The 230,686-nt window shown below is 42.3% G+C and carries 199 protein-coding genes, 3 tRNA genes, 4 rRNA genes, 2 pseudogenes and 1 riboswitch (2 of these 209 running past the window's edge); of the genes and pseudogenes, 137 read left to right on the top strand and 71 right to left on the bottom strand.

The window, feature by feature from the left end; genetic code table 11:
• The 3 genes in view from ACH784_RS15935 to tldD are tightly spaced (each overlapping or abutting the next) and all read left to right on the top strand, a layout consistent with a single transcriptional unit that may run on beyond the window.
• Positions 1-176, top strand: the 3' portion of a protein-coding gene (locus ACH784_RS15935; protein ID WP_404391844.1) for a YhdP family protein. It extends 3,778 nt beyond the left edge of the window; only the last 176 of its 3,954 coding nucleotides appear in the window; the start codon falls outside the window, past its left edge; the stop codon is at positions 174-176.
• On the top strand, positions 176-1,000 hold the full coding sequence (locus ACH784_RS15930) for a carbon-nitrogen hydrolase family protein (RefSeq protein WP_404391842.1): 825 nt from the start codon (positions 176-178) through the stop codon (positions 998-1,000). The genes ACH784_RS15935 and ACH784_RS15930 overlap by 1 nt, the downstream gene beginning before the upstream one ends.
• Positions 993-2,432, top strand: coding sequence for a metalloprotease TldD (gene tldD, locus ACH784_RS15925; RefSeq protein WP_404391840.1), 1,440 nt, complete (start codon positions 993-995; stop codon positions 2,430-2,432). Before ACH784_RS15930 ends, tldD begins: the two co-directional genes overlap by 8 nt.
• A gap of 76 nt (positions 2,433-2,508) precedes the next feature.
• Here the strand turns inward: tldD and accC are convergent, their stop codons facing one another.
• The 5 genes from accC to cutA all read right to left on the bottom strand — a co-directional run bounded on the left by accC (position 2,509) and on the right by cutA (position 7,128).
• A complete protein-coding gene (gene accC, locus ACH784_RS15920; RefSeq protein ID WP_404391838.1) occupies positions 2,509-3,852 on the bottom strand; it encodes an acetyl-CoA carboxylase biotin carboxylase subunit in 1,344 nt (447 codons plus the stop codon).
• A 23-nt stretch (positions 3,853-3,875) separates the two neighbouring features.
• A complete protein-coding gene (gene accB, locus ACH784_RS15915; protein ID WP_404391836.1) occupies positions 3,876-4,331 on the bottom strand; it encodes an acetyl-CoA carboxylase biotin carboxyl carrier protein in 456 nt (151 codons plus the stop codon).
• Between the two features lie 17 nt (positions 4,332-4,348).
• Positions 4,349-4,810 carry a type II 3-dehydroquinate dehydratase gene (aroQ, locus tag ACH784_RS15910; RefSeq protein ID WP_404391834.1) on the bottom strand — a complete coding sequence of 154 codons (462 nt, stop codon included), beginning with the start codon at positions 4,808-4,810 and terminating at the stop codon, positions 4,349-4,351.
• 231 nt (positions 4,811-5,041) lie between these two features.
• Positions 5,042-6,808: a protein-disulfide reductase DsbD gene (locus ACH784_RS15905; protein WP_404391832.1), complete on the bottom strand. Its 1,767-nt coding sequence runs from the start codon at positions 6,806-6,808 to the stop codon at positions 5,042-5,044.
• On the bottom strand, positions 6,808-7,128 hold the full coding sequence (gene cutA, locus ACH784_RS15900; protein WP_138481626.1) for a divalent-cation tolerance protein CutA: 321 nt from the start codon (positions 7,126-7,128) through the stop codon (positions 6,808-6,810). Before cutA ends, ACH784_RS15905 begins: the two co-directional genes overlap by 1 nt.
• Before the next feature lie 187 nt (positions 7,129-7,315).
• On the opposite strand from cutA, the gene ACH784_RS15895 reads away from it, so the two are divergent.
• The 8 genes from ACH784_RS15895 to ACH784_RS15860 all read left to right on the top strand — a co-directional run bounded on the left by ACH784_RS15895 (position 7,316) and on the right by ACH784_RS15860 (position 16,709).
• A complete protein-coding gene (locus tag ACH784_RS15895; RefSeq protein ID WP_404391830.1) occupies positions 7,316-7,858 on the top strand; it encodes an FxsA family protein in 543 nt (180 codons plus the stop codon).
• A 149-nt stretch (positions 7,859-8,007) separates the two neighbouring features.
• The gene (locus ACH784_RS15890; RefSeq protein ID WP_058028548.1) at positions 8,008-8,295 is read left to right on the top strand and encodes a co-chaperone GroES; all 288 of its coding nucleotides are present in this window, start codon (positions 8,008-8,010) and stop codon (positions 8,293-8,295) included.
• Positions 8,296-8,341: 46 nt separating this feature from the next.
• A complete protein-coding gene (gene groL, locus ACH784_RS15885) occupies positions 8,342-9,988 on the top strand; it encodes a chaperonin GroEL (protein ID WP_138561414.1) in 1,647 nt (548 codons plus the stop codon).
• Positions 9,989-10,168: 180 nt separating this feature from the next.
• Entirely contained in the window at positions 10,169-11,428 is a 1,260-nt protein-coding gene (locus tag ACH784_RS15880) for an endonuclease/exonuclease/phosphatase family protein (RefSeq protein ID WP_404391827.1), read from the top strand.
• 272 nt (positions 11,429-11,700) lie between these two features.
• Positions 11,701-12,765, top strand: coding sequence for an efflux RND transporter periplasmic adaptor subunit (locus ACH784_RS15875; protein ID WP_404391825.1), 1,065 nt, complete (start codon positions 11,701-11,703; stop codon positions 12,763-12,765).
• Entirely contained in the window at positions 12,765-15,818 is a 3,054-nt protein-coding gene (locus tag ACH784_RS15870; protein WP_404391823.1) for an efflux RND transporter permease subunit, read from the top strand. The genes ACH784_RS15875 and ACH784_RS15870 overlap by 1 nt, the downstream gene beginning before the upstream one ends.
• Positions 15,819-15,932: 114 nt before the next feature.
• Positions 15,933-16,418 (top strand): DUF3016 domain-containing protein, encoded by a 486-nt coding sequence (locus ACH784_RS15865; protein ID WP_404391821.1) that lies wholly within the window; start codon positions 15,933-15,935, stop codon positions 16,416-16,418.
• An 87-nt stretch (positions 16,419-16,505) separates the two neighbouring features.
• On the top strand, positions 16,506-16,709 hold the full coding sequence (locus tag ACH784_RS15860; protein ID WP_404391819.1) for a hypothetical protein: 204 nt from the start codon (positions 16,506-16,508) through the stop codon (positions 16,707-16,709).
• A gap of 72 nt (positions 16,710-16,781) precedes the next feature.
• Here the strand turns inward: ACH784_RS15860 and ACH784_RS15855 are convergent, their stop codons facing one another.
• The 3 genes from ACH784_RS15855 to coaBC form a co-directional block, all read right to left on the bottom strand.
• Complete coding sequence (locus ACH784_RS15855; RefSeq protein ID WP_404391817.1) at positions 16,782-19,538, bottom strand: S9 family peptidase; 2,757 nt, start codon at positions 19,536-19,538, stop codon at positions 16,782-16,784.
• A gap of 170 nt (positions 19,539-19,708) precedes the next feature.
• A complete protein-coding gene (gene slmA, locus ACH784_RS15850; protein WP_404391815.1) occupies positions 19,709-20,299 on the bottom strand; it encodes a nucleoid occlusion factor SlmA in 591 nt (196 codons plus the stop codon).
• Positions 20,300-20,505: 206 nt separating this feature from the next.
• Entirely contained in the window at positions 20,506-21,693 is a 1,188-nt protein-coding gene (gene coaBC, locus ACH784_RS15845; RefSeq protein ID WP_404391813.1) for a bifunctional phosphopantothenoylcysteine decarboxylase/phosphopantothenate--cysteine ligase CoaBC, read from the bottom strand.
• A gap of 131 nt (positions 21,694-21,824) precedes the next feature.
• Here coaBC and radC point away from each other — a divergent pair, with 131 nt between their 5' ends.
• The 3 genes from radC to rpmG all read left to right on the top strand — a co-directional run bounded on the left by radC (position 21,825) and on the right by rpmG (position 23,175).
• Positions 21,825-22,499: a DNA repair protein RadC gene (radC, locus tag ACH784_RS15840; RefSeq protein ID WP_404391811.1), complete on the top strand. Its 675-nt coding sequence runs from the start codon at positions 21,825-21,827 to the stop codon at positions 22,497-22,499.
• A gap of 272 nt (positions 22,500-22,771) precedes the next feature.
• A complete protein-coding gene (gene rpmB / locus ACH784_RS15835; protein WP_058028557.1) occupies positions 22,772-23,008 on the top strand; it encodes a 50S ribosomal protein L28 in 237 nt (78 codons plus the stop codon).
• 11 nt (positions 23,009-23,019) lie between these two features.
• A complete protein-coding gene (rpmG, locus tag ACH784_RS15830) occupies positions 23,020-23,175 on the top strand; it encodes a 50S ribosomal protein L33 (RefSeq protein ID WP_005493124.1) in 156 nt (51 codons plus the stop codon).
• A gap of 92 nt (positions 23,176-23,267) precedes the next feature.
• Here rpmG and ACH784_RS15825 read toward each other — a convergent pair whose 3' ends face one another.
• On the bottom strand, positions 23,268-25,622 hold the full coding sequence (locus tag ACH784_RS15825; protein ID WP_404391808.1) for a winged helix-turn-helix domain-containing protein: 2,355 nt from the start codon (positions 25,620-25,622) through the stop codon (positions 23,268-23,270).
• A gap of 187 nt (positions 25,623-25,809) precedes the next feature.
• Between ACH784_RS15825 and ACH784_RS15820 the strand changes: the two genes are divergently transcribed.
• Genes ACH784_RS15820 through ACH784_RS15810 form a run of 3 tightly spaced genes read left to right on the top strand, consistent with a single transcriptional unit; the run spans position 25,810 to position 27,927 of the window.
• The gene (locus ACH784_RS15820; protein WP_404391806.1) at positions 25,810-26,493 is read left to right on the top strand and encodes a cytochrome c biogenesis protein CcdA; all 684 of its coding nucleotides are present in this window, start codon (positions 25,810-25,812) and stop codon (positions 26,491-26,493) included.
• 9 nt (positions 26,494-26,502) lie between these two features.
• Positions 26,503-26,997 (top strand): TlpA family protein disulfide reductase, encoded by a 495-nt coding sequence (locus ACH784_RS15815; protein WP_404391804.1) that lies wholly within the window; start codon positions 26,503-26,505, stop codon positions 26,995-26,997.
• Positions 26,998-27,021: 24 nt separating this feature from the next.
• Positions 27,022-27,927, top strand: coding sequence for a TlpA family protein disulfide reductase (locus ACH784_RS15810; protein WP_404391802.1), 906 nt, complete (start codon positions 27,022-27,024; stop codon positions 27,925-27,927).
• Positions 27,928-27,968: 41 nt separating this feature from the next.
• Here ACH784_RS15810 and ACH784_RS15805 read toward each other — a convergent pair whose 3' ends face one another.
• Both ACH784_RS15805 and ACH784_RS15800 read right to left on the bottom strand, forming a co-directional pair.
• On the bottom strand, positions 27,969-29,072 hold the full coding sequence (locus ACH784_RS15805) for a peptidase C39 family protein (RefSeq protein ID WP_404391800.1): 1,104 nt from the start codon (positions 29,070-29,072) through the stop codon (positions 27,969-27,971).
• A 2-nt stretch (positions 29,073-29,074) separates the two neighbouring features.
• Entirely contained in the window at positions 29,075-30,517 is a 1,443-nt protein-coding gene (locus ACH784_RS15800; RefSeq protein WP_404391798.1) for a RimK family protein, read from the bottom strand.
• Between the two features lie 404 nt (positions 30,518-30,921).
• Here ACH784_RS15800 and ACH784_RS15795 point away from each other — a divergent pair, with 404 nt between their 5' ends.
• The gene (locus ACH784_RS15795) at positions 30,922-31,647 is read left to right on the top strand and encodes a substrate-binding periplasmic protein (protein ID WP_404391796.1); all 726 of its coding nucleotides are present in this window, start codon (positions 30,922-30,924) and stop codon (positions 31,645-31,647) included.
• A 73-nt stretch (positions 31,648-31,720) separates the two neighbouring features.
• On the opposite strand, the gene ACH784_RS15790 is transcribed toward ACH784_RS15795, so the two are convergent.
• Both ACH784_RS15790 and ACH784_RS15785 read right to left on the bottom strand, forming a co-directional pair.
• Positions 31,721-32,455, bottom strand: coding sequence for a helix-turn-helix domain-containing protein (locus ACH784_RS15790; protein WP_404391794.1), 735 nt, complete (start codon positions 32,453-32,455; stop codon positions 31,721-31,723).
• Positions 32,456-32,528: 73 nt separating this feature from the next.
• Positions 32,529-33,449, bottom strand: a complete 921-nt coding sequence (locus tag ACH784_RS15785) for a manganese-dependent inorganic pyrophosphatase (protein ID WP_010562021.1) — start codon at positions 33,447-33,449, stop codon at positions 32,529-32,531.
• Between the two features lie 135 nt (positions 33,450-33,584).
• Here ACH784_RS15785 and ACH784_RS15780 point away from each other — a divergent pair, with 135 nt between their 5' ends.
• Together ACH784_RS15780 and mutM are read left to right on the top strand one after the other, a co-directional pair.
• The gene (locus ACH784_RS15780; RefSeq protein ID WP_404395298.1) at positions 33,585-34,133 is read left to right on the top strand and encodes a hypothetical protein; all 549 of its coding nucleotides are present in this window, start codon (positions 33,585-33,587) and stop codon (positions 34,131-34,133) included.
• 38 nt (positions 34,134-34,171) lie between these two features.
• Complete coding sequence (gene mutM, locus ACH784_RS15775) at positions 34,172-34,981, top strand: bifunctional DNA-formamidopyrimidine glycosylase/DNA-(apurinic or apyrimidinic site) lyase (RefSeq protein WP_404391791.1); 810 nt, start codon at positions 34,172-34,174, stop codon at positions 34,979-34,981.
• Positions 34,982-35,057: 76 nt separating this feature from the next.
• Here mutM and ACH784_RS15770 read toward each other — a convergent pair whose 3' ends face one another.
• On the bottom strand, positions 35,058-36,194 hold the full coding sequence (locus ACH784_RS15770) for a M20 family metallopeptidase (RefSeq protein ID WP_404391789.1): 1,137 nt from the start codon (positions 36,192-36,194) through the stop codon (positions 35,058-35,060).
• 189 nt (positions 36,195-36,383) lie between these two features.
• On the opposite strand from ACH784_RS15770, the gene ACH784_RS15765 reads away from it, so the two are divergent.
• The 3 genes from ACH784_RS15765 to ACH784_RS15755 are packed head-to-tail and all read left to right on the top strand — an operon-like array spanning position 36,384 to position 41,282.
• The gene (locus tag ACH784_RS15765; RefSeq protein ID WP_404391787.1) at positions 36,384-37,319 is read left to right on the top strand and encodes a RimK family alpha-L-glutamate ligase; all 936 of its coding nucleotides are present in this window, start codon (positions 36,384-36,386) and stop codon (positions 37,317-37,319) included.
• 3 nt (positions 37,320-37,322) lie between these two features.
• Positions 37,323-38,696, top strand: coding sequence for a RimK family alpha-L-glutamate ligase (locus tag ACH784_RS15760; protein WP_404391785.1), 1,374 nt, complete (start codon positions 37,323-37,325; stop codon positions 38,694-38,696).
• A 12-nt stretch (positions 38,697-38,708) separates the two neighbouring features.
• On the top strand, positions 38,709-41,282 hold the full coding sequence (locus ACH784_RS15755) for a M14 family zinc carboxypeptidase (RefSeq protein ID WP_404391783.1): 2,574 nt from the start codon (positions 38,709-38,711) through the stop codon (positions 41,280-41,282).
• 198 nt (positions 41,283-41,480) lie between these two features.
• Here ACH784_RS15755 and ACH784_RS15750 read toward each other — a convergent pair whose 3' ends face one another.
• The 3 genes from ACH784_RS15750 to ACH784_RS15740 form a co-directional block, all read right to left on the bottom strand.
• Complete coding sequence (locus tag ACH784_RS15750) at positions 41,481-41,960, bottom strand: DUF3299 domain-containing protein (protein WP_058031096.1); 480 nt, start codon at positions 41,958-41,960, stop codon at positions 41,481-41,483.
• Between the two features lie 178 nt (positions 41,961-42,138).
• Entirely contained in the window at positions 42,139-43,518 is a 1,380-nt protein-coding gene (locus ACH784_RS15745) for an ABC transporter permease (RefSeq protein WP_404391781.1), read from the bottom strand.
• Positions 43,515-44,192 (bottom strand): ABC transporter ATP-binding protein, encoded by a 678-nt coding sequence (locus ACH784_RS15740; RefSeq protein WP_404391779.1) that lies wholly within the window; start codon positions 44,190-44,192, stop codon positions 43,515-43,517. The genes ACH784_RS15745 and ACH784_RS15740 overlap by 4 nt, the downstream gene beginning before the upstream one ends.
• 224 nt (positions 44,193-44,416) lie before the next feature.
• On the opposite strand from ACH784_RS15740, the gene ACH784_RS15735 reads away from it, so the two are divergent.
• On the top strand, positions 44,417-45,517 hold the full coding sequence (locus ACH784_RS15735; protein ID WP_404391777.1) for a phosphoribosylaminoimidazolesuccinocarboxamide synthase: 1,101 nt from the start codon (positions 44,417-44,419) through the stop codon (positions 45,515-45,517).
• A gap of 257 nt (positions 45,518-45,774) precedes the next feature.
• Complete coding sequence (locus tag ACH784_RS15730; RefSeq protein WP_404391775.1) at positions 45,775-48,090, top strand: EAL domain-containing protein; 2,316 nt, start codon at positions 45,775-45,777, stop codon at positions 48,088-48,090.
• A gap of 47 nt (positions 48,091-48,137) precedes the next feature.
• On the opposite strand, the gene ACH784_RS15725 is transcribed toward ACH784_RS15730, so the two are convergent.
• From ACH784_RS15725 to ACH784_RS15715, 3 genes are all read right to left on the bottom strand, one after another.
• The gene (locus ACH784_RS15725) at positions 48,138-48,638 is read right to left on the bottom strand and encodes a glycosyltransferase family 25 protein (protein ID WP_404391773.1); all 501 of its coding nucleotides are present in this window, start codon (positions 48,636-48,638) and stop codon (positions 48,138-48,140) included.
• Positions 48,602-48,880, bottom strand: a complete 279-nt coding sequence (locus tag ACH784_RS15720) for a glycosyltransferase family 25 protein (RefSeq protein ID WP_404391771.1) — start codon at positions 48,878-48,880, stop codon at positions 48,602-48,604. The genes ACH784_RS15725 and ACH784_RS15720 overlap by 37 nt, the downstream gene beginning before the upstream one ends.
• Before the next feature lie 90 nt (positions 48,881-48,970).
• Positions 48,971-50,005 (bottom strand): glycosyltransferase family 9 protein, encoded by a 1,035-nt coding sequence (locus ACH784_RS15715; protein ID WP_404391769.1) that lies wholly within the window; start codon positions 50,003-50,005, stop codon positions 48,971-48,973.
• Between the two features lie 72 nt (positions 50,006-50,077).
• Between ACH784_RS15715 and ACH784_RS15710 the strand changes: the two genes are divergently transcribed.
• Positions 50,078-50,911: a sulfurtransferase gene (locus ACH784_RS15710; RefSeq protein WP_404391767.1), complete on the top strand. Its 834-nt coding sequence runs from the start codon at positions 50,078-50,080 to the stop codon at positions 50,909-50,911.
• Between the two features lie 24 nt (positions 50,912-50,935).
• Here ACH784_RS15710 and ACH784_RS15705 read toward each other — a convergent pair whose 3' ends face one another.
• Positions 50,936-51,268 carry a DUF5522 domain-containing protein gene (locus ACH784_RS15705; protein WP_404391765.1) on the bottom strand — a complete coding sequence of 111 codons (333 nt, stop codon included), beginning with the start codon at positions 51,266-51,268 and terminating at the stop codon, positions 50,936-50,938.
• Between the two features lie 27 nt (positions 51,269-51,295).
• On the opposite strand from ACH784_RS15705, the gene ACH784_RS15700 reads away from it, so the two are divergent.
• Positions 51,296-51,634, top strand: coding sequence for a hypothetical protein (locus ACH784_RS15700; RefSeq protein ID WP_404391763.1), 339 nt, complete (start codon positions 51,296-51,298; stop codon positions 51,632-51,634).
• A gap of 84 nt (positions 51,635-51,718) precedes the next feature.
• Here ACH784_RS15700 and ACH784_RS15695 read toward each other — a convergent pair whose 3' ends face one another.
• Positions 51,719-52,687 carry a class 1 fructose-bisphosphatase gene (locus tag ACH784_RS15695; RefSeq protein ID WP_138560505.1) on the bottom strand — a complete coding sequence of 323 codons (969 nt, stop codon included), beginning with the start codon at positions 52,685-52,687 and terminating at the stop codon, positions 51,719-51,721.
• A 160-nt stretch (positions 52,688-52,847) separates the two neighbouring features.
• On the opposite strand from ACH784_RS15695, the gene ACH784_RS15690 reads away from it, so the two are divergent.
• Positions 52,848-55,274, top strand: a complete 2,427-nt coding sequence (locus ACH784_RS15690) for a zinc-dependent metalloprotease (protein WP_404391760.1) — start codon at positions 52,848-52,850, stop codon at positions 55,272-55,274.
• A gap of 78 nt (positions 55,275-55,352) precedes the next feature.
• Here the strand turns inward: ACH784_RS15690 and argE are convergent, their stop codons facing one another.
• Complete coding sequence (gene argE, locus ACH784_RS15685; RefSeq protein ID WP_404391758.1) at positions 55,353-56,513, bottom strand: acetylornithine deacetylase; 1,161 nt, start codon at positions 56,511-56,513, stop codon at positions 55,353-55,355.
• A gap of 187 nt (positions 56,514-56,700) precedes the next feature.
• Between argE and argC the strand changes: the two genes are divergently transcribed.
• The 10 genes and pseudogenes from argC (at position 56,701) to ACH784_RS15635 (ending at position 65,017) form a co-directional block, all read left to right on the top strand.
• Positions 56,701-57,714: an N-acetyl-gamma-glutamyl-phosphate reductase gene (argC, locus tag ACH784_RS15680; RefSeq protein WP_404395297.1), complete on the top strand. Its 1,014-nt coding sequence runs from the start codon at positions 56,701-56,703 to the stop codon at positions 57,712-57,714.
• A complete protein-coding gene (argB, locus tag ACH784_RS15675; RefSeq protein ID WP_404391756.1) occupies positions 57,711-58,490 on the top strand; it encodes an acetylglutamate kinase in 780 nt (259 codons plus the stop codon). Before argC ends, argB begins: the two co-directional genes overlap by 4 nt.
• 9 nt (positions 58,491-58,499) lie before the next feature.
• The gene (locus ACH784_RS15670) at positions 58,500-59,420 is read left to right on the top strand and encodes an ornithine carbamoyltransferase (RefSeq protein WP_404391754.1); all 921 of its coding nucleotides are present in this window, start codon (positions 58,500-58,502) and stop codon (positions 59,418-59,420) included.
• 10 nt (positions 59,421-59,430) lie between these two features.
• Entirely contained in the window at positions 59,431-60,639 is a 1,209-nt protein-coding gene (locus tag ACH784_RS15665; RefSeq protein ID WP_404391752.1) for an argininosuccinate synthase, read from the top strand.
• Between the two features lie 23 nt (positions 60,640-60,662).
• Positions 60,663-62,030: pseudogene (gene argH / locus ACH784_RS15660) on the top strand (argininosuccinate lyase); the annotation flags it as partial.
• A 266-nt stretch (positions 62,031-62,296) separates the two neighbouring features.
• Positions 62,297-62,473: a hypothetical protein gene (locus tag ACH784_RS15655; protein WP_404391750.1), complete on the top strand. Its 177-nt coding sequence runs from the start codon at positions 62,297-62,299 to the stop codon at positions 62,471-62,473.
• A 17-nt stretch (positions 62,474-62,490) separates the two neighbouring features.
• The gene (locus ACH784_RS15650) at positions 62,491-63,033 is read left to right on the top strand and encodes a hypothetical protein (protein WP_404391748.1); all 543 of its coding nucleotides are present in this window, start codon (positions 62,491-62,493) and stop codon (positions 63,031-63,033) included.
• A 204-nt stretch (positions 63,034-63,237) separates the two neighbouring features.
• Positions 63,238-63,801 (top strand): hypothetical protein, encoded by a 564-nt coding sequence (locus ACH784_RS15645; protein WP_404391746.1) that lies wholly within the window; start codon positions 63,238-63,240, stop codon positions 63,799-63,801.
• A gap of 9 nt (positions 63,802-63,810) precedes the next feature.
• Positions 63,811-64,401 (top strand): hypothetical protein, encoded by a 591-nt coding sequence (locus ACH784_RS15640; protein WP_404391744.1) that lies wholly within the window; start codon positions 63,811-63,813, stop codon positions 64,399-64,401.
• Positions 64,402-64,420: 19 nt separating this feature from the next.
• Positions 64,421-65,017: a hypothetical protein gene (locus ACH784_RS15635; protein WP_404391742.1), complete on the top strand. Its 597-nt coding sequence runs from the start codon at positions 64,421-64,423 to the stop codon at positions 65,015-65,017.
• Here the strand turns inward: ACH784_RS15635 and ACH784_RS15630 are convergent.
• Positions 65,014-66,378, bottom strand: coding sequence for a capsule assembly Wzi family protein (locus ACH784_RS15630; protein WP_404391740.1), 1,365 nt, complete (start codon positions 66,376-66,378; stop codon positions 65,014-65,016). The genes ACH784_RS15635 and ACH784_RS15630 overlap by 4 nt on opposite strands.
• Positions 66,375-66,857 carry a pantetheine-phosphate adenylyltransferase gene (coaD, locus tag ACH784_RS15625; protein ID WP_404391738.1) on the bottom strand — a complete coding sequence of 161 codons (483 nt, stop codon included), beginning with the start codon at positions 66,855-66,857 and terminating at the stop codon, positions 66,375-66,377. Before coaD ends, ACH784_RS15630 begins: the two co-directional genes overlap by 4 nt.
• Before the next feature lie 251 nt (positions 66,858-67,108).
• Between coaD and ACH784_RS15620 the strand changes: the two genes are divergently transcribed.
• Entirely contained in the window at positions 67,109-67,765 is a 657-nt protein-coding gene (locus tag ACH784_RS15620; protein ID WP_404391736.1) for a TetR/AcrR family transcriptional regulator, read from the top strand.
• Positions 67,766-67,880: 115 nt separating this feature from the next.
• Positions 67,881-69,338 carry a tRNA uracil 4-sulfurtransferase ThiI gene (gene thiI, locus ACH784_RS15615; RefSeq protein ID WP_404391734.1) on the top strand — a complete coding sequence of 486 codons (1,458 nt, stop codon included), beginning with the start codon at positions 67,881-67,883 and terminating at the stop codon, positions 69,336-69,338.
• A 50-nt stretch (positions 69,339-69,388) separates the two neighbouring features.
• Here the strand turns inward: thiI and ACH784_RS15610 are convergent, their stop codons facing one another.
• Positions 69,389-70,294, bottom strand: coding sequence for a ketopantoate reductase family protein (locus ACH784_RS15610; protein ID WP_404391732.1), 906 nt, complete (start codon positions 70,292-70,294; stop codon positions 69,389-69,391).
• Positions 70,287-70,637: a VanZ family protein gene (locus ACH784_RS15605; protein ID WP_404391730.1), complete on the bottom strand. Its 351-nt coding sequence runs from the start codon at positions 70,635-70,637 to the stop codon at positions 70,287-70,289. The genes ACH784_RS15610 and ACH784_RS15605 overlap by 8 nt, the downstream gene beginning before the upstream one ends.
• A 176-nt stretch (positions 70,638-70,813) precedes the next feature.
• Here ACH784_RS15605 and ACH784_RS15600 point away from each other — a divergent pair, with 176 nt between their 5' ends.
• Together ACH784_RS15600 and ACH784_RS15595 are read left to right on the top strand one after the other, a co-directional pair.
• Positions 70,814-71,296, top strand: a complete 483-nt coding sequence (locus ACH784_RS15600; RefSeq protein ID WP_138478415.1) for a YajQ family cyclic di-GMP-binding protein — start codon at positions 70,814-70,816, stop codon at positions 71,294-71,296.
• A 111-nt stretch (positions 71,297-71,407) separates the two neighbouring features.
• A riboswitch (cobalamin riboswitch) is annotated at positions 71,408-71,576 on the top strand.
• 36 nt (positions 71,577-71,612) lie between these two features.
• A complete protein-coding gene (locus ACH784_RS15595) occupies positions 71,613-73,466 on the top strand; it encodes a TonB-dependent receptor domain-containing protein (RefSeq protein ID WP_404391728.1) in 1,854 nt (617 codons plus the stop codon).
• 69 nt (positions 73,467-73,535) lie between these two features.
• On the opposite strand, the gene ACH784_RS15590 is transcribed toward ACH784_RS15595, so the two are convergent.
• The 4 genes from ACH784_RS15590 to gmk all read right to left on the bottom strand — a co-directional run bounded on the left by ACH784_RS15590 (position 73,536) and on the right by gmk (position 77,235).
• The gene (locus ACH784_RS15590) at positions 73,536-73,928 is read right to left on the bottom strand and encodes a RidA family protein (protein WP_138478434.1); all 393 of its coding nucleotides are present in this window, start codon (positions 73,926-73,928) and stop codon (positions 73,536-73,538) included.
• A gap of 7 nt (positions 73,929-73,935) precedes the next feature.
• Positions 73,936-76,056: a bifunctional GTP diphosphokinase/guanosine-3',5'-bis pyrophosphate 3'-pyrophosphohydrolase gene (gene spoT / locus ACH784_RS15585; protein ID WP_404391725.1), complete on the bottom strand. Its 2,121-nt coding sequence runs from the start codon at positions 76,054-76,056 to the stop codon at positions 73,936-73,938.
• A gap of 177 nt (positions 76,057-76,233) precedes the next feature.
• A complete protein-coding gene (rpoZ, locus tag ACH784_RS15580) occupies positions 76,234-76,509 on the bottom strand; it encodes a DNA-directed RNA polymerase subunit omega (protein WP_404391723.1) in 276 nt (91 codons plus the stop codon).
• A 102-nt stretch (positions 76,510-76,611) separates the two neighbouring features.
• Entirely contained in the window at positions 76,612-77,235 is a 624-nt protein-coding gene (gene gmk / locus ACH784_RS15575) for a guanylate kinase (protein ID WP_404391721.1), read from the bottom strand.
• 153 nt (positions 77,236-77,388) lie between these two features.
• Between gmk and ACH784_RS15570 the strand changes: the two genes are divergently transcribed.
• Together ACH784_RS15570 and ACH784_RS15565 are read left to right on the top strand one after the other, a co-directional pair.
• Positions 77,389-79,176, top strand: coding sequence for a GGDEF domain-containing protein (locus ACH784_RS15570; protein ID WP_404391719.1), 1,788 nt, complete (start codon positions 77,389-77,391; stop codon positions 79,174-79,176).
• 66 nt (positions 79,177-79,242) lie between these two features.
• Positions 79,243-80,058, top strand: coding sequence for a substrate-binding periplasmic protein (locus ACH784_RS15565; RefSeq protein ID WP_404391717.1), 816 nt, complete (start codon positions 79,243-79,245; stop codon positions 80,056-80,058).
• 64 nt (positions 80,059-80,122) lie between these two features.
• Here ACH784_RS15565 and suhB read toward each other — a convergent pair whose 3' ends face one another.
• Positions 80,123-80,926, bottom strand: coding sequence for an inositol-1-monophosphatase (gene suhB, locus ACH784_RS15560; protein ID WP_404391715.1), 804 nt, complete (start codon positions 80,924-80,926; stop codon positions 80,123-80,125).
• Positions 80,927-81,171: 245 nt separating this feature from the next.
• Here suhB and trmJ point away from each other — a divergent pair, with 245 nt between their 5' ends.
• The 15 genes from trmJ (at position 81,172) to ACH784_RS15485 (ending at position 94,545) form a co-directional block, all read left to right on the top strand.
• Positions 81,172-81,900 (top strand): tRNA (cytosine(32)/uridine(32)-2'-O)-methyltransferase TrmJ, encoded by a 729-nt coding sequence (gene trmJ, locus ACH784_RS15555; protein ID WP_130254076.1) that lies wholly within the window; start codon positions 81,172-81,174, stop codon positions 81,898-81,900.
• Between the two features lie 182 nt (positions 81,901-82,082).
• Complete coding sequence (gene iscR / locus ACH784_RS15550) at positions 82,083-82,574, top strand: Fe-S cluster assembly transcriptional regulator IscR (protein WP_058031051.1); 492 nt, start codon at positions 82,083-82,085, stop codon at positions 82,572-82,574.
• A 23-nt stretch (positions 82,575-82,597) separates the two neighbouring features.
• The gene (locus ACH784_RS15545) at positions 82,598-83,812 is read left to right on the top strand and encodes an IscS subfamily cysteine desulfurase (RefSeq protein WP_404391713.1); all 1,215 of its coding nucleotides are present in this window, start codon (positions 82,598-82,600) and stop codon (positions 83,810-83,812) included.
• Positions 83,813-83,855: 43 nt separating this feature from the next.
• The gene (gene iscU / locus ACH784_RS15540) at positions 83,856-84,239 is read left to right on the top strand and encodes a Fe-S cluster assembly scaffold IscU (RefSeq protein WP_404391711.1); all 384 of its coding nucleotides are present in this window, start codon (positions 83,856-83,858) and stop codon (positions 84,237-84,239) included.
• Between the two features lie 11 nt (positions 84,240-84,250).
• On the top strand, positions 84,251-84,574 hold the full coding sequence (gene iscA / locus ACH784_RS15535; protein WP_058031048.1) for an iron-sulfur cluster assembly protein IscA: 324 nt from the start codon (positions 84,251-84,253) through the stop codon (positions 84,572-84,574).
• Between the two features lie 99 nt (positions 84,575-84,673).
• Complete coding sequence (hscB, locus tag ACH784_RS15530; protein WP_404391708.1) at positions 84,674-85,198, top strand: co-chaperone HscB; 525 nt, start codon at positions 84,674-84,676, stop codon at positions 85,196-85,198.
• A 41-nt stretch (positions 85,199-85,239) separates the two neighbouring features.
• A complete protein-coding gene (gene hscA, locus ACH784_RS15525; RefSeq protein WP_404391706.1) occupies positions 85,240-87,102 on the top strand; it encodes a Fe-S protein assembly chaperone HscA in 1,863 nt (620 codons plus the stop codon).
• A gap of 3 nt (positions 87,103-87,105) precedes the next feature.
• On the top strand, positions 87,106-87,444 hold the full coding sequence (fdx, locus tag ACH784_RS15520; protein WP_058031045.1) for an ISC system 2Fe-2S type ferredoxin: 339 nt from the start codon (positions 87,106-87,108) through the stop codon (positions 87,442-87,444).
• 227 nt (positions 87,445-87,671) lie between these two features.
• Positions 87,672-89,102, top strand: coding sequence for an NAD-dependent succinate-semialdehyde dehydrogenase (locus ACH784_RS15515; protein WP_404391704.1), 1,431 nt, complete (start codon positions 87,672-87,674; stop codon positions 89,100-89,102).
• A gap of 132 nt (positions 89,103-89,234) precedes the next feature.
• Entirely contained in the window at positions 89,235-90,122 is an 888-nt protein-coding gene (locus tag ACH784_RS15510; protein WP_404391702.1) for an NDP-sugar synthase, read from the top strand.
• A gap of 40 nt (positions 90,123-90,162) precedes the next feature.
• Positions 90,163-91,233 carry a phosphotransferase enzyme family protein gene (locus ACH784_RS15505; protein WP_404395296.1) on the top strand — a complete coding sequence of 357 codons (1,071 nt, stop codon included), beginning with the start codon at positions 90,163-90,165 and terminating at the stop codon, positions 91,231-91,233.
• 143 nt (positions 91,234-91,376) lie between these two features.
• Positions 91,377-92,756 (top strand): Gfo/Idh/MocA family protein, encoded by a 1,380-nt coding sequence (locus tag ACH784_RS15500; protein WP_404391700.1) that lies wholly within the window; start codon positions 91,377-91,379, stop codon positions 92,754-92,756.
• Positions 92,757-92,862: 106 nt separating this feature from the next.
• Entirely contained in the window at positions 92,863-93,114 is a 252-nt protein-coding gene (locus ACH784_RS15495) for a hypothetical protein (protein WP_404391698.1), read from the top strand.
• Complete coding sequence (gene pnuC / locus ACH784_RS15490) at positions 93,114-93,734, top strand: nicotinamide riboside transporter PnuC (protein WP_404395295.1); 621 nt, start codon at positions 93,114-93,116, stop codon at positions 93,732-93,734. Before ACH784_RS15495 ends, pnuC begins: the two co-directional genes overlap by 1 nt.
• On the top strand, positions 93,697-94,545 hold the full coding sequence (locus ACH784_RS15485; RefSeq protein ID WP_404391696.1) for a phosphotransferase: 849 nt from the start codon (positions 93,697-93,699) through the stop codon (positions 94,543-94,545). The genes pnuC and ACH784_RS15485 overlap by 38 nt, the downstream gene beginning before the upstream one ends.
• Here ACH784_RS15485 and ACH784_RS15480 read toward each other — a convergent pair.
• The gene (locus tag ACH784_RS15480; RefSeq protein WP_404391694.1) at positions 94,542-94,724 is read right to left on the bottom strand and encodes a helix-turn-helix domain-containing protein; all 183 of its coding nucleotides are present in this window, start codon (positions 94,722-94,724) and stop codon (positions 94,542-94,544) included. The genes ACH784_RS15485 and ACH784_RS15480 overlap by 4 nt on opposite strands.
• A gap of 246 nt (positions 94,725-94,970) precedes the next feature.
• On the opposite strand from ACH784_RS15480, the gene ACH784_RS15475 reads away from it, so the two are divergent.
• A tRNA-Arg gene (locus tag ACH784_RS15475) sits at positions 94,971-95,045 on the top strand.
• Positions 95,046-95,074: 29 nt separating this feature from the next.
• Here ACH784_RS15475 and ACH784_RS15470 read toward each other — a convergent pair.
• From ACH784_RS15470 to recQ, 3 genes are all read right to left on the bottom strand, one after another.
• Complete coding sequence (locus ACH784_RS15470; RefSeq protein WP_404391692.1) at positions 95,075-96,781, bottom strand: hypothetical protein; 1,707 nt, start codon at positions 96,779-96,781, stop codon at positions 95,075-95,077.
• A 71-nt stretch (positions 96,782-96,852) separates the two neighbouring features.
• Entirely contained in the window at positions 96,853-97,152 is a 300-nt protein-coding gene (locus tag ACH784_RS15465; RefSeq protein ID WP_404391690.1) for a DUF3630 family protein, read from the bottom strand.
• Positions 97,152-98,969: a DNA helicase RecQ gene (gene recQ / locus ACH784_RS15460; RefSeq protein WP_404395294.1), complete on the bottom strand. Its 1,818-nt coding sequence runs from the start codon at positions 98,967-98,969 to the stop codon at positions 97,152-97,154. Before recQ ends, ACH784_RS15465 begins: the two co-directional genes overlap by 1 nt.
• Before the next feature lie 165 nt (positions 98,970-99,134).
• Here recQ and rarD point away from each other — a divergent pair, with 165 nt between their 5' ends.
• Positions 99,135-100,022 (top strand): EamA family transporter RarD, encoded by an 888-nt coding sequence (gene rarD / locus ACH784_RS15455; RefSeq protein WP_404391688.1) that lies wholly within the window; start codon positions 99,135-99,137, stop codon positions 100,020-100,022.
• A gap of 48 nt (positions 100,023-100,070) precedes the next feature.
• On the opposite strand, the gene ACH784_RS15450 is transcribed toward rarD, so the two are convergent.
• Positions 100,071-101,306 (bottom strand): diguanylate cyclase, encoded by a 1,236-nt coding sequence (locus tag ACH784_RS15450; RefSeq protein WP_404391686.1) that lies wholly within the window; start codon positions 101,304-101,306, stop codon positions 100,071-100,073.
• Between the two features lie 294 nt (positions 101,307-101,600).
• Here ACH784_RS15450 and ACH784_RS15445 point away from each other — a divergent pair, with 294 nt between their 5' ends.
• The 17 genes from ACH784_RS15445 to rpoS all read left to right on the top strand — a co-directional run bounded on the left by ACH784_RS15445 (position 101,601) and on the right by rpoS (position 115,554).
• A complete protein-coding gene (locus ACH784_RS15445) occupies positions 101,601-102,539 on the top strand; it encodes a porin (protein ID WP_404391684.1) in 939 nt (312 codons plus the stop codon).
• Positions 102,540-103,108: 569 nt separating this feature from the next.
• Positions 103,109-104,641, top strand: a 16S ribosomal RNA gene (locus ACH784_RS15440).
• Between the two features lie 75 nt (positions 104,642-104,716).
• Positions 104,717-104,793 (top strand) — tRNA-Ile (locus ACH784_RS15435).
• A gap of 43 nt (positions 104,794-104,836) precedes the next feature.
• Positions 104,837-104,912: transfer RNA gene (locus tag ACH784_RS15430), tRNA-Ala, on the top strand.
• A gap of 260 nt (positions 104,913-105,172) precedes the next feature.
• Positions 105,173-108,056 (top strand): 23S ribosomal RNA (locus tag ACH784_RS15425).
• 116 nt (positions 108,057-108,172) lie between these two features.
• A 5S ribosomal RNA gene (rrf, locus tag ACH784_RS15420) occupies positions 108,173-108,286 on the top strand.
• Positions 108,287-108,329: 43 nt separating this feature from the next.
• Positions 108,330-108,443: ribosomal RNA gene (rrf, locus tag ACH784_RS15415) — 5S ribosomal RNA — on the top strand.
• Together the 16S, 23S and 5S rRNA genes with 2 tRNA genes alongside form the textbook arrangement of a ribosomal RNA operon.
• Positions 108,444-108,586: 143 nt before the next feature.
• Entirely contained in the window at positions 108,587-109,066 is a 480-nt protein-coding gene (locus ACH784_RS15410; protein WP_404391682.1) for a DUF2947 family protein, read from the top strand.
• A 64-nt stretch (positions 109,067-109,130) separates the two neighbouring features.
• The gene (locus ACH784_RS15405) at positions 109,131-109,736 is read left to right on the top strand and encodes a hypothetical protein (RefSeq protein WP_404391680.1); all 606 of its coding nucleotides are present in this window, start codon (positions 109,131-109,133) and stop codon (positions 109,734-109,736) included.
• Positions 109,737-109,762: 26 nt separating this feature from the next.
• Positions 109,763-110,038 carry a cell division protein FtsB gene (ftsB, locus tag ACH784_RS15400; RefSeq protein ID WP_130254541.1) on the top strand — a complete coding sequence of 92 codons (276 nt, stop codon included), beginning with the start codon at positions 109,763-109,765 and terminating at the stop codon, positions 110,036-110,038.
• Position 110,039: 1 nt separating this feature from the next.
• Positions 110,040-110,738 (top strand): 2-C-methyl-D-erythritol 4-phosphate cytidylyltransferase, encoded by a 699-nt coding sequence (ispD, locus tag ACH784_RS15395; RefSeq protein ID WP_404391678.1) that lies wholly within the window; start codon positions 110,040-110,042, stop codon positions 110,736-110,738.
• On the top strand, positions 110,731-111,207 hold the full coding sequence (ispF, locus tag ACH784_RS15390; protein WP_404391676.1) for a 2-C-methyl-D-erythritol 2,4-cyclodiphosphate synthase: 477 nt from the start codon (positions 110,731-110,733) through the stop codon (positions 111,205-111,207). The genes ispD and ispF overlap by 8 nt, the downstream gene beginning before the upstream one ends.
• Entirely contained in the window at positions 111,204-112,235 is a 1,032-nt protein-coding gene (gene truD / locus ACH784_RS15385; protein ID WP_404395292.1) for a tRNA pseudouridine(13) synthase TruD, read from the top strand. The genes ispF and truD overlap by 4 nt, the downstream gene beginning before the upstream one ends.
• Positions 112,232-112,981, top strand: coding sequence for a 5'/3'-nucleotidase SurE (surE, locus tag ACH784_RS15380; protein ID WP_404391674.1), 750 nt, complete (start codon positions 112,232-112,234; stop codon positions 112,979-112,981). Before truD ends, surE begins: the two co-directional genes overlap by 4 nt.
• The gene (locus ACH784_RS15375) at positions 112,982-113,623 is read left to right on the top strand and encodes a protein-L-isoaspartate(D-aspartate) O-methyltransferase (protein ID WP_404391672.1); all 642 of its coding nucleotides are present in this window, start codon (positions 112,982-112,984) and stop codon (positions 113,621-113,623) included.
• 67 nt (positions 113,624-113,690) lie between these two features.
• On the top strand, positions 113,691-114,512 hold the full coding sequence (locus tag ACH784_RS15370) for a peptidoglycan DD-metalloendopeptidase family protein (protein WP_404391670.1): 822 nt from the start codon (positions 113,691-113,693) through the stop codon (positions 114,510-114,512).
• A 58-nt stretch (positions 114,513-114,570) separates the two neighbouring features.
• On the top strand, positions 114,571-115,554 hold the full coding sequence (gene rpoS / locus ACH784_RS15365) for an RNA polymerase sigma factor RpoS (RefSeq protein ID WP_404391668.1): 984 nt from the start codon (positions 114,571-114,573) through the stop codon (positions 115,552-115,554).
• Positions 115,555-115,618: 64 nt separating this feature from the next.
• Here the strand turns inward: rpoS and mutS are convergent, their stop codons facing one another.
• Entirely contained in the window at positions 115,619-118,210 is a 2,592-nt protein-coding gene (gene mutS / locus ACH784_RS15360; RefSeq protein ID WP_404391666.1) for a DNA mismatch repair protein MutS, read from the bottom strand.
• A gap of 22 nt (positions 118,211-118,232) precedes the next feature.
• Here mutS and ACH784_RS15355 point away from each other — a divergent pair, with 22 nt between their 5' ends.
• Positions 118,233-118,724, top strand: coding sequence for a CinA family protein (locus ACH784_RS15355; protein ID WP_404395290.1), 492 nt, complete (start codon positions 118,233-118,235; stop codon positions 118,722-118,724).
• A 66-nt stretch (positions 118,725-118,790) separates the two neighbouring features.
• Entirely contained in the window at positions 118,791-119,840 is a 1,050-nt protein-coding gene (gene recA, locus ACH784_RS15350) for a recombinase RecA (protein ID WP_404391664.1), read from the top strand.
• An 852-nt stretch (positions 119,841-120,692) separates the two neighbouring features.
• On the opposite strand, the gene ACH784_RS15345 is transcribed toward recA, so the two are convergent.
• Positions 120,693-122,825, bottom strand: a complete 2,133-nt coding sequence (locus tag ACH784_RS15345) for a S8 family peptidase (protein WP_404391662.1) — start codon at positions 122,823-122,825, stop codon at positions 120,693-120,695.
• A gap of 326 nt (positions 122,826-123,151) precedes the next feature.
• Here ACH784_RS15345 and ACH784_RS15340 point away from each other — a divergent pair, with 326 nt between their 5' ends.
• Both ACH784_RS15340 and ACH784_RS15335 read left to right on the top strand, forming a co-directional pair.
• Positions 123,152-124,339, top strand: coding sequence for an NAD(P)/FAD-dependent oxidoreductase (locus tag ACH784_RS15340; RefSeq protein WP_404391660.1), 1,188 nt, complete (start codon positions 123,152-123,154; stop codon positions 124,337-124,339).
• Between the two features lie 543 nt (positions 124,340-124,882).
• Positions 124,883-125,529, top strand: a pseudogene (locus ACH784_RS15335) (IS3 family transposase); the annotation flags it as partial.
• A gap of 111 nt (positions 125,530-125,640) precedes the next feature.
• Here the strand turns inward: ACH784_RS15335 and ACH784_RS15330 are convergent.
• Positions 125,641-127,188, bottom strand: a complete 1,548-nt coding sequence (locus tag ACH784_RS15330; RefSeq protein ID WP_404391658.1) for a hypothetical protein — start codon at positions 127,186-127,188, stop codon at positions 125,641-125,643.
• A gap of 366 nt (positions 127,189-127,554) precedes the next feature.
• Between ACH784_RS15330 and ACH784_RS15325 the strand changes: the two genes are divergently transcribed.
• Both ACH784_RS15325 and hisS (ACH784_RS15320) read left to right on the top strand, forming a co-directional pair.
• Entirely contained in the window at positions 127,555-128,145 is a 591-nt protein-coding gene (locus ACH784_RS15325) for a GNAT family N-acetyltransferase (RefSeq protein WP_404391656.1), read from the top strand.
• A 117-nt stretch (positions 128,146-128,262) separates the two neighbouring features.
• A complete protein-coding gene (gene hisS, locus ACH784_RS15320; RefSeq protein ID WP_404391654.1) occupies positions 128,263-129,591 on the top strand; it encodes a histidine--tRNA ligase in 1,329 nt (442 codons plus the stop codon).
• 113 nt (positions 129,592-129,704) lie between these two features.
• On the opposite strand, the gene ACH784_RS15315 is transcribed toward hisS (ACH784_RS15320), so the two are convergent.
• The 3 genes from ACH784_RS15315 to ACH784_RS15305 all read right to left on the bottom strand — a co-directional run bounded on the left by ACH784_RS15315 (position 129,705) and on the right by ACH784_RS15305 (position 130,955).
• Positions 129,705-129,833, bottom strand: coding sequence for an integrase core domain-containing protein (locus ACH784_RS15315; protein WP_404391652.1), 129 nt, complete (start codon positions 129,831-129,833; stop codon positions 129,705-129,707).
• 120 nt (positions 129,834-129,953) lie between these two features.
• A complete protein-coding gene (locus ACH784_RS15310) occupies positions 129,954-130,154 on the bottom strand; it encodes a hypothetical protein (RefSeq protein ID WP_404391650.1) in 201 nt (66 codons plus the stop codon).
• Between the two features lie 129 nt (positions 130,155-130,283).
• Positions 130,284-130,955, bottom strand: a complete 672-nt coding sequence (locus tag ACH784_RS15305) for a response regulator transcription factor (protein WP_404391648.1) — start codon at positions 130,953-130,955, stop codon at positions 130,284-130,286.
• Positions 130,956-131,358: 403 nt separating this feature from the next.
• On the opposite strand from ACH784_RS15305, the gene ACH784_RS15300 reads away from it, so the two are divergent.
• The 4 genes from ACH784_RS15300 (at position 131,359) to ACH784_RS15285 (ending at position 137,563) form a co-directional block, all read left to right on the top strand.
• Positions 131,359-132,246, top strand: a complete 888-nt coding sequence (locus ACH784_RS15300; RefSeq protein WP_404391646.1) for a sulfite exporter TauE/SafE family protein — start codon at positions 131,359-131,361, stop codon at positions 132,244-132,246.
• 142 nt (positions 132,247-132,388) lie between these two features.
• Positions 132,389-133,033 (top strand): TetR/AcrR family transcriptional regulator, encoded by a 645-nt coding sequence (locus tag ACH784_RS15295; RefSeq protein ID WP_404391644.1) that lies wholly within the window; start codon positions 132,389-132,391, stop codon positions 133,031-133,033.
• Positions 133,017-134,369, top strand: a complete 1,353-nt coding sequence (locus ACH784_RS15290) for an efflux RND transporter periplasmic adaptor subunit (protein WP_404391642.1) — start codon at positions 133,017-133,019, stop codon at positions 134,367-134,369. Before ACH784_RS15295 ends, ACH784_RS15290 begins: the two co-directional genes overlap by 17 nt.
• Positions 134,369-137,563, top strand: a complete 3,195-nt coding sequence (locus ACH784_RS15285) for an efflux RND transporter permease subunit (RefSeq protein ID WP_404391640.1) — start codon at positions 134,369-134,371, stop codon at positions 137,561-137,563. The genes ACH784_RS15290 and ACH784_RS15285 overlap by 1 nt, the downstream gene beginning before the upstream one ends.
• A gap of 168 nt (positions 137,564-137,731) precedes the next feature.
• Here ACH784_RS15285 and ACH784_RS15280 read toward each other — a convergent pair whose 3' ends face one another.
• The 3 genes from ACH784_RS15280 to ACH784_RS15270 are packed head-to-tail and all read right to left on the bottom strand — an operon-like array spanning position 137,732 to position 139,953.
• Positions 137,732-138,988, bottom strand: coding sequence for an NAD(P)/FAD-dependent oxidoreductase (locus ACH784_RS15280; protein ID WP_404391638.1), 1,257 nt, complete (start codon positions 138,986-138,988; stop codon positions 137,732-137,734).
• A 45-nt stretch (positions 138,989-139,033) separates the two neighbouring features.
• Complete coding sequence (locus ACH784_RS15275; protein ID WP_404391636.1) at positions 139,034-139,354, bottom strand: 2Fe-2S iron-sulfur cluster-binding protein; 321 nt, start codon at positions 139,352-139,354, stop codon at positions 139,034-139,036.
• 8 nt (positions 139,355-139,362) lie between these two features.
• Complete coding sequence (locus ACH784_RS15270; RefSeq protein ID WP_404391634.1) at positions 139,363-139,953, bottom strand: carboxymuconolactone decarboxylase family protein; 591 nt, start codon at positions 139,951-139,953, stop codon at positions 139,363-139,365.
• Positions 139,954-140,185: 232 nt separating this feature from the next.
• Between ACH784_RS15270 and ACH784_RS15265 the strand changes: the two genes are divergently transcribed.
• From ACH784_RS15265 to ACH784_RS15225, 9 genes are all read left to right on the top strand, one after another.
• Positions 140,186-141,259 carry an alpha/beta fold hydrolase gene (locus ACH784_RS15265; protein ID WP_404391632.1) on the top strand — a complete coding sequence of 358 codons (1,074 nt, stop codon included), beginning with the start codon at positions 140,186-140,188 and terminating at the stop codon, positions 141,257-141,259.
• Positions 141,259-142,479, top strand: coding sequence for an NAD(P)/FAD-dependent oxidoreductase (locus ACH784_RS15260; RefSeq protein WP_404391630.1), 1,221 nt, complete (start codon positions 141,259-141,261; stop codon positions 142,477-142,479). Before ACH784_RS15265 ends, ACH784_RS15260 begins: the two co-directional genes overlap by 1 nt.
• Positions 142,480-142,488: 9 nt before the next feature.
• The gene (locus ACH784_RS15255; RefSeq protein WP_404391628.1) at positions 142,489-143,631 is read left to right on the top strand and encodes an acyl-CoA dehydrogenase family protein; all 1,143 of its coding nucleotides are present in this window, start codon (positions 142,489-142,491) and stop codon (positions 143,629-143,631) included.
• Entirely contained in the window at positions 143,628-145,136 is a 1,509-nt protein-coding gene (locus ACH784_RS15250) for an amino acid adenylation domain-containing protein (protein WP_404391626.1), read from the top strand. Before ACH784_RS15255 ends, ACH784_RS15250 begins: the two co-directional genes overlap by 4 nt.
• Before the next feature lie 85 nt (positions 145,137-145,221).
• Complete coding sequence (locus tag ACH784_RS15245) at positions 145,222-146,769, top strand: NAD(P)-binding domain-containing protein (RefSeq protein WP_404391624.1); 1,548 nt, start codon at positions 145,222-145,224, stop codon at positions 146,767-146,769.
• Between the two features lie 23 nt (positions 146,770-146,792).
• A complete protein-coding gene (locus ACH784_RS15240; protein ID WP_404391622.1) occupies positions 146,793-147,422 on the top strand; it encodes a chorismate--pyruvate lyase family protein in 630 nt (209 codons plus the stop codon).
• A gap of 3 nt (positions 147,423-147,425) precedes the next feature.
• Entirely contained in the window at positions 147,426-148,904 is a 1,479-nt protein-coding gene (locus ACH784_RS15235; RefSeq protein ID WP_404391620.1) for a cytochrome P450, read from the top strand.
• A gap of 153 nt (positions 148,905-149,057) precedes the next feature.
• A complete protein-coding gene (locus ACH784_RS15230; protein WP_404391618.1) occupies positions 149,058-150,029 on the top strand; it encodes a phosphatidylinositol transfer protein in 972 nt (323 codons plus the stop codon).
• Between the two features lie 191 nt (positions 150,030-150,220).
• Entirely contained in the window at positions 150,221-151,906 is a 1,686-nt protein-coding gene (locus ACH784_RS15225; protein ID WP_404391616.1) for a hemolysin D, read from the top strand.
• Positions 151,907-151,992: 86 nt separating this feature from the next.
• Here the strand turns inward: ACH784_RS15225 and ACH784_RS15220 are convergent, their stop codons facing one another.
• Positions 151,993-154,116, bottom strand: a complete 2,124-nt coding sequence (locus ACH784_RS15220; protein ID WP_404391614.1) for a TonB-dependent receptor plug domain-containing protein — start codon at positions 154,114-154,116, stop codon at positions 151,993-151,995.
• 162 nt (positions 154,117-154,278) lie between these two features.
• Here ACH784_RS15220 and ACH784_RS15215 point away from each other — a divergent pair, with 162 nt between their 5' ends.
• Both ACH784_RS15215 and ACH784_RS15210 read left to right on the top strand, forming a co-directional pair.
• Positions 154,279-154,980: a response regulator transcription factor gene (locus tag ACH784_RS15215; protein WP_404391612.1), complete on the top strand. Its 702-nt coding sequence runs from the start codon at positions 154,279-154,281 to the stop codon at positions 154,978-154,980.
• On the top strand, positions 154,980-156,725 hold the full coding sequence (locus ACH784_RS15210; RefSeq protein ID WP_404391610.1) for a sensor histidine kinase: 1,746 nt from the start codon (positions 154,980-154,982) through the stop codon (positions 156,723-156,725). The genes ACH784_RS15215 and ACH784_RS15210 overlap by 1 nt, the downstream gene beginning before the upstream one ends.
• A 403-nt stretch (positions 156,726-157,128) precedes the next feature.
• Here the strand turns inward: ACH784_RS15210 and ACH784_RS15205 are convergent, their stop codons facing one another.
• From ACH784_RS15205 to ACH784_RS15190, 4 genes are all read right to left on the bottom strand, one after another.
• Complete coding sequence (locus tag ACH784_RS15205; RefSeq protein ID WP_404391608.1) at positions 157,129-158,343, bottom strand: type III PLP-dependent enzyme; 1,215 nt, start codon at positions 158,341-158,343, stop codon at positions 157,129-157,131.
• A gap of 429 nt (positions 158,344-158,772) precedes the next feature.
• Positions 158,773-159,687, bottom strand: coding sequence for a GGDEF domain-containing response regulator (locus tag ACH784_RS15200; RefSeq protein WP_404391606.1), 915 nt, complete (start codon positions 159,685-159,687; stop codon positions 158,773-158,775).
• On the bottom strand, positions 159,684-160,097 hold the full coding sequence (locus ACH784_RS15195; protein ID WP_404391604.1) for a response regulator: 414 nt from the start codon (positions 160,095-160,097) through the stop codon (positions 159,684-159,686). Before ACH784_RS15195 ends, ACH784_RS15200 begins: the two co-directional genes overlap by 4 nt.
• A gap of 2 nt (positions 160,098-160,099) precedes the next feature.
• Positions 160,100-162,781 carry a PAS domain S-box protein gene (locus tag ACH784_RS15190; RefSeq protein ID WP_404391602.1) on the bottom strand — a complete coding sequence of 894 codons (2,682 nt, stop codon included), beginning with the start codon at positions 162,779-162,781 and terminating at the stop codon, positions 160,100-160,102.
• Positions 162,782-163,087: 306 nt separating this feature from the next.
• Between ACH784_RS15190 and ACH784_RS15185 the strand changes: the two genes are divergently transcribed.
• Positions 163,088-164,329, top strand: a complete 1,242-nt coding sequence (locus tag ACH784_RS15185) for an EAL and HDOD domain-containing protein (protein ID WP_404391600.1) — start codon at positions 163,088-163,090, stop codon at positions 164,327-164,329.
• A 148-nt stretch (positions 164,330-164,477) separates the two neighbouring features.
• Here ACH784_RS15185 and ACH784_RS15180 read toward each other — a convergent pair whose 3' ends face one another.
• The 3 genes from ACH784_RS15180 to ACH784_RS15170 form a co-directional block, all read right to left on the bottom strand.
• A complete protein-coding gene (locus ACH784_RS15180) occupies positions 164,478-165,980 on the bottom strand; it encodes an exopolyphosphatase (RefSeq protein ID WP_404391598.1) in 1,503 nt (500 codons plus the stop codon).
• Positions 165,964-168,054: a polyphosphate kinase 1 gene (gene ppk1 / locus ACH784_RS15175; RefSeq protein WP_404391596.1), complete on the bottom strand. Its 2,091-nt coding sequence runs from the start codon at positions 168,052-168,054 to the stop codon at positions 165,964-165,966. Before ppk1 ends, ACH784_RS15180 begins: the two co-directional genes overlap by 17 nt.
• Before the next feature lie 116 nt (positions 168,055-168,170).
• Complete coding sequence (locus ACH784_RS15170; RefSeq protein WP_404391594.1) at positions 168,171-168,677, bottom strand: glycine cleavage system protein R; 507 nt, start codon at positions 168,675-168,677, stop codon at positions 168,171-168,173.
• A gap of 296 nt (positions 168,678-168,973) precedes the next feature.
• Here ACH784_RS15170 and ACH784_RS15165 point away from each other — a divergent pair, with 296 nt between their 5' ends.
• The 10 genes from ACH784_RS15165 (at position 168,974) to ACH784_RS15120 (ending at position 179,953) form a co-directional block, all read left to right on the top strand.
• Positions 168,974-171,211, top strand: a complete 2,238-nt coding sequence (locus ACH784_RS15165) for an ABC transporter permease subunit (protein ID WP_404391592.1) — start codon at positions 168,974-168,976, stop codon at positions 171,209-171,211.
• Positions 171,212-171,229: 18 nt separating this feature from the next.
• Positions 171,230-172,879 carry a phosphate ABC transporter permease PstA gene (pstA, locus tag ACH784_RS15160; protein WP_404391590.1) on the top strand — a complete coding sequence of 550 codons (1,650 nt, stop codon included), beginning with the start codon at positions 171,230-171,232 and terminating at the stop codon, positions 172,877-172,879.
• A gap of 30 nt (positions 172,880-172,909) precedes the next feature.
• Complete coding sequence (gene pstB / locus ACH784_RS15155; protein WP_058028771.1) at positions 172,910-173,734, top strand: phosphate ABC transporter ATP-binding protein PstB; 825 nt, start codon at positions 172,910-172,912, stop codon at positions 173,732-173,734.
• Positions 173,735-173,756: 22 nt separating this feature from the next.
• A complete protein-coding gene (gene phoU, locus ACH784_RS15150; protein WP_404391588.1) occupies positions 173,757-174,458 on the top strand; it encodes a phosphate signaling complex protein PhoU in 702 nt (233 codons plus the stop codon).
• Between the two features lie 140 nt (positions 174,459-174,598).
• Positions 174,599-175,276, top strand: coding sequence for a TIGR00153 family protein (locus tag ACH784_RS15145; RefSeq protein ID WP_404391586.1), 678 nt, complete (start codon positions 174,599-174,601; stop codon positions 175,274-175,276).
• 35 nt (positions 175,277-175,311) lie between these two features.
• Positions 175,312-176,580 (top strand): inorganic phosphate transporter, encoded by a 1,269-nt coding sequence (locus ACH784_RS15140; RefSeq protein WP_404391584.1) that lies wholly within the window; start codon positions 175,312-175,314, stop codon positions 176,578-176,580.
• A 372-nt stretch (positions 176,581-176,952) separates the two neighbouring features.
• Complete coding sequence (locus ACH784_RS15135; RefSeq protein WP_138479716.1) at positions 176,953-177,864, top strand: hydrogen peroxide-inducible genes activator; 912 nt, start codon at positions 176,953-176,955, stop codon at positions 177,862-177,864.
• 73 nt (positions 177,865-177,937) lie between these two features.
• Positions 177,938-178,477 carry an RNA polymerase sigma factor gene (locus ACH784_RS15130; protein ID WP_404391581.1) on the top strand — a complete coding sequence of 180 codons (540 nt, stop codon included), beginning with the start codon at positions 177,938-177,940 and terminating at the stop codon, positions 178,475-178,477.
• On the top strand, positions 178,464-179,060 hold the full coding sequence (locus ACH784_RS15125; protein ID WP_404391579.1) for a hypothetical protein: 597 nt from the start codon (positions 178,464-178,466) through the stop codon (positions 179,058-179,060). Before ACH784_RS15130 ends, ACH784_RS15125 begins: the two co-directional genes overlap by 14 nt.
• A complete protein-coding gene (locus ACH784_RS15120; protein WP_404391577.1) occupies positions 179,060-179,953 on the top strand; it encodes a hypothetical protein in 894 nt (297 codons plus the stop codon). Before ACH784_RS15125 ends, ACH784_RS15120 begins: the two co-directional genes overlap by 1 nt.
• Before the next feature lie 83 nt (positions 179,954-180,036).
• Here the strand turns inward: ACH784_RS15120 and ACH784_RS15115 are convergent, their stop codons facing one another.
• Together ACH784_RS15115 and ACH784_RS15110 are read right to left on the bottom strand one after the other, a co-directional pair.
• Complete coding sequence (locus tag ACH784_RS15115; protein WP_404391575.1) at positions 180,037-180,240, bottom strand: hypothetical protein; 204 nt, start codon at positions 180,238-180,240, stop codon at positions 180,037-180,039.
• 155 nt (positions 180,241-180,395) lie between these two features.
• Complete coding sequence (locus ACH784_RS15110; protein ID WP_404391573.1) at positions 180,396-182,906, bottom strand: EAL domain-containing protein; 2,511 nt, start codon at positions 182,904-182,906, stop codon at positions 180,396-180,398.
• A 228-nt stretch (positions 182,907-183,134) separates the two neighbouring features.
• Here ACH784_RS15110 and queA point away from each other — a divergent pair, with 228 nt between their 5' ends.
• The 7 genes from queA to ACH784_RS15075 all read left to right on the top strand — a co-directional run bounded on the left by queA (position 183,135) and on the right by ACH784_RS15075 (position 190,017).
• Positions 183,135-184,172: a tRNA preQ1(34) S-adenosylmethionine ribosyltransferase-isomerase QueA gene (gene queA / locus ACH784_RS15105; protein WP_404391571.1), complete on the top strand. Its 1,038-nt coding sequence runs from the start codon at positions 183,135-183,137 to the stop codon at positions 184,170-184,172.
• A 241-nt stretch (positions 184,173-184,413) separates the two neighbouring features.
• Positions 184,414-185,538 (top strand): tRNA guanosine(34) transglycosylase Tgt, encoded by a 1,125-nt coding sequence (tgt, locus tag ACH784_RS15100; RefSeq protein ID WP_404391569.1) that lies wholly within the window; start codon positions 184,414-184,416, stop codon positions 185,536-185,538.
• A 27-nt stretch (positions 185,539-185,565) separates the two neighbouring features.
• Positions 185,566-185,904, top strand: a complete 339-nt coding sequence (gene yajC, locus ACH784_RS15095; RefSeq protein ID WP_058028783.1) for a preprotein translocase subunit YajC — start codon at positions 185,566-185,568, stop codon at positions 185,902-185,904.
• A 30-nt stretch (positions 185,905-185,934) separates the two neighbouring features.
• Entirely contained in the window at positions 185,935-187,794 is a 1,860-nt protein-coding gene (gene secD, locus ACH784_RS15090; protein WP_404391567.1) for a protein translocase subunit SecD, read from the top strand.
• A 9-nt stretch (positions 187,795-187,803) separates the two neighbouring features.
• Positions 187,804-188,748 (top strand): protein translocase subunit SecF, encoded by a 945-nt coding sequence (gene secF / locus ACH784_RS15085; protein WP_404391565.1) that lies wholly within the window; start codon positions 187,804-187,806, stop codon positions 188,746-188,748.
• Positions 188,749-189,046: 298 nt separating this feature from the next.
• Positions 189,047-189,337, top strand: a complete 291-nt coding sequence (locus tag ACH784_RS15080; protein ID WP_404391563.1) for a hypothetical protein — start codon at positions 189,047-189,049, stop codon at positions 189,335-189,337.
• 152 nt (positions 189,338-189,489) lie between these two features.
• A complete protein-coding gene (locus ACH784_RS15075; protein WP_404391561.1) occupies positions 189,490-190,017 on the top strand; it encodes a hypothetical protein in 528 nt (175 codons plus the stop codon).
• Between the two features lie 61 nt (positions 190,018-190,078).
• Here the strand turns inward: ACH784_RS15075 and ACH784_RS15070 are convergent, their stop codons facing one another.
• Entirely contained in the window at positions 190,079-190,333 is a 255-nt protein-coding gene (locus ACH784_RS15070; RefSeq protein ID WP_404391559.1) for a YfhL family 4Fe-4S dicluster ferredoxin, read from the bottom strand.
• A 3-nt stretch (positions 190,334-190,336) separates the two neighbouring features.
• Positions 190,337-191,695, bottom strand: a complete 1,359-nt coding sequence (yegQ, locus tag ACH784_RS15065) for a tRNA 5-hydroxyuridine modification protein YegQ (protein WP_058028789.1) — start codon at positions 191,693-191,695, stop codon at positions 190,337-190,339.
• Between the two features lie 291 nt (positions 191,696-191,986).
• Between yegQ and ndk the strand changes: the two genes are divergently transcribed.
• The 9 genes from ndk to der all read left to right on the top strand — a co-directional run bounded on the left by ndk (position 191,987) and on the right by der (position 202,279).
• The gene (ndk, locus tag ACH784_RS15060; protein WP_058028790.1) at positions 191,987-192,418 is read left to right on the top strand and encodes a nucleoside-diphosphate kinase; all 432 of its coding nucleotides are present in this window, start codon (positions 191,987-191,989) and stop codon (positions 192,416-192,418) included.
• 180 nt (positions 192,419-192,598) lie between these two features.
• The gene (locus ACH784_RS15055; protein ID WP_404391556.1) at positions 192,599-193,732 is read left to right on the top strand and encodes a bifunctional tRNA (adenosine(37)-C2)-methyltransferase TrmG/ribosomal RNA large subunit methyltransferase RlmN; all 1,134 of its coding nucleotides are present in this window, start codon (positions 192,599-192,601) and stop codon (positions 193,730-193,732) included.
• A gap of 119 nt (positions 193,733-193,851) precedes the next feature.
• Positions 193,852-195,474: a type IV pilus biogenesis/stability protein PilW gene (pilW, locus tag ACH784_RS15050; RefSeq protein WP_404391554.1), complete on the top strand. Its 1,623-nt coding sequence runs from the start codon at positions 193,852-193,854 to the stop codon at positions 195,472-195,474.
• Positions 195,471-196,349: a RodZ domain-containing protein gene (locus ACH784_RS15045; RefSeq protein ID WP_404391552.1), complete on the top strand. Its 879-nt coding sequence runs from the start codon at positions 195,471-195,473 to the stop codon at positions 196,347-196,349. The genes pilW and ACH784_RS15045 overlap by 4 nt, the downstream gene beginning before the upstream one ends.
• A 5-nt stretch (positions 196,350-196,354) precedes the next feature.
• A complete protein-coding gene (gene ispG, locus ACH784_RS15040; protein WP_138566842.1) occupies positions 196,355-197,473 on the top strand; it encodes a flavodoxin-dependent (E)-4-hydroxy-3-methylbut-2-enyl-diphosphate synthase in 1,119 nt (372 codons plus the stop codon).
• A gap of 158 nt (positions 197,474-197,631) precedes the next feature.
• Positions 197,632-198,909 carry a histidine--tRNA ligase gene (gene hisS, locus ACH784_RS15035; RefSeq protein ID WP_058028795.1) on the top strand — a complete coding sequence of 426 codons (1,278 nt, stop codon included), beginning with the start codon at positions 197,632-197,634 and terminating at the stop codon, positions 198,907-198,909.
• A 9-nt stretch (positions 198,910-198,918) separates the two neighbouring features.
• The gene (locus ACH784_RS15030) at positions 198,919-199,539 is read left to right on the top strand and encodes a YfgM family protein (protein WP_404391549.1); all 621 of its coding nucleotides are present in this window, start codon (positions 198,919-198,921) and stop codon (positions 199,537-199,539) included.
• Positions 199,540-199,547: 8 nt separating this feature from the next.
• Positions 199,548-200,723, top strand: a complete 1,176-nt coding sequence (bamB, locus tag ACH784_RS15025) for an outer membrane protein assembly factor BamB (protein ID WP_404391547.1) — start codon at positions 199,548-199,550, stop codon at positions 200,721-200,723.
• Between the two features lie 74 nt (positions 200,724-200,797).
• Positions 200,798-202,279 carry a ribosome biogenesis GTPase Der gene (gene der / locus ACH784_RS15020; RefSeq protein ID WP_404391545.1) on the top strand — a complete coding sequence of 494 codons (1,482 nt, stop codon included), beginning with the start codon at positions 200,798-200,800 and terminating at the stop codon, positions 202,277-202,279.
• A gap of 70 nt (positions 202,280-202,349) precedes the next feature.
• Here der and msrA read toward each other — a convergent pair whose 3' ends face one another.
• The 3 genes from msrA to ACH784_RS15005 are packed head-to-tail and all read right to left on the bottom strand — an operon-like array spanning position 202,350 to position 207,037.
• Positions 202,350-202,886 (bottom strand): peptide-methionine (S)-S-oxide reductase MsrA, encoded by a 537-nt coding sequence (msrA, locus tag ACH784_RS15015; protein ID WP_404395289.1) that lies wholly within the window; start codon positions 202,884-202,886, stop codon positions 202,350-202,352.
• Positions 202,876-205,977 carry an efflux RND transporter permease subunit gene (locus ACH784_RS15010; RefSeq protein ID WP_404391543.1) on the bottom strand — a complete coding sequence of 1,034 codons (3,102 nt, stop codon included), beginning with the start codon at positions 205,975-205,977 and terminating at the stop codon, positions 202,876-202,878. The genes msrA and ACH784_RS15010 overlap by 11 nt, the downstream gene beginning before the upstream one ends.
• Before the next feature lie 4 nt (positions 205,978-205,981).
• Positions 205,982-207,037, bottom strand: a complete 1,056-nt coding sequence (locus ACH784_RS15005; protein ID WP_404391541.1) for an efflux RND transporter periplasmic adaptor subunit — start codon at positions 207,035-207,037, stop codon at positions 205,982-205,984.
• A gap of 237 nt (positions 207,038-207,274) precedes the next feature.
• Between ACH784_RS15005 and ACH784_RS15000 the strand changes: the two genes are divergently transcribed.
• Genes ACH784_RS15000 through ACH784_RS14980 form a run of 5 tightly spaced genes read left to right on the top strand, consistent with a single transcriptional unit; the run spans position 207,275 to position 211,438 of the window.
• Positions 207,275-208,015 (top strand): DUF2982 domain-containing protein, encoded by a 741-nt coding sequence (locus ACH784_RS15000; RefSeq protein WP_404391539.1) that lies wholly within the window; start codon positions 207,275-207,277, stop codon positions 208,013-208,015.
• Positions 208,012-208,344 carry a hypothetical protein gene (locus ACH784_RS14995; RefSeq protein ID WP_404391537.1) on the top strand — a complete coding sequence of 111 codons (333 nt, stop codon included), beginning with the start codon at positions 208,012-208,014 and terminating at the stop codon, positions 208,342-208,344. The genes ACH784_RS15000 and ACH784_RS14995 overlap by 4 nt, the downstream gene beginning before the upstream one ends.
• 17 nt (positions 208,345-208,361) lie before the next feature.
• The gene (locus tag ACH784_RS14990) at positions 208,362-210,059 is read left to right on the top strand and encodes a PKD domain-containing protein (RefSeq protein WP_404391535.1); all 1,698 of its coding nucleotides are present in this window, start codon (positions 208,362-208,364) and stop codon (positions 210,057-210,059) included.
• Positions 210,049-210,606, top strand: a complete 558-nt coding sequence (locus tag ACH784_RS14985) for a DUF1566 domain-containing protein (RefSeq protein ID WP_404391533.1) — start codon at positions 210,049-210,051, stop codon at positions 210,604-210,606. Before ACH784_RS14990 ends, ACH784_RS14985 begins: the two co-directional genes overlap by 11 nt.
• A gap of 55 nt (positions 210,607-210,661) precedes the next feature.
• Positions 210,662-211,438 carry a YggN family protein gene (locus ACH784_RS14980; RefSeq protein WP_404395287.1) on the top strand — a complete coding sequence of 259 codons (777 nt, stop codon included), beginning with the start codon at positions 210,662-210,664 and terminating at the stop codon, positions 211,436-211,438.
• Between the two features lie 29 nt (positions 211,439-211,467).
• On the opposite strand, the gene ACH784_RS14975 is transcribed toward ACH784_RS14980, so the two are convergent.
• The 7 genes from ACH784_RS14975 to ACH784_RS14945 form a co-directional block, all read right to left on the bottom strand.
• The gene (locus ACH784_RS14975) at positions 211,468-212,304 is read right to left on the bottom strand and encodes an amidohydrolase family protein (protein WP_404391531.1); all 837 of its coding nucleotides are present in this window, start codon (positions 212,302-212,304) and stop codon (positions 211,468-211,470) included.
• Entirely contained in the window at positions 212,301-213,029 is a 729-nt protein-coding gene (locus tag ACH784_RS14970; protein WP_404391529.1) for an SDR family NAD(P)-dependent oxidoreductase, read from the bottom strand. The genes ACH784_RS14975 and ACH784_RS14970 overlap by 4 nt, the downstream gene beginning before the upstream one ends.
• 21 nt (positions 213,030-213,050) lie before the next feature.
• On the bottom strand, positions 213,051-213,539 hold the full coding sequence (locus ACH784_RS14965; protein ID WP_404391527.1) for a peptidylprolyl isomerase: 489 nt from the start codon (positions 213,537-213,539) through the stop codon (positions 213,051-213,053).
• A 62-nt stretch (positions 213,540-213,601) separates the two neighbouring features.
• Positions 213,602-215,080, bottom strand: coding sequence for a LysM peptidoglycan-binding domain-containing protein (locus ACH784_RS14960; protein WP_404391525.1), 1,479 nt, complete (start codon positions 215,078-215,080; stop codon positions 213,602-213,604).
• Between the two features lie 19 nt (positions 215,081-215,099).
• Positions 215,100-216,062: a hypothetical protein gene (locus ACH784_RS14955; protein WP_404391523.1), complete on the bottom strand. Its 963-nt coding sequence runs from the start codon at positions 216,060-216,062 to the stop codon at positions 215,100-215,102.
• A gap of 74 nt (positions 216,063-216,136) precedes the next feature.
• Complete coding sequence (locus ACH784_RS14950) at positions 216,137-216,409, bottom strand: cell division protein ZapA (protein ID WP_404391521.1); 273 nt, start codon at positions 216,407-216,409, stop codon at positions 216,137-216,139.
• Positions 216,409-216,639, bottom strand: coding sequence for a DUF904 domain-containing protein (locus ACH784_RS14945; protein WP_404391519.1), 231 nt, complete (start codon positions 216,637-216,639; stop codon positions 216,409-216,411). Before ACH784_RS14945 ends, ACH784_RS14950 begins: the two co-directional genes overlap by 1 nt.
• Positions 216,640-216,922: 283 nt before the next feature.
• On the opposite strand from ACH784_RS14945, the gene ACH784_RS14940 reads away from it, so the two are divergent.
• Positions 216,923-217,759 (top strand): 23S rRNA (adenine(2030)-N(6))-methyltransferase RlmJ, encoded by an 837-nt coding sequence (locus ACH784_RS14940; protein WP_404391517.1) that lies wholly within the window; start codon positions 216,923-216,925, stop codon positions 217,757-217,759.
• Positions 217,760-217,883: 124 nt separating this feature from the next.
• Here the strand turns inward: ACH784_RS14940 and ACH784_RS14935 are convergent, their stop codons facing one another.
• A complete protein-coding gene (locus tag ACH784_RS14935; RefSeq protein ID WP_404391515.1) occupies positions 217,884-219,047 on the bottom strand; it encodes a DcaP family trimeric outer membrane transporter in 1,164 nt (387 codons plus the stop codon).
• 391 nt (positions 219,048-219,438) lie between these two features.
• On the opposite strand from ACH784_RS14935, the gene acs reads away from it, so the two are divergent.
• Positions 219,439-221,379, top strand: coding sequence for an acetate--CoA ligase (gene acs, locus ACH784_RS14930; protein ID WP_404391513.1), 1,941 nt, complete (start codon positions 219,439-219,441; stop codon positions 221,377-221,379).
• A 92-nt stretch (positions 221,380-221,471) separates the two neighbouring features.
• Positions 221,472-222,125 (top strand): response regulator transcription factor, encoded by a 654-nt coding sequence (locus ACH784_RS14925; RefSeq protein WP_404391511.1) that lies wholly within the window; start codon positions 221,472-221,474, stop codon positions 222,123-222,125.
• A gap of 139 nt (positions 222,126-222,264) precedes the next feature.
• Here ACH784_RS14925 and purU read toward each other — a convergent pair whose 3' ends face one another.
• Positions 222,265-223,095 (bottom strand): formyltetrahydrofolate deformylase, encoded by an 831-nt coding sequence (gene purU, locus ACH784_RS14920; RefSeq protein ID WP_404391509.1) that lies wholly within the window; start codon positions 223,093-223,095, stop codon positions 222,265-222,267.
• Positions 223,096-223,171: 76 nt separating this feature from the next.
• A complete protein-coding gene (locus ACH784_RS14915) occupies positions 223,172-226,606 on the bottom strand; it encodes a PAS-domain containing protein (protein WP_404391507.1) in 3,435 nt (1,144 codons plus the stop codon).
• 379 nt (positions 226,607-226,985) lie between these two features.
• On the opposite strand from ACH784_RS14915, the gene ACH784_RS14910 reads away from it, so the two are divergent.
• The 3 genes from ACH784_RS14910 to ACH784_RS14900 all read left to right on the top strand — a co-directional run.
• The gene (locus tag ACH784_RS14910; RefSeq protein ID WP_404391505.1) at positions 226,986-227,249 is read left to right on the top strand and encodes a DUF4212 domain-containing protein; all 264 of its coding nucleotides are present in this window, start codon (positions 226,986-226,988) and stop codon (positions 227,247-227,249) included.
• 11 nt (positions 227,250-227,260) lie between these two features.
• Complete coding sequence (locus tag ACH784_RS14905) at positions 227,261-228,985, top strand: sodium:solute symporter family protein (protein ID WP_404391503.1); 1,725 nt, start codon at positions 227,261-227,263, stop codon at positions 228,983-228,985.
• Between the two features lie 190 nt (positions 228,986-229,175).
• Positions 229,176-230,686: the 5' portion of a DUF294 nucleotidyltransferase-like domain-containing protein gene (locus tag ACH784_RS14900; protein WP_404391501.1), read on the top strand. 328 nt of this gene lie beyond the right edge of the window; the window shows 1,511 of its 1,839 coding nt (coding positions 1-1,511); the start codon lies at positions 229,176-229,178; its stop codon lies off the right edge, out of view.

Here is a 230,686-nt window from a genome sequence, read left to right as displayed (position 1 = left end):
GTGAACCCCCAGCACCGAGCGAGCAACCTGCTTCGCAGCCTGTAGTTGAAGGTGGGCAAGTAAACGAGATAACTACTGTATCAGCAACCGCTACGAATGAAGAGCCGGCAGCTAGTACCGCAACGCAAAAACCTCAAACAAAAAATAAAGATAAAGCGAACGAAGGAGGAAATTAATGCATCCTCAAGCCTTTATTGTGCAAATGTGCTCAACCATGAGCGCAGAGCAAAACTTTAACTACCTGCAACAGCAACTCACAAATGCCCAGCTCAGTAAACCAACACTCGTTTGCTTGCCAGAAACTTGGTTATGCTTTAACAAAGACGGTGCAACAACACTTGAGCAGAGTAAAAGCAACCACCTTTGGGTTGAGAAGTTAGCACAGCTTTGTCGTCAATTTAATATTTGGCTAGCTGCAGGCACCATTGCATTACCCTCTGAAAATACTGGTAAATACTATGCTGCCAGCCTACTCTTTAATGAGCTGGGTGAGGTTGTCGCGCAATACAACAAGATCCATTTATTTGATGCGCAAGTACAAGATGGTAGTGGTGGCTATCGAGAGTCTAAATTTACCCAAGCGGGCAGTGATCTGGTGGTTGTCGATTCGCCCTTTGGCAGAATTGGTTTAAGTGTATGTTATGATGTGCGTTTTGCTGGCCTTTATCAGAAGATGATGGCACTGGGTGCAGATATTATTTTAGTCCCTAGCGCATTTACCACAGTCACCGGAAAAGCACATTGGTTGCCTTTACTGCAAGCCCGAGCCATAGAAACGCAATGCTATGTATTAGCGGCAGCACAAGTTGGGCAGCATGACAATGGCAGAGCGACTTACGGCCACAGTGTTGCTATCTCACCTTGGGGTGAGGTATTAGCGAATGCCAAAACTGAACTGACAAACATAGAGTGTCAGTTAGATTTATCAGAACTCCAACAAGTTCGTGCCAGTTTACCTGTGCACCAACATAACCGATTTAAGAGCACGTTTTATGAATAATGTTGAGCAGAACTTATTAACGGATAGCCAGCTTACCAGAGAGCAACTTGAGCAAACTCTAAGCTATATTCATCAACATCAAGTTGATTACGCAGATTTATACTTTCAATCAAGTTATAACGAAACGTGGGTGCTAGAAGACGGCCTTGTAAAAGAGGGTAGCTATAACATCGAACGTGGTGTCGGTGTGCGTGCGGTATCAGGTGAAAAAACGGGTTTTTCATACTCAGATGCCATCAATATCGAAGCATTAAATAAAGCGGCAATGGCGGCGCGTAGTATCGCGCAAGCGGGCGAAAGCAAAACTGTACAAGTATTTAGTGACGTTACTGCTAAGCAGCAGTTTGCGCCACTGCAACCAATCACCAGCATGAGTGATAACGATAAGGTTGCACTATTAAAAGAGATTGAAAACTACATTCGTGAGCTTGCGCCTGATGCACAGCAGGTTGTCAGCTCGATGTCTGCGGTCTATGAAGAAGTGCTGGTAGCAGCCAGTGATGGCACCTTTGCAACTGACATTCGTCCGCTGATCCGCCTTAATTGCTCAGTATTACTTGAGAAGAATGGTCGCCGTGAACGTGGCGGTGCGGGTGGCGGTGCTCGTCTAGATTATGGCTATTTTAAAGAGCTAGTCGATGGCAAACCGCGCTGGATGGAATACGCCAAAGAAGCGGTTCGTATGGCAAAGGTAAACCTGGAGGCGATTGACGCACCAGCAGGTGCTATGCCGGTTGTTTTAGGCGCTGGTTGGCCGGGCGTACTGTTGCATGAAGCGGTAGGTCATGGTTTAGAAGGCGACTTTAACCGTAAAGGCGCATCGGCATTCAGCGGAAAAGTGGGCGAGCAAGTGGCTTCTAGCTTATGTACCGTAGTCGATGATGGCACTATGTCAGATCGTCGTGGTTCTTTAAACATTGATGATGAAGGCACGCCAGCGGGTTACAACGTACTTATCGAGAACGGTATTCTGAAAGGCTACATGCAAGACAAGATGAATGCGCGACTGATGGGCGTGGCTCCAACCGGCAATGGTCGTCGCGAGTCTTATGCACACTTACCAATGCCGCGCATGACCAATACCTATATGTTACCGGGTGAACACAGCCAAGAAGAGATCATTAGCACCGTGAAAAAAGGCGTGTTTGCGTCAAACTTCGGTGGTGGTCAGGTTGATATCACGTCGGGCAAGTTTGTATTCTCAGCCTCTGAAGCGTACTTAATTGAAGATGGTAAAATCACACAACCGATTAAAGGTGCAACCTTAATCGGTAATGGGCCAGATGTAATGCATAAGATCTCTATGGTCGGTAACGATTTAGAGCTAGATCGCGGTGTTGGTGTATGTGGCAAAGATGGTCAAAGTGTGCCGGTTGGTGTGGGTCAACCAAGCTTGAAAATCGACGAAATCACAGTCGGTGGTACAGCTTAAGCAATAGTTTAGTTTCGAATTAAAGACATAAAAAAACCGATATCATTGATATCGGTTTTTTTGTAAAAGCGGTGTCTTATTGAAGACCTAGCTTTTTCTCTAGGTAATGAATGTTCGTGCCACCATTTTGGAAGTGCTCATCCGCAAGGATGTCTTTATGTAATGGTGTGTTGGTTTTAATACCATCGATCACTAATTCATTTAAAGCATTACGCGCACGCGCAATTGCAACGTCACGGTTCTCACCATAAGTGATAAGCTTACCGATCATTGAGTCGTAATGTGGTGGTACAGTGTAGTCAGCATAAATGTGGCTGTCCCAACGAATACCTAAGCCGCCAGCAGGGTGGAAGCGTGTGATTTTACCCGGTGAAGGAATAAAGCTCACAGGATCTTCTGCGTTAATACGACACTCAATTGCGTGGCCTTTAATCACAACGTCATCTTGTGTGATTGATAGAGGTTGACCCGCAGCGATTTTCAGCTGCTCTTTGATTAGGTCAACACCAGTAACCATTTCAGTTACAGGGTGCTCTACCTGAATACGTGTATTCATTTCGATGAAGTAGAATTCGCCATTTTCGTATAGGAATTCGAACGTACCCGCACCGCGATAACCGATTTCGATACATGCACGTGTACAACGATCACCTATGAACTTACGCATTTCAGCTGTGATACCTGGCGCTGGTGCTTCTTCAACGACTTTCTGGTGACGACGCTGCATTGAACAGTCACGCTCACCTAAGTGAATAGCATTACCTTGACCATCAGCTAACACTTGAACTTCGATGTGACGTGGGTTTTCAAGGAATTTCTCCATGTAAACCATGCCATTACCAAAGAACTGCTTCGCTTCTTGTTGAGTTAATGCGATTGAATCAATTAACTCTTGTTCAGAGCGAACAACACGCATACCACGACCACCGCCGCCACCTGCTGCTTTGATGATTACCGGGTAACCAATACGTTTAGCGATTTGAACGTTACGCTCGTTGTCTTCAGTCAGTGGACCGTCAGAACCTGGTACACAAGGTACACCGGCTTTACGCATCGCTTCGATGGCTGACACTTTGTCACCCATTAAACGAATTGTGTCGCCTTTAGGACCGATAAATACGAAGCCACTTTGCTCAACTTGATCTGCAAAATCAGCATTTTCAGATAAGAAACCGTAGCCCGGGTGAATTGCAACTGCGTCAGTTACTTCAGCCGCAGCAATAATACGAGGAATATCAAGGTAACTTTCAGACGCCGCTGGTTTACCGATACAAATCGTTTCGTCTGCAAGTAGCACGTGCTTTAAGTCACGGTCAGCTGTTGAATGCACAGCAACCGTTTTAATACCTAGCTCTTTACAGGCACGCAATACGCGAAGTGCAATTTCACCTCGGTTCGCAATGACTACTTTGTCTAACATAGCATTTGCCTTCTATTGCGTGATTATTCGATGATAAATAGTGGTTGGTCGAACTCTACTGGCTCACCGTTTTCAACTAGGATAGCTTTAACTACACCTGCTTTGTCAGCCTCGATTTGGTTCATCATCTTCATCGCTTCAACGATACATAGCGTGTCGCCAACGTTTACAGACTGACCAACTTCAACGTACGCAGGCGCTTCTGGAGAAGCTGCTGAATAGAAAGTACCAACCATTGGAGAAAGTACTTTATGGCCAGCAGGCTCAGCCGCAGCTGCAGGAGCCGCTTCAGCAACTGGTGCCGCCGCAGGGGCTGCAGCTGGCGCAGGAGCAGCAAACTGTTGAGGCTGCGCTGCAACTACAGGTGCATTGCTATAACGGTTAATACGTACCGATTCTTCACCTTCAGTGATCTCTAGCTCAGCAATACCTGATTCTTCTACTAATTCGATAAGTTTTTTAATTTTGCGAATGTCCATGATGGCCCGCCTGTTAGTTAATTTGCGTTATTTTTGTTGTGCAAAAGGTGATGTGCAGCATTTAATGCAGCTTCATAACCTAATGCGCCTAATCCACATATCACCCCTTCGGCCACGTCAGAAAAGTAAGACTTATGGCGAAAAGGTTCTCGTGCATGTACGTTAGATAAATGCACTTCAAAAAACGGTATGCTGACACTTAGCAGTGCATCGCGCAGTGCGACACTGGTATGGGTAAAAGCAGCAGGGTTAATGACGATGGCATCAATCTTTTGCCAAGCATCATGGATTGTATTTATTAGCTCTGCTTCATTATTACTTTGCACATGTGTCAGCGTGATATTCAGTTGCTCAGCTTGCTTCTCTAGATTGCTCACAATATCTGCAAGAGTCTGTGTGCCATACTTTTCAGGCTCTCTACGGCCTAACATATTTAAGTTTGGGCCATTGAGTACTAAAATCTTAAATTTTGCAGACATAATTCGTGAAATTCCTTAAAAGCTATAACAAACTAAAAATACACTCTATTCAGTTCGTTAAACTAAGCCGTTCGATTGAAAATAGCAACTTTTTCTCACGTTCGCAGACTATTATAGAGAGTTCGTGTTAAATAGCAGCAAAATACTGGTCTAATCAGCAGGGTGGTATAAAAGTGTGATGGTGTTGGCTGCTTGCTAAAATTATCAGCTAGCAGCCGTATTGTTGGGTGTTTATTGTACTGTTTGACGTACTTTTTCTAGATGAGATGTAAATTCTTCGGCGCTTTGAAAGCCTGTGATACGTAAATTGCTCAGCTCGTTGCCTTGCGCATCAAAAAATAGGATGGCGGGTAAACCAACCACATTAAAGGTTTGGTAAATCTCTTTACTCACCTCATTGGTCACAGTCAGATCAAGTTTTAATAAAGAGAAGTCTTTGAACGCTTGTTTTACCTTGTCGTCAGAGAAGGTGTATTTCTCAAACTCTTTACAGGCCACACACCAATCAGCGTACAAGTCGACCATGGCAATCTTGCCCTGTTGATTGGCTTGGGCGACTTCTTCTCGAAGCGCAGCTAAATCGGGGAGTTGTTTAAATTTACCATCAGATGCTGTGGCAACCGCTGTCACTTTTGCTGGTGGCATTAAAACGTGCTTTGCCGTTAAAACACCGCCAATCAAGAACAACACGGCAACAGCCCAAAGTGAAGTTTTAAGCTTGCCACTTTGTTCTTGGCTTTGCCAATGATGTAAAAACAGCGCGGTTATCATCAGCCATACACTGCCAAGTAAAAGAATGGTATTCCATTCGAGAATGCGTTCTAACAAAACTAAAGGCACAACAAGCATCACAAAGCCAAACAGCATTTTCACTTGTTCCATCCAAGCGCCCGCTTTAGGTAGTAATTTACCGCCAGAAGTACCCAATAGTAACAGTGGTAGACCCATGCCAAGACTTAACACATAAAGGGTTAAACCACCTACAAGATAGTCGCCACTTTGCGCAACATACAGTAGTGCAGCAGAGAGCGGAGCCGTGGTACATGGTGAGGCGATTAAACCAGACAGCACACCCATAAAGAATACGCCCGTGTAGTTACCGCCTTTTTGTTGGTTGCTGACGTTAGTTAAACGCGTCATAAACTTCTCTGGCAGTTTAATTTCGTACCAACCAAACATGGCAAAAGCCAATAATACAAACAGTAAGCTGAAGCTAATCAGTACCGCAGGGCTTTGTAAGTAACCTTGAATTTGCCCACCAACCGCAGCCACAACCAGACCAAGCGCAGCGTAAGTGACGGCCATGCCTTGTACATACACAAATGACAGTGAGAAGGCCTTTTTCGTCGATAGCTTTGATTGGCCAGCAATCAGACTCGACAGAATAGGGAACATAGGGAACACGCAAGGTGTAAACGCTAACAGTACACCAACCCCAAAAAAGACAGCTAAGTTGGTTAAAAAATCTTGCTCAGCGAGCTTATTGACGAAGTCGTTACTATTATTACCCGCTGGCGCAGCAGTTTCGGCTGCTTTATTTGTCTTATCTGACACTTTGTTCAGCATCGAAAGCGGAATGGTGATCACTTCTGGCGGATAACAGAGTCCCGCCTCGGCACAGCCTTGATAACGAATCTTGACGACTGCATCTTCGCCAATATTGCTTAACTTGGAAACAATAGACAGAGAATTAAAATAAACTTCGGTTTTACCGAAAAACTCATCTTCTATTTCAACGCCAGTTTCTAGCTCTGGTACTTTTATCTGTGCATTTTTGGCGATGATCTCGAGCTTATGCTTATAAATGTAGTAACCAGGCGCAATGTCCCAGCCAGTGAATAAAATAGTGCCTTGCTGGTCAAAGTCGAACTGAAAAGCTTCGTTTACCGGTAAGAAGGTTTGTTGTTTTGGGGCTAAAAGGCTATTTAACACCGTGTTGTTCGCTGCCTGTGCGGGAAGCATAAACAGCAAGCAAAGCAAAAATGCCACTATGCGCATTAACTCAGTACCTCATTTATCCAATTAAAATAGTCAGGGTTGCCAGTCGATACATCAAGAACTTGGATCTCAGGCACATCATAGCTGTGATGGCATTTAATACATGCCATTAATTCTTCCAAGCGTTGTACGTTGGTCTTAATGAAAAGTTTACTTTCGGTTTGCTGTTCAACTTTTCCTTGCCATACATACACAGACTCCACTTCGGGCAAAATGTTTACACAGGCAGCCAATTTTTTTTCAACGAGTATCGCAGCAAGTTTGCGCGCGTCATGTTTAGTCTCACATGTTGTGAGCACAATTTTATAATCGCTTGTCATAAGGTACTTTTCTCAAAAAACTGTTCACCAAACCACACACCATACTAGCGCAATGAATGGGCTAGCCCAAACGCTCGTTTACGCAAACTTACAATATAGTTGCCATATAAAGGTGTATTTTGCGCCAGATTACTTGAAAATAGACCGAACTAGCCATATTTCTCTTTCATTGACTTTAGGAGACCCTATGTTCCGTATTTTATTTTTGCTTTTTATTGTGGTTCCCATTATTGAGATTGCGCTACTTATTCAAGTGAGTGATGTGATTGGTGGGTTTGCGACCATCGCATTAGTCATTATTACCGCCATCATCGGTGCTAAATGTGTTAAACAACAAGGTTTAGGTGCGTATACCAATGTGCAGCAACAAATGGCACAGGGCCAGTTGCCGGGCGAGCACATTTTTACCGGTCTGTGTGTGATCATTGCCGGTGTATTATTGATGACTCCGGGTATTATGACTGACGTACTTGGTTTTCTTTTATTAACCCCAGCTGTGCGCCGCTCATTATCTAAAGCGTTACTGGCGCAAGCATCAGTAAAAGTACAAACAGGTTTTGGTGGTGGCTTTGGCGCAGGTTTTGGCCAAAACGGCCAACAAAGCACGCAGCAAAACAATCCTTTTGAGCAGCAAGCAAATCGTCCGTTTGAAGACGCGCAACCTCGTCAACCAGAGCGTAACGTTGACGGGTCGAACACCTTTGAAGGTGAATACAAGCGTAAAGATTAAAAATTTTTAATTTTTTCTCTTGGGTTTTGAAAAATACATCCCCATAAAGAGTTGCAACAAAGATTTAAAGTTTTAGCCCAAGGCAATTGGGCTAATTGGTAGAAAATAAATATTCTGTCATTGTTCAAATTGTTAGGAGAACTACACACATGAACATTCGTCCTTTACATGATCGCGTTATTGTTAAGCGTCTAGAAGAAGAAACAAAGTCTGCTGGCGGTATCGTACTAACTGGTTCTGCAGCAGAAAAATCAACTCGTGGTGAAATCGTTGCTGTTGGTAACGGTCGCGTGTTGGACAATGGTGAAGTGAGAGCACTTCAAGTAAAAGCAGGCGACACTGTACTGTTTGGCTCATACATTGAGAAAACAGAGAAGATCGAAGGTCAAGAGTACCTGATCATGCGCGAAGACAATATCTTAGGTATTGTTGAATAAGTCGAACTTACGGTTTTTACATACAGAATTTAGAGGAATATAAAACATGGCAGCTAAAGAAGTATTATTCGCAGGTGACGCACGCACAAAAATGTTAGCGGGCGTAAACGTACTAGCAAATGCAGTTAAAGTAACTTTAGGCCCTAAAGGTCGTAACGTTGTTTTAGACAAGTCATTTGGCGCACCAACTATCACTAAAGACGGTGTATCTGTAGCGAAAGAAATCGAACTAGAAGACAAGTTCGAAAACATGGGCGCACAGATGGTTAAAGAAGTAGCGTCTAAAGCAAATGACGCTGCAGGTGACGGTACAACAACTGCAACTGTACTAGCACAAGCTATCGTGAATGAAGGCCTTAAAGCGGTTGCTGCGGGTATGAACCCAATGGACCTTAAGCGTGGTATCGACAAAGCAGTCGTAGCTGCAGTTGAAGAACTAAAAGCGCTTTCAGTACCGTGTGCAGACGCAACTGCAATCGCACAGGTAGGTACTATCTCTGCAAACTCAGACAAAGAAATCGGCGATATCATTGCTGAAGCAATGGAAAAAGTAGGTCGTGAGTCTGGTGTTATCACCGTTGAAGAAGGTCAATCTCTAGAGAACGAACTAGACGTTGTAGAAGGTATGCAGTTTGACCGCGGTTACCTATCTCCGTACTTCATCAACAACGCTGAAAAAGGCCAAGTTGAGCTAGATAACCCACATATCCTTCTAGTAGACAAAAAAGTATCAAACATCCGTGAGCTACTACCTACACTAGAAGCGGTTGCTAAAACAAGCAAGCCATTACTTATTATTGCTGAAGACCTTGAAGGTGAAGCATTAGCTACTCTAGTAGTTAACAACATGCGTGGCATCGTGAAAGTTGCAGCGGTTAAAGCGCCAGGTTTCGGCGACCGTCGTAAAGCAATGCTACAAGACATCGCAATTCTAACTGGCGGTACAGTTATCTCTGAAGAGATTGGTCTAGAGCTTGAAAAAGCAACGATTGAAGACCTAGGTACAGCTAAGCGCGTTGTTATCACTAAAGATGACACTACCATCATCGACGGTGTTGGCGAGCAAGCGGCAATCGACGGTCGTGTTGAGCAGATCAAAGCACAAATCGCAGAAGCAACGTCTGATTACGACAAAGAAAAGCTACAAGAGCGCATGGCTAAACTAGCTGGCGGCGTAGCTGTAATCAAAGTGGGTGCTGCAACTGAAGTTGAAATGAAAGAGAAGAAAGACCGCGTTGAAGATGCACTACACGCAACTCGCGCTGCGGTTGAAGAAGGTGTTGTACCAGGTGGTGGTGTTGCACTAGTACGTGTAGCAAGCAAGATTGCTGAGCTAACTGGTGAAAACGAAGACCAAAACCACGGTATTAAAGTTGCACTACGAGCAATGGAAGCGCCACTTCGTCAAATCGTTTCAAACGCAGGTGATGAAGCATCAGTAGTTGTAAACAACGTTAAAGCGGGCGAAGGTAACTATGGTTTCAACGCGGCGAACGGTACTTACAGCGACATGCTTGAAATGGGTATCCTAGATCCAACTAAAGTAACGCGTTCAGCACTTCAGTACGCTGCATCAGTTGCGGGTCTTATGATCACAACAGAAGCTATGGTTTCTGAAATCCCACAAGACGCTCCAGCTGCACCAGATATGGGTGGCATGGGCGGAATGGGTGGCATGGGTGGAATGATGTAGTCCGAACCCAAGCACTAAACGCTTATAAAAAACCTCGCTTTTGCGAGGTTTTTGCGTTAAGGGCTATGCTTAGTCACTTGTCGTAATGCGTTGAGTTATTAGAATTAAGTATTTACGCTAAGGCAATTTTAAATTCTAACAGCTGCTGAGAACCGGGCTCAGCACGTAAAGGATATTTTCATGAATAAAAGTGTATTGGTGTTTAGCTTATTAGCCAGTTTAAGTATGGCGGGGTGTTCACTAAATCAATTAACTACCGATGAGTCGGCTGGATTGTCATCTCAAGAAACACCAAGCCAAGCACAAACCCGTGATTTGGGTGTGCCGGCTAAGCAAGGTGAGCTCCGAGTTGCGGTTTTTAATGCGTACTTAAATCGCAAAAATGCCGGTGATATTCTGGCTGATGTGCAAAGCGGTAACGATACACAAATTAAAAAAGTGGCAGAGATCATTCAACGCGTTCGTCCTGAAGTGTTATTACTGGCGGAGTTCGATTATGTGGCCGGTGGCAGTGCAGTAAAAGCGCTGCTTAAAAATTACTTAAACGTCAGTCAAAATGGCGTGAAAGACATTGATTACCCTTATTTTTACCTTGCTGAATCTAACACGGGTATTGTCACTGAATTTGATTTAAACAATGACGGTAAAATGGGTGTCGGCGGTGGCGACGCTTATGGTTTTGGAGTATTTCCTGGGCAATATGCCATGGTGTTGTTATCGCAGCATCCAATCATCACTGATGAAGTACGCACCTTTCAAAAGTTCTTATGGAGAGACATGCCCAATGCAACGCTGCCAGTAAACCCAGAGACGGGTGAAGCCTGGTATAACGAGGAAGAGCTTGAAATATTTAGGCTGTCGTCGAAAAGCCATTGGGATGTGCCAGTAAAAGTGGGTAATGAAGTCATTCATGTGCTTGCCAGCCACCCAACACCGCCAGTGTTTGATGGTAAAGAAGACAGGAACGGCTTACGTAACCATGATGAAATTCGCTTTTGGTGGGATTATGTGAACCCAAATGCATCTGGCTACATTTATGACGATAAAGGCCAAAAAGGTGGATTAGGCAAGAACAAGCGCTTTGTGATCATGGGAGATTTAAATGCTTCTCCTGATGAAGGCAATGGCACGGGTAACCCAATGGCTAAATTGTTTGCCAGTGAATATATAAATGGCAGCCTCATGCCTGTTAGTGTGGGCGGCGTTGAGAATGCACCCAATAATCCGTTTTCTGCGACTCACACTGCAGATTGGAAGATGCGTGCTGATTATGTGATCCCATCAACATTTGGTATTCAGGTTGAGCAAACAGCAGTATTTTGGCCGAGTAAAACCGACGAGAACTATCATCTAGTCGGGCCGGGGTTACAAAGTTCGGATCATCGTCTGGTTTGGTCTGATATTACATTAAATAAGCAGGCAACTGACGATACTAAGTAAAGCGGTAAAATAATTTATTACACCGCATTATTTATTTTGAAACTTTCTTGCAAACAGAAGCTCAAAGGCTTCGGTTTTTTATACCAATACTTTAGTAAATCTCTTACCCAAAGTTCAGGTTAGTTAACCCTGGTTAAGTATAAGTCTGATATGCTTAATAAAAGTGCAGGCCTATCTCACGAATGCTGAAAAGTTAGCTACAGTTAATGAGATAACAAAAGGCTATCCTTCCAGCCTGTTTCGTCTAATAAGAACATCACGGTGATAAGACAATGAAAACAACATACTCGCTTTTGCTCGTTGCAACATTTGCACTCCTATTAATTGGCTGTTCTGAACAGCAATTAGAGTCAGATAAAAAAGCGCAGTTGCGGCCAGTTCGAACTTTACAACTTGTGGAACAAAGTGAAGGACCTTTGCAAGAGTTTCCGGCGGTGGTGGATGCGGCGAGCACAGCTGACTTGTCATTTAAAGTGCCTGGTACAGTGACCGATTTGTACGTTAAACAAGGGCAGTCGGTGCAAGTCGGCGACCTTATCGCACATATTGATGATACAGATTACAAGCTATCACTCGATGAAGCACAAGCCAATTACGATAAAGCCAAAGCTGATTTTGCACGTGCAGAGCAGTTAATTGTTTCTGGTACTATTAGCCAGTCTGATTACGACACCTTAAAGTCGCAATTTACCAGTGCCAAAACTAAGCTAGCGAATGCAAAAAACAACCTAGCATATACCACCTTAAAAGCGTCTTTCACTGGCATTGTATCGCGCACCTATGTTGAACAATTTGAGGAAGTACAAGCCAAACAAGCCATTGCGACTCTGCAAAACATTCAGCACATCAATTTAAAAGTGAATGTGCCTGAAAGCATTATGATCCGCGTGAGTAAAGAGGCGCCAAAACAAGTATTTGCTGAGTTTGCTGCGATTAAAGATAAGCGTTTTCCCTTAGAGTTTTTTGAAGTGAGTACACAAGCGGATGAAGCGACAAAAACTTATGAGGTGACATTCAGCATGCTGCCACCTGATGGCTACAATATTTTACCTGGTATGACAGCAAAAGTGATGGCGGGTACGCCTAGTCGTTCTAATTCAAATCTTTACCTACCTTTAGCGACGGTCTTAAAAGATAACCAAGGCAACTATGTTTGGACTGTTGAGCCTCAAGCAGAAGGGCAGGGAAAAATCATAAAAACCCCTGTTGTGATTGGCGAAATTTCATCGCTAGGCTTTCCTGTTATATCGGGTGTTGAGCAAGGCGCTTTCATAGTGACTGCGGGTATGAGCAAAGTAACCGATGGGCAAATAGTGAAGTTTTCAGGAGGTAAGTAATGAACATTACTCGCCTCGCCTTAGAAAACAATCGCACCACATGGGTGTTGATCTTGGTACTTTTACTCTCGGGTATACTCGCCTTTGACAAAATGCCGAAAGACTATGACCCTGGTTTTATTATCCGTACTGCGCAAGTGGTGACTTACTTTCCGGGGGCAAGCCCACAGCGTGTTGAAGAGCTTGTAACAGATAAAATCGAGAAAGTAGTGCAGCAAATTCCTGAACTCGATTTTGTCAGTAGTACCTCAAAAACTGGGGTATCGATTGTCAGTGTCAATATTAAAGAAAGCTACAAAGAGATGCGACCGATATGGGATAACTTGCGCCGTAAAATTCAATCGATAGAGAAAGATTTACCGAGTGATGTACAAGCCCCGATCGTCAATGATGAGTTTGGGGATGTGTTTGGCGTAGTCATTGGTTTAACCGCAGAAGGCTACACCTATCGTGAAATGGAAGATGTGGCTGAGCAAGTGCGAGATCAACTGCTACGCTTGCCAGAAGCGGCGAAAGTCGAGATCTTTGGTATACAAGAACAGCGAGTGTTCATTGAGTTTGAAAATGCCAAAATGGCAGCGCTCGGTATCACGCCAAATCAATTAAAAGATCAACTTGCTGCTCGCAACATCGTCAATCCCGGTGGCTCAATTTATATTGAAGATGAAACTTTGGCCTTAGAGCCAAGTGGTAATTTTGAGTCAGTGGAAGATATTGCCAATACCATCATCAATGTGTCGGGCAGTCAGCAAGTGATCTTGCTCAGTGATATTGCCCGTGTCTATCGCGATTACGTTGACCCAGCTAAGAGCAAGGTGCGAGTTGCCCAGCAAAGCGGCATGACCATTGCCATTTCTATGCGTCAAGGTGGTAATAACCTACTGCTCGGTGAGCAAGTGATTAATGCTCTGCATCATCTAGAATCGGTTTATCCGATTGGGGTTGAGTTCAAGCTGTTGTCATTCTTACCCAAAGAAGTTGAAAAGAAAGTCTCGGACTTTGTGTCTAACCTTGTACAAGCTGTTTTAGTGGTTACCGTGGTCATGTTGTTTAGTCTTGGTCTTAGAACGGGTTTGATTGTCGCGAGCCTTATTCCAATGAGTATGGTGTTAGGCATTTTGGTGATGTCGTTTTTCAATATCAGCATCGATCAAATCTCTTTAGCTGCATTGATCATCGCATTGGGTATGTTGGTAGACAACGGTATCGTGATGTCTGAAAACATCATGGTTCAGATGGAACGAGGGAAAGCGGCCATAGACGCAGCGGTTGATTCGGCTCAAGAGCTGAAGATTCCATTACTGGTGTCCTCTCTCACAACGGGCGCGGCGTTTTTACCTATCTTTTTAGCAGAATCAACGACGGGGGAATATACCGCCTCGCTATTTAAAGTGGTGACCATTACCTTGCTATGCTCTTGGTTATTAGCGATGACCATGATCCCCATGCTATGTGTTTACTTTACTAAGGTGAAGAAAGAGTCGGCTAATTACGATACGGGCTTTTACCTGTTCTATAAAAACATTTTGGCTGGACTGATTAAGTATCGTTGGTTCACGGTAGTCGGCTGTGTGGGTATGTTGTTTATTGCTATCCAAGGTATGCAATACGTACCTAAATTGTTCTTCCCTCCGTCAGACCGTGATTATTTTAAAGTTGAATTAGAGCTTCCTATCGGGACGCGCATTACTACGACAGAGTCGGTTGTGCGTGATGTGGAGTCGTTTATTGCTAACAACTTAAAAGTAAACGAACAAACGGAGCAAGGTGTCACGGACTGGGTGAGCTATATCGGTAATGGTGGGCCTAGGTTCTTATTAACACACAGTCCTGAGCCAACCAGCTCGAATTATGCCTTAATGATCATCACCACGACGTCGTACAAACACATCGATAAAGTGATGAAGCAGATTGAAGACTATGCCTTAGCACGTCACCCAGATCTGCTTTTAAAGCTACGCAAAATAGAAAACGGTGCACCGATAGCCAACCCGGTTGAAGTGAGATTACTCGGTGATGACATCAATGTACTGATGGGGATTGTTGATGAGTTAAAAGCGAAAATGCGTGAAACATCGGGCTTAAAGTCAATCAGCGATGATTGGGGCTTACCAATTAAAAAGCTACAAATCAAAATTGACCAAGCACGAGCTCGCAGAGCGGGCTTGTCTAGCCGAGATATTGCAAACTCTCTACAAACTGGCTTAAGTGGTATGGAGCTCACTAAATATCGTGAAGGTGACGAGCTTATACCAATTACCTTGCGTTCAATCGCAGGTGATAGACAAGATATTGGTAAGTTAGAGGCTATGGTGGTGTATTCACAAGCAACAGGCCGCTCTGTGCCTCTGAAGCAAGTTGCTGACATCGAAGTGGTGTGGGAAAGCGCACAGATTTTACGTCGTGATCGCCTAAAAGCCGTTAAAGTTGGTGCGCAAATTGAGGGCATTACCGCCAATGAAGGGTTTGCTCAGCTACTTCCTTGGCTTGAGGCACAAAAAGCAAATTGGCCTTATGGGTATGATTATGAGCTCGGTGGTGAAGCCGAATCATCGGGCAAAGCCAACCAGTCAATTGCAGATAAAATGCCGATTGCCATCTTTATTATCGTGATTTTATTAATTGGCCAGTTTAACTCGATCCGTAAGTCGGTCATTGTCCTAACGACAATCCCGCTTGGTTTTGTTGGTGTAGTTGCAGCGCTGTTACTTGGACAGTCATTCTTTGGTTTTATGACGTTACTGGGGGTGATTTCACTGGCGGGTATCGTGATCAATAACGCGATTGTATTGCTAGAGCGTATTAAGATGGAGCTAGATGAAGATAGCAGTAATCCTATACAAGCCATTATTTATGCCGCACAGCAGCGTATGCGACCCATTTTGCTAACAACGGCGACAACGGTATTGGGTTTAGTTCCGCTGTACTTAGGTGGTGGTGAAATGTGGGAGCCGATGGCGCTGACAATTATGGGTGGGCTATTATTCTCGACACTTTTAACCCTAGGAGTCGTACCTGTGTTGTATGCACTGCTTTTCGGTATAAAAAAGTAACAAGCTAAAACAGTTCGTGTCTAAGTGTAAAAGTGTGTAATTGTGGCCCTAAAAAGGTTTCCATTACGCACTTTTTTGCTCATTATAGAGACGAAAGTCTTTTAGGAGGTCATCATGAAAAAGTTATGTTTCACCCTGCTCGCATTGAGTATGCCATTTCTAAGTATCGCTGGAGAGGCGAAAGTTACTTGGAAAGACTTTAATGACTATCGCGATGTGTATCCAGGAAATGAAGTGAAAGGCGCATATCACAAACGCGTCGCTAAGCAGTTTGAAAAGCATATTAGCAAACTGGCTGAGCAGTTGCCTGAAGGTTACAAACTAAACGTGACTTTTGATGACATAGACCTTGCTGGCGACGCGAGAATGAATATGCAAGATATACGTGTGATAAAGCCAATTTATTTTCCAAGGTTGACAATAAGTTATACCGTACAAGATAAATCAGGTGCAACAGTGAATAGTGCTGAGAAGCTAGTATTAAAAGATATGGGCTTTATGGACCGCTTAAAAAAAGGTAGAGAGACTTCCTTTTACTATGAAAAACAGTTGCTTAATGAATGGTTTGAGAAAAAGTTATTAAGTAAGCAAGAGTCTTAATTAACAAATATCATTCAAAACGGTTGTATTTTGGAGTTTTATTGGGTACGTTTTTAAAGCACTAAAAAATAATGATAAGGAAAAATCATGAAATTTAAACTTAAAAAAACGCAACTTAAAACGCTAACTAGTACATCCAACACTCTCGGCCATGAGGCAACACCTCATGTTGCAGGTGGTAGTAGTTATGCAACTTATCGTTGTCCTCCTCCGCCAGTTGACTCAAATGCTTGCTCTATGGATTGCTTTTCTGCGCCAGAGCCAGGTCAAGCATGTGTCATAACGGGTTAAATTAAGTTCTTAAGGAAAACAAAGCGGCATTAAATGATGCCGCTTTTTTGTATTTGTTTAAAGAGTGTTCAATTACTCAGGCTGGTGTTTAACCCCGTTTTTGATCCAATCAGCTGCAGGTTTTCCTTTTAGGTGATGATCAAAGTATTCCATCATACGAACTGAAAAATCCACTTGGTTCGGGAATTTCTTCAGATGATGTGGTTCGCCCTCGTATTGTAAAAAGATAGCATCTTTATTGTGTCTGCGAAGTGCTAAGTAGTACTGAATACCTTCTTGCCAAGGCACTGCGCCATCGTCATCACCAAACATAATCATTACAGGTGTATTCACTTTATCAGCAAAGAATACTGGTGAGTTTTCAATGTATAAATCGAGTGCTTGTGTCAGTGGTTTACCAATACGGCTCTGACCAGTTTCATACTGGAATTGACGAGCAAGACCCGACTTTAAACGAATACCACTATATGCTGATGTCATGTTAGACACTGGTGCCCCTGATACAACGGCTTTAAACATATCGGTTTGCGTGATCATAAAGGCACTTTGGTAGCCTGCCCAAGAGTGACCTTGTAAACCAATTTTATCTGGGTGTGCTACACCTATATCAATCAGCTTTTGTGCGGCGTTGATCATGGTTTGAGTTGATGATGGGCCCGGCTTGCCGATTTCAAAACGAATATCAGGTAAGAATAATGCGTAACCGTTCGAGGTAAACATTGGGAAGTTAGGTCTGTGATTTAACTCCATTTTCGGGAAGTTATACATGCGTTGGCTCATGTATCGGTAGAAATAAATCACCGTAGGTACTTTATCGCCTTCTTTATAGCCCGCAGGTTTGATTAACACACCTTGTAAGTCTTCGCCGTTATAACCTTTATATTGCACTAATTCAGGCTTGCCACCCCATGCAAAGTTCTTCACTTGTGGGTTTAAGTTTGTCACTTTTTTAGGTTTAGCGAATGTGCTGGTGGTTTGCCAAAAATCAGGGAACTGATGATAGCTTTCTTTGGTGAAAATCAGCTTGTCAGCGTCTTTTGCTTTAGCAATTAGCTCGTAGCGAGCTTCGCCTTTTAGCACTGTTTTTACTTTACCTGTCGCTAGGTTCAGCGTTGCTACGCCCGACTGTTTATTTTCAGTGTTGTGGGTATGCAGCATTAAGGTGTCGTTTGCAGCAAAACCAAGCTGGTTTTTATCAAGATGTTTTACGCGGTATTGGGTGTTTGTTTCTCGGCCCTTTGTTAAGCGCGTAGCTTGCTGCGTTTTTACATCGAACGCCCAAATATCAAACTTCGAGTAGACATACACAATTGAACCATCAAGCTGCCAACCCGCAAAGCCATAGCCAGGTTGTTCGCTTGGGTAGTCGTGCTTGTCATCGGCGAAAATCGCTTCTCTGATAGCTTTTGTTAGAGGTGACAGAGATTGTGATGATAAGTCTTTTAACCAAACCTGCTGGTCTTTAAAGAATGCAGCATGGCTTCCTGTCGGAGATAGGCTTGGTCTAAACGGTGAGCCTTCGATGATTTGAGTTTGCTCACCAGTTTGTACATTAATGGCTGCATAATCGTTGAAGAAACCTTCATACATAATGCGCTCTAAATGTGGCTTATCGTTACTTGCGAGTAAGAAGTTCGCTTCGGTGTTTAAGCGAATATTTGGCGCTTGCTCGTTAGCAAGCTGCACAACTTGCTCACCATTTAGATGATAAACCGCTTGATAGTGGCGGTTTTTGTTCGCTTGTTGCCATGTTTTAGCTTCACGGGTTTTAATTTCAGCATCATTATTGTGCCAAACCTGTAGGCCTTTTTGAGCGCGAATGGTGTCGAAGTCAGTGAGTGACGCCTCGTCTTCGTATTTTAGCTCTTTTTCTTTAGCTTCAAGTAGGGGGCGGTTTTGGAAGTATAAGCGCTCGCCTTGCTCAGACCAGGTTAGTTTGGCCGTTTTGCCCGTGAACCAACCTGTTGGGTTGTTTATCTCTTTTAAGGTATTGGTATCACTGTGCCACAGGGTAACTTGATGATCGCGACGACGTGTATCGTCATTCACATAATTGGCCATGTTAAAGGCAACAATAGGCTTTTTAGGGTGCCAAATTGCTTGGCTTAAGGTGACACCTGGCTCGTCGAATAAACTGCTTTGCGTTTGTGTATTTAAATCAAAAAAGCCAATATGGTTTTTTGCGCCATGTTCATCGTGAACATTAAATAGAACGCCATATTCTTTAGGGCTCAGTGCAAACTTACCAACATGCTCAATGGCAGTTTTGCTCATATCGCGTAGGTTTACGATTACCAGAGAGTAAAACTTATCTTTTTTATCGGCCTTGATTTCGCTTTCAGGCTTGTCAGCTTTTTTGTCTGTTTTATCGTCTTCTGGTTTTTCTTTGGTGCGATAAGCAAGCCAGTTACCGTCATCACTAATTTGGTAATCAACCACTTCAGCAAAGGTGGTTTGCTGATGTGTGTTGGTATTAATCAAAATAAGATGATTTTTTAGTTTCTTCTTATCTTTTTTCTTGGTGGTTTCTTTTTCTAATAGGGTAGGCACTTGCGTGAATGTTACCCAGTTTGCAGCCTTGTTGATCTGTGGCTTAGTACCTTGCGGAACACGCGCAATGACCTTGTTGGTCTTTAAATCGTAGACTAAGCCTTCGCTGTTGCCGCGATAAGGCTTTGCAGAAAAAGTCAGAAATTGGCCGTTTTCAGAAAGTTGCTGACCTTGTGCATAACGAAAATCAAATACATCCTTAAATTCAAGATTTGATTTCGCCGCAACAGGCAAGCTGCACAGCACACTGGCTGCAATAAGAGAGTGGAACGCCTTCATGGTGCAAACCTAATTTTACTTATAAAGGTTTTTTTTATCATGCAGCAGGCAAAGACAAAAGGGCGATGCGGTTAATAACAGTATTATTGAGGATTGGTATGAGAAGTGAAACAGTGATTTTTGGGCACAAAAAAAGCGACGTCCGTCGCTTTTTAGAAATTAATTGGCCATTAAGCTAACCAGATTTTTTGTAACTCTTGCCACTGCGCTTCGAATTGGTTGCTTGGGCGCGTTTTAAAATCACTACGAACAAACTGATTCATCTTACCTTCGATGTAAGCTAAGAAGAAATTGGCCAAGGCAGCTTCGTCAGTAGTAAAGGCTTTACCTTCTCGAAGTTTACGTTCACGAAGAACTTGTTTGAACTGGGTTTCTAACTTTTCAAACAGGCCTTGAATGCGTTCACGCAAACGCTCTTGCTCACCTTGTAGTGCATCACCTGTAAGAATGCGTGTGATCCCCGGGTTCTTTTCTGCAAACGCTAGAATAAGAAGCAAGATGTTATAAACACGACCCTGCGTTTCTTTTTCGTTATCTAAAATGATATTGATACGAGAAAGTAGAGTGTCTTCAATGAATTCAATTAAACCTTCAAACATGCGGGCTTTGCTTGGGAAGTGACGGTATAACGCCGCTTCAGATACGCCTACTTCAGCCGCTAATTTGGCTGTTGTGATACGTTGACCAGGGCTGGTTTCAAGCATTTGTGCGAGAGATTGTAGTATTTGCTCTTTGCGATTACTGCGCTTAGTCGCTGGCATGAATGGTCCTTTAATTTATCGTTATTATGTTCTATTTATTGTGTGCTTAATGCGATGCATTACACTGTGCAAACCCCAACTAGCTCACACTTTGTTGGGGTTATGTTAATGGTTTATTCAGCTTGGTGCCAGTGTTTTAAAGTGACTTTCATTCATGTTTTGTACTGAAAAAAATACACTGTTGTAAGCCTTTGTTTTAAAGGTTTTTATAACTTTTCAGAAAGTGCCTTTAGTAGAGACATAGCAAGTTCAGCTTTGTTATTGACCCCTAAGCTAAGCTGATCATCTTGCCAGAATAATGTTAACGCATTGTGATCTGAGTTAAAGCCAAGGCCTTCTTGAGAAACGTCATTAGCGCAGATCATATCAAGATTCTTATTTTGTAATTTACCTTTGGCGTACTTTTCAACATCTTGTGTTTCAGCTGCAAAGCCAACCGTATAAGGGCGATTTTTTTGAAGGGCGGCAACTTCGGCAATAATGTCTGGATTTTTCACCATGGTGAGGGTGATCTCATCGCCTTGTTTTTTGATCTTTTGCTCTGCCACATTGGCTGCGCGATAGTCAGCAACCGCAGCACACCCGATAAAAATATCTGAGTTTTGCGCATGCTCAAGGGCGGCATCTCGCATCTCTAATGCACTACTGACTTTGATGACTTTAGCCTCAGCTGGTGGCGTTAAAGTCACTGGGCCAGAAATAAGTGTCACTTTTGCACCTAACTTTAGAGCCGCTTCAGCAATGGCATAACCCATTTTGCCTGAGCTGTGGTTGCTAATATAACGCACTGGGTCGAGGGCTTCACGGGTTGGGCCAGCAGTAATGGCAATGGTTTTACCTGCCAGCACAGGTTCAATGTCATCGCGTGTACAAAGCTCAACGAGTTCCATGGGCTCCAACATTCTGCCCGCGCCCACATCGCCACATGCTTGTTCGCCTTTACCCGGGCCCCAAATATCAACACCACGTTCAGCAAGGGTTTTTAAGTTGGCTTGGGTTGCCGCGTGGGCATACATTTGTTGATTCATTGCGGGTGCAATAGCGATTTTTGCCGGTGTGGCAAGTAATAATGTGGTGAGTAAATCGTCGGCAATACCTGCTGCCATTTTTGCGATGATGTTTGAACTTGCTGGGGCAACGAGAATTAAGTCAGCCCATTTGGCAAACTCAATATGGCCCATGGCCGCCTCAGCACTCGGGTCGAGTAAAGAATCAGAAACAGGTTCTCCAGATACTGCTTGCATAGTCAGTGGAGTAATAAAATGCTTGGCTGAGTCGGTCATAACCACTTTGACGTTGCAATTATGTTCTTTTAAACGTCGTACTAATTCAGCACACTTATAAGCAGCAATACCGCCACTGATCCCCAAAACAATATTTTTTGCCTGTTTCATAGCTTGTTAAATCCAGTAAAAACTTGCCTAAACTCTATCATAGAGAAGTGACAGAAGGGTAACGCGCTTTTGCCTTTTATACCTTTTTGACTACACTTCAGAACTTAGGAACAAGGAATTAAGGACAATCTATGCAATTGAGTGCATTACCAAAACACACCCTACCGAGAGAAAAACTATTACAAAAAGGCCCGCATGCATTGAGCGATGCAGAGCTTTTGGCAATATTCTTAAGAACTGGTATCGCCGGCATGAATGCCATTGAGCTGGCAGAGTCACTATTAACGCAAAGTCGGTCATTACAAAACTTATTTAATGCTAGCTTAAAAGAGTTCTCTGCTTTTAAAGGCTTAGGGGAGGCAAAATATGTGCAGTTACAAGCGGTGCTTGAGTTAAGTAAACGCTATATGCGTGAGGCGTGTCAGCGAGATACCGTTTTTACTTCACCTGATGCAGTGAATGATTACCTATGTTTACAATTAAAAGGGCTAGAACATGAAGTATTTATGGCGCTGTATCTAGATAACCAGAACCAACTCATCCATGATGAGATTTTATTTAATGGCACCATAAACGCAGCGAGTGTTTATCCTAGAGAGGTAGTTAAAGCAGCGTTAAAGCACAACGCTGCTTCATTAATTTTTGCGCATAATCATCCCAGTGGTATTGCCGAGCCGAGTGAAGCCGATAAATTAATTACCCAAAAATTGCAAAAAGCCCTCGCTTTAGTGGACATTCATGTTTTAGATCACCTTATTGTCGCTGGTAATCGTTGCATATCTTTTGCGCAGCGGGGCTTGATTTAAGTGATTTTCAGCAAGAAAACGTTAAAAAACGCAGCTTTGCTCAAAATATTGCAAATTAGTTTAATTTAAATGCAGTTTTTACTTTCCTAAGCACGATTCGATCATTATAATTGGCCGCTATCAAATTTACATATGAGCTGATTGATAGGACTAGATCCTTGATCTTTGCCTGCTAATGCTGTATAAAGAGCGCCCTCTGATTTACCCCAGGGCAAACAGTTAAGGCCCAAGGGAAAATTAAGCTCGAGCGAAGTTATTGGAGATATATAGACATGTCTAAAGTCTGTCAAGTTACAGGTAAGCGCCCAGTGGTAGGTAACCACCGTTCACACGCGCGCAACGCTACTAAGCGTCGCTTCCTACCTAACCTACAAACACACCGTTTCTGGGTTGAAAGCGAAAAACGTTTTGTTACTTTACGTACTACTACTAAAGGTATGCGTATTATCGATAAAAAAGGCATCGACGCGGTATTAGTAGATATCCGTGCTCGCGGCGAAAAAGTTTAAGGAGCTGAATCATGCGTGATAAGATCCGTTTAGTTTCAACTGCTGGTACTGGTTATTTCTACACTACCGACAAGAACAAGCGTAACATGCCTGAAAAAATGGAAATCAAAAAGTACGATCCTAAAGTACGTAAGCACGTGATTTTCAAAGAAGCTAAAATCAAGTAATTTTAGTTTTAAAGAATTCAAAAACCCAGCCTCGGCTGGGTTTTTTGTTTTTAGGCGACGAGAAACTTGTTTCTAAGCTCCTCTGTTAACTTTTATTCTACCAACCAATCAGTTTCACAATAGACACTATGGGCTTTTTCGAGCTGCTTACGTAGCCATTTAGCACCACTATTTGCAGATTGATAGTCAGCCAACCTTTGAGTGTCAGCTTGCTGCCATTGAGCGGGTAACTGTGATTTAAACGTTTTTAAAGTCGTTATGGCTTGCTCAAATTTACCAAGTTCAGCGTAAGCTCTGGCAACATAAATAGCCTCTAAGCGGGTGGTGAATTGCGCTGGGTTAAGGTGTATTACCTGAGCATATTGCTGCTGTAATAGATATGCGTACATTTTGCTATATCTAGCGTAGGCGTGTGTGATTCGGTATGCAGGTAGGTCTGTGTCTAACAAGGCCTGTGCAAGTACTTGGTGTGCCAGCTCGAAATCTTGGGTTTGGGTATGCGCCCAACCTAGAAAGACTCGGCTGCTTGCGGCAATGATTTGATTTGAAGTGGCACCAATAACTTGGTTAAGTAAATCAACCGCTTGCTTTAGCTTTTGAGGTTTACCAGCCTGTCCACCGCGATCACTTTGGTCTAATCCCTGATCAAGATAAGCAAATGCCAGATAGAACTGTGCCCAATCAAGCAGGTTTTTAGCGCCCAGTTGTTGTGCTTTATCGATAGCAGATTGAAAATAAACTTGTGCCTTGTCGCCTTGATGTAACTGCATCTGATAGAAACCCGCATACATTTCAGTGATGGCGAGTTCATAAGGTTGTTGTAAAGCTTTGTAAGCCTGCATTGCAGCATTCAGGGCTTGTGCTCGCTCGTTTACTGGTAGTCCATAATTCTGCGCAATGGCGAGTTGTGTTGCGGCTATCTGGTTTTGATTGTTCAAGGTTTGATAAAACCCCAATGCCTTTTTTAAGCGTTTCGCGCTTGCCATTAAATCTAAATGCGGGCTTTGCTCTAAACCGACGTTGATAGGCTCACCTAAATAAAACAGTTTATCGGCGAGTAGCTCTGGCTCGGTGCTGAGTTCGAAAGTTTGCTCGATTTGGTCTAATACAGCTTCATGTGCTTGCCAGTTCATATTGAGAAAATGCTGGTCGGCTTCGAGCTTTAAGCTGCGAGCGAGTAACTTGGTATCTTGTGTTTGTGCACTTTTGGCGGCGCTTTTCGCTATCCAACTTGCAGTGTCTGTATGGCCTTTTTTCGCCATTAAGTCAGCCATTAAAAAATGCACAAAAGCATCTAAGTAGGGGTCATGATCGAGCGATGTGTTCACTAAATGAGAAAGTGACTGTTCAGCCTCTTGCCATTGTCCTAATGCGATTTGTGTTTTACTTAAATAAGCCTGCGCCCATAAAGAAGGTTTTAAAGTTAAAGAGGCAGTAAAAAATCGCTTAGCATCGAGTGCGCCTGTGGTTTGTAAGGCCTGCATGCCTTGTGCAATTGCCATGGCTGATAGGTCGGGGGCTGGCTGTTTTGATGTAAGTACTTGCTTTGGATTTATTAGCTGCAAAACTTGATGACTAACACTGTCGATGTTGGCTGCTAGGTTATCAAAGCTCATACTGCCTTGTTGCACTTTGCCATCGCGAAATAAAATTTGAAAGTCGATAATTTGTTGTTGTTTGAGCTGTCTGACACTGGCCACTAGCGCTGCGTCAATTTGCTCTTTTTCTAGCATGGCGCGAATATAGTTAGGTAATGCTGGCCAACTAATTTGATGTTCAAGCAGTAACAAATTGCCTTGGGCTGGAGAGACAATTTGCACTTGGTTAGCGCGTTTTAAATCGACCGATAACATATCCGATAAACCTAATTCGAGCCATGCCATATCGGCCTTGCCGGTGTTATTACTAAAAGGCAGTACAATGAGTGACTCCACTTGCTGCTGAATATGCGGTTGTGTATCTGCTTTATCGACCATTACATCGTCTGCGAAGTAGCGAGTCGCACTCCAAATACTCGCCGCGACGAGCCCACATAACCCCACAAAAATGAACCTCTTAGTCGATGCGAATATATTTTGTTTAGAGGCGTTGGCGCTTTTTGAATGATGCGATTTAGACGTTACTTTTAATGGGCAGATCCAACGGTATCCACGTTGCGGAATGGTTTCTATAAAGCGGGGGTTTTTGGCATCGTCCCCCAACACGGCCCGTAATTCTCGAATGCTTTGAGTGAGTGATGCTTCACGAAAATCACCATGCTGCCACAGTTCACTCAATAAGCGCTCTTTACTTATCACTTCATTTGGGTGCTGTAAAAAATAAGCCAGTAGTAGTGCGACCTTGTTTCTGAGCCTAACTTGTTCACTTGCGGTATTGAGACAAGCGGTGTCTGGGATAAAAGTGAATTCAGCAAAACAATACACGGCGCACTCCTTGGTATTAGTCATTGCTATTCTATGGTATTCCAACCTATTTTTAAAATTTAAACCTCCTCCAGTGTTTTTTGTAAGCTCATGTAATAAATAGTTAAATTTTTATTTGATAGAAATTTGATGACGATTTTACTCGCCCTTAATAGCAAACCAAGCGCTGTACTGTTGAACTTGCGTTCATCACAACTCAAGGGCTGTTCATATGGAACAACTGCTACAGCAACTATTATTTTCGCAGCAACACTCGGTATTGTTATTTGTATTGGTGTTTTTTACAGGCGTACTGACCAGCTTAACGCCTTGTGTATATCCGATGATCCCCATTACTGTGTCGGTGGTTACTCAGCAAGCAACTCACGCGAAGCAGCGAGTACGATTTGCGTTTATTTATGTGCTCGGCTTGGCGCTGACTTACAGTGTGCTAGGTGTTTTGGCTGCCAGTAGTGGCCACTTATTTGGCTCTGTCGCGACTCATCCTATGATGCTTTTTACTGCGGGTGTTTTTTGCCTACTTATGGCTGCCAGTCTATTAGATTGGATAAAAATGCCACAGCTTTCAGTGCGTGTTAGCGCAAGCAGCCGTGTGCGATCATTGAATGTATTTGTCACCGGCTTACTTTCTGGCTTAGTCATGGCGCCGTGCACCTCTCCGGTACTCGGCATGCTACTGATGTTTGTGGCCTCCACCCAATCGCCGTTATTGGGTTTTAGTTATCTATTTTTATTTGCCCTAGGCATGAGTGCTTTACTTTTGCTGATTGGCTGCTCGACCCACTTTTTATCACGCTTACCCAAATCAGGCCGCTGGATGCAGGCTGTTAAATATCTTCTGGCCTTTGCCATGATGGGAGTAGCGTTGATGTTCTTTTTACAAATTAACTCATAAGGAAACACCATGAAAAATCTGTGTATGTTTTTACTCTGTTTGTTGTTATTGAAATTGCCAATAGGTGCGCAAGCCAAGCCTTTGCAAGTGGGTGAAAAAGCCCCTGAATTCTCGGTTACTACGCTGGCAGGACAACAGCTTGCGCTTTCAAAATTTGCGGGAAAAAAGCCCGTCTATTTAAAATTTTGGGCGACCTGGTGTCAGTACTGTACCAATGAAATGCCGCATTTAGCCAAGTTGCACCAAAGGTTACAAGACGATGTTGAAGTGATCACCGTGAATATTGCCTTGAATGATTCAATTAAAAATATCGAAAACTTCTATGCAACGAACGATTTATCGCTACCTACTGTGTTTGATAAAACGGGTGCCTTAACGCAAAGCTATGGGGTAGTGGGCACGCCGTTTCATGTTTTGATAGATAAACAAGGGCGAATTCATCAGCAATCATTTTTTGCATCCGATGAATTTAATCAAGCCTTAATTGATTTAGCGAAACAATAGTAGCGAAAAAATAGGAGAAACAGCATGAAAGCATTATTTTTGGTCTTTGTTTTATTAAGTATGAGCACAGCCTCCTTCGCAGAACAGTCGCAAAGCTCAGAAACTAAAATGAAGCATTTAGTATTCATTGACGTGTGGCAGTATTTTAGTGCCCAGCAAACACCGCTAACGGATTGGCTGAGTGCGCAAAATTCAGAAGCGTATCAGGTGCAATATGTGCAGCCAAATATCAATGTTACCCGTGATATTTTGGCGCAGGCACAACAGGCATTTCCGGTTTTAGACGAGCTTTACTTAGACGAAAATTACCAATTAATGCGCCAATATGGAGTTTGGCAGATGCCTTACCATGTCATTTTGCAAAATGATCAAACGGTTTTCAAAGGCAATGACACAGAGCTCGCGCGTTATTTAGTCGCAGAGCAATTGATCAATAAAGAGCAACTGACTGCTGTTCGTCATTTATTGCAAGACTCACCTCACGAAAATAAACCACAGCCAAGTCAAACGGATTTTGTAAAACAAGCAGCAGTAACACGCGTTGATGAAAGTGATATTGCCCCAGAATTTAAGGGGCGTACCTTGTCGGCTGAGCCAATCAGCTTAAATAGTAGGCTTGCTGATTTACAGGCCGATGAACATCTCAGCTTGGTATTTGTTGACTCTTTGTGCCCAATGCCACAGTTTGTAGGGTGTGAAGCAAGCTTAGCGCGCTTGGCTAAACGAAAAGATAACAATACTTTGATTGTTGTGAACGGCTATTATGTTGACGAAAACCATGTAAAACAGTTTGTCGTGGCAAATAAATTGTCTCAGCCTGTAGTTTGGGATCAACATAACCAGATCTTTAATCAATATGGGGTATTAGCGACGGTGACTGAAATTCGTATTAATAAAAATGCTAGAGTGATCGGGCGATCAAAGCTCTAGCATCATCGTAGTCTTAACAGGTCGTTGCGAGTTTTTAAGTGTTAATGTCTGTTCGCAACGACGACGGCGGCTTTTAGGCGCTGTGAGCCAAACGCCGCCATGGTTTGAAAAGCTTCTTTAGCAACCGGTAGGTGCTGACAGTCGAGATCGGTTTGTACAGGTTCATTCACATCCGGATCGTGAACATAGACGCATTCATCATCTATACCAGTGACTAGCACCCAATGTGGGGCTTTTTTACCGTCAAAACGGTAAGTGCTGATCAAGACGATCACAGCACGTTTTTCTTGTAACTGCTCAATTAACCACTCAAGGGTGAGATCTTGATAAATAATTGGGATCTCAGTGTTTGTACACTCACTCAAAAATTCATTATGTGTTCGTTCAATCACCACCTTTTTATCTGCGTCTCTTACACTATCCATAAACAGAGGAGAGTCGGTATTAACGATAATTTCGCTGTTAAAACCACGTTTATGAGCCGCTAAAGCCAAACCAAACGGGTGACAACCGCCATGCCCAGAGGTCATAAAAATGGTGGTTGCCTCACGCCAAATTTGCAATTCTTGCTGCGCCCAATTTGCCATGTTTTTATCAAGAGCCGACATGGCCATGATCAAACTTGCTGGCCCACAGGTGAACTCTGTGGTTTGCTTAAACCACGGGGCAGTTAAGTGCATACCTTGCTCTAAACTGGCTCGAATGCGTTTTTGCATGCGAAGTGCATCACTGCTATCTGCATAATATGCGGTGTAGCGGCCAAATACGCGATAGCCTAATTTTTCATATAGGCTGATCGCTGCGATATTTTGCGTGGCGACTTCTAGGCGAATATAAAACCGTTTATGCAGCTTGGCGAGATTTTCAAGCTCTAGCAAAATATGTTCTGCAACATGTTTACCGCGGGCACTTGGCAACACTGCCAGCGAGTAAATTCGCGCCAAACGGGTCCCTTTATGTAGCCAAATTAAACCATACCCCACTACTTGCTGATCAATTTCTGCCACCAGCAGCCTGCTATGTTCTGACTGTAAATAGCGCTTAAAACTGCGACGACTGATCTTGTCGCTTTCAAAGCTTTGCGCTTCAATCTCGAGCAATGCGTTGAGATCAGTACTCATCGCATCACGAATATAGCAAGTCATGATTATTTGCCTCGACTTTCTAAACGGCGCAGAAATTCAGACATAATTTGCATGTATAGTTCTTCGCCCAAATATTTGTCTTCAACACCAAAATCGATACTTGGGTTGTCATTGACTTCAAGTACCAAGGCCTTGCCATCGACTTCTTTAATATCAATGCCATAAAAACCATCACCAATCACTGCAGCCGCTTTTAAGGCGCTGCTTAAAACTGCTTTTGGCACTTCGAACGTCGGTAAACTGTCGAATGCACCAGAGAAGTTACGTTTCGATTTATGGTTGTAAATTTGCCAGTGATTACGCGCCATATAGTAGCGACAAGCGTACAAAGCACGGCCATTGATCACGCCGATACGCCAATCGTATTCGGTAAACATAAACTCTTGTGCAAGTACCAGAGCTGACTCGGCAAATAGTTGGCTCAAAGTCGCTTCAAGCTCTTCACGGCTTTTAACCTTAAATACCCCTTTAGAGAATGAGCCTTCTGGCATTTTTAGCACCAGCGGATAACCAAAGGTTTGCTCAATCATAGCGAGTGTTTCAGGGTTTTGATCTGCCAAGATCAGTGTTTTTAAACTCGGCACTTTTTGATAGTTAAAGGCGTCGTGCAAAAACACTTTATTGCAGCAGCGTAAAATCGAGGTTGGATCGTCAATCACCACTAGCCCAAGCTTTTCAGCGTGTTGTGCTAATCGGTAAGTGTGATGATCTATACCTGTCGTTTCACGGATAAATAAACCATCAAAGTGTGCAAGATTCACCCCAGCGCTGGCTTCAACCATGTGTACCGCAATACCTAACTTTTCTCCGGCTTTAACAAAGCGGCTCAAGGCACCTTTGTTGCTCGGCGCAGACGGCTCGCTGGGGTTAACTAACATCGCCACATCCCAGCGCATCTTTTTGGTGCCTTGGCGTTTTTTCCATGCGGTATTTGCCAGCTCATTGACCACTTGATTGAAAAAGTCTTGCTCAGCAGCGTTTAATGCCGAGAAGTTCAGCATCTCTATTACTAGAGTGAGCTTTTCACTGCCTTGTTTTACATTGACGCGTAAAAACGGTGCCGGATATTCTTGATATACCATGGCAGCCAGTTTTTGCAGCCTGTCGTCTTGCACACGGCCAAAGCAGATTAGCGTCGACAGGTCAGTCGTCTCACCAAATAGGGCTTTATCTAAATATTTTTTCGATGCCAATATTTGCGTCGATTCGCGTAAACTATTTAAGGTTTTTACGCTCGGTAATACGTCGTGACCGCGCGCTTCTGCTAATAGTGAGCAATAGTAGCCTTGGCTTAAATAGCGGCTGCTTTCGCACAGATTTATAACGCGAGTTTTAGGCTCGTCGCGTTTTGGGTAGTCCTGCAAATAGTTTGCAAACGCTATCGCTTTAATGTCGTTTTCGAATGTGGTGTGAATGTCGTCTACCACAATTAAGGTTTTCACCATGAGTCAGTCCAAATAGTGTGGGTGATGCTTTGGCACATCAAAACTGACGGTTGCGGCATGCCACGAAATAAAATTGTGTTCGCTTGCTGAACGCATTTTGCAAACACAGGGATGTAGCAAATTTTTCGCGAGTGTGTCACGCAGTTAGGGTGTCGGCAAGCGATATATCGGGCAAGTTCGACGATTAATTTTTGTCTTCAAGATAAAGATTTTTGTTATTACTCAGGGCGAAGTAATGCCTAAAGTCAAAGGCCATAATTTGCGATTAAATCGCACTTTAACAATTCGCAATAACTCCTAAACTGAATGTATGAAATTAAAAATTTTGGTTACTGGGTGAGCGGCTTTGTTTATGGTTATTGTAATTTTAGATGCAGCTAAATATGGGGAATAATTCACTTAATATGCTTTTTAAAGTTTGCTTCTTCTCTGTGTTTTTTAGCACGCTAGTTCATGGCAAACCACTTAGTTTGGTGACAAGCGAAGGCCCGCCGCATACCATAAATAACAAACTATTCAGTGGTATAGACCTAGATGTGGCTAAAGCCGTTCTCGCAGAGCTTGGTTTCTCAGTCGAACTTAATTTTGTAGCCCTTGGCAGAGCAGAAATGCTAGTTCGCTCGGGACAGTACGATCTAATGGCTCCGATATTCTTTGCAAAAGATAGCGATAACTTTTACATCAGCGACCCTATTGTTACCTATAAACCGATGGTGTTTTCTTTATCTGAGCGTAATTTATCTCCCGACTCTATCAGCGATCTTGCAAAGTATTCTGTGATTACTTTTCAAGGTGCGCCGGGCTATTTTGGCGATGCCTTTAAAACTATGTCGGAGCAAGCGCGATATAAAGAGTCGGCAGATATGTCGGTGATCCCCGAAATGCTGGCGAAATCCCGTTACGACTTTGCAGTATTAGACCAGTATATTTTCTATTACTTCTATCGCCTGAATGACAAACAAAGGCCCATAGATATCTTTAAACATCATTATTTAATCCCGCCAGTCACCGCCAGTGTCGCTTTTAAAGATAAAATGCTCAGAGATAGGTTTAATTATGAGTTGAAGAAGTTTAAACAGGGTAAAGGCTACGCCAAAATCGTTGAGGCTTATTTGGGGCGAATGGAGTAAGTGGCCTTGACTGAGGCGCAGTAGTTTTGCTGATTGTCTGTAACAATATTTGCAAACTCTATAGGGGTTTTTCTTAACGCTTTTGATACTCCCTTAAACTCAATCCAAACTGTTTTTTAAAAGTGCGACTCAAATGCGCACTGTCTGAGAAACCTGCAATATACGCCGCTTCTGTGGCGGTTTTTCCTTGTTGTAATGTCTGTACTGCACAGATCAAACGCCGCCATAATAAATAAGGTCGCCAGGGGATCTGCATGGTGTCTTTAAACAAATGCAAAAAGCGACTTTCTGAGAGGTTGAGCTCAACTGCAATGTCTGCTGCGCGCCACTGTTGTGGTTTCACACACTTCTTACCAATGCAGCAATTCAGCTTATCAAGTAAGCGAGCTATACGTGTATCAACTTTGGTTTGCGGTGCTGTGGTTATAGGTGCAGGGATTAAACCACACAAACCGAGCAACTCACTTAGGTTGTGAGTACTCTCTAATTTCTTATTAATGTCGATTTCAATAAAGGCTTTATCAGCCAGTTTTGCCGTGAGCTGTTTGCCAACATTGCAGCTAGGCTCGATTAAGACCACCCACCCAGCTTGCATGGTGAGCTGATGACTAACATCTTGGTTTAATATGCTTGCACCTGAGAGCTGTATTGCATCGTGATTTGGCAGAGTTAGGCGCATATCTGCGTCACCCATAGGTAAGGTGATCTGAATAAGCGTGTGTTGATGGGCTGCGGTTTTTGGCACTGCGCCAAAAATAGCTAATACGCCGGGCTCGATGAGTAATGGACTAGATACATGCTGCGTCATAGATTATTGGCAATAAAAAACCGAAGACTATGCTTCGGTTTTATCAGCTATTTACATAACTTGCTAGTATTGCTTATGCAAACGCATCTTGTAGTGGTGGTACTACTTGTTTCTTACGGCTTAGTACACCATCTAACCATACGCGGCTTTGCTCAGGCGCAACACCGTAAGCACGCTCAACAATGCCTTCGTCATCAGACGCGATAAGCATTTGTGAACCTTCTTTCATGATGTCTGTAAGTAGTAAGAATACAGAGTGACGGCCGCCTTCTTCTTTTAGCTTTGCAATGTCTGCTTCAAGATCAGCTTTGATGTCGTCAAACACAGCTAGGTCGATAACTTCTAACTGACCGATACCTACTAGGTTACCGTTCATGTTGAAGTCTTTAAAGTCACGCATAACTAAGTCGCGAGCTGGTGTGCCTTCAACCGCTGATTTAACTTTAAACATTTCCATGCCGAATGCTTTGTAGTCTTCGATGCCTGCGATTTCAGCAAGTACTTCAACACACTTGATGTCAGCAGTCGTACAAGTTGGTGACTTGAAGATAACAGTGTCAGATAGGATTGCACCTAACATAAGACCCGCGATGTTCTTTGGAATTTCAACACCGTAGAAGTCATACATCATCTTGATGATGGTGTTTGAACAACCAACAGGGCGGATCCAACACTCAAGCGGTGTAGACGTCGTTAAGTCGCCAAGTTTGTGGTGGTCAACAACACCCACAACCGTTGCTTCATCAATGTCATCTGGTGCTTGTGTTTTTTCAGTGTGGTCTACGATGTAAACCTCTTCACCTGCATAGCTCATTTTAAGCTCAGGTGCTTCAAAACCAAACGTGTCTAGAATGAACTGTGTTTCAGGTGATACATCGCCTAAACGCGTTGCGATTGCTGCTTCACCAATTTGATTTTTTAAATATGCAAGTGCAATTGCACCACAAATAGAATCTGAATCAGGGATCTTATGACCCACTACATACATTGCCATGGACGGAACTCCTTAAATTTTGCGCGATATTCTAACAAACAATCACGACAGTTTAATAGCAAGTCGATGCATTTTTAGACCTAAATCTAAGCCTAAGAGGGGCAAATCAGAGTAAAAGCATGCTCCACAGTGAAGATGTTTTTCGATACACTGCAAAACGACTATTTAATAAAAGCAATAAAGCACAGAGGCAAGCGCATGGGGTTGAGTCGAAAAGCATGGAATAACGTGGTGATCTTCGCCATGCTGATCATGATCTTCTTTTTAAATGGTCTGCATCATAAGCTCAACTCGAATGAGCAAGTGTCTGGCCCTCAGCGACTCCTACCTGAGCAAACATTTGTACTGACATTGGCTTTTCCTGGCTACAAAATTGAGCGCATTGGCACAGCTTGGCGCAGTGAAGGGCCGTGGCAAGTAAGTCCGAATCAACTGCCTTTGTTGATTGATGCATGGCAGCAAGTTGAGTTAGAGCTGACAGATATTTCGTTGCCGAGCAGCAAAGCCGTCAGTGTGGCGCAGTTTTGGTTAGCTGGTGAAGAGTTACCTTGGAGCTTTCAACTCTATCAAGACGCCGAGCAATATTATATTTTTGATAAGCAGCAGCAATCTTGGTTGATCTTAGAGCCAGAGCTGGCGTATCAACTATTTGAGCCGCTTAACTTAGCGCAAGCATCACAGTAACCTCAACATATTTAAAGAAATAGACATTAGAGAACCTCATGCCTGAATTACCAGAAGTCGAAGTCAGCCGTTTAGGCATTAGCCCCCATATTGAAAAACAGATTGTCAGCAAAGTATTAGTACACAATGCCAGCCTTCGTTGGCCTGTGCCAGATGAAGTGAAAGACATTGAAGGGCTGACGATCAACAGTGTGCGCCGTCGAGCAAAATATTTAATGCTCGATACGGATATTGGCAGTGTGATTTTACACTTGGGTATGTCGGGGCATTTACGCATTGTGCCAATCAATGAGCCGCTGAAAAAACACGATCATGTTGAGATCCATTTCGACAATGGCAAAGCGCTCCGATTAAATGATGCCCGTCGTTTTGGTGCGTGTTTATGGCAGGCGCCTAATGAGTCTCATGCGTTGTTCGCAAAGCTTGGGCCTGAGCCTCTTACCTATGAATTCACTGCCGAGCATTTGTTTGAATGTTCTCGCAACAAAAAGGTACCTATTAAGCAATTTATTATGGATAACCATGTGGTTGTGGGCGTCGGTAATATTTACGCCAACGAATCGCTGTTCAAAGCGGGTATTCATCCTAAACGCGAAGCAGGCAAGGTGTCGTTAAAGCGCTATAAATTACTCACGCCAATCATCAAAGACACTTTAGCTGCGGCAATTACTCAAGGTGGCACCACACTGAAAGACTTCGCGCAGTCTGACGGTAAACCAGGTTATTTTGCTCAACAATTACTGGTTTATGGACGTAAAGGCGAAGAGTGTGTGACCTGTAAAACTGTGCTGAAAGAAATTCGCTTGGGACAGAGAAGTACCGTGTATTGTCCTAAGTGTCAGAATTAAATGAGAGAAGAGTACGCGAAAAATTATGTTTTGTGAGGTAGCGCTTGCCACCTCACTAAGCAAGTGGATTAAGAAATTAAACCACTTCTGAGTCGAGTTGTTGCGCTTGGCTTTCCGCGCTAAAACACCATGCCGACAATATCTGTGTTACTTGTTTTATTCGTAACTCAAAACTGCTTTTTAAAGCACGCTCGTGAATGGTGTGGTCGCCGTCACCATAAGGGCCAAAGCCATCTAAGGTTGGTACGCCTGCTGCGCTGACAACGTTCGCATCAGACACACCACCGCGTTGTTCGGTTTTCAGCGGCTCATCTAAGATCATGGCAATCTCGTCGAGTAACTGCTGTTGCATTGCATCAGGGCTCATCACGCCGCGTTGCAAGCCACCGTTAACGTTAATTTGCACGCCAGTGATCTCCATAGCGAAACAAATATTTTCTATGTCTTTGAGTAAACGCTGTTGCTCTTTTAAAGTTTTAAAGCGGGCTTCAACCATCATGTTGGCTTTAGGTGAAATGGTATTGGTGCTTAAACCGCCTGAGATTTTACCGACATTCACGGTGCTGCCTTTTTTTAAATCGGTCAGAGCTGTCATCTCGGTAAGCATATTTGCCAGCGCATAGTTTGCATCGATGCCATCGGCGTAGTGATTGCCGGCGTGGGCGGCTTTGCCAATGATCTCAATATCGAACGTGGCAATGCCTTTTCTACCAATAACGACTTCGTGATCTTTACCCGCTGCTTCAAATACCAAACACGCGTCATAGTCTTTGGCGAGTTTTGCGGTTAAATATTTGCTGTCATCGCTGCCAGTTTCTTCATCACTGACCAATAAAAAATCGATGTTATAGAGCGGGCCAAATTCCGCTTTTAAGTTACGAAGCGCATTTAGAGCCACAAAGTTACCGCCTTTCATATCGCATACACCTGGGCCATACACCCAGTCGTCATCTTGCTTAAACTCGGTAAAGGTATTGGGTGGGAATACAGTATCTAGGTGGCCGAGCAACAAAACTTTTTTGCCCGCTCTCTTTGGGGTATGGAAAAGTAAATGATCGCCAATATTTTCTCTTTGGTAACGGGTCATAGCAAAACCCAAAGGTGCAAGCAGCGCAATCATTTGCTCGCCGTGTTCATCAATCCCTGCTTTGTTTTTACTGTGAGAATTACAACGAATAAGGGTTGCTAATTCTGCAAAATCTATCTGTGTCATAACGGATTTCCCTGTATTTAATTGCCGCCAGTTTCTCGACACTATGTTTCAAGGAGGTGAATGTTTTATGAACAAATTTTGTTCGCTGTGATTGGTCAAAAAAGTGTCATCTTGATCCGTTTAAATTGCGGCCAACAGCGCAAATAACCCTTTTGCATTAGACCCGTTTTTGAAAACAAGGAGCACATTGTGACAGCACCTCATGTAGGCATTTGGATGTACGAAAATGGTGGCGGTAAAGCCATCGAGCAAAAGCTAGTTCACGCATTGGCTGAGCGAGGCATTCAAACCTCAACAGGCTTAAATTTGAGAGATGCTAGAGCACAGGGCGGCTCAATTATGTGTAATGGCATCGCCATGGAAAAGTTAGATACGTTCTTAAGCTATAACGCAGGGCAGCAAACTCAGTATCAGCTTTACTTGTATCAAACATTGAGCGAAACCATTCCGACGCTCAATAACTACAGCGCTTTCTCAATTGCTGAAGATAAATTCCGCACCTCTCACTTACTAAGCTCGCAAGGGATCGTGACACCAGATTATCGCTTATGCCACAAGAACGACATGGATGGTTTAAAGTCAGCTATCCGCGACTTCGGCGGCAAGCTGGTTTACAAACCAACCGACGGCTGGGGTGGCGTGGGCATAGTAAAAATTGACTCTGAGCAGGCGCTCGACATGTTAATGCCCTTTTTAAGCCGCACCGACTTACGTTATTTCTACGTAGAGCGCTTTATCAATTATGACAACACCGACTACCGCATTGATATTGTTGATGGCAAATGTGTGGGCTGTTATGGCCGTAAGGCACCGAAAGACGATTGGAAAACCAACATCACCAGCGGTGGCTCTGTATTCGTGCGCGAGCCAAGTGATGAAGTGGTTGATATTGCAGTTAAAGCCACAAAAACACTCGGGTTAGAGATCGCAGGTGTTGACCTTATTTACGACCGAGAACGAGAAGAATATGTGGTGCTTGAAGTGAATACCATTCCAGCCTTTGCCACACCAGAGCAAGAAGCGCTGGGGATTAATTTTAATCACAGCAAAATCTCGGCCATGGTCGAGCTGATAGACAAAACTGTACAACGCAAACTTTCACTGCAATCTGCCAAGGTGGCTTAAATCATGACGAAGAAAACCTCACTGCCAAAAATCGGTCTGCTTTATTTAGACTATGTACTGCGCTTTTTTGATAAATCTAACTTTAAAGGTTGGCCCGATAAAATTGAGCAAGTGACTTATCATTGGGGCAATGACAAAGCCCGCTTTATTGCAGAAGTGAAGCGTAAAAAAATAGACGTGTTAATCGGTAATATTCCAGCTACGGCGTACGAGACATTTCGCGACATTGCTCGTGCTCTACCTGAAGTACGTTTTTTACCGTCGTTAGATAGTCAGTTTTCTAATAAATCAAAAGAAAATGTCACGCATTTTTGCCGCAAATACGACTTACCTATCCCGCATACTGAAATTTTCTATATTCCTGAAAAAGCACAGTCTTACCTCGCGTCGGCGACTTACCCGAAAATTATTAAACGTTCTTACGGCCCATCTAATTATGGTGGCTACTTTGTCCATAAGGTAGATAGCTACGAAGAAGCGCAGAGCCTGTTGAGTGAAAAGCGTTATTACCCAGTGTACGTACAAGATTTTGTGCCTATGGAAGCTGATATTCGCGTCATGCTGATTGGTCACAAACCTGTTTGTGCGTTTTGGCGTCGTCCGCCTGAAGGGGAGTGGCTAACTAACACCAGTCAGGGCGGTAGCATGGACTACCAAGGTATTCCAAAGTCAGTGCTTGATTTAGCGACCAAGACTTCAAAAGCGGCGAATGCAGAATATTGGGCTTGTGATATTGCCCTAGGTAAAGATGGCAAGCTGCGTATTTTAGAGTGTGCGACGGCGTTTGCGGCGTTCCCTTATATTCGTGATTGGATCGGCCAATACTTAATGTGGCTATTGGGCGAAGGGCGTTTTCGCAAACCAAATATTCCGATTTATAACTGGGAAGAGTTGGGCAAAATCGATGCGCGTTTTCTGCGTACCATGCGCCATATTGGTTTCTCTAAATATACCCCAAGCCAAGACTGCGGCGAATTATTTACTGATATGACAGAGCAAAGATATCCAATATTTGATACCCAGTACCGCGCAGGTGAAGAGTGGCCGAGTGAGATCTGGAATCTACAAGATAACTTTAAACTGCCTGCCAAAGAGGTGGCAGCATCAGCCATGCAACCTGTACCAGGCAGTGATGAAGTCATGTCTGAAACCGATTTACCGAATGTGGCATTTGATGAGTCACAAATTCGCGCCATGCTGGGTGAAGTCAAAGGCGTGGGTGACAAAATGATTGACGACATCTTAGCGACCTTTGGCGCAACTGGTGTGGTTGAGGCTTTAAATACTGAGCCTGAACAGCTGTGTGTTGTTAAAAATCTCAAAGCGAAAAAGCTAGAGAAAATCGTCGATCACTGGCACGCCTTTACAAAAGCATAACGGGAAGTAGGCATGAAAATACAATACGCGTCTTATCAAGACACCATCGATTTTTTACAAAAAGCGATGAGTGAACATCCGCATTTAATTCGTCTGCAAAGTATCGGTGAAACTTGGGAGGGCAGGCCCATTATGCTGGTTACTTTGTCATTAGATGTCACCTATGCGGATGACAAACCCGCGTTATTGTATACGGGCACCATTCACGCACGGGAATGGATAGGGAATGAGTTAGCGATCAAGTTTATTCAGTATGTTATAGACAACTATCGCTTTAACCCTAAGTTACAAACAGCGTTAACACGAAACACGCTGTATATGGTGCCTTGCCTAAACCCCGACGGCTTTGAATACTCGCGGAATCACTTTTCATTTTGGCGTAAAAACCGCCGCAATAATGGTGATGGCACTTTTGGTGTGGATCTAAACCGCAACTTTGACGCTAAATTCATGCGAAATACCAATACGCAATCGAACACCTACGGTGGTCCGCATGCGTTTTCAGAGCCTGAAACTTGTGCTATTCGTGATTTTGTTGAAAAGCGCAGCAACATTTGTATTGCCCTTGATTACCATTCACAGGGGAATGTGTTCTTTCCGGCTCATAAGTTTAATCATGAAGTTGAGATTGAAGGCACAGACTTAAATGTGTTGTGTGCCAACATGAACAACGAGATTAAAAAGGTCACGGGACGTCAGTATGGTATTCACCGTGGCAAGCCGCCTGCACAGCTTATTCAGGGCAGCGGCCGCGAGTATTACTATCGCAAAGGGATTATTGCCACAGTCGTTGAGGTAGGTACCCGCAACATTCCTGATTATATGAAGAATATGGCGCAGAGTGTGGCTGAGAATATTCCGGCGGTTGCCTATGCTTTGGGTGAGGCGATTAACTATTCAAACCTTGCGCCTGCAAGAGTACCTGACTTCACCATAAAGCAAGTGGGTCACGATAGCGTGGAGCTTGAGTGGGAATATGAACAGCGAGAAGATATTTATTTTGAATTGTATCGTGCTGAACACAATAAAAGCCCCTGTAATGAAGCCAACTTAGTGGCAATTACCAAGTCATTGTCATTCACCGATACACAACTTGAAAGCGGACAGTTTTATTTTTACAACATCCGTGCTGTGGATAAAGTCACTAAAATTAAATCGCCGTTTAGCCCTGAGCTGCGTTTAAAAACCTTATTGGCAGAGCATCAATGTAGCCGCACATTGTTCCCAGCCAAAGAGCAAGTTGGGTATTTAAGTGCTAACTATCAGCAAAAGGCCCGTGAACGCTTTGGTTATAATTCGATGTTTATTGGTGTCGATAAAAAGCGCGGTACGAGCGTGGGGGTAGTGGTATTTGATTTGGCGAATATCCCAGAAGGCTCGCATATCGATCGGGCGGAGTTTTTCTTATACCCGATGAATCGAGTGAATGCGAAAATAGAGAAGTATGGTGAATGGTCGATATCAGTGCTCGATCCAAATCAAATCGACAACATTTATGACTACAGTTCCATTTGTGAAGCGCCCGCTTTACATACGCTGGGGCAAACGATTGAATCAGATAAAATGACCCAAGGTATTTGGCTTAAATGGAAGTTTAATGGCGTCGAGCGAGATTTGATCTCTCAACTGTTAGACGATCAAAAACTGATCTTACGCTTACAAGGGCCAACCAGTTTGCCACTAGGTAATGACTCGCAAGTCATGCAATTCGACATTGGTTATGGGCCATTTGGCAGCGGCTTACACTATCGCCCTAACTTAGAATTGGTTTACCAATTACCTGAACAAAGCTTAAAACTGACGCCAAACAGTTGTAATACCATTTACCAAGAGAAGGTGATTGCGGACAGCTTATGTTCAGGTTTCGACGACCAAGGTGAAATCGTCTACGGGCAAATGGCATTTGAGCATCAACACGAGTTAGAGCCAGAAAAAACCGTGTTTACCCAAGCTTGCTTAACCTTGTACAGCCAAAACTCACTGCCATCGAGCAAAGACGTACGCTTTACCGTGGAGCTGGTGGAGTTAAAAGACGTTGACTTTAAGCACGTTAAACAGCGTCAGAAAATCGAATATATCGGCTATGAAGTGAGTAACGCCCAGCTTAAAGAGCGCACTGCCCATGACTTTATGTTCGACAGCTACAGCTTGAAGGAGCTGGCGCGTTTACATCAAACACAAACCCCGTATTACTTCGTTATTCGTGCCACCGCTGAATCTCAAGCTAAAAATGCGTTAATTGAGTGGAGTAATGCTGCGCTGAATATTCGCTATATCAAGCGTCGTAATCAAGCTTTACCCGCGCCGACTGAGTTACAAGCACAAGTTGAAAATGGGGTGGTAAAACTAACTTGGCAAAACCCTGAGAGTGATGACTTTGTCGGCTGTTTTGTGGTGCGAAATTGCTTCCACCCACCGCGTTCTCCATTTGATGGTGTAAAGCTTTATGGTGGCCCAGATGAATACACGCTCGATAATTTTGGTAACCCTGATATCGCTAAATATTATGCGGTGTTTAGTTACGACCATGCGCCAAACTATTCAGAGCCCGCGGCGGTGTATTATTTGGCGAATAATAAAGAGTGATTAACGAGTTTTAGGTGGTTTTGTAGGTTGTCATTTATGGCGACAAGTTTGAAGCTAAAAGGTGGCAGTTCAAGGAATTGGGAGCGTTAATTTAGTGCGTAAAATTTAATATTTCATCAGGTATTGAACTAAGCATTTTTGTCGCGCTAAAGCACGACCTACAGGTGGTCATGTAGGTCGTCATTTATGGCGACAGGTTTAAAGCTCAAAAGGTGCAACACCCACCGCTTGCATGGTGTAACCGGTCTGCGCTAATTCGCCACTCCAAGTTTCGACTTTGATAATCCCTGTGACTGTGATGGCATCGTATAAACTTTCGATTGGTACGCCGTTTTTGATTTTTACATGGACGATCTGATTTGGTGGCGGCGGTGGCACGTGAATACACGCGCCAAAATACGGCACCAATAGAAACTCAGTGATCACTTCGCTGTCACCTTCAAGCGGCACAACAAAACCCGGCAAACTCACTGACTGACCATCTAATGCTGTTACCACCGGGGCGTCTAAATCTGGTTGCACCCAATTTTGGTCTGCGCCATCGTGACTGGCTGCGTCTTGATTGCTAATTTGCACATGACCTTGTGGGATTAAGTCTTCCCAAAAAATTTCTTTCGGTGCTTGGGCAAAACTCAGTGCGCTAAAGCACAAAGCAAAGCAGAGTGAAAATAATTTCATACTTAAGATATCCTCTTATACCAATACTCTTAATTAAGTAGTCTATTTTGAGGTGAGGGAAACTTGTCGATAGCAAGGCAAAAATTTTGCTATTTAGTTATTCTAAATAAGAAATTTTTAACATAGCTAGCGTCAGTTTAAGTCCCTCAAAATAATTACGTATTATTGAGCATTGGTATTAAACTTTAATACTCATGCCGTCGCTGAGTGAATAATAATAGGCGCGCAGTGCTGGGAAGATCCCCATCACAGTGCCAGCCAGCATAATAGCGCCCAATAGCGTAACTTCATAGCTGCTGAGCAGAGAAAGCGACAAGCTAATCCCAAACTGTGCCTGTAATACAGGTTGCGCTAGCAAGATTGCCACAAAGAATAATGTCGTGCCGAGCAGGCAACCGAGTAACGTGATTATCACCGCTTCACTGGTTAGCAAACTGAAAATATGCCAAGGACGAGCGCCAACTGAGCGAAGAATGGCCAGCTCACGACGCCTTTGATTGAGCGTGGCGAGTAAGGTTGTCAGCATACCGAGCAAGCTGATGATCACCACCACGATTGAAAACAGCAGTAAGATCTTTTCGACAATATCTAACATGCCCCAGAGTTCTCGTAAGGTGACGCCGGGCATAATAGCCAGCAGTGGCTCGCCTTTATATTGGTTGATATTACGACGAACTTGCAAAGTATAAAGAGGTGAATCAAAACCCATTAAAAACGCAGTGATTTGCTTTGGTTCACCAATTAAATCGCCCGGCTCACTCTCAACCAGCTGGTGGGTTTTATGCTGATGTTCCCCATGACTATGGTCGTCATGTGAGTGATGATCATGATCTTCATGTTTATGCTCATCACGAGAAAGAGCAGCTTCGTTTGTTGGTTTATTAATCGCCTTACCAATCATGCGTGGAGATTTGTTATGACCGGAGCCATGCATTTCATCAATGGCGATGAGTGGCACATGCACGGTGCGGTCAACGGGCGTGCCGGTCGGCTTTAAAATACCGACTATGGTCATGGGGTTATCATCATGATGGTGAAAGCTGGTGTTACCCATACCATGAGAGATCACGATTTGTTCTCCGAGATGGTAGTTGAGCTTTTTCGCCACATCGCTGCCGAGAACCACTTCGCGACCATTATGAAATGCGCGACCATGTGCAAATGCCAGCATTTGCTTTTTCCCGTAACGGAAATGGGTGAAGTAGCTGCTATCCGTGCCTAATACCGCATGTCCTTTATGGCTGTCGCCAAGACTTATCGGTATAGTCCATGCCACACCACGTTGCTGTTTAATATATTCATAACTTTGCCACTGCACGGCATTATTGGCATGACCTATGCGAAAGACACTTGAGAGCAACAGCTGTATGTCGCCAGTGCGCGCACCGACAATTAAATCTGTACCAGAAATGGTATTGGCGAAGCTGCTTTTTGCTTCTTGTCTCACTCGCTCAATTGAGAGCAGTAACATTACACTGATGGCGATGGTGAACAAAGTGAGTAGCACGCTCGATTTGCGATTCCAACTACTTTTGAAAGCCAGAGATGCTAAGTTCATTGTGCCGCTCCGTTGATCTCATTCAAACTCACTTTTCTATCGAATAGCTGCGCTAAGCTGTGGTCGTGACTGACAAATAAAATGGTGGCTTGGTATTTTTCTGCTTGGCTAAACAAGATTTCGATAAAGGCTTCTCGGCTGTCGGCATCAAGCGCCGAGGTTGGTTCATCGGCAATGATAAGCTCTGGCTGACCAATGAATGCCCGTGCTGCCGCTACTCGCTGCTGTTGGCCGATACTTAATTCACTGACAGATTTGGCTTGTAAAGTGTGGTTTATCCCTAAATTTTCTAGCAAGTTAATAGCGCTTTGCTGTAAAGACTGGGTGAGTTTGCTTTTTCGAGTTTTAGAGTATTGGCAGCCAAGCATGACGTTTTCAATGGGGTCTAAAAATGGCAGCAGATTAAAGTTTTGAAAAATAGTCCCTATATGGTCGGCCCTAAATTGATCTCGTTTTGCGGCTGAGAGCTGGCGCATTTGCGTATCTAAAATTTTAATATCACCCGCTTGAATGGTATTTATACCCGCTAATAATCCGAGCAGGGTCGATTTACCACTGCCACTCGGGCCGTGTAAAAATATCCGCTCGCCTTGGCTAATTGTTAGCTCAGCAATATCTAGCGTAGGGGTGGGGTGTTTAGGCCAGCTAAATACGAGGTTGTTTATCTCAATCATAATGGGCTCAATAAACTAAAAACACTGTGATGGTATAACAGTTTTCTCATCGGCTAAACTCTGCTCGGTTTAATTACCAAAATTCAACGATAAACCCCACATTTAGCAACATAAGAGTTCGGGTTTAGTTTGTGATTTAAGGGTCTTGCGATTATTATATGCACTTCTAACCCCCTCATATTTTTTGCACCCCTTAGCAAGGTGCATCCGGCCTTGGAGTAATAATGAGTAGCTACAAAGTTTTAGAAGTGAATGATGATCTACCGATCCGCACAAAAGGTGCCGTTCACAGTGGTAAAGTTCGTTCAGTTTATTGGTTAACCGACGAAGACAGTGCGCGTTTAATCGAAGAAAAAGGCTACGATGTACCTAAAGGTACGGAGCTGGCGATCATGGTAATTTCTGATCGTATTTCTGCGTTTGACTGCATTTGGCAGGGCGAAAATGGCTTAAATGGTGTACCAGGTAAGGGTATTGCACTAAACAGCGTGGCATCACACTGGTTTAAGTTATTCGATCAAGCAGGTCTTGCGGGCAACCACATCGTAGACATTCCACACCCTTATGTGTGGATCGTGCGTAAAGCAAGCACGGTACGTGTTGAAGCGATTGCGCGTCAGTACATTACAGGCAGCATGTGGCGTGATTACAGCAAAGGCGTGCGCAATTTCTGTGGTATTGAGTTACCAGAAGGTCTTGAAGCCAACCAGAAGTTAGACGAAGTACTTATTACTCCGTCTACAAAAGGCATTATCACTGACGTACCAGAAGTACCACCAGTGGATGATGTAAACATCACACGTAAAAACATCACTGATAACCTAGCGGCATTTAACTTCAAATCAGAAGCTGATGTGGCTCAGTACGAAAAGCTTTTAACTGAAGGTTTTGCATTGATCAGCAAAGAACTTGCTGAGCTTGATCAGATCTTTGTTGATACCAAGTTTGAGTTTGGTTACGTTGAGCAAACAGATGGCACTGAGCAGCTTATCTACATTGATGAAGTGGGTACGCCTGATTCATCTCGTATCTGGGATGGCCCAGCATTCCGTGATGGTAAAGTAATCGAAAACTCGAAAGAAGGTTTCCGTCAATTACTGATCAATAACGTGCCAGACAGCGATGTACTGCTTAATAAAGACAGAATGCCTGAGCGTGAGGCATTAGCTAAAGCATACAAGCTTCCTGTTGATGTGATGATGTCGGTATCAGACACTTATGTAGGTATCGCGAGTAAGATTGTTGGTAAAGAGTTAACAATTCCTGCGGATCCGCGTGCAGAAGTGATTGCTATTCTTGATAGCGAGTATGGTCTAATCGACTAAGCGTTTCGCTGAAGTAATTTAATAGGTCATACCTAAAGCTATTAAATTTTCAGCCTGATAATACTAAAAACTTGTATTATCAGGCTTTATTCTCAAAACCCTTGCAATTAACAAGGTTATCCCTTTATCTTTACTAAGATCTCGGTCAATGAATTTAAGGCAATATTGGTCTATATTCATAACCATCTCTGAATTCTTATTTTTACTGCGTAACTTGTTGTGACTAGGTTTAGTAAGCAGCGTGCAAAAGGAACATCATGAGCACCACTTTAAAACAACGTATTATTTTACTATGTGTCGGTCTTGTATTGCTTACGGCAATCACCAGCTTAGTGAGCTTTTGGTGGTCGACAAATCAGTATAATGATAAGCAAGTTCAGCAGGGCATTAAAGTTGCGCAGAATGTTTACCAGCAATATTTAAAAGCCAAAGAGCGTTTATTGGTGACAGCTTCTACGGTATTGACCGCTGACTTTGGTTTTAAACAAGCCGTGGCGAGTCGAGATCAAGATACCATTCAAAGCGCGTTGTTTAATCATAGCAACCGAATTGATGCTGACATTATGTTGTTGATGGATTTAAAAGGTAACGTTATTGCCTCGAATAAAGATGGATTAGTGTTACCTAAAAATAGTCAGCAACTCATGAAGCAGTTGCTAGGTAATGGCAAAGAGTCGACCTTTATAGTGATTGACAATCAGCTTTATCAAGCCATTATTTTGCCAGTAAAAGCGCCTAGAACTATCGCATTAAGTGTGGTCGGTTTTGCCGTTAACGAGACGGTTGCACAGGAACTTAAAGAGTTAACTGGTGTTGAGATGAGTTTTGTTTCTCATGCTACCGGGCTTAAAGCGAGTTCAATAGAGCTACCAAATGAACAAAGCGATCTTCTAGCCTTCATTCACGGGCAGACAACAACGCGCTGGCTTTCTGACTACCCGGTTTTTATTAGCGCCGAAGTAGCTTTACCAGCTTTACCCAGTAACCCTATAAGCGTGGTGCTGAGTGCTAATTTGACCGAGCAATATGAAGAATTTGATCAGTTAGTATTGAGTATTATTTTGCTGTCATGTGGCTCTATTGTATTAGGCTTTATCACTAGCGGGTTTTTGGCTAATAACCTGACAACGCCGTTACTGCACCTTACTGAAATGGCAAAGCGCTTTTCAAAAGGGGACTACAGTGCAGGTTTAACGGACCACAGTCCAAGTAAAGAAATCTGTGAGCTAGTAGATGCTTTCCAAGAAATGGGTGAAGACATTCAAGCTCGTGAGAAGCAAATTCGCTTTCAAGCTCAGCACGATCATTTAACGGGCTTTTATAATCGTTCTGCGGCCTTAGAACGCCTTTCGAAAAAGCTAAAAAGTGATCCTACCTTGTATTTGATAGCCATTGATATTCGTGGCTTGCGGCATATAAACGACAAGCTTGGCCCTAGAGTCGGTGATGACTGTATTCGCGCTGTTGCTAAACGAATAGAAGAAGTTACCAAAGACTCTAATGGTTTACATGCACGTATAGGTGGTGATGAGTTTTTAGTTGTTATGGAGCCCACAGTGGGCAGTACCGTTGAAGCCTGTGTCGCTAAGTTAAATAAAGCACTGGTAAAAAGCTACATCATTCGCACATTAGATATTTCGCTGCGTTTTAGTATGGGTGTGGTGATTTATCCGGAGCAGGCTGATAATCCGGAAGACTTAGTCCGAAGAGCTTTAATCGCGGTCGACACAGCAGCGCAAGATAGTCATGAAATTTACTACTATCAAGATGGTGAAGATGAAGAGCATTTGGCACGACTGCAACTCATCGATGAATTAAAGCAAGCGCTGATTAAAGATGATGGTCAGCTATTTATGGCTTACCAGCCCAAGTTAAACTTAAAAACGAACCAAATTGATAAGGTTGAAGCGCTGATCCGTTGGCATAAACCGGACGGACAATGGGTTTCTCCTGAACTATTCATTGATTTAGCTGAGCAGTCAGGGTTGATTGTCGATTTAACTCAGTGGGTTGTTACCACAGTGGTTAAGCAGGTGTCTTTGTGGCAACAGCAAGGGTTAAATATGAAAGCGGCCATTAATGTGTCGGCTCAAGATATTGCTCACGATGACTTTTTCCCTCATTTGGAAGCGCAATTAGCCAACTATAAAGTACCACCTGCACTCGTCACCATAGAGCTCACTGAACGAGATATGATCGAAAATGAAGAGAAAGGTATCGCTGCGCTGAAGGCTTTAAAAGAGTTAGGTGTGATGATTTCCCTAGATGACTATGGTGTAGGTCAAACGTCTCTCGGACGTCTTAAAATGCTACCCATTGATGAGTTAAAATTAGATAAAGTGTTTATTCTAAAACTTGATGAGTCGCAGCAAGATCAGCACATTGTGCAGTCAACAATTACACTGGGTCATCAGTTAGGCTTTTCCGTGGTTGCTGAAGGGGTTGAAAACCTAGCCTCTCTGAACCTACTCGCTCAAATGCAGTGTGATTATGCACAAGGGTATTATTTAAGTAAGCCATTACAAGCGACAGATTTTTTAAACTGGCTCGGGAATTATCATCAGGCAGGTTAAATTTGTTGTGTGATGCTTAAAATAAAAAACGAGCTGAGGCTCGTTTTTTATTTTGGGGTAATTTTAGACAGGTCAGCTGAAATTTTCTTGCGCTGAAAATACATGTCTTTGCGATGGCGGAAGTTTCGCCAAAAAGTACTTCTACTTGAGTGCAGGCCGTTATTACTTGCAACTATATCGCTTTGAAAAGACATATCTTCAGCAACAGGGTAGGGTTTTATTCCTGTAATATTTAGATTTACTTCGCTATGAAATTGAATATCTACATCGACCGGTCTAAAGAAGGGTTTTCTTTTTAGTAGTTTATTTGCACCAGCCAAACTCAGCGCATAGCCTTGCGTTCCATTTGGAACCTTCAAATAGTTACCTAATGTTAAAGTGTGTGATAGTTCTGTTTCTAAAATAAAAGGGTTGGCTCTATCATCGGATAACTTAATCATATCCCAATTATTAAGTTCACTTATTTTGTTTATTACATCAGGAAGATGTGGTTCGATTGTCAGATCATCCTCTAAAACAATACAAAAAGGGATGTGCTCATCACGCATTTTTCCCAAATGCGCATATGGCTAACGTAGCAGCCAATCTCTCCCGGTGTCATATTTCGATGATGGCGTTTTCGGTTCAATTCAGCGCTATACCAATTAGTAACTTCTTGCTGTGATAGATTTTTGCCTACTGTTGCTTCGAAGCGAATACCTTCAAGGCCAAAAGCGTGTAATCGAGTTGATGTGGTATGCCATCTTTCGATGCTACTGGCCATATTAATGACGAAAATAGGAGGCAGCATAATTTACTCATTTGCATTGCTAATTGTTTTTATAATAGCAATATTGCGAGTTGAGCAAAAGAATCCTTAAGTTACTTTTCTAGTAAATATTTAATTTATATTCTCTATATCCTTATCACGAGTAATAAAAACTTGGCTAAGTTGAACAATATTTTCAGGATTAATATCATCAACTAAAAGGTTATCGTTGAGCTTTAAACTATGCTCAGCCGTTGCCGCGACAACGTTAGATGTTTTAGGCACTACCAAAGACCAAGGGCTAGTGCCTTGCCCAACAATGGCAACGCAAGGCGTTTGCACTGCAGCAGCCATATGCATAGGGCCTGAATCTATGCTAATGAGTAAATCGAACGAAGCAATATGATCGACTAATTCCGTCAACGATGTTTTCCCTGTTAAATCTGTGCAGGTCATGTTTAAGCTATTTGCGTATTCAAACAATTTTTGGTTGTCTATTTGTTCTGATTTATCACCAATTAGAATTAAGTTAGATAAGTAATGTTCATTAAGTAAAGCAATTACCTGTTTTGCTTGTTCTACTGGGTAGTGGCGCGCACCTTTATTTTTTCCACCAAAATACAGACCAATATTTGGCTTGCTGTTATTTAGAGGAGGGCTTTCAATCTTTCGAGAAGTTAATTTAGGAATATCAAACTGCTCAAAACAGTCACCATGTGTTTCGTTAATTAAACGGCAATACCTGAGTAAGTAATGATGGTTCACATTTAATTTTAAAGGGTGGCTGAGAAGTGGTTTTCGTCCATTTTGCGCATAACCAATGATGGTTTTGATACCTGCAAGTTTAGCTAGCAACGCTTCAGATAAAGACCCTCTAAACAATACCGCCATTGAAAATTGATGCTTTTTCAGCTGCTTTGCTAGGGAAAATACCGATAACTTAGCTTCACCATAACGTTCATCAGCAATCACTTTGATATTATAAAATTCATCGCGTGCTAAAAGCTCAACCATATAGGGCCTAGCTAATAGGTAAATCTCATTATCAGGGTAGAGCTTTCTGAGTAGCTCAATAGCCGATAAAGTGTTAATTGCGTCGCCAATAAATTTTGGCAGTACGGCTAAAATTGGTCCGGTGATCCTGTCCTTTGAGATTGCTTTAACCATATTTAAAGTATTGAGATTGCTAAATTTGCCGTCTAGTATAGCCTGATTGATAGGCCCTTTGGGAGTGTATGGATGAAAAACATCAAGTCCTGCGAATGGTTACAAGAAAACCTTGAATACGTGCATGTTTTTGATGCCGGTATAGTGAATGCCGGTGAAAAAGGAGCGTATCGCCCTCAAGCGATTATTCAAGGCGCTAAACGGTTTGATATCAAAGGTGCGCTTTGTGAACCCGATGCAGTGCTATCTAGTACTATGTGCGGTGCGCAACAGTTTCAGGCTGAAATGCGCCAACTGGGCGTGAATAACGTTGACACTGTGATTGTTTATGACGACAAAGGTTTATTCAGTGCAGCACGTGCTTGGTGGATGTTCAAAAGCATGGGTTTTGACGAAGTGTATGTACTAGATGGTGGTTTAGTGCGTTGGCTTGAATTGGGTTTACCTACTCAGGTTGAGTACAGCCAAGCTAAAACGATAGGTGACTTTGTGGCTCACCCAAAAGCGGGTTACTTTATCGATAAGCAAGTGGTTCTCAATGCCATAGACGATCCCAGTACCTTATTACTTGATGCGCGCAGCTATAAACGCTTCACTGGCGAGGAGCCTGAACCAAGAGCCGGAATGATTTCGGGGCATATTCCAAACAGTAAGAGTATGCACTATGCGAGTGTGCTTGATGAAAGCAAATGCTTAAAGCCAATCTCTGAATTACATGCAAGATTGAAAGCTTTGGGTGTCGAAGGGAAGTCTCTGCAATTTAGCTGCGGCTCCGGCATAACGGCTTGTATTTTGGCCATGATAGCAGATGAATGTGGTTATCAAGATTTAGCTGTGTACGATGGCTCATGGTCAGAGTGGGGCAATGCCGAAAATATCCTACCGATAGAAACAGGCGAAGTATAAGTTACTACTTAACCAGAGCTCAGGTTACTTATAAGGGCAATGGCGGCAGCCGTTGCCACAGCACTTACCCCGTTTTAAGTGCGCCCAACGACTCATCACGAGTAAGCCATTTTCCATATCGTAATCAATGCCTTCAATAAAATTAGTATCGTTTTGATAAGGTCGTGCGAGCGCAAGCTGCTCCTTAATAGGTTTGTTTTTAATACCTTGTATGTAAGTCCTAATATTTTTTATTAAACAAGTGCGACACACGCAGCCAGATGACTCGGAAATAGGTAGAATATTTGGCAGTGTCATACACCAGCAATCAGTGTCGGCACTACATTTTAGACTTTGCTGGCATTGCGAGCAGTTCATGAATACATTCGAATAAGAGAAATTTGCGTGAATAATAACATGACTCATCTAGAGGCTGTAAAAGCCATTGTGCAATTTAGTGAAAAGCGTTCAGAGGCCTTTTCAGTCTTACTCTCTGCGTCGCAATCAGAGGTGGTTTATTGTGTCAGCAATCAAGATGTGCTAACTGTATTAGATAAAGTGCTTATTGAGCAATTAGACATGGATGAATTAGAAATGTGGGCACAGTTACTCGATATGCGAGAAGACATCGATACACAACAAGTGGAAGGTGTGTTGTATGCCTTAAGTAACCCTGAGCAGATGGGAGAGATTACAATGGAAAAGATTCAGCAATTAAGCAACTTGTTGGAAGCTAAAAGCTAAAAGCTAAAAGCTATGAGTCAGAACTAGTTAAAAAGTAAAAAGCAGCCGAAGCTGCTTTTTTAATACGTAAAACTTGAAGCTTACTTATTTGTGATAAGCCAAACACGCCTCAACTTCGTTCTTAGAACCAAGAATTACCGCAACGCGCTGGTGGATGTCATTTGGTTGAATATCCATAATACGCTCTTCACCTGTGTGCGCTAAACCGCCCGCTTGCTCTACAAGCATTGCCATTGGGTTTGCTTCGTACATTAAACGAAGTTTGTATGGTTTTTCTGGGTTTTTGGTGTCAGCAGGGTAAGTGAATAAACCACCGCGGCATAGTACACGGTGCACGTCACCGACCATGGCTGCAATCCAGCGCATATTAAAGTTTTTACCGCGAGGGCCTGTATCGCCAGCTAACAAATCTTGAATGTAGTTTTTCATTGCTGGCTGCCAATGACGCTGGTTAGACGCATTAATAGCGAACTCTTTGGTATCTTCTGGAATTTTCGCAAAGTCTTCAGTTAATAAGAAGCTGCCGTGCGTTTTATCAAGGGTGAAAATACGTGTGCCTTTACCTGTAGAAAGCGCAAGCGTTGTAGATGGGCCATATAGTACATAACCTGCAGCAACTTGCTTGTGACCTGGTTGCATGAAGATAGCAGGATCCGCAGGATCTGAATCTTTAGGCGCTTCCATGATTGAGAAAATCGTACCAACCAGTGAGTTGATGTCGGTGTTTGAAGAACCATCAAGTGGGTCGAACGCGACGATAAAATCAGCGTCAGGGTTGCCTGCCACCGTGTAGTCTTCTTCTTCAGATGCAATCGCTTTTACATAGCCAGACTCTAATAAGATGTCTTTTAAAAGCTGGTTAGACAGTACATCAAGCTTCTTCTGAGTTTCACCTTGAATGTTTTCGTCTAATGTTGAACCCAATACGCCAGAAAGTGCGCCTTGGCCAACACGGAATGAAATTTCTTTACAAGCCGCAAGGATAGTGCGGATCAATGAAACTAACTCTCTAGAACAACCGTCTTCAATTAACACCGGAGGAAGTCTACGCATAGTAAATAGTCCTGATAACGTTATGGTCGCAGCCAAGTATAGTGTGAGAGAGGGCTGCGTGCCGCGCTGAATTTTGTCTTAAATAGCTGTTAAACAGATTGGATAAATTATACTGTTACAATGACAACCACTTAAAACCTCTAATAACAAAGATAAGATTATGCGAAAAATTGGATTTTTACCTGTCATATTCTCAGCTTTGCTGGGCACTATGATAACCCAAGCGCACGCCGCAATTAAGTCTATTGATGAGTTTACTGAAAAGTTTAATCATTTTCCGGGTCATTACTCCTTCTATGCCGACACGCAAAGCGGCAAAATTTACCTTGATGTTGATAAATTCAAGCAACCCTTCTTGCTGCAATTTAGTTTGCCGTACGGGGTGGGTTCGAATGATATCGGCCTAGATAGAGGCCAACTAGGCGGTACGCATATCGCGCAATTTGAGCGCTTTGGCGATAAAATCATGCTTCGCGCCTTAAACACTTACTATCGTGCGAGCTCGAATAACGCCGCAGAAAAGCAAAGTATCAATGAGGCATTTGCTTCAAGTATTTTGCAAGGCTTTAAAGTTGTTGCTGAAGATAACGACAGCGTCTTGATTGATTACACACCTTATCTGTTATCAGATGTGCATGGTGTGAGCCGTACACTAGCAAATCGTCAACAGGGTAGCTTTAGCCTAGATACTTCGCGCAGTGCGGTATTTATGCCTCGCTCAAAAGCATTCGTAGATAACACAGAGCTTGAAGCCGTCTTAACGTTTAAAGGCAGCAAGCCGGGTGAATATGTTCGTCAAGTCAGTGCAGATCCATATGCAGTGACAGTTCACCAGCATCACTCATTAATTAAATTACCTGATGATGAATATCAGCCTCGCCAATTCCATGCGCAATCTGGATATTGGAGTATTGAGCACAAGGACTACTCGGCATCGCTGAGCGAGTCTATGTTAGTGCGTTATATTCCACGTCATCGTTTAGCGAAAAAAGATCCAACGGCAGCGCAAAGCGAAGCGGTTGAGCCGATTGTGTATTACCTTGACCCAGGTGTTCCAGAGCCAGTTAGAACGGCATTACTAGATGGCGCACGCTGGTGGGAGCAAGCGTTTGAAGCGGCGGGCTATAGCAACGGTTTCCAAGTGAAAATTTTACCTGAGCATGCCGATCCTATGGATGTGCGCTACAACGTGATCCAATGGGTGCACAGAGCAACACGCGGTTGGTCGTATGGCTCGTCAATTATTGATCCGCGTACGGGTGAAATCATCAAAGGTCACGTCACATTAGGCTCATTACGTGTGCGCCAAGATATTCTAATTGCAGAAGCGTTGGCAGCGCCTTTCGTGAAAGGTGACGAAGTGAATGTACATTTACAGAATATGGCCCTTGATCGTATTCGTCAGCTGAGTGCCCACGAAATTGGTCATACGCTGGGTATTGCGCATAACTTCTCGGCCTCGATTAAAAACAGAGCGTCTGTGATGGATTACCCGCACCCGTTGGTTGGTTTTGATGCACAAGGTCAGTTAGATATTTCTAAAGGCTATGCTAAAGGTATGGGCGATTGGGATATTCAAGCGGTGAAATATGGTTACAGTGATTTCAGCGGTAAAGACGAAGCGACTGAGCTTGCCAATATCATCACTGAAAACCACAACAAGGGGTTAGAGTTTATTTCTGACCCTGATGCGCGCCCGCAAGGTGGTGGTCACCCAACCGCGCATTTATGGGATAACGGTGAAAACCCAGCCGCAGAATTACTACGAGTACTCGATATTCGTCAGCAAGCGTTGAATACATTCGGTATTAATAACATTAAAACAGGTGTTGCCCTGTCTCAGTTAGAAGAGAAACTCGTACCCCTGTTTTTATTCCATCGCTACCAAGTTGAGTCGGCTGTGAAGCTTATCGCGGGTATTGATTACGATTATGAAGTACGAAGCGAGCGTGCTGTTAAAGGTGCGCAAATTGTAGACAAAGCGACGCAGCAACAAGCACTATCGGCGATGCTGAAAACCCTTGAAGCAGAGCAGTTGATGATACCTGAGAGCATCTTAGCTTTGATCCCGCCTAAAGCATATGGTGAGCGTAAAACCCGTGAGAGTGTCTATGGTCGCACAGGCTTAGCCCTTGATGCCATGGCGTTACCGGAAGTGGCAGCAAACCATAGCTTAAAGCTGCTATTGAATGCTGAGCGCTTAAATCGTTTATCGCAGCATGCTGCCAGAGATAGTAAAAACTTTGGCTTGAGCGACCTAATGAATACGCTATACAGCAAGGTATTTGAAGCGGATAGCGCAGCAGGTATGACACAAAAACTAACTCAACGCGTGCAATTTTTAACAGCGGCACGACTAGCCCAGTTAGCAAGTTCAAATAAAGTTGAGCCAGAAGTGCAAGCACAGTTACGCTTTCAGTTAATGCGCGTAGCGAAACAGTTTGATCAAAGATCGCTCTTTAGCAATGTCAGTGAAGACACGGCATTCAGGCATGATCTTGCACGTCAAGTGAAAGTGTTTTTAGAATCAGGAAAGTGGCCAGAAGGCTTTGCTGCATTAAAAATGCCACCGGGCTCACCAATTTAACTTGATAATAAGTTAGTTTATTTCAATAACGAGGGCGCTATTACAGCGCCCTTTTTTACTCACCTAAGTTAAGTGAAGTTAACTATTTGCGAAGCAGAGTTGATTGATAAGTTGAGTGATCTTCTCTTGTGAAGGTTTGATCTTCTCCATTGCTAAAAACTCATCTGGCTGGTGGGCTTGTTCGATAGAGCCCGGACCCATAACAATCGTTTCACAGCCAAGTTGCTGCAAAAATGGTGCTTCGGTACAGTAGTTCACCGCAATGGCTTGTTCCCCAGAAACCGCTTCGGCGAGTTTTACCAAGGCGCTATCGGTTGTGCCAGTAAAGGCTGGAATAGGATCGTGTAAGTCGATAACAGCAACACTATTTGGGTATTCATCATTAATGGGTTTAACCGCTTCTAGCAATAATAATTGCAGTTCTTGAATGCTTAGGCCTGGCAGTGGACGAATGTCTAAGTGTAGTTCGCAGCAGCCACAGATACGATTGGCATTATCTCCCCCATGAATATGCCCGAGGTTTAAAGTCGGGTAGGGTATTGCAAAATGCTCAATTGAATATTTATTCTTTAAAGTGTCTTTTAGTTGCAACAGCTTTGCAATAATTTTATGCATCACTTCAATGGCATTTAAACCGCGTGCAGGATCAGAGCTATGACCCGACTTACCCGTCACTCGAATGGCGGTACTCATATGCCCTTTATGGGTGAATACAGGCACCATGTCCGTCGGTTCCCCAATAACACAAAACTCGGGTTTTAAGTTTTGATGTTTTGCCACTTCTTGTGCGCCTGCCATGGTGGTTTCTTCATCTGCGGTGGCAAGGATCATAATGGGTTTAGCTTGTTTTGCATTTTGTGAATCAAGTTGCTTTATGGCTTCAATCACAAATGCAAAAAAGCCTTTCATATCAATTGAACCTAGACCATAGAGTTTGTTATCGACTTCGCTGAGTTTAAATGGATCGTAACGCCAGCGACTATCGTCAAAAGGCACTGTGTCTGTATGTCCTGCCAACATCAAACCGCCTTCACCTTCGCCACGTTTTGCCAGTAAATTAAATTTACCCGGCGCGCTTTCAAGTTCAGTTATTTCAACCTGGAAACCTAAATTTTCACACCAGTTTGCAAGCAAGGTAATGGTTGAGAGATTACTCATGTTGAGCTGTGGGTCGAGTGCGCTGATCGAAGGCTCGGCGATAAGCTGCTGGTACATATTAATAAAAGCGGGAGTGGTCATATCAGTCCAAAATATTTATTCAAAATGTTTGCATAATAATTTATATGTGTTTAGTATGAATATCAATTCACTTTTTAAGCATAAATATAAATTGAGGCTAAGATGCGACGATATACATTCAACACTTTTTAAATAATGCCCATTGGGCACGAAACGGAACCAAATTTTTAGAGATTTTTTTACTATGTTGAATGTAACCATTATTGGCGCTAGCGGCTATAGCGGCGCTGAATTAGCCAGTTTAATTGCCAAACATCCCAACTTCTCCCTTGCTGGATGTTTTGTGTCAGAGCAAAGTTTAGACAAAGGAAAACTACTGAGTGACTTGTATCCAGAACATGCCTCTTTGCTCGACACGCTTCTTTTACCACTTAACGAACAAGCCTTTATTGATATCGAAGCAAATGCAGACTTTGTGTGCCTGTGTACAGATCACAAAGTCAGCGTAGAGCTTGCGCCTAAGTTTTTAGCTATGGGCAAAAAAGTATTTGATTTATCAGGCGGCTTTAGACTTAAAAATCCTCAAGATTACGACAGCTTTTATGGCTTTACGCACCAATCACCAACCTGGCTTGCACAAGCCGAATACGGTTTAGCAGAGTGGAATGCAAAGGGCATTTCACAGGCGCAACTCGTTGCCGTTGCTGGCTGTTATCCAACGGCTGCATTAAATGGTTTAAAACCACTTAAACAAGCCGATTTACTTGCTGACGATACCATCATTGTTAACGCGGTATCGGGCGTAACGGGTGCGGGTCGTAAGGCCAATATTGGCACCCAGTTTTGCGAAGTGTCTCTCGCGCCTTATGGGTTATTCAATCATAGGCATACGCCTGAAATTTCACAGTATCTTGGTCATTCAGTGTTATTCACCCCGCACTTAGGCAACTTTGCTCGCGGTATTCTCGAAACCATTTATGTGAAGCTGAAGCCGGGTGTAAGTGAGCATCAAGTTAACGAAGCATTCCAAGTGCTCGCCGACGAGCCGTTAATTCGTTTAAAAGGCAATAAGCAAATGCCGTCAATTAAAGGTGTGGCCAAACAGCCGTATGTTGATATTGGTTGGCAAGTACAAGGTGAACAACTGATCGTGGTGGTTGCCATTGATAACCTGTTAAAAGGGGCTGCTGGCCAAGCGCTACAGTGTATGAATATTGCAGCATTGTTACCTGCTGAACTTGGCTTAAAAGGAGTGTCATGAAGATGCAAACATGGGTTATTAAAGTCGGTGGCGCGGTGTTAAACACGGAAGATGCAGCGATGGGACTATTTTCTGCAATTGCTGAGCTAACAAAAGTACAAATCGACAAACAGTTTGTTGTGGTACATGGCGGCGGCGCGTTAGTTGATAAGTGGTTGTCGGATGCGGGTTTTGCAACGGCTAAGCATCAAGGTCTTCGTATCAGTCCAAAAGAACAAATGCCATATATTGTGGGGGCATTGGCTGGTACTGCGAACAAACAATTGAGTGGTCAAGCGATTAAAGCGGGTTTAAAGCCTGTGGGTACTTGTTTATATGAAGCGGGTTTAATTGCTTCGCAAAAACTCAAAGCATTGGGTCAAGTGGGCGAGTGCCAACAAGGTGAAGCAAGTATTTTACCTACACTCTTAGAGCTGGGTAGAACACCTATGGTGAGCTCAATTGGAATTGGCGCTGATGGCCAACTTTATAACGTCAATGCCGATGAAGCGGCGGCGGCGATTGCTGAGCAACTAGATGCTGAGCTTATTTATATGACAGATGTAGAAGCGGTGCTTGATGCGAATAAGCAACCTTTACATCAATTATCTGAACAACACATTGCTACTCTTATCGAAGAAGGAGTCATTGTTGGCGGCATGGAGGTCAAAGTGAAGACCAGCCTGCACGCTGCACAACACTTACGACGCGGGGTGTATATATCGAGCTGGCAGAAGCCAGAAAATCTTATTGCCTTAGTTCAAGGCATTCATGTCGGTACAAAAATTACACCTTAGGAAATAGCAATGACATCTCATTTTTTAACAGGATTAGAACTAAATAAAGCACAAGCGCTAAAACTATTATCGCTTGCACAAACAATTAAGCAGCAGCCAAAAGAGTTTAACCAGGCGCTTGCTGGTCAATCTATCGTTACTTTGTTTGAAAAGCCGAGTTTACGTACTCGTGTATCTTTCGATATTGGTATTAATCGTTTAGGCGGCCATGCGGTTTATCTTGATCAACAAAACGGTGCAATGGGCGGTCGTGAGTCGGTGAAAGATTTTGCCCTCAATATTGCAACTTGGGCGGATGGCATCGTGGCACGTGTTAATGCGCATAGTTCACTGCAAACATTGGCTGAGTTCTCGAGTGTTCCTGTGGTGAATAGCTTATGTGATCTTTACCATCCATGTCAGGCATTGGCCGACTTTTTAACACTGCAAGAAGTACATGGCGATGTCAGCAAAATCAAACTGGCGTATCTAGGAGAAGGTAATAACGTCACTCACTCTTTGATGTTATTAGCTGCAACCTTGGGTACTGACTTTGTGGCGATTAGCCCTAAAGGCGCGTCACCAGATGCACAGATTTTAAAACAAGCAGAACAACTGGCATTAGAGTCTGGTGCGTCAATTACAGTCAGCGATGACATAGAAGCAGCAACAGGTGCCGATGCTTTATATGCAGATACCTGGGTTTCAATGGGTGACACAACACCACTTGAGCAAGTTAAAGCTAAGTATATGCCGTATCAAATTAATCATAAGTTGGTAGAACAATCAGGCGCAAGCACGATTCTACATTGCCAACCTGCTCACCGTGAATATGAGATCACCTCAGAGGTGATGGACGGTGCAAATTCAAAAATTATTCAACAAGCTGAAAACCGCATGCATGCCCAAAATGCACTGCTGGTGTCACTGTTAAATCCAAATTATGTGTAAGGGTAAAGTAATGAGCGAAATCAAAAAGGTTGTATTGGCATATTCTGGTGGTTTAGATACGTCAGCGATTGTGCCTTGGCTAAAAGAAAACTATGGCTGTGAAGTTGTCGCCTTTGTTGCCGATGTGGGTCAAGGTGAAGAAGAGCTAGTGGGTGTTGAAGAAAAAGCCTTAGCATCGGGCGCATCTGAGTGTTACATCGTCGATCTAAAAGAAGAAATGGTCAGTGACTACATTTACCCAACACTGAAAACCGGTGCTATTTACGAAGGCACTTACTTACTAGGCACGTCTATGGCGCGTCCTATTATTGCTAAAGCGCAGGTTGAAATTGCTCGCAAAGTGGGTGCTGATGCGCTATCTCATGGTTGTACAGGTAAAGGTAACGACCAAGTCCGTTTTGAATCTTGTTTCTCTGCACTGGCACCAGATCTAAAAGTGATCGCACCATGGCGTGAGTGGGATCTATCTAGCCGTGAGTCATTACTCGACTACCTAGCAGAGCGTAATATTCCATGTGCAGCATCAGCGACAAAGATTTATAGCCGCGACGCCAATGCTTGGCATATTTCGCATGAAGGTGGTGAATTAGAAGACCCGTGGAACCAGCCAAGCGATCAAGTTTGGACTTGGACCACTGCGCCAGAGCAGGCACCTGACAAACCAGAGTTTGTTGCTGTGTCAGTAGAGAAGGGGCAAATTGTTGCGGTTAACGGCGAGCGTTATAGCCCATATAAGTGTTTAGTCGAGTTAAATAAACTGGCGGCACCGCATGGTGTGGGTCGTGTTGATATTGTTGAAAACCGCCTAGTGGGCATGAAGTCTCGTGGCTGTTACGAAACGCCAGGTGGCACAGTGATGATGGCTGCGCTGCAAGCGATTGATGAATTGGTGTTAGATAAAGCAAGCCGCAAGTGGAAAGAAACCCTGTCATCTGAGTTTGCACATTTAGTGTATGACGGTCGTTGGTTCACACCGTTAAAAGATTCAGTATTAGCTGGTGCTGAAGCGCTAAGTGAAGTTGCAACAGGTGAAGTAATCTTAAAAATGTATAAAGGCCAAGTGGCTGCAGTACAAAAGCAATCGGTTAATAGCTTATACAGTGAAGATTTTGCCACATTTGGTGAAGATGATGTGTACGACCAGTCGCATGCTGAAGGGTTTATTCGCCTGTTCTCGTTGTCGAGCAGAATTGCCGCGTTAAACGCAAAGGCTAAATAAAAGTTAAGTTCGGAGATTTCAGCATGGCACTATGGGGCGGCCGTTTTTCATCAGGACCTGATGAGGCCTTTAAACAATTTAATGATTCTTTGCCGTTTGATTATCAAATGGCAGAGCAAGACATTATCGGCTCAATCGCTTGGGCCGGTGCACTTCAACAAGTAAAGGTGTTAAGTGCGCAAGAGCATACAGAGCTGGTTGCAGCTTTGAATGAACTATTAAGCGATGTACAACAAGATTTATCAGCTGTAGCGAGCGCTGGGTATGAGGACATCCATTCGTATGTTGAAGCTAAGCTGATAGACAAAGTAGGCGATTTGGCGAAAAAACTACACACGGGCCGCAGTCGCAACGATCAGGTTGCGACTGATTTTCGTCTTTGGAGTCGAAGTACAGCCGAACAAATAGTTGAAGCCATTCAGGCTTTAAAAGCTGAGTTCGTCGCCCTTGCCGAACGTGAGCTAGGCACGATTTTACCTGGTTATACGCATTTGCAGCGAGCGCAGCCGGTATTATTTAGTCATTGGTGTATGGCCTATGTTGAAATGCTTGAACGAGATGAATCTCGTTTAAGCGATGCTATTACTCGATTAAATGTCAGCCCGCTGGGCAGTGGCGCGTTAGCAGGCACTGCTTACCCCATTGATAGGGAAGCTTTGGCGCACAATCTAGGTTTTAGTCATGCCAGCCGTAATAGCTTAGATGCAGTGTCTGATCGCGATTTTGTGGTTGAGCTTTTAAGTTGTGCCAGCATTTCAATGATGCATTTATCTCGTTTCGCAGAAGATTTGATTTTTTATAATTCAGGTGAAGCTGGTTTTATTGAGTTGGCCGATAATGTGACTTCGGGTTCATCATTAATGCCGCAAAAGAAAAACCCAGATGCTTTAGAGTTGATCCGTGGTAAAACGGGCCGTGTCTTTGGGGCTTTTAGCGCTATGATGATGACGCTAAAAGCACTACCGCTTGCATATAATAAAGATATGCAAGAAGACAAAGAGGGTTTATTTGATGCTATGCCAACTTGGCTTGCCTGTATTCATATGGCACAAGCCTGTATTAAAGGTATCAAGGTAAATGGTGAAGCAACGTTAAAGGCGGCAAAAGGCGGACATGCTAATGCCACAGAGCTTGCTGACTACCTAGTTGCTAAAGGTATTCCATTTAGAGAAGGTCATCATATTGTTGGTCAACTTGTTCAGCATGCGATTAGCAAAGGTCACAACCTAGAAGATTTATCACTTGATGAATTTCAGACCGTTTGCTCGGTGATCGAAGATGATGTGTATCCCGTTTTAGAAATTGATGCCTGTATTGCCGCACGGCAAGCCCTTGGGGGCACCTCGTTGCCACAGGTGAAATTGGCAATCAAAACGGCAAAAACTGCTCAAAACTTTAACTCTTAAGTTAAATTAACGAAAGAGCATTGTGTAATAAATAGCTTACTTCATCATTTAAGTGATTGTTTATTAATCGGAAAGCGCCAACTCATAATTAAGTTGGCGCTTTTTTGTTTGTTATGAACATAAAAACGGCAATTAAACAAGATGCGTGTAATGTCGTGTAATATTGGATCGATCATTGCTAATTACCCTTTAACAATAATTAAACGTCAATTTAGTGACTCTCTGTTTCACGACACAAATAAGGAAACATTATGTTAAAGGTAATCAAAACTTTAGTATCAAAACAACGTTCGGCTCAAAGCACTAGCCAAATCAATTCGCTTTCTGGTAAGGTAATTAAATCTGAAAAATTTTTAGAGCAAATTACTGGTGCTCGCGGTGGTGGCGGCCTTTACCCAAACCCTGTGAAAACAGATGAAAACAACTAATAATTAAAGCTCTTTTGGTGGGATTTATTTTTACTTCAGCAAGTTTAGCGCTTCACTTTGATACAGTTATTCTAATAGGAATGGTATTAGCATTTTTGCTAAATGCATTTTTTTATATTTCTGATATCAGTAAAAATTTATCCCTTCTTTTGACATCTTTTTTGATGGCCGCTTCTTACTATACCAGTAACCATTTTATTACATTAGGTGACGACACAACATACATATATTTAAGGTGGGTAGCTTACGACTTGTTTACTGTATCTGCCATCTTAATAGCCAACAAGTTAATGAGATTGAAGAAGTGTATTGCTGCTAAATATGTTATTTTTGGTCTGCTTGCTAATGCGCTTTTATGCCTAATGATCCACATTGATATGAGAATATTGGAGAACCAAGATCCTTGGTGGTTCTGGTATTTCTACACCTTAGCAATTAATACAATAGACGTGATCATGGTGGCTGCATTGATACTTGACCGAGATTTCTTAGGTGTGAAATTTATCAAGCACAGAGTTAAAAAGCATTTTTCAAAAAAGCAAAGAACAATTTCAACTTAGTCTTTTTATGGGGAAAATATAACAAGCGACTTCCTTTCTTGCATATAGCTCCTAAACCAATTTTATTCACAATAATTTCCTTCATTGCTTTGTAAGGCTTGTGTCTGTTAGTAATACCGTTTACTTTGTCACTTAGCTTTAGATGAACCAAGTCATTCTTTAAGACTTTTTATACAGCATAATTACTTCAGGTCATGAATTACTGTGAGTATCTTTTTCTCCTCGGTAGCTTTTACTAGCTTTTTATCAAATTTTGTAATTTGGTGTTTTCTAATGGCTACCTTATTAAATTTTGTGAAAATGTCAGGTTGGCAATTTCAAAATGTCGACAAGGATAGGTTTAAAGAGCCTTTGCTGCTTTCTGCCATAATGTTCCTTTCTTATTTTTTGGGCAGTGTCATTGACTATTTTCTAAATTTGAAAGAATTCATTTCTTATTTTCATCCAAATAGCTATTACTTTCTACTCGATATTTTAACGGCTTTTTTTATCTATAAAGCGGTTAAAGTAAGCTCAAAGCAAGGTTTAATTTGTAAATTGTATTTGTTGTGTGGCTTGCTGTTTAACGCATTGCTATTTTTAATAATTCAAATAGAGGTATTCCTGATATACGAAGGGTTTAAACCTTATGAGCATTGGTGGCTTTGGTATGTGTTTTCTATAGGTATTAATACTTTTGATGCCATGATGGTTTTAGTGCTGATTTTGCAAAAAGACTTTCTTAAGCTTCATTTTTTAATCAATAAAGCTCTAAATTGCTCAGAATAACGGTTTGCTATGAATAATTACGATATGGTTTATTTTGGTAACTACATTGATTTGGACTTAGTAGCTGGTTTTCTAAGTATGCATTTGGTCACCTGGTTGTTATTTTTAGTTATGCTGACTAATTATGTGAAAACTTCAAATGTGCATTCTTCTAGTGCTAAAAGGGCTGAGAGAAAAGAGGTTTTAAAAGTATCAGTCTTGATGTTTTGTTCATACGCATTAATGATACCAATAGAGTATTTAGTAACACGGTTTGATTTTTCTTCGCATTACTTTCCCTATACGGTTTATTTTTTGTTAGACCTTTTCACTGTTCTATTTCTTTGTTTTGTGATGCGTATACGAAGTGAAAAGGGTCAACTTTGCAAACGTTATATCGTTTTTGGTTTACTTTGTAACTCTGCTTTATTTACATTAATTCAAATCGATTTGCTACTGATGTATAGCCAATATAAAACGATGGAGCCTTGGTGGTTCTGGAGTGTCTTTACAATAGGTATAAATTTTTTTGATGGCTTGATAATTATAGTTCTATTGATTAATAAAGACGTTGTATGGTTAGAAAGATCTAATAATAGATGGAAGCAGCAGCTTCATTAGAGTGTAAAAGAGATATCTTATGTCAGCCCCCCAATACTTTTTTGGCGAATTAATTTATTTTGAGGCGATTGTCAGGTTTCTATTCTCACATATTGCTACTTGGCTTTTCTTTATGGCGCTGTTATTTAATTTCGTACGAACTTCTATCTCTCATAGTTCTAAAAAGGAAAAACAGAAAACTTCAAATACTTTTATTCTGTCACTAGTGATGTTTATATCTTATGTTAGTGCCATTCCGATTGATTACTTATTTAGATTAACTGAAGCTACATCTCTGTTTTATCCAAAAACTTTTTACCTAGTTTTAGATTTGGTGACTATTTGGATCTTATTTCATTTTTTTAGAATGAATTCTTGTGTTGGTAAAATTTGCAAGAGGTACTTATTAATTGCACTTTCCGCTAACTCATTACTCTTCTTTTTGGCTCAGCTAGACTTATTTCTCATGTATGAAGGTTATAAAGAACTAAAACCTTGGTGGTTCTGGTCGCTATTTACAGTTGGAATCAATACATTCGATCTCATTATGGTCTTAGTATTAGTGATACAAAAAGATTTCTTAGGTTGGAACAAATTGGCCGAAAAAGTTAAGGGCGCTAATCGCGCCCTTAACTAAAATTGAATTTCCCAGCTTGCTGAGACTGCGGTATGAGTCTCTGACTCTTTGGGTCCTTTATCTTTCCAAATACTCAAACCGAGCTTTCCTAGGCCTGTAAATAGACCTTGTTGGTAGCCAACTTCTAATAAGCTTCTATCTAAATTCTGCGAATCAAAATCTAATTGCTTTAATTTAGCATAACCACCAAATCCAGAAAGGCGATAATAATCTACGCCAAATGTGATACTACTTGCTTGTGGCCCCATGGCTGCGCCCAGCCATTGTCTGCGTTGCATGTAGTCAGCACCTTGGTTTGCGGTGGCAAAATTACATTGAAAGCTGGCTTGCTCAGCTTGGCAATCTACTTTGGTGTCACTGAATTCAATGAAGCCTTTTGCGCGATAGTTCATATCGCTAAGGTGACTTTCTATACCGTATGTATGGCTGCTGTTGCTCGGTAATAACCCTGAGTCATTTTCACCAGCAAGCTCCGCATAAATAGCGAAAGGTAAACCTTGAAATACACTTGAATACTTGGCATCAAGACTGGTTAAACGTTGTTTACTTTGAAGCGCTGCGTTTTGAGGATCTAGTTTATAAATAAAGTCACTCGACGTTGAGCTAAAAGCGATTTCTAATCCGGTAAGTGGCATGCTCGATAAACGCACGCCCCAAAAGTCACCTTCTTTCTTTGTGGCTAAGGTAGGCTTTTGTTTGGCTGCGATTGCGGTCATTTGCCAAGGGCCAATAAACGATAAGAAAGATGGGCCTCGGTAGTCGCTATTTGCTCTACTCAACCTAAGTGCTTTCATTGGTGCGGCATGATTACTGAGTAATAAAGCTTGCTCGTTACCTGGTCCCCACCAATAGTTTAATTGTTCGATACTGGCCGACCAGTTATCGAACAACACGGCGACATGACTGCCATAATGATTGATATATTTACCATCAATCGCATCGTCCGTGTAATTAACTTGTACTTTGGCACTGGCATCTTTACTGGTGATTTGACCAAAAGTTTTCACCCCAGATTTTGCGCCTTTACGTTCGCCTAAGCCTTCTCTTAACTCGGGTTCTTGGTTGTAAAATGCCTTAATACTTGAGCGCTGTTGCTGTTTTGCAATTGCAAGCGCGTGTTTTACATGCGCTAAAGCAAATTGCGCTGACTCTGGCACTTTATCGTTATCGATAGATGAAATATCTTGTACTAAACCACGCCATAATAACGGGTACTGATTGACAGGTCGGTTTATTAAATTATGGCTAACTAGCAAATCGATTGAATGCTTAAGCTGTGCTTCTTCTGCGTCGATCCATGGGCTCGAAATTGCTGAAAAGCTGCAAAGGCCCACAGCGAGGGCTAATACTTTTAATTTCATCCGTGTAACTTTTCCAATAAAGCTTTGGCAACAATAGGGTCTACAAATTCGGTTACATCCCCATGATGTAAGGCGACTTCTTTAACTAAGGTTGAAGAGATAAATGAATTTCTTTCTGATGGCGTTAAAAATACGCTCTCAAGATCTGGATTCAAGCGGCGGTTCATATTGGCCAATTGAAACTCGTAGTCAAAATCAGAGACCGCACGTATACCGCGAATTAATACTTGTGCATTTTGTTGTCTTGCTAGGTCAACTAATAGGCCCGAAAAGCCGATGACCTTCACATTTTTATATTCACTCAACACTTGTTCAGCGAGATCAACACGTTCTTCTAAACTAAAGCAGGGCTTTTTACTTGGATTATTGGCAATGGCCAGTAACACCACATCAAACATTTTAGCAGCGCGCTTAATTAAATCTGCGTGACCATTGGTAAGAGGGTCAAAAGTGCCTGGGTAGAGTGCGGTAACTTTCATAACAATTCAGTAAGAATAAAATTTGCCTAATAGTATCAAGCTTTATGGCTAATTTCACTGGTCTGCTTAGCAACTTGTGACTTATAACTGAGCTGTTTTAGTGGTATTTTCGATATCGTTATAATCTCTCTGCTTGAGTTTTATTTTTAGGAAATTACACATAATTTATGTCATATGACAGAATCTAATAAGTAATCAAGGCAGATTTTAGTTATTATAACTGTCATTAATAGCGTGTCTGAGAGCAGGATATGAATACCAAGGAAAAAATTATTCGTACCAGTATTGCCCTATTTAATCTTCATGGAGAGCGAGCGATAACCACTAATCATATCGCTTCAAATTTGGGGATAAGTCCGGGTAATTTGTATTATCACTTTAAAAACAAAGAAGACATTATTCGTAATATCTTTACTTTGTATCGAGAGCATTTGAGCACTCATTTTAAGCCATTAGATACATCACATGAGCCGCTTGAGCAGCTTACTCAGTATCTAGATTCATTGTTTGAACTTATGTGGCGTTACCACTTTTTCTACGATAATTTGACCGATATTCTGGCCAAAGACAGTGATTTGAAAAAGCAATACATAGAGTTTCAAGCTGACTTGTTTAACCAAGTTCGTTCGGTGGTAATTGGTTTACGCAGTGCGGGTGTCATCGAGATCACAGATGAAGATGCGTCTGAATTCGCTCATATGTTAAAAATGACGGTGAGCTTCTGGACGCCTTACGTTAAAGCGCGTCGCATGACTGGGGTGTTAGAGCAGCAAGATATTTATAACGGTATTGTGAAAGTATTGGTGCTCGTTAAGCCTTACTGTACTGACTTAAGCTTTAAGAAAATTAGTGATTTACAAACTCACTATCAGCGACTTGCTGATGAGGCATTGCCTAGCATAGCTTAACTTTATCGTTAAGAAAGCTATCTGGAGATTGTTTATTTCCTCATCGCATAGAAATTTGCTATAATCGCGCGCCCGACTGACGCGGCGCGCATTCGCCCACCTAAAGAGTGTTTCTATGCTTAAATTTATCGTAAAACTGCACCCTGAGATCGCGATCAAGAGTAAATCTGTTCGTAAACGCTTTACCAAGTTACTTGAGAAAAACATCAAGCTAATCTTACTTCGTAAAGATGAAAAAGTTCGCGTAAAAAACAACTGGGATAATATTGCAGTTGAAACGGATATTAGCGATGCACAAACTCGTGAATGGTTCATTGATAACCTAAAACGCGTACCTGGTATTGTGCAATTTATTGAAGTACAAGAAACACCTTTTGAAACCATTGATGATATTTATCAGCGTACTTTAGAACTTGCGAGCCATACAATTGAAGGGAAAACCTTCTGTGTTCGTGTAAAACGTAACGGTAATCATGATTTCACTTCAACAGACGTAGAGCGTTATGTTGGTGGTGGTCTTAACCAAAATGTTGAAGGCGCTAAGGTTAAATTAAGTAAGCCTGAAGTTGTGGTTAAAATCGAGATCAAAAAAGATCTGGCTTATATTGTTACCCACACTCACTATGGTATTGGTGGCTTCCCTCTGCCGACACAAGAAGATGTATTATCACTGATCTCAGGTGGTTTTGACTCAGGCGTTGCGACATATCAGATGATGCGTAAAGGCGCGCGTACTCACTTCTTATTCTTTAACCTCGGTGGTGCTGCTCACGAAATCGGCGTGAAGCAGGTAAGTCACTATCTATGGAAGCAATATAGCTCGACACACCGCGTTAAATTCATCACCGTAGACTTTGAGCCTGTCGTTGCTGAGATTTTAGAAAACGTAGAAAACGGCCAAATGGGCGTGGTACTTAAGCGTATGATGATGCGTGCAGGTGCGGCAGTAGCTGAAAAAGTAAATGCTCACGCGTTAATCACAGGTGAAAGTGTTGGTCAGGTATCAAGTCAAACACTGGCTAACTTAAGTGTGATCGACCGTGTAACTGAAACACTGATTTTACGCCCGCTTATTCAGCACGATAAAGCTGACATTATCAAGATTGCACGTGAGATTGGTACAGTAGAAATGGCAGAATCTATGCCTGAATACTGTGGTGTTATTTCACAAAAGCCGACTGTTAAAGCGAAAATGTCAAAGATCTTGGAAGAAGAAGCTAAGTTCGACTTTGATGTTTTAGATACAGTGATTAAAAACGCGACAGTAAAAGACATTCGCGAAATCGAAGAAGAAGCGAAAGAAGAAGTTAAAGAAGCCGAAACGGTTAGTGAGCTTCCTGAAAATGCTGTGGTACTTGATATTCGTTCGCCAGAAGAAGAGGATGCAAACCCACTTGAGCTTGAAGGGGTAGAAGTAGAGCATATTCCATTCTTTAGATTAGCGACTAAGTTTGGCGATCTGCCTCAAGATAAAGAATATTACTTATATTGTGCCCGTGGCGTAATGAGCCAGCTACAAGCCCTTATTTTGCATGAAAACGGCTACATGAATGTAAAAGTGTACCGTCCATAGCTAGTACTAACTACTAAATAAAAAGCCGAGTTTAGCTCGGCTTTTTGCTATCAGCTTGTTTGCTCTAAACGTACAATTTCTTCAAGCATGGCCCGGTTATACGGCGCATCCAATCCCAGCTTTTCTGCTTCACTGACGATATAGCCACAGATTGCCTCAATTTCAGTTTTACGCCCTAATTTTACATCTTGTGCCATTGATGAGTTATTGCTGCGAGTTTGTCGCATAACGGTATATGCACTGTTGAGTGCTTGCACTAAAGTGATGCTAATTCCTAACTTACCTGCGATGAAGCAGGCTTCGTTTAATAAGTTCATCACTTGTGTAGCGTAATTCGGTTTGAGTAAATATCCATTTTGAACTTGATGCAAAGCGGTGAGTGGATTAATGGCAATATTAACCATCAGCTTTTGCCAGCGCAGCAATGTAATGTCGTTATGAATGGCGCTGTGAGAAATACTTTCAGCAAATACCGCTTTATAAAAAGTATCAATATTATTTTCAGCTTCAGTATTACAAGCACCTAAATAGGTTGCGCCAATGCCTGTTTGAATTACGGTGTTGTTAGACGCTTTAAGTGCACCACGTGATGTACTCATAAAGTATAGGCTTTGAGTCGTGGTGAGTTGCGACGTGATCTCTGCCAAATTGGTAATACCATTGTGACTGATAATTATCTTGGCTTTTGGCGCTAAAAAAGGCTGAATGGCATTAAAGGCACCTATGAGTTGGTAAGCTTTAACGCAGATAAAGCAAATCGAGATGGTATCTTGCGGAGTTAAACTTGTTACGTCAGCTATGTTGGCGGCTATCGGCGTGACGGTTTCATTTTCTTGGTAGTAAAAGGCGCCTTTTTGTTTATTTCGAGTCAGTAGCGTGACTTGATGATGCTTGCTTAAATGAAACCCAAAGCTTAAACCGACAGCGCCCGTACCGAGAATGTGAATGTTAGCCATTCTTGCGAACTCGCCATTCTCGCCAAGCAAAGTATCCGAGGTAATAACTTGCCGCACCTGCGAAGTCAGCAACAAAATCACCTACCGAAGCCTGACGATAAGGAAGCGTATCTTGCATATATTCAATACCTACACCGTAAGCAGTTAATAAACAAAGCTGAAGCCAGATTGGAAAGCGAATGGCGTGATGCATAATAAAGGCAAGCACAAAGAAAATTCCAAAATGCGCAACCTTGTCGGCATGTTCAAAACGTATACCAGAATGCTGGATCTCTTTAGCAAATAAAAAAGTACAAATACTTAAAGTGATGATTAGTAGAACTTGGTAAATACGCCGAGTCACAAAACTTCCTATATCTCTATGCAGGCAAAGTAGAGCCAGTATATCACCGAAAAATGGATGGTGGGTGAATATACTAAAGTGCTCTGTAAATAGATGTTATCAGCCGAGATAAATTTTTTCACCGAGTTGGTTTTTGCTTGTTATAATCAGCCCATAACATGATTAGGAGATAGATAATGCCATCATTTGACATTGTTTCTGAAATTGAAATGACAGAAGCTAAAAATGCGGTAGATAATGCAAACCGTGAACTTGAAACCCGCTATGACTTTCGTGGTGTAGATGCATCAATTGAGCTTGCAAACGAAACAATCACGCTAAAAGCAGAAGCTGATCAGCAAGTTATGCAGTTATTCGATATCATTGCTGCAAAAGCGTCAAAGCGTGGCTTAGATGTTTCAAGCCTTGAACTAAAAGACATTGAGCGCTCTGGTAAATATGTGTCACGTAAAGTTGCACTTAAACAGGGTATTGATAAAGATATGGCGAAGAAAATCGTTAAGCTTATCAAAGACTCAAAAATCAAAGTACAAGCGTCTATTCAAGGTGAAGAAGTTCGCGTAACAGGTAAAAAGCGCGATGATTTACAAGAAGTAATGCAGTTGATCCGTACTGGTGAGCTAGGTCAGCCTTTCCAGTTTAAAAACTTCCGCGACTAATTCAATTCAGTCAGTATTAAAGGGCGGACTACGCCCTTTAGATTTCTAGACGTCCATTGCCTTTTTTTCATTATTTGTGCACAATAGCGCCTCTTTTCAAGGTGCTCGATTTATGGTGAGAAACACCAAGATACCTAATTGAATGAAATCGAGATAATCGGGAAGTTGGTGAATATACACGGGAAAGTATGTAGTCCAACACTGCCCCCGCAACGGTGATGTTTTAATCTTTCATGATTAATACAAAGTCCGGAGACCGGCCTTGAACTAACTTACTTGTTGTTACTTGTGCGGTGGGCGCAAGTTTGGAAATACTATGCTTAAAAAATCTTTGTTAGGTGCCGCAATTACAGCTGCACTGTCATTTTCTGTTGCAGCTGAGCAAGCTCAGCCTATCGAACGTATCACGGTTACCGCGAATAAATTCTCTCAATCTATTGATAGCGCACTTGCCGCAGTGAGTGTTATTGATAGAGCTCAAATTGAGCAATCAAATGTCAGAGATCTTCCGTCTCTATTAAATACATTGTCAGGTGTCGATATTGTTCGTAATGGTGGCTATGGGCAAAAAGTGAGTGTTTTTGTTCGTGGTGCAGCCACCAAACATACACTTGTATTAGTTGATGGTGTGCGTATTAGCGATGCGAACTCTGGCGATGTGTCTTTTACTAACATTCCTGTAAATAGTATTGAGCGTATTGAAGTAGTTAAAGGCGCTCGCGCTGCAATTTATGGCTCTGATGCCATTGCTGGTGTGATCAACATTATTACGCGTGAAGCTCAACAGCATCAAGTAAACGTGACAACGGGTGCGCATAACTATTTTAATCTACAAGGTACGACTAAATTTAGTCGTGATAACTTAGATGTGAGCGTTAACTTTGGTTTTGAGCGCACTGATGGTTATGACGTAATTGCCAAAGATCCAGAAGCGACAATCGGTAAAGATCATGATCAGGACGGTTACCTAAATCGCAACTTAGGCGTTAATTTAAACTACGATGCTGGTCAGTTTGGTGTGTTTAAAGTCATTGGCCAGTTTAGCAGCGGCCAAGCAGATTATGATAATGCTTGGGGCAACGATGCGTATAACTTCGAAAACTTTACGAGTAAGTTAGGCTGGGAAAAGAAAACAGCACAATTTACTCACACTGCTGCAATTAGTCTTTCGCAAGAAGAAAACACACAAACGGGCACTGATGCTGAAGATGTCTACAGTACAGACCGAACAGAATTAGAGTATCGAACTCTATATACTCTTAATGATGAGGTGCAATTAACAGCTGGTGCGAATCTGTTAGATGAAGATTTAAGTGGTTCTAGTGCTTCATTCTCTGAAACGTCTCGTGATAATCAAGCTGTTTTTGTCGGTGGCTTTTATGATGACGGCAAGTTTTTAGCAAGCTTAGTTACGCGTTCTGATGACTACGATTTTCATGGTCGAGCAAACACCTATAGCAGTGCTTTTGGTATCAAAGCGAACAAGTATGTGAGCATGCATTTCAACCACGGTACTGCATTTAGAGCGCCTTCTTTAACTAATGCTTTTGTGAAAGACAGCCCTTGGTATCTACCAAACCTAAATATTAAACCAGAAGAAGCAACCAACAATGAGCTAGGTCTGAGTGTAACAACGGATTCTGTTCGTTATGAACTTGCGATTTTTAGTAATCAAATTGATAACCTAATTTCTAATCAATATGACGCAGATACAGGCAAATACATTCCTTACAATGTTGACAGTGCAACGATGAAAGGTGCTGAGCTGAGCTTAACGACTTCGGTATATGGTTTTGATCACAACGTAAACTTAACCTTCTTAGATGCTAAAGACGATACGAAAGGTACAGATCTTCCTCGTCGCCCAAGTAAGTCATTTAACTACACAATCTCAAAGTCATGGGAAAAGTTAAACGTTAATGCGAGTATGCAATATCGTTCGGATAGACCATCAATTTCTTTCTACAACACAACTTTACCATCTTATACTGTATTTAATTTAGCAGCTAACTATGCGTTATTTGATGCATTGGAGCTCAATGCTCGAGTTGAGAACTTAACTGACAAGTCTTACTTCACGGCGGGCTCAGGTTTTGCGAAAAGTGGAGAATTACTAGGTTATGTACCTTTAGGGCGTCAGTTATACGTAGGTGCAACTGTTCAGTTTTAACCTCTAACGGTACTTAAAAAATAAAAAAGCCAGTCAATGACTGGCTTTTTTGATTACAACTTTTATCAATTAGTTTGTCGAAGGCAATTCCATGATGCCGTCAATCTCGATTTGCACACCTTTAGGTAATTCTCTTACACCGATAGCTGCACGTGCAGGGTATGGCGTTGAGAAGTGTTGGCTCATGATCTCATTTACTGTTGCGAAGTTACTTAAATCAGTCAGGAAGATATTTACCTTAACCATATCTTGTAAGCGGCCACCTGCTGCTTCACACACTGCAGTAAGGTTTTTAAACACCTGTTGTGTTTGCTCTGCAAAGTCTTCAGAGATCACTTCCATCGTTTCTGGCACTAATGGGATCTGGCCAGACAGGTATACAGCAGTACCTACTTTAACCGCTTGGCTATATGTGCCGATAGCTGCAGGTGCATTGTCTGTTGAAATAATTGCTTTGTTCATAATAATCCTACTTTTTACGGTATACACGTTGAACGTCAGGCATAACCCTGATCTTACGCATCACATCAGCGACGTGAACACGGTCCTTAACCGTGATACCTAAATCAATGATATATAAGTTACTTTCTTTTTCGTCAGTGGCAATTTCGACGATATTTGCGTTGGTACTCGCCACTACACTGGTTAATTTTGCAAGCGTACCTTGGTGGTTGATGATTTCAACTCTAAGACCTGCAATATACTCTTTCTCTGGGTTGTCATCCCATTTTACGACGAAATATTTCGAACGTTCGCTTTCCCAGCCTTTAATGTTTTTACATTCTTGGCGGTGAACGTTTAGGCCCTTACCTTGGCTCACATAAGCAGTAATGGCATCACCAGGTACTGGACGACAGCATTTCATGTAGTTAACTAGCATGCCTTCAGTACCAATGATCGCAGCTTTTGCTTTTTTAGCTAGGTGTTCAATACTGCCATCATCTTCGTCAAGATTATCATTTTGCAATAAGCGCTTAGCGATGAGCATGCTCATGATGTTGCCACAGCCGATCTCAACTAGCAGTTCAAGCATGGTTGAAAGCTTGTGCTCTGCTAGTACACGATCAATTTGCTCTTGCGAAATATCACTTAATTGATATTCGCCAAGGGCTGAGTCGAGTAAGCGACGGCCTAACTCTAAGGCTTCCTCTTCGCGCTGGCTCTTAAGGTAGTTACGAACTCCTAAACGCGCTTTACCTGTAACAATGAAGTTTAACCAAGTGGCATTTGGGTGAGCGCCAGAGCTGGTAATCACTTCTACTGTTTGACCGGTATCGAGCGCTTTACTGAGTGGGTAAGGTTTACGATTTACACGTGCGCCAACACAAGTATTACCAACATCGGTATGCACCGCATAAGCGAAGTCGACGGCAGTGGCACCCATAGGGAGTTCTACAATGCGGCCATCTGGCGTGAATACATAGATTTCTTCTGGGAATAGTTCAGTCTTAACGTTTTCAACGAATTCAAACGATGAACCCGCACTTTGTTGTAATTCAAGTAGGCTCTGCATCCACTGACGAGCACGCTGCTGTGCAGTGTGACCCGCACTGTCGCCAGCTTTCTTATACATCCAATGCGCAGCAACCCCTTTGTCAGCCATTTGGTCCATATCGTGGGTACGAATTTGGATCTCGACTGGGATACCATGTGGGCCCACAAGTGAAGTATGTAGAGACTGGTAACCGTTAGTTTTTGGTACGGCAATATAGTCTTTAAAGCGGGTTTCGATTGGCTTATATAAGTTATGTGCTACACCCAGCACACGGTAACAGGTGTCTAGGTTATCAACTGCAATACGGAAAGCATAAATGTCCATAACTTCATTGAACATCAATTCTTTATTGAGCATTTTACGGTAAATGCTGTATAGGTGCTTTTCACGGCCACTGACATTTGCTTGAATACCAGCTTCTTCAAGACGAGATTTTATCTCATTTTGAATATTGCTGATCACTTCTTTACGGTTACCGCGAGCTTTAGCAACTTCTGATTTTAAAGCGCGATGGCGCATCGGGTAAAGTGCTTGAAAACCTAGGTCTTCTAATTCATTTTTTATGTCATGAATACCAAGGCGATTCGCAATAGGTGCAAAGATTTCCAGCGTTTCACGGGCGATACGGCGACGCTTATCTGGGCGAAGTGCGCCAAGCGTACGCATGTTGTGGGTTCTGTCGGCAAGCTTAATCAGAATAACGCGGATATCTTGCGTCATCGCCATGATCATTTTGCGATAGTTTTCAGCTTGGAATTCTTTTTTATCTTTAAAGCTGAGTTTATCTAGCTTACTTACACCCTCTACAAGCTCCGCGACTGTATTGCCAAAAATCTCGGCAAGATCTTGCTTGCTGAAGTCGGTGTCTTCAATCACGTCATGCATGAGTGCCGCCATGAGGGTTTCATGGTCTAAACGCATGCTTGCGAGAATTTGAGTCACTTCAACTGGGTGAGTGATATACGGCTCGCCACTAGAGCGAGTTTGCCCTTCATGGGCTTCACGCGCCACCACGTAGGCTTTTTGAACCAGTTCTACGTCAGCGGGGGAAAGGTATTCTGAGATCTTTTGCTTCAGGCCTTCAAAAAGATACATTCACACTCCAATGTTCCAGTGAAGTAATATGATGCTATGAATATACGATGAATTATCAGAGAAACCAATGGCTAGCTGTGACTTTTATGTCTACGGAGAGTAATTATTTTGTTATTGACCAACAAAAACAACAAAGCCAGCATTAAAGCTGGCTTTGAGTATGAAGTGCAGGGGGTCTTAGCTGTTACCGCCAACAATTGCAGCAACCGCAGCAAGCTCTGCAGCTTCTTGGTTTTGTTGCTCTTCACGATCGATCATATCAAGAGACGTGTTGTTCACAAGTCCTTGTTCGATCTCACGTAGAGCGATTACAGTTGGCTTATCGTTTTCAGCATCAACCATAGGATCTTTACCACCTACAGAGATCTGACGAGCGCGACGCGCCGCTACTAGGATTAAGTCAAAACGGTTACCAATTTTATCTACTGCATCTTCTACAGTTACGCGAGCCATCGAAGCACTCCAAAGTTATTCATGTCGAATTGGTAAGTTTACTTGATGCAAACCAATTCTCCAATAGGTGGTTAAAAATTTATCTTGTATAAATAAAAGAGATTAAGCTAACAACTCAGCGATTAAGCTTTGATGACGGTGTTTTTGAGCATCCAGTTCAAGGCGAGCAGCCATAACAATATGCTCTAGTTGCATTAGAGCTGTATCAAAATCATCATTTACTAATACATAATCGAATTCATCATAGTGTGAGCTTTCTGATTTTGCTTCCGCCATGCGGCCTGCGATCACTTCTTGAGAATCTTGTCCGCGGTTATTTAAGCGATTTTCAAGTTCGGCTTGCGACGGCGGTAAAATAAAGACCGTTTTTACTGATGGCATTAATTCACGAACTTGACGCGCGCCTTGCCAGTCAATATCTAAAAACACATCAATGCCTTGCTCAAGTTGAGATTCTATTGCTGCTTTTGAAGTGCCATAGAAATTTTCGAAAACTTGCGCCCATTCAAAAAAGTCGCCCTGATCAATCAAGGCTTTGAATTCACCTACACTAACAAAGTGGTAGTGCTCGCCATTGTTTTCACCAGGGCGAGGACCGCGAGTGGTGTGAGATACTGACACTTTAATATCAGCATGTTTCTCTAAAAGTGCTTTGATCAGGCTTGATTTACCAGCACCTGAAGGCGCTGAAAGAATAAATAAATTACCGCGAGTTTGTGATGTCATAATTAAATCTGTGGCTTGAAACGTGGTTTGGTTTCCAAACAAGTATTTTAAACCCTGCAAGTTTAATTGGCTAGAACAGATTTCGAGCGCAATAAAATTGTCATACAGTGGTTGTAAACTAATCAGATACTGTTTCTGTTTTGGTGATCTGCAGTGGAGAATGGTCGCATAGAGGCGTTTAAAATTGACGCGCAGAGTTTACAAACAATTTTAGACGAACGCTTGGTTGAACCTTTATTTCAGCCAATTTGTGATGTTGCGCGACAAACTATTTTAGGCTTTGAGGCACTTAGCCGAGGTCCAAAAGGATCTGAGCTAGAATCACCAAACACCTTGTTCGCTGTAGCACAGCGTTTTAATAAACTCTCTGAATTAGAGCTATTATGCCGTGAAAAAGCGATAGAGCGCTTTGCCGAATTAAACTTGTCGGGCAAATTATTTCTAAATGTCAGCCCGAATACATTGTTAGACCCTAATCACCCAAGAGGTGAAACCCTGCAGCTTATTCAGCAATATGGCTTACAAGCCAACCAAGTTGTCATTGAAGTGACCGAACAAGATAAAGTCGATGACGGCTTTTTGTTGTTAAAAACCATCGGTCATTACCGTAAATTAGGTTTTAACATTGCCATTGATGATTTAGGTGCCGGTTATTCAGGGTTAAAACAGTGGTCAGAGTTACAGCCTGATTTTGTAAAGATAGATCGCTACTTTATTGATCATTGCGATCAAAGCTTGGTTAAGCGAGAGTTTTTAAAGTCTATTATCGAGCTTGCCAAAGCAACGCGTACAGCTGTTATTGCTGAGGGAATTGAACGCGCTGAAGAATTAGCACTAATCACCCAGTTGGGAATTTCCAATGCGCAAGGATTTCTAATTGCACGACCCGCGCATGCTCCATTAAATACATACCCAAATACCTTAAAAGAGTCGAGCCAAACACAAGGAAATGTGATGCATCGAGGTTTAGTTAAAACAATTGGGGAATTAACACATGTCACCCCAGCGGTATTAAATGGCGTATTGTGTCAAGACGTACACCGCGTTTTTGAAAAAGATAAACAGTTGATGAGCCTTGCAGTGGTGGATGATTATCAAACCCCTGTAGGCTTATTGCATCGTGATCAGCTAACAGAAGTATTTGCAGCGCCTTATGGTCATGCTTTATATGCTAAAAAGCCTTTAGCTTCTCTCATGGACAAACAGCCTTTAATTGTTGATGAGCAAACTCAGTTAGATGAAGTCAGTCAATTAATTACTGAACAAGACTTTGATATTCGTCGTCACATTGTGGTGACGCAAGGCGGAAAGTATTTAGGTTTGGTACCACTTAGAGCGATTTTAAAACACATTACCGAAGAAAAAATTCGTAATGCCCAGCATGCAAACCCGCTCACTATGTTACCGGGTAATGTTGCAATTAACGAAGCCATAGAGCAGCGCCTGTTGAGTAAACAAGATTTTACTTTAGCCTATATCGATTTAAATCACTTCAAGCAATTTAATGACTTATATGGTTATGCCAGCGGTGATGGGGTGATAAAGCTGCTAGCAGATGTGATAAGTCAGTGTTGTGCTGACTTTTCTGGATTTGTTGGACATATTGGTGGTGATGACTTCATGGTGGTGTTTGATGGCGATGATGCCGAACCACTTTGCAGAGAAATCATTAATGAGTTTGAGTTGAAGTCTAAAAGCTATTTTACCGCTGAGCATGTCAAAGCTGGAGGTTATTGGGCTACAAACCGAGAAGGACAGCAGCAATTTGTGCCTTTACTCACACTGTCAATTGGCTTGGTGTCACCGCATGTTGATAGCTGTCATAACAGTCACCAAGTTGCGGCGCTAGCAACAGATGCTAAGAAAGAAGCCAAGCGTTATCGCAACAGCTATTTATTTGTGGCAAATAAGCGTCGACCAACGGTGGCGATTGTTTCTTAAACAGAAATACTTGAGTCATGGCTCTATTTTGGGTAGCTTAGAAGAAAATGAGTGGGAGCCCACTATATGCAGAGACTCATCAATTTTTTCATTATTATAAGTATTTGTGCTGCTTTTCAGCTTCAGGCTGTAGAAGTTGAAACAATAAAAGTCGCGAAAGAGCCAAGAAAGCTGTATGAGCGAGATCATTACCTTTACGAGTTACTCGATAAAGCATTAAAAGCTGCAGATGCTGCTTATCAATATGAACATGTGATGGTCCACCCACACCAACAACGTACTCTGATGGCGCTGTCGTCAGGTAAAGTTGACCTACATTGGAGTATGACCAGCCCAGACCGTGAGCAAATCGCAATAGCCATTCCTGTGCCTTTATTTAAAGGTTACATAGGCAAGCGGGCGATTATGGTTAAGAAAGAGCGGCTTACGCAATTCGCAGAACTTAGCAGTATTGAGCAATTGAAAGCATTTACCGCAGTACAAGGGCATGATTGGCCAGATACTAAAATATTGGCATATAACAACTTGCCGATAAAACCGCTCTCTAATTATCAAGCCATGTTTAAATTATTAGCTGCGGGTAGAGTAGACTACTTCCCTCGTTCTTTTATTGAAGTGAATTCTGAACTTGAAGAAAACCCAGATAAATTCGTGTTATTGCCCGATGTATATTTGGAATACCCAACAGCGTTTTATTTTTTCGTCAATAAAGCAAAACCACAATTGGCGGATGATCTAAAGCGTGGTTTGAATAAATTAAAAAATAGCGGTGAATTTGATGCGTTATTTTCGCGTTATTTTGAAAAGGACTTAGCGCGTTTATCTATGTATCAGCCTGATAAGGCCATTAGCTTAAAGAACCCGTATTTCAATGCCGAATAGATTATTCTCAGCAAAACAAAAAAGGAGCCGATGGCTCCTTTTTTAGGCCTAACATATATGGCTATTACTTAAGTAATGACTCAGTTAATGTCGGGCGAATTTCTTTTACGATTTGTTGGCAAAGCTTAGGTGAACCACACACAATGTTACCGCTCTTGGTGTAGTTAGTACCGCCAGCAAAATCTGTGATCATACCGCCAGCTTCTTTAACTAATAACTCACCTGCTGCTGTGTCCCAAGGCTTAAGACCGATTTCGAAGAAACCGTCGATACGACCAGCCGCAACATAAGCCATATCTAATGCAGCAGAGCCTGCACGACGAATATCAGCAGTGTGAACAAATAGCGCTTTAAATGCATCAGTGTATGCATCGATGTGGTGCTTTTGCTTGAATGGGAAACCAGTCGCTAGCACAGTGCCTGCAATTTCGTTGTTTTTAGCAACACGTAAACGCATGCTGTTTAGCTGTGCACCTTGACCACGAGAAGCAGTGAATAGCTCACTACGTACAGGGTCGTAGATAACTGCTTGGTCTAAACGGCCTTTTACTTTAAGTGCGATTGAGATGGCATAATGAGGAATGCCTTTGATGAAGTTTGTTGTGCCATCTAATGGATCGATAATCCACTGGTAGTCAGCATCTTTACCCTCGGTAACACCTAGTTCTTCACCCACAATTGAGTGCTCAGGATACGCTTTTAAAATCGTTTCACGGATGATAGCTTCCGCTTCTTTATCTACGTTAGTAACAATATCGTTGCTGCCTTTTTGTTGGGCTTCAACACGTGATAAATCTTCACTTGCACGTAAGATCACTTTAGCTGCATTACGCGCAGCGCGTACCGCAATGTTTAACATTGGATGCATAGCATTACCTTTGGGTTGTAAAAGAACAGTATAAATTCGTTGCCTACTGACAATGCAGCAAGCACAGGACGGCGTATTCTAGCGATTTTTGCCTTAAAGTAAACCCAAAAAATAAAATAAAATTGTTGTTTTTTTAACCGCGTTGAAATTGCTATTAAAAAATATAAACGAAGATTTTTGAGTGGCAGAAAAAGGCTGTGGTAAACTTAGCCAATTATCAATTTTCGTCGTATAGGCTTAGTGAAATGGCATTAGAAGATATTCGTATTGTGTTAGTTAACACCTCTCATTCTGGCAATATTGGTTCAGTTGCACGTGCAATGAAAACCATGGGGTTATCAAAACTATATTTAGTTGACCCGGCTTGTGAGGTGGATAGCCACGCCAGTGCCCTTGCAGCTGGTGCAACTGACGTATTAGGTAATAGCGTGACGGTGAGCAAGTTAGAAGAAGCCATTGCTGACTGTTCACTAACAATTGGTACAAGTGCGCGTTCACGTACCTTATCTTGGCCAATGGTAGAGCCAAGAGAGTGTGCTCAAAAATTGGTTGATGGATCTGAAAGCGGCCCAGTAGCTTTAGTTTTCGGTCGTGAAAACAGTGGCTTGACTAATGAAGAACTGCAACTTTGTAACTACCATGTGTGTATTCCAGCTAACCCTGAATACAGTTCACTAAATCTTGCGATGGCCGTTCAAACCCTTACCTACGAAACGCGTATGGCGTTTTTAGATAAGCAAGACAAGCCTGTAGAAGAAGACGATGCAGTTTACCCAAGCTCTCAGCAAATGGAGCTGTTCTACGAGCATTTAGAAAGCACATTGAAAGAAACAGGCTTTATAATCAAACAGCACCCAGGCATGGTAATGACCAAGCTTAAACGTCTGTTCAATCGCGCCCGCCCTGAAGATCAAGAGCTGAATATTTTACGCGGTATTTTGACTTCAATTAACAAGTCGACAGGCAACAAATAACACTTGCTTATTTTTTGTTTAATACTTGACTAATTTAGTCGGGTAATTACAATGAGCAGTACTTGAGTAAAATACTCAGGTATTGCACTTGTTACTTTAGTGGTAAGTGTAGTGAGTAATACTTGACTATCCTAGTCAGGTAATTAAAATTCACCACCTGATAAAACGCTGAGGGGGCAACAATGAAACTAACATCTAAAGGCAGATACGCAGTCACAGCGATGCTCGATGTTGCTTTGCACGCCGATGTTGGCCCAGTTCCTTTAGCTGATATTTCTGAAAGACAAGAAATATCATTATCTTACCTAGAACAATTATTTGCTCGATTACGTAAACATGGCTTAGTGAGCTCTGTGCGCGGACCGGGCGGCGGCTATTTACTTGGCCGAGATTCGCAAACTATCTCTGTAGGTGATGTGATTAATGCAGTCGACGAGTCAGTTGATGCAACGCGTTGTCACGGTGAAGGCGGCGGTTGTCAGAACGGCATGCGTTGTTTAACTCACACACTATGGTCTGATTTAAGTGAGCGTATTGCTGAGTTTTTAAATAATATTTCCCTAGCTGAGTTAGTCGCCAAATCTGATGTGCAGTCAGTCGCTTCTCGTCAAGATAGCGCTGTTAAAACTGCCATAAAGCAACTAGATAACATTCAAGTGAGCTGTCAACTTTAAGTTGGCGTCAAGCGGAGAAACCAATGAAATTACCGATATACCTAGATTATGCAGCAACCACTCCGGTTGATCAGCGCGTTGCAGATGAAATGATGCAATGTCTGACTATGGATGGCAATTTTGGTAACCCAGCATCACGTTCGCACCGTTTTGGTTGGCAGGCCGAAGAGCTAGTGGACCAAGCGCGTAACGATATCGCTGATTTAATCAATGCAGATCCGCGTGAAATTGTTTTCACTTCAGGCGCGACAGAATCAAATAACCTAGCAATTAAAGGCGCTGCTAACTTCAATAAGAAGAAAGGCAAGCACATCATCACGGTTAAAACTGAGCATAAAGCCGTTTTAGATACATTCCGTGAGCTAGAGCGTCAAGGTTTTGAAGCAACTTACTTAGACGTTGAAGAAAACGGTTTACTTGACCTTAAAAAATTAGAAGCAGCAATGCGTGATGACACAGTACTTGTGAGCGTGATGCACGTGAACAATGAGCTAGGTGTTATTCAAGATATTACGACCATCGGTGAGATGTGCCGTGAGCGCAAGATCATGTTCCACGTAGATGCGGCGCAAAGTGCGGGTAAAGTAAAAATCGACTTACAAGAGTTAAAAGTTGATTTCATGTCTTTCTCTGCGCATAAAATCTATGGTCCTAAAGGCATTGGTGCACTTTATGTTCGTCGTAAGCCTCGTGCTCGTCTAGAAGCACAAATGCACGGTGGTGGTCATGAGCGTGGTATGCGCTCTGGTACGTTAGCGACTCACCAAATCGTTGGTATGGGTACCGCTTTCCGTATTGCTAAGCAAGATTTCGAAAAAGACCATGCGCACATCAGCACGCTTCGCAAGCGTTTACTTGATGGCTTGATGAGCATGGATGAAGTGTATTTCAACGGTGCGATTGATCAATCAGTACCAGGCATTTCAAACATCAGCTTTAACTTTGTTGAAGGTGAGTCATTACTAATGGCTGTAAAAGACATCGCGGTTTCTTCTGGTTCTGCATGTACTTCAGCAAGTCTTGAGCCATCGTATGTATTACGTGCACTAGGTCGTAATGACGAGCTAGCACATAGCTCAATTCGTTTCAGCATCGGTCGATTCACGACTGAAGAAGAGATTGATTACACTGTTGAGTTACTTAAAAACTCAATTGGCCGTCTTCGTGAAATGTCTCCACTTTGGGAGATGCACCAAGAAGGTATTGATTTAGATAGCGTTGAGTGGACTCACCACTAATTTAACGTGTAGCAAGTTTATAGCGGGTAGCGAGGAAAGAATTATGGCGTACAGTGATAAAGTAATTGATCACGTAGAGAACCCAAGAAACGTAGGTGCTCTTGATAAAAATGATCCAAGCGTTGCAACAGGCATGGTGGGTGCACCTGCATGTGGTGACGTGATGAAGCTGCAGATCAAAGTATCTGAAGAAGGCGTTATTGAAGATGCTAAATTCAAAACTTATGGTTGTGGTAGTGCGATTGCATCATCTTCACTGGTAACAGAGTGGGTGAAAGGCAAAACATTAGACGAAGCAGCTGAAATCAAAAATACAGATATTTCTGCTGAGCTAGAATTACCACCGGTAAAAATTCACTGCTCAATTCTAGCTGAAGATGCGATTCAAGCTGCAATTGCAGATTACAAAAGCAAACAAGCTAAATAAGAGAGAGCGGCATGGCAGTAACATTAACTGACGCGGCAGCTAATCGCGTTCAGACATTCTTAGCTAATCGTGGCAAAGGCATCGGTCTTCGTTTAGGTATTAAAACGACGGGCTGTTCAGGCTTAGCTTACGTATTAGAGTTCGTAGACGAGTTAGACGAAGGTGATGAAGTGTATGAGCATAATGGTGTTAAAGTCATCATTGATGCGAAAAGCATGGTTTACCTTGACGGTACAGAGCTTGATTACACGAAAGAAGGTCTAAACGAAGGGTTTAAATTTACTAACCCGAATCAAAAAGACGAATGTGGCTGCGGCGAAAGTTTTACAGTGTAACTGACCTTGCTGTTGTTAACAAAGCCCTGCCTTGGTAGGGCTTTGTTGTATAATATCATTTAGCATAATAATTTTAGCGCTTTTGAATGAGTTAACCTAATGCATTACTTTGAATTGTTTGATATTCCCGTTTCATATGATGTTGATCTAAATGCTATTAATACCCGCTATTTAGAATTACAACGTATTGTTCACCCAGACCGATATGCCGGAAAAAGTGAACGCGAAAAACTGCTGGCTGTACAAAAAGCCGCAGAGATCAACGATGCATTAGCAGTGTTAAAACACCCAGTGAAACGTGCTGAGTATATGTTGAGCGAAAAAGGAAAAGACATTCGCGCTGAGCAGCAGACTTTACAAGATCCGATGTTTTTAATGCAGCAAATGGAACTGCGAGAAGCGCTAGAAGATCTTCCGCAGAGTAATGATCCTGAAGCGGCTATCGAAGATTTTGAACAAGAAATTAAGCTACTTGATAAACAATATTCAGCACAACTCGCATCACAACTAAGCAGTGATGACGATGCACAATTAAATGCTGCAGCTGATAACATTCGAAAGCTAAAATTTGTATACAAATTGCGTGATGAATTAGCACGCATAGAAGACAGTTTATTCGACTAAACCAAATTGGTTTACAAACGAACCTAAAAACGTAGAGCACTATGGCACTATTGCAAATTGCTGAGCCGGGGCAGAGCGCGGCACCTCATGAACATAAGCTAGCTATTGGCGTTGACCTTGGTACCACAAACTCTTTGGTTGCGACGGTACAAAGTGGCGAAGCCAAAACCCTAACAGATTTTGATGGCTCAGCGATGTTGCCATCCGTGGTTCGCTATGAAGCTGATAAGATCACAGTGGGTCAAGCTGCCGCTGCGGCATCAGCAGAAGACCCGACTAATACGTTAATTTCAGTAAAGCGTTTCTTAGGCAAATCTCAAACTGAGATTGAACAAAGTTATGGGCAGCTGCCTTATGAGTTCGTTGAAAATAATGGCAGCTTAGCTATTAATACTGTAGTGGGTGCAATCAACCCAGTACAAGCATCTGCCGAAATTTTAAAGTCACTTAAAGAGCGTGCAACAGCAAGCTTTGCTGGTGAAGAGATTAAAGGTGCAGTGATCACAGTACCAGCATACTTTGATGATGCACAGCGTCAAAGCACCAAAGATGCTGCAGAACTTGCCGGTCTAAATGTTCTGCGTTTATTGAATGAACCAACAGCTGCTGCCGTTGCTTATGGCCTAGATTCAGGTCAAGAAGGCGTGATCGCCGTTTACGATTTAGGTGGCGGTACATTTGATATCTCTATCTTACGTTTAAATCAAGGTGTATTCGAAGTATTAGCAACGGGCGGTGACTCAAGCCTTGGCGGTGACGATTTTGACTCTGCACTTGTCGCACATTTTAAAGAACAAACGCAAATTAATGACTTAAATAATTCAGAGCTGCGTTTATTCATCAATAAAGCTAAAGCCTGTAAAGAAGCGCTATCAAGCTACGAAACCGTTAATGTTGGTTTAGAGCTACGTGGTACAGCTCACACTGTGACAGTAACACGCGCTCAGTTTGCCGAAATGGTGATGCCGTTAGTGAAAAAGACATTACGTGCTTGTCGCCGTGCGGTAAAAGATGCTGATGTATCGCATGAAGAAATCTTGCAAGTTGTTATGGTGGGTGGTTCAACCCGTATGCCAGTTATCCGTGAGCAAGTTGAAGTTTTCTTTGATAAAAAGCCACTGACTTCTATTGACCCAGATCGCGTGGTTGCAATCGGTGCTGCGATCCAGGCAGATATTTTAGTCGGTAACAAGCCAGATTCAGACATGTTACTGTTAGATGTATTGCCACTCTCTCTAGGTCTAGAAACCATGGGTGGACTGGTTGAGAAAATTATCCCGCGTAATACCACGATTCCAGTCGCACGTGCGCAAGAGTTTACCACGTTCAAAGACGGTCAAACGGCCATGTCATTACATGTATTGCAAGGCGAGCGTGAGCTGGTAGATGATTGTCGTTCACTGGCTAAATTTAGCTTAAAAGGTATTCCAGCAATGGCAGCTGGTGCAGCGCATATTCGCGTCACCTTTAAAGTGGATGCTGATGGTCTGTTGAGCGTTTCGGCGATGGAGAAATCAACGGGTGTGCAAGCTGAGATCCAAGTTAAGCCGTCATTTGGTTTGTCTGATGATCAAGTTGCACAAATGCTGAAAGATTCAATGAGCAATGCTAAAGAAGATATGCAAGCGCGTATGTTGAAAGAGCAACAAGTTGAAGCGCTTCGCGTATTAGAAGCATTAGAAGCTTCTCTATCAACAGACAGTCAATTATTAAATGATGACGAATTAGCTGCACTTCGAAGTGAAATGCAAAAGCTGGCTGATTTACGTGAAACTGCGACATCACCAGATGAGATTAAAACGGCCATTGAAGCTGTAGATGCGGCAAGCAGTGAATTTGCTTCGCGCCGTATGGATATGTCAATTAAACAAGCCCTTACAGGGCAGTCTGTAGACGAGGTATAAGTAATGCCACAGATTATTTTCTTACCCCATGAAGAGCTTTGCCCAGAAGGTGCGGCAATTGAAGCAAAAACAGGTCAAACTGTACTGGATGTTGCTTTAAAAAATGGTATTTCAATTCCTCATGCCTGTGAAAAGTCATGTGCATGTACAACCTGTCACGTGGTGATCCGTGAAGGTTTTGACTCGTTAGAAGAAAGTGACGAGCTAGAAGATGATATGCTAGACAAAGCATGGGGTTTAGAGCCTGAATCACGTCTAGGTTGTCAGGCAATCATCAACGATGAAGACTTGGTTGTAGAAATTCCAAAATACAACCTGAACATTGTGAATGAAGATCACTAATACCAATCCTCCTAATTAAGCGATCTATTTTGAGGCAAGTAAAACTGTTCGTTAGCAAGGCAAAAATTTTGCTATTTAGTTGTTCTAAATAAGAAATTTTTAACGAAACTAGCGTCATTTTTAGTCCCTCAAAATGATTGAGTATTATTGAGGATTGGTATAATAGATTTTGATTATGAAAAACCCGTAGTCTTTACTGCGGGTTTTTTTGTTTAAGGAGACAAAACATGTATTGGCATAAGGCGTTAAATAACTCAATTATTAATGGCAAATCGTATCAAGGTAGCGATACTTTCACCGTAAATAACCCAGCTAACGAGCAGTTGATTGAAACACTTTCATCGGTTGATATGGCAGGCTGTCAGCAGGCATTAGATGCTGCCATTACATGTTTTGAAGCGCTAAAATCAACAACTGCTAAACAGCGTAGCGATGTGTTATTAAAATGGCATAGTTTGATATTAGAACATAAGCAGGCATTGGCTGAACTTGTCACCCTTGAGCAAGGTAAGGTTTTAAAAGAATCTTTGGCTGAAGTTGATTACGCTGCGGGGTTTGTAAGATGGTTTGCAGATGAAGCGCACCGTAGTTATGGTGAAATTATTCCGGCCAATAGTCCCACTCAACAGCTGTCTGTCATTAAGCAGGGAGTTGGCGTGGTATTTGGCATTACGCCATGGAATTTTCCGCTGGCGATGATCACCCGAAAAGTTGCGCCGGCTTATGCTGCGGGATGTAGTTTTATCCTAAAGCCATCTGAATTTACACCTCTAAGTGCATTGGCGCTGTGCCAACTTGCATTGCAAGCGGGTATGGAAACGGGCGCTTTTCAAACCTTAGTCACAGAAGATGCTGCACAGCTTGGCGCGTTTTTCTGCGAACATAAGCAAGTTAGAAAAATTACGTTTACCGGTTCAACGCGAGTCGGGCAAATTTTGTTATCGCAAAGCGCCCAGTCAATTAAGCGAGCTTCTCTCGAGCTCGGTGGTAATGCGCCTTTTATGGTATTTGCAAGTGCTGACATTAAAAAAGCAGTGCAAGGGTTGATGGTGGCCAAATTTAGAAATGCGGGACAAACCTGCGTCGCTGCCAATCGAGTGTTGGTGCAAAACGCGTGTTTAGATGAGTTTTTAGCAGAATTAAAGCAGCAAACCGCTCGGTTAAAAGTGGCTGATGGCTTTACTGGAGATGCCGATTTAGGCCCATTGATTAACACACAAGCAAAACTAAAAGCACAAAGCTTGGTTGAAGATGCTGTTGCGCAAGGCGCCGAGGTTGCTTACCAAGGTGAAGAGAAAGCAGGGCAGTTTATGGCGCCTATCATTCTGACCGAGGTAAACCAAAGCATGGAGATAAGTCGAAGTGAAATCTTCGCGCCTGTGGTTGCCATTCAAACTTTTGAAGATGAAGATCAGGCACTCACTATGGCTAATTCGGTTGATGAAGGCTTAGCAGCGTATTTTTACTCGCAAGACATGGCACAAGTTCAGCGTGTAGCGAGCAATCTAGAATATGGCATGGTGGGGATTAACGAAGCACTTATCTCAAACCCAGTCGCGCCATTTGGCGGGATGAAAGCATCTGGCCTTGGTCGAGAAGGGGCAAAGCAAGGCTTAGAGGAATACCAAGAAGTTAAATATCTCTGCCAAAGTTTTTAATTAAACACGCCCTAGTGAGAATGCATTGGCATTCTCACTTTGTACCACTAATGTGTATACAATTTTTCGCTGATTATCTAACCTAAAGCTGGTACACTCTTGCGCCTGTTAATTTTTAGTCAGCAATTTTAAATGGCAACAGAGCAAAATAATTTAACGCTTGTGGTGCTAGCCGGTGGGCTTGGCAGTCGATTTGGTGGTAACAAACAAATTACCCCTCTGCCCAAACTTGAGCGCACCATTATGGAGCTGAGCATTGAAGATGCATTCAGTGCAGGCATCAAGCAAGCGGTATTAATCATTAATAAAGCCGTTCGTGCAGAATTAGAGCAAACAATCTTGCCGCGTCTCCCAAAGACGATGCATATCACTTTGGTTGAACAAAGTATTGATATGTTACCTTCTGAGTTTAAACATTTAGCCGAGCATCGAACCAAGCCATGGGGAACAGGTCATGCATTGTTATGTGCAAAGCCTTACTTAAATGGCCCGGCTGTTGTTATTACCGCTGACGACTATTATGGACCCAATGCCTATAAACAAATGGTTGAGCATTTTAGTCAATCGCAAGATGATAGCTGTATGGCAATGGTGGCGTTTCCAATTGAGAAAACGCTCTCTGAGCAAGGCGGAGTGAATAGAGGCATTTGTGAGGTTGAGCAACAAACACTCAAGCAGGTTACTGAAACTTTGAACATTCATCAAACTGATCATGGTTTGGTGGGAGAGGTCGAAGGTGAATTGCGTCAACTAGACAAGCAAAGCCTTGCTTCAATGACTTTTTGGGGCATTACATCCTTCTTGATGGCTAAACTTGAAAATGATTTTAAAAAATTCTTAGAAGCTTATGACAGCGATGTCAAAAAGGAGTACTATTTACCTAATTGCATCCAAGCTTGTATAGAAAGTAATCTCATTTCAGTGAGTGTTTACTCAGCAACTGACTTTTGGTTTGGTGTAACATTTAAAGAAGAACTAGAAAGCGTAGCAGGAAAAATTTATGAACATCGTCAAGGATGAGCAAACTATCACGCCCATTACACCAGTATCAGAGGTGACTATGACTAACACTGCGATAGCTGAGCATTTGTCGCAACAATTCGGCTTAGACGAAGAAACTGCCACAATGAAACCCATTGGTAGTGGCCATATAAACACAACTATGTTGTTAAAAGATCAACAGCGCGCTGTGGTTGTGCAGAAGCTTAATACTGAAGTATTCCCAAACCCTGAGCATTTAGTTGAGAATGCGCGAGCGATAGAACAACACTTAACGCAAAAAGCAGACAATAATGATTATGAGTTAAAGATAATCAAACATTTACCAACAACTACCGATGACTATTTGGTCAATGTCGATGGTGGTGTGTGGCGTGCGTTAGAGTTTATTGGTAAGAGTTACAGCGAAGATGTGGTGAGTTGTCCAGAAAAGGCTCAAACTGCAGCGAATGCCTTTGGCCAATTTGCACAGGCATTGTCAGACTTTGATGCACAAGTACTGCATCATGTTATTCCTGACTTTCATAATCTTGCTATGCGAATTGCTGCGTTCAATGACAAGCTTGAAGCGGATAGTCAAAATCGAGCTGAAAAATGCCAAGAGGAAATTGCGTTTTGCCAAGCGCAATTTGGTCTTGCAGATGAGCTTGAGTCTGTATATGGCAGCATTCCGCTTCGTCCATGTCATAATGATACCAAGATCAATAATATGTTGTTCTGCAAGGAAACTGACGGTGCTCGTTCAGTGATTGATCTTGATACTTGTATGCCAGGCTATTGGTTGTTTGACTTTGGTGATATGGTGCGTACTTTCTGCTCGCCTGAAGAAGAAGATTCTACAAATCTCGATAATGTGCGAGTACGAGAAGAGATTTTTGCGGCTTTAGTCAAAGGCTATGTGGCACCGTTAGAAAATGAGCTAACTCCAGAAGAAAAGCAAAGCTTTTTACTGGGGGCGAAAGTAATGCCATTTATGATTGGCCTTCGCTTTTTAACCGATTACCTAGATGGTGATAATTACTTTGCGACTAAGCACAGTGAACACAATCTGTATCGAGCTCGCAATCAATTTAAGCTATATCAAGATGTGGTTGCGAAAGAAGCCTTGCTTGAGCAATTAATACATAGCTAATTTGATAAGCAAAAATTAGATAAAAAGCGCCATCGGCGCTTTTTTTGTGCCAAAACAAAATAGGAACATATATTGGTCGCAACTGAATGACAGCGCTTAACTTATTAGTTAGGGTGAGATTGTTACAAAGAGGAAAAATAATAATGAAGCAACTAAATAGACGTGACTTTCTAAAAGCGGCAGGTGTTGCAGCTGCGGCAAGTGTCGCTGCGGGGTGTGCGCAAACATCAAACTCAAGCACTGCATTTGTACCGACTCAAAAAGGTAAATCGGTTATTGGTCTCATAGCACCAAAAATGGACGTGGTCAGAGTCGGGTTTATCGGCGTTGGTCAGCGAGGTTATGGCCATGTACGCCGTATGAGCCATATTGAAGGGGCTGAAATTGTCGCAATTTGTGATACCCACGACGAGGTTTTGGAACGTTCTGCCAATTACCTTGTTGAGCGAGGCTTAAAAAAACCAGCATTGTACCGAGGTGCGGATTTAGCCTATCAAGATATGCTAGCCCGTGATGATATCGATATCGTGATCATCTCAACACCTTGGAAGTGGCACGCGCCAATGGCCATTGACACCATGAATAGCGGAAAGCATGCGTTTGTGGAAGTGCCTTTGGCCCTGACAGTCGAAGAGATGTGGGATATTGTCGATACCGCAGAGCGCACTCAGAAAAACTGTATGATGATGGAAAACGTCAACTATGGTCGTGATGAGTTGATGGTGCTTAATATGGTTCGTCAGGGACTATTCGGTGAATTATTGCATGGCGAAGCCGCTTATATTCATGAACTACGTTGGCAGATGAAAGAAATCGAGCATAAAACGGGTTCTTGGCGAACGGGTTGGCATGCAAAGCGTGATGGTAACTTGTACCCAACACATGGCTTAGGTCCTGTTTCTCAATATATGAACATTAACCGTGGTGACCGCTTTGATTACTTAACCTCTATGAGCTCTCCGGCGTTGGGTAGAGCGGCTTATGCACAACGAGAATTCCCAGCTGATCATCAACGTAATCAATTGAACTATATTGCCGGTGATATGAATACTACTATGATCAAAACCGTTAAAGGTCGTTCGATCATGGTACAACACGATACAACCACGCCAAGACCTTACTCTCGTCATAACCTTATCCAAGGTACAAATGGGGTATTTGCGGGGTTCCCGAATCGTATCGCACTTGAAAAAGGTGGCAATTTAGGTAATTTCCATGAGTGGGAGCATGATATGACCCCGTGGTATGATAAATATGATCATCCGCTGTGGAAGAAAATGGGCGCAGAAGCAGAGCGCAATGGTGGCCATGGTGGTATGGACTTCCTAATGTTTTGGCGTATGGTTTATTGTTTACGCAACGGTGAAGCGTTAGACCAAGATGTCTATGATGGCGCAGCTTGGTCTGTGATTTCACCACTGTCGGCTCAATCGGTGGCAAATCGCAGTGAATCTATTAGTATTCCAGACTTTACCCGAGGCGCGTGGAAAAATGCCACGCCATTAGGTGTTGTTGGCGCATAAGCTAATTTGAGCGCGTTTAATCGCGCTCATTTATTTTTATCTATTACTTATATTTCAACGTTATCACGCGCTACAATAGTGACAAGTACCTATTAGGAGTCACGACATGCAGCTATCTGTTGAAATCAGCAAATATCCACTTCACTCTGATTACACCCCGTTTATCAAAGCTTTTATTGAGCGCTTAAATACACATCCCGAACTTAAGGTGTTAACGAACACCATGTCTACCCAAGTATTTGGTGAATATGATTTGGTTATGACGGTACTACAGCAAGAAATGAAACGCTCTTTTGAAGAGTTTGGCAAAATCGTGTTTGTTTGTAAGTTTATTTCTGGAGATTTATCGCCACAATGATTGAATTTTTAAGCGCCACATTTTCTGGTTTTACCGCTATGTCGGGCTGGGAATATATCGCTGTGCTGCTCTCGTTAGCTTATGTTTTGCTTGCTGTGAAAGAGAGTCAATGGTGTTGGCCTGCGGCCTTTATTAGTACATTTATTTATACGGTTATGTATTGGAATGGCGCGCTTCTTATGGAGTCGGCGTTAAACGTTTACTACATGATTATGGCAGTGATCGGTTGGCGAATGTGGCAGCAGGGGCAATTAAAAGTTGTCGCGCCTATTGTATCTTGGTCCTTATCTCGGCATATGCTCATCATTGGTGCCACCACGCTAATATCTATTATTATGGGTTTTGTAATGGATAACTATACTCATGCAGAATTAGCTTATTTAGATAGTTTTACTACGTGCTTTGCTGTCATGACGACCTACCTTGTTGCTAAAAAAGTGCTAGAAAACTGGTTGTATTGGATCATTATTGATGCAGCTTCTATGTATCTTTATTTTGTAAAAGGGTACTACCCAACATTTGTTTTATTTATCTTCTATACCTTTATGGCTTGCTGGGGCTATAAACGCTGGTACGAAGAACATGAACAAAGAAACGGGCAGCCACTTGCTAGCCTTTAATATGAGAGACTTGCCAAGTGGGGTTGAAAAGTTTTTAAAGGATACTTTTCCTCAGCAGCAAGTCGAAGCTAGCTATGAATTAACGGATGGGTTAAGTAATAAAAATTACTTAGTTGTCATTGAACAAGAAAAGTTCGTACTAAAGCTGTACCAAAGTACTTTCCCAAAACAAAGTTTACTTTTACAAACTCGGCTCTCGCAGGGGAGTGACAATGTACAGAAGGTTGTTGCATGGGATCAAACAACCCAGTCGGCTATATTTAATTATGTTGAAGCGCTCCAGCAAGACTTAGATAAAGACGCTATTGTTCACCTCACCCATATACTTGCACATATTCACCAGCTTGCAGTTAATAATACTTCAACTGTCTTAAATTTAAAGCAGGCCTTAAATAGCTTGCATCAGTTATTTAAGCTGAAATTCACTCGTGAATTTGATTTTGCAATGGGGTCATTTTCGAGATTCCCTGAAGACATCGGCTTTTGCCACAATGATTTAGTGAAAGAAAATTGCATTGCTTCAGATACGGGAGTGGTGGTTATTGATTTTGAATATGCTTCGCGAGGAGATATTTATTTCGACCTAGCAGCTTTAGTCACTAGCTTTGAGTTAAAAGAGGATCAGATAATGAATATGTTGCAAGCTTACTATATTCAAAAAAAGCACATTATGCCTAGTTATGCGAGCAGAAAGCTAACTGCTTTTAGGGTGGTATATTTGCTGTTATGTATAGCTTGGTATGAAGAACGAGGTGAAGCAGAAAAAGCTGCTTCACATATTGAACACTTAAAAGCGATCGAAATAATTTAAATACCACCAAGACGCTTAGCAAGTTCCTTATACTTTTCAACGTCAGTTTGGTCAAATACCGGATCACCTTGTGCGTCTTCGCCTCTAGCGATCAACAGGTTTTCACGAGCAAGTCTTTTCACTCTTTCCACTTTCACTTCTAAAAACTCAGCAACTTGCTGCGTGGTCATTTGGCTCATAATAGCTTCCTCTTGATGTGTTAAGCTTTTATTGTTGTTTTTACCGCATTACACGGTGCTTTATGTTAATAAAACGTAGTAGTTTGCTGTCTATAATACTGGTAAATTAAAATCTAAGCATAGTCAAAAATGCAAAAAATCGCTAAAAAGCATTAATATTTTCGATTTTAGTTTGTTATTTAATCAGCCGAAAGTGAAATGCTAGTATTTGTAAGTGAATGACATTACTATATGGCTCGTTCGTGTGCTCTCGTGGTGAAATGGATATCACGTAGCTCTCCGGAAGCTGAGTTGCAGGTTCGATCCCTGCCGAGAGCGCCATGAATATACACAACGCTTTTACTAATACCTTAAAAACGATTCTTTACTGTAAATAACCACTGCACGCTATCAATATTGTCTTCTCGGTCAATTGGCGCAGCGACATCTAAGTGTAAAACTGTACCGGCATTGGCTCTGCTTGGTGCCAGCCTTAAACCAAACCCTACATTTTTTAGCAGTGAATTATTGGTTTCAACTTGAGCTTGTCCGGTAACTTTACCTGCATCGAAAAATATGGCGCCACCGACTTTGAATAATTGTAGTAAATCATACTCCCAGTAATATCGCTTTTCTAAATTCAGCAGAACACTTCGGCTACCTTGTTGATAGTTTAGCGGGTAACCTCGTAACCCAGTTTCGCCACCTAATACGAGTTGGTTATCAGCCGTTAAATTTTTAGCATACTTTAGTGATAAATTGGCAAACCAAGACTGCTGTATACTGGTATTAAGATAATATTGAAAGTTTACAGCACTGATGAAGTTTCGCGCTTCATTTTGATCAGTATTCCACTCGCCTTGAATACTTGTGTTAAATCGCCACAAGCTTCGCTCGGTTGTATAGTGCGCTTTGCTTGCTGAAAATTGATAAATGAAATGACTGCTATCATCTACCCAGTTGCTAGATGAGTAGCCGAGCTTGGCCTGAATATTCCAACCTAAATTTAAATCCTCTGTACGGTAAATTGAATCAAAATTGCGCACCTTAATATAGTCATCTTGCAGCCATTGTCCTTGCAAATAAGGGTAAGTGACAGCTCGATTTTCCGCTACTGCTAGAAAAGAATAAGGGGTTGCAGCAAAGTTTTGTTTTTCGCTGTGTAGGCCGACAATATATCTATGTGTCCATTGTTTTGGGGCTTGTACTGAAAATCCGTAATAAGCATCTGTGATTTCAGTGTCTTGTAAAAATTCAGAAACAGTTTCGTTTCTAGAATAAATAGACTCGATACGTTTGTTGGCATAGGTATAAAAACCATAGCTATGTGTTGATTTTATTGAGTAAAACGGTAGATATGCACCTAAGTAATGCCTTTCACCGTCTGAGTTATCCGCATACTCTAAACGGCCTCGGTAGCGGCTAGACAGGATTGCAGGGTCGTCATAAACAAATAAATAGCCTGTTCGGTCTTTGTCCTCTGTTGCTGTAAAAGAAAGCCTTTTACCATAACCCAGTAAATTTGTTTCGCGAAAGCCTAGGCGTGAGGAGTTTTCACCCCCACTGCGACTAAAGCTAATGTCAGGAAGTAAGGTCCATAAATCTCTTGTAACAACCGTCACATGCACTTCGTCTTCACACGTCTCTTCTGCATAAATTCGAGCATCGTAAAGGTAGCTTTGTTGACGTAATAATCGTTCCGACTCTTCTAATTCTTTAATCTCGTATTTTGAACCTTGGCTAAATAATAAGGTGCTTAAAATAACTTCTGGCTCAGTGGTAATGTGCGCATGATTTGCAAAGCGAAATAAAAAGTTATCTTCTTCTGGTAAGCTAGTATCGAAGACATTTAATTGTTTTAAAGTGATTTTAGTTATGCGTTTGTTATCAGCTTCTTTTGGGAAAACTTGCTGAGTGTCGAGTTGACGCTTTAGGTTGATGTCTTCATTGCTTTCTTGGCGTTGATTGCTGCAGCTGTTTTCTTGAGAGTCGAATATACTTGGTTCTGCAAATGCAGTACCACTGATAAAAAATGTAGAGTATAAAAGCAATACGGGCTGACAATACCTTGTGAACACTACCTTCCTCCTGCTGTTTATCCTCTTTTATATCATTATATTAAGCAGAAAAATGGAGGTCTGTCTAATTATTATGAAAGGGTAGAAAGCAAAAATAGTTGCAGTTTTTCAAGTAAAAGTTCGGCTTCAACCCCTTCAGGGCTTACCCATAAACTCTCGCTGTAGTGTTCAAAATTTAGATTAAAATTTTGTGTTTGCCAGCAAAATCGAATTTGATGTCGATCTGCGCCAATCGAAGTTTCAAGTAGAGTAATTTCATCGTTAGATAAAAGTATGCTCCCCCAAAGCTCAAATTCATCAGCATCGGGGAAAAACTCTGGAATAATTTGCAGGAAGTTAAATTCGGTATTGAGGGTAATTTTCGTCATCATTAACTCGCGGCTAAATAATTTCGGATAAGTTGCATAAACGGTGCACCATACTTGCTGAGTTTACTAAAACCAACGCCTGACACATTTAAGAATTCAGCATCATCAGTCGGCATTTTCTGCGCCATTTCTGCCAGTGTCTTATCGTTAAAGACCACATATGGCGGTACATCATCGGCATCGGCGAGTTCTTTACGTAAGCTACGTAGCTTAGCGAACAGCTTTTTGTCGTAATTAAATTGCGCCAACTTATCTTGATAGATGTGTTTAGCTTGTAAGCGAGGTTCGGCCAATTGCAATACATATTCACCACGTAATACGGCTCTTGCTGCTTCTGTCAGTTTAAGGCTTGCGCCTTGTGTTATGTCTTGAGCAAGCAAGCCATGATGAACGAGTTGACGCAATATACTCAGCCAATACTCGACGCTATGACTTTTACCTATACCATAGGTGCTTAATTCGTGGTGTCCGTTATCGCGAATTCTACTGGTGTTTGCCCCTCGCAATAAGTCGACGATATAGCCTAAACCAAAGCGTTGTTGCGCGCGGTACACACAAGATAGCGCTTGTTGTGCCACTAAAGTGCCGTCAAAGCGTTTCGGTGGATTAAGACAAATATCACAGTTGCCACAAGGCTCTCTCTGATATTCACTAAAGTAATTAAGTAATATTTGTCGACGGCAGGTTTGCGCCTCTGCAAAGTTTGCCATTGCCTGAAAGCGTTGCTCTTCTACTTTACGTCTTGCTTCGTCAGGAATATCTTCAAAAAAGCGTTTTACTCGTCCTATATCAGCAGGATCAAAATACATGATGGCTTCAGCGGCAAGTCCATCACGACCAGCTCGACCAGTCTCCTGGTAATAAGCCTCAATACTCTTAGGTATATCGTAATGCAGCACAAAGCGTACGTTTGATTTATTGATCCCCATACCGAATGCGACGGTTGCAACAACAATATTGATATCGTCTCTGGCAAAGGCTTTTTGTACAAATTGACGCTGATCATTACTCATTCCGGCATGATATGCGGCGACATTAAAGCCAGCTTCGGCAAGCTTTTCTGAAATATCGTCTACACGCTTACGACTAGTGCAATAAATAATACCGCTTTGGCCTTTTTGATCCCGTAAATAGCGCATGAGCTGAGAAAGAGGTTTGAACTTTTCTTCAATGGTGTAACGAATATTTGGTCTGTCAAAACTGCCCGTATGAATATAAGGTGCATTTAACCCAAGCTGGTGTGCAATATCATGGCGTGTTGCAATATCTGCCGTCGCCGTTAAGGCCATCATAGGGCAGTGAGGAAAGTGCTGTTTGAGTTCACTTAAGCGACGGTAATGCGGTCTGAAATCATGCCCCCAGTGAGATACACAATGGGCTTCATCAATCGCAAAAAAGCGAATATTCAAGCTTTTTAATCTTTGAATAAAATCAAACTGCAATGCTTTTTCTGGTGCAACATAGAGTAGCTTTAATGTTCCTTCAGCTAATTGATTAAAAATCGCATTTTGCTGCGTAAAATCTACGGTGTTATTGATGTATGCTGCACTAACGCCAATAGCTTGAAGCTGAGAGACTTGATCTTCCATTAATGAGATTAAAGGTGAAATGACTACCGTTGCGCCATCAAATAAAAGCGCTGGGATTTGATAACACAATGATTTTCCGCCACCGGTAGGCAGCAAGACGAGCGTATCTTGTCCACTTAATGCCGCATTAATTACAGCCTCTTGGCCAGCTCTAAATTCGCTGTAGCCAAAAGTGTCTTCTAATGCTTGCTTAGCAAGGGTTGAATGTTCGCAGATAGGGTCTGATTTCATGGCGGGCATTTTAGTGGCTTTTGCATAGCTTGTCTGTAAATTTATTTGCGCTGTTGTGTTTGACTGTTTACACGCAGCTGTCATGTTATGTCTGTAAGTTCCTATTTTCTGTCTATTTGCAACCAACTTAGCAAGGTATAATGGTTTTTTACTTTTTGAGTCGTGTTGATGCTAAATAATCAGACCCAACAGGGTTACCTTTATGCTGTCTTAGCATTTTTAATGTGGGGCATGGCGCCCATCTACTTTAAACAGATCGAATCTATAGCTGCACTAGAGATCTTGACTCACCGAGTGATCTGGTCGGTGCTGTTTTTAATTCTCATTGTATTCGCTGCAAAGCAATGGCATCAGATCCAGCATGTCATCAAGAAACCAAAGTTATTGGGGATGCTTTGTGTTAGCTCTACTTTACTCGGGTTCAACTGGGGGTTGTTTATTTGGGCCGTCAATAATGATCACATGCTCGACGCGAGTCTCGGTTATTACATAAACCCACTGTTAAATGTATTGCTTGGTGTAATTTTTCTTTCTGAGCGTTTGAGAAAATGGCAAATCATCGCCGTCGCGATTGCTTCACTTGGGGTGTTATTACAAGTGATCGCGTATGGTTCTTTTCCTGTTGTGGCATTTGCGTTGGCAAGCTCGTTTGCAATCTACGGGCTTTTGAGAAAGAAAATGCCAGTAGAATCACTACCTGGCTTGCTAATCGAAGCACTTATCTTAATGCCGTTTGCAATTATCTATTGGTACTTGACCCCTGCGACAGTTAGCTCAGATATGTTTAATAATGAAGTGATCTTAAATATATTGCTGGTCAGTGCAGGTGTGGTGACAACCTTACCTCTGTTGTGTTTTATTGGCGCTGCGAAGCGTCTACCTTATTCCACATTAGGTCTGTTTCAATATCTTGGTCCGAGTATCATGTTTACCTTGGCGGTGACATTGTATGGTGAAGAGTTCTCAATTGAACGAGCTGTGACATTTGCTTGTATTTGGGGGGCATTGGCTTTGTATAGTTGGGACAGCTTAAGGGCAAGCAAAAAGAAATAATAGAATATTTTAAGTGGCTGCATTGCAATGCCAGCCACTTACTCTAAATTAACTGATCACTTTATTACGGCCAGAATGCTTTGCTTCATAAAGTTTTATATCAGCTTCTTTTATCAGACTATCAACATTTTTACTAACAGCTCTACAAACACCAATTGATACCGTAAAGTGAATATTGTGTTTGGTTAATCCGGCGCTATGTGTATCTAGATAATCTCTAAATTTATCTAATAAAGCTAAACTTTCTTCTTGCGTATCATTAGCAAAATAAACGGCAAACTCTTCACCTCCTAATCTAGCGGTAAGTTGACCAGGGAAGTGAGAGTCAAATGCTTGAGCAAGGGCTTTTAGCACTTCATCACCAGCATCATGACCATAGTTATCGTTAATAGCTTTAAAATGATCTACATCTATCATGGCCAGTCCCACTTCATTATTTGAAGCGGCTTTTTGTCTTAATGACTTATTAGTAAACTCAAAGAAGTAACGACGATTAGGTAAGCCAGTTAAATAATCAGAGTTAGCTTGGCGTTTTATTGTGGCTATATATTCAAGCATATCGACGTTTTGGCTGAGCCTGCAATAAAACTCTTCTGCGTTAAATGGCTTGCGAAGGTAGTCATTTGCGCCTCTTTTTATAAAGCGAGCAGAAAGGTGTAATGCATTAGAGCTAGAAATACCGATAATGGCTTTCTCATCATTAGAATATTGTAGTCGTATTTCACTACAAAGGTCTTCGCCATTCATATTTGGCATTTCATTGTCTGTGATGATCACCGAAATCTCAGGATTTTCTTTTAGTACATTGAGTGCTTCGATGCCGTCACATGCTTCGAGAACTTTATATTTATGCCTCATTAATAGAGAACTGATGTAATTACGAGTCTGACGAGAATCATCGACAACTAATACTTTTACATATTCATTTCTTGGTAATCTGATCAGTTGTTTTTTGAGGTATTGGTAAGCTTGCTTATTCTCTTTAGTGATGTAATCGATGATTGGGTATTTTTCGACAGTTTCACGAGTTTGATTGTCTAGGTTACCAGTCATGACAATCGTGGGGATATCAGAGTTCACAGTATAGTGAATTGCTTCTCCGTTTGGTGCGTCTGGCAAGATAAAGTCGACAACAGCGCAAAAGTACGTGTTGTTGGCGAGTAACTGTTTGGTTTGTGCCAATGACTCAGCGATGTCAGCTTCATAACCAGCAGAAACAGCTATATGCTTTTGCACTCTGGCTATCGTGGGGGTGTCTTCGATAATAAGGATTCGACGTGTCACTCAGTACTCGCTCGGTAATTCACCTATACATTTATTATTAACCTTAACCTATCTACTAAGCAATTCAACACAAAATTACTCATCGGCAATGGCATAAAGATTATTTTATAAATTAAGTAATAATTTATTACTCTTCTATAATTTATAGCTGAAACATACTTTTATGACCATTTTAATGCAGTTTGTTTGCAATTAATTGACTCTAATATGTTGCGTGTAATATTTCTGTCATTAACTGCTGAGAAACTAGCGCTGTTTTGAATCATCATGTGTTGCGATATTGAGGAAAATTACATGAAACTAGTTAAATCAACACTTCTACTTGCTGTATTAGGTGCGTTATCTGCAAATGCTCAGGCTGATGTTAATGTATACGGTAAAGCGAATGTATCTGTTCAATCAAGCGATGAAGGTGCAGGAAGTGCGACAGAAATTAAAAGCAATGCGTCACGCTTTGGTTTTAAAGGCTCAGAAAAACTAGATGGTGGCCTAGAAGTAATTTACAAGCTTGAATTCCAAGTTGATGTATCTGATGCTGATTCAAAGGGTGATAGTGACAATATCACAGCGAGAAGCCAGTACGTAGGTTTAAAAGGTGGTTTTGGTGAAGTTGTAATTGGTCGTAATGATACCGCTTTTAAATTATCACAAGGTAAGATTGATCAATTCAATGATTTAGAAGCTGACGTGAAAAACCTGTTCAAAGGTGAAAATCGCGTAGGTAATACAGTTTCATACAAATCAGCAAGCTTCAATGGCTTTAAAGTATTAGCTACTTTTATTGCTGAAGATAAAACAGATGGCGAAAACGGTTACTCAGGTGCAATCACATACGGTGATTCAGCACTTAAGAAATCTAAATATTATGTTGCTGTTGCCGGTGACAGTGAAGTGAAAGGTTATGATGCTTTACGTGTTACAGGTCAATTTAAAGCAACTGACGCACTAAAATTAGGTGCTATGTATCAGAAGCAAGAAAAAGTAGACGGCACAGGTACTGCTGACGGCTTCTTATTAAATGCAGCATATGGTTTCGGTAAGAACACCTTTAAAGTGCAATATCAAACAATTGACTTTGATGCAGTAGATTCAAAAGATGTAGATGGTTTCAGTGTTGGTATTGATCACAAGCTAAATAAATCAACAAAACTATATGGCTTCTACTCAACAGTTGATGAAGACCAAGGTACAGAAGAAGATTACTTAGGTCTTGGTATTGAATATAAGTTCTAATATTCATGTCATAGGTCTTTTATAAAGCAGGCTCCGGCCTGCTTTTTTAGTTTTCGAGGGCCTGAAAAGAAAGTTTTGTATAAAATACAAACAAAAACACGGTGTTTTCAGTGCTTTTGTTCTCTTTTTGAGCGGTTGAACACATTTCTTAAAATTAATTGCAAAAAGGGGTTGCGCGCTTTTAAATTCTCCCTATAATGCGCACCCACTGACACGGGGCGAGACGCTGAAAAGCAAATCAAAACGATGTCGAGTCAAATAAAACTTAATCTTAAATAACTTTTTAAAATTAAGTGTTGACATAAAAAGTGAAGTCGTTATTATGGCGCTCCACTTCGCAGCAAGGCTGCGGTAACTAACCAAGCGTTAGTTACAACGTTCTTTAAAAATATGAAGCAATCATCTGTGTGGGCACTCGTACAGGTTGAGTTCTAACAGCTCTTGATTCAGGAGCAAAAAAATTAGAGCCTCAAATGTAACTGAGTGACTTCATAGTCAATTCGATTCGAAAGAATCAAAATCAGAATTCATTGAGCATGGTTTGAAGTTTACTTCAAACAAAAAACTTTTAATTGAAGAGTTTGATCATGGCTCAGATTGAACGCTGGCGGCAGGCCTAACACATGCAAGTCGAGCGGTAACATTTCTAGCTTGCTAGAAGATGACGAGCGGCGGACGGGTGAGTAATGCTTGGGAATATGCCTTAGGGTGGGGGACAACAGTTGGAAACGACTGCTAATACCGCATAACGTCTACGGACCAAAGGGGGCTTCGGCTCTCGCCCTTAGATTAGCCCAAGTGGGATTAGCTAGTTGGTGAGGTAATGGCTCACCAAGGCGACGATCCCTAGCTGGTTTGAGAGGATGATCAGCCACACTGGAACTGAGACACGGTCCAGACTCCTACGGGAGGCAGCAGTGGGGAATATTGCACAATGGGCGCAAGCCTGATGCAGCCATGCCGCGTGTGTGAAGAAGGCCTTAGGGTTGTAAAGCACTTTCAGTAAGGAGGAAAGGTTAGTAGTTAATACCTGCTAGCTGTGACGTTACTTACAGAAGAAGCACCGGCTAACTCCGTGCCAGCAGCCGCGGTAATACGGAGGGTGCGAGCGTTAATCGGAATTACTGGGCGTAAAGCGTACGCAGGCGGTTTGTTAAGCGAGATGTGAAAGCCCCGGGCTCAACCTGGGAACTGCATTTCGAACTGGCAAACTAGAGTATGATAGAGGGTGGTAGAATTTCAGGTGTAGCGGTGAAATGCGTAGAGATCTGAAGGAATACCGATGGCGAAGGCAGCCACCTGGGTCAATACTGACGCTCATGTACGAAAGCGTGGGGAGCAAACGGGATTAGATACCCCGGTAGTCCACGCCGTAAACGATGTCTACTAGGAGCTGGGGTCTTCGGACAACTTTTCCAAAGCTAACGCATTAAGTAGACCGCCTGGGGAGTACGGCCGCAAGGTTAAAACTCAAATGAATTGACGGGGGCCCGCACAAGCGGTGGAGCATGTGGTTTAATTCGATGCAACGCGAAGAACCTTACCTACACTTGACATACAGAGAACTTACCAGAGATGGTTTGGTGCCTTCGGGAACTCTGATACAGGTGCTGCATGGCTGTCGTCAGCTCGTGTTGTGAGATGTTGGGTTAAGTCCCGCAACGAGCGCAACCCCTATCCTTAGTTGCCAGCGATTCGGTCGGGAACTCTAAGGAGACTGCCGGTGATAAACCGGAGGAAGGTGGGGACGACGTCAAGTCATCATGGCCCTTACGTGTAGGGCTACACACGTGCTACAATGGCGCATACAGAGTGCTGCAAGCTCGCGAGAGTTAGCGAATCACTTAAAGTGCGTCGTAGTCCGGATTGGAGTCTGCAACTCGACTCCATGAAGTCGGAATCGCTAGTAATCGCGGATCAGAATGCCGCGGTGAATACGTTCCCGGGCCTTGTACACACCGCCCGTCACACCATGGGAGTGGGTTGCTCCAGAAGTAGGTAGCTTAACCTTAGGGAGGGCGCTTACCACGGAGTGATTCATGACTGGGGTGAAGTCGTAACAAGGTAGCCCTAGGGGAACCTGGGGCTGGATCACCTCCTTAACGATTTAGAACAGATTTGTTCGTAGTGTCCACACAGATGATTGTTGAATAGAATTAGAGAACAAAACATTGTTTGGGTCTGTAGCTCAGCTGGTTAGAGCGCACGCCTGATAAGCGTGAGGTCGGTAGTTCAAGTCTACTCAGACCCACCACTTTGCTTAAAGTCGGTCATAAACAATGTATTCCTAGTAATGTGGGGCTATAGCTCAGCTGGGAGAGCGCCTGCCTTGCACGCAGGAGGTCAGCAGTTCGATCCTGCTTAGCTCCACCACTTTACTACTTACTCCTCATAGATAAATGCTTTGACTACAGAGTCTTTAACTCTGAGAAGTAATTCTCTTGCTCTTTAAAAATTTGGAAAAGCTGATAATTAATTCTTTTAGAAGAAATTCTAAAAAGAGTTTTCAAAAGTAAAACAATGCCGATAAACATTCATTTGTTTATTAGCGTCTACTTTAGTATTCAATATTAACTTCTGGCGAAGTTAAAACTGTCTTTAGCAGTACAACTTAAAACTATTTTGGGTTGTATGGTTAAGTGACTAAGCGTACACGGTGGATGCCTTGGCAGTTGGAGGCGATGAAGGACGTACTAACTTGCGATAAGCCTAGTCAAGCCAGTAAGAGGCGCTTGAGACTAGGATTTCCGAATGGGGAAACCCACCTGCTTGCAGGTATCGTTAACTGAATACATAGGTTAACGAGGCGAACGCGGAGAACTGAAACATCTAAGTACCCGTAGGAAAAGAAATCAACCGAGATTCCGAAAGTAGCGGCGAGCGAAATCGGACTAGCCCTTAAGCTTTAGTGTAGTTAGTGGAACATTCTGGAAAGTTTGACGATACAGGGTGACAGTCCCGTACACAAAAACTTATCTAAAGTGAAATCGAGTAGGTCGGAGCACGTGAAACTTTGACTGAATATAGGTGGACCATCATCTAAGGCTAAATACTCCCAACTGACCGATAGTGAACCAGTACCGTGAGGGAAAGGCGAAAAGAACCCCTGTGAGGGGAGTGAAATAGAACCTGAAACCGTGTACGTACAAGCAGTAGGAGCCCTTCGAGGGTGACTGCGTACCTTTTGTATAATGGGTCAGCGACTTATATTTTGTAGCGAGGTTAACCGTTTAGGGTAGCCGTAGCGAAAGCGAGTCTTAACTGGGCGTTGAGTTGCAAGGTATAGACCCGAAACCCGGTGATCTAGCCATGGGCAGGTTGAAGGTTGAGTAACATCAACTGGAGGACCGAACCCACTAACGTTGAAAAGTTAGGGGATGACCTGTGGCTTGGAGTGAAAGGCTAATCAAACCGGGAGATAGCTGGTTCTCCCCGAAATCTATTTAGGTAGAGCCTCGGACGAATACTTACGGGGGTAGAGCACTGTTAAGGCTAGGGGGTCATCCCGACTTACCAACCCTTTGCAAACTCCGAATACCGTAAAGTAATATCCGGGAGACACACGGTGGGTGCTAACGTCCATCGTGGAGAGGGAAACAACCCAGACCGTCAGCTAAGGTCCCAAAGTGTATGTTAAGTGGGAAACGATGTGGGAAGGCTAAAACAGCTAGGAGGTTGGCTTAGAAGCAGCCATCCTTTAAAGAAAGCGTAATAGCTCACTAGTCGAGTCGGCCTGCGCGGAAGATGTAACGGGGCTAAACATACCACCGAAGCTACGGCTGCATACATTAGTATGCGGGGTAGGGGAGCGTTCTGTAAGTGGCTGAAGGTGTGCCGGGAGGCATGCTGGACATATCAGAAGTGCGAATGCTGACATGAGTAACGATAATGCGGGTGAAAAACCCGCACGCCGGAAGACCAAGGGTTCCTATCCCATGTTAATCAGGGTAGGGTAAGTCGACCCCTAAGGCGAGGCTGAAGAGCGTAGTCGATGGGAAACGGGTTAATATTCCCGTACTTGGAATAATTGCGATGGGGGGACGGAGCAGGCTAATCAAGCATGGCGTTGGTTGTCCATGTGAAAGGCTGTAGGCTGGTGACTTAGGAAAATCCGGGTCGCTAAGGCTGAGAGTCGAGACGAGCCACTACGGTGGTGAAGTTGATGATGCCCTACTTCCAGGAAAAGCCTCTAAGCTTCAGATTATTTCGAATCGTACCCCAAACCGACACAGGTGGTCAGGTAGAGAATACTAAGGCGCTTGAGAGAACTCGGGTGAAGGAACTAGGCAAAATTGTACCGTAACTTCGGGAGAAGGTACGCTGTTGTTGGTGATGAGACTTGCTCTTTAAGCTGACGACAGCCGCAGTGACCAGGTGGCTGGGACTGTTTATTAAAAACACAGCACTGTGCAAAATCGTAAGATGACGTATACGGTGTGACACCTGCCCGGTGCCGGAAGGTTAATTGATGGGGTTAGTCTTCGGACGAAGCTCTTGATCGAAGCCCCGGTAAACGGCGGCCGTAACTATAACGGTCCTAAGGTAGCGAAATTCCTTGTCGGGTAAGTTCCGACCTGCACGAATGGTGTAACCATGGCCACGCTGTCTCCACCCGAGACTCAGTGAAATTGAAATCGCAGTGAAGATGCTGTGTACCCGCGGCTAGACGGAAAGACCCCGTGAACCTTTACTACAGCTTGGCACTGAACATTGAGCCTACATGTGTAGGATAGGTGGGAGGCTTTGAAGTGGCGACGCCAGTTGTCATGGAGCCATCCTTGAAATACCACCCTTGTATGTTTGATGTTCTAACATAGGCCCCTAATCGGGGTTGTGGACAGTGCCTGGTGGGTAGTTTGACTGGGGCGGTCTCCTCCCAAAGAGTAACGGAGGAGCACGAAGGTTGGCTAAGTACGGTCGGACATCGTACGGTTAGTGTAATGGTAGAAGCCAGCTTAACTGCGAGACAGACACGTCGAGCAGGTACGAAAGTAGGTCATAGTGATCCGGTGGTTCTGAATGGAAGGGCCATCGCTCAACGGATAAAAGGTACTCCGGGGATAACAGGCTGATACCGCCCAAGAGTTCATATCGACGGCGGTGTTTGGCACCTCGATGTCGGCTCATCACATCCTGGGGCTGAAGTCGGTCCCAAGGGTATGGCTGTTCGCCATTTAAAGTGGTACGCGAGCTGGGTTTAGAACGTCGTGAGACAGTTCGGTCCCTATCTGCCGTGGGCGTTTGAGAATTGAGAGGGGCTGCTCCTAGTACGAGAGGACCGGAGTGGACGAACCGCTGGTGTTCGGGTTGTGATGCCAATTGCATTGCCCGGTAGCTACGTTCGGAATCGATAACCGCTGAAAGCATCTAAGCGGGAAGCGAGCCTCGAGATGAGTTCTCACTTTAACTTTAAGTTAACTGAAGGGCCGTTGGAGACTACAACGTTGATAGGCTGGGTGTGGAAGTGTAGTGATACATTAAGCTAACCAGTACTAATTACCCGTGAGGCTTAACCATACAACGCCAAAGTGGTTTTAGCTCAGAAGCTAATATGAACTGAAGTAGAAAGTTTTAGAATTATCAGATTTTTCCGAATTTAAGTTAATTGCGAAAGCGATTAGCGCACCAAATTTCCTGGTGACTATAGCGTTTTGGAACCACCTGATCCCATGCCGAACTCAGAAGTGAAACGAAACAGCGTCGATGATAGTGTGGGTCTCCCATGTGAAAGTAGAACATCGCCAGGGCCTAATTTAAAAAATAAGAATAAAAACAAATTCAAAGAATTTGCTTAGTGACAATAGCGTTTTGGACCCACCTGACCCCATGCCGAACTCAGAAGTGAAACGAAACAGCGTCGATGATAGTGTGGGTCTCCCATGTGAAAGTAGAACATCGCTAGGCACCAAATTTTAACCCCAGCTCGAAAGAGTTGGGGTTTTTTCGTTTAAGTCTGAAAAAATTAAATAACAAATTATCATTCACTTTTCATTTAAACATAGTGATAATCCCACCTCACTAACCGCGAGCAAAATTAAAAGGTCACAATGAATTATATTCCCCTTAATGAATTCAAAAAGGCTTGGGTGTTTAGGCATCAAGACTTAGAAATTGCCCCTACTGATCTTGAAAAGATTAAACTTATGTCTCCGACACGTTCAGCAGTGCTTTGGTCTACCATGGTTAGTCGTGAAAAAGATCATCCAGACTTCTTCACTGAAAATGAATGGGCAGGGCAAGCAAGCTCATGGCAAGAGAATTTGAACTGGGAAAAAGACTGGGAGGCGGGATTAGAAGAGCTACCAGAGAGCATAAATGAATTTCTAAAGTGGGAAAATAATACAACGGTCTATTTTTGCTTAAATAGAGACTGTGTGATTGAAACGCAGTTTGATGTTTTCAAACGTTGTTGGCAAAACTTTATGTTCCTTGCTGATGGTTGTTTATTACTTGGTAAAAAGCGCGATACGGTTGCACAGTTTTTAGAAAATGGTGATGTTAAACTGGGTAATAAACCTAAGGGCTAGCAGTAATACGTTGCACATGCTATAAAAACTGCAGTAACCAAAGAAGGGGATGTCAGTGCAGAGTGTGCAACAAGCTCAGCTATGGAACGATGAAAAAGAGCGGTTAATGTTTGCTGAGCTGGTTAATGTTTTCTACGCCAGAGAAATTCCCGCGCTTGCTGCTGTTCATAACGAGCAGAAACTACGTAAGTCATTGGCTAGTTTACCCTTCTATGTAGAACGCGCTGCACGGCATATAGTGCAAGGTGATATTCCGCTAGAGTTAGATTCTCAAAATGGTGGTTGGCTTGCACCGCAGAAAAAGCTGCCCTCTCAAAATCTGGAGCAAAACGCTTCATTTTATAAAAAACATGCCAAAATAGGATTAGTAATTCCTGTACTAAAAGAGCATTCGGGTTATCAATCATTGACCTTAGATTGTATTGATCAAGTTGACAAAAATAGTTTTCATAGCAACTTAAGTGGATGGTTTTTCTTTTCAGGAGCTTCTCAATCCAACTCTAATCTACAAGTGCTTAAGCCAAGCAAACAAGTCATGACAGCAGCCTGCTGTGGTCATCAATGGCAATTTAATAAAGCAGTCCCACCAAGAAGGCTTAGTTTGCGCGAGATGCTATTAGCCAGTATGATCAATTGGAAAAATGTTCGTTCTATAAAGCGTAATGTTTGATTAATTTGTTATTGGGAAGTGCCGTTTTGCGTATATTTCAGTTTCTACTTCTTAGCCTTGCGCTATTTCTTCAGTATAAATTTTGGTTTGGCCATAATGGAATGCAAGATTACACGCGCTTGAAAAGTGTTGTAGACACGCATCAGGTAGCGAATGAGAAATTAATCAAACGAAATAAGCTATTAAAAGCAGATATTGACGATCTCAAACTTGGCTTAGAAGGCGTTGAGGAAAGAGCGAGACATGAGCTTGGTATGATCAAGCCAAATGAAACCTTCATTAGAGTCTTACCGAATAAATAACATGAATAATTCTCCTATTATTGCTGCTGTTGTCCCAGCTGCAGGTGTCGGCAGCCGTATGCAAGCTGAGATCCCAAAGCAGTATTTAAAAATAAATAATAAGTCTATTTTAGAGCACACAGTGGATAAGCTCAGCTCTATGAGTGAGCTTTGCACCATCATGTTAGCGATTAATCCTGAAGATACGCTATTTAATACTCAACAATTTAGTACGGACAAAGTACAAACTACTGAAGGTGGTAAAGAGCGCGCAGACTCTGTTTTAAACGCGCTAAATGCGCTAGAAACACTGAAACCAGATTGGGTTTTAGTACATGATGCTGCAAGGCCAATAGTGCAAATTGAAGATATTCAAAACTTAATTGCTTGCTGTTTTAAAAAGCAAGAAGGTGGCATTCTTGCAGCTAAGGTCAAAGACACGATTAAGCGTGGGCAGCAATATAGCGAAGAGACTGTACCTCGTGTTGATTTATGGCAGGCACTTACACCTCAGTTATTTCCCTATCAGGCACTAAAAGAGGCTCTGAAGACTTGTTTATCTGAATCAAAACTTATTACGGATGAAGCTTCAGCCATGGAGCTACAGGGTAAGCCAGTGTTACTCGTTGAAGGCCGCAGTGATAATATTAAAATTACCACACCAGAAGATTTACGCTTAGCCGCGTTTTTATTAAAAGAACAGGAAGAAGAAAATGATTAGAATTGGTCACGGTTTTGATGTGCATAAATTCGGTGGCGAAGGCCCATTAACAATCTGCGGTGAGAAAATTCCTTTTGAGCAAGGCTTTATTGCGCACTCTGATGGTGATGTTGCTATTCATGCCTTATGTGATGCTTTGCTCGGTGCAATGGCACTTGGCGACATTGGTAAACACTTTCCAGATACGTCTGCCGAGTTTGAAAATATAGACAGCCGAATTTTACTCAGACAAGTGATGGAACAAGTTACAGCGCTAGGCTATAAGCTCGGTAATTGCGATGTCACTATTGTTGCGCAAGCACCAAAAATGAGACCGCATATTGATAACATGCGTGCCAACCTAGCTGCTGATTGCCAGGCAGAACTGACTCAGGTAAATGTGAAAGCTACAACGACAGAAAAACTGGGCTTCGAAGGTCGTAAAGAAGGCATTTCAGCCCATGCCGTTGTGTTATTGGTTAAAGCATAATGGAATTGCACTATCTTTATGGCAGGCCTGAAGCGGTCGCTGATTTTAAAAGTCAGCCAGAAGACTTCATTGTAGATGAAATACTTGATATCGAACTGACCGGCGAAGGTGAGCACGTCTGTTTGCACATTATTAAAAAGCAGATAAACACATTAGATGTCGCTAAAAAAATCGCAAAACAAGCTGGAACACATGTAAAAAATGTCAGCTATGCGGGATTAAAAGATCGCCATGGTGTTTGCAGTCAGTGGTTTAGTGTCCCTGTTCCTATCAAGAAAGACGTTGATTTTACCGAGCTAAACGATGACTTTATTTTTGTTGCTCAGCAAAAGCGCCATAATCGAAAACTAAGAACAGGCTGTCACTCAGGCAATCGCTTTACGATCACACTAAGAAATATCGATAAGCCATTAGATATTTTGTCACGTATTAATGCAGTGCGTCAGGGCGTGCCAAACTACTTTGGTGAACAGCGCTTTGGTCATGATGGTCACAATCTCACTATGGCTGAGCGCATGTTTGCGGGTGAACATATTCGCGACAGAAAATTACGTAGTATTGTTATTTCTGCTGCGCGCTCGCACATATTCAATCAACTTGTGAGTATGCGAGTAGAAGAGCATGGCTTAGCTAAGACCTGGCATAGAGAAATCTTTATGCTAGACGGCTCTAATGCGTTCTTTGAAGATGATATCAGTGACGAAAATATCGCAAGGTTAACCTCAGGAGATATTTGCTTGTCGGCGCCCCTGGTCGGTAAAGGTGAAAAAGGGTTAATTGAGCAAGAAAAACAGTTTCTTGAAGCCTTTAGTACTTGGCATCATGGTCTTGCCGAATTAGGATTAAAAAATGAGCGCCGCGCTCTGCGATTGCTTCCCATAGATCTTGAAGTGAAAACGATGTCATCGGACAGTATTGAATTACGTTTTGCATTACCTAAAGGGACATTCGCAACAGCAGTGCTTAGAGAGCTTGTTAATTACGTTGATGTGAATAAAAGCGCATTTGCAAATAAGGAAGAACGATGAAGATTTTACTAAGTAACGACGATGGAGTTCATGCAAAAGGGATCTCTGTATTATATGAAGCCTTGAGCAAAATTGCCGATGTGACCGTTATTGCCCCAGACAGAAATTGCAGTGGTGCAAGTAACTCTTTGACGTTGTTAAATCCATTGCGCGCAACACAATTAGAAAATGGTTTTTACTCAGTGAATGGCACGCCGACAGATTGTGTTCATCTTGGTGTAAACCAGCTTTTAGATGAAGAGCCAGATTTAGTTGTGGCAGGCATTAACAATGGGGCTAACTTGGGAGATGATACGCTCTATTCAGGTACTGTCGCTGCGGCAACAGAAGGGCGTCACTTAGGGTTACCTGCAATTGCTGTTTCTCTTTGTTCAAAAAAAGAAGCAAATTACGAAACCGCAGCTGAAGTGGCGGTGAAAATAATCAAACAATTAAGTTCTCACCCACTTCCTAAAGATCAAATTATTAATATTAATGTGCCAGATATTCCCTTAGCTGAATTAAAAGGGGTTAAGGTAACGCGTTTAGGGGCACGTCACAAAGCCGACACTATGACTGAGCAAATTGATCCTTGGGGCCGAAGTGTTTTTTGGTATGGCTCGCTTGGCTCTGAAAGTGATGCTGGCGAAGGCACTGACTTCTATGCTGTCAATCAGGGCTATGCTGCAGTGACACCACTTAAGGTTGATATGACAGCGCATGAGAGCATCGATGCAATGTCTTCTTGGCTGGAAGGAAGTAACTAAGTGCTTGGCAATTATGCCCGTAGTGCAGATGCTTTAGCTGAGCAATTAAAAGCATCGGGAGTCCAAGATAAAAAGGTGCTACAGGTAATCAAAGATACCCCGCGACACCTTTTTATCGATGATGTGTTAAAACACAAAGCCTATGAAAATACAGCTTTACCCATAGGTAATGGGCAAACTATTTCTCAACCTTTTATTGTTGCAAAAATGACAGAAATTTTGCGACAAGTTGGCGTCAAAGGTAAGGTGCTCGAGATAGGAACAGGCTCAGGCTACCAAAGCGCAGTGTTAGCGCAAGTGTTCGAACAGGTGTTTAGCGTTGAGCGGATTAAGTCACTGCAGTGGCAGGCAAAGCGACGTTTACATCAGCTAGACTTATACAATGTTTCCATGAAGCATGGCGATGGCTGGCAAGGTTGGCAAACGAAAGGGCCTTTTTCTGGCATTATTGTTACCGCAGCAGCTAAGTCAGTACCGCAAGCCTTACTTGAGCAACTCGAAGACGAAGGTGCTTTACTGCTTCCCATTGGTGAAGAAGAACAAGTGCTAACTTTAGTGGTGCGAAAAGGTGAGCAATTTATTGAGCATAAAATGGCGCCAGTACGTTTTGTCCCCTTAATAGCGGGAGAAATTTCGCTATGATCTTGCCTAACCTCTTCTTATCTTGTTATTTTTAATAAATAATCGTCAATTCTTACTGGGAAAGTGAATGCAAGCAGTGAACATGTTCATTATTTTGTTACTTTTTGTGTTCATTGCAGGATGCTCATCAACACACATACCTGCTCCCGTCACTTCTTTGACTTATGCCGATTCTTTATCGTCGCGTAAAATAATCATTAGGAATAATCGGTACACAGTGCAAAAAGGCGATACCCTGTTTGCTATTGCATTTACCGCTAATAAGGACGTGCGTACCATCGCAGCCTTAAATAATATAAAACCACCATATACAATTTTTCCTGGCCAAAAGTTAGTACTAGCTAAACCTAAAACACGCAATAAAAAAAGCACTTCCCGTAAAGTTGTTAAAACAGAGACTATTGATAAGAAACAAAAAAATAACAAATTGGCAAAAAAAGATCTTGCGAAGCCAAATCAACGGGAGTATGTTCAAAAACAAGCCACTCAAAAAGTAAACACATTAGCAGCTAAAAAGAATGGCAAAATTGATTGGCAATGGCCTGCAAAAGGGCAAATAACTAAGCACTTTTCTAACAAAGAGCATGGTTATAAAGGATTGCAAATCAAAAACAAATTAGGAACATCAGTAAGTGCGGCAGCAGCAGGGACAGTCGTATATGCAGGAAGCGCGTTGAGAGGGTATGGTAATTTAATCATCCTAAAACACAGTGATGATTACCTAAGTGCCTATGCTCACAATGAACGACTACTTGTTCGGGAGCAGCAAAAAGTTAAAGCTGGGCAGAAAATTGCCGAAATGGGAAATACGGATGCAACGCAAACGGCTTTGAGATTTGAGATTCGCTATAAAGGCCAAGCGGTAAATCCAAAAAAGTACTTACCATAAATGCTTTATTACTGACTGTATGATGGATTAATACCACTCACTCGCTTGGGAGGATGATATGGCTCAAACAGCAAAGAAAGAGACTAAGAAGCTGGTTACTGCAGAAACAGAAGTTGAAGAAGCAGTACTAGATGATGAAAAAATGGAACTTTTGGAAGATGTCGAAACGGAAGATGATGTTTTTGCAAAAGAAGAAACCGTTAAAAACTTAGATGCAACGCAATTGTATTTAGGTGAAATTGGTTTTTCCCCTCTATTAAGTGCAGAAGAAGAAGTTTATTTCGCTCGAAAAGCACTTAAAGGCTGTGAGGCTTCTCGCAAACGCATGATCGAAAGTAACTTGAGATTAGTGGTTAAAATTGCTCGTCGCTATAATAATCGTGGCCTTGCACTTCTTGATTTGATAGAAGAAGGCAACTTGGGCCTGATCAGAGCGGTTGAAAAATTTGACCCAGAACGAGGCTTTCGCTTTTCAACCTATGCAACTTGGTGGATAAGACAAACCATCGAACGTGCGATTATGAATCAGACTCGTACGATTCGCCTTCCTATCCATGTTGTTAAAGAACTCAACGTATACCTTAGAACAGCTCGTGAATTGACACAAAAGCTAGACCATGAGCCAACTGCAGAAGAAATTGCAGAATGTCTTGATCGTCCAGTTGAAGACGTCACTAAAATGCTTCGCCTGAACGAAAAAATCACCTCTGTTGATACGCCAATTGGCGGTGAGAATGACAAAGCGCTACTAGATATCATTGCTGATGAGAAAGGATTTGGTCCTGAAAATGAAGTACAGAATAATGATATCAACAAGCATATTGTTGATTGGCTCGGTGAGCTTAACCCTAAGCAGCGTGAAGTGCTAGCAAGACGTTTTGGTTTATTGGGGTATGAACCTTCAACACTAGAAGATGTCGGCAGAGAAATCGGTTTAACACGCGAGCGTGTAAGACAAATTCAAGTCGAAGCTCTTAGACGCTTAAAAGATATTCTGCAGCATGAAGGTCTAAATATAGATAGCCTTTTCGAGCAGCAATAAGCTTAATTTAAAAATAAAAAACCACTTCAATTGAAGTGGTTTTTTATTATCTATAAATGTCTGATTAATTGAGCAAGCCTTTTAATTTATAGAGTAACTCATGTGCCTGGCGAGGAGTCAGATCATCAGGATCAATTTGCGCAAGTTGTTGCTCAACTTCAGACTCTTGCTTAACAGGCTCTAATGGTAATTGACCTTGTGATTGAGCGGCTGGCTTTTGTTCGTCAATCACACTTTCATGTTGTTCAAGGCGTTTTAACTTCTCTTTTGCCATGGCTAAAACGGGTTTTGGAACACCAGCGAGCCCTGCGACTTGTAAACCAAAACTTTTACTCGCAGCCCCATCTAATACCGTGTGCTTAAAGGCAATTGTATCGTTGTGTTCTACCGCATCTAAATGCACGTTTACAAGCCCTGTTTGTTGCTCTGCAAGCTCAGTTAGCTCAAAGTAATGTGTTGCAAAGAGGGTTTTAGCATTGAGCTTACTCGCTAGGTAGTCAGCGGTTGCATAGGCCAAAGATAAACCATCGTAGGTGCTGGTACCGCGGCCGATTTCATCCATTAACACTAGAGAGTTCTCGGTCGCATTGTTAAGGATCGTGGCGGTCTCGGTCATTTCAACCATGAAGGTTGAGCGACCAGAAGCAAGGTCATCACTTGCGCCAATACGTGTAAATATACGGTCAATGTGGCCGATACGCGCTTCACTTGCTGGTACATAAGAGCCAATGTGCGCCATCAAAGTGATAAGCGCCGTTTGGCGCATATAAGTCGATTTACCACCCATGTTAGGACCCGTGATGATCAACATTTTACGTTGCTCATTGAGTTTCACTGGGTTAGCAATGAATGGCTCTTGACTAACATGTTCAACAACTGGATGACGACCATCTATGATGTCTATACCACTTTCTAGCGTTAACTCTGGTTTGCAGTAGTCGAGCGTTTGTGCACGCTCAGCTAACGTATTTAATACGTCTAAGTCAGCGAGTACTGCAGACATTAATTGTAGTTGCTCTAGGTAAGGCGCAATGTATTCGAATAACTGCTCGTACAATTGTTTTTCAAGTGCAAGGGCTTTGCTCTGACTACCCAATACTTTGTCTTCATGCTCTTTTAGTTCAGGAATGATATAACGCTCGTTGTTTTTAAGCGTTTGGCGACGAATATATTCAGGTGGCACCAGGTGAGAGTTAGCGCGGCTGATTTCGATATAAAAGCCATGCACCTTGTTGTAGCCAATTTTAAGTGTGCTTATTCCAGTGCGCTCACGTTCGCGCAATTCTAACTTCTCAAGAATATCTGTTGCACCTTGGCTCAGTGCTCGCCACTCATCAAGTTCAGCGTTATAGCCAGTAGCAATTACGCCGCCATCGCGGATCAGCACGGGCGGATTATCAATAATCGCTTGCTCTAAGAGTGACTGTAGCTTAGGCAATACAGGAGATTGATCGCAGATCAATTTTATACGAGGATCGGCTGCCTCATCGAGTAAAGCATGCAGCGGTGCAAGGGCTTGTAAGGCACCGCGTAAACGCGTTAAGTCGCGAGGGCGGGCAGTACATAGCGCAAGACGAGCGACCACGCGCTCAATATCGCCAATATGTCTTAAGCTGTCATAAAGCTCCATACAAATTTGGCTGTTGATTAAGCTTGCAATGGCATTTAGTCGGGCATTTAATTCATTGCGATCACGTACCGGTGTATGAATACGGCGCTTTAATAAACGCGAGCCCATCGGTGTCGCGGTTTTATCTAATACTTGTGCTAGGGTGTTTTCAATCCCGCCTGATAGGTTGACTGTCAGCTCTAAGTTTTTACGCGTTGCCGCATCTAGGATCACCGCATGTTCGTTTTTCTCAAGGGTAATGGCACGAATATGTGGCAGAGCAATGCGTTGTGTATCTTTAACATATTGCATCACACAGCCAGCAGCGATTAATCCTGTATGCGCTTTATCAACGCCAAAGCCGATTAGATCTTGTGTACCAAACTGCTGACAAAGCAAATGTTTTGCAGTATCTAAATCAAATTCCCAATCAGGGCGACGACGACCGCCTTTGACTTGCTCAAGTAAAAACAGATTCTGGAATGATTCAGGATAAAGTAATTCAGCAGGTTGCAGGCGCTGTAGCGTCGAAACCAATGCTTCATCGGTGTTTAATTCAACAATGTTAAAACGGCCTGAGTTGATATCAAGATAAGCCACACCGTATTGGCCTTGTTTATTCTGATAAACGCTGGCAAGTAAGTTGTCTTGTCGCTCTTGTAACAAAGCTTCATCACTAACCGTACCTGGTGTGACAATACGCACCACTTTTCGCTCAACCGGCCCCTTGCTTGTAGCAGGATCGCCAACTTGCTCACAAATCGCCACTGACTCTCCCATTTGCACTAGTCGAGCAAGATAATTCTCTACTGCATGATAAGGTACACCGGCCATTGGAATGGGGGCGCCGCCCGCTTTACCACGATGAGTTTGTGAAATATCGAGTAGTTGTGCGGCACGAATCGCATCGTCAAAGAACAATTCATAAAAGTCACCCATGCGATAAAACAGTAAAATGTCTTGATGATCCGCTTTGATCCGCAGATATTGCTGCATCATGGGAGTTTGTTGTTTTATAGTATGTTCTGAATATAAATCTATCGACATGCAATGACCTAAAAGGATAATGATGGAGCTACAGCAACAAGTGAGTACTCTAGCGTCAAAGTTGGGCGCTATTTTAGCTGATAAACGACTGACGATCACTACCGCTGAATCATGTACAGGCGGAGGAGTGAGTTATGCGCTTACCGATACATCGGGCAGTTCACGATATATTGACCGCTGCTTTGTCACCTACAGTAATGAAGCTAAGCAGGCATTGCTGGGGGTAACTGAAAGTACCTTACAGGAACACGGTGCAGTCAGTGAACAAACCGTGTTAGAAATGTGTGCAGGTGCCGCCAAGGCTGCCAATGCAGATCTTGCGATTGCAATTTCGGGAGTGGCAGGGCCTACTGGTGGTAGTGATGAAAAACCAGTAGGTACTGTATGGTTTGGCCTGTATTTGGCGGGAAAACAGCACACTTATCATTGTGTTTTTGCCGGAAATCGAGCTGAAATTAGAGAGCAAGCCATTGTTTTTTCATTAGAAAAGTCAATTGAGCTATTAAATTCATAAAAATATGCTTGATACTGTAATTTCATACAGTATACTTACTGGCATTACGCAAGATTGGAGAAGCAAATGAACGACAATAAACAAAAGGCACTAGATGCCGCGTTATCACAAATTGAACGCCAATTTGGTAAAGGTTCAATCATGAAACTAGGTGATAGCCAAGCGTTAGATATTGAAGCAATTTCTACTGGCTCACTAGGTATTGATATCGCATTAGGCATAGGTGGTTTACCAACTGGTCGTATTGTCGAGATTTATGGTCCTGAATCATCAGGTAAAACTACGCTTACTCTTCAAGTTATTGCAGAAGCGCAAAAGCAAGGCAAAACATGTGCATTCGTAGATGCTGAGCATGCATTAGATCCAGTCTATGCTGAAAAGCTGGGTGTTAACGTTGACGAGCTACTTGTTTCTCAGCCTGACACGGGTGAGCAAGCATTAGAAATCTGTGACATGCTGGTTCGTTCAGGTGCAGTAGATGTGGTGATTGTTGACTCGGTAGCAGCACTAACACCTAAAGCTGAAATTGAAGGTGATATGGGTGACACGCACGTTGGTCTTCAAGCACGTCTTATGTCGCAAGCATTGCGTAAGCTAACAGCGAATATTAAGCGTTCAAACACGCTTTGTATTTTCATCAACCAAATCCGTATGAAGATTGGTGTGATGTTCGGTAACCCAGAAACAACAACAGGTGGTAACGCACTTAAATTCTACGCATCAGTACGTATTGATATCCGTCGAATCGGTTCAGTGAAAGATGGCGATGAAGTAGTTGGTAACGAAACTCGTGTGAAGGTCGTTAAAAACAAAGTTGCACCACCGTTTAAGCAAGCTGAATTTATCATCATGTATGGTGAGGGTATTTCTAAGCAAGGTGAATTAATCGACTTGGGTGTTAAGCACAAGCTAGTTGAGAAATCAGGTGCTTGGTATAGCTATAACGGCAGCAAGGTTGGTCAAGGTAAGTCTAACTCTATCAAGTTCTTAAAAGAGAATCCTGAGATCGCAGCTGAGATCGAAGGTAAATTGAGAGATATGTTATTACTGCAAGCGACAATTCAACCTGAAGAAGGTGAAGATAAAGGCTTAGCCGAGTCAGACGCTGAATTTTAACATTCATTAGATTCAAATCAGAATATCAAACAACATCTCCAAAGCCTGCTTAGCAGGCTTTTTTATTATCGGTCCTAAATCAATGGTCTCGAATAAAATCTACGAGCTCTGAATCCTCACCAACAAATATTTCTTGCCCTGCAGATGTTACTTTATGCCATGCTTATCTAGCATAATATGGCGACGGTAAATCTCAGAACTCGCTAATTTCGTTCAATGAGCTAATACAAAAGCGCCTACTTTAGGCAATAATTTTTTATGTTGAGTGCTCAATAATTCGAGCTGAGAAAAGGTCGTTTTTACTTGTTAATATGCCATAGTCAGTTCTATAGACGAGTTCTAATTTACAACCGCTTTGAAAGGCTGAAGCTATCACTATAAGTGTTAAAAGTGCCTCATTTATACCCACCCTCTTAATTAGACTATCTATTTTTAGGCAAGTAAAACTTATCGATAACGAGACGAAAATTTTGCTATTTAGTTGTTCTAAATAAAAATTTCGACGAGGTTGGCGTCTGTTTTAATCCCTCAAAATGATTAAATATTATTGAGGGGTGGTATTAAAACCTAAGTTAACCAAGATTTGACCGCGGTGAATAGATAACAAACGAATACAGTACAACTTTATTTAAAAGCGTTAGTTATACATTTTAAAAAAACCTATACAAACTGATTTTAGCTTAAATGTGTTAATAAAACTTATTCTAAAAGCTGCTAGATAGATTGGTCTCAAAGGGCTTGAACTGGCCTTATTGAATTTGCGTATTTGGTCCAAATGTAGGTAAGTCTAGCTATAAAAAAGCCGAGCTGAGCTCGGCTTTAGTATAAGAGACCTAATAAGTGGGGATGAACTTATTTATATTGCGCGTCTAGTGTTACACCAGAGAACGTGCTGTAAGCTCTTAAACCAATGTGCCAAGTGCCTGCCTGAGGGTTAGTGAACGTACATGTTTCAGCGTTACCACTCTTATAAGGACGGCAGTCATAAGTTGATGTTGTAGGTTGGCTACCTTGTCTTACGTAAAGGTCAGCATCACCTGAACCACCAGAGATAGTTACAGTAAAGCTTGTCATGCCTGCTGGGATATCAACTGTTTTATAAACCCAGTTGTTGCGACTTGCAGAAAGGTTGCTTTCAGTGATACCACCTGGTTGAGGACCTGTAGCACCTGTAGTTAAGTCACCTTGTAAGCTAACACCTGTGTATGCAGAGTAACCTTGAAGCATTACATGGTAAGTACCTGCAGTTGGGTTATCAATTGTACATACTTCGTTATTACCACCTTTGTATGGGCGACAATCGTATGAAGATGTCGTTGGCTTGCTACCAGCTTTAACATAAAGGTCAGCATCACCAGTACCACCACTCATAGTGAAAGTTACTTTACTCGTGTTAGCAGGGATTTCCATTGTGTAGAAATCTTGACCGCCTTGCGCGCCGCTTAGGCCTGTTTTAGCTTCGCCATCAGCAAGTACTTTGTCGCCAACAGGAGGCTGAACAACACCACCTGAAGCTTCAGCAACTGCAGCCGCCGCATCGATAATACCAGTACCACAGCTAGTACAAGTTGCACCGAAGCTCTTAGTCGTATTTTTAAGGATAGCTTCAACTTCATCTGGCGTTGCAGAAGGTTTAGCTTGCTTGATAAGAGCTGCTACACCCGCAACGTGAGGCGCTGCCATTGAAGTACCTTGAGAGTAGTGGTACGAATCAGAGCTAGGACCTGTTGAACCTGAGTTATGTGTAGAAAGAACACCTTCAGGGTCATTTGCAAAGCTTTGAGCACCACCAGGCGCTGCTACGTCAATGTTCGAACCATAGTTTGAGTAGTATGCACGACCACCGTTACGACCAACTGATGCAACGTTTACTACGCCAGAACAGTTACCTGGGTTGTAGTTTGCAGAGTTATCGTTATCGTTACCTGCCGCGATTACAACAACCGTGCCGTTTGCACGAGCTTGGTTAATTGCATTTTGCGTTGTTGAGCTACAAGAGCCGCTGCCACCTAGACTCATGTTGATTACGTCAGCTGGGTTAGCATTTGCAGGTACACCTGATACCGAACCACCAGAAGCCCAGATAATACCGTCAGCGATATCTGAAGTTAAACCACCACATTTACCAAGTACACGTACAGGCACAACTTTCGCATCGTAAGCAACACCCACAACACCTTCGCCGTTGTTAGCCACTGCCGCTACCGTACCTGCTACGTGAGTACCGTGCCAGCTAGAGCTTTGAGCACCGTGTGTGTAACCACATTCGTTCGCAGAAATAGCATCACCTGGGTCACGTGCATCAGAGTCACGACCGCCGCCATCGTTCGCTACCATAGTGTTAGAGATCATGTCATAACCCGGTAGGATGTTCGCGTTTAAGTCAGCGTGAGGACGGTAACCAGTATCAAGTACAGCAACTACCACACCAGCACCTGTTGCGCTGTCCCAAGCTGCTGGCGCATTAATACCTGCAGTGTTTTCAAAGTAGTGCCACTGATCAGAGTACTGAGGATCGTTTGGTGTCGCTGTTGGTTTTAGCATTTGGTCGATTTCGATATATTCAACGTTACCAGATGCTGCGATTTCTTGCATTAATGCATTAGCTTCAAGAGCTGAAAGCTTTTTATTAACACGCATAACGTGGTGGTTGTTTAAAGCCATCGCACGAACGTACTGAGGTGTTACTTTTGCTTTCTTACTTTTAAAATTCTGTACAAACGCTTTTGCGCGTTGATTCATCATTGCTGGAGACATTTCGCCAAGGTCAGCAGACATCAGCATTTGTTGTTCTGAACTGTCTTTATACTTGATGATGAACTGAGTACCTAAAGCAGATTGATTCTTTAATTTAGCCGCTGTTTGGTTTACAGACGGAGCATTGAATTGGTCTAAAGAAGGTAAAGCTGAAACCGAACCTGCTACCATAGCAGATGCCATTGCAAGGCTTAACGCGCCTAATTTAAATGGTGTTTTTATTGTCATAATAGTTTCCCAATAGTCACTTGTTGTTTTTCTTCGCCAAACTGCGGCGAGGAAGAAAGGTAAAATAAAAGTTAACAAAGTGAAAGCGGAAGTTTGGTTATTTAGATATACGCTATGGTTATAAATAGATGGATAAACGGCTCGATAAATTATAAAGGCATTGATTGTTAAGGTTTTTTTAAGATTTAATTAAGTTTTAGAGTTTTCACTAGTAATGTAAATATATGTAAATGGTTAGTAATTTAGTGTTAATTTTATGCTTGATTGCACAAAAGAACCACCATCAAGGTATAATCCTCCCCGATTTCGGCTAAACAGAGAAAAATATGTTGCAATACGATGTGGTAATTATTGGTGCGGGGGCTGCCGGTTTAATGTGTGCGGCTCAAGCAGGTTATCGAGGTAGACGTGTAGCTGTCATTGACATGGGTAAAAAGCCGGGCCGTAAAATCTTGATCAGTGGCGGTGGACGTTGCAATTTTACGAATGAAGGTGCCAGTCCAACAAATTATCTGTGTGGCAATCCTCACTTCGTTAAATCTTGTTTAAGCCGTTATACCCAACATGACTTTATAGAGCTTGTTGAGCGTCATGGGCTTGCCTACCATCATAAAACGCTTGGTCAGCTTTTTTGTGACAATAGCGCACAAGATATCGTTGATATTCTTATGACAGAGTGTGAGTGGGCGGGCGTAGAATTACATCTCAGAAACGAAGTCTTAAATGTCTCTGAGCTAGCAGAAGGCGGTTATCAGGTAACAACCTCAGATAATGTATTTTCTTGTGAGTCATTAGTTGTGGCCTCTGGAGGATTAACCATGCCTAAACTCGGTGCAACACCAATAGGCTATAAAATTGCGGAACAATTTAATCTCAGGGTGTTGCCGACGATGGCGGCGTTAGTGCCTTTTACCTTACATGATCATGACAAAGCACGATTTGATGGTCTATCAGGTGTAAGCATTCCATGTTTGGTCTCGAGTGACTGCGGTACTGAGTTTAGAGAAAATATTCTATTTACCCACCGAGGTTTATCTGGTCCTGCTATTTTGCAAATCTCTTCATTTTGGCGAGCAGGACAAGCGGTGACGATTAACTTATTGCCAGATCTTCGATTAGATGAAGCTATTCATCAATGGCGCAAAGAGCAAGGCAGTAAGTCTTTAAAGAATGTCTTGTCTAATATTTTGCCAAAGCGTTTTGTTGAAGTGCTGATCAACGAACAAGCCATTCCTGACAAAGCATTGAATCAATTAACACACACAGAAATTGAAGAAATAGCAAGATACATTCACCAGTGGCAAATCAAACCTAATGGTACAGAAGGTTACAGAACTGCTGAGGTGACTTTAGGCGGTGTAGATACCGATGAGTTAAGCTCAAAGACATTTGAATCGAAAAAGCAAAAAGGCTTGTACTTTATCGGTGAAGTAACCGATGTGACTGGTTGGCTCGGAGGGTACAACTTCCAGTATGCGTGGAGCTGTGGTTGGGCGTGCGGGCAAGCATGCTAAACATGTGTAGGTAAAATAAAGATTGCCTAAGAAAAATAAGGTTTGCCGTGACCTTTGTCCAGGTAAGTTATAGTTTGCCAAGTAAGAACGGGAAAACTACACTTTTTAAAATAAGCATCTGATGGTAGCAATGATGGCTTGGTTTACCGTAAAGGATGTAAAAGGTGCAGAAGTTTTTAGAAGTGAGGAATTTGGTTTGAAAACCAAAAGGGTTCATCATCTTCTATTGAGAGTCAACTTTTCCATATCCTAGAACATCGGGATGACGTTATTGATATACGTGAACAGTTACCATTGATTCCGCTAGAACTGAGTTAGAAAATAGCAAGAACAATCGGTATGATCTGCTTTAATCAAACAGGGCACTTTAATAATGGAATATAATCCAATTATTAAGGTTTGAAATGACAAAATGAACAAACAGAAGTTACACAGCAGAATTTAAACAGAAGCTGTGGCAAAGGTAATCGAGCAAGGTTACTGCGCATCAAAGGCGTCCGCGTCTTTAGGCATCACAGATAAGTTACTTTATAACTGGAAACCAAGAAAATCTTCAAGCAAAGTAGAAGTAACTTGGGCTACAGAGAACTACGAAAACGGTTATGCAAAGAGGGCTTTAATGTCAGCGAGTTGCTTTCAAAGTCACAATGAAGCGTAAGTATAGCGATGCTATTGATGATAATCTGTTGAATCAGAATTTTAATCCTATTGCTCCAAATCAAATCAAGTCTGGGCTGGTGATGTAACTTACTTAAAAACAGGTGAAGGCTAGGTGTATCTAGCCATTGTTATGGACTTATATCCACGCCGTATTGTTGGTTGGCATATCGACAAACGGATGGAGACTGATTTAGTAAGCAAAGCGATGATTAAAGCCTATAACTTACGTCAGCCGCCAAAAGGCTTGGTATTTCACAGCGATAGAGGCTCACAATATACCAGTAAGCATTATCGTACACTGTTAACCAGCTACGGTATTCGAGGGAACATGGGCGATGTGGTAGCGTGTTGGGTGAGCAGTTCTTCGGCAGTTTAAAACACGATTGGTTGCTGAAAATACCACACGTGAACATATTAGAAGTGGTGTAATGGCGTATATGCGCCATTACAACTTAGAAAGGCTTCATACTGCTAATGGTGATCTGTCGCCAGTAGAGTATGAACAAAGTTCCTTAAGAAAAGTGTCTTGATTTAGTTGCGCGGAACATTATCAAGAAGTTAAACCACAAAAGACAATCATCTCATTTTGCTTACTCCAACTTTTCAAATTAAACATCTAGAATCACCACTATTGCACTTAACTATATGCCATCATTTGCTCTAGTTGCCATTACTTCTTTAAATTTGCGATAGCCATGAACAAAGGATGCAATACCTGGTGCACACAATGGATCTAAACGAGTGGAGGAGCAAACCTTGTAAAATGTGTCTTCATCTAAAGTAATTGGAACAATTCCATTATCAATTGTTTCCCAATTACCTATCTTTTTAAATGAAGGGAATTGTTCATTCGCCCAATCAACATCATGAACAATGATAGTACTCAAAATTTCAGGTCGCAGCCTATACAAATCTAAACACAACCCCGTCACATGAAATTCCGCCATTCTGCTTTTAAATAATCTTTCTAAGTGAGCTACTTCTGGATAAGCATAGATCTCTGTCAAATAGTTTTTCGAATGTGAACCAGTCAATTCTGGATATCCAAATATTTCTTCTGCTACTTCCCGTATCACTTGATCTTTAAAGTTTAATTCACTTTCATATTCAAAAGGGTTATTTAAAACTGGTTGAAACATACTTGCAGGTATGACGTGAGTTTCGTTGAAACTGTTAGCTTTAGGGGCCATTTTAGCTAACAACGCTTGATAGCCTTTTTGCGTATTGTAAATAAACAAACAGGCGCTCCCTAAAGAGTATTCACCTTTAGTAAAGTCATTATCGACAACAAGCTTGCTAATCTGCTGAGCCCAAAGTTTAAGGTTGGGGTTATTTATATAATCATTTATTTTTGGACTTTCTAAGCCTGGGTAACCACCTAGAATACTGTAAAAATGCTTGTCACAATAATACAATGCTTTGAAGTAGTTACTAACACTACATTCCAATTCCCCTGACTCTTGAGAAAAAGAACGCAAAGCGAATGTTGCAGCGTTGAAAATCCCCGGTTTATTTTTTTTCACCGCATTTAAAAAACTCTCTGGCGGCTCTTGGCTTTCTATATACACTAAGTTTTTACTAAGTGAGATATTTTGACTATTTGCCATCAAATCGATTGTAGGATAAAAGAATTCTTGGCCAGTATCAGGGTTTCTTACTTTTAGAAGTTTAGACTTAATAGTCTGGTACGCAGCTTCACCCACAAAGTTTTTGACTGATTGTATATGCAAGTCTAAAAATTCAGGCAGCAATCTTTCTTTATAATACGGAAGGGCCTCTGTCCCCATATTTTCAATCGCTTCATATTCATTTTCATTGCTAGTCATAGTACTTTTTATTAACCTATCATACTGCGTGGCTATAAGGTGCGTGGTCGTTTTCCTACTATAACGAGAATTGATGTATGGAAAATAATCAGTTAGGAGCTCATGTACGCTTTGTACTATTTTGTCCTTTTCTTGAATATCTTCAGACAAGTAGTCTTGCACTCGAGACAGCCTAAAAAAGCTATGTTTTCCCTCTGTTCCATCATTGATCCAGCGTTGATATGTCATTCTACTTACTGGCTTGTTAATACTATCTTGCAACTCAGCTTCGCACAGAGTTGGATCAATATTGGTAATAAAGTGATTCAGTCTCTCGGGTGTAAAATCATTTAATAGCAAACATATCTTTTGTGAAACATCCATTTTAACAGTTACCTCTTTTTTCTTAGCTGAATTATGTATTCATTTTGATGCCCATGACTCTTCAACCAACCAGCGCTATAATAATCAGTACTTCTATGGTTAAAAACGCGACTATGTTTATCAAGCAAAATTGCCTCTAAAACCATAATGCACAGCCTCTTGTAACACAATAAAAACAACAGAATTACATTCATGAACGCGCATGAACATTCGAATGTTTGCTCATGCGTTCATCTTTTTCATTTGGTATGTACAAGCCTAAAAACTTCTCATAATTTGAATTTATTGATTAAAAGCAGTCGCTCATAAATATGTGTGATTTGTTTTTATGTCATCGATTTCTGTCAATAAGTAAGGAGTTAAATTATGAGTTTTGATATTGCAAAAAATATAGGTTTACAACTATTTCCATTGTCTAACTTTAATTCACGTGAGATTGCCAACTTATATGCAGAAATTTGGCGAGATGGACCCTATAGCGAAGTTTGGACTGAAGATACCGCTCATCAAGCTGTTAGTTCAATGGGCGATAACTTACTGGTCGCTACATTCGACGACGCTATCATTGGCTTTATTGCCGGTTTTCCATTCATTCAAAGTCTAGAAAGTCATCCAGATTTTTTTTGCGCAACACCAGCTATACAGCAACTTGGCCTTGACGTGAAGAAAATTGATTATCTAGCAGAACTAGCTGTCATGCATTCTTATCGAGGGCTAGGTTACGGGGCTAGCTTATTACAAAGTTATGTAGACTATGTAATAGATAAAGGCTGTGAAGGAGTGTTGCTCCGCACACATGCGAGCAACAGAAATCCGGCGCTACCTTTATATAAAAATTTTGGTTTTACTTATCTAGTGGATCAAACAGGCAAACGAATTACCACAGAGGTTAACCACCCGCGATTAGGCAACATACCTGAAATAGATCATCGTCCATTTCACCTACTGAAACTCTAAATTAAATCAGGCGCTAGGAGTAATTATGCCAAGGATGGCATTAAAGCATTCAATAACGGATTGTCAAAAAAATTTAAGACAGTTTGAACATTATTTAAAATTTAAGAGGAAAGAAACATGGCTATTTCAGGCTTTGCAGAATATTTACCAGAAGAACAAATGTTAGCAGATAAGATAGAAGATGCGTTTCGTACAGAATGTGAGTTGTTAGGTGCTGTTCATATTGTTACGCCAGCTGTTGAACGAGTTAAAACCTTACAAGATAAAGGTAGTGATAACAAAGAAATATATCGACTTACTCGGCTGACGGATCCAGAAAAAGGTTTAAGTGATTTAGCTCTTAGATTTGACCACACAGTACCATTAGCAAGGTATGTAACTGAACATCAGCAAGATATATCATTTCCTTTCATGCGTTATGCGATCGATCCTGTATGGCGTGGTGAACGGGCCCAAAAAGGCAGGTATCGACAGTTTACTCAAGCTGATCTGGATGTGATTGGGGATGGCTCTTTATCACTCTTAAATGATGCACAAATGTTGGCCGTTATTTATAGAGTTTTTAGTAAGTTAAAGGTTGGGGAGTTTGTGATTTCTGTAAATAATCGAAAAGCATTAACTGGCTTTTTAAGTGGTGTTGGTTTTGCTGATGATCAAATTGGTGCCGCTTTAAAGATAATAGATAACCTTGAAAAGGTTGGTGAAGATGAAACTAGCCAAGCACTATTTGAATTGGTTGATGATGCGAAAGCAGTCAGAGCCACATTAGATTATTTCAATTTTTCAGGTTCACCTGAAGAAACGATAAATTATTTGATGGGGTTAAATTATAGTGACGAATTTACTGCTGGTGTAAAAGAGTTAAACGAAGTTATCGCTCACATACAATCTTTAGGTATTCCTGAATCGTTTTACAAGATAGATCTGTGTATTGCTCGTGGTTTGGATTACTACACAGGTACAGTATATGAAACTAGGCTTATCAAATATCAAAATATTGGCTCTATTTGTTCTGGTGGTCGATTTGATACTCTCCTTGAAAAATTAGGCGCAAAAAGGAAATTGCCAGGCGTTGGTGTGTCTATTGGGGTTACAAGGCTGCTTTCATCGCTATTTGAAAATAAAATATTTGGTATAGAAAAAGGTTTAAATAATACAGTTTTACTAACCGTATTAGATCCGCGTTACATAGAGAAATATTTGTCTATTGCAGAAATGCTTCGTGAAAATGGTATTCCAACTTTCTTGTATCCTGAGCCTCATAAACTATCTAAACAGTTGAAATACGCATCTAAGAAAGCAATGAAGTTGGCCATTATCGTTGGGGAAGATGAGTTTAAAAATGATTCTTTACTTATTCGTAACCTAGCTGAAGGTGAACAAGTAGAAATTAATCAGAGCGAACTAATTTCTTATTTACAAAAAGAGGAAAAACGGTTCACTTGATTTACCAAATAAACCCTTTTTAACTAGTTGCAGCTGAACTTTTGGAGAAATAAATCAAGGGTTCAGTCTGCTATTTTAACCCACCTAATTTAGTACAGCTCTTTTGTAGAAATTTATGGAGTCTCAAGAAAACTAATTGGTGTCATATCACCAATTGAGTCATGAGGCCGCTCATAATTATAAATATTTTTCCACTCATCAGTGATTTCACATTGAGACGGATATGAGCGAATAACGAACATTGATTCTTTATTACGGCGAAATATATTTTACTTTAAGGTTAATTTTGGCGAACTTTATTTTTCCTAAACTAAACAGTCTAATTTAGAGGGGAATCCCCCTCTAAATTGAGTTACTTTAACTTAGCGGCATTCTACTTCTGTTAAACATTCTTTAAGAAAAGTAGGGCACATCAAGTCTGTTATTCTGCACTCATTGACGGTTACTAAACAATTACGACGTGTTTCACCCCAACCGCCTGCAATATGAGGGGTATTCTCAAGACTGATTTGAGTCTGTGAACTTAGCTGTTTTAAATGTTTTTTATGTAAATTCAGTTTCATAACAATTTCCTTATGTAATACCATTTGTTGAAATGCTAATTGTAAAAATCTTGTTTAAAGCGTCTACATAATGAACACTGTTGTGTTTACCTGCAATAGGTAAAAAGTGATTAAATAATATTTAACTCATTATTCAATAATATTTAACTCATTATTCAATGCCATTGCCGCCGAACGGTTTGGCGCATTTAACTTTTCTAAAATCTTCGCAACGTGGTTTTTCACCGTATATTGGCTGATCCCTAAAATCATGCCAATCTCACCATTGGTTTTACCCGATGATATCCAATTTAGCACTTCTTTTTCTCGATCAGTAAGTAAGTGGATAGGTGAGTTATAAGCTCTCATAGACTCATATCTGAACAGTTGTGCTTTATGTAGATAAGGTAAAATGAGCTCGATTAGATAAGATGCTGGAGCCGATGTATTTGTGCGTTTATTATTAAAAGCCACCAAAGTGGCAAATCCTGAGTCTTGATTATCTAAATCATAAGTTGCGATATCAGATAATGGGTTTCTAGCCTTCGCATAACTTTTTAGTAAATTTACATTATTTAGTTTATTACAACTAATGTTTTTTTGAAGTTGCTGCTGTAAGTTTGGCGAATATGCGATTGCATAATCGGCTTTTACTGACCGGTTCGATTTATCTATTAGCGCGACATATAGTTCTTCTTTTTCAGCAAAAAACATAACCTCTTCAAAAATATTGAGATTAAAAGAACGGTCCTTTATGGATGTTTTTAACAGCTCTATGGCCTTTAAAATACTTGATAGCTCTTCAGTACAACCCAAAAACATGTGCATTCTCCTTAAAATACGATGTCAAGGTAATGAATTTATTCATATTAATTCTGCAGGTCTTGCAGTAAAAAAATTCATATTTAATTAATCGCGTGATTAATTAAAGCATGGATGCGGAATTGATAGCAATTAAAAGTGAAGAAATTGTGAATGAAAAAAAATAAATCGCCGATCTCGAGTAATTGTCATAAAGCTGAACGCGAAACGAGCAAAATAAGGCCGTATAGACGGGTAAAAGAGTTTTTTATGTTTTCGAACAACATAACTCAGTGAAGTCGAATTGATTAACAAAGGATGCTTGGCGCTTAAGTATAAATCATAGATGGTCCTATCAGACTATTCGAAGTTCAGACGTACATTGTTAGACTTAGCAGGGGCTTGAAAAGGATTAAGGTTTAATATGATTGAAAGATTACGGCGACCATCGTCATGGCCATTTTATTTTACTGTGCTGATTTATGCAGCGTTGATTTGGCTGCAAGGCCTTTCGAATTTATTGTTGCAAATAATTCATGAATTTGAGATTGCATTAACGATGGCATTGGGCTCTTTTGTGGCTGGTGGAACGGCGTTAGGTGGCGGAGCGGTTGCCTTTCCGGTGATGACCAAGGTCTTAGCCATAGAACCCGCGACCGCAAAAGTGTTTTCTCTGGCTATACAGAGCTTTGGTATGACTGCGGCAGCAATCACCATTTTTTGTCGTCGCATTCCTATTTATACCAACATCGTGTTTATGGCTTTGCCTATGTCTGCATTAGGTGTGGCAATCAGTTTATTGTATGTGGCTCCCTTCGCGCCGAGGCTTTTGGTTAAATCAATCTTTAGTTTTCTACTCTTGTGTTTCGCTATTACCATGGTGTTGCGCTGGTGGCGAAAAGCGCATCACCAACCCAGCGCGGAGCATATCAAGCCTAGCCTAGGACGATTTCTATTAGTTGGGTTTGTTGGCGGCATTGCTAGCGGTTTAGTTGGGTCTGGCTCTGATATCGCATTATTTGCTTTGCTGATCATTGCCTATCAAGCCGACATTAAAAAAGCCACTGCAACTTCTGTGGTGGTGATGGCATTTACTTCACTGGTAGGTAGCGCTATTAATACCTGGCATCTCAATACGATTACGCCAGAAATTGAACAGTATTTATTAGCTGCAATTCCCATTGTTGTCGTCGGCGCGCCGCTTGGGGCTTATGTGTGTTCAAAAGTGAAAGTTGGCCAATTAGTGAGTTTTTTGTTGTTGCTAATAAGCCTAGAAGTATTTTTTACGGGCTATGAGTTATGGCAGCAGTAATCACAACCCTTAAATAGCGAATTCAATAAAGATAATTAGCGTAAGTAATTATTGTATAAATAAAAAAACAAACTTTAGTTGACGAAATATTGAACTTTATATTTAATTAACCAAATGGTTAATTAAATATAAAGAGCATAACATGACGACAAAAGTAGGCAGAGGAAGGCCGGTTTGCGAAACCAAAAAAGCGGAGCAAAGGGCTAAGCTGATTATCGCTGCACAGCATTTACTCAATGTGAAATCGTACAGTCAGATCACCATTCGAGAAATTGCAGCTGAGGCGAAAGTAAATTCAGCGATGATCAAATATTACTTCGAGAGTAAAGAAGGTTTATTCGTTGAATTGATCCAAGCCTTGGCCGATGAACACTTTTCTCAATTTGGTGATTTGCATGCACAGGCTCGCCCTGTTTATCACTTTATGCGTAAATTTAATCAAATCCTGCAAACGAATCCGGGGTTTGTGCATTTATTAGCGGAAGAAATTCTCAATAAAACCACGCCATTGGCACAGGCCTTTATGAGTGCATTTCCAGAGCGAGTGTCGCAATTTTTACCTGAGTTAATTAAACAAGAAGCTGGCATTGATAACCATAAAAAAGCCAAGTTGGCGGCATTTTCACTAATGACACAACTGGTCTCGCCTTACATTTTTAAAACACTACGTCAGCAAGCCTGGCAAATCGAAGACGCCGACATACAAAGCGAACAGCGTGTGAAGGAATTATATCTGCAGTTTATTTTTGGTTTAAAGGAGCAACAAACCCATGAGGTGGAATTTTAGTGCAAGAAGGAATTTGCCTATCGCGGTTGCGATTGGCGTTCTATTAGTAGTCATCATAGTTAAATTAAATGCGTCAATGCAGCATCAGGTAGTGACTGATGACGGTCAATTGGCGCATTATCAGTTGCTCAAGCAGCAAGCGATAAGGCCTGAAATAGTGGGCTTTGGGCGTGTAGAGCCAAACGTACAATTTAATGGCATTGCCGAGGTGTCGGGTAAAATCACTTATATGCATCCTGCACTTAAAAAAGGTGAACTATTTGAACAAGGTACCTTGCTGTTATCGATTGACGATAGTGATTACCAACTACAGTTGGCGAAAGCCAATGCCAATTTAGCCACTGCACAGGTGCAACTTGCTGCTAAGAAAACTGCGCAATTAAATAACGCCCTCGATATCAAACTTAGTCGTAATAAGCTGCAAATAGCGCAAAGCGAATACGACCGCTTAGCGCGTTTACTTAAGCAAAAAAGCATATCTCAAAATGATCTTGATAGAGCCCAGCAACAAGTGCTCTTGCAGCAACAAGATTTACAGCGCAATGAAAATGCCAAGAGTTTATTGCCATTAGAGATCAAAGCATTGCAAGCTGGTGTTAACAAAGCTGAGGCGGATGTGAAACAAGCACAGCTTGCCATTGAACGTACACAAGTTCGTCTGCCATTTACAGGCCGTATTCATAAAGTGAATGTTGAGCAATCGCAATGGGTCACCATGGGCATGCCAATATTTAGTGCCAGTGATGTGGCGCAAGTACAAATAAACGCTCAGTTTACTTTTGACAGCTTCCATCAATTTACTGGTTTTTTTAAACGTCCACCTAATATCAATACAGTATCAGCGCAGGGCATGGCCGCTTATTTTGCTGAGCAAGGTTTGCAAGCTCAGGTAGAGTTATTGGGTCATGAAGGTATGCGCTGGCCGGCTAAAATAGCCCGCATGAGCGATGAAATAGACCCACAAAGCCAAACGGTTGGGGTGGTTGTTACCATTGACGATAGTTATAAAAATATTGAGCTTGCTAATAAGCCGCCTTTACTGGCTGGTATGCGTGCAAAAGTGTCGCTCTTAGCGACAGAACAAAATTTTATTGCCGTGCCAAGAGCGGCTGTAAAAGGTCGTTATGCGATATTGGCCGATGCGCAAAATAGATTACAAAAGCTCGATACGCAGGGCGCGTTAAAACAGCAAAACTATTTCTTGTTTAAAGATGAGAATTTGCTGGGAGCAAAACTTATCACCACAGATCTGTTCCCTGTGATCGCAGGCAGTAAATTACAATTGGTTCCAGAGCACACTGCAGTTGCGGCGTCATCCGTGAAGGAGCCACAATAATGATCCGCTTTTTTGCAGCGCACCCCACAGCAGCCAATATTTTAATGCTGCTATTTATCGTGATTGGCTTAGTCAGTTTGCCGCAAATTCATCGTGAAACTTTACCTAAAATCAACCAGTACCAGCTCGATATCGTGGTGCCATACCCAGGAGCCAGTGCTGAAAACGTCGAACAAAAGATCTGTTTAAGTCTAGAAAGTGCACTAGATGGGATCAGTTTTTTAGAAGAAAAACATTGTGTGGCACGACAAAATGTTGGCCAGATGACGGTAAAAATGTTTGAGCAAGGTGACTTTGAACAGTTCAGTACTGACGTAAGAAACGCCATCGACACCATAGATGACTTTCCAGTGCAGGTTGAGCAATGGACCATTAACGAGCGAGGACGTACACAAGATGTGGTGAGTGTGGCAGTCACCACCCATGAAGCACTAAATGGCTCGAATAATGGTTTATCGCGCGTTGAGCTAAAAGCCTTAGCTGAGCAAGTTAAAGTCACTTTACTGCGCCATCCAGACATTCCGATTGTTGAAATCAATGATTTTTCTAAACATCAATTGCGCGTGACAGCATCACAAGACGCGCTGCAACAATACGGCATGAGTTTGCAAACCTTGAGTCAGCGTTTAACTGCACAAAATATCGAACTGCCGCTCGGTGTGCTCGAAACCTCAGAAGCCGACACGCAAATTCGTATTAAAGACGAACGTCGCTCTGCAGAGCAGTTGGCTGATGTTGTAGTGAGCACAGGCACGCAAGGTAATCACGTGCGCATCGCCGATTTAGGGCAGGTGAGCGATACGTTTGAACGCGATGAAAAGCAGATCTTTTTCAACGGTGCGCCTGCAGCCATTATCACCATTAAAAAGAACACCAACGAAGATAGCCTAAGGGTGTTACATGCCACCGAAGCGGTTTTGGCAAAGCTACAAGCCAGTTTGCCAAGTGGGGTGCATTTAACTTTGACCAACGACAACACTAGCTTAGTAAAAGACAGGATCAACTTGTTGATCACCAATGCGTGGCAAGGTTTGTTGTTGGTGTTTTTTGTGATGTGGCTATTTTTCTCTTTCAAATATGCGTTTTGGGTGGTGATGGGTCTACCTGTGTCATTTTTAGCGAGTTTCTTTTTAATGATGCACTTGGGGATCTCAATCAATATGCTCTCTATGGTGGCGCTGTTATTGGCGCTTGGGATCTTAATGGACGATGCTATCGTGATCGCCGAGTCTATTGGATCGCATATTGAAAAAGGCTTAAAAGTACAAGATGCCGTACTTCAAGGCACGAAAGTCGTCTTACCCGGGGTGTGTTCTTCTTTTGTCACTACGTTATGTATTTTTGTTGGCTTGATCTTTATTGAAGGCAATTTAGGACAGATCTTAAAAGTGATCCCCATTGTGCTTATTTCTGTTATCACCGTTTCTTTGATTGAAGCCTTCTTTATTTTGCCGAACCACTTAAGTCACGCCTTACAAAGTAAAAGCAAAGATGGAAAATGGGCGCAACGTGTTGGTGCAATTCGCGCTCGTTTTGACGCTAAGTTTACCCATTGGAATCAGCAGATATTGCATTTGAACCATGTGTTGATCCGCTATCGCTACTTGGTGTTTGGTACGGTGATCGCCACCTTTTTATTGTCTTTGAGTATGTTAATTTCTGGCGTGCTGAAATTTACCGCATTCCCTGATATTGATGGTGATGTATTGCAAGCGCGTTTGTTAATGCCAAATGGCACGCCGTTGGTTAAAACCCAGCAAACCATGCAAAAGATAGAGCAAGCTTTGGCGCGTACCAATGCAAAGCTCAGTGAACAAGAAGATGGCGAGTTGGTGATTGCCAGCACGGTGGTGTATGGGCAAAACCCAGACTACCAAGATCAAGGGGCCAACCTGGCCTATATTTCAGTGGATTTACTCAGTGCAGAGCAGCGCAATACCCACTTACAGGCTTTTTCGGATCTGTGGCGCAAAGAATTAGGTGATGTGCCAGAGGCGCTGAGTTTATCGTTCAAAGAGCCTAAATTGGGACCGCAAGGCAGAGCCGTTGATATTCGTTTGCAGTCTGACGACATAGAACAGCTGAGTCAGGCAGCCTACGAGCTAAAAAACTGGTTAAAGGGTTATCCTGGAGTGCAGAACATTACCGACGATTTGAGACCGGGCAAACCTGAGTTTACCTTGACGCTCAAACCGGATGCATTAGTTACGGGTATTACTTCTGCGGACATAGCTCAGCAACTTAGGCCAGCATTTCAAGGCAGCAAATTATCTGACATTCATGTTGGGCTCGAAAATTACGAAGTGACGGTAAAGCTGGCAGAGCAGAGTATGGACGAATACAGTGATTTTGATAACTTTCTGATTATTCATCCAAAAAGCCAAGTTGCCATTCCCCTTGCCGCGTTAGTTAATATCGAGCAAACGCGGGGACTTGCGGTGATCAATCGCGTAAATAATATGCCGACGGTCTCTGTATTCGCTGATATCGACAGCGAGCTTAATACCGCTTCTGCGGTGGTGAAAGATGTCGAAAAACGCTGGTTGTCTGAGCTTACTTCACGCTATCCAGAGATGACTTACAGTATTGAAGGTGAAGTCAAAAATGCGGGGATCACCCAGTCGTCTATGCGCCGCGCCATGTTACTCGGCATGATAGGTATTTTCTTGTTGTTGGCATTGCAGTTTCAAAGTTATGTTGAGCCACTTATTGTCATGGTGTCGATACCGCTGGCAATGATAGGAGTAGTGTGGGGTCACTTTATTATGGGCATTAACTTCTCGATGCCATCGCTTATGGGCTTTATTTCGCTGGCAGGCATCGTTGTGAATGACTCAATTTTATTGGTGCAGTTTGTGAAAAGCCGCGTTCAAGAAGGCTTCTCGGTGCACGATGCTGCGGCTCAAGCCAGTCACGACCGTTTTCGTGCGGTGGTGTTAACATCAGTAACTACAATAGCAGGTATGACGCCATTATTGTTCGAAACCAGTTTGCAGGCGCAGATCTTAATTCCGCTGGCGACCAGTATTGTGTTTGGTATTTTAGCCTCAACCTGTTTGGTATTGCTGGTGTTACCTTGCTTGTACAGCATTTTAGAAGACTTTGGGGTGGCAAAACCCTATCACAGTCATCATGGTATAGACTCAGGCGATGCGGTTAACGAGCACGAGTTAAGTGGTAATGTAAAAGCTTAAAGCGGTTGTAAAATCAATTTAAACCGAGTCACAAAATTTAAGGGCCACAGCGGGGCAAACTGCTGTGGCTTTTTTTAGTCTTTTTTAGCTGAGAAAAAAAGAGCCCTGACGGGCTCAAACACTAGGCTTAATTAGCTTGGTAAAATGTTGATTTAAAAGCTGTGGAACTTAAATAGCTTGAGAGCGACCTGATAGCTGTTTTATCAAATCAATATCGGTATTGCCTATCATGTCGATAGGCAGAGAGATTTTTTGATCTATGATCTTTTTTGCGGCCATAAAATCTTTTGCCGTGTTAATGCAATCTGCTGCGATGATGCGGCCTTGTTTTAAATACCACAATGAAAAACTGCTTGCTGAATGTTGACGTAATACGGTGTTGTCATAGCCATGATTTAAGCCTGCGATCTGAATTTTACAGTCGTATTGATCAGACCAAAACCAAGGCACTGACGTCACTGCTTGGTGTTTACCACATATAGTCGCAGCAGCGGTTTTTGCTTGTGCTAAGGCATTTGGCACAGATTCAATACGTGTCGCGGTACCACTGTGATGCTCAATACCTATGGTGCAATCGCCTGCAGCATAAATATTTTTATCTGTGGTTTGGCATAATTCATTAACCACAATGCCATTTTGCTCCACCAGTAATCCTGCTTGTTCAGCAAGCTCAGTGTTAATTTCGGCGCCGATACCAACAATGACTAAATCAGCATTAAAATACTGCTCAGGAGCGTCTAATTGGGTAAGTGTTTTACAACGCACCCCAGTCACGGTTTGCTCACCGGTGAATGCTAAAACTTGTGTGTTGGTATGTATTTCTACGCCATGTTGTTGGTGAAGCTGCTGATAAAACTCAGAAATAAACGGCGCGGTAACGCGAGCAAGCAATCTCGGCGCTTGCTCTAGTAGTGTTATTTGATGGCCCATTTTATTGAGTACAGCAGCGGTTTCTAAACCAATGTAGCCGCCTCCAACCATCACAATACGCTGTTTATCTGTGTTTAATTGTGCAGCTAATTGTTCAATGTCTTTCAGGGTTTTTATATAAAAAACATTATTTAATTCACTGCCTGAACAAGTGATTTTACGCGCCCGACTGCCCGTGCACAGTAGCAAGTGTTCATAGCTTAGACGCTCACCATTTTGCAGTACCACACTTTGTAAAGCGGGCTCTATTCTTGCCACTCGAGTGCGTAATTTTAGGGTGATGTTATCTTTTTGGTAGGCTTGCTCAGGTCTTATTAATAAGCCTTTTTCATCTACCTGACCCAATAAATAATTTTTAGAAAGCGGTGGGCGATGATAGGGCAAGCTGTGTTCATCACTGATCAAAACGATTTCGTCAGTCCAGCCTTCTTTCCTTAAACTAATACACGCTTGCGCGCCGGCATGTCCGCCGCCAATGATGATGCATCTTGCCATGATGTTATTCCTTAAATTTGTGGCTAAAGCTCAGATTATCCAAATCTAGTATTGAGATTCTGGTAATCTCACTTGCAAGCCATGGTGCTCATCAGACACTAAAACCTGGCAACTTAGACGACTTAACTCAGTCGGCTCTGAGACCATTTCTAGCATGTCTGCTTCACTGCTACTGGGTTCACTTACCTTGCCGTGCCAGTCGTCTGTTAAATAACAATGACAGGTTGCACAACTGCCCGAACCACCGCACTCAGCTTCAATGCCGTCGATCATGTTTTCCATCGCAGCTTGCATTAAAGAAGTCCCTGCTGGCACATCTATGGTGGTTTCATTGCCGCTAAAATCAATAAAAGTAATATCAGGCATAACAGCTCCTACATAGAAAAACGGCTAAGTTGATTAATTTCAGCCAAGATAGCCGCCGGATCGGCCTCTAGTTGACTGTCCATGGTGGTATTCCAGCGGTTTAAAAAGCCACAAATGGCGATGACCGCTGAGATCTCAATGACCGCCGCTTCACTAAAGTGTTTACCTAAGTCGTCATAATGGTGCTTTTCTAGGTGAGCAGGCGAGGTGCTTGCAGCAAATGCAAAGCGAAGTGCTGCGCGTTCAGCATCGTCATATAAAATGCTGCTTTCAAATTCAAATGCGGCCAACACCTTGGCACGATTCACATTCACGCGACTAGCGATATGCGAGAAATGCCCCTGACAATATTGGCACCCCGCAGCATTAGAACTAATGGTGGCAATCGCCCATTTTAGTTCTGTGCTGATGTGTTCAAATTGGTTTAAGCACCCAAACAACTGCCCAAATGCTTTAGCTAGCATAGGGTTTTTAGCCATGGTCAAAATGCCGTTTGGAATAAACCCTAGATTGTTCTCAATGCCCTGCAAAATGGGCTCTAACTCAGGAATATCAGCACGACTAACCGGGCTGACTAAGTGATTTTTAGTTTGCTGCATTGCAGTCTTCCTAACTGTGATAGCGAGCCATCAAGGTATAGCTAAGCGTAGAACATTCCTATAGTCCCAACGGACCAAGGCCATAGTCCACAGGGGCTATATGGCTATATCAACATTCCCTGTAAGGTTTTTAATAGATTCAAACTGAACCCGAACATTCGCGGCATCGCTTACTATTCAAAGCAAATAAGTCGTGGTTGAAGGATTTGCAAAGACTAGACAGGAAACTAGCATGATTGAAGAACTAATCGACTTTATAAACAACGAATTACTTGAAGGTGCGGCACCTGATTTAGATCAGCACACACCGCTTTTAGAGCTAGGTATTTTAAATTCACTGTCGATGGTGAGATTACTTGCGCATGTAGATCAGCGCTATGGTGCCAAGATCCCTGAGCACGATATTACCCCTGTGCATTTTGAGAATATAGAAACACTAGCAGCGCTTATTAACACCTTAAGCGCAAAAGATGAGATGCAGGCTGAGCAATCGGTATCTGAGCTAGAGCGCCTTGTGAAATTACAAGAAAGCTATGGCATTCAGAGTGAGCTGGTGGATGCAGGTGAAGGCTTTAAGCAGCACGTATTACGAGTTAAAGGCGATGGCCCTTTATGGATTTTACTGCCTGCACTTGGCAACCCTTCAACATCTTGGTCTTCAACGCTGCGTTCAGTACAAGGTCGTCACAATGCCGTGGCGCTTGATTTAGCGGGTTTTGGCTTGAGCCAAAGTGCCAATGAAGCGCCATCTTATGTTGATCATGTTGAGTTTACATTGCAATACCTTGCAACGCTTGAAGAGCAAGAATGGGTGCTGGTGGCAAACTCTGCAGGCAGCATGATCGCAACTGAGATTGCCCGTCGTTTCCCTGAGAAAGTAAAAGCCCTGGTTTGTAGTGGCTTTGGTTTAGTTGAAGACGTCGAAAACTGGTGGGGCGATTTAAAGAAAATGTCGTCAAACCCAGAGCAATTCTTAGCAGCCGCTTATTACCACCCACCAAAGATGACGCCAGCCTTAGAGTCATTACTTGATGATGTGCTGTCTCGCCCTGCCTATCACAGCTTCTTAGATGACTATGCGCGTCAGTCTATTGCGAAAACCTTTGATGGGGTGATGGTACCCACTTTATTTGTTGCAGGTAATCACGACCAAATTATTCCACCAGAATGGAGTGAAAAAGCCGCTGAGTTACTTGATAACGCCAGTGTTACTCGCCTTTCTCGCTGTGGTCACTTCTCGGCTTCTGAACGCCCAGAAGAGTTTGTTTGGGTAGTGGAAGATTTCTTAAAAAGGGAAGCAATGTAATGGATCAGTTTAAAAGTTACGACGTCGTTATTATTGGCAGTGGCCCAGCAGGCAGCTTATGCGGCATAGAGTGTCGCAAAAAAGGCTTATCGGTTTTATGTATTGAAAAAGATGAGTTTCCGCGTTTTCACATTGGCGAATCACTAACTGGTAACGCAGGGCAGATCATTCGCGATCTTGGTTTGGCTGATGAAATGGATGCCGCAGGTTTCCCAGATAAACCGGGTGTGAACGTGATTGGTTCACTGTCAAAGAATGAGTTCTTTATCCCTATCTTAGCGCCGACTTGGCAGGTACGCCGTAGCGGCTTCGACAACATGTTAAAGCGAAAAGCCCTAGAGCATGGCGTTGAATATCAGCAAGGCTTAGTTAAAGACGTGATCAAGCATGAAGAAAAAGTGGTTGGCGCGATTTATAAAGCCGATGGCGTTGAGTATCAAGTACGCTCAAAGGTACTGGTAGATGCCAGTGGTCAAAATACCTTTTTATCGCGTAAGGGCATTGCAGGAAAACGTGAAATTGAGTTCTTTTCACAACAAATTGCTTCTTTTGCACATTATAAAAATGTTGAGCGTGACTTACCGCCTTTCTCAACAAATACCACCATTTTATATTCAAAGCAGTATCACTGGTCGTGGATCATTCCAATCTCGCCAGACACAGATAGTCTAGGTATAGTGATCCCGAAAGACTTGTACTACAAAGAATGTAAAAACCCAGATGATGCCATCGAATGGGGTATGGAGCATATCAGCCCTGAGATCAGACGCCGTTTCAAAAACGCAGAGCGCGTAGGTGAGTCGCAATCTATGGCAGACTTCTCTTACCGTATTGAACCGTTTGTAGGTGATGGTTGGTTATGTATCGGTGACGCGCATCGATTCTTAGATCCAATTTTCTCTTATGGCGTGTCATTCGCCATGAAAGAGGGCATTAAAGCTGCCGATGCCATTAAACGTGCCATCGATGGTAACGATTGGAAAACGCCTTTCTACGAATACCGCGATTGGAGTAATGGCGGTCAGCAAATTGCTGCAGATCTTATTCGTTACTTCTGGATCTACCCAATTTTCTTTGGCTATCAAATGCAAAACCCTGATTTACGAGATGAAGTCATCCGTTTATTAGGTGGCTGTTGCTTTGATTGTGAAGGATGGAAAGCCCCGACCATCTTTAGAAATGCCATTGAAGAATACGACCGCAAACAAATGGCTGGTTGAGGATAGATCATGAACTTTGCGTGGAATGAGGATCAGCTCGCATTACATGAGCACGCCTTGAGCTTTGCACGAGATCTCGACTTTTCGAAGATCTCTGCAGGCGAGTTTCCAATGGAAGCTTGGCGATCACTGGGTGAGTTTGGCTATTACGGTTTACCCGTAGATAGCCGCTACTCGCCTTGTGGCAGTGGTTTTGACATTTTAACCACAGTTAAAATTTTAGAGGGTCTTGGTCAAGGTTGTGCAGATACCGGCATTTTATTTGCCGGTGCTGCACACACCTTTGCTTGCGTTATGCCGATTTATGAACATGGCAGTGAAACACTTAAACATGAATTATTACCTGCACTAACCAGTGGTGAGAAAATTGCGGCAAATGCCATTTCTGAAGCTGAAGCAGGCTCAGATATAGGCAAATTAACCACCAAGGCAACCAGAGAGGGTGACTACTACATCATCAATGGCGCTAAGTCTTATGTGACTAATGGCAGTGTGGCCGACTACTTTGTTCTCTATGCGACCACCAACCCTAAGTTTGGCTACTTAGGACAAACGGCCTTTGTTGTGCCTGCTGATTTACCTGGCATTGAAGTAGGAAAAAGCTACAAAAAGTTAGGGCTAGATTCGGCGCAGCTCAACCAAGTGTTTTTTGACGAGGTAAAAGTGCATAAGGACTATGTACTGGGCAGTGAAGGGCAAGGCGCACGTATTTTTGCCGCCTCTATGGATTGGGAGCGCTGTTGCTTATTTGCGTTGTTCGTTGGTGTGATGCAGAACGATTTAGAGCGCTGCATTGAGTTTGCGAATACCCGCAAGCAGGGCGATAAAACCATCAGCAAATTTCAGGCAGTGTCACATCGTATTGCTGATATGGAAGTACGTTTACAAAGTGCGCGCTTACTACTGTATTTCGCGGCTTGGCAAAAGTCGCAAGATGTTGATAACACGAAAGCAGTGGCATCAAGTAAATTAGCCATCAGCGAGGCGTTTGTGCAATCGGGTATTGACGCCATTCGTATTCATGGCGCGGCCGGTTACTTACAAGAAAGCGGCATAGATAGCAGCATTCGTGATGCTCTAGGGTCGGTGTTGTTCTCAGGTACGTCTGATATACAACGAGAACTCATCTGCAATAGGTTGGGCCTACTATGAAGTTGCTCAATCAAGTATTAACTCAAGGCTTAGTGCGCGCTGGTGAGCAAGCCCTGGCGGTGAGCGATAGCACAGAGTCGTATAGTTATGGTGAATTACAACTTAGGGCGACTCAAATTGCAGTACTGCTGCAAAAAATCGGCGTTAAAGCGGGTGACAGAGTAGGGCTTTGGTGTGATAAGTCATGTCGAGCACTGGCTGGTATGTTGGCGGTGAGTAAACTCAATGCCGTTTATGTACCAATCGATCCAATGAATCCGAAAGTGCGTGTGGATATTATTCGTCAAGACTGCGACATGAAGGTATTGATCACCAATAAAGCTAAGTTTAGTCAATATCAGCGCGGTGATAATGCTTTATGCGACTTTGTGGTATTAGACGAAGATGCGCTAATAAGCTCAGTATTGCATGTACACACGTGGCAACATATTACTGCTCAGCAACCAAGCCAGCTTAACTTACCAAAGCAGGGTAAAAGCACAGATCTGGCTTATATGCTGTACACATCTGGCTCAACTGGCGTACCAAAAGGGGTCAAAATCAGTCATGAAAATGCTCTTGCCTTTATTGAGTGGTCCGCGAATAAACTCAATGCAACAGTGCAAGATCGTTTTGCCAATCATGCCCCTTGGCATTTTGATTTATCAGTGCTGGATATTTATGTGGCTTTGTTATCAGGTGCAAGTGTTCATTTGGTATCTGAAATCGACAGCTATGTGGCACAAAAATTAGTGTCATTTGTCGCCCAAAAGCAGATCAGTATTTGGTATTCAGTGCCGACCGCATTGGTGATGATGCTAGAAGCTGAGGCGGACTTTACGGAGCGTTGCCAGCAGCTGAGAGCCATTATTTTTGCCGGTGAAGCTTTTGCGATTAAACCGCTGAAACAACTTCGTGAAGCGTTTCCCAATGCAGAGCTTTACAACTTTTATGGCCCGACTGAAACCAATGTCTGTAGTTACTACAAAGTCCCTCGGATAGTACCAGACAAGCTGCCTATAGGTTACCCAGCCAGCAATGCTTTGCTATCAATTTGTGATGAACAAGGTAAAGCACTGCCTGTGGGCGAGCAAGGCTTTGTTACTGTAATTGGCCCGACTGTTTTCAGCGGTTATTGGGGGCGCGCAAATCTGCAATCAGAAGCTTATAACACAGGTGATATCGGCTATTTCAATGAGTTGGGAGAGTTGATGTATGTCGGTCGCCAAGATCATATGGTGAAAGTGAATGGTTATCGAGTTCATCTTGGTGAAGTTGAACGCGCTATTTACCAGCACCCAGCAGTGAAAGAGTGTTTAGTTGAGCTCAGCAGCCAAAAAACACTCCATGCGCATATTGCCGTTGAGGGCGATGCGCCGTCTTTATTAACGCTAAAAATTCACTGTGCCAAACGTTTACCTAAATACATGTTGCCAGAGCAGGTGATAGTGCACGATGCACTGCCTCGTAATCGCAACGGAAAATTATCGCGTCAATGCTTATCTGGGTTGTCTGCTCAATCGTGATCTGAAAATAACACCCAGATCACGATGAGCTAGGCGTAACACGTTTGCTCCGGCAAACACCTCCTAGTTAAACAAGGAATGAAAAATGAGAAAAAAAATCGCAGTCATCGGTGCTGGTTTATCAGGCATTGCCGCCATCAAACAGCTTACAGACGGGGGCCATGAGGTCGTCTGTTTTGAAAAAGCAGAAAGCTTTGGTGGTGTATTTGCCGATAAAAAAATCTATGAAGATTTGCACCTAACCATTTCTAATTATTTTATGGCGTATTCAGATTATGTGCCGAGTCAGCAAAAGCTGAAGTTCTGGTCTAAAAAAGAATACGTTAACTACTTAGGCGAATATCTTGCCCGCTTCGAATTAGGTCAATACATTCATTACGATCACGAAGTACGAAAGGTAGAAAAGCAAGCGGGTAAATGGCAGGTCACAACAAAACATGGCATGGCTGAACAAACTGACACCTTTGACATGGTTGCCGTTTGCTCGGGTCATTTCCAAAAGCCAAAGCTGCCTGAGCTTGCTGGTTTAGATATGTTCGAGGGCGAAATTGAACACTCGAATGATTACCGTGACAAGCACAAATATGCGGGTAAACGTGTGTTATGTGTCGGTTTGGGTGAAAGTAGTGCCGACATTACTTCTGAGATTTCAGAAGTTGCGAGTAAATGTATCTTATCGCTGCGCCGTTACCCAGCGGTGGCACCACGCTATATGGCGTTCCAAGAAGATCCTTACTTCACCATAGATACCAGCTGGTTAACATCACGCATCGTGAACAAATTACCACATCGTTATCATGGTGGGATCACCAAAGGCATTTTCAATAAGTATGTGAATAGCCGGAACGATCATGTGCGGATCAGAGGTGAGTGGCTGAAAAAATCTGGCCCTTCTCACCATCAGGCCGTCACTAAAAATGAGCGACTATTCAGGCCAATCGCCGATGGCAAAGTAGTGCCTAACATTGGTGGCATTGTGCGTTTTGAAAAAAACGCCGTGGTGTTTCAAGATGGCACGCGTGAAGAAATTGATGCCGTGGTATTTTGCACCGGTTATCAACTGAGCTTCCCATTTTTAGATGTCAGCATCAGCAATATGCGTGATTTGTATAAACAAATGTTTATTCCTGAAATGGGTGACTCACTGTCGTTTATCGGTTTTGTTCGCCCGCAACAAGGGGGGATTCCAGTTATTGCTGAAATGCAATGTCGTTACTTATCACAACTGGCCTGTGGCGAAAAATCATTACCACCGCTATCTGAAATGGTAGATATCATTAAATACGACACTGAGCACTGGCAGACGGAGTATAAGATCACCCCACATGTGGCGTCTTTGGTGAACTACTGCCATTACATGGATTCTATGGCAAAGCTGGTCGGCTGCATGCCTGAGATCCCTAGCTTGTTTAAAGATCCATTGTTGCGCGTAAAGCTTTTGCATAACCCGCAGTTTGCAGCGCAATACCGTTTAGATGGCCCAAATAAAATGACGCATACAGCGCGCTCGTTTTTATTAGGCTTTCCAAATATCAGTTCTTGGCCACGCATCATTCATTTTGAATTGGCTTTGATCACTCAAAAACTACTCTCACGTCTGCGCCTTGATGGCTTACGTGAGCTTAGTAAATAGCTGCTCAGGGACGGGAAAACGTTATGATCCGACTAACCGATGAGTGCTTGTGTAATTTAGATGATGGGTTGCAACCACATCGCTTTAATTTAAGTCGTTTAAGCCATTTGCAAAAAATCATTTTAGGCACAGATGGCACAGTAACCCAATTAATCGAAAGTATTGTCGATGAAAAGTTGGTGGTGAATAAATTGTTTGAAGCCGATGTTGATAGCGACACGATCGCCACAACCTCGAGTGAACAACAAGCTGAAACACATTGCCAAAGGCGGGTTATTTTATTGCAAGGCGAGACCTCAGGCTTGCCTTACCTATACGCCGACTCCTTGGTTTATCACGGTAACATGAACGTGAATTTTTCTCGCGCCCTGACTCATTCTCAGATCCCCATCGGCAAAGCTTGGGAAAAGTTTCAGGTAGAAACTTATAAAACCTTGCTGTCATGGGGATTTGAATATGCCAATGAGCTAGCACCTCACTTTGCGATTTCAAGCCATGATTTGGTGTTGTATCGCACCTATTTGGTGTTCTCTCAGGGCAAAAAGATCTTTCGGATCACCGAAAAGTTTCCTTTCGTTTGGTATCTGCAATCAGAGCAATTCACAGCGAGTGCAGCGACCACTGCAACGCCAACTTTAGTCAGCGGAATTTGAGCAATGAAAAATACAGACAGCGTCGTGGCGCAACCACACATCAATTTAGACATTAACAAACTGACTCCGAGTATTCCTCACATCCCATTTAACAGCGAAGACGGGCAGCTGTTTTTTTGGGGTGAGGATTACCACCTAATTATCGAGTCTCTATCAAAGAAGTACGGAGATATCTACTCGGTTGAAACAGCCAAGGGCAATTTGGTGGTATTAAACGGCTATCAATACATCAAAGAAGCATTGGTCACACAGAATGATGTGTTTAATGTACGCGCCGACTATAAAATTCTGCAAGTGGCACCACAAAAGCACTTTTTAGAGTTAGAAGCTGGCGAGCCTTGGCAGGTGCACCGTAAAGTATTTGCCCATGCCATGCGCGAATATTTTGCTACGCGCTGGGATAACATTGAGCAATGGATGACCACTGAAATTGAGGATATCGCAGCTGTATGGCAAGCCGATGAGGGCAAGCCATTTGACCCTAATCGCGAAGTGTCAATTAAGCTTGCTAGCTTTTTACATAAGGTCATGTTTGATGATCGCTTTGGTGAGTTTGAAAAAGGCCTGTTTGACGAGAAAAGCTTAAGTTGGTTACCAAATGGCTTTATTAATAGCACGCGTTACGAGTTGATGCCTACTGAGCTGCAAGAGAAATATTACGCTCAGTATGGTGATGCGATTGAAAAGTTTAGCGGTAACTTGAACGCCCTTGATCAATACGTATCATTTAATGTTGACCGTCGTAAAGCCGATTATAAACCGGGCGAGTATCGTGATTTATGTGATTATTTGTTTGCTGCAAATGACAGTGTCGATGAGCAAACGAAAGCTGCTTTAAACATTGATGAAAAAGAAATTGTCATCGGTTCACTGACTCAAGTCGCGGGAGCTGGTGGCGGTGTTGGTGCATTTGCCATGCGCTGGGCCTTGTTATACTTGGCCGCTTTTCCAAAACAGCAGCAGCGTGTACAAAAAGAACTCGATGAAGTGGTGGGTAAAAACGCGGTGCCATTGAATAAGCACAAAGCGGATCTGCCTTATACACAGGCGTTTATCAGTGAGGTATTGCGCCATTGTTCAATTACATCTATGCCAGCGGCAAACTATGCAACCAGCAAAGACACGCTATTAGACGGTTATTTTCTTGCCGAAGGCACGCCATTGGTGATTAATAATTACAGTATTACCCGTGATGAAACGCTGTGGGAAAACCCGCATGAATTTATGCCTGAGCGCTTTTTAGATGAAGATGGCGAGTTGAGCAAAAAGCAATTGGGTAAGGCTTTCCCATTTGGTTTAGGACAGCGCCGCTGCTTGGGTGAACATTTTGGTAAGTACATCATTCATACCTTGTTTGCTCAGTTAGCGCATAAGTTTGAATTTAGTCTACCTGTAGGGAAGAAAGCCAATCTTAAAGCGATTTCAGGGGTATTCTTAGTGCCTGAAGAAGTCGAAATCGTGGCTAAATCGCGCAACACCTAATTCATTTTATACGCACACATAAAAGGCCGTGTACTTGAAAAGTACGCGGCCTTTTTTTATATAAGTTAAGTTTTTATTTTATATTTAACATTTTTGTAACTTTGAGTTTTTATTCTATTCTAAGTAATTGATGTTTTTACTTAAGGAAAGAATATGAACAATAATAAATGGCTTTTTGCCCCGCTACTGCTGAGCGCTGCCTCGGCTTTTGCACTACCACAGTGCCCGCAACCACATTTGATGGAGCAGCGTTTTGAAGCGCCCAGCTTTGAAACCGGCAAATATAAAAACTGGTCAAATCGTTTTATTACTTGGTTGCCAAGCTTTCATATGATCCATGATGAAATTGTCGCGGTAGGTAAGCCCGTTACAGTAACTGCTAAGTTTGATTACGGCAGTGTGGCACATAAAGACTTAGAGTTTGAAACAGTGAAGTTTTATATTCGTGGTCAAAATGATGCACAGTGGCAATATGTATCGACAGCGACCACAAACAGCGATGGTAAAGCGACTTTATCTTTACCAGGCATGTCTGCAGGACAATACCGTATTTACGCGGGCGTGCCAGCTGATGGCACAGGCACAGAAGGTTTCTTAACGGTCGTAGAGCCAAATACCGAAGCGGTATTATTCGATATTGATGGCACATTAACAGAGTCTGATGCCGAGCAAATTGGTGATTACACAGGCATAGATTATGCTGATGCAAAGGACGAAGCTTATACCTTAGCGCGAAGCTATTTGGATTTAGGTTATCAGCCTATTTATCTGACCGCGCGTGTTTATTGGTATGCCAAAGGTACACGTAAATGGTTATCTTGGATGGGCTTGCCTCAAGGTTATCTGCGCACATCGTTGAGTAATGAAACCAGCTTATTCCGTACTGCTGAGTACAAAACAGAGCAGATTAATAAGCTTGAAGCGAATGGCATTAAAATTGTGCGTGCCTATGGCAATGCAAAAACGGATGCTGAAGCATTTATCAAATCTGGGTTGAGTGCATCTCAAAGCTTTACCATAGGTAAAGATGCGGGTCATTACGGCACAACGCCGATTTTAAATAACAGTTACGCCGATCATATTGCGACTCACGTCAGTAACTTCCCGAACGCGAATTGCCAGTAATTTATTTACTCTCTCCAGCCCTGAGTCCCCCAACCGCTTAGGGCTGTTATCAAAAGTTTCACTTATTCTCTTTAAACTTTTATTAACATAGTTGTAACTTTAAAGTTTTAACTCTACTATGCGCATGATTTTTATTGGCTTAAGGAAATGAGCTGTAAAAAGCTTATTAAGCCCGTTCTATAAGGAAAATTATGAATATCAAAAAACTGAGTATTGGTCTTGCACTGCTAGGTGCGACGTCAGCAAGTGCATTCACGCAACTAGGTGGCGGTGGCATCATGCCAATGGGTCACGAATGGCTCACACGTACCGCGGCGCTGGAGTTATTAGACCAAGAGCACATCATTCAAACTGATCCCAATGATCCTCGATATCACTGGCAGCAAGGGCTGGCGAAGCGCACAGACTTAACTGCAGCGTATGATGAAGTGCAGCGTATACAAGCTAAAAGCAATAACAATTCGAGTTACCAGCCTAAGTATGACGATATCTATGCAGCCATTGTGGGCGAACGCTGGGTGGACATTGCTGGGTTTAATGTGACGAATGCCAGTACGGATCCGACTGGGCCAAACTGCTTTAGTGCGATTTCGCAAGAACCTGCCGATCTTCAACAAGATCACTTTATGCGCCGTTATGATGACATAGGTGGTCAAGGTGGTGTAGATGCCGCTTACCGAGGCCAAAAGCGCTTTATTGAACACTTTGTTAATGCCGCAATGGCAGAGCAAAAGCGTATTCAAGTGTGGGATGGTGGAGGCTATTCAGCTAAAACTGAAGTGGATCATAACTACTTCTTGTTTGGTCGAGCGGTGCACTTATTCCAAGACTCATTTAGCCCGGAGCACACAGTACGTTTACCAGCGGATAACTACGAAAAAGTATGGCAAGTAAAAGCTTATTTATGTTCAGAAGGTGCAGAGCAGCACACGCATGACACCAAAGATGTGCTCGACTTCAGCAGTGGCGATGTGATCTGGCAAGAAAATACTCGCCTTGATTCAGGGTGGAATTCATATTCTGCAAGTAATATGAAGCCTGTTGCGCTGGTGGCCTTAGAAGCAAGTAAAGACCTATGGGCGGCATTTATCCGTACTATGGCCGTAGACAAAAGTGCACGCGAAGCTTATGCAAGGCAAGAAGCACAAACCTTGGTCGACAATTGGTTGTCGTTTGATGAACAAGCGATGCTTGCGTGGTATGACAACCAGCAACATAGAGATCATACTTATGTACTCGCCCCGGGTGAAACTGGAACAGGCAAAACACTTGAAGCCTGTATGGGAGAATTAAATGTCGGCACAACCAATCAAGCTGAGCGTGTTGCGCAATTAGATGCTGAGCGTCGTCAGTGCTTATATAACATTGAAGCAGAACCCGGATACGCAGATCTGTACGATGATTATATGGGAATGCCATATAACTGGCGCTGGAAGTCACTGACTTGGCAAACACCACCAAACGACTGGCAACCGACAAAGCAGCAAGCTGACAGTGGCAAAGCGGTTGTGATCAAGTCTGCTGTAGATGGTAAGGCGCTGTCGGTATCTGCTTTAAATAATAATGAGCGCTTAACTACAGTACAGAATAATCCTGTGGAGTGGTTAAAAGTACCCGCAAGTGAGGGGCGTTACTATTTACGAAGTCGCCAAGCGCCAGCATTATTCTTTAGCTATAGTGGGTCTTCATCAGGGTATGGCAAATTATGGGACTCGCCAAAACAAGCGGAGTACGAGTTCGTTTATCAAGGAGGCGTATGGAATATTATAAATACCTATTGGCAGCAGTATTTTTGGTATAACCAAGATAAGCAGCGTCCACAATTAACCTCTACAGGCAGTGCAGATAAACAGCACTCAAAGTGGATTTTAGAATAACTTTACTCTCCTTTTTTAAAAGATATCTAGTAGGTTTCAAAAGGCACGAATTCAACAGCGTGCCTTTTTTGAGACGAAAGGGACCGTTAGAACTGGCCACTTAACAATAAAGTAAAGCGCGGTGAGCGTTCAAAGCGACGGTCTTCGTACTGTGAAATACCATTTTCAGTAAATAAGCCGGTGTGTCGAGTTCTGATGTTTCTGGTTTTACGGCTTAGCAAACGATCGCCTTTGAGTGTTAATTTTAAGTTTGATGGCAATTTATAGTTTATTTCCATGCTTGCCCACAACTTGTATTCTAACGTGCTGGTATAGTCGAAGCGAGTAAAAGGCGAAGTGCCTTTATCTTGCAGTGTCATGCTCCAATCAAGGTTTTCGATAGGACCTGTCTGATTGATTTTTACTTGCCATTCGTTATCGCTAAGTCTCGCTATTTTGTTGTCTTGACCTGTAAATGGATCACGCATATTACTGTCTCGCCAAGTATAACTGGCACTGATCATCGTATTTGGTAGGCCAATGACGTCTAAACCAAAATCAGTTTCAAGTTCTACACCATATTCTTTGGCACTGTCGATATTGCCTTCACCTGAGTAGCTCACTAATGGGATCTCAACAATGAGATCAGTGATCTTATGGTAATACGGGGTCAGCGTTAGGCTGCCGGAGGTTGCTTGCCATTGTCGCTCAAAACTTACAGACAACTCGTCTCTGACTTCTGGGCGTAAGTTTGGGTTGGTTTCTTCTAATCGCTGCTCTTCTCGGTTAAAGCGAGGTACGAAGTCATTTAATCTCAATTGGCTCACCGTTCGCTCTAAGTTGGTACGTAATTGAATGACATCATTTAAATCATGGCGCAAGTTAATACGTGGTTTTAAGTAATTAAATGAACGGGTTGAACCACTGGTCGCTTGCTCAAAGGTATCGGTTTGCAAACTAAAATCTGTGGCGACATCCAGTTTTGAATACTCGTAAACCATTGATGCCTGTAGATTCGTTGCTTGAGATATTGAATAGTTATAATGGCTAAAACCTTCATAGCGGGTTTCTTTGATGCCGTTTAGCTCGGTTGAATGATAAATACCATCTTGGTTGTCGATGAATTGTAGATTTTCATCGAGTTTATTAATGGCAAGTTCAACGCCTGAGTCGAAGCTATGTTGCTTGTTGAGTGTGTATTTCCAACTGCCTCTCACGACGCTTTCTGACTCTCTATATAGCCGAGGGAGTTGGTATCCCGCCGAGGTGCTGTCATCGTCATTGATAATGGTCTGCCAAAGTTGATCGTTGGCTTTGCTACGGTTTTCGATAAATAGCAGCTTTAAGCTGTGTTTATCGTTAATTTTATGATTGATGTCTCCGCCAATTTCCCATTCTCTCATTCCCCAATCAAATGTCAGGTCATCTGCTGTTATGGTGTTATCGTCAAGTTGAATGTAAGTTGAGTCAAAATCGCTATCTAGATAGATTTTTTTATACATACTGTTTAGCGTCATAGAGGTGTTGTTGGCGTGCTTGTAACTGAGCTTGTTGCTGAATATATCTTCGCGAAACCAATTTTTACGCACACGCTTGTAGTGTTTGGTGGGTTCATTGTCAGCAGAGCTAAACAGCTCATTGATTTTGACTTTCGTTGGGTAAAGCTGCCTCTCAAAACCAAATCGATACGTTAAATCGCCTTCACCCCCACTTAATACTAAAGAGCCTAGTGGTTTACCTTGCATAGAGTCTGTTTTTGTAACCCCAATATTCCATAGCACAGCGGTGCTGATGTCGTCTTTGAGCATAACATTGATGATTAGACCGTTACTTTGTACATCAAGACCAGATACCGATCCTCTGATCAGCTCAATATAGTCAACATCTTTGGCTTGAATGTTATCAATCTCACTTTTTATGCTATTGCCTTTACCCGATACGCGTTGTCGATTAATTAATATTTGTTCACCTGACGAGCCAAAACCGCGGGTTTCATTGTTGTTATTCATGGCCAATAGTAGGTTATTGGCCCCTGGAATTTTTTCTAAGATATCGCGCAGGTTTTGTGGTGAAAATGGCGTGAAGAAACTCTCGTCGTAGGTATCAATATTACCGGCTGTGTTGCTGCTTACATCATCATTGGCACAGCTTGCTTGGCTGTTAAAAAACAAAGTCAATGCAGTCGCAACCACACTTAATTTTAAAAGACGAGATGTGAAAAGGCGTTTCATGATATTTCCCTCAATGGCGTTTGAGTTCATATTAGGAGGCCGAGCCAAGGTAAAATAGGCACAAAAAGTAAAACTCTGAGTAGGATTTTTTTACAAAAGTTTACTTAAGAAAATGTAAGGGCTGGGGTAGGGTAACGCGTGTGTAAAAAGGAGTATCAAACTATGAGCATCAAACCTAAATTGTTAATCGTGGAAGACGAAGCCAGCATTTTACGCGGCTTGACCGACTTATTTATTTTCCACGGTTTTGAGGTCGACAGTGAAATGGATGGCAAACAAGGCTTAGAGACCGCGTTGCAAGGCCATTATCACTGTGTGATTTTAGATGTGATGCTGCCGAGTATGAATGGTTTTGAGATCTGTAATGCACTACGTCAACACTCGCAAAGCCAAGCGATTTTGATGCTGACGGCTAAAAATAGTGAAGAAGATATTATCAATGGCCTGACTTTGGGCGCTGATGATTATTTGGCTAAACCATTTTCGACGTCTGAGCTGGTATTAAGAGTTAAAGCCTTAGTGCGTCGTTCAGGGTGGAACCCCGAAGACAGTAAACTGACTATTTGTGATCAAGTGGAGATCTGCACTCAAAGCTTAACAGGCCAATCGTTCAATCAAACGGTACGCTATACCCGTCGTGAAGTGGAGATCTTAAACTATCTGAGCCAGCAAAAAGCACCGGTTTCACGCTGTGAATTGTTAAGAGAAGTGTGGGGTTACAGATCAACCGATCACATAGATACCCGTACGGTTGATATTCATATTGCCAAGTTACGCAAGAAAATAGAGCCCGATCCCAAGTCGCCAAAATATCTAGTGACTTTACGTGGGGAAGGGTATCAACTATTCGGGCAGGCTAGTTGATGAAAGCCTTCTTAAAACCATCTCCATTACTTAATTATCAACAGCGTTTAAAACGACTGAGAATTTTCACGCTGAGCTTTTTTTTACTGTTGTTCATCCCGGTTTCTTTGGTTTGTGTGTTTGTGTTTCAGCAATTCGAGCAAGAGCAAATTGCTAAATATCAAAAGCATGCAACCAAGCTCAGCGACATCATTAATAAACGGCTATTTAAACAGGCGATTATTACTAACTCGGTTTCTTCGACAGAGTTTGATTATTACCAATACGCCTATAACCCTGAAACTAAAAAAGTGACACGGCATATTTCGCCGCTTGCCGATCCACAAAGCTATCAACGTTATGAAGGTCTGGTAGGTTTCTTTCAGATAGATGCACAAGGGCGTTTTAATAGCCCGATGTGGCCAGATGTTATTGAAGCGGATGATGTTTTCTCGGAACGGGAGGCACAAAAAGAAAGCCTCAAAATGGCACGTGGCTTATACGATGTGGTAATGCGTTCAGGGCAAATAAAAACTCTAATTAACAATGGCTTTATCGTACAACCTGAAAAATATGAAGTGATTGAAGATGTAGCTGATTATTTCATTTTTTATCGTGTGGTGACAGTCAGTGATGAAGTAAAAATGCAGGGCTATGTGCTAGACAAACAGCGTTATTTACTCGGACTCATCATGGACGTGATGACTAATAAGCGTCCGAATGAATTGTTGGCGCTTACAGTCAAAGATAAAAAAGGTATTGCGGCAGATGCATATATTGTCTCGAGGATGCTGAAAAATGGTGACATGGACGTACAATTAAAAGACACTTTATCGACAAAATTGACGCAAGTGCATTTAAGAGAAAGCAATCTGCATTGGCCATTTCCATCATATTGCATTTCTTTTTCAACTAAGGCGTTTAGTACCAGTCGCGTGGCCTTGTATGGACTAGGGTTGATGGGCGTTTTGCTTCTTACCCTTGCGCTTGGTTGTTACGGTTTTTATGCCTTGGGTAAACGTCAGTTAAAGTTAGCCGAGCAGCGTTTGAACTTTGTCTCGTCGGTGAGTCATGAATTAAAAACCCCACTGACATCCATTCGCATGTATTCAGAAATGCTAAAGTCAGGGCAAATTTTATCTGAGCAACATCGCAGCGATTACTATGAGTTTATTTTTAGTGAGAGTGAGCGGTTGTCTCGCCTTATTGATAATATTCTTCAGCTCTCAAAGCTTAGTCAGCCAGCCCATAATGTTGAGCCAAACTGGGTTAAATTGAGTATTTTAAATGATGTTATTCAATCAAAAGTCTCGTCTTTATTGGTAAAGAATGACTTTGCTCTCAATATTAATCAGCCTTTTGAACAGCCAGAAAGCGCTTTGTTATGGGTTGATCTAGATGCCTTTGCGCAGGTGGTGATCAATATTACCGACAACGCGGTGAAGTTTTTTGATCAAGCCAAGATCAATGATGTTGAGAGACAAAAAATCGATTTTAACTTTCATTATTCGAAACAGCAGCCTGAATTTATTCAGTTGCAAATACGTGATTATGGTTTTGGTATTAGTGAAGAGCAGCAAGAAAAGCTATTTGAGTTGTTTTATCGTGGCGGTAATGAATTAACTCGAGCTACTCAAGGTACAGGGATTGGTTTGGCTTTGGTTAAAGAGCTGATCAATGCCCAGCAAGGTGAAGTGAGTGTAGAGCGTGTGTCACCGGGCTTGGCCTTGAATATAAGGTTTAAATTTAAAATGACTGATGCCTAACTGCATATTTTTAGTTGATTTTTTTATCAGTACTTTAACGCGATATGAAATCACTGCTACTGGGAAGTATTTCGGTCATAGCGTGAACATGGTAGCACCGACTTTATGTCGGGTTGTTTTGATATCTCTCCTAACGTTTAACGCGATATGAAATCGCTGCTACCGAGAAGTATTTCGGTCGTAGCGGGAATACGGTAGCACCGACTTTATGTCGGGTTGTTTTGATATCTCTCCTAACGTTTAACGCGATATGAAATCGCTGCTACCGGGAAGTATTTCGGTCGTAGCGGGAATACGCTAGCACCGACTTTATGTCGGGTTGTTTAAATAAATTGCAGCATGCTGAGCGAAACTGTTTTAATAAAAAAAGGGCCCTCAGATGAGGGCCCTTTGCGTTCACACTCTACACAATTAATCTTGGACTATCTAATACCATATCGTTTAACACCACGGTATGTGCGCGTTTAAAAAAGTTAAAGTCGGTTGCTGTGGCACTGGTATAAGCGCCCATCATTTTACCGACGATTAAATCGCCATTGCTTAACGCGGGTAGCATAATGTTATCGGCAACTACATCGATACTGTCGCACGTCGGGCCTGTTAACACGCTACTTTGCAATGCGCTGGTACGCCAATTGTCACTCAAGCGTATTGCCGTTAACGGGTACTGCGCGTCATCAAATATTAAACCGCTGAATGAGCCATAAATACCATCGTCTAGGTAGTACCACATTTGTCCTTCACGTTTTGCTTGGCCCATAATAGAGGCAACACTCACCATGGCTTCAGCAACAATAAAACGGCCAGGCTCTGCGATGACCTGCACTGTGTCTGGCAAACCAGCTAAAGCGGCATTAATCGGTACGCAAAATAGTTTTATAGGCATCACCTGACGGTTGTAGCTCACCGGGAAACCGCCGCCAATATCTAACATGCTAAGTGCCGGTAAACCACAGTCGACGACTTTGTTCATTAACACTTTACAGGCTTCAATGGCATCAACATATTTTTGTTGGTTAAGGGTTTGCGAACCTACATGGAACGACAAGCCTTTAATGCGAATTTTCCAACGGTTAGCTGTTTCGATGATCTCTAATGCATCTTCTGCTGAGCAGCCGAATTTTTTCGATAAATCAGCAAAGGCCTCTTTGTTTCGAAAGCTTAAGCGCACTAATAGCTCAACTTTGTCTTTATAAGGCTTAAATTTCTCAAGTTCATTCAGGTTATCGACAACGAACACGGTACAGCCATATTCAAGCGCGTCACGAATATCGCTATCGCGTTTGATCGGATGAGTATGAATAGTACGCTCAGCTGGTACGCCAACTTGTTTGACTAGCTCAACTTCACCGCTGGTGGCCAAATCAAAGCATGCCCCCTCAGCCAGTAAGGTTCTCACTACTGCTTCATGAGGTAATGGCTTTAACGCAAAGTGTAAGGTCACACTTGGCAATGCGTCGTTTAGAGCATGGTATTGGCGGCGAACAACATCGCAGTCTAATAGCAATAATGGCGCACCATATTGTGCTACTGAGCTTTTAATTAAGCGTGTTTCATCGCTAGACAGTAAGCCGCTAGAATAAGAATGAAAGTCTAAAACCTTGTGGGCTTGCGCCATTATAAATCCCCTTTAAAAGGCACGTTCAATGTGTGATACGTGTAGTGTTAAAAATAAATAACACTTGGATAGTTACTCATCGCCTTGCCACAAAAACAGCTGTGATGTACTCGGATTGGCTATCATCAAGATGGCGCAGATAATAGGCATAAGTTTTATTTTCGACAATCAAAAATTAAAGCAAAAACGGTGAATAATTTTTGCCTTATCGACAATAAAAATTGATTAATAAAGGCGTGAAAAGCCGAGCATATTACTTAAACTAACAACGAAATATGACTTAAGGTTTAAATGAAGACTCTGTGAAGTTGTACTTTATCCCGTGCAAAAGTTTAATAACCGCTCGTTGCTACCATCGGCGTTTTTGGCGCGATGTTAAATCGCGCGAGTGCAATGCTTAATTGGTGTTTTGTGGCTATTTCGTTATTGCTAGGCCGCGGGAATATGTAAGGGGAGTTTGTTTTCTTTCGCATGATACATGGCTTTATCAGCCACACTTAACAGGTCTTGCGTACTATCAGCATGCAATGGGTACATGACAGCGCCTATACTGACATCTAATCTGACTTCTTTTAACGCCCCTTCTTTGTCTTCTAAACAGTAAGTATCCGCTAATAACTGATATTTGTAGTTTGCTAACTTAAGCAAATTATCGAGGTTGTCTATGTGATGAGCCACTATCACGAACTCGTCACCGCCATAACGGGCCACAAAGTCTGCGGAGCGCTTGAATAGCTTGAGTTTCGATGCGATGAGTTTAAGCAGTTTGTCACCCGCTTGGTGGCCTAACTCGTCGTTAACAGGCTTAAAGTTATCTAAATCAATAAACAAAATGCCAAAAGTATGGTTATGACGCTGCGCTTCACTGAATGTTTCTTGTAAATGTTGATCAAAGGCACCGCGGTTATGCAGCATGGTTAATCTATCTAATGAAACGAGGTTTTCTAAATTCTTTTGCATATCATGCCGCTCTTTAGAAAACATGATAGTGCGGTTAAGCAGCGTACCTGATAGTTCGTGTTTTGGTATGTAGTCTTGTGCGCCGAGCTGGATAGCTTGCTCGCCATAAAGATCTTCAGATACACCTGTTAAAACAATAATTGGGATACCATTGGCAATCCGTTTCACATTGACCAAAGTATCTAGCCCCATGCTATCTGGTACGTTTAGGTCAATTAATAGCGTATCAGGTAAGGCTTGAGTGAGCGCTCTTTTGAGTGAATTGAGATCTTCAAACGCGCAAATTTTGTATCTTTGGCGAGTATGCACTTCACTCAGCAATTTCTTTACTAAATAAATGTCGTCCGCGTTATCTTCCAGTAAGTAAATTAACCAAGTATTCATACTTCAGCGTTCCCTATCTTATTGTAATGAAACCAGTAATGAGTAATGGTATTAATCATTTCTGTTAATTCACTGATTGAGCTGGGTTTGCTTAAAAAAGACTTAGCGCCAAGTTCATACGCCTGCCGAATATCCGAAGGGCTATCTGAGGTGCTATAGCAAACCACGATCATTTCATTAAGTTGCGCGTTTTTTTGTAAATGGTCAAGCGCTTCGAGACCAGACATTTCAGGCATATTTAAATCGAGCAGATAGACTCGATTAGTATTTGATGGCTCTTTTGCCTCATGAATGAGCTCTTTGGCACTTTGTAAAACTTTTACACTGGGTGTGCTACGTGACTGAGCACAGGCCTGACGGAAAAGGTAAATATCATCAGGATCGTCTTCAATAAGTACTATTTCATTCATAACTAACCCTCCATCGGTAAGTGTATTAAGAAACTTGCACCTTCATTAGGGCTATCAACACACTCTATCTGTCCGTCGTGTAGTTCTATGATTTTCTTAACTAAAGATAGTCCAATGCCACTGCCAGCATATTGGTTGGCAAAGACACGTTGGAATGGCTCAAATATTTGTTTGCGATATTCGGGCTTAATGCCAATGCCATTATCTTGATAAGAGATCACCAATTTATTTTTATCAGTATAGCAGCCAATTGTGATCTCTGGCGGGCGCTCAGAATGGCGAAATTTAAGGCTGTTAGTAATTAAATTTTGTAGTACCTGTAGCATCAATGAGTAATCAACGGTGAGTCGAGTATCTGCATTATTGGTAATGATCAACGCATCAGACTCTTCAATTTGCAGGGAAAGCTGCTCGCTTATTTCTGATGTTAATAGTTTTAAAGTACAAGGAGTTTTGCTGAGCTTTCGAGTGGTTAAACGGGATAATTTCAGTAAGTCTTGGATCATATTACGCATGCGTTCTGTCGCACTTAATAAGCGAGAAAACTCAAATTCAGCGTCTGGATCAGCTTTAATGGTGCTAGCGAGTCTGGTCGCTAAGCTGGAAGAAAACGATGCTATTTTTCTTAACGGTTCTTGTAAATCATGGGAGGCGATGAAGGCAAAGCGCTCTAAGCTTTCGTTTGACGCTTTTAATTCATTCATTAAATTCGTTTGTTCGGTGATGTCGATAAACGTACCTAGCATTAAATCAGGGTTGCCCTGCTCATCGACAGTGAGCACAGTATCAAATGAGTAGCACCATACCCAGTGTCCGGCTTTATGTTTAAATCTATAGGTCATTGGAGTGAGGTGCCCTGCGGGTTTTTGAATGACTGTTTGTATGTGTTCAAAAACCGCGTCGACTTCATCGGGGTGGAAAAAGTTTCTTAGGTCTTGTTGTTGTAGCTCTTCTAATGTGTAGCCAATCAAATCAGAGTATCTTTGATTAATACGGGTGTTAATTTGGCTCTTCAAATCATATAAATACAAACCACAGACGGTTGAGTCGATCATTTTTTCTAAAAAGTGTTGGCTTTTTTGTAGCTCAGATTCGATCAGTTTTCTGTGGGTAATATCGATGGCAGTACCGACAATTTTAATACTGTGATCGCTTTCATCAATCAGTGGGTAGAGGGTTGTTTGATACCAGTAGGTTTTGCCATTAAAAGTAAAGCTTTCGGTATATTCAGTGGGGGTTCTAGCGTGTTGGCAATGGCTATATCTTTGTTTGATATTGTCGATATTCTCAGGTGTGAAAATACCATCAGACAACATGGTCAGTGGCTTTCCTATAATCTGTCTATATTTAACGCCAGCACGTTCACAGGCGGTTTGGTTAAACTCTAAAAATACAAAGTCATCTTGAACGGCTTTAACCAACCAAATAGCTTGTTGGGTACCATTGTAAATGGCGTTGAGGATGTTTTCTTTTTCTGCAATTTCGATTCGCAGCTGCTTTTCTGTCTCTATGTTGCGTAGCGCACCAGACATAACTGTGGGATTACCTTCGGTATCAAATACACTGTTACCAATTGCTAAAAACCAACTGTAATTGTCATTTTTATCTTTACCTAAGTATTCAACTTTATATTGCTCTTTAGTTTGAAAGTGATTGTCTAAGGCTTTATTAACTTTATCGATATACTTGGGGTGAATGTGTTCTAGCCACATTTCAAACTTAGCTTCTTGTTCGTTACCGTGACCTATCATATCGAGCAATTTAGGTGAGTAATTAACTTCGTTAGTTTGAACGTTCCATTCCCATATACCGTCTTCTGTGGCATTGACCGCTCGTTGCATTTGTTGATGTGACTCTTTGAGTTCATGTTCAGCTGTTCGTAACTTCGTAAGGTTGTTAAATACAGCGACAATTAAAGAGTCGTCTTTGAAGCGTGTTTTCTTAAGGCTTATCTCCATTGGCAGTAATTGTCCGTTATGGAGTTTGATGTTACAGATTAAGGTGTTGCTATAACTCGATTTTGTGGCGATTTCTTGTTGTAGTTTTTCGAGGGTATAGAAAGGGTCTTGTAAAGTGAGCAACTGCGAAAGGGGTTGGTTTTGTATTTGCTCTGAGCTTGTTAAGCCTAATTCCGCGATAAAGTGAGGGTTACATGAAATAATACGCAGCTCAGAGTCAAAAATGAGCGTGCTGACAGGGAGCGTATCCAGTGCAAAGCTAGTTAATTCATGCTGACTAAGTTGATTTTTTAGCGAAGTGGTTTCATGTGTATATTCTTTGAGTTTATTTCTAAAGCCTTGTACTTGTGCAGGTGTTGCGACACTGAGTGCCTCGGGTAATAGCCTAAATAAATAAACTGCCGTCACCATTGAAACAATGGCTGTCGCAATTTTGCTGACAGCATGAATACCATAAGCGCCTTTCCAAACCGTAAAAATACCAATTAAATGTGTGACACCACACAATAAAATAAATGCAGAAAATAAAATAGCTAACCAGTGTTGACCTATTTCAGGGCGCTTTTTTGAGAATACCATGAGCGCAATCGGGATTGAGAAGTAAGATGCAGCGATAAGTGCGTCGGCTAATACATTGCTCCACAGTAAATGTGGTTGCCACAAATAGCAGTGTCCATGAGGCATATACATAGTGTGGAAAAATGACTCGAGTGAATTTAGTTGCATGGGACTTTCCGTTTACTCGCAAATAGGTTGATTCACAGCCTGCAAATTTTGTAGGCTCATAAAGTGTGGCAGAAAGTGATTGTTTTGCCATCAAAAGCACAAAAGCGGACTTTAATTTACTAGCTAAGAGGCTGGTGAGATTTGCTGAAAATGAGCAATTATTTTAGAAAGAATGTCATGTTTTGTTTGCTCAAGTGACTCTGCTAACGTAATCTTAACAAAGGCACTAATATTTTAGTCCTATTGCTAGTAGGTGTAGATTTAATAATTTTATTAGGGCTCGCCCTAATCATTCGGTTGTATTCTATGACAAAACCCGCAACACAGTTTATAGCTCGACAAGCGATCCTCGATGCAACTAAGCAGATCTTTGCTTACGAATTGCTGTATCGAGATTCTGATAATAACGCCTTTCCTGTTGGAGTAACCGATGAACAAGCAACAGGACGTATGTTTTTTAACTCGCTTATTTTGGTCGGGAAAGAAAAGCTGGTTGCTAACCACTGCGCATTTGTAAATCTATCAGACACGACTTTATTACAAGAGATCCCTAGGTTATTAAAACCTGACAATTTAGTGCTTGAAATCGTTGAGCGCTCGCAGAATGTTCAGCAACTGCTCGAAATTGTCAAAGTGCTTAGAAAGCAGCACTACAAGTTTGCCTTAGATGACTATGACAGCGATCCGAGATGGGAGCCGTTACTGCCACATATGTCATATATTAAGCTCGAACTAGAACAGCCAATCCTCAAAACGACCATGCTAGCTAAGAAGCTTAAGCGCTTGTATCCACAAGTTAAAATTGTCGTGGAAAGAATAGAAACCTATGAAGAGTTTGAATATTTGAAAAGCGCTGGAGTCGATTTATTTCAAGGGTATTTTTTTGCAAAACCAGAAATGTTGACCCATGGAAATGTTGAGCCTTCAAAGCTGGTGGTGTTTGATTTATTGAAATCGACCGCACAACCCAATTTATGTTTTAAAGATATTGAGAATAAAATAGCGAAAGACTTAAGCCTAACAGCTCGAGTTTTAAAGCTTGTTAATGCGCGCTCTGGACTCGATAAGTTAGAAATGAAGTCCATTTCTCAAGCGGTTGTTTATCTGGGGGAAGATGCGCTTCGACAGTTTGTTCGTGTATTGGCACTCAGCGAATTAGGTGTTGATAAACCGACAGAGCTGACCAAGTTTGGATTAATGCGAGCGAGGTTTATGGCGCTTTTCTTAGCACCTGGTGGCGAAGAAATGGCAGAGCAGGGTTATTTGATCGGTTTAATGTCGATTTTAGGTGCGATTTTGGATATGGATCTCACAACCATTATTTCTGAATTTTCATTAGATAGTAATTTAAGCGGCGCGCTTTTGAATTACAAAGGCTTGTTGGGTGGCGCTTTGAAAGTGGCAATGGCTGTGGAGCAAAATAACTGGCAGGAAGCCGAAGCGATTTTGGCAGCGGTACGTCCCGCCACACCTATCTCGAGTATTTATGAGTTGGTAGAGCAAAGTCGAACTTATGCTGATGAAATCTTTGCTGTGGTCTCAGCTTAACTTTACACTATGACTATTTACTAAAAATAAGGCTGGATTTTCAGCCTTATTTTTATAGCACCCCTTTTTATTGAGCGGTCAGTTTTAGTCCCTCAAAATGATAGAGTATTATTGAGAATTGGTATTACTCTCTCAAAATCGTGGTGTGTTATTCCAACTCTCCAACCACGAATTGAAGGTTAATACCAATCGCCTCAAGGTAAACCTGCTCTTGTTCTAAATCAGCACATAGCAGGGCCTGCTCTTCAGGAAGCTGTGCCTCAAATTGCACGGTTACTCGATTTTCATCAACCATTAAACTTGGTCGAGATAAATCCGTCAATTGCCTTGTTCTATTTACAAGCACAGCCAGTCTGAATAATGTTAAAAGCTTTGCGAATGTCTCAGCACATAAAATATTAAAAGTATCGAGCTCGGGAAGTTTGATTTTCTTTCTATGAAAGCGGATCAAGGCACTTAGCACACTTTGTTGTTGCTGCGTAAAGCCCGGCAAAGGCGTATTCATTACAATATACGCACTGTGCTTTTGAATGCCCGACGAGTTGATTGATAAACCTACTTCATGTAATTGTGCAGCCCACTGAAGTTGCAGTAAATCACGTTGCTTCAGCCCCCAAGGCTTTTTGCACAGCGAAAAAAGATGCTTAATCGTATCAAACACATTGTCGGCATGGGCGGTATCTATGTTGTAGTGTTGGCCTAGCGCAACTATGGTACGAACTCTTAAGTCAAATTCATCGTAATTGAGCATTTCATGCAGCACACCTTCGCGAAGCGCATAGTCACAGTAATCTAAGCGTTCTATTTTTAATTCTTTAAAGGCGGCAATAATGATACTTAATCCGCCAGCAATATTGGTATGACGCTCTGGGTTTAACCCTTTTATATCAAGTTGCTCAATGTTGCCTTGTGAGATTAACAAGGCTTTGATGTCTTCTAAGAGAGCAAGGGTTAAGTGTTCACTGTCGAATTGTGCTTGTGCGATACCTATCAAGGCTTTTATCGTGCCTGAGGTACCATAGCATTGTTGCCAGCCTGTTTTTCGATAGCGAGGAGAAATGGGCTCAAGCGCTTGACGAGCTGCGATCTCTGCTTTTTTAAATGTGCCCTTACTGAGCTTTCCAGAGCTAAAAAATGCTTTCGTAATATTGGCGCAGCCGATATCTCGGCTAGTTAGTTGCAATGCCTCAAAATGTTGGCCAATAACCAATTCGGTACTGCCGCCGCCAATATCAATGACCAATCGGTTATCTTCGCCGTGAACATAATTTGCTACACCTTGATAAATTAAACGTGCTTCTTCTTGTCCAGATATTACATTGATATTGAAAGGGAAGTACTCTTGCGCCTGTTTCAAGAACTGTTTTAAATTCTTAATATTTCTAAGTGTATAGGTCGCAACGACTTCCACATTGGCCGGATCAAAACCTTGAAGTGTTTGTGCTAGTTGCTTAAACGCCAACATAGCACGTTCGATGGCTTCATCAGAAAGTTCAAATTCTTCATTCAGACCTGAAGCTAAATGCACGCGATGCTTCTCTTTATGAAGAATTTGTAGTCTGCCCTCAACTTTGCGGGCGATGACTAAGTGAAAGCTATTAGAGCCTAAATCGAGCGCAGCAAAACTCGCTGGCTCAGGTGTGTTGTGCATAATTGTTTTCCCATTTACTCAAGAAATCATAGATGGCAATTTGCGAACGAACTTTTTTACGGTTACCACGGGCAACGTATTTGTTTTGTTGTTCGACATCTATAACTCTTGCCTTACAGCAATCTTTAAATTGTAGCTCTAATATATTGATGATTAGCTGCTTTAAGTGCTGATCGTAAATAGGAACGCCAACTTCTACTCGATGATCTAAGTTTCTAGTCATCCAGTCAGCTGAAGAAATATAAACTTGTGGGTCACCTTGATTTTCAAACACCATAACACGAGGGTGTTCTAAAAATCGGTCAACAATGCTGATCACAGAAATGTTATCGCTAAATTTAGGTAAACCAGGGACAAGTGCACACATGCCCCGAACGATGATACGTATCTTCACACCTTGTCGAGCAGCACTGTAGAGCAAATCAATGAGCTGTTTATCGACTAGATTATTCACTTTTATGGTGATTTGTGCAAATTTACCATTCCTAGCAGCAGTAATTTCATTTTCTATGCCTTGGCAAATACGCTCTCGAGCATTCAGTGGTGAAATTTGTAGGTGTTCAAAGGTAAATGGACGATAACTGGTTTCGATGAATCTGAATACTTCATCACATTCATCACAGATCTCACTGTGTTTAGTAAACAAGCTAAAGTCAGTGTAAATACGCGCCGTTTTCTCATGGAAATTACCAGTGCCGATGTGGGCATATTTAACGATTTTACCTTTTTCTTTGCGGTGGATTACGCAGAGTTTGCTATGCACTTTTAACGCAGGCAAACCAACCAGCACTTTGATACCCGCTTCGCTTAGTAACTTTGCCCATTCGATATTGTTTTGTTCATCAAAACGCGCTTTAAGCTCAACCATCACGGTCACTTTTTTCCCGTTCTTGGCGGCGTTGATTAACGAAGAAACTAGCCTAGAGCGAGACGCAACTCGGTAAATGTTGATTTTGATCTGCGTGACTTTTGGGTCATAAGCGGCTTGACGAACATACTCAAGCATATGGTTGAACGTATGGTACGGATAATACAGTAAGATATCTTGTTCTGAGATAGCTTTAAATACACTGTCATGATTGCTAAATGCGCTACTCGTCAAAGGTTTTAGAGGTTTGTTTTCTAGATGTTTACGGCCGATATTTGGAAAAGAAATAAAGTCTCTAAAGTTACGATAGCGTCCACCAGGAATTAACGCATCTTGCTGACTAGCACCTAGGCGCTTTTTTAATACTTTTAACATTTCTTCGGGCATAGCTTCGTCGTAGACCATGCGAACAGGTTCTGAATAAAGGCGCTGTTTCAGGCCTTTAGACATTTTATCTAGTAGTCCTTCTTCTATCTCTGTGTCTAGGTTGTATTCGGCGTCACGAGTGAGCTTGATAGAGTAACCTTCGATATTGTCGAATTTCACGAAACTTTTAAATACTTCGGCCAAATAGAAATTAACCACATCGTCTAACATCACAATGGTTTTATGACGACGACTTTTTTCGGAAGGCAAAATCACAAATCGATCAAGTCGATCAGTGGGGATCTCAAGTAGTGCATACTGTGATTTTTCGCCTTGCATATGAATGAATAGATATGTCATCGCATCATTGATATTACTTGAGTAATCCCTTGATTCGGTTAGCAAGATTGGTGACATATGCTGTAGAACTTGGTCTTTGAAGAAATCTTCTAACCAGTCTTTATGAAATTCTGAGAGGTCTTCAGGTTGGCGGATATGGATATTTTGTTTATCAAGATCGGACAGTAGTTGATGGTGGATCTGATTGAATTTTTTACCCAGCGCCAGCACTTTTTTATTTACTTGATTTAATAGTTCTTCGTCGGCGTCAAAGTGGGCATCAGATAAACTGTTAAGTAAAACTTTTCTTTTTAAATCAGCAACTCGTACTTTAAAGAATTCATCTAAGTTACTTGAGAAAATACCTAAAAAACGCAGTCGTTCAATCAGTGGGTTGTTTTGATCTTTGGCTTCTTGAAGAACGCGTTCATTGAACGAAAGCCAGCTTAACTCTTTGGCAAAATAGCTAATATTAGTCGAGGTGTGCGGTACAGAATGCATGATCTATCCATGGGTAATCAAAGGTACAACAACGAAATATAGGAGTTTTTTATGACACTTATATGACAGGCTATGTCCTCAGCCTGTCATAAATTTACTTCATTTTAAGTTTGGAATTAGTCACTCTCAATATCAACAATGAGATCGCTTGTGATAGCTTCGAGCGCCTCAATGACATTATCTTTATGCATGCCCGCAGGCAAAGTGACAGTTGCGAATGCACTGAAAATAGGCACGCCCCAATTAGGCGCACTGCGCTGTCGTGAATTTAAATGAGTGATATTTGCGCCTTTATGGCGAATAACACTTGATAGTTCTTTGACAATGCCTGGCCTGTCGTTACCAGTAATGACTAAATTAAGTGTTTCTGGTGTTTGAATGGCTTCATCAGTATCACCAGATTCTATACGCACTTCTAAACCCGCGAGTGATCCAAGTGCGGTTTGAATTTCTTGTAAATGTTCTTCTGCGACACCAATTTGAATGATGCCTGCAAATTGGCCTGCTAAATGACTGAGGTTACTGGTCATCCAGTTTCCGTGATGTTCAAGGATGGTTGCTGAGATTTCTTCAACGAGACCCGGCCGGTCCTTACCTATTATTGTTAAAACTAACTGCTTCATATCAATGTCTCTTATTATTTTTGCCTACCGTGTGGTAGAAGTGGAAACAAGCGATAAACAATGTAACGCTTCCATACGTCATCTTATGTACCGCAATTTAAGATTAGTTAAGTTTTTTTGCTTGTCCAGAAAATCGCGCAATGACTTGCGCTAGAGCAAATTTGTCACGACTTTTTTCTGACATTTAGTTGTTAAGAAAAGTTCACCTTTTAGCTGTGCAAAGTCCTTTTTGTGTAACATTACTGTCATCTTGATGAAATATAATGCGCACAATTCAAAGATAATAAGGTGTTTTAATGTCTACCACAGCACAGCAAAAGTCTTTTAAAACGGATAAGCGCCGTTTATTTAAAGATCGCTTTGCACAATACAGTATTACCGCAGGTGGGGTAATGGTACTTGTGGCATTGCTGTTGATCTTCTTCTATCTACTATACGTTGTTGAACCAATCTTAGAGTCAGTAAAAGTAGAGAAACGTACTGATGTGAGTTTATCTTCAGAGAAAAACTATGTTGGTATCGGTGTTGAGGAGCAAACTGAGATTGCTTACTTATTAGAAGACTCAGGCAGTATTGATTTCTTCCAAATTAAAGGCGAAAACTCAGGCTCTCTGTTAAAAAGTCTGCAGGTTGAGCTCGATGGAAACATTACTACATTTGCAAAGAGTGCGCCTTTCTTAGGTTTGTATGCGTATGGTTTGGATAACGGTGCAATCAAATTAGTTAAACCGAGCTTTTTGGTTACTTTTCCAGCTAATGAGCGATTGATCACACCGCGTATCAGTTACCCACTGAATGGTGAACAACTGTTAGTTGATGAACAAGAGCAGGCCATTGCGAAGTTTGCCTTTAGCTACTATGAAGATAAAGCAGCTGCTGTGGCACTTACTGAAGACAAGCGCGTGGTATTTGCGGCATTCACGCCTGAAGAAAACATGTTTACAGGTGAAGTTGAATGGTTGATTGAACGCACAGAATTAGACATTGATGGGCGCGTAAACGAATTGCTAATTTCACCGGATACGTCTCGCGTATTTGTTCGTAGTGCGAACAAAATTTATATCTTTGATACGCGCGATCCTGCTGATGTCGAGCAGTTCCAAGTACTTGCTGCAAACGAAGAAAATGCAAACCTAGTGAGCGCAACATTACTTGCTGGTGCGAACTCTCTGATGTTGGCAAACGACAATGGCGAAGTATCACAATGGTTTGAAGTTAACACCGAAGATAATGGTCGTCAGTTTGCAAAAATTCGTGCATTTGAAACTGAAAAAACCAACAAGTTAGATATTTATACTGAGTACTACCGTCGTACCTTCTTTACGACGACATCGTCAGGCGATCTTGGTGTGTACTACACAACCAGTGAAGCCGAATTATGGCGCGGTAAGATCAGCGAGCAGGCGATTGACGCATTTGCCGTATCACCGCGTGCAAACGCAGTTTTATCACTTTCGAATAATACGTTGTCAATCTTTGAAGTACACAACGAGCACCCAGAGGTGACTTGGTCTGCACTTTGGAATGAAGTGTGGTACGAAGGCTACCCTGAGCCAGCTTATACCTGGCAGTCGACGTCAGCGTCTGATGATTTTGAATCTAAGTTTTCTTTAGTACCAATTTCATTCGGTACGATTAAAGCGGCAATGTACGCCATGCTTTTTGCTGTACCAATCGCAATTTCTGCTGCAATTTACACAGCCTACTTTATGTCGAGTGAATTACGTCGTGTGGTTAAGCCTACCGTTGAAATTATGGAAGCATTACCGACGGTTATTTTAGGTTTCTTAGCGGGTCTTTGGTTAGCACCACTAATTGAAGTGCATTTACCTGCGGTCATCGCTCTAGTGACATTATTGCCACTCGCAGTTATAGCTACCGCATTTGGTTGGACTAAGCTGCCTGCAAGCATTCGTCATTTAATTCCTGACGGTTGGCATTCAATTTTACTAATCCCTGTGGTGCTATTTATTGGCTGGTTGTCGTTTGCAATTAGCGGTCAAATCGAACTATGGGTATTTGATGGTAATGTACGTCAATATTTAACTAACGAGTTAGGTCTAACCTTCGACCAACGTAACTCATTGGTTGTAGGTATTGCGATGGGCTTTGCGGTCATCCCGACTATTTTCTCAATTGCAGAAGATGCGGTATTCAGTGTACCTAAACATTTATCAAATGGCTCATTAGCGCTAGGTGCAACTCAGTGGCAAACTTTAGTGCGCGTTGTGTTACTAACGGCGAGTCCAGGTATTTTTTCTGCAGTCATGATGGGTCTAGGCCGTGCTGTAGGTGAGACTATGATCGTACTGATGGCAACAGGTAATACGCCAATTATGGACTGGAGTATCTTCCAAGGTATGCGTACTTTGGCTGCAAATATCGCGGTTGAAATGCCGGAATCAGAAGTGGGCAGCTCACATTACCGCATCTTATTCTTGGCCGCGTTCGTCTTATTTATTTTCACATTTATTTTTAACACGGTTGCTGAATTTGTTCGCCAGCAATTACGTGAAAAATACAGCTCAATGTAAGAATTGGAGTTTCATGACATGGTAAAGCAATGGTTTAAGTCAGGATCTCCTTGGATCTGGATGACAGGTGGTGCAGTTAGCATCAGTTTAATCTCGGTTATCGGTTTATTAGCGATGATCGCGTGGAAAGGTCTAAGTTTCTTCTGGCCATCAGAAGTGGTTGAGTTAAAGCTTGAAGGCTCAGTGCCAAAGCAAACTGTGATTGGTGAGATTTATGACCGTGAAATGGTGCCTAAATCTCGCTTAGAAGCAGCGGGCTATGATTTATCGGCGTACCAAGATGAATATATTGAGCGTATCTTGGTAAAAACGGGTAACCGTGAATATGTAGACCTAGATTTCCGTTGGATCTTATCAACAGACATCCAGTCTCAAACTAAGCCAGAAGCAATGGTGGTATTTGAGCGTAGTAAAAACGGTAACTTTTATGGTTACGTAGAGCGTGTAATCGAAGACGGTAAAGAAGTTATCAATGCGCCTAAAGAACGCTTAGTTGAACTGGTTGAGCGTGCTGTAGATTTAAATGAAGAAGCACTTGATCTTCAAAACGGTGATATTGGTCACATTAACTATGAACTTGAGCGTCTGCGTTTAAAAGAAAAGAAATATGTACTTGATAACGCCCTAACTGAAGAAGTATTGGCTGATTTAGAGTCTCAACGTGCAGAGCTTCGTGCAGAATATAAAGTATTAGAAGCACGCTTGTTTGAACTTCGTAAAAAAGCGAAGCGTGACCAAGTGGTTGTAAGAGACATGCGTGGTGAGCTTGTTACTTTACCTATCTATCAGGTATTAGACTTGTGGTTCCCTAATGACATGGGCTTCTTTGCAAAGCTAGGCCACTTCTTTGTTCAGTCAGGTAAGTTTATTTCCGATGACCCGCGTGAAGCGAATACTGAGGGTGGTGTATTCCCTGCAATCTTCGGTACTGTTTTCATGGTTATGCTAATGGCTGTGATTGTGACGCCATTTGGTGTAGTTGCTGCAATTTACTTACACGAGTATGCGGCTAAGAACGCTGTGACTAAGATGATCCGTATCGCGGTTATCAACTTAGCGGGTGTACCATCGATTGTTTATGGTGTATTTGGTCTTGGTTTCTTCGTTTATATGTTAGGTGGTTCAATTGACCAATTGTTCTATCCAGAAGCTGCACCAAGCCCTGTATTTGGTACGCCGGGTGTGATTTGGTCGGCATTAACCTTAGCTATCTTAACGCTGCCTGTGGTTATCGTTTCGACTGAAGAAGGTTTATCACGTATTCCAAGTTCAGTACGCCATGGTTCATTGGCACTGGGTGCGACAAAAGCTGAAACGCTATGGCGCATTATTGTACCAATGGCAAGTCCGGCAATTATGACAGGTTTAATCTTAGCAGTAGCACGTGCAGCAGGTGAGGTTGCGCCACTTATGCTAGTAGGTGTTGTGAAAATGGCACCGACGTTACCGATTGACGGTAACTTCCCGTTTGTTCACTTAGATCGTAAGTTCATGCACTTAGGTTTCCACATCTATGATGTAGGCTTCCAAAGCCCGAACGTTGAAGCGGCGCGTCCATTGGTTTACGCAACCGCATTCTTACTGGTCAGCGTTATCATCGCATTAAATATTACCGCGATTGGTATTCGTAACCATTTACGTGAAAAGTTCCGTTCTCTTGAACATTAATAGTAAAGTATATAACTAGGTATTTTAGAAATGATTACAGTAGCTCCTGAAGTGAATAACACAAATCAAGTTAAATTAGATTTAGCTAATTTGAGCGAAGAGCAAACCGCGTTAGAGATCAAAGACCTAGATCTTTACTATGGTGACAAGCAAGCGCTTAGCAAAATCAATATGAAAATCCCTAAGGGTCAGGTAACAGCATTTATCGGTCCATCGGGTTGTGGTAAATCAACACTATTACGTTGTATTAACCGCATGAATGACTTAGTTGATATCTGTCGCATCGAAGGTGAGATTAATCTTCATGGTCAGAATATCTATGACAAGAGCGTAGACGTTGCGGCACTTCGCCGTAACGTAGGTATGGTATTCCAAAGACCAAATCCATTCCCTAAATCAATTTATGAGAATGTGGTATACGGCCTACGTCTACAAGGTATTAAAGACAAACGTAAGCTAGATGAAGTGGTTGAGCGCTCATTACGCGGTGCAGCGTTATGGGACGAAGTTAAAGATCGTCTTCATGACAGTGCGTTTGGTTTATCAGGTGGTCAGCAGCAGCGTCTAGTGATTGCCCGTTCAATTGCTATCGAGCCTGAAGTATTACTGCTAGACGAACCAACATCGGCACTTGACCCGATTTCAACTTTGGTAATCGAAGAGCTGATCAACGACCTGAAAGAAAAGTATACGGTTGTGATTGTAACGCACAACATGCAACAGGCCGCACGTGTTTCTGACCAAACGGCTTTCATGTATATGGGTGAACTGATCGAATACGCTGACACAAACACGCTATTCACAACGCCTTCTAAGAAGAAGACGGAAGACTACATCACGGGTCGTTACGGTTAATAGCGAGCGAGAGGAATAAATCATGGAAAACAATTTAAATAAGCACATCTCTGGCCGCTTTAATGAAGAGCTAGAAAATGTTCGTAACCACGTATTAAGCATGGGTGGTTTGGTTGAAGAACAATTAAACCTCGCACTTGACGCAATCAACGACAACGATGCAGACAAAGCACGTAAAGTCAGCGAGAACGATTACAAAGTTAATGCCATGGAAGTAAACATTGACGAAGAGTGTACCCGTATCATTGCTAAACGCCAGCCTGCGGCAAGCGATTTACGTCTAGTGGTTGCGATTGCTAAGACCATTGCTGATCTTGAGCGTATTGGTGATGAAGCAGAACGTATCGCACGTGTTGCACTAGATTCATTTACTAAAGATCAGCAAGATTTATTGGTGAACTTAGAGAATATGGGTCGCCAAGTATCGAAGATGTTGCACGATGTGCTAGATGCTTTTGCGCGTATGGATGCGCAAAGTGCTTTTGAAGTGCATAAAGAAGACGCAAAAGTAGACCGTGAATATGAAGCGCTAACGCGTCAAATCATGACGTACATGATGGAAGATCCACGCTCTATCCCTAAAATCATGGATTTAATTTGGTCTGTACGTTCATTAGAGCGTATTGGCGATCGTTGCCAGAATATTGCTGAATATGTAATTTACTTTGTAAACGGCAAAGATATTCGTCATACATCTCAAGAAGATATCGCTAAAACTCTTTAGTTGATAAAGCCCTGACTGCGTTGAATTTTTATGATTCAGCGCAGCTTAATCTGTTTTTTGGGCAAAAATCCATTCACAACCTCTGCTAATGCTGTAAAATTCACACCGCAAAGCATATAAATATGATTTAAGGGTCAGTTATGCCTACTAATGCGTTTTTAGGAGTATTTGCTAAATCTCCTATTAAGCCAATTGAAGAACACATTAAAATCGTACATAAAGCTAGCAGCTCTTTAGTACCGTTTTTTAATCATGTATTCAAATCAGAGTGGAATGAAGCAGAAGCGCTTCGTGTAAAAATCCGCAACCTTGAACGTGAAGCAGACGTATTAAAGCGTGAAGTAAGGTTACATCTTCCTCGCGGTTTATTCATGCCTGTTGAGCGCACCGATTTATTAGAGTTGATCACGCAGCAAGATAAAATTGCTAACAAAGCGAAAGACATCGCTGGTCGCGTTGTTGGTCGTGAAATGGTGATCCCTCAATCAATTCAAAATGACTTCCTTGCTTATCTTGAGCGTTGTGTCGATGCAACTAAACAAGCCTCTAAAGCTATTAATGAGTTTGACGAGCTACTGGAAACAGGATTCCGTGGTCGTGAAGTAACTCTAGTTGAAAGCATGCTTGAAAAGTTAGATGCAATTGAGCAAGACACGGATGAAATGCAAATCAAGATCCGCCAAGAGCTTCGTGCTATCGAAGGCGAACTTAACCCTGTTGATGTCATGTTCTTATACAAGATCATTGAGTGGGTAGGTGAACTTGCAGATATCGCAGAGCGTGTTGGTTCTCGACTTGAGCTAATGTTAGCTCGCTAATCGTTTTATTCGTATTTAAAATTTAAGGTTTAACAATGGATATCATTGCTAACTATGGTTCCATGCTGATCCTAATTGCTGCGGCAGTAGGTTTCTTCATGGCATATGGTATTGGTGCAAATGACGTTGCAAACGCCATGGGTACTTCAGTAGGCTCGAAAGCACTTACCATTAAACAAGCGATCATCATTGCGATGATCTTCGAATTCGCCGGTGCATACCTTGCAGGTGGTGAGGTAACATCGACAATCCGTAAAGGCATCATTGATGCGGCGCCATTTATGGATATACCTGAGTTAATGGTACTGGGAATGATCTCAGCATTATTCGCTGCAGGTTCTTGGTTGTTATTAGCGTCTTTACTGGGTTGGCCGGTTTCGACTACTCACTCTATCATCGGTGCAATTATTGGTTTTGCATTGGTTGCAGTAGGTAGTGATGCGATTCAATGGGGTAAAGTTGCCGGTATCGTAGGTAGCTGGATTGTTACCCCTGCAATTTCAGGCTTCATCGCATATCTCATCTTTATGAGTGCGCAAAAGCTAATCTTCGACACAGATTCACCATTACAAAATGCCAAGCGTTATGTGCCTATTTATATGGGTCTAGCTGGCTTTGTTATGTCGCTTGTAACCATCAAGAAAGGTCTTAAGCACATTGGTATTAACCTAGGTGCGGTTGAAGGTTATGCGCTTGCAATTGGTATTGCTGTGGTTGTGGGTATCATTGGTAAAATGGCAATTAACCGCCTGAAAATGGACCCTAAAGCAGACAAGCAAATGCAGTTCAACAACGTGGAAAAAGTATTCGCTATCCTAATGGTACTAACGGCATGTTGTATGGCATTCGCACACGGCTCAAACGATGTAGCAAACGCGATTGGTCCATTAGCGGCAGTTGTGAACATTGTTGAGCACAACGGTGAAATTGCTAAGAAAGCAGCGCTTGCTTGGTGGATCCTACCGCTAGGTGGTATCGGTATCGTAGTTGGTCTTGCGGTCCTAGGTAAGAAAGTAATTAAAACAATTGGTGAAGGCATCACGCACTTAACACCAAGCCGTGGTTTCGCTGCTGAACTTGCAGCTGCATCAACGGTAGTTATTGCATCAGGTACTGGTCTACCTATCTCTACAACACAGACGTTAGTAGGTGCTGTATTAGGTGTAGGTATGGCGCGTGGTATCGCTGCACTGAACATGGGTGTAATTAGAAATATTGTGGTTTCTTGGGTAATTACATTGCCAGTCGGTGCTGCACTTGCTATTGTTATATTCTACATTCTAAGAACCGCTTTCGGCGTGTAATTAGACTTACAGACTTTTAGCTTGAAAAGACCTCAGCATCACGGTGCTGGGGTCTTTTTATATCCTCCACACTTTAAATATCTAATACCAACCCTCAATAATACTTAATCATTTTGAGGGACTAAAGCTGCCGCTAACCACGTTAAAAATTTCTCATTTAGAACAACTAAATAGCAAAATTTTCGCCTTGCCTACATGGATGTAGGTACCTCAGCGATAGCAGGAGGCGTGAGCGGCGTTATCGACAAGCTTTCCTTGCCTCAAAAAGGTCACTTAATTAAGAGGATTGGTATAAGCAATTGATCTTATCCGTTTTACTCTGAGTGCTTCATCGTTATACTGAATGCAATTTGAGTTTGCTTAGAGAAAACCGTGACAAACCTACCTAGTATTAAACAACTCCAGTATTTAATTGCAGTTCATCAGCATCAACATTTTGGTCGTGCCGCCCAGGCGTGTTTTATCGGTCAATCGACTTTGAGTACCGCAATTCAAACCCTTGAAGAAACTTTAGGCAGTCAATTAATTGAGCGAGAGAACCGTAGCTTAATGTTTACCGAGTTAGGTGAAGAAGTGGTTGCGCGTGCCAAGAAGATTGTTGCCGATACTATGAGCATTAAAGAGTTCACTGAGAGCTTTAAAAACCCGCTTTCAGGCAAATTAGTCTTAGGGTTAATTCCTACTATTGCTAGCTTTATTGCCGCACCGCTTTACCAATTTTGTCGTGAAGCTTTCCCAAATTTAGAACTGATTTTGATTGAAGACACCAGTGATAAATTATTGGCTCGCCTTGAGCAAGGGCAGATAGACATGGCGATGCTAGCATTGCCTTATCAAACTGAGAAGTTCCACACTAAGGTACTGACAAAAGATAGTTTCTCTTTGGTTTATCACAAAAGCTACCCGCTAAAAGATATCGATGATTACAACTTGCTGCCAGATCAGAGTGTGTTTTTACTTGAAAGAGAACACTGTCTGACAGGTCATGCCCTAAGTGCTTGCCACCTTAACAAACATGAGTGTATCAACCCATTCGAAGCGAGTAATTTGCATACCTTATTGAGCATGGTGGAGTATCAGCATGGTGTGACATTCTTACCGCAAATGGCACTCAATGCAGGCATATTGTCTGGTAAAGATTTAGCCGTGAGAAAGTCGGGCACTGATGCGTATCGTGAGATTGGTTTGATTTGGCGAAAAACCACGGGTCGTATTCGTGATTTTCGTTTATTCAGTGAAGGATTATTGCCATTCATCACTGAACAATGTGATTGCGAAAAATAAATTTCATTTTTGGCAAACTTTTTTAAAACACCTTTCGACTAACTAAACAGAGATTATCAATTAGGGTTTAAAGGTGTTTTTTCAAAGCCAAGACAAACTCATACAAAAAGCCCAACAAGGCGATCAAGCTGCTTGGCTCAAGCTTATCAAGCAGCATGAAAAGCAGGTGTATAACCACTGTCTTCGCCTGACTGGCAATAGCCATGATGCGCTTGATTTAATGCAAGAAGCTTTTATGAGTGTCTATCGCTCTTTGCATAACTTTCATGGCCAGAGCCAATTTAAGACTTGGTTATTTTCAGTGACCCAAGCGCGCTGTATGGACTTCTTTCGTAGGCAAAGGCAGTCCAGCCCGCTTGAAGAAGTCTCTGAAGCTGCCCATACACCCAGTTGCCCAATTCAATTACAAAGTGACAATCAACATATTCATGCTGCGCTACAGGCTTTACCGTTCGAGCAGAGACAAATTGTTGAACTGAAGTTTTTTCAGCATTTCACTTTCGAAGAAATCGCTGAGCAACTGGCTATTTCGCCAAATACCGTTAAATCCCGTTTATATAGTGCGCTTGGAAAAATGAAAGCGCCACTGGAGGTGATCCGTGTCGAATCATGAAATGACGTCCCATGAATTACTTGAGAAATGGCTTGATGGTGAGCAGCTCACAGAAGCACAGCAAGCTCAAGTTCTAGCTAATCCAGAAACTAAGCCGCTGTTTGAAAGCGCGCAATCTTGGCAGAGTATGGCCAGCAGCTATGTAGAGCAAGAGGTGCCATCTGATACGCCCATAGTCATGCATGAGTTTAAGCAAGCCGGTCGTGCTCAAAGGAGTTGGATGCAGTGGGGGATGGCGGCTTGCGTTGGTTTTTTGAGTGTTTTATCTGTTCAGTTATGGCAACAAAATCAAACTCTGGAGCAAGGCTTGGTAATACAACAAAGCCAAATAGCAAAACAGCAAGACACCATGCAGCAGATTTTAGCCCAGATGCAAAAGAGCCAAACTTTGCAAGCCGATTTAACCAATCAAGTGTTACTCACAAACCGTGCGGAACGTGAAGTGGCACTCGATGATTTACTGGCATTTTTGCAAACGCAAAGAGCCCAAGATCAAGCGATTTTACGTTTACAACTCAATGAACTTGCAGAGCAAGTTGAACATGCGCCAATACAAACCGTTGCGCATAATGGAGGTCAATAATGAAAACTTTACTCTCTTTATTATCAGTTGCAGTGCTAAGTGCAACATTTTCAACCGCAGCGACCACAGAGCAAGATATTGCTAAATTACAACGCGAAGTAACCATTTTTCAACGAGTTGTGAGCACAGCATTAAAGCATGATACCCAAGGGCAGGTGCAGAATGTTGAAGGTTATTATTTAGCAGATCAGGGCTTAGTTTTTGATGTGAGTTTACGCGGTAAGAGCATGTTCGATTGGCGTAAACATATTGAAGGCATGCGTGATTTACATGGTTTTTCTGAGATCCCGTCTCCAGACTTCTCTTCTCTTGAAATGCAAATGTCTGAGCTTAGCGATAACTTAGCTGATGTATCAAAGGAAGCTTATCAGGTTGCGTTAGAAGCAGTACGTCAAGGTGCTGAACAAATTCGAGAAGTCGCAGAGCAAGAGCGCGAGACGCGTCGAGAGTTGCATGAGCTAGAGCGTGCAAAGCAAGAGCTGAATTACATGCTAAAGCGTCAAAATGAGAAAGACAAAGAGCTTGAGCAGCATCATAAAGACATCGCCAAGCAAATAGCCCAACTTGAAGCTGAAAAAGCAAAACTCGCTGAAAATAAAACGCAGTTGAAAGAAAGATTAGAAAAAGATAAACAAAAGCGCCAAGCGCAGCAACAAGCACAGCAAGAGCTGTTGAGAACGACCGTGACTATGAGCTTAGCAAATAGCTTATGTGATTACGGAAATGGGTTACGGGGAGTGAGCGAAAATGAACATGTTAGTTTTAAATTCTCACCTTCATATCAGCAAGAAAAACATATCTTAGTATTTAAAAAATCAGATATAGAGTCGTGTGTGAAAGGTAAAATCAATGCGGAGAAATTTGCTAAGCGCGCAACACAGTACGCATTTTAGAATAAGTTAACCTAAGCTTAGGTTAATTTAGCAGCTTTACTACAACAAAAGAGGGCAATCATAGCCCTCTTTTTTCCAAGATATCAATGACTCGATTGACGCATTTGCGTTTGCTCATTGAGATTTGGCAAAAACAGCAAATAGACCCAAACGACCAAATTAAAATATGGGATCAAACTGAGTACAGTGAACACAAAAGTGGGATACCCTTTCTTTTGCGTACTTTGATAACACTGAAATGCAATAATACAGTGTAAGATCAGCAAAAAAGTAACTAAGAACAGCATAACAACCTCCTTAACTTTCCTATTGTGATATTTATCAATCCTTGAGATGTCGTGCTAAAGAGTTGAAATCTTATTTATTAGCAGACATCGATTTCACATAGGTTTTATTATAGAGCAGAAATCGTTAAGTAAAAGTTCAGTTATGTATAAAATTGTTACGCGACTGTTTTCTCAGGCAAAATAGTTGAAATTTCTTTTTTGAGCTGAGCGATAGGCATAGGCTTAGCAATAAAGTAGCCTTGTCCATAATCGATACCAATTTCTTTTAATGCTTCAAAAATCTCTTTACTTTCAACATATTCAGCGACAGAGTGCTTATCTAATGAGTGGCTGATGTCATTCACGGCTTTTACTAAAGCAAGATCAATGGGATCATTGAGCATGTCACGAACAAACGAGCCATCGATTTTCACATGTTGAGCTGGTAGCTGTTTTAGGTAGCTAAACGTGCTAAAGCCAGTACCAAAGTCATCGATAGAGAAATGGCAGCCGAGCTGATTCAGTTTTCTGATCATAGCCTGTGTGGCTGATAGGTTATTAATACTCGCTGATTCTGTGATCTCAAAAATTACTCGACTCGGGTTCACCTGATATTCAATTAAGCAATCTTGAATATGTGGTAATAATCGCTCGTCTAAAAACGAATGTGCAGATAAGTTGATTGCTACCTGAGTTAATTCAGCATGTTCAGAGAGCGCTTGTATTGCATGTTTTACCACACATTGATCCATCAAAAAGGTATCGTTTAGTAGCTCAAGAGCAGGAATAAATTGGTTCGGGTAAATCAGTTCATCGTTAACTTTTAAACGCAGCAGGGTTTCGAAGTAAGCAATTTGTGCATGTTTAAATGACCAAATTGGCTGATAATGCAGCTCAACTTGCTCATTCTGGAGTGCTTGACGAACGGCGTGACCCCACTCTAAACCGCCCTGTAAGGTGTTATTTTCGGCGTCATCTTTGTTGTAACAATGTACTAAGTTTCTGCCTAAGCTTTTAGCAATATAAAGGGCAATATCAGCTTGCTTTAAGCATTCGTTAGCATCGTGGTTGTTTGCGGTAATTTGAGCTAAGCCAATTGAACAGCTAATTGAATAGCTGTTTTCTTCAGAGTGGAACTCATGCTTGTCGATGGCCATGCAAATACTTTCGGCAATGATATGCGCATCAAGCAAGCTGACCTCTTTTAAAAGCACGGCGAATTCGTCGCCGCCAATGCGGAAAATTAAATGCTCGTCACTAATATTATGGCCAAATAACTGTGCGACTTCTTTTAAGATGATGTCGCCTTGCTGATGACCTTTTGAGTCATTGATGATCTTGAAGTGATCTAAGTCTATGTATAAAAGCGCATGCTCAGATAATGAGTCGGTACTCATAGTCTTACATAGACCTTGTAACTGCTGGTCAAAGTAATAGCGATTATGCAGCCCTGTCAGCGTATCATGCAAAGCCAAATGGCGAAGCTGTAACTCAGCTTGTTTACGCTCGTGGATATTATCTATAGTTGCAGTGATAGTAACGGCACTGGTGGTATTTTTGATTAACTGAAAACGACACTCAACCCATACAGAAGTACCATTCTTTTGCATAAGCTGCATTTCAAGCTGGGCATAGCGCTGCTCGCTTGAGCGCACTTTGGCTAAATGCTTATTCAGCTTATGTTGATCTTCTTTAACAATAAAATCGCGTAATGAGACGCCTAAGCTTGCTTTTAAGCCATGACCAGAAAGGGTTTCCCAGGCCGGGTTGATAAAGCGGATCTTAGCTTCGGTGTCTAGTTCCATTACCACTGTGTTTAAGTGCAATAGAATACGTTGGTGTGCAGAGAATAAGTCTTTGTATCGTCGTTCACTCTGGCTTAATTGAGAGACCTTATCGGCAAACTCTGCGTAACTCACCATGAAATCTTCACGGCGAGCGGCGTGATCACACACCTTGTTTAAAATGGGAAGATTATAAGGTGCTCTTACAAAATCGGTTACGCCCATGAGCAGTAGTTGTTCGGCATCGTTAACATCTTTGCTGTCAATGATGGTGACAACCGACTGACTTGGTTTTTGAGTGAGAATATTACCGACCAGTTTTTTACTTTCTAATGAGGTTTCACCAGAGGTATTTATTAACACGATGGCATAATTATTTTGTAAAAACAGAGAATGGGCATCTTGTGTCGTGTTTACCACAGTACAGGCAAAACTAAATTCAAGTTGCTGGCAAATCTCATCTGCTCGCTTGTGATCAGGCTCAAACAATAAAAGATCAAGCCGACTGCTTTTTTCTAATTGAGTCGATAAAACATTAGCAAGTAGTTCAGGAAGTTGCTCGTGTTTTTCAAAAGGCAACACAGCATCAATGCTATAACTTCTGGCGGTTGTTTCAGCAATACGTTCGCAGTAAATAGGGGGCGTAAGTACAATAGGGGTGTGTTTGGGTGTTTCAAGTAACCCAGAGCGAACCATACGTGCAAAACGCCAACCATCAATTTTTCCGACATCGAGTCCGGTAATGATTAAATCAACGGCTTGCTGTTTTAATCGTTTTAAGGCTGTTTGTGTGTCTTCGCATTCAATGATCTGAAAGACTTCTAATTTATTGAGGGTGTGCATAATGGTTGCGCGTTCAGACTCACAGGCATTTACGATGAGCAATGAAAGTTGCCTTGCCATACTTATACCAACCTCAATACATTTTTTGTCATTGTTGACTTTACCTTCTTGTCACCGAGCATGTTTTTATTTTTCTTAAAATTTTCTTTTAATCTCGGTAATTAGCTGTTTCTTAAAACATTGCTTCAAAGACCTAGGTTAATGCTATTTTTACGCACTTACAAGCACTTGATTAAGTGTTATAGGAACACTAAACTTGGCCGCTGTTTTATAACTTGAGGTGTTGTCATGCGCGTTGCTGACTTTAGTTTTGAACTTCCAGATGAGCTGATTGCTCGTCATCCAATGGCCGATCGTACTGCCAGCCGACTACTTACACTCGATGGTAATACTGGTGAGCTAGGTCATAAAGTCTTTAAAGATCTGATTGATTTCTTAAATCCGAACGATCTGATGATTTTCAACAATACCAAAGTGATCCCGGCACGTATGTATGGCCAAAAAAGCACGGGTGGCAAAGTCGAAGTTTTAGTTGAGCGTGTGGTAGACGAGCATCGAGTGCTTGCCCATGTACGTTCAAGCAAGTCGCCAAAAGAAGGTGCAACTCTAATTCTTGAAGGTAAAGCAGAAGCAACCATGGTGGCGCGTCATGGCGAGTTGTTTGAGCTTGAATTTAAAGGTGAACAGACTGTTTTAAACATTCTTGATGAAATTGGTCATATGCCTTTACCACCTTATATTGACCGTCCTGATACGGATGAAGATAAAGCGCGTTATCAAACAGTTTATAATGAAAAGCCAGGTGCAGTTGCGGCACCGACAGCGGGCTTGCATTTTGACGAAACGCTGCTTGAAAAGATCAAAGCGAAGGGCATCGAAACGCAATTTATTACTTTGCATGTTGGTGCAGGTACCTTCCAGCCTGTGCGTGTAGACTCTGTTGATGAGCACGTAATGCACTCAGAGTATATTGAAGTGTCGCAAGAGGTGGTTGACGCAATCAAGAAAACCAAAGCTAATGGCGGCCGAGTAATTGCAGTTGGTACTACATCTGTACGTTCATTGGAATCTGCTGCTAAGGCAAGCGAAGGTGAATTACAGCCGCTATATGGTGATACAGATATCTTCATCTACCCAGGTTACGAATTCCAAGTAGTGGATGCCATGGTAACTAACTTCCACTTGCCTGAGTCGACTTTGATCATGTTGGTAAGTGCGTTTGCAGGTCAAGATCATATTCTTAATGCCTATAACACGGCGATTGAGAAGCAATATCGTTTCTTCAGCTATGGTGATGCGATGTTTATTACCAAACAAGATAAATAACCAAAGCTCAGGTTAAATAATCTTCATTAAGATGACATTATTAAGGCCCTGAAACTCAGGGCCTTGTTGTTTTAAGCTTCTCCTATCTTTCTTCATCTTTAATTTCTTAGTTTTCGCCCCAATAATTAGAATTCACACTGTAAACAGGGTAGAATCGTGCGGTTAAAATCAGCTCTAAAAATAAACGTATCGGCGTTTATAGAACTAGTGTTGGACTGTTTTTCCGACTTTTGAGGTAGCTATGAAATTTGAATTAGATTGCACTGATGGTAAAGCCCGTCGCGGCCGTTTGATTTTTGATCGCGGTGTGGTTGAAACCCCTGCATTTATGCCTGTAGGTACATACGGTACTGTAAAGGGCATGACGCCAGATGAATTAAAAGACACAGGTGCACATATCTGCTTAGGTAACACTTTTCACCTAATGCTTCGTCCTGGTACTGAAATCATCAAGCAACATGGTGATTTGCATGACTTTATGAACTGGGATAAACCAATTCTAACTGACTCAGGCGGTTTCCAAGTATTCAGCTTAGGTGCAATGCGAAAAATTACTGAAGAAGGTGTTATGTTTAAATCGCCAGTAAATGGTGAAAAAATCATGCTTTCGCCAGAAAAAGCGATGCAAGTTCAGCGCGATTTAGGTTCAGACATCGTGATGATTTTCGACGAATGTACGCCTTATCCTGCAACTGAAAAAGAAGCCCGTGACTCAATGGAGCTTTCACTGCGCTGGGCAAAACGTTCGAAAGAAGGCCATGGCGACAATCCTTCGGCGTTATTCGGTATTATCCAAGGTGGTATGTATCCTGAGCTTCGTGCAGAATCTCAAAAAGGGCTAGAAGAAATTGGCTTTGATGGCTATGCACTCGGTGGTTTATCTGTGGGTGAACCAAAAGAAGACATGATCAACATCCTTGATCACTGTGCTTATAAAATGCCTGAAGACAAGCCTCGCTATTTGATGGGCGTAGGTAAACCAGAAGACCTAGTTGAGTCGGTGCGTCGTGGTATTGATATGTTTGACTGTGTTATGCCAACGCGTAATGCGCGTAACGGTCACTTGTTTATCACTACGGGTGTTATTAAAATCCGTAACGCAGTTCACAAAACAGATACAGGTCCATTAGATCCTGAGTGTGATTGCCATACATGTAAAAATTACTCGCGTGCTTATTTACACCATTTAGATAAGTGTAATGAAATCTTAGGTGCACGTTTAAATACCATCCATAACTTACGTTTTTACCAACGTGTGATGGAAGGCCTAAGAAATGCGATTGCCGAAGGCAAGTTAGACGAATTCGTAGAAGATTTTTACGCTAAACGTGGCCTACCTGTGCCGCCATTAGCTGAAACTGAATAATAAATTTTAAATATAAGAGGAAGTGTTATGAGTTTATTTATCTCGACTGCGCATGCAAGTGCTGCTGCTCCAGCACCAGCTGGCGGCGGTATGGAAATGCTTATCATGCTAGGTGTGTTTGGTCTGGTATTTTATTTTTTAATTTACCGCCCACAAGCGAAGCGTGTAAAAGAGCATAAAGATCTTATGGGTGCCTTAGGTAAGGGTGACGAAGTACTAACGCAAGGCGGTTTAGTGGGTAAAATCACTAAGGTTGCTGATGATAAAGACTTTGTTGTTATTGCGCTAAATGATCAAACAGAAGTCACAGTACAAAAATCAGCAGTATCAGCTGTGTTGCCAAAAGGCACAATGAAATCGCTGTAATCTAAAAACAAAAATAAAAAGGTAAAGCCTGTGTTAAACAAGTATCCAATGTGGAAGTACTTACTTGTTCTGGCTGTATTAGCGATTGGTATTTTATATGCCACACCAAACCTGTATGGCCGTGATCCGGCCATACAGGTTTCTGGTACTAAAGGTGCCAGCGCTGATCTAAGCGTGCTAGATAAAGTAAATGACACTCTAAAAGAGAACAACATCACAGTTAAATCTTCAGCATTAGAAAACGGTCAAGTATTGGTACGTTTTACGAATGTTGAAGAGCAGTTAAAAGCGCAAGACCTATTGCGTAATAGCTTATCAGATGACTACATTTCAGCTATCAACATGAGTCCAGCACAACCAGAATGGTTGAAGAACATTGGTGGTAATCCAATGAAGCTAGGTTTGGACTTAAGTGGTGGTGTTCACTTCACCATGGAAGTTGACATGGTCACAGCATTAGACAATGCGTTAGAGACTATGGAGCAAGACTTTAAGAGTGATTTACGTGGTGAAAAGCTTCGTTATCGTTCGGTCCGCCGTGTTGCGGGTGTAGAGCGCGTACAAGTGATCATGCGTAACGACGAAGACAAAGACGCGGCAGAGCGCTTTTTAAAGCAGCGTTACCCTCTGTATAACTTTGTCGATGATAGCAGCAACAGCTTGGCATTCTTCGCGAGTTTGAGCGATCAGAAGTTCAAAGAAATTCGCGCTTATGCAATCAAGCAAAACGAAACGATTATTCGTAACCGTATTAACCAACTTGGTGTAGCTGAACCAAACGTACAGCAACAAGGTGCTGAGCGTATTATCGTGCAATTACCTGGTGTGCAAGATACAGCACGAGCGAAAGAAATTTTAGGTGCAACGGCAACGCTTGAGTTCCGTGAAGTTGATGAAAATGCTGACGTACGTTCAGCAGCAGAAGGCCGCGTGCCTCCTGGCACTGAAGTTATCATGCACAAAGACGGCTACCCTGTTGTTCTGAAAAAGCGTGTGATCTTAGGTGGTTCTCATATCACAGGTGCACAATCAGGTTTAGATGAATACTCTCGTCCGCAAGTAAGTATTAATCTTGATGGTAAAGGTGGCGCGAAAATGAGTGCCTTTACTAAGCGTGCAGTTGGCAAGCGTATGGCAACTGTATTCATTGAGTACAAGCCATCGGGCAAAAAAGACGAAAATGGCAAAGCGCTTCCGCCAATTAAGGTTGAAGAAGTGATTAACGTTGCAACCATTCAAGCTCGTCTGAACAACTCATTCCGTATTACAGGTATTGATAACCCAGCTGAAGCCCATAACCTGAGTTTACTTCTACGTGCAGGTGCACTGGTTGCGCCAATTCAGATTGTTGAAGAACGTACTGTAGGTCCAAGCCTAGGTCAGGAAAATATCGAAGCGGGTATGACGGCTGTGGTTCTTGGTTTTGCATTTGTACTGGCATTTATGTTGATGTACTACAAAGGCTTTGGTCTGGTTGCAAACCTTGCGTTAGGCGCAAACTTAGTATTAATCATAGGTGTAATGTCGATGATCCCTGGTGCGACACTAACACTGCCTGGTATCGCTGGTATCGTTCTAACAGTAGGTATGGCGGTTGATGCTAACGTACTTATCTTTGAACGTATTCGTGAAGAATTGGCCGACGGCCGCAGTCCTCAACAAGCGGTTCACCAAGGTTACGACAGTGCATTTAGCACCATTTTCGATGCTAACATCACAACCTTAATTGCAGCGGTTATCTTGTTCTCTGTGGGTACAGGTCCTATTGCGGGCTTCGCAGTGACACTTGCTATCGGTATTATCACATCAATGTTTACAGCGATTGTGGGTACACGTGCGGTGATCAATTTAGTGATCGGCGGCAAGCGTATTAACAAGCTTTCAATCTAGGAGACGGATATGCAGTTATTAAAATTAAATGACACCATCCGCTTTATGTCAGCGCGCAAGCTTACTATGGCTATTTCTGCGCTTTTAATTCTGGCATCAATTGCTTCTATGGCAATTCGTGGATTGAACTTTGGTTTAGACTTTACTGGCGGTACTGCGGTAGAAGTTGGTTTTTCTCAGCCTGCTGATCTATCTAAGATCCGTAGTGTACTTGCAGAAAATGGCTTTGCTGATGCATCGGTACAGTTGTTTGGTTCAAGCCAAGAAGTACTCGTTCGTCTTGCGCCTCGCGGTGACGGTGTAAAAGCTGAAGTAATTGGTAACCAATTAATTGATGCTTTGAAGCAAGCCGATAGTAGCGTAGAAATGCGCCGTATTGAGTTTGTTGGCCCAAGTGTGGGTGAAGATTTAAAAGAGCAGGGCGGCCTAGCGATGCTAACCGCGCTGATCTGTATCTTAATCTATGTTGCGTTTCGATTTGAATGGCGTTTCGCGGTAGGTGCGGTTGCAGCACTATTCCACGATGTGATTTTAACTATGGGCCTATTCTCTGTATTAGACTTAGAGTTTGATTTAACTATTTTGGCTGCAATCTTGGCTGTAATTGGTTACTCACTGAATGACACCATTGTTGTATCTGACCGTATTCGTGAAAACTTCCGTAAAGTACGTATTGATGACACCATTGAAATCATCAATATTTCACTGACACAAACACTAAACCGTACATTAGTCACATCAATCACGACTATTCTCGTATTGATTGCACTATTTGTATGGGGCGGCCAAACCATTCATGGCTTCGCAACTGCGTTACTATTTGGTGTGTTCATTGGTACTTACTCTTCTGTTTATGTTGCAAGCTCTGTTGCGGTTGCGATGGGTGTGAGCAAAGAAGACTTAATTCCAGTAGAAGTTGAAAAAGAAGGCGCAGATTTAGACGCAATGCCTTAATCGCAGCGTCTAGCTCAAAAAAACGTTTTAAAAGCCGTATGTGAATTCACATGCGGCTTTTTTATTTCTGAACCATTTGAACACACAAGGCTCAAAGTGGTTATAATACCAATCCTCAATAATACTCAATCATTTTGAGGGACTAAAACTGACGCTAACTTCGTTGAAAATTTCTTATTTAGAACAACTAAATAGCAAAATTTCCGCCTCGTTATCGACTAGTTTTTCTTGCCTCAAAATAGACCGCTTAATTAAGAAGATTGGTATAATGAAAAGGGTAATTTAAATAGGTAAGTTTATGAAAAGGTTATTAATTGCTGTATTTCCTTTGGCATTCGCGCTATCAGGCTGTAAGGTCAATGAGGGAGAAGCATACGAAAAGGATAAATCTCCTGAAGAGCGCAGCGAATATGTAGGAGTTGAGGGGTTGTCTCAAGCACAAGAAGATCAGCTATATCTGATGGACAAAGAGCTTCGCGAGAAGTGTAATGAAGCTAAAATCAGTTATGCTGTGGCAAAATCAAATAGCAATGAAAAAGAAGCTCAAGCACAAAAGGCGATCATCGCAAATACCTGCAAAGGCAAATAACGGAGGCTCTAATCTGAGAATAGCTTATGTAATCTAAGTTCATCCGAAATTAGAGAATATAGAAAACCTTATAATTTTATGACAATGATATTTCATTCTGTTTGTTAAAGAGTATAATGAGAATTGTTTTCAATAATAATTACGAGGTTTTCATGAAAGCTAGGTTGGCAATTCTATTTACAAGCCTTGCACTGACAGCATGTTCGGAGCAAGTTGAGCAACAAACACAGACCACTGAAGCAGCGCCTGCTAAAGTAACCAACTTAGATACCTATAAGCAGCAAGCACAAAGCTTACTTGGTGAGATCAGAGCTAACGGTGCATCTCAAAAGCTAGAGCAAAGCTCACAACAACTTGTTGCTACCTCTCGTCAATTACTAGCAGAATTCACAGCTAAATATCCAGTGTGCGACAGCTACCTAACCGCACTCGATAAAGCGGCTGATATCATTCCAACACTGCCATTAGAAGAAATTGAATCTGGTTACCACAAAGACGGCAAGCTACCTAAATACGACTCACCTGTGTGCTACCACGCAAAAGATTTATTGGTGCACCCTGCAACCGTACAAGCTATGGCTGCGCAAGGTATGCAGTTTGAGTCGGCATATGAAGACGCTGAACTTGAAATTGTTGAAGTGATTGCGCATTTCGATCAAGTTGAAAAAGCACTTCGTTAAATGACTGAAAAGATAAAAGTGGCGCTCACTCAGCGCCATTTTTATTTTACATTAGCTTAGCTTACTTATCTTGGCCTGTGAGTCGCAAAAACTTCTCAGCCAAAGTATCTAAATCTTCTTTGTGATTAGGATCGGGTTTTATGCAATCGATCGGACAAACACTCACACATGTTGGGGTGTCGTAATGGCCGACACACTCAGTGCATTTATTCGGATCAATTTCATAGATCTTCTCCCCCATGTAAATGGCCTGATTAGGACATTCAGGGTCGCACATATCACAGTTGATGCATTTTGAATTGATCAACAGCGCCATGATTTAGGCCTTTTTAAATGGGTTACGCGTATCTTCTTGATCGTTTAGGTTACGCATCAAAATCGCGTGATCTAAGTCGATATTTTCAGGTAGAGGAATTTTCACAATGTGACCAGAGCCTTTAGCATCGTCAATTTTCTCACCTTTCTTGTTTTCCATATGCTCAAGGTTGAAGCTGATGTTGCCTTGTGGTGTCATCAGCTCAAGACTATGGCCTGTACAGAATTTATTCTTAACATCAATCTCAACTAAGCCATTGTCTAGGCGACCTAATACTTCACCCACAAATTGCTGTTTGTCAGAAACTGAATGGCCGTATTCATAGTTTTGGTAATCTTGGTGAGCGTGGCGCTTTAAGAAACCTTCGGTATAACCACGGTGTGCTAAATTCTCAAGAGTACGCATTAGATTTGGATCGAATGGTTTGCCTGCCACTGCGTCATCAATGGCCTTGCGGTAAACTTGCGCTGTGCGTGCCACATAGTAGAAAGACTTAGTACGACCTTCAATCTTTAAGCTGTGTACGCCCATTTTTGTTAGCTGATCAACATACTGCACCGCACGTAGGTCTTTCGAATTCATGATGTACGTACCATGCTCGTCTTCAAATGCAGGCATATATTCGCCCGGACGACCTTGCTCTTCTAACATGAATACTTCGTTGGTCGGCGCGCCTTCACCAAGAGTTGGGATCACGGATTGTGGGTCGATTTTGTGCACTACATCGCCGGTTTCTGTTTCTTTACCTGGTTTAACATCATATTCCCAGCGACATGCATTGGTGCACGTGCCTTGATTCGGATCGCGCTTATTGATGTAACCTGATAATAAGCAGCGGCCAGAGTAGGCCATGCATAATGCACCATGTACGAATACTTCTAACTCGGTTTGTGGGCACAGCTCACGAATTTCAGCAATTTCTTCAAGCGATAATTCGCGCGATAAAATCACCCGCTCAATGCCTTGTTTCGCCCAAAACTGCACCGACGCATAGTTTACTGCGTTAGCTTGTACAGAAAGGTGAATAGGCATATCTGGCCATTTATCACGGACTAACATGATTAAACCAGGATCAGACATGATCAAGGCATCAGGTTTCATGGCAATGACAGGTTCAATGTCTTTTAAGTAGGTTTGCACTTTTTTATTGTGCGGAGCAATGTTTGAAACCACATAAAGTTTTTTATTGAGTGCATGAGCTTCGTTAATACCCAATTCTAAATTGGCTAAATCGAATTCATTATTACGCACACGTAAACTGTAACGTGGTTGGCCTGCGTATACTGCATCGGCACCGTATGCAAAAGCATAACGCATATTTTTCAAGCTACCTGCAGGCGATAAAAGTTCAGGAACAAACATAGTAAAAACCTCTTACATTGAACTGAGTTCTGGTCAGCTGTTTCGGTCAGAATTGACGGTTTTAAGACTTAAACAGTGCTTCAAAATAACGGCAATAAGTTAAGTCATAATAAAAAAGCGGCGTAGTCTAACTATTCACATGCATGTCATGTTTGATGTGGATCATATTTTTTGACAAAAGCCAGATTTATCCCGAAAAATGAAAGGATCAAGATGTAGTAGGTTTTTAGAGCTAAAACGCGTATAATTCGCGCCCGTAAATATTCAACAATTATTATTGGAGCTAAAAAGATGGCTTTAGAGCGTACTTTTTCAATCATCAAGCCTGATGCGGTAGCTAAAAACCACATCGGTGCAATCTACAACCGTTTCGAATCTGCAGGTCTTAAGATCGTTGCTTCTAAAATGGTTCACCTTTCTCAAGAGAAAGCTGAAGGTTTCTACGCAGAGCACAAAGAGCGTCCTTTCTTTGGTGCACTAGTTTCTTTCATGACTTCTGGTCCAGTAATGGTTCAAGTTCTTGAAGGTGAAAACGCTGTTCTTAAGAACCGTGAAATCATGGGTGCTACTAACCCTGCAGAAGCGCTAGCTGGTACTTTACGTGCAGACTACGCTGACAGCATCGACGAGAACGCGGTACACGGTTCTGACGCTCCTGAGTCAGCTGCTCGCGAAATCGCTTACTTCTTCGCTGAAGAAGAAATCTGTCCTCGTACTCGCTAATCGCGAATCGAACAGAGTAAAGAAGGGCTCTCGGGCCCTTTTTTAGTCCTTGTTGCTTTTGCAAAGTCAGTTTTTATAGCTATTTTTGCAAAATCATCAACAATATTTGAGTGTGTTGGTTGATTTTTATACAATGCACCGTTGTTTTATTCTATACCGTCACTTTACTGAGGTTGTTTCATGGCCACTACTGAGAAGAAAATTAATCTACTTGATTTGAACCGCGAAGGGATGCGTGAATTGTTTGCATCATTTGGTGAAAAGCCATTCCGCGCCGATCAGGTAATGAAGTGGATTTATCACTTTGGTGTCGATAACTTCGACGACATGAGCAATATCAATAAAAAGCTACGAGCGAAATTACAAGCGCAGTGTGAAATTAAAGCGCCTGAAATTTCAGTGAAGCAAGTAGCCAGTGATGGCACAATTAAGTACGCGATGTTGTTAGAGGGGGGCCAAGAAGTTGAAACTGTTTGGATCCCAGAAAAAGATCGTGCAACTCTATGTGTATCTTCTCAAGTGGGCTGTGCACTTGAATGTACATTCTGCTCAACAGCGCAGCAGGGCTTTAACCGTAACTTAAAAGTATCTGAGATCATCGGTCAGGTATGGCGCGTGGCAACAGATATTGGCTTACACAATGGTGACAGCACTAAGCGTCCAATCACTAACGTGGTTATGATGGGTATGGGTGAGCCATTACTTAACATCAATAATGTAGTGCCAGCGATGGAACTGATGATGGATGACTGGGCGTTTGGTTTATCTAAGCGTCGTGTAACACTAAGTACTTCAGGGGTTGTACCTGCACTCGATATTCTTAAAGAGAAGATTGACGTGGCTCTGGCTATTTCACTTCACGCGCCAACCAATGATTTACGTGATGTGCTAGTACCAATTAATAAAAAGTACCCAATTGAAGAGTTCTTAGCGGCATGTCGTCGTTATATTGATGGTTCAAAAGCCAATAAAGACATCACCATCGAATACGTTATGCTGCAAGGCGTAAATGACAGTACAGATCAAGCCCATGAGCTGGTTAAAGTACTAAAAGGTACACCATCTAAAATTAACCTGATCCCATTCAACCCATTCCCGGGTAATGAATATGGTCGCTCAAGTAATAGTCGTATCGATCGCTTCTCAAAAGTGTTACAGGCTGCTGGCTTAACTTGTATTGTTCGCCGTACTCGTGGTGATGACATTGATGCAGCTTGTGGTCAGCTAGTGGGTGATGTTGTTGACCGTACTAAGCGTATTATGAAAAAGCAGCAGCGTGAAGATAACGCCATTGCTGTGAATGTGAGTAATTAACTTTAAGTAACTAAGTTTAAGCAATTATTTATTGCTTAAGTTATTTGCATAAAATAGATGAAAGATAGGGGCTTTTCGGTAATATAGGTCCTTATTATTTCATACTATCAAGGTGATACATGCGTTCTTATTGGGTGATCCCGTTTGCGTTATTGGGCTTAAGTGGTTGTGTGACCGAAACTCACAGCGTCACTAAAAATAGCCCTGTGGTGAATTCAGAGATGAATAACCAAGAAGCAGCAAGAACGCGTATCAGCTTGGCATTAGAATATCTAAAGGCGGGTAACAATACCCAAGCTAAGTTTAACTTAGAGCGCGCCGCTAAATTTGCCCCTGATTTACCTGAAGCCCACTACACACTGGCTTATTATTTTGAGCAAGTGAAAGAGTATCAGCAAGCTAAAGAAGCCTACAAAACCGCACTTAAACTGGTCCCCAATGACCCCAATACACTAAATAACTATGGTACGTTTTTATGCCGAATTGGTGAGTATGATGAAGCGACCACACAACTACTTAAAGCGATAGATACCCGCGGCTATCTGCGTGTATCACAGAGCTATGAAAATCTCGCTTTATGTGCGGTGAAGCAAGACAAGTTTGAACTGGCTTTAGACTACTTGAACAGTGCCGTTCAGCATGACGGGCAAAGTCAAAGTGCTTTAATTGCTCTCGCTGGTTTGTATTATGCCAAAAGTGACTTGCACCAGGCATTGCGGGTGTTAGAACGTTACACTGAGAATGGCTTTATTTCATCGCGTAGTTTGTTTTTAGAATACTTGTTACATCAGGAAATGGGACATTTAGAGCAATCTGAGAAAATAGCCACGACCTTAGTGCAAACTTACCCGCAATCTTATCAAGCACAAGCAATCATCAAAGAAGAGTATAACAATAGTGAATTTGATGTATTGCGTGAGCAGTATAGAAAAGCCAAGGTGGCAGAAATCACTGAGCAGTCACCGACGCTTTATAACGCGCAACCTAAGATAAAAATTACCCGCAAAAAAGCGCCAAAAAGAGAAAGTAGTAACAATATTGAAGCAGCGCAGTCTGTTATCGTTACAAGCTCAAGCAATAATGTAGATTCAAGTTCACCGGTGTCATTGCGAGCTAGTTTGCAAACAAACTCTGCAGTTGAAGTGCAACCTCAGTTAAGTCAGCCCGCAAACACGACAGGCGCACCTATAGTCGAAGAGAAAAACCAAGCGACGATTCAGGCGACTGAAACACCAAGTAATCAAGTAAGAGTCGTGTCGTTTGGAGAACAAAAAACCGTGCAGCCGGTTCAAGGCCAAGTGCAGTTTTATCAACCAGATCCAAGTCAGGTTAGGTTCAGAGAAATAGCAGAGAATAGTGCCCCAGTTCGTACAGCTAAGCCTTCATCAACGAGTGCACCTTTGCTAAATCCAGAAGTCGATTTACCAAATGTGCCAGTACATACTGTTGGGTTAGGTGAAAACTTATTTAGTTTGTCGGTAAAATACAATGTCAAAATGGCAAGCCTATTAAAATGGAACAAACTGAAAGAATCGGACCGTTTACAGATTGGCCAGCAAGTGTATTTAAATAATCCGCTTACTACCCACATAATACAAGATGGGGACAGCTTGTATAATATCGCCACCGATTATCAATTACAGATTGGTGATTTAATGCGATGGAACAAATTAACGCCAGACGTTGAACTTGCGGCTGGACATAGTTTACTTATTGTAGATCCGAGTAGTTATACTTTATGAACGAAATAAGCCCAGAATCAACTGAGCAACAAGCTTCTTTGGGGCAAGTGCTAGCAAGCGCAAGAAAAGATGCGAACTTAACCATTGAGGCCGTGGCGGATAGGTTAAAGCTAAGCCCAAAGCATATTACCAAACTAGAGCAAGATGATTATACGTCGCTCGGGCCGATTACCTTTGTTAAAGGCTACATCAAGGCTTACTGTACGCTATTGCAGTTAGATCAAACTCAAACTTTGGCGTTGTTTCAAGCACCCGAGAGTGTTGTTGATAATAAGCGTATGCAGAGCTTTTCTCGTCGCACAGAAAAAGAAGCCAATGACAGTCGTTTAATGCTCGTCAGTTATGTGATCTTGGCTATAGTGTTAGGTTCTTCAGGCTTCATGTATTGGCAAACGACATCGAATGAAAGCGATGTCATTGTGCCTGAAGTACAAACTATCGCTCCAGACAGTACAGAGCAAACAGAAGAATTATTAGACGCCCAAGATGACTTATCATCACAAATAGAGGCAAATAATATCGCTGATGAGCAGTTAGAAGCGGGTTCACAAACTACGACGCCTGAAGCTCAACGACAATCAATGCCGTCAGAGAAAAGTGCAGAGCCAGAACCTGCAAACAAAACAGAACTTAATACTATTGTGATGCATTTCAAAGACGATTCTTGGGTAGAGATCTTTGATGCTTCATCAGAGCGCATTGCTTTTGGCGTTAAAAAAGCCGGATATACCATGACAGTGCAGGGCGTTGCACCGTTTTCGGTGGTGTTAGGCCGTCACCAGCAAGTTGATGTAGAGCTAGATGGTCAAACCGTCGATTTATCATCATTGCCACGCAATCGTTCAGCTAAATTTAAATTACCCTTAACAGAGTAACCGTCATGTTTTCAGAATCTCCAATTAAACGTAGAAAGTCGACCCGTATTTATGTAGGTGACGTGCCTATTGGTGATGGCGCACCAATTGCCGTACAGTCAATGACGAACACCAATACCATGGACATCGATGCAACCGTTGCGCAGATCCGTGCTATTCAAGATGCCGGTGCGGATATCGTTCGCGTATCAGTGCCAACCATGGATGCTGCCGAAGCCTTCAAGAGCATTAAAGAACAAGTTGATATTCCACTTGTTACCGACATTCACTTTGACTACCGTATCGCACTAAAAGTGGCGCAGTACGGCGCTGATTGTTTACGTATTAATCCTGGTAACATCGGCAGTGAAGATCGTATTCGTGCTGTGGTAGATGCTGCGGGTGAACGCAATATTCCAATTCGTATCGGTGTAAATGGCGGCTCTTTAGAGCGTGATTTACAAGAAAAGTATGGTGAACCAACGCCTGAAGCATTACTTGAATCAGCGATGCGTCATGTTGAAATCTTACAGCGTTTGAACTTTGACCAGTTCAAAGTCTCTGTAAAAGCATCAGATGTATTCTTAGCCGTTGGTGCGTATCGTCTACTGGCAAAAGAAATCGATCAACCTCTTCATCTTGGTATTACAGAAGCGGGCGGCTTCCGCTCTGGTTCAGTAAAGTCAGCGGTTGGTCTAGGAATGCTGCTTGCCGAAGGTATCGGTGATACCCTTCGTGTCTCGTTAGCAGCCGATCCGGTACAAGAGATCAAAGTAGGCTTTGATATTCTAAAATCACTGCGTATTCGTTCTCGTGGTATCAATTTCATTGCCTGTCCGAGCTGTTCTCGTCAAGAGTTCGATGTGGTCAACACCATGAACCAACTTGAAGAGCGCCTTGAAGACATCATTGAACCAATTTCTGTGTCAGTGATTGGCTGTGTTGTGAATGGCCCAGGCGAAGCTTTAGTGAGTGACATCGGCCTTGCAGGTGCAAACCGACGCTCTGGGTTGTACATTAACGGCGAGCGTCAAAAGATGCGTATTGATAACGATAACATCGTCGAGCAGCTTGAAGAGCAGGTGCGCGACTTTGTTGCTAAGAAGCAGGCACAGCCAGCAATCGACATTAAAATCGTCGAATAATTTTTAAAAATTACCGACAGAGCAAAGAATATCCTGCAGATCTTTTGCTCTGTCGTTTACGTTTTACGCGAGCTGGGTATAATACTTGACTCCTTTACCCACAATGCGCACTGTGTGTGGCACTCGCATTTAGCAAATAGATTGATTTAGGATTTTCAGTGGCAAAACAAATTCAGGCAGTTCGTGGTATGAACGATTGTCTGCCAGGTGATACGCAAGTTTGGCAGAAAGTAGAAGCAGTATTACGTGATACGGTGGCGTCTTATGGTTATCAAGAGATCCGTTTCCCAATTGTTGAATCTACCGACTTATTTAAGCGCTCTATTGGTGAAGTAACCGATATCGTTGAAAAAGAAATGTACACCTTTGAAGATCGTAACGGCGATAGCTTAACACTGCGCCCTGAAGGTACAGCAGTGTGTGTACGTGCGGGTAACCAAGGCGGCTTATTGTATAACCAAGAGCAGCGTCTTTGGTACATGGGTCCTATGTTCCGTCACGAGCGTCCACAAAAAGGTCGTTACCGTCAATTCCACCAATTTGGCCTTGAAGCGTTTGGTATTGCGACTGCTGATATCGATGCTGAAGTGATTTTACTTACAGCTCGCCTGTGGAAAGCATTCGGCATTTCAGATCATGTTCGTCTTGAGCTGAACTCTTTAGGTTCAAATGAAGCACGAGCAGAGTATCGTGATGCACTTGTGGCGTTTTTAGAGCAGCATATTGATAAGTTAGACGAAGACTCTAAACGTCGTATGTACTCAAACCCACTGCGTGTTCTAGACAGCAAAAACCCTGATGTACAGGCTATCTTAGTTGATGCGCCTAAGTTATCTGAACACTTAGATGAAGAATCAAAAGCACATTTTGCAAATTTATGTGAACGTTTAGACGCAGCTGGCGTCGAATACCAAGTTAATGAAAAGCTAGTACGTGGCTTAGATTACTACAACCGCACTGTATTTGAGTGGGTAACAGAAAGTCTAGGTGCGCAAGGCACTGTATGTGCAGGTGGTCGCTACGACGGTCTAGTTGAGCAGCTGGGTGGTAAAGCAACCCCAGCAGTTGGTTTTGCAATGGGTATGGAGCGTTTAGTTCTATTACTTCAAGCACTAGAAAGTGTAGGTGAAATTCGCCGTAATGCAGACGTGTATGTTGCAGCTATGGGTGATGCCGCTAGTATTCAAGCGCCAGTGATTGCAGAGCAATTAAGAACAGAAGTTGCCGGCCTTCGTGTGCAAGTGCACTGTGGTGGTGGTAACTTTAAGAAACAATTAAAACGTGCAGATAAGAGCGACGCGCTAGTTGCGCTTATTTTAGGTGAAAGCGAACTTGCTGAAGGCAAGGTAACCGTGAAATATCTGCGAGAAGAAAAAGAACAAGTTACAGTGAGCCTGGAAGAGGTAAAAACACTGTTAGCAGACTTAGCAGTATAAGAGGACTGTATGGAAATTTACTCAACAGAAGAACAACAAGCAGAAGCAATAAAACGATTTTTCCGTGAAAATGGCGTTTCACTTGCGTTAGGTATCGTCATTGGTCTTGGCGGTTTATACGGTTGGAAATACTACAACCAAAGCAAGATTACATCTGCTGAAGCTGCTTCAAATGCTTTTAACGAATTAGTTGAAAGTGGTGAAGTTCTATCTAAGTCAGAGTCTTTCATTGCTGAAAATGGCGACTCAAATTATGCGGCTTTAGCTGCGTTTGTTGCCGCTAAAGAAGCAGTTGAAAAAGGTGAGTTTGAAGCTGCGCTAGCTAAGTTAACATGGTTACAAGATAACCTTGATAACCCAGAATTAAAAGCCACAGCTATCTTACGTTTAGCGCGTGTACAAGCGCAACTTACGCAATATGATGCGGCACTAAAAACATTATCACAAACAACACCAGAGGCTTTTAAAGCACAAGTTGCTGAAGTGAAAGGTGATGTTTACCTTGCCAAAGGTGACAAAGACAATGCTCGTACTCAGTATGAAACAGCATTGACTGAGTCGAAAGAAGGCAACAATGGCCTACTACAGATTAAGTTGGACAATTTAGCAACGGCACAACCTGCAGCTTAGGAGTCCTTATGAGAAAGCTAAGTATGGCTACCTTGGCGCTTTGTATGGCGTCATTACTAGGTTGCTCATCTAATGATGATGAAGAAGAAATTGTTTTACCAGAGATCGTCAATCAATTTGAAACCCAAGTTGACTGGACAAACGATGTTGGCGATGGTGTAGAACATTACTTTTCTCGTTTAACACCAACGGTTTATAAAGATACTGCTTTTGTTGCCTCGCGCAATGGTGAAGTGGAAGCGATTGCTGTTTCATCAGGTAAAACTTTATGGGAAACCGACGTTCGTAAAGAGGTAAGCTTCTGGCCATGGTCAGATAACGATAGCGCTAAGTTATCGGGCGGTATTTTACAGGCCTATGGCAAACTATACATCGGCTCTGAGCATGGCGAAGTAATAGCCCTTGACCGTGAAACGGGTGAGATTGTTTGGCGTAAAACCGTGCCAGGTGAAGCGCTATCTTCTCCTGCAGCCGGTGATGGACTCGTTTATGTGAACTTAGGCTCTGGTAAACTGCTTGCTCTTCACCCTGATACAGGTGAAGAACGCTGGCGTCATGAGCAAGAAGTGCCAGCATTAACACTTCGTGGTTTGAGCTCTCCAGCAGCCGCCAATGGTGGTGTGTTATTTGGCGAAGAAAGCGGTAAGTTAACGGTTTTAATTGCTGAAAATGGCTATACGGCTTGGAGCGCAGAAGTAGCAACGGCTAAAGGTGCGTCTGAATTTGAGCGCTTAGTGGATGTTGATACAAAACCAATCGTAGTAGGCGCAATTGCTTACGCAATCGCCTATAATGGTAACTTAGCAGCGGTTGATGTACGAAGTGGTAATGTCGTTTGGAAGCGAGAGTACAGTAGTTACCGCGACCTAAGCATTGAAGCTAACGTGATCTACATTGTAGATAGTAATGGCATTATTTACGCGTTAGATAAAGATTCAGGTATTGAGCGCTGGAGTCAATCTGGTTTACGTGGCTGGTACTTAACAGCACCTACTGTGGCAGGTAATTATCTAGCGGTAGGTGATCAAGAAGGTAATTTACACTGGTTAGATAAGCAGACTGGTGAGTTAGTTTCTAGAGAAAGTTTTGATAGCTCAGGCTTTTACGTAGAGCCTGTTGTAGCAGAAGATAAATTAATTGTGGTAACCCGAGACGGTGAAGTTAGCGCGGTTAAGATCCCGTAACAGTTAATTTATTCATGCTTTTTTTCAAGGCTTCGCATTGCGAAGCCTTTTGTTGTTTATTGATGAGGTAGTCTATGCTTCCGGTGATCGCTCTTGTTGGGCGACCTAATGTGGGTAAATCCACACTTTTTAACCGTTTAACACGCACCCGTGATGCGTTAGTAGCGGACTTTCCTGGCCTAACGCGCGATCGTAAATATGGTCAAGCAAACTATGATGGCTATGAATTTATCGTTGTTGATACAGGTGGTATCGATGGTAGCGAAGAAGGGATTGAAACCGAAATGGCAGAGCAGTCTTTGCTGGCCATTGAAGAAGCGGATATTGTTTTATTCTTAGTAGATGCTCGTGCGGGTATGAATGCAGCCGATCAGGCTATTGCACAGCATTTACGTAAACAAGAGAAAAAATGCTTTATCGTTGCGAATAAAACTGATGGTATTGATGCAGACTCTCATTGTGCTGAGTTTTATCAATTATCACTTGGAGAAGTACATCAAATCGCAGCAGCGCATGGTCGTGGTGTTACTCAGTTATTAGATCACACCCTGCAGCCTGTTATTGCAGAACTAGCAGCAGAAGCTGAAGAGCTTGAACAAGATGACGAAAGCTTAGCTGAGCTTTACCTTGAAGGTGAAGATGGCGAGAAGCTAGAAGACGGTAAAACTGGTTTTGAAGATAAGCCGGTTAAATTAGCTATTATTGGTCGCCCTAATGTAGGTAAATCAACGCTTACTAACCGTATTCTAGGTGAAGAGCGTGTGATTGTTTACGATATGCCGGGCACGACGCGTGACTCTGTTTATATTCCGATGACACGCAATGACAAAGAATACGTCTTGATCGACACCGCAGGTGTACGTAAACGTAAAAAAGTCAGCGATGTAGTCGAAAAGTTCTCAGTGATCAAAACGCTTAAAGCCATTGAAGATGCCAATGTAGTGTTATTGGTGGTTGATGCGCGCGAAGGTATTTCTGATCAAGACTTAAGCTTATTAGGCTTTACGTTAAATGCAGGTCGTTCACTGGTTATTGCAATCAATAAGTGGGATGGCTTAGACGAGTACGTGAAAGAGCGTATCAAAACTGAGCTAGACCGTCGTTTAGGGTTCATCGATTTTGCCCGTTTACACTTTATCTCGGCACTTCACGGCACGGGTGTTGGTCACTTATTCGAGTCTGTAGACGAAGCCTATGAGTCTGCGACTAAGCGTATCAGTACAGCAATGCTGCGTCGTATCATGGACATGGCACAAGCGGATCACCAGCCACCGTTAGTACGTGGTCGTCGAGTGAAATTAAAGTATGCGCACGCCGGTGGTTATAACCCGCCACGTATTGTTATTCACGGTAACCAGGTACATGACTTACCTGACAGCTACAAGCGCTACTTAATGAATTACTACCGTAAAGCGCTTGGCGTTATGGGCACACCGATTAAGATTGAATTTAAAGAAGGTGATAACCCGTATGCTGGTCGCAGCAACAAGATGACGTTGTCGCAAAAGCGTAAGTTACGTGCTTTCTCTAAAGAGAGTCGTAATAAAGATAGTTAATACCTATCTGGATTGTAGATATTAAAAAAGGAGCTTGATGCTCCTTTTTTGTTATTTGTTTGCAACAAATCTACTCATTGAGTAGATGCGCGTATTTTTGACTAAACTTTGCCACTTTAGGGGCTACAACCACACTACAATAACCCTGGTTTGGGTTTTCATTAAAGTAGTCTTGGTGATACTGCTCTGCCGAATAAAAGGTAACAGCAGGTGTTACTTCAGTGACAATTTTTTCAGCTAAATGAGGCTGTAACTTCTTAATGGCTTGTTCTGTGAGTTCAGCTTGTGTGTCATCGTGATAGAACACCGCACTGCGATATTGCGTACCCACGTCATTACCTTGACGGTTTAATTGAGTTGGATCGTGCAAGGTAAAGAACATATCTAATAGCTGGCTGTAGCTGATGACATCCGCATTGAAGCTGAGCTGAACCACTTCAGCATGGCCGGTCATGCCTGTACAGATGTCTTTGTAGGTAGGATCATCGGTTTGCCCCCCCATGTAGCCTGACTCAACTTTTTGTACACCTTTGACGCGGCGAAACGCCGCATCAATACACCAGAAACAGCCACCGGCAAAGGTAGCCGTTGCAATGTTAGCCATGATTTTTCTCCTCAAGAGCGCGAGCTTGTTCAGCAATTTTTTGGCTTAAGAACTCAGGTGATTGAGTCTTACGCGCCAGTAATGAATAAGCGCAAGGAATAATAAATAGCGTCAGTATAGTTGCTACGCTTACACCTGCAAAAATAACCACACCAATTACCATACGACTTTCAGAGCCTGGGCCTGTCGCAAATACCAGCGGGATTGCACTCATTACCGTCGTCAGTGATGTCATGATTATAGGGCGAAGACGTTGAACGGCTGCATCAACTAAAGCTTGCTCAAATGCGATGCCTTTGTCGCGCAACTGGTTGGCAAACTCAACAATGAGAATACCATTTTTAGCACTCAAACCAATCAGCATCACGATACCGATTTGGCTGTAGATATTTAGGCTACTGTCTGTGATGAATAAACCGTACATAGCGCCAACCAGTCCAAGCGGTACGGTTAGCATGATCACCAGTGGGTGTACAAAGCTTTCAAACTGAGCAGCAAGCACTAAGAAGGTGACGGTCAAAGCGAGTATGAATACGTAAGTCATGGCCGACTCACCTTCATAAAACAGCTTGGATTCACCTTTATAATCAACTGCACCATCTATGTGGTTTTCTTCTGCAGCAACCGTATTTAAGAAGTCTAAAGCTTCGGCTAGTGTGTAGCCATCAGCAAGGTTTGCAGTAATGGTGATAGCACGCATACGGTTGTAGCGATTCAGTCGAGAAGCTGTTGCTTCTTCAGAGATACTGATCAGGCTGTCTAACGGGATCAATTCTCCAGTTCGAGACTTAACAAAAATGTCAGCAATGTCATTGGGCGCTGAGAAATCTTCTTTGGTGCCTTTTAAAATCACGTCGTATTCTTCACCACGATCAATAAAGGTGGTAACGCGACGTTGACCCAACATGGTTTCAAGGGTGCGGCCAATATCACTCACCGACACACCTAAATCTGCCGCTTTCAGTTTGTCGATGCTGACCAAAAATTGCGGGAAAGTTTCTTTGTAATCATGGTCTAGGCGAACAAGGCCTTTGTTCTGGCGTGCTTTAGCTAAAATTTTATCTCGCCATTCGACTAGCTCTTCGTAATCGTTACCTTGCAGTACAAATTCGATAGGGCGTGATTGGCCACCACCACCGATACCACGACGCATAATGGCAAATGCACGCACATCAGTTACTTCTTGCATTTTACCACTGATTTCGCCCATTACTTCCCATGTAGAGCGTTTACGCTCATCCCAATCTGGCATACCCACGATGGCAACACCACCACGGCCACCCCAACCAGGCACGCGAACAAGTACACGGCTAAGCTCACCCGCTTCAACGTAAGGAATTAATCGCTCTTCGATCTTCTCCATATTTTCGGCGTTATTTTCGTAACTTGCGCCTTCAGGGCCATTCATCATAACAAAGAATGTGCCACGGTCTTCTCTTGGTGTGAGCTCAGAAGGAATTTGCTTCATTAGGGTATAAGTTGCAAAGCCAGCTAACACCAGTACCGCTAATAGACTAAAGCGTCTGTTCAAATTATCTTGCAGGACTTTACGGTAACCATTTTCAAGCTTGGTAAATTGTTTATCCATCCACTGAGTGAAACGGTTTTCGCTACTACTAGGTTTAAGTACTTTTGAACACAGTGCCGGTGATAGTGTAAGGGCGGTAATACTAGAAAAGATAACTGCAGCACTGGTTGCCATAGCAAACTCAGTGAATAGTGCACCAATTCGACCATCCATAAAGACCAGCGGTACAAATACAGCAACTAGCACCAGTGTGGTTGCTATTATTGCAAAACCAACTTCTCTTGCACCTCTAAAGGCAGCTAACAGCGGGGGTTCTCGAAGCTCGATGCGGCGGTAGATGTTTTCAAGCATAACAATGGCGTCGTCGACCACTAAACCTATGGCTAGCACTAATGCCAGTAAGGTAAGTAGGTTAATAGAGTAGCCCATTGAGAGTAAGAACATAAAGGTAGCAATCAGTGCAACAGGCACAGTAACCGCAGGAATTAAGGTTGCACGAATATTTCCTAAGAAAATAAAAATCACCACCACAACTAGACCCATAGCGATTGCAAGGGTGCGGTAAACTTCGGTGATCGATTCGCGAATGAAAATAGAAGAGTCGTAACTATCTTGGATTGTGGTGCCTTCTGGTAAGTTGCGCTTAATTTTTTCAAGCTCAACTCGGGCATTATCGACCACTTCAAGGGTGTTGGCTTTGGCTTGCTTAACAATGCCCATACCAACCATGTTCTTACCGTTACCACGGAAGGTGCTTTCATCATCGGCGGCTTCAAGGTGCACATCTGCCACTTCACCTAAGCGAACTAAATAGCCTTGTTCGCCGCGTTTAATTACAAGATTGTCAAAGTCTTCCTGGGTTTTATAGCTGCGTGTAATGCGTACTGAAAAATCTCTATCCAATGATTCTATTTCACCAGCTGGAAGTTCCACGTTTTCACGACGAAGCACTTGCTCAATATCGGTTGAAGTAATGCCGCGCGCTGCCATGGCTTTTCTGTCTAGCCAAATCTTCATGGCATATTGACGTTCACCGCCAATGCGTACGTTCGATACTCCATCAACCACGGCAAGGCGGTCGACAATATAACGCTGCGCATAATCAGAAAGCTCAAGGGTATTCATAGTGGTACTGTTTAAAACAAACCAAGCTATGGGACTTTCATCTGAATTAGATTTAGATACCTCAGGTGGGCGAACTTGCTCAGGTAGTCTGTCTAAGGCGCGTGATACACGCTCGCGAACGTCATTGGCCGCGGCGTCGATGTCACGGTCGATGTTAAACTCAATGGTGATGTTTGATCGGCCATTACGAGACGACGACGTGATGCTTTTGATGCCTTCAATACCTGAAATGCGGTTTTCAAGTACTTGGGTTATTTTGGTTTCTACTACTTCGCTTGAAGCGCCAGTATAACTTGTAGAGACGCTGACGATTGGTGTTTCAATGTCTGGATATTCACGCAGTGGCAGCATGGTAAATGCCACGATGCCAAACGTGAGTAATAAAAGGTTGATAACTATTGCGAAGACGGGGCGTTTAACCGCGGTATCTGTAATTCTCACAAGCCTACCCCTGTGTCACAACGGATGAACCCGGGCGGATTTTGATAGTGCCTTCGGTGATCACTTGTTGACCTGCATCTAAGCCACTTTTGATTGCCACCCAGCCATGAAAGCGTTCAAGTAACTCGACCTTGACTTGTTGGGCTTTATTATCGGCATCGATGATATAAACAAAATGATTGTCTTGACGCGGAATAATGCTCTTTTCAGGAACCATTAATGCTTCGATTCTGCCAAGCTCTAATGCGACTTGCATCAGCATGCCAGGGCGCAGTTGGTTGTTTTTGTTTTCAAAGCTCGCAGTCACCGACACACTTCGTGTTGCAGGGTTGATACGAGGTTCGACATGCGTTACTTCTCCTGTAAATGGCATATTTGGGTATGCGTCAGAAATAGCCGTTACCATCATACCGACGGTTAATTGCGCTAAGTATTTTTCAGGTACCTGAAAATCAACTTTAATTATGCTGATATCATCTAGGGTAGTAAAAGCCGTGTTTGTATTCACAAAGCTACCTACATCGACTAGGCGCTTACCAAGCACACCTGAAAAAGGCGCCTTTATAATCATTTCTTGAAGTTTAGACTCTGCATTTGCCAGCTTGGTTTGCAGTGCGTCTACTTCTGAAGCTTGCTCTTCTAATTGAGACTGCGCAGCTGATTGAGATCGAGCTAATTCTTGCAGGCGCTTAAGCTGACGTTGCTGCTCTTTTAAATTAATTTTTAACTCTTTAACTGTTAAGCGTTCTTGTTGATCACGCAAGGTGGCAAGGACTTGCCCTTTTTCTACAAACTCACCATCTTTGAAGGCGAGTTTTTCAATGTAATCGCTTTGCGCACTGATAATGTTAATGGCTTGGTTAGCCCTCGCTGTACCAACGGCGTCAATATTGATACTTTTGATATCACTACTCACAGTATGCGCCGTAACCTGTGTTGCTGGACGAGAAGTTGGGCCTGTTTTACTGTGACTAACAGGCAGATAAAAGTAACCACAAAGGGCAATTAAGATTAAAATTAAAACGGGGAAGAGAACTTTTCCTGATTGCTTGTTATACATGATGTTAGACCACTGCTAATGATAAGCTCAGTTTACAAGCTTTATACGCTCGTAAAATGATTATGGTCGTATTAATTTGTGTGTTGGACGAAAATTATTTCTAAGCTATGTGTTTGTACCGATTATGTTTTATAGGTGGTTAAATGAAAGAGCATAAAAAGTGCCCTCGATGTGAAAAGATCCGCAAGCTGATTTTTTGGGCTATTTTAATGTTTATATTCTACTTCGGTTTTTATAATGGCTGAGCAAAATAAAGCAGTCTTTTTGAGAGCGACAGCAAATCGATATAGCATTGAGTTTATGTTGGTTGGCGGGGTAGCGATTGCCATTATTATGTTGTTTGTGACGCTGCGCGCGACTCCCATTACTTTGCTTGAAATTGTTTTTGCAGCAACAGCCATTATGGCTGTGATATTAGGTTTTCTTAAAAGCAGAGAACCCTTTTATACAGTTCGATTGGATAATAAAAAAATAACCTACTATCATAAAGTTGGAAGCTATTGTATCGACGCCAATAATTTGTCTCAAGTAGGTGTCCCAGTCGTAACTGATGGCTTTGAACAAACCGAATTAAATGCAGTAGGGCTTAAGCTGAAAAACGAAGCGGCACTCCTTGATATGCTTCACCCACGCTTAGCCTGTAAATTATTAATTGAACAGCGGCATATTTTTTTACAAGCTGTTAAAATGCATTGCAAATCCGGCTCGTGCCCATCAAAATGGCTTGTTGAACCAAGTAAGTTCCAAGTCGGCACGGGTCAAACTTACACTGGTTTAATCGCCATGTTTGCAAATCGGATGCAACATTTGCACACATTAACAGGGTATCACTTACTGCTTCCTGCAAATGTGTTAGATAGGGACCTTTGGCATTTTTCAAACCTATTGAACCACTGGAGATTAAATCCAGAAATGGTGGTCCAAGAATTGCTAGATAAACAGGCCACCGTTACAAGAAGTAACAGGAACGATTCATGAGTACAGAAAGAGCCTTTATTAAAAGTGGTCGTAACACCATTATCCATAAAGAAAAAAAGCTCGACTTAGTGATAGTCAACGGTGAGGCACACCCAAAAATTAAAGTAACGGCAAATGGTCTTGTGCCATTTAAAGAAGAACTGCCGAGAAATCGACGCGAAGGTAAAGAGCGTTATTTAGAAGTTGTTCAAGTTGCAAGTGCAGAAGTTTTTGGGGAAGTAAAACGTTTGTTGTTTATCCAAGCGCTTGATGGCCGCGAATACAAAATCGATTATAGTAAGATCGGAACAAAGTTATTTGTGCGTATACATCAAGATAGCTATCTCTAATTTTATTAGGAGCGTCTATGTTGCGTCGAGCATCTCTAAGTGTTGTAGCGAGTTTTTTACTTTTAGGATGTGGCGGTGGAGGCTCCGATTCAAATGACACGGTTGAAAATGCTAGTGTTAATGCCGGCTCAGACCTGAGCATTGAAGAAAAATCAGACTTTACTTTATCAGCTTTGGGCTCTCCTTCAGGTGGTACGTTTACTTGGCAGGTTATTGATGGCCCAAATATGGAAGGGTTTCCACAAGAAGGGCAAGAGCTTAAATTAACCGCACCCGACGTCAAAGCTGATACATCGGCAACTTTAAAAGTAGAATACTTAGCACCAAATGGTGTTTTGGTGTCTGATACAGTTACCATTGCAATTGGCTCTCGAAACCAGCTACCTATCCCCCTTATTGAAAAAACGGCACCAGATAAAGACGTTCTCCAGTACAAAGATGAAATCACATTAAGCGCAGAAGCGTCCACTGATCCTGATGAAAATGGCAAAATCATTGAATATTTATGGGAGCAAATTAGTGGACCAGCACTCACATTTGAACGCAATGACCAAGCGACCTTGCAGTTTGTGCACCCATTATTATCCAGCAATGAGACAGCCCGTTTTAAATTAACGTTGACGGATGATGAAGGTGGGCAAAGTAGTACAGAGTTTTCATTAACCCTTTATAAAAACGCTCAGGTTGTCTTTGCTGATGCGGGTGAAGATATTAATGTCATAGAGTTTGATAAAGGTGAGCTCAATGCGAGTGGAAGTTTATCTTCATCTGGTGCGTATACTTGTTTATGGACGCAAATTGAACGCTCACCTACTCAGTTAGATGACTTGATCACAGATCCTAATTTGTGCCAAACCACTTTTACAGCGCCTGATGTTGATGTGGCCTCAGTGTTGAAGTTTCAAGTGACGGTATCAGAACCTGGTGGTTTTACTGATAAAGACACGATGCAGGTTAAAGTGCAAAGGCGCGCTGTGGGAGAAAACTTAAATGATACGGGTCAGCAACGTTGCTTCAATGGCGAAGCTGTAATTACCTGCGAAAACACTACATTTCCTAGACAAGATGCAGAGCTTGGACGCGATAGTTTTGTATTGAATGAAGGAAAAACAGGTAGTGGCTTAGCAGCGTTTGATTTTACTAAATTAGATGAAAATGCCAGAGCGATTTTAGACGCCTCTGCCAGCGATTTTAGTTGTGTAAAAGATAATAACACGGGCTTAATTTGGGAAGTTAAGTTAGCTAATACGGCGATACCACCGAATGCACCATTACGAGATACGAGAAATACCTATACATGGTTTTTAACTAATTATCCGAATGGTAAGCGAGGTACTGATCTAAGTACCTGCTCAAGTAATGCATATTGTGATGCACAGCAGTATATCAATGAAGTCAATGCGACCAACTATTGCGGCGGTCGAAATTGGCGATTACCGACTTTCACTGAATTAATGGGTATTTTTAATTATGGTGAAGTCGCAGGCAGTTCTTATGTGCTAGATCCGAACTTCTTCCCTGCGATAGCAAATTCAAACTGGACTGGTACGAGCTATTACTGGACTTCGCAAGCGAGTATTGAGGGAGCAACAGGTAGTTCAGATCTTATTGAAGCGTATGCTTTTGATATGTTGACAGGGCAAACTGTAGAACTAGTTCAAGAAACAAAAGCATATATTCGCCTAGTAAGGGAGGTGTCTAACAATGGTAACTAACATTCATCTGTTTTTTGCGGCGATCTTGTTTAGTGCAATTGCGAATGCACAAGTATGTATTGATGAAGCAATAAACCCTGAGGGCTATATAGATCCCAGCGATCGTTTTGAAATTAATGAAACTGAAGGCGTTGTGCTAGATAGAAGTACGGGGTTAATGTGGCAGCAATGTGAGGTAGGGCTTAGCTATAATGCTGAAAACAAATCTTGTGTTGGTAGTACACAGAAATTAACTTGGCAGCAGGCATTGCTTGAAGCGAATGATAGTAGCCATGCAAGTTATACAGATTGGCATGTACCGAATATTAAAGAGCTTGCCAGCATTATCGATCACAGTTGTGCGTCGCCGGCTCTCGCAAAGTTGGAGTTAGGTATTTTCTTGTTTAGTAATGAGCTGATCAGTGGTGAGGAAGGAGATTACTGGTCTAGCACAACAGTATCACTCGAGCCACAATACGCGTGGACATTTCAAGTTGCTGATGGAAAGAACAGGTATCTCAAAAAAACGCAAACTGGTCGATTAAGGCTAGTGCGATACGCAAAATAGATTTAGCTTAAAGGTAAAATTTGCTAATCTGCTCGCCTTAATTTTGTGGGGCTATATTTTGCGACTATTGTTAAAATCACTGTTACTAACAACGCTATTCACAGGCTCAGTTTGGGCCAGTGATAAGTGTGATGTTGAGCTTGATCATGGCTTGATCATTACCGACTCAGTGATCCGCATTGTCGATAAAGGGCAAACCCGTGTGCAGATAAACAACGACGAACAGTTGCTTATCAAGGGCTACTACATTCAACTCAGTGATGAAGAAACCAAGGTCTTGCGTGAGTATGCATTAGGTATACGCGATACAGTACCAGAACTTGTTAGTCTCGCAACAGACGGTGTAAACCTTGGTTTAAGTGCCATTGAGCAAATCGTTGAAGGTATGTCTGACAAAGAGCCTGAAGTATTAAAAACTCAGCTGCAATATGTTGAACGTGCTCTAATGGATAAATTCAAGCGCGGAGATGACTTCTTTTTCATCGCGCCCCAGTCACTGTCTAAAATAGATGACTTTTTTACAGAAGAGATCAGCCAAAAGATCCATTCTGCGATCCACGGCTCACTAGGCTCCATTCTTGTGTCACTCGGTGATGCGTTTAAGTCTCGTGAAGGCAATATTGAAGATCGCATTACTGACATGGGTCAGCGTATGGAGATCATCTCAAAAGAAATCGATAAGTCACTAAAAAAGAAAGCACAACAACTAGAAGACAAAGCCGAAGAGTATTGCGAGTGCTTAAACTCATTAGATGAAACTGAAGCGCGATTACAAGCCATTGTGCCTAGTTTGAAGGCCTATGACTTAGTTAGGATCAGAGCGTCTAAATAAACAGCCTACATTGATTGGCTTTATGATGGTCAGTCAAAATAGCAGCGCTGTGCATTCGCAAAGCTGAGTTTGTGCCAGAGCGCAGAGTCGTTCACTAACTGCTTATAACCTTGCCACACTTTTAAATAACTCTCTCGCATTAAACATACAGGGTAGTTCGATGCAAACATCACTCTATCTTCGCCAAAGTAATCCAATAAGAGTTGTAATTTAGCTGCAGGCTCTAAAGCATCAGCACAGTGCTCTTGACCTGAAAACTTGATATAGATGTTATTGAGCTTACCAAGTAATAAAAGTGCCGTTGTGTAATCATGTTGGTTATCAATAAAGCCAGCGTGATTGAGCACAATTTTTAAATTAGGGTACAGTTTGGCGGTCTCGACTAGCTTTTTTACAGCCTCAAGATGGTATAACTCAAATTGCGCTTCAAAGATTAAGCCGTGCTCAGCGAGCGTGTTCAGGTTTGTTTTGGTGTTATCAGACAATAATCGCCGATACTCTTGCCCTTCAGTGATATCACGAATACCAATAAAGTTAGGTGCAGCTAGTAATTCAGTTAACTGCTTTTCAAAGGTGTCAGGTTCACTGTCTATTTGAATGAAGCTGATGGCTTTAAAAGGTATGTGTTCAGGCGTACTACTGGCAAGCCATTCAAGTTCAGCACTTGGCTCTGCATTATTAAACCCAGCCTCTATGTGCAAGAAGCTGTGTACTGCAAATTCAGTATTGGCTAAATCAGCATAGTGGTGGTTTTGTTTTATTTTGTCTAGATTCGGCCAGCTTGGACCTGAGCCTTGAGTGAGCCAATGATATTGACCCAAACTTAAGTCAAAAAAGTGTAAGTGTGGATCAATTATCTGCATCATTGTGCGGTATAGCCCCCATCGATGCTTTGTAGGCTGCCTGTGATAAAGCTGGCATCATCAGACAGTAAAAATGCAGTGAGCGCTGCGACTTCATGGGCTTGACCCAATCGACCTAATGGTTGTAGTTGCGCTTCTTCAGCCACGATTTCTGCTTTGTCAGCACCACTTTTAGCACAGTACTTATCTATGGCGTGGTGGAATAGCGGCGTTTCTATAGTGCCTGGGCATACGGCATTAGCGCGAATATTGAACTTTGCGTAATCAAGTGCCGTGGTTTTTGCCATTGAAGCCAATGACGACTTAGTCAGGTTATACGCAAACGAGTTCGGTTTACCTATGATGGCTTGATCGGATGCCATTAACACAATTGCGCCATTACTCTGTGCTTTCATACTGGGTAAAACTGCTTGAATGGCAGCGTAAGCGCCTTTTACATTCAAGCTAAATAATGCGTCTAACGTGGCTTCATCGGTATCTTCAATGGTGGCACTTAAATGCTTGCCTGCATTGGAAACTAGGGCGTCAACACGACCTGTTTGCGCAATAATTTCAGCTATACAGCGCTTAACTGTTTTGACACAACGGACATCACACTCTACAAAATTGCCAATGTCAGAAGGGGCAATATCGAGATTAAAGACTTGGTAGTTTTCTGATAGCAGCTTTTCAACAACGGCGAGGCCGATGCCAAAGCTGCCACCTGTTACGATGGCAACTTTATTCATAATAAGTTATTCAATCTAGAATTAGTGACCACAGCCGCCTGCACCGTGAACATGACCGTGAGATAACTCTTCAGCCGTAGCTTCACGAACAGAAACAACTTCAACATCAAATGTCAGTGTTTTACCAGCAAATGGGTGGTTTAAGTCGCAGTCAGCGTTAAAACGGCCAACTTTTACAATACTTACCTGGTGGCGACCTTGGTTTGATTCAACAATGGCAGACATACCTGGCTTCCATACTTTATTGTTGCCTAAGCCTTGTAAGTGTTTAATTGGAATACGTTGAATTAAGCCTTCTTGATACTCGCCGTAGCTGTCTTTTGGCTCAAGTGTTACGCTAAATTTGTCACCTGCATCTTTGCCTTCAAGCGCAGCTTCAAGACCAGGCAGCATGCCTTCAGTGCCATGAAGGTAAGTTAATGGCTCTGCATTTGTGCTTGTTTCAATTTGCTCACCTGCTTCACTTAATGTGTAGTGAAATTCAACAGCAGTATCTTTAGTAATTTGCATGTTTTTCTCTCTTATCTCAGTTTGACGCACATTTTACGTGAGCAAGGCGCGAAGTGCGAGTATTAGGGAGAAGTATTCGGTTTTACTAATTGCTCTAATTCAGAAAGAAACTTTTTCGGTTCAGGCTTTTTAGGTGTTTGTGCAGGTCTTGGTAAATGCAGTAATAGCTTTTTTCCTGGTTTGAGCAAGCTCGTGCTTTTTAGGTTATTCCATGTCAGTAAATCTTTAACGGGTACATTAAATTGCTTACTGATCTCCCATAGAGAGTCACCGTTCTGAATGATGTATTCATGCTCCATTGTTAAAACAGGTCGTTTTTCTTCTTGAGCAAGGTAGGGGCTTACTTGGTACTCAACCATTAGGTTATCGAGTGGCTGGGCTTTTTTTATCTTTAGCACTTCACCGACTCTTAATAAGCTACTCTTCTTGTTATTAAGCGCCATTAAAGACTGTACCGAGGTATTAAAGCGTCTGGCGAGGGCGTAAAAGGTATCGTTTTTAGCAACCGTGTAAGTTTGACTGAAGTAGCGTTGGAAAAACTCGCTTTGCCAAAGTTGTTTTTCAGTTAAAGGCAGTAATACTTTATGCGGGCCATTCGGCGCACTTTGATGTTGTAAATAACCTGGATTAAGCTGGTGGAGACGATTTTTATCTACGCCAGTTAAAGAAACGATCACTGAAAAATCGAAGCGTTGAGCAAAATCAACCTCACTAGTTAGTGCATAGTTTGGTAACTGGGGCACTTTAAATTTCGGATGCTTTGCTTGCAGTAAATAGCTTAGTGCTAGAAGTTTAGGCACGTAGTCGGCGGTTTCTTTAGGCAGTTTGAGCTGCCAGAAGTAACCTTGCTTACCGCTCTTTCTACTCGTTCTAATCGCTTTTTTTACCCGACCTTCACCGGTGTTATAGGCTGCTAGGGCGTGTAACCAATCACCGTTAAAGCGCTGGTAAAGGTAGACCAAGTAATCTAGCGCTGCATCGGTTGATGCTAATACATCTTGTCTGCCGTCGTACCACTCATCGGTTGTTACCCCGAAATGATAAGCTGTACTATCCATCAATTGCCAAATACCAACAGCACTCTGGCTGGAATGTACCTTAGGGCGAAAGTCACTTTCTACAAAAGGTAGCAATACTAAGTCCATCGGGAGGCCTTTTTGCTTTATCTTTTGCGCGATATGAAACAGGTAAGGTTTGGCGCGTCTGTTAACCTTTAATAGATAGTCGGGCTGTTTTAAATACCAATTAATGCGTTTTTGTAAGCGGGGGGTAGGGACAATATCAAACGCTAATTCGGCAATAATTTCTTGCCAAAGATCATCATAGGTTATGGGTTTTGGCTTAGAGTCGACTTTAGCTTGTTCGGTATTTTTCTGAGTTTCAGCTTGTGCTTTTAAGGTTTTATACTCAGGTGTGGACGCATTAAATAATTCTGCGATTTCATGGGGCTCAGCGCGGGAGTCAGAACTAGGCGTGCTTAAACAAGCCGTTAAAGTCAGCAGTGTGCACAATATTAAAACTGTCTTTATACATAACTTCATACCCATACTCCCTGACAAATTATAGCACTGTCCCTCGCTTTTGCATTTTTTGCGCCTGTTTGGTTTTAGCCAATTCGTACATTAATCTTAGGCGGGTCTGTGTAATATTATCATTCTTATATAATTGCACTAGACTAACTGGCACTTCAGTACTTTCATTCTTTAAGACTGACTGAAGAAAGTGAATTGGTTTGTGAAGTGCTGCTATTTTAAAAGGCTTTCCTTGTGATGGAAGTAACCAGGCTATCTCTTCTGAATCGCGCAATTGCTCAAGCGTAGTTAACCAAGCGGCTAAGTCTGTATCTTGTACGTAAGGGATTGAGTTGGCAGTTAAACCTGCAAATAGTCCTGAGTTAAAGTGACTTAAGATGATCAAGTCAGCGCCTGTAGCTCCCTCAAGTGCATTGAGTGATATTAAATGCTCACCTAGCTCAACTTTAATTGGGGTGCGAACTGTTGAGCTAGGATATGAAAGCTCTGCTTTTTGCCATGCTTCGATGCGCTGTTCGGCAGCCTTCAAACGTTGTTGTAGTGCTTGATTTTGTTGTGATGCAAATCTGGCTTTGCTTAGTTCTAAACTTTTCTTGAATAGTTCAAGTTTTTCTTTCAGGGCATTTTTATAATAAGGAAACTGTTCTGATACATGTGCTGGCACATACCAATTAGCATCAGGAAAGTGATGTACTAACAGCATCATTCCCAATATTTGCTCAGTGTCGCTACTGGTGCTTACAAGGTGGCAAATAGGTAGAGTAATACGTTTTTTTATTTCGCTTACAACATTTTCTAATGCGGTAAAATCGCCATGTGCATCAATAACAACAGCACATTTTTTACCAAGTAAAATAGCTTGATTACTCGTTAAATAGCGCGCACTTACATCTGGGACAATAAGGTGTGTTTTATCGTCTAATTTTAGCCATTGCGAGGCTGAGACTGAAAGAGAGTTGAAAATAACAAGAAAGGCGAAGAAAAATCGCATAATCAAAGTCGAGTATTACCGAAAGCTAAAAGTTGCACGTAATTTAACCGATTATGCGAAGGGATGAAAGTGAATTACTTTTGGCTGCTATCGAGGTGGGTAGTAAGTTTGCTGATCAAGTTTTCTTGAGTCGTTTTTTGCGCTTGCAAATCATGACACAAGTGCAGTGCGGCCATTAATAGAGCATTGTGCTCATTACGAATGGTGCTGCGCTGTTTCATTTCTTCTACCGTGCTATTAAGCAAGGCTGCAGCATCGAGGAGCGCGGATTCTTGCCCCTCAGTGCAGGCAAATTGATGTGTTTTGCCAAGCAGGCTCACTTCAACTTGATTGGTTTTTTGCGACATTAGCTAGCCTGAGTTGCACTCTGTAGCTTGCTTAACAGGCCTGATAAAGTTTGGCTTGTCTCTTTTTGCTTTTCTTCACTTTCAAGTACTTCTAGCTGCAAAGTTTCATTTTCATCAACTAGTTTTTCATTTTGAGCTTTAAGCTCTAAAAGTTCGTTATTTAAACGGTTATTTTGGTTGATCAGTTCATCAATCAATTGTTCGAGTTTTGGAAGAGTTTCGTTGTTCATAAAGGCGCTCTATTGACTGTTATTTATGGTACAAATGTAAAACAAACGGGCTAAGGATGCTAGCAAATACGTAGCATTGCGGTGCATTTTGTCATTATTTAGTCATAATTAGGTAAATTCAGCTCGAATACATGTCATAAACACTATTTTATAATGTTAGGTTGTTCGAAATTTATTATTTCTCTGAGTTGTGTCGTTTATATCTGAGGGCAATTAGGCGATAATGCAAGTTGTTTTCTTCTTTCCTGAGAGAGTTCTCAGGTAAACACTTTTGGGCGCAACTATGCTGAGTTATCGACATTCATTCCACGCTGGCAACCCTGCTGACATCATCAAACATCTAGTTCTGGCACAAGTGCTCGAATACATGACAAAAAAAGATAAGCCGTTTGATTATATTGACACGCATTCAGGTGCTGGTTTTTTTGAATTAGCAGGCTCAGATTCGCAAAAGACACAAGAATATCTCGATGGCATTGGCAAGCTTTGGCACTACCAAGGTCAGAACCAAGCAATTCAAGACTTTGTTGAATTGGTTAAAGGCATGAACGAAGAGTCACTGGCCTTTTATCCTGGTTCACCCAAAGTGGCTGAGCAGTTTTTACGTCGCCAAGACAAGGGCTGGTTCTTTGAATTGCACCCGCAAGATTTAGCTTTGTTAGAAAAGAACACTCAGCACAAAAAGTCTTTGCGCGTAAATGGTGATGATGGCTTTAAAGGCTTACAAGGCTTGGTTCCACCAGCTTCAAGAAGAGCTTGTGTGTTAATGGATCCGCCTTATGAAATTAAAACCGATTATCAGCATGCCGTTAAGATGATTGTTAAAGCGCATAAAAAGTTTAGCTCAGGCACCTATATGATTTGGTATCCGGTTGTGGACAGAGAGCGCATTGATTTAATGGAGCAAACTTTAAAAGAGTCGGGTGTTAGAAACATTCAAATATTTGAGTTGGCAACCAGCGCCGATACCGACGTTCACGGTATGACGGCTTCAGGCATGATGGTTATCAACCCGCCTTGGACACTAAAAAAGACCATGGATGACGTTTTGCCAGAGTTAGTTGAGTTACTGTCTGATGAAGATGGTTTCTTTAGAAGTGAGCAGCTAGTAGAAGAATAGTCTGAGTATTTTCGAAATAAAAGTAAAAAAATAAAGCGGCGAATATCGCCGCTTAAAAACTTCGCCCTAATAAGCTTTCTTTAGCACAATGCTAAAGAAAGCTAAATATGAGCTAGTCGGGAGTTTAGAACACGTATTTCACAGACATTTGAATACGGTTTAAATCACCTTCTACACCACTTTCAGTCTCACGAGTACCTACTTTATATTCAGCACCAAAAGTCAGCTTTTTAACTGGAGAATATAGCAAGTTAGCACTGTAGCTTGTGCTTGATTTAGTTGGGTTGTAACTTGGTATTAATAAATCAGTGACATTATCCGCTTCGAAGAATGAATATAAGAAAGTAGATCGGAATTTGTCATTCCAGTGGTGTTGATATGCTACAAACCCTGAAGTTGAGTCAATAGTATGTAGGTTAGAACCGTTATACACCGCGCCATTGGCAACGTTTAGGCCTACATAACGACCAAGGCCGGCACCTTGAGTTAGCATAAACTTCAGGTTGTTTTTACCAAAGTTCACACGGCCTGAAGCACTCACACCAAATGATGTCTCACTTTCATCAGCTGCACCGGCTTTGTAAGTAAGCTGACGAGCTAGTGCTGTAAGCACAAAGTTACCCCAATCTGCTTTATATGTGTAACGTGCTGTGAAGTCAGGCATAGATGCATCATCGGTTACAACACGTCCTGTATCGGCAGTGGTTACTGTGCTTTCTGGGTTTTCTACTGAGAACGAGAAGTTTCCTGTGGTGTATTTCGCCATAGCTTGGCGAACGAACACAGTACCTTCCGCTGGGCCAACGAAATCTAGCGTTTCAGGCAGTGCGCCAACGTTTTGGAAGTTTGACCAAGCTTGACCAAATAACCAACCTTTGTAGGTAACAAATGCTTGTCGAATACGCGGAGAATAAGAGTTACTAACTCGCTCATTACCACCTGTAGAGGCGATAAAATCGAGTTCAATTTTAGTATTTATAGTGCTGCCATCTTCAAGTTTAGTGGCTGTGCCAAAGTTAAAACGTGATTGGCGGGCGTGCATGTCAAATACTGCATCTTCACTACTAGAAGCTGAAACCGGTGTTGTGCCCGGTACATAGAAATCACGGCCAATGTGTTGTGCACCTAGAGTGCCGTCTGAAAAGTCACTCCAAATAGCGTCGAGCTTAACGTAACCGCCATAGCTTACTTTGGTGTCTTCGATGGTACCTGCTAGAGCGGGTAGGCTTAGAGCGCTTGATACTGCTAGTGCTGTAAGGGTTTTAATTGCTACACTTTTAGTTGTCATAGTTGATGTTCCTTAAAGCTACGTTGTGAATTGCAACGACGCTGTCATAAATAAGAGTTCATACCCACTGTTGTTGATGGTCGCTTTTTGCTCAATTATCCTTTGGTCTATACGACTAAGGTGGAATAATAAACAAACAGTTCACAAGCCATTAATAATCAGCAGGGTCCTTTCGTCTATAAAAATAGTGGTTAATCGTATTTTACGCTGTATTTTTTATATATTTAATATAGGGTTGGACTGTTTGGTTCTATTTTGGGCACTTTATTGCAAAAATTGATCTGTGTTTGTTTTTTAACCTTTATACAACTAAGGTCTAATTCTTAAACTGCAACGCCTGAGTGATCCTTGATGAAAGCCCAAGGGCAAGTAAATTAATATGGAGATGACTATGTCACAGAGCATTTATCCGGTTCCTGAAGCTATCAAGAACAATGCATTAGTTAATAACGACCAGTATGAAACTTTATATCAACAGTCTATCGACAACCCTGAAGCATTTTGGGCTGAGCACGGTAAACGCCTTGATTGGTCAACCCCTTATACAAAAGTTAAAAACACGTCATTCGATAAAGGTCACATCAGCATCAATTGGTATGAAGATGGTGAGCTTAACGCGTCTTACAACTGTATCGATCGCCACCTTAAAGACAAAGCCGATAAAGTTGCGCTAATTTGGGAAGGCGACAGCCCAGACCAAAACGAAAATATTACCTTTCAACAGCTTCATGACGAAGTGGCTAAATTAGCCAACGGTCTTAAAAAGCTAGGTGTTGAAAAGGGCGACCGCGTCGCGATTTATATGCCGATGACACCATTTGCAATTTATGCAATGCAAGCTTGTGCGCGTATTGGTGCTATCCATTCAGTGGTATTCGGTGGTTTCTCACCATCAGCAATCGCAGATCGTATTAAAGACTCTGGCGCAAAAGTGGTTATCACATCAGATGAAGGTCGCCGCGGTGGTAATACTGTTCCACTAAAAGCCAATGTTGACGAAGCAGTTTCTCAAGCTGGCGTAACGACGGTTGAGCATGTTGTTGTGCATCAACTAACTGGTGGTGAAGTTGATTGGCAAGGTCATGATGTGTGGTGGCATGAGCTAACAGCTGATGTACCAGCGGAATGTGAACCAACCCCAATGAATGCTGAAGATCCATTATTCATTCTTTATACTTCTGGTTCGACTGGCACACCAAAAGGTGTGGTACATACAACTGGTGGTTACCTAGTTTATTCTTCAATGACCCATGAATATGTGTTCGATATTAAAGAAGACGATATTTACTGGTGTACAGCCGATGTAGGTTGGATCACAGGTCACAGCTACATGGCATACGGCCCACTAGCGAATGGTTGTACTCAGGTTGTATTCGAAGGTGTACCAACTTACCCAAGCGCAGGTCGTATTGGTGAGGTAGTTGATAAGCACAATGTAACCATTCTTTATACTGCTCCGACGGCAATTCGCGCATTAATGGCGAAAGGCGATGAACCAACCGCAAGTTCAAAGCGTGATTCACTGCGTATTATGGGTTCAGTAGGTGAGCCAATCAACCCTGAAGCATGGACTTGGTACCACGAGCGCATTGGTAACAGTAAATGCCCAATCGTAGATACTTGGTGGCAAACTGAAACGGGTGGCATCATGATCACGCCACTGCCAGGTGCGACAGACATGAAACCAGGATCGGCAACACGTCCATTCTTTGGTATTGCTCCAGCTCTATTTGATGCTGCAGGTGAAACACTACAAGGCGCAACAGAAGGTAACCTAGTTATTCTTGATAGCTGGCCGTCACAAGCGCGTACAGTGTATGGTGACCATGAGCGTTTTGAACAAACTTACTTCTCAGCTTACCCGGGTGTTTACTTCACAGGTGACGGTTGTCGTCGTGATGAAGATGGTTATTACTGGATCACAGGCCGTGTAGATGACGTACTAAACGTATCAGGCCACCGCCTAGGTACAGCAGAAATCGAAAGTGCTCTAGTTGCACACGAAGCAGTAGCAGAAGCAGCCGTAGTAGGTTACCCACATGACATTAAAGGCCAAGGCATTTATGTGTATGTGACGCCAAATGAGGGTGTGGTTGTAAGCGATGAACTAACTAAAGAAGTGCGTAACTGGGTGCGCAAAGAGCTAAGCCCGATTGCTTCACCAGATATGATCCAATGGTCACCGGGTCTACCTAAGACACGCTCTGGTAAGATTATGCGCCGTATTTTACGCAAAATCGCAGCAAATGAGCACCAACAGCTGGGTGATACGTCAACACTGGCCGATCCTACTGTAGTAGATGAATTAATAGAAAATCGTTTAAATCGTTAATAGAACGCTAAAAACTTGAATTTCATTAAATTCTAATCGTACTATATCGGCTGTCCTCTTTCAGATGACAGCCGAATTTTTAGGAGAAAAGCATGAATCAGTTTTTAATTGCGGATGATCACCCTTTATTTAGGGAAGCTTTAAAAGGCGCATTGCAAAGTCAGTTTGAAGATTTAACCGTTTTCGAATCTGAAAGTTTTGACAGCACCCTTGCTGTGTTATCAGAGCAAGAAGAATTAGATTTACTATTACTTGATCTTCACATGCCCGGCAGCGGCGATTTATACGGTCTAATTCGTATTCGTGAAGATTACCCAAGTCTACCTATTGTGGTTGTGTCAGGTAGCGAAGATCTAAGCATCATTTCTAAAGTGATGGGATACGGTGCTATGGGCTTTATTCCAAAAGCTTCTTCTACTCAAGATATCGCCAAAGGCATTGAAACTGTGCTTGAAGGTGAAACTTGGTTACCAGAAAATATGAAAGATAAAGTAGCCAATATTGAGAATGAAGACAGAGAGCTTGCCCAGCAAGTTGCTTCACTTACGCCACAACAATACAAGGTATTACAATACCTTCACGAAGGTTTGCTTAATAAGCAAATTGCCTACGAGTTACATATTTCTGAAGCCACAGTTAAAGCCCACATTACAGCTATTTTCAGAAAGTTAGGTGTTTATAACCGTACTCAAGCGGTCCTTATTGCTTCAAAACTACAACTAGAACCCGTAGAAGCAGTGAACTAAATATAGCGGTTATGTAATAAAAGTTTTTAATGCACTAGGCAAGGAGTGTCTTGGTGCAAAGTTCTAAAAAGCTTGTCACAGAATTTATAGTTAAATTTGTAACAAGCCCTGCCAATTTTCTAGCTAACCTTCGTTTTGGTTAACTAAACACCACAGTCCGATTGCCGTTGATAAACAGCTTGTGTTCAGAGGCGAGTTGTAAGGCGTTACAGAACACGGCTTTTTCGATATCACGGCCAATCTTCGCCATGGCTTCAGCATTGTGTATGTGGGTCACTGGCGTCACATTCTGCGCAATGATAGGGCCTTCATCGAGTTCATTATTCACAAAGTGTGCAGTCGCACCGACAATCTTTACGCCACGCTCAAATGCTTGATGGTAAGGCTTGGCGCCAATAAACGCAGGTAAGAAAGAGTGGTGGATATTAATCACTTTGTTCTCAAAGCGTGCAACAAACTCAGGCGACAAAATACGCATATATTTGGCCAGACCAATAATGTCAGGCTGATACTGTGCAATAGCATCCCCAACGAGCTTATCGTGCTCAGCACGGCTTAACCCTTCGTGTGAAATACAATGAAAAGGAATATCAAAACCTGATACCAACTTTTCTAAATCTGGATAATTCGCAATGATAGCCTGTACTTCGATGTTAAGCGCTTGCTCGTATTGCTTAAGCAGCACACCACCTAGGCAATGGGCCTCTTTTGTCGCCAGTAAAACCACCTTTCTTTTTGACTCGTCAAAGAGCTCAACTTTGGCCCCAGAAGGCAACTGACTTTTTAATTGTTCAAGAAAAGCCTCACTGGGTTCACCGGTTAATTCGGTGCGCATAAAGAAGCGTTTTGCTTCTTTATCAACAAATTCATTGTTGCGGGTGATATTAAGATTATGCTCGTAACAGAGCCCTGTAATTTTCGCGATCAGACCTACATCGTCATCACACTGTGTGGTTAGTATTGTTTGCATTTCCTCATTCCTCTGCAAAGTCGAATAGTCACTCTAGCTTTATTACAGAGGAATGAAAATAGCTAACTCATGCTAATTAACGCCCAAAATTCATCAATGCTTTCAATTTTGCCGGTTTTACTGGTTTGGATAGATAATGAATGTTCAGGGTTTTTACTTCTGCTTTTACTTCTTCGTCACGTACAGCGGTAATAAGCACCGCGGGTACTTGTGATTGCCATATCTCTCTTAGAGTTTTGATCAAGGTGATGCCATCACATTCAGTACCTAACTGATAATCCATTAGAATTAAATCTGGGGCCTTATTTGATTTAGCGTGCGCCAGTACCGAATCAACATCGTTAAATAAATCGAAGTTAGTTTGCCACTTAGCCAATAAACTCGACATGGCCTCGAGGTTTTTAGGGTCGTCGTCAACGGCGATAACATTGAGCTTAGCGTTATTATCTCCCAGTGACATGCTGGAGGTTGTAGGGGTTTTCTTCGCTACTAAATTAGCATCACCATAAGGGATTAATACGCTAAAACGGCTCCCTTTTCCGGGGATAGATTTTACTTCTAAGACAATCGAAAGTAGGTCACATAGACGTTTTACGACCCCTAAACCTAAGCCAACCCCTTTATTGTCATTCGAATGTATTCGGTAGAAGTCATTAAAGATCTTGGCCTGTTCGTATTCGCTGATCCCAGGGCCCGTATCGTACACTTCGACTAGCAAGCCATGTTTACGCTTGCGAGTGGCAATCAATACTTTGCCAGAGTCTGTGTATTTAACAGCGTTCGACACTAGGTTTTGGATCACGCGGCGCAAGTATGTGGTGTCGCTATGTACAATATCCTGATTGCTTTTTACTTTTAATTTGAGACCTTTTTCACTCGATAAAATCGCGTACTCATTGGCAAGCGGACAGAGAATATCGTCGATACTAAAATGTCTTGGGGTTGGCTGCATGGCGCCTTGTTCTAATTTGGCAATGTCGAGTAAAGAAGACATCAGGTGAACAGTAGAATCGAGCGAGTCGTTGAGCTTATCAAAGCTACCTTTGTCTTGAGCAGAAAGGTGATTAGGGTCAATTGCAGCAGAGTATAGTCTGGCAGCATTGAGTGGCTGCAAAATGTCATGACTGGCAAGTGCTAAGAATCGCGTTTTACTATCATTGGCTTTTTCTGCTTCTTTTTTTGCAGCGATTAAGGCGTGCTCGGTTTCAATTCGCGAGTCTATTTGTGCTTCTAAATCTTTATTAATATTTCGGATCTCTTGTGTACGCGCTTCGATTCGGTTTTCAAGATCCATGTTAATCTCTTCAAGGGCATTTTGGGTGGCGATGTGCATGGTGACATCGCTAAAGCTAGTCACGAACCCGCCTTCAGGTAGTGGGTTACCCGTCATTTCGAACACCTGACCATCACGGCGGTGGCGGATAAAGTGATGCGGTGTGCCATTTCGTAAGTGTTGTACGCGCTTTTCGACAAGTCGGTCAATTTCACCTGGGCCACATTCGCCACGCTCTGCGTTAAAACGAATGACTTCTTCAATTGGCTGGCCGACTTCTAAAAAACCTTCTGGATAGGCAAACATTTCAGCATAGCGTTTATTCCAAGCGACTAAGTTTAAGTCTTTATCAACAACCGAAATGCCATGAGAGAGGTTTTCTAAAGAGGTGTAGAGTAAGTTTTGGTTAAACTGCAGGGCTTGGGTGGTTTCATCAAAGAAGTTAACCACTTCTTCAAATGCCATGCGTTTACCCGAGGCGACGGTATGAATAAGCGCCTGTGCTGATGACGCCCCTAACACCCCAGTCAAAGCGCGTTCACAGTAGGCAATAAATTCAGGATCAGGATAGGCATTATTATCATCAATGTCGTTGAGTAAAGCGTAGTGACCCAGTAATTGCTTTGAGCGCTGTACGCCTAAGAAAGTTTGCAGCAAAACTTTAAAATCGTAGACCGTAGCTTTTACGTTTTTGTTCATGCGCTTCATGAGCGCGGCTTCTTCTCGAGGACTCACAAATGCAGCGGCTTGAATTTTATCAATTAAACGTTCGTGCGCACCTAATGAGAAGCTGATATAGCAACTGATATTGGCAAAAAGCGCGATTAAAGTGCCTTGCGTAATCAGTGCTTGTCTGGCTTCAAAGTCGAGTGAGAACCCCATATCGATCATGGGCACCATTAAAAATAGGGTCCAACAAATAAACCCAGCCAGTAGGCCTGCATACACGCCATATGCATGGCCTTTGCGCCAATATAAACCACCAACAATGGCTGGTAATAATTGGGTTACGAGAGAGAAGGCAACCAGGCCCATGCTGGCAAGCGTTTCGCCATGGCCAAAATGTTGTTGGTAGAGATAAGCCAAAATTAAGATGGCCGCTATGATGAAGCGGCGGATCAGTAAGATCTGTGGCTTATAATTTCCCAGTGCCGGAGCGCGATGGAAGCGTCTTTTTAAAATAAGTGGTAAGACGACATCATTCGATAACATGGTACTGAGAGTAAGTGTTGCAACTACAATCATGGCGGTTGCCGAAGACAGTCCACCAATAAATACAAAAGTCGTTAGAAACGGGTGGCCGCTGAGAATAGGCAATGCCAATACAAAGCTATCAGGGGCTAATTGTTCGCCAATGTTAGGATGAATAGCTGCGGTAGCAATGGGGACTATCATTGCCGCCGTTAACATAAGATACAGAGGAAATGCCCATTTTGCTGTCAGTAAGTGCTTTCTATCTTGGTTATCAACAACGGTGACGTGAAATTGTCTCGGCAAACAAATAATTGCAGCAGCAGCAATTAGACTTTGACCAATAAAATTAAAGCTAGAGAAATTAAAGCCCTGCCAGTGCGAGAGTAGTTCAAAACTATGATCAGGTTGATTATATAAAGCCGAAAACGCGAGGACGGCAACAGCTATCAATGCGAGTAATTTGATCATTGACTCAAAGGCGATGGCGAGCATTAAACCTGAGCGATATTCGGTTACATCCACTTTTCTGGTACCAAAGAAAATAGCAAAGAGTGCGATGATCAAAGTTCCAGTTAGGGCTAACACGGTTCCTGATAACTGTTCGTCTTGCTGTAATAAAAGGAAGCTAGTGCTGAGCGCCTTTAATTGCAGTGCAATATAGGGAATGGTCGCTAATAAAGCGATCATGGTAACCATGACTGCGGTGGTTTGGCGTTTGCCATATCGAGCAGAAATAAAGTCGGCAATGGTGGTGATATTTTGTTTCTTGCTCACTAAAACAAGTTTTCTAAGAAATCCCTGTCCAAACATAAATAGCAAAGCAGGACCAAGTAAGATAGGTAAGTAATGCCAACTACTTGAAGCTGCAGTGCCTACTGCACCGTAATAAGTCCAAGAGGTACAGTAAATGCCCAATGCTAATGCATAAACGAAAGGGTGGTGGCTAAACTTTAGCGCGCGAGGCGTTGTTTTGTCGCCCCAGTTGGCTAGCCAAAATAAAACCCCTATATAACAAAGAGAAACAAATATTAGTGCAGCACTCATGGTCTTTTCTTTTTTATTGTCGACCAAATAACCTTATCACATTTGCTTTTTTTGTAATCCTTTTTGTATCGTAATTCAATGATTAACTAGCTGTTTAATAAAGGTTTTGTTTTTATTAGTCAGCTCAAATTAGACTAATGTCTTATACCATCCCCAAAATGCCATTTTTGCTCAAAATGCGAACGTTTAATTTGCTAAGTGTTTGTTAAATATAATTAAACCTGATGTTTTTAGTGTGTCAATCTGCAGTTTACGTAAACGTTAACTTGGTGTTACGACTAAGGTCTCAATTCCAACTTTAAGGGGCGTTGCTAATGTAGATAGTGACGATTAACACCAACACAGCCAATTTATTGGCAAGTGATAGGGGACAACAAAAATGGCTTTTAAAGACGAAGAACAAGCAAAAGCATATTGGTCAGAAAATTTGGCCCTCATGTTTAAGCTATTAACAATTTGGTTTGTAGTGTCATTTGGTTTTGGCATTTTACTAGTAGATGTACTTAATGAGATCCGCTTCTTCGGATTCAAATTAGGGTTTTGGTTTTCACAGCAAGGCGCAATTTACACCTTTGTAGCTTTGATTTTTGTCTACGTATTCAAGATGGATGCGCTTGATAAAAAATACGGCGTAGACGAATAAGGAGCACGAAGATGGATGTTAAAATTCTTACCTTTATTATTGTTGGCTTGAGCTTTGCGCTTTATGTCGGCATCGCAATTTGGGCCCGCGCGGGTTCAACCAAAGAATTCTATGTTGCTGGCGGTGGTGTACCACCTGTAGCAAACGGTATGGCAACAGCCGCAGACTGGATGAGTGCAGCATCATTCATCTCAATGGCTGGTATTATTTCTTTCGCTGGTTACGACGGTGGTGTTTACCTAATGGGTTGGACCGGTGGTTATGTACTACTAGCGCTTTGTTTAGCACCTTATTTACGTAAGTTTGGTAAATTCACGGTACCAGATTTCATAGGAGATCGTTATTACTCTCAAGTTGCCCGTGTAGTAGCTATCTTGTGTGCAATCTTCATCTGTTTTACATACATCGCAGGTCAAATGCGTGGTGTAGGTGTTGTATTCTCTCGCTTCTTAGAAGTAGACATTGAGACTGGTGTTTACATCGGTATGGTTATCGTATTCTTCTATGCTGTATTAGGCGGCATGAAAGGTATCACGTATACGCAGGTTGCTCAGTACTGTGTACTTGTGTTTGCTTACTTAGTACCTGCCATTTTCATTTCATTGATGATGACTGGTCACTTACTACCGCAAACAGGCTTCGGTGCAACCTTAGCTGATGGTTCTGGGGTCTATCTACTCGATAAGCTCGATGGTTTGAGTACCGAATTGGGCTTCTCGCAATATACCGAAGGCTCTAAGAGCATGATCGATGTATTCGCTATCACAGCAGCCCTTATGGTTGGTACAGCGGGTCTGCCTCACGTAATCGTTCGTTTCTTCACAGTGCCAAAAGTAAAAGATACGCGCATCTCAGCAGCATGGACGCTTGTATTCATCGCGATTGTTTATACCACAGCACCTGCGGTTGCATCATTTGCGCGTGTAAACATGATCGATACAATTAATGGAAAAGACGGCAACGGTACACTTTACGAAGAAGCCCCAACTTGGGTTAAAAATTGGGAAAGAACGGGTCTTATCACATTCGAAGATAAGAATGGCGACGGTAGAATGAACTACTCAGCAGGTAAGATTTCAGATCCAAACAGTGCTAACGAAGTGAAGATTGACCGCGACATCATGGTTCTTGCGAACCCAGAGATTGCGAATCTTCCTGCTTGGGTAATTGCATTGGTTGCCGCGGGTGGTATTGCAGCAGCACTATCAACTACAGCGGGTCTACTGCTGGTAATTTCAACGTCGGTGTCGCACGATTTACTTAAACGCACACTTAAACCTGATATCAGTGACAAGCAAGAGCTACTAGCTGCGCGTTTAGCGGCGATGACAGCCATTGCTATCTCTGCATACTTTGGTATCAATCCGCCTGGGTTTGTGGCATCGGTCGTTGCGTTTGCATTCGGTTTAGCTGCAGCAAGTTTCTTCCCAGCAATCATTATGGGTATCTTCTCTAAGAAGATGAACAAAGAAGGTGCAATTGCAGGTATGGTAACGGGTATTACCTTCACTGCTGGCTATATTATTTACTTCAAGTTCATCAGCCCTGAGCTAAATACGCCAGCGAACTGGTTATTCGGTATCTCTCCTGAAGGCATTGGTATTGTTGGTATGTTGGTTAACTTCGTAGTTGCTGCGGTTGTTCTTAAGCTAACTGCTGAAACACCAAAAGAAGTTCAAGACATGGTTGACAGTATTCGTAACCCTAAAGGCTCAGGTGAGGCGCACGCCCACTAATACTTGAGCGAATAAGCATAAAGCTCAGCCTATAAGGCTGGGCTTTTATTCGTTTTAGCAAAGTGATTTATAAGTTGTTTTGAAAGTATTTTGCTAAAACGATTTATACCATTGTATTTTTTAAGTGGGTATTTTTACGCTCTAAAATGATCAAGCATTTTGCTCAGAGTGAGTACTCAAGGAGTAAGTTATGACCCCTGAAGTTGCAGAAGTCGCAAAGTTTGTTGCCTTACAAGCGCCGTTTAGTCAATTACCTGAAGCGGCAACCCACTATTTTGTGAGTCATTTAGAGATTGTATATTTAAATAAAGATAACCAGTCTCAATGGTTAAAGTCTGCCGAACCAAATTTATACCTAGTTCGTTCAGGGCAATATGATTTAGTTAATGGTAAAGAAGAAGTTGTTGCCCAACTTGCCGAAGGGGATTACTTTGGTTTTCCGTCTTTATTAACCGGTGATGCCATACAAAACCGCATTGAAGTGTCTACACCTGGTCTGATTTATATTTTAAGTCAAACGGGGTTTGATTTTCTGAGGCGCGAATACAAAGCCTTTGAACAGCATTTTGTCCGCGCCCATGCAAATCGTTTATTGTCATCTCATTATCAGCAGAAAAGTGATAACTGGTCGGAGAAAAAAGTCTCTGAGTTATTAACAAGAGAGGCCATTACTCTAGGTCCTGAAGCAACGATTCGTGATGCAGCGGTAAAAATGAGTCACCATGGTGTGTCTTCAATTATGGTCACCGAGCAAGAGAGTCTAATTGGCGTGCTTACCGATAGAGATTTACGTAATCGCGTTCTGGCCAAAGAAGTTGACCCTAGTGTTGCCATCAATCAGGTGATGACGGCCAAGCCAAAATTCATCTTCGAAAATAATCGAGTGTTTTCAGCGTTGCATTTAATGCTCAAGCACAACATTCATCACTTGCCTGTACTGGATGAAAATTACATGCCGCTCGGCATGTTGACCAGTACGGACTTATTGCGTCAGCAAAAAAGCGATCCAGTGCAACTTATTGGTCGCATTTATAAAGCGACATCGGTAACGCAATTGCGTCATTATGCACAAGAGATCCCGGCATTATTAAAGAGCTTTTCTCATAACATTGATGATATCTCGGTGATGGGTAAGCTACTGAGTGGCCTGACCGATGCATTGACCAGCCGCTTAATTCGTATTTATCAGCAAGAAAATGGCACAGCTCCGTGTGCGTTTAGCTTTATTTGCTTTGGTTCACAAGCCCGTGAAGAGCAAACCCTGCATTCAGATCAAGATAACGGGTTGTTACTACCAAATAGTTTAACTGACGATCAAAGGGCTTATTTTAAGGGGATGGGGGAATTTGTCTGTGAGCAGCTGGTGGAATGCGGTATCAAACGTTGCCCGGGTAATATTATGGCAAGCAACCCAGAGTGTTGCGGCACCTTAAATGAGTGGTCAGAGCGATTTTTTAAGTGGATCAAATCACCCACGCCACAGGCTATGTTGAACTGTAAGATCTTTTTTGATCTGCGCTTTATTGATGGCTCAAATGAGTTGTATAACGATTTATGTATGTCGCTTGAAAGAATAAGCAAAAATGAACTTTTCTTTGCGGCCATGGCCACAGATATTAACGCCAATTCAGTACCGATTGGTTTGTTTCAGCAATTTAAACTTGAGAAGAGTGAGTCAAAACATAAGTATTTAGATCTGAA

Origin of the sequence: Pseudoalteromonas phenolica (genome assembly GCF_044788725.1) — a bacterium.
GTDB lineage: Bacteria > Pseudomonadota > Gammaproteobacteria > Enterobacterales > Alteromonadaceae > Pseudoalteromonas > Pseudoalteromonas phenolica_C.
This window is presented reverse-complemented; position numbering and strand designations above follow the sequence as displayed.

Coding starts and splice junctions, on each gene's coding strand:
- ACH784_RS15210 (WP_404391610.1), top strand. CDS start 154,980: ATGAAAGCCTTCTTAAAACCATCTCCATTACTTAATTATCAACAGCGT.
- ACH784_RS15330 (WP_404391658.1), bottom strand. CDS start 127,188: ATGGATGTTTCACAAAAGATATGTTTGCTATTAAATGATTTTACACCC.
- ACH784_RS15355 (WP_404395290.1), top strand. CDS start 118,233: ATGGAGCTACAGCAACAAGTGAGTACTCTAGCGTCAAAGTTGGGCGCT.
- mutM (WP_404391791.1), top strand. CDS start 34,172: ATGCCTGAATTACCAGAAGTCGAAGTCAGCCGTTTAGGCATTAGCCCC.
- ACH784_RS14995 (WP_404391537.1), top strand. CDS start 208,012: ATGAGTACAGAAAGAGCCTTTATTAAAAGTGGTCGTAACACCATTATC.
- ACH784_RS15245 (WP_404391624.1), top strand. CDS start 145,222: ATGAGAAAAAAAATCGCAGTCATCGGTGCTGGTTTATCAGGCATTGCC.
- ACH784_RS15305 (WP_404391648.1), bottom strand. CDS start 130,955: ATGTTTTTGGGTTGTACTGAAGAGCTATCAAGTATTTTAAAGGCCATA.
- ACH784_RS15235 (WP_404391620.1), top strand. CDS start 147,426: ATGAAAAATACAGACAGCGTCGTGGCGCAACCACACATCAATTTAGAC.
- ACH784_RS15180 (WP_404391598.1), bottom strand. CDS start 165,980: ATGCACAACACACCTGAGCCAGCGAGTTTTGCTGCGCTCGATTTAGGC.
- cutA (WP_138481626.1), bottom strand. CDS start 7,128: ATGACAAGCGATTATAAAATTGTGCTCACAACATGTGAGACTAAACAT.
- ACH784_RS15895 (WP_404391830.1), top strand. CDS start 7,316: ATGTTCCGTATTTTATTTTTGCTTTTTATTGTGGTTCCCATTATTGAG.
- rpoS (WP_404391668.1), top strand. CDS start 114,571: ATGGCTCAAACAGCAAAGAAAGAGACTAAGAAGCTGGTTACTGCAGAA.
- ACH784_RS15730 (WP_404391775.1), top strand. CDS start 45,775: ATGAGCACCACTTTAAAACAACGTATTATTTTACTATGTGTCGGTCTT.
- argB (WP_404391756.1), top strand. CDS start 57,711: ATGAAGATGCAAACATGGGTTATTAAAGTCGGTGGCGCGGTGTTAAAC.
- radC (WP_404391811.1), top strand. CDS start 21,825: ATGCAATTGAGTGCATTACCAAAACACACCCTACCGAGAGAAAAACTA.
- ACH784_RS15290 (WP_404391642.1), top strand. CDS start 133,017: ATGAGGTGGAATTTTAGTGCAAGAAGGAATTTGCCTATCGCGGTTGCG.
- ACH784_RS15695 (WP_138560505.1), bottom strand. CDS start 52,687: ATGCGTAGACTTCCTCCGGTGTTAATTGAAGACGGTTGTTCTAGAGAG.
- ACH784_RS14965 (WP_404391527.1), bottom strand. CDS start 213,539: ATGCAAATTACTAAAGATACTGCTGTTGAATTTCACTACACATTAAGT.
- ACH784_RS15215 (WP_404391612.1), top strand. CDS start 154,279: ATGAGCATCAAACCTAAATTGTTAATCGTGGAAGACGAAGCCAGCATT.
- hisS (WP_404391654.1), top strand. CDS start 128,263: ATGGCTATTTCAGGCTTTGCAGAATATTTACCAGAAGAACAAATGTTA.
- ACH784_RS15800 (WP_404391798.1), bottom strand. CDS start 30,517: ATGGTGAAAACCTTAATTGTGGTAGACGACATTCACACCACATTCGAA.
- ACH784_RS15590 (WP_138478434.1), bottom strand. CDS start 73,928: ATGAACAAAGCAATTATTTCAACAGACAATGCACCTGCAGCTATCGGC.
- ACH784_RS15230 (WP_404391618.1), top strand. CDS start 149,058: ATGAACAATAATAAATGGCTTTTTGCCCCGCTACTGCTGAGCGCTGCC.
- ACH784_RS15500 (WP_404391700.1), top strand. CDS start 91,377: ATGAAGCAACTAAATAGACGTGACTTTCTAAAAGCGGCAGGTGTTGCA.
- ACH784_RS15715 (WP_404391769.1), bottom strand. CDS start 50,005: ATGGTTAAAGCAATCTCAAAGGACAGGATCACCGGACCAATTTTAGCC.
- spoT (WP_404391725.1), bottom strand. CDS start 76,056: ATGTATCTTTTTGAAGGCCTGAAGCAAAAGATCTCAGAATACCTTTCC.
- mutS (WP_404391666.1), bottom strand. CDS start 118,210: ATGTCGATAGATTTATATTCAGAACATACTATAAAACAACAAACTCCC.
- ACH784_RS15510 (WP_404391702.1), top strand. CDS start 89,235: ATGGCAACAGAGCAAAATAATTTAACGCTTGTGGTGCTAGCCGGTGGG.
- ACH784_RS15260 (WP_404391630.1), top strand. CDS start 141,259: ATGGATCAGTTTAAAAGTTACGACGTCGTTATTATTGGCAGTGGCCCA.
- ACH784_RS15410 (WP_404391682.1), top strand. CDS start 108,587: ATGAATTATATTCCCCTTAATGAATTCAAAAAGGCTTGGGTGTTTAGG.
- ACH784_RS15780 (WP_404395298.1), top strand. CDS start 33,585: ATGTTTTTCGATACACTGCAAAACGACTATTTAATAAAAGCAATAAAG.
- ACH784_RS14960 (WP_404391525.1), bottom strand. CDS start 215,080: ATGAAGTTATGTATAAAGACAGTTTTAATATTGTGCACACTGCTGACT.
- ACH784_RS15565 (WP_404391717.1), top strand. CDS start 79,243: ATGCAGAGACTCATCAATTTTTTCATTATTATAAGTATTTGTGCTGCT.
- thiI (WP_404391734.1), top strand. CDS start 67,881: ATGCTTAAATTTATCGTAAAACTGCACCCTGAGATCGCGATCAAGAGT.
- surE (WP_404391674.1), top strand. CDS start 112,232: ATGAAGATTTTACTAAGTAACGACGATGGAGTTCATGCAAAAGGGATC.
- ACH784_RS15805 (WP_404391800.1), bottom strand. CDS start 29,072: ATGACTTGCTATATTCGTGATGCGATGAGTACTGATCTCAACGCATTG.
- ACH784_RS15810 (WP_404391802.1), top strand. CDS start 27,022: ATGAAAGCATTATTTTTGGTCTTTGTTTTATTAAGTATGAGCACAGCC.
- ACH784_RS15515 (WP_404391704.1), top strand. CDS start 87,672: ATGTATTGGCATAAGGCGTTAAATAACTCAATTATTAATGGCAAATCG.
- ACH784_RS15495 (WP_404391698.1), top strand. CDS start 92,863: ATGCAGCTATCTGTTGAAATCAGCAAATATCCACTTCACTCTGATTAC.
- iscU (WP_404391711.1), top strand. CDS start 83,856: ATGGCGTACAGTGATAAAGTAATTGATCACGTAGAGAACCCAAGAAAC.
- ACH784_RS15790 (WP_404391794.1), bottom strand. CDS start 32,455: ATGACGCAGCATGTATCTAGTCCATTACTCATCGAGCCCGGCGTATTA.
- hscB (WP_404391708.1), top strand. CDS start 84,674: ATGCATTACTTTGAATTGTTTGATATTCCCGTTTCATATGATGTTGAT.
- ACH784_RS14935 (WP_404391515.1), bottom strand. CDS start 219,047: ATGACAACTAAAAGTGTAGCAATTAAAACCCTTACAGCACTAGCAGTA.
- ACH784_RS15300 (WP_404391646.1), top strand. CDS start 131,359: ATGATTGAAAGATTACGGCGACCATCGTCATGGCCATTTTATTTTACT.
- rpmB (WP_058028557.1), top strand. CDS start 22,772: ATGTCTAAAGTCTGTCAAGTTACAGGTAAGCGCCCAGTGGTAGGTAAC.
- ACH784_RS14905 (WP_404391503.1), top strand. CDS start 227,261: ATGGATGTTAAAATTCTTACCTTTATTATTGTTGGCTTGAGCTTTGCG.
- ACH784_RS15785 (WP_010562021.1), bottom strand. CDS start 33,449: ATGGCAATGTATGTAGTGGGTCATAAGATCCCTGATTCAGATTCTATT.
- ACH784_RS15705 (WP_404391765.1), bottom strand. CDS start 51,268: ATGAACTGCTCGCAATGCCAGCAAAGTCTAAAATGTAGTGCCGACACT.
- ACH784_RS15690 (WP_404391760.1), top strand. CDS start 52,848: ATGCGAAAAATTGGATTTTTACCTGTCATATTCTCAGCTTTGCTGGGC.
- acs (WP_404391513.1), top strand. CDS start 219,439: ATGTCACAGAGCATTTATCCGGTTCCTGAAGCTATCAAGAACAATGCA.
- ACH784_RS15595 (WP_404391728.1), top strand. CDS start 71,613: ATGCTTAAAAAATCTTTGTTAGGTGCCGCAATTACAGCTGCACTGTCA.
- ACH784_RS15665 (WP_404391752.1), top strand. CDS start 59,431: ATGAGCGAAATCAAAAAGGTTGTATTGGCATATTCTGGTGGTTTAGAT.
- rpoZ (WP_404391723.1), bottom strand. CDS start 76,509: ATGGCTCGCGTAACTGTAGAAGATGCAGTAGATAAAATTGGTAACCGT.
- bamB (WP_404391547.1), top strand. CDS start 199,548: ATGAGAAAGCTAAGTATGGCTACCTTGGCGCTTTGTATGGCGTCATTA.
- ACH784_RS15890 (WP_058028548.1), top strand. CDS start 8,008: ATGAACATTCGTCCTTTACATGATCGCGTTATTGTTAAGCGTCTAGAA.
- ACH784_RS15750 (WP_058031096.1), bottom strand. CDS start 41,960: ATGAAATTATTTTCACTCTGCTTTGCTTTGTGCTTTAGCGCACTGAGT.
- ACH784_RS15325 (WP_404391656.1), top strand. CDS start 127,555: ATGAGTTTTGATATTGCAAAAAATATAGGTTTACAACTATTTCCATTG.
- ACH784_RS15875 (WP_404391825.1), top strand. CDS start 11,701: ATGAAAACAACATACTCGCTTTTGCTCGTTGCAACATTTGCACTCCTA.
- ACH784_RS15170 (WP_404391594.1), bottom strand. CDS start 168,677: ATGAAGCAGTTAGTTTTAACAATAATAGGTAAGGACCGGCCGGGTCTC.
- ACH784_RS15640 (WP_404391744.1), top strand. CDS start 63,811: ATGAATAATTACGATATGGTTTATTTTGGTAACTACATTGATTTGGAC.
- tldD (WP_404391840.1), top strand. CDS start 993: ATGAATAATGTTGAGCAGAACTTATTAACGGATAGCCAGCTTACCAGA.
- der (WP_404391545.1), top strand. CDS start 200,798: ATGCTTCCGGTGATCGCTCTTGTTGGGCGACCTAATGTGGGTAAATCC.
- ACH784_RS15760 (WP_404391785.1), top strand. CDS start 37,323: ATGACGAAGAAAACCTCACTGCCAAAAATCGGTCTGCTTTATTTAGAC.
- ACH784_RS15370 (WP_404391670.1), top strand. CDS start 113,691: ATGCAAGCAGTGAACATGTTCATTATTTTGTTACTTTTTGTGTTCATT.
- pstB (WP_058028771.1), top strand. CDS start 172,910: ATGATTACAGTAGCTCCTGAAGTGAATAACACAAATCAAGTTAAATTA.
- ACH784_RS15340 (WP_404391660.1), top strand. CDS start 123,152: ATGTTGCAATACGATGTGGTAATTATTGGTGCGGGGGCTGCCGGTTTA.
- ndk (WP_058028790.1), top strand. CDS start 191,987: ATGGCTTTAGAGCGTACTTTTTCAATCATCAAGCCTGATGCGGTAGCT.
- ACH784_RS14985 (WP_404391533.1), top strand. CDS start 210,049: ATGGTAACTAACATTCATCTGTTTTTTGCGGCGATCTTGTTTAGTGCA.
- ACH784_RS15880 (WP_404391827.1), top strand. CDS start 10,169: ATGAATAAAAGTGTATTGGTGTTTAGCTTATTAGCCAGTTTAAGTATG.
- ACH784_RS15070 (WP_404391559.1), bottom strand. CDS start 190,333: ATGGCGCTGTTGATCAATTCAAAATGCATCAACTGTGATATGTGCGAC.
- ACH784_RS15190 (WP_404391602.1), bottom strand. CDS start 162,781: ATGCAACTAAATTCACTCGAGTCATTTTTCCACACTATGTATATGCCT.
- coaBC (WP_404391813.1), bottom strand. CDS start 21,693: ATGAAACAGGCAAAAAATATTGTTTTGGGGATCAGTGGCGGTATTGCT.
- ACH784_RS14915 (WP_404391507.1), bottom strand. CDS start 226,606: ATGAGTGCTGCACTAATATTTGTTTCTCTTTGTTATATAGGGGTTTTA.
- purU (WP_404391509.1), bottom strand. CDS start 223,095: ATGCAAACAATACTAACCACACAGTGTGATGACGATGTAGGTCTGATC.
- slmA (WP_404391815.1), bottom strand. CDS start 20,299: ATGCCAGCGACTAAGCGCAGTAATCGCAAAGAGCAAATACTACAATCT.
- ACH784_RS15870 (WP_404391823.1), top strand. CDS start 12,765: ATGAACATTACTCGCCTCGCCTTAGAAAACAATCGCACCACATGGGTG.
- ACH784_RS15280 (WP_404391638.1), bottom strand. CDS start 138,988: ATGGCAAGATGCATCATCATTGGCGGCGGACATGCCGGCGCGCAAGCG.
- ACH784_RS14975 (WP_404391531.1), bottom strand. CDS start 212,304: ATGATGCAGATAATTGATCCACACTTACACTTTTTTGACTTAAGTTTG.
- tgt (WP_404391569.1), top strand. CDS start 184,414: ATGAAATTTGAATTAGATTGCACTGATGGTAAAGCCCGTCGCGGCCGT.
- ACH784_RS14910 (WP_404391505.1), top strand. CDS start 226,986: ATGGCTTTTAAAGACGAAGAACAAGCAAAAGCATATTGGTCAGAAAAT.
- secF (WP_404391565.1), top strand. CDS start 187,804: ATGCAGTTATTAAAATTAAATGACACCATCCGCTTTATGTCAGCGCGC.
- ACH784_RS15030 (WP_404391549.1), top strand. CDS start 198,919: ATGGAAATTTACTCAACAGAAGAACAACAAGCAGAAGCAATAAAACGA.
- ACH784_RS15795 (WP_404391796.1), top strand. CDS start 30,922: ATGCTTTTTAAAGTTTGCTTCTTCTCTGTGTTTTTTAGCACGCTAGTT.
- ACH784_RS15045 (WP_404391552.1), top strand. CDS start 195,471: ATGAACGAAATAAGCCCAGAATCAACTGAGCAACAAGCTTCTTTGGGG.
- yajC (WP_058028783.1), top strand. CDS start 185,566: ATGAGTTTATTTATCTCGACTGCGCATGCAAGTGCTGCTGCTCCAGCA.
- pilW (WP_404391554.1), top strand. CDS start 193,852: ATGCGTTCTTATTGGGTGATCCCGTTTGCGTTATTGGGCTTAAGTGGT.
- ACH784_RS15825 (WP_404391808.1), bottom strand. CDS start 25,622: ATGACTAATACCAAGGAGTGCGCCGTGTATTGTTTTGCTGAATTCACT.
- ACH784_RS15670 (WP_404391754.1), top strand. CDS start 58,500: ATGACATCTCATTTTTTAACAGGATTAGAACTAAATAAAGCACAAGCG.
- ACH784_RS15600 (WP_138478415.1), top strand. CDS start 70,814: ATGCCATCATTTGACATTGTTTCTGAAATTGAAATGACAGAAGCTAAA.
- ACH784_RS15820 (WP_404391806.1), top strand. CDS start 25,810: ATGGAACAACTGCTACAGCAACTATTATTTTCGCAGCAACACTCGGTA.
- ACH784_RS15445 (WP_404391684.1), top strand. CDS start 101,601: ATGAAACTAGTTAAATCAACACTTCTACTTGCTGTATTAGGTGCGTTA.
- iscA (WP_058031048.1), top strand. CDS start 84,251: ATGGCAGTAACATTAACTGACGCGGCAGCTAATCGCGTTCAGACATTC.
- ispD (WP_404391678.1), top strand. CDS start 110,040: ATGAATAATTCTCCTATTATTGCTGCTGTTGTCCCAGCTGCAGGTGTC.
- ispG (WP_138566842.1), top strand. CDS start 196,355: ATGTTTTCAGAATCTCCAATTAAACGTAGAAAGTCGACCCGTATTTAT.
- ACH784_RS15185 (WP_404391600.1), top strand. CDS start 163,088: ATGACAAAACCCGCAACACAGTTTATAGCTCGACAAGCGATCCTCGAT.
- ACH784_RS15770 (WP_404391789.1), bottom strand. CDS start 36,194: ATGACACAGATAGATTTTGCAGAATTAGCAACCCTTATTCGTTGTAAT.
- ACH784_RS15905 (WP_404391832.1), bottom strand. CDS start 6,808: ATGCGCATAGTGGCATTTTTGCTTTGCTTGCTGTTTATGCTTCCCGCA.
- ACH784_RS14990 (WP_404391535.1), top strand. CDS start 208,362: ATGTTGCGTCGAGCATCTCTAAGTGTTGTAGCGAGTTTTTTACTTTTA.
- ACH784_RS15610 (WP_404391732.1), bottom strand. CDS start 70,294: ATGGCTAACATTCACATTCTCGGTACGGGCGCTGTCGGTTTAAGCTTT.
- pstA (WP_404391590.1), top strand. CDS start 171,230: ATGGTAAAGCAATGGTTTAAGTCAGGATCTCCTTGGATCTGGATGACA.
- ACH784_RS15345 (WP_404391662.1), bottom strand. CDS start 122,825: ATGACAATAAAAACACCATTTAAATTAGGCGCGTTAAGCCTTGCAATG.
- ACH784_RS15055 (WP_404391556.1), top strand. CDS start 192,599: ATGGCCACTACTGAGAAGAAAATTAATCTACTTGATTTGAACCGCGAA.
- ACH784_RS15630 (WP_404391740.1), bottom strand. CDS start 66,378: ATGAAATTAAAAGTATTAGCCCTCGCTGTGGGCCTTTGCAGCTTTTCA.
- ACH784_RS15315 (WP_404391652.1), bottom strand. CDS start 129,833: ATGTTCGTTATTCGCTCATATCCGTCTCAATGTGAAATCACTGATGAG.
- ispF (WP_404391676.1), top strand. CDS start 110,731: ATGATTAGAATTGGTCACGGTTTTGATGTGCATAAATTCGGTGGCGAA.
- argE (WP_404391758.1), bottom strand. CDS start 56,513: ATGACCACTCCCGCTTTTATTAATATGTACCAGCAGCTTATCGCCGAG.
- ACH784_RS15860 (WP_404391819.1), top strand. CDS start 16,506: ATGAAATTTAAACTTAAAAAAACGCAACTTAAAACGCTAACTAGTACA.
- iscR (WP_058031051.1), top strand. CDS start 82,083: ATGAAACTAACATCTAAAGGCAGATACGCAGTCACAGCGATGCTCGAT.
- ACH784_RS15285 (WP_404391640.1), top strand. CDS start 134,369: ATGATCCGCTTTTTTGCAGCGCACCCCACAGCAGCCAATATTTTAATG.
- groL (WP_138561414.1), top strand. CDS start 8,342: ATGGCAGCTAAAGAAGTATTATTCGCAGGTGACGCACGCACAAAAATG.
- ACH784_RS14970 (WP_404391529.1), bottom strand. CDS start 213,029: ATGAATAAAGTTGCCATCGTAACAGGTGGCAGCTTTGGCATCGGCCTC.
- ACH784_RS15115 (WP_404391575.1), bottom strand. CDS start 180,240: ATGCTGTTCTTAGTTACTTTTTTGCTGATCTTACACTGTATTATTGCA.
- aroQ (WP_404391834.1), bottom strand. CDS start 4,810: ATGTCTGCAAAATTTAAGATTTTAGTACTCAATGGCCCAAACTTAAAT.
- ACH784_RS15080 (WP_404391563.1), top strand. CDS start 189,047: ATGAAAAGGTTATTAATTGCTGTATTTCCTTTGGCATTCGCGCTATCA.
- ACH784_RS15140 (WP_404391584.1), top strand. CDS start 175,312: ATGGATATCATTGCTAACTATGGTTCCATGCTGATCCTAATTGCTGCG.
- ACH784_RS15480 (WP_404391694.1), bottom strand. CDS start 94,724: ATGAGCCAAATGACCACGCAGCAAGTTGCTGAGTTTTTAGAAGTGAAA.
- ACH784_RS15930 (WP_404391842.1), top strand. CDS start 176: ATGCATCCTCAAGCCTTTATTGTGCAAATGTGCTCAACCATGAGCGCA.
- rpmG (WP_005493124.1), top strand. CDS start 23,020: ATGCGTGATAAGATCCGTTTAGTTTCAACTGCTGGTACTGGTTATTTC.
- ACH784_RS15270 (WP_404391634.1), bottom strand. CDS start 139,953: ATGCAGCAAACTAAAAATCACTTAGTCAGCCCGGTTAGTCGTGCTGAT.
- ACH784_RS15710 (WP_404391767.1), top strand. CDS start 50,078: ATGAAAAACATCAAGTCCTGCGAATGGTTACAAGAAAACCTTGAATAC.
- ACH784_RS15265 (WP_404391632.1), top strand. CDS start 140,186: ATGATTGAAGAACTAATCGACTTTATAAACAACGAATTACTTGAAGGT.
- ACH784_RS15545 (WP_404391713.1), top strand. CDS start 82,598: ATGAAATTACCGATATACCTAGATTATGCAGCAACCACTCCGGTTGAT.
- ACH784_RS15865 (WP_404391821.1), top strand. CDS start 15,933: ATGAAAAAGTTATGTTTCACCCTGCTCGCATTGAGTATGCCATTTCTA.
- ACH784_RS15195 (WP_404391604.1), bottom strand. CDS start 160,097: ATGAATGAAATAGTACTTATTGAAGACGATCCTGATGATATTTACCTT.
- ACH784_RS15740 (WP_404391779.1), bottom strand. CDS start 44,192: ATGATTGAGATAAACAACCTCGTATTTAGCTGGCCTAAACACCCCACC.
- suhB (WP_404391715.1), bottom strand. CDS start 80,926: ATGCATCCAATGTTAAACATTGCGGTACGCGCTGCGCGTAATGCAGCT.
- queA (WP_404391571.1), top strand. CDS start 183,135: ATGCGCGTTGCTGACTTTAGTTTTGAACTTCCAGATGAGCTGATTGCT.
- ACH784_RS15755 (WP_404391783.1), top strand. CDS start 38,709: ATGAAAATACAATACGCGTCTTATCAAGACACCATCGATTTTTTACAA.
- ACH784_RS15815 (WP_404391804.1), top strand. CDS start 26,503: ATGAAAAATCTGTGTATGTTTTTACTCTGTTTGTTGTTATTGAAATTG.
- ACH784_RS15295 (WP_404391644.1), top strand. CDS start 132,389: ATGACGACAAAAGTAGGCAGAGGAAGGCCGGTTTGCGAAACCAAAAAA.
- ACH784_RS15505 (WP_404395296.1), top strand. CDS start 90,163: ATGACTAACACTGCGATAGCTGAGCATTTGTCGCAACAATTCGGCTTA.
- ACH784_RS14925 (WP_404391511.1), top strand. CDS start 221,472: ATGAATCAGTTTTTAATTGCGGATGATCACCCTTTATTTAGGGAAGCT.
- ACH784_RS15655 (WP_404391750.1), top strand. CDS start 62,297: ATGTTAAAGGTAATCAAAACTTTAGTATCAAAACAACGTTCGGCTCAA.
- ACH784_RS15275 (WP_404391636.1), bottom strand. CDS start 139,354: ATGCCTGATATTACTTTTATTGATTTTAGCGGCAATGAAACCACCATA.
- ACH784_RS15465 (WP_404391690.1), bottom strand. CDS start 97,152: ATGATGACGAAAATTACCCTCAATACCGAATTTAACTTCCTGCAAATT.
- ACH784_RS15205 (WP_404391608.1), bottom strand. CDS start 158,343: ATGGCGCAAGCCCACAAGGTTTTAGACTTTCATTCTTATTCTAGCGGC.
- trmJ (WP_130254076.1), top strand. CDS start 81,172: ATGGCATTAGAAGATATTCGTATTGTGTTAGTTAACACCTCTCATTCT.
- ppk1 (WP_404391596.1), bottom strand. CDS start 168,054: ATGCATTCTGTACCGCACACCTCGACTAATATTAGCTATTTTGCCAAA.
- ACH784_RS15620 (WP_404391736.1), top strand. CDS start 67,109: ATGAATACCAAGGAAAAAATTATTCGTACCAGTATTGCCCTATTTAAT.
- ACH784_RS15635 (WP_404391742.1), top strand. CDS start 64,421: ATGTCAGCCCCCCAATACTTTTTTGGCGAATTAATTTATTTTGAGGCG.
- ACH784_RS14955 (WP_404391523.1), bottom strand. CDS start 216,062: ATGCGATTTTTCTTCGCCTTTCTTGTTATTTTCAACTCTCTTTCAGTC.
- ACH784_RS15240 (WP_404391622.1), top strand. CDS start 146,793: ATGATCCGACTAACCGATGAGTGCTTGTGTAATTTAGATGATGGGTTG.
- ACH784_RS15165 (WP_404391592.1), top strand. CDS start 168,974: ATGTCTACCACAGCACAGCAAAAGTCTTTTAAAACGGATAAGCGCCGT.
- ACH784_RS15725 (WP_404391773.1), bottom strand. CDS start 48,638: ATGCGTGATGAGCACATCCCTTTTTGTATTGTTTTAGAGGATGATCTG.
- accC (WP_404391838.1), bottom strand. CDS start 3,852: ATGTTAGACAAAGTAGTCATTGCGAACCGAGGTGAAATTGCACTTCGC.
- ACH784_RS14950 (WP_404391521.1), bottom strand. CDS start 216,409: ATGTCGCAAAAAACCAATCAAGTTGAAGTGAGCCTGCTTGGCAAAACA.
- ACH784_RS15485 (WP_404391696.1), top strand. CDS start 93,697: ATGAACAAAGAAACGGGCAGCCACTTGCTAGCCTTTAATATGAGAGAC.
- coaD (WP_404391738.1), bottom strand. CDS start 66,857: ATGAAAGTTACCGCACTCTACCCAGGCACTTTTGACCCTCTTACCAAT.
- ACH784_RS15745 (WP_404391781.1), bottom strand. CDS start 43,518: ATGAACTTAGCATCTCTGGCTTTCAAAAGTAGTTGGAATCGCAAATCG.
- phoU (WP_404391588.1), top strand. CDS start 173,757: ATGGAAAACAATTTAAATAAGCACATCTCTGGCCGCTTTAATGAAGAG.
- ACH784_RS15075 (WP_404391561.1), top strand. CDS start 189,490: ATGAAAGCTAGGTTGGCAATTCTATTTACAAGCCTTGCACTGACAGCA.
- ACH784_RS15005 (WP_404391541.1), bottom strand. CDS start 207,037: ATGTATAACAAGCAATCAGGAAAAGTTCTCTTCCCCGTTTTAATTTTA.
- ACH784_RS15200 (WP_404391606.1), bottom strand. CDS start 159,687: ATGAATACTTGGTTAATTTACTTACTGGAAGATAACGCGGACGACATT.
- yegQ (WP_058028789.1), bottom strand. CDS start 191,695: ATGTTTGTTCCTGAACTTTTATCGCCTGCAGGTAGCTTGAAAAATATG.
- fdx (WP_058031045.1), top strand. CDS start 87,106: ATGCCACAGATTATTTTCTTACCCCATGAAGAGCTTTGCCCAGAAGGT.
- ACH784_RS15310 (WP_404391650.1), bottom strand. CDS start 130,154: ATGAAACTGAATTTACATAAAAAACATTTAAAACAGCTAAGTTCACAG.
- ACH784_RS15855 (WP_404391817.1), bottom strand. CDS start 19,538: ATGAAGGCGTTCCACTCTCTTATTGCAGCCAGTGTGCTGTGCAGCTTG.
- ACH784_RS15000 (WP_404391539.1), top strand. CDS start 207,275: ATGGCTGAGCAAAATAAAGCAGTCTTTTTGAGAGCGACAGCAAATCGA.
- ACH784_RS15145 (WP_404391586.1), top strand. CDS start 174,599: ATGCCTACTAATGCGTTTTTAGGAGTATTTGCTAAATCTCCTATTAAG.
- ACH784_RS15120 (WP_404391577.1), top strand. CDS start 179,060: ATGAAAACTTTACTCTCTTTATTATCAGTTGCAGTGCTAAGTGCAACA.
- recA (WP_404391664.1), top strand. CDS start 118,791: ATGAACGACAATAAACAAAAGGCACTAGATGCCGCGTTATCACAAATT.
- ACH784_RS15250 (WP_404391626.1), top strand. CDS start 143,628: ATGAAGTTGCTCAATCAAGTATTAACTCAAGGCTTAGTGCGCGCTGGT.
- ACH784_RS15255 (WP_404391628.1), top strand. CDS start 142,489: ATGAACTTTGCGTGGAATGAGGATCAGCTCGCATTACATGAGCACGCC.
- ACH784_RS14945 (WP_404391519.1), bottom strand. CDS start 216,639: ATGAACAACGAAACTCTTCCAAAACTCGAACAATTGATTGATGAACTG.
- hscA (WP_404391706.1), top strand. CDS start 85,240: ATGGCACTATTGCAAATTGCTGAGCCGGGGCAGAGCGCGGCACCTCAT.
- gmk (WP_404391721.1), bottom strand. CDS start 77,235: ATGACATCACAAACTCGCGGTAATTTATTTATTCTTTCAGCGCCTTCA.
- ACH784_RS14940 (WP_404391517.1), top strand. CDS start 216,923: ATGCTGAGTTATCGACATTCATTCCACGCTGGCAACCCTGCTGACATC.
- ACH784_RS15220 (WP_404391614.1), bottom strand. CDS start 154,116: ATGAAACGCCTTTTCACATCTCGTCTTTTAAAATTAAGTGTGGTTGCG.
- ACH784_RS15735 (WP_404391777.1), top strand. CDS start 44,417: ATGAGTAGCTACAAAGTTTTAGAAGTGAATGATGATCTACCGATCCGC.
- recQ (WP_404395294.1), bottom strand. CDS start 98,969: ATGAAATCAGACCCTATCTGCGAACATTCAACCCTTGCTAAGCAAGCA.
- ACH784_RS15110 (WP_404391573.1), bottom strand. CDS start 182,906: ATGGCAAGGCAACTTTCATTGCTCATCGTAAATGCCTGTGAGTCTGAA.
- ACH784_RS15225 (WP_404391616.1), top strand. CDS start 150,221: ATGAATATCAAAAAACTGAGTATTGGTCTTGCACTGCTAGGTGCGACG.
- accB (WP_404391836.1), bottom strand. CDS start 4,331: ATGGACATTCGCAAAATTAAAAAACTTATCGAATTAGTAGAAGAATCA.
- ACH784_RS15720 (WP_404391771.1), bottom strand. CDS start 48,880: ATGCTGCCTCCTATTTTCGTCATTAATATGGCCAGTAGCATCGAAAGA.